The sequence below is a fragment of the Butyrivibrio sp. CB08 genome (assembly GCF_003625485.1).
GTDB lineage: Bacteria > Bacillota > Clostridia > Lachnospirales > Lachnospiraceae > Butyrivibrio.
Window position 1 is genome coordinate 53,920 of the sequence record NZ_RAIR01000003.1, and the last position, 230,686, is coordinate 284,605.

The 230,686-nt window shown below is 44.1% G+C and carries 199 protein-coding genes, 9 tRNA genes and 1 riboswitch (1 of these 209 cut by a window edge); of the genes, 169 read left to right on the top strand and 39 right to left on the bottom strand.

Annotation, left to right across the window (positions count from 1 at the left end; all coding sequences use genetic code 11):
- The 18 genes from D6855_RS06585 to D6855_RS06670 form a co-directional block, all read left to right on the top strand.
- Positions 1-236 carry the 3' portion of a flagellar protein FlgN gene (locus D6855_RS06585; protein WP_243111823.1) on the top strand. 292 nt of this gene lie to the left of the window's left edge, so 236 of the gene's 528 nt are visible here — the last part of the coding sequence; its start codon lies beyond the left edge, outside the window; it ends in the stop codon at positions 234-236.
- Positions 237-376: 140 nt separating this feature from the next.
- Entirely contained in the window at positions 377-2,035 is a 1,659-nt protein-coding gene (flgK, locus tag D6855_RS06590; RefSeq protein WP_120739304.1) for a flagellar hook-associated protein FlgK, read from the top strand.
- Positions 2,036-2,091: 56 nt separating this feature from the next.
- Positions 2,092-3,969 (top strand): flagellar hook-associated protein FlgK, encoded by a 1,878-nt coding sequence (locus tag D6855_RS06595; protein WP_120739819.1) that lies wholly within the window; start codon positions 2,092-2,094, stop codon positions 3,967-3,969.
- Positions 3,970-4,125: 156 nt separating this feature from the next.
- The gene (locus tag D6855_RS06600) at positions 4,126-6,219 is read left to right on the top strand and encodes a flagellin N-terminal helical domain-containing protein (protein WP_120739306.1); all 2,094 of its coding nucleotides are present in this window, start codon (positions 4,126-4,128) and stop codon (positions 6,217-6,219) included.
- Between the two features lie 149 nt (positions 6,220-6,368).
- A complete protein-coding gene (fliW, locus tag D6855_RS06605) occupies positions 6,369-6,836 on the top strand; it encodes a flagellar assembly protein FliW (protein ID WP_120739308.1) in 468 nt (155 codons plus the stop codon).
- A 2-nt stretch (positions 6,837-6,838) separates the two neighbouring features.
- Positions 6,839-7,054 carry a carbon storage regulator CsrA gene (gene csrA / locus D6855_RS06610; protein ID WP_120739310.1) on the top strand — a complete coding sequence of 72 codons (216 nt, stop codon included), beginning with the start codon at positions 6,839-6,841 and terminating at the stop codon, positions 7,052-7,054.
- Between the two features lie 62 nt (positions 7,055-7,116).
- Complete coding sequence (locus D6855_RS06615) at positions 7,117-8,304, top strand: CgeB family protein (RefSeq protein WP_120739312.1); 1,188 nt, start codon at positions 7,117-7,119, stop codon at positions 8,302-8,304.
- 165 nt (positions 8,305-8,469) lie between these two features.
- The gene (locus D6855_RS06620) at positions 8,470-8,949 is read left to right on the top strand and encodes a flagellar protein FlaG (protein WP_243111824.1); all 480 of its coding nucleotides are present in this window, start codon (positions 8,470-8,472) and stop codon (positions 8,947-8,949) included.
- A 62-nt stretch (positions 8,950-9,011) separates the two neighbouring features.
- Positions 9,012-10,556, top strand: coding sequence for a flagellar filament capping protein FliD (fliD, locus tag D6855_RS06625; protein ID WP_120739314.1), 1,545 nt, complete (start codon positions 9,012-9,014; stop codon positions 10,554-10,556).
- 61 nt (positions 10,557-10,617) lie between these two features.
- Complete coding sequence (fliS, locus tag D6855_RS06630) at positions 10,618-11,022, top strand: flagellar export chaperone FliS (RefSeq protein WP_120739316.1); 405 nt, start codon at positions 10,618-10,620, stop codon at positions 11,020-11,022.
- A complete protein-coding gene (locus tag D6855_RS06635) occupies positions 11,019-11,519 on the top strand; it encodes a hypothetical protein (protein ID WP_147368126.1) in 501 nt (166 codons plus the stop codon). The genes fliS and D6855_RS06635 overlap by 4 nt, the downstream gene beginning before the upstream one ends.
- Before the next feature lie 259 nt (positions 11,520-11,778).
- On the top strand, positions 11,779-12,588 hold the full coding sequence (locus tag D6855_RS06640; protein ID WP_120739320.1) for a flagellin N-terminal helical domain-containing protein: 810 nt from the start codon (positions 11,779-11,781) through the stop codon (positions 12,586-12,588).
- 242 nt (positions 12,589-12,830) lie between these two features.
- Positions 12,831-13,640 carry a flagellin N-terminal helical domain-containing protein gene (locus D6855_RS06645; protein WP_120739322.1) on the top strand — a complete coding sequence of 270 codons (810 nt, stop codon included), beginning with the start codon at positions 12,831-12,833 and terminating at the stop codon, positions 13,638-13,640.
- Between the two features lie 150 nt (positions 13,641-13,790).
- Positions 13,791-15,653 (top strand): LicD family protein, encoded by a 1,863-nt coding sequence (locus D6855_RS06650; protein WP_120739324.1) that lies wholly within the window; start codon positions 13,791-13,793, stop codon positions 15,651-15,653.
- On the top strand, positions 15,646-17,499 hold the full coding sequence (locus D6855_RS06655; RefSeq protein WP_120739326.1) for a LicD family protein: 1,854 nt from the start codon (positions 15,646-15,648) through the stop codon (positions 17,497-17,499). Before D6855_RS06650 ends, D6855_RS06655 begins: the two co-directional genes overlap by 8 nt.
- Entirely contained in the window at positions 17,496-19,346 is a 1,851-nt protein-coding gene (locus D6855_RS06660; protein WP_120739328.1) for a LicD family protein, read from the top strand. Before D6855_RS06655 ends, D6855_RS06660 begins: the two co-directional genes overlap by 4 nt.
- A complete protein-coding gene (locus D6855_RS06665; protein WP_120739330.1) occupies positions 19,337-20,470 on the top strand; it encodes a 2-aminoethylphosphonate aminotransferase in 1,134 nt (377 codons plus the stop codon). Before D6855_RS06660 ends, D6855_RS06665 begins: the two co-directional genes overlap by 10 nt.
- The gene (locus D6855_RS06670) at positions 20,470-21,171 is read left to right on the top strand and encodes an NTP transferase domain-containing protein (protein ID WP_199712410.1); all 702 of its coding nucleotides are present in this window, start codon (positions 20,470-20,472) and stop codon (positions 21,169-21,171) included. Before D6855_RS06665 ends, D6855_RS06670 begins: the two co-directional genes overlap by 1 nt.
- Positions 21,172-21,226: 55 nt before the next feature.
- Here the strand turns inward: D6855_RS06670 and aepX are convergent, their stop codons facing one another.
- Both aepX and D6855_RS06680 read right to left on the bottom strand, forming a co-directional pair.
- A complete protein-coding gene (aepX, locus tag D6855_RS06675; RefSeq protein ID WP_120739332.1) occupies positions 21,227-22,525 on the bottom strand; it encodes a phosphoenolpyruvate mutase in 1,299 nt (432 codons plus the stop codon).
- A gap of 36 nt (positions 22,526-22,561) precedes the next feature.
- On the bottom strand, positions 22,562-24,109 hold the full coding sequence (locus tag D6855_RS06680; RefSeq protein ID WP_120739334.1) for a 6-hydroxymethylpterin diphosphokinase MptE-like protein: 1,548 nt from the start codon (positions 24,107-24,109) through the stop codon (positions 22,562-22,564).
- A 175-nt stretch (positions 24,110-24,284) separates the two neighbouring features.
- On the opposite strand from D6855_RS06680, the gene D6855_RS06685 reads away from it, so the two are divergent.
- From D6855_RS06685 to D6855_RS06830, 30 genes are all read left to right on the top strand, one after another.
- On the top strand, positions 24,285-25,301 hold the full coding sequence (locus tag D6855_RS06685) for an SGNH/GDSL hydrolase family protein (protein ID WP_120739336.1): 1,017 nt from the start codon (positions 24,285-24,287) through the stop codon (positions 25,299-25,301).
- 91 nt (positions 25,302-25,392) lie between these two features.
- Positions 25,393-26,271, top strand: coding sequence for an N-acetylneuraminate synthase family protein (locus tag D6855_RS06690; RefSeq protein WP_120739338.1), 879 nt, complete (start codon positions 25,393-25,395; stop codon positions 26,269-26,271).
- A 46-nt stretch (positions 26,272-26,317) separates the two neighbouring features.
- The gene (locus D6855_RS06695; protein ID WP_120739340.1) at positions 26,318-27,484 is read left to right on the top strand and encodes an acylneuraminate cytidylyltransferase; all 1,167 of its coding nucleotides are present in this window, start codon (positions 26,318-26,320) and stop codon (positions 27,482-27,484) included.
- Between the two features lie 51 nt (positions 27,485-27,535).
- Complete coding sequence (locus D6855_RS06700) at positions 27,536-30,052, top strand: DUF6492 family protein (RefSeq protein WP_120739342.1); 2,517 nt, start codon at positions 27,536-27,538, stop codon at positions 30,050-30,052.
- 17 nt (positions 30,053-30,069) lie between these two features.
- Positions 30,070-31,191: a phosphonopyruvate decarboxylase gene (gene aepY / locus D6855_RS06705; protein WP_120739344.1), complete on the top strand. Its 1,122-nt coding sequence runs from the start codon at positions 30,070-30,072 to the stop codon at positions 31,189-31,191.
- Positions 31,192-31,372: 181 nt separating this feature from the next.
- The gene (locus D6855_RS06710; RefSeq protein ID WP_120739346.1) at positions 31,373-32,152 is read left to right on the top strand and encodes a flagellin; all 780 of its coding nucleotides are present in this window, start codon (positions 31,373-31,375) and stop codon (positions 32,150-32,152) included.
- A gap of 168 nt (positions 32,153-32,320) precedes the next feature.
- Complete coding sequence (locus D6855_RS06715; RefSeq protein ID WP_120739348.1) at positions 32,321-33,076, top strand: transcription termination/antitermination NusG family protein; 756 nt, start codon at positions 32,321-32,323, stop codon at positions 33,074-33,076.
- A gap of 546 nt (positions 33,077-33,622) precedes the next feature.
- Complete coding sequence (locus D6855_RS06720; RefSeq protein ID WP_120739350.1) at positions 33,623-34,177, top strand: hypothetical protein; 555 nt, start codon at positions 33,623-33,625, stop codon at positions 34,175-34,177.
- A 101-nt stretch (positions 34,178-34,278) separates the two neighbouring features.
- The gene (gene asnB / locus D6855_RS06725; protein ID WP_120739352.1) at positions 34,279-36,168 is read left to right on the top strand and encodes an asparagine synthase (glutamine-hydrolyzing); all 1,890 of its coding nucleotides are present in this window, start codon (positions 34,279-34,281) and stop codon (positions 36,166-36,168) included.
- Positions 36,169-36,193: 25 nt separating this feature from the next.
- A complete protein-coding gene (locus D6855_RS06730) occupies positions 36,194-37,387 on the top strand; it encodes a glycosyltransferase family 2 protein (RefSeq protein ID WP_120739354.1) in 1,194 nt (397 codons plus the stop codon).
- Positions 37,388-37,485: 98 nt separating this feature from the next.
- Positions 37,486-38,688 carry a rhamnan synthesis F family protein gene (locus tag D6855_RS06735; protein WP_120739356.1) on the top strand — a complete coding sequence of 401 codons (1,203 nt, stop codon included), beginning with the start codon at positions 37,486-37,488 and terminating at the stop codon, positions 38,686-38,688.
- A 50-nt stretch (positions 38,689-38,738) separates the two neighbouring features.
- Positions 38,739-39,938, top strand: a complete 1,200-nt coding sequence (locus tag D6855_RS06740) for a glycosyltransferase family 2 protein (protein WP_120739358.1) — start codon at positions 38,739-38,741, stop codon at positions 39,936-39,938.
- A complete protein-coding gene (locus D6855_RS06745; protein WP_120739359.1) occupies positions 39,922-42,258 on the top strand; it encodes a glycosyltransferase in 2,337 nt (778 codons plus the stop codon). The genes D6855_RS06740 and D6855_RS06745 overlap by 17 nt, the downstream gene beginning before the upstream one ends.
- The gene (locus tag D6855_RS06750; RefSeq protein ID WP_120739361.1) at positions 42,245-43,438 is read left to right on the top strand and encodes a polysaccharide deacetylase family protein; all 1,194 of its coding nucleotides are present in this window, start codon (positions 42,245-42,247) and stop codon (positions 43,436-43,438) included. Before D6855_RS06745 ends, D6855_RS06750 begins: the two co-directional genes overlap by 14 nt.
- Positions 43,439-43,442: 4 nt before the next feature.
- On the top strand, positions 43,443-44,930 hold the full coding sequence (locus D6855_RS06755; protein WP_120739363.1) for a beta-1,6-galactofuranosyltransferase: 1,488 nt from the start codon (positions 43,443-43,445) through the stop codon (positions 44,928-44,930).
- An 18-nt stretch (positions 44,931-44,948) separates the two neighbouring features.
- Complete coding sequence (locus D6855_RS06760; protein WP_158589487.1) at positions 44,949-46,043, top strand: FkbM family methyltransferase; 1,095 nt, start codon at positions 44,949-44,951, stop codon at positions 46,041-46,043.
- A 12-nt stretch (positions 46,044-46,055) separates the two neighbouring features.
- Positions 46,056-48,422 carry an adenylyltransferase/cytidyltransferase family protein gene (locus tag D6855_RS16915; RefSeq protein ID WP_243111825.1) on the top strand — a complete coding sequence of 789 codons (2,367 nt, stop codon included), beginning with the start codon at positions 46,056-46,058 and terminating at the stop codon, positions 48,420-48,422.
- A gap of 59 nt (positions 48,423-48,481) precedes the next feature.
- Positions 48,482-49,294 (top strand): LicD family protein, encoded by an 813-nt coding sequence (locus tag D6855_RS06770; RefSeq protein WP_120739367.1) that lies wholly within the window; start codon positions 48,482-48,484, stop codon positions 49,292-49,294.
- 20 nt (positions 49,295-49,314) lie between these two features.
- Positions 49,315-50,034: an IspD/TarI family cytidylyltransferase gene (locus D6855_RS06775; protein WP_120739369.1), complete on the top strand. Its 720-nt coding sequence runs from the start codon at positions 49,315-49,317 to the stop codon at positions 50,032-50,034.
- A complete protein-coding gene (locus tag D6855_RS06780; RefSeq protein WP_120739371.1) occupies positions 50,016-51,839 on the top strand; it encodes a thiamine pyrophosphate-binding protein in 1,824 nt (607 codons plus the stop codon). The genes D6855_RS06775 and D6855_RS06780 overlap by 19 nt, the downstream gene beginning before the upstream one ends.
- An 18-nt stretch (positions 51,840-51,857) precedes the next feature.
- Complete coding sequence (locus D6855_RS06785) at positions 51,858-52,835, top strand: TylF/MycF/NovP-related O-methyltransferase (RefSeq protein WP_158589488.1); 978 nt, start codon at positions 51,858-51,860, stop codon at positions 52,833-52,835.
- 45 nt (positions 52,836-52,880) lie between these two features.
- A complete protein-coding gene (locus D6855_RS06790; RefSeq protein WP_120739375.1) occupies positions 52,881-53,933 on the top strand; it encodes a glycosyltransferase domain-containing protein in 1,053 nt (350 codons plus the stop codon).
- 38 nt (positions 53,934-53,971) lie between these two features.
- Positions 53,972-55,372: a sugar phosphate isomerase/epimerase family protein gene (locus D6855_RS06795; RefSeq protein ID WP_147368127.1), complete on the top strand. Its 1,401-nt coding sequence runs from the start codon at positions 53,972-53,974 to the stop codon at positions 55,370-55,372.
- Positions 55,373-55,380: 8 nt separating this feature from the next.
- Positions 55,381-56,319, top strand: coding sequence for a sugar phosphate isomerase/epimerase family protein (locus tag D6855_RS06800; RefSeq protein ID WP_120739378.1), 939 nt, complete (start codon positions 55,381-55,383; stop codon positions 56,317-56,319).
- A complete protein-coding gene (locus D6855_RS06805; protein ID WP_120739380.1) occupies positions 56,300-58,171 on the top strand; it encodes a LicD family protein in 1,872 nt (623 codons plus the stop codon). Before D6855_RS06800 ends, D6855_RS06805 begins: the two co-directional genes overlap by 20 nt.
- A 21-nt stretch (positions 58,172-58,192) precedes the next feature.
- Complete coding sequence (locus tag D6855_RS06810) at positions 58,193-59,545, top strand: Gfo/Idh/MocA family oxidoreductase (RefSeq protein WP_120739382.1); 1,353 nt, start codon at positions 58,193-58,195, stop codon at positions 59,543-59,545.
- Positions 59,539-60,597, top strand: coding sequence for a Gfo/Idh/MocA family protein (locus D6855_RS06815; RefSeq protein WP_120739383.1), 1,059 nt, complete (start codon positions 59,539-59,541; stop codon positions 60,595-60,597). The genes D6855_RS06810 and D6855_RS06815 overlap by 7 nt, the downstream gene beginning before the upstream one ends.
- A 15-nt stretch (positions 60,598-60,612) precedes the next feature.
- Positions 60,613-61,398, top strand: a complete 786-nt coding sequence (locus D6855_RS06820) for a glycerophosphodiester phosphodiesterase family protein (protein WP_120739385.1) — start codon at positions 60,613-60,615, stop codon at positions 61,396-61,398.
- Between the two features lie 151 nt (positions 61,399-61,549).
- Entirely contained in the window at positions 61,550-62,452 is a 903-nt protein-coding gene (locus D6855_RS06825; RefSeq protein WP_120739387.1) for a hypothetical protein, read from the top strand.
- Positions 62,453-62,506: 54 nt separating this feature from the next.
- Positions 62,507-63,463, top strand: coding sequence for a NifB/NifX family molybdenum-iron cluster-binding protein (locus tag D6855_RS06830; RefSeq protein ID WP_120739389.1), 957 nt, complete (start codon positions 62,507-62,509; stop codon positions 63,461-63,463).
- Positions 63,464-63,566: 103 nt separating this feature from the next.
- On the opposite strand, the gene D6855_RS06835 is transcribed toward D6855_RS06830, so the two are convergent.
- Positions 63,567-64,220 (bottom strand): PilZ domain-containing protein, encoded by a 654-nt coding sequence (locus D6855_RS06835; RefSeq protein WP_120739391.1) that lies wholly within the window; start codon positions 64,218-64,220, stop codon positions 63,567-63,569.
- Between the two features lie 124 nt (positions 64,221-64,344).
- Positions 64,345-65,700 carry an MATE family efflux transporter gene (locus D6855_RS06840; protein WP_120739393.1) on the bottom strand — a complete coding sequence of 452 codons (1,356 nt, stop codon included), beginning with the start codon at positions 65,698-65,700 and terminating at the stop codon, positions 64,345-64,347.
- Positions 65,701-65,898: 198 nt separating this feature from the next.
- On the opposite strand from D6855_RS06840, the gene D6855_RS06845 reads away from it, so the two are divergent.
- Positions 65,899-65,970, top strand: a tRNA-Trp gene (locus D6855_RS06845).
- Between the two features lie 454 nt (positions 65,971-66,424).
- Here the strand turns inward: D6855_RS06845 and D6855_RS06850 are convergent.
- Positions 66,425-67,276, bottom strand: coding sequence for a 4'-phosphopantetheinyl transferase family protein (locus D6855_RS06850; RefSeq protein WP_120739395.1), 852 nt, complete (start codon positions 67,274-67,276; stop codon positions 66,425-66,427).
- A 184-nt stretch (positions 67,277-67,460) separates the two neighbouring features.
- Here D6855_RS06850 and D6855_RS06855 point away from each other — a divergent pair, with 184 nt between their 5' ends.
- The 42 genes from D6855_RS06855 (at position 67,461) to D6855_RS07055 (ending at position 118,362) form a co-directional block, all read left to right on the top strand.
- Complete coding sequence (locus D6855_RS06855; RefSeq protein WP_120739397.1) at positions 67,461-67,667, top strand: hypothetical protein; 207 nt, start codon at positions 67,461-67,463, stop codon at positions 67,665-67,667.
- A 61-nt stretch (positions 67,668-67,728) separates the two neighbouring features.
- Positions 67,729-73,401 carry an InlB B-repeat-containing protein gene (locus D6855_RS06860; RefSeq protein WP_120739399.1) on the top strand — a complete coding sequence of 1,891 codons (5,673 nt, stop codon included), beginning with the start codon at positions 67,729-67,731 and terminating at the stop codon, positions 73,399-73,401.
- Between the two features lie 241 nt (positions 73,402-73,642).
- A complete protein-coding gene (locus D6855_RS06865; protein WP_120739401.1) occupies positions 73,643-73,822 on the top strand; it encodes a hypothetical protein in 180 nt (59 codons plus the stop codon).
- Between the two features lie 194 nt (positions 73,823-74,016).
- Positions 74,017-76,041, top strand: a complete 2,025-nt coding sequence (locus D6855_RS06870) for a methyl-accepting chemotaxis protein (RefSeq protein ID WP_120739402.1) — start codon at positions 74,017-74,019, stop codon at positions 76,039-76,041.
- 166 nt (positions 76,042-76,207) lie between these two features.
- Positions 76,208-77,416: a DUF2130 domain-containing protein gene (locus tag D6855_RS06875; RefSeq protein WP_120739404.1), complete on the top strand. Its 1,209-nt coding sequence runs from the start codon at positions 76,208-76,210 to the stop codon at positions 77,414-77,416.
- Between the two features lie 2 nt (positions 77,417-77,418).
- Positions 77,419-78,825 (top strand): MATE family efflux transporter, encoded by a 1,407-nt coding sequence (locus tag D6855_RS06880; protein WP_199712411.1) that lies wholly within the window; start codon positions 77,419-77,421, stop codon positions 78,823-78,825.
- Between the two features lie 11 nt (positions 78,826-78,836).
- Entirely contained in the window at positions 78,837-79,511 is a 675-nt protein-coding gene (locus tag D6855_RS06885) for an amino acid ABC transporter permease (protein WP_120739406.1), read from the top strand.
- Positions 79,511-80,251 carry an amino acid ABC transporter ATP-binding protein gene (locus tag D6855_RS06890; protein WP_120739408.1) on the top strand — a complete coding sequence of 247 codons (741 nt, stop codon included), beginning with the start codon at positions 79,511-79,513 and terminating at the stop codon, positions 80,249-80,251. Before D6855_RS06885 ends, D6855_RS06890 begins: the two co-directional genes overlap by 1 nt.
- Before the next feature lie 74 nt (positions 80,252-80,325).
- Positions 80,326-81,174, top strand: a complete 849-nt coding sequence (locus tag D6855_RS06895) for a transporter substrate-binding domain-containing protein (RefSeq protein WP_120739410.1) — start codon at positions 80,326-80,328, stop codon at positions 81,172-81,174.
- Between the two features lie 104 nt (positions 81,175-81,278).
- The gene (locus D6855_RS06900; RefSeq protein WP_120739412.1) at positions 81,279-82,064 is read left to right on the top strand and encodes a basic amino acid ABC transporter substrate-binding protein; all 786 of its coding nucleotides are present in this window, start codon (positions 81,279-81,281) and stop codon (positions 82,062-82,064) included.
- A gap of 9 nt (positions 82,065-82,073) precedes the next feature.
- Positions 82,074-82,760 carry an amino acid ABC transporter permease gene (locus D6855_RS06905; RefSeq protein ID WP_120739414.1) on the top strand — a complete coding sequence of 229 codons (687 nt, stop codon included), beginning with the start codon at positions 82,074-82,076 and terminating at the stop codon, positions 82,758-82,760.
- The gene (locus D6855_RS06910; protein ID WP_120739416.1) at positions 82,747-83,484 is read left to right on the top strand and encodes an amino acid ABC transporter ATP-binding protein; all 738 of its coding nucleotides are present in this window, start codon (positions 82,747-82,749) and stop codon (positions 83,482-83,484) included. Before D6855_RS06905 ends, D6855_RS06910 begins: the two co-directional genes overlap by 14 nt.
- Before the next feature lie 200 nt (positions 83,485-83,684).
- Positions 83,685-85,007 carry an amidohydrolase gene (locus D6855_RS06915; protein ID WP_120739829.1) on the top strand — a complete coding sequence of 441 codons (1,323 nt, stop codon included), beginning with the start codon at positions 83,685-83,687 and terminating at the stop codon, positions 85,005-85,007.
- A gap of 21 nt (positions 85,008-85,028) precedes the next feature.
- Positions 85,029-85,562, top strand: coding sequence for an L-2-amino-thiazoline-4-carboxylic acid hydrolase (locus D6855_RS06920; RefSeq protein WP_120739418.1), 534 nt, complete (start codon positions 85,029-85,031; stop codon positions 85,560-85,562).
- A complete protein-coding gene (locus D6855_RS06925) occupies positions 85,552-86,325 on the top strand; it encodes an ABC transporter permease (protein ID WP_120739420.1) in 774 nt (257 codons plus the stop codon). Before D6855_RS06920 ends, D6855_RS06925 begins: the two co-directional genes overlap by 11 nt.
- A gap of 27 nt (positions 86,326-86,352) precedes the next feature.
- The gene (locus D6855_RS06930; RefSeq protein WP_120739422.1) at positions 86,353-87,447 is read left to right on the top strand and encodes an ABC transporter substrate-binding protein; all 1,095 of its coding nucleotides are present in this window, start codon (positions 86,353-86,355) and stop codon (positions 87,445-87,447) included.
- Positions 87,448-87,507: 60 nt separating this feature from the next.
- Positions 87,508-88,287, top strand: a complete 780-nt coding sequence (locus tag D6855_RS06935; protein WP_120739424.1) for an ABC transporter ATP-binding protein — start codon at positions 87,508-87,510, stop codon at positions 88,285-88,287.
- A 17-nt stretch (positions 88,288-88,304) separates the two neighbouring features.
- Entirely contained in the window at positions 88,305-89,207 is a 903-nt protein-coding gene (locus D6855_RS06940; protein ID WP_120739426.1) for a nitroreductase family protein, read from the top strand.
- Between the two features lie 88 nt (positions 89,208-89,295).
- Positions 89,296-90,486 carry a MalY/PatB family protein gene (locus D6855_RS06945; protein WP_120739428.1) on the top strand — a complete coding sequence of 397 codons (1,191 nt, stop codon included), beginning with the start codon at positions 89,296-89,298 and terminating at the stop codon, positions 90,484-90,486.
- Between the two features lie 72 nt (positions 90,487-90,558).
- A complete protein-coding gene (locus D6855_RS06950; RefSeq protein ID WP_120739430.1) occupies positions 90,559-91,722 on the top strand; it encodes a trans-sulfuration enzyme family protein in 1,164 nt (387 codons plus the stop codon).
- Positions 91,723-91,757: 35 nt separating this feature from the next.
- The gene (locus D6855_RS06955; protein WP_120739432.1) at positions 91,758-92,381 is read left to right on the top strand and encodes a GDSL-type esterase/lipase family protein; all 624 of its coding nucleotides are present in this window, start codon (positions 91,758-91,760) and stop codon (positions 92,379-92,381) included.
- A 52-nt stretch (positions 92,382-92,433) separates the two neighbouring features.
- Positions 92,434-93,336, top strand: a complete 903-nt coding sequence (locus D6855_RS06960; protein ID WP_120739434.1) for a LysR family transcriptional regulator — start codon at positions 92,434-92,436, stop codon at positions 93,334-93,336.
- A 124-nt stretch (positions 93,337-93,460) separates the two neighbouring features.
- Positions 93,461-94,327, top strand: coding sequence for a MetQ/NlpA family ABC transporter substrate-binding protein (locus D6855_RS06965; protein WP_120739435.1), 867 nt, complete (start codon positions 93,461-93,463; stop codon positions 94,325-94,327).
- 114 nt (positions 94,328-94,441) lie between these two features.
- The gene (locus D6855_RS06970; protein WP_120739437.1) at positions 94,442-95,413 is read left to right on the top strand and encodes a methionine ABC transporter ATP-binding protein; all 972 of its coding nucleotides are present in this window, start codon (positions 94,442-94,444) and stop codon (positions 95,411-95,413) included.
- Between the two features lie 50 nt (positions 95,414-95,463).
- Positions 95,464-96,126 (top strand): methionine ABC transporter permease, encoded by a 663-nt coding sequence (locus D6855_RS06975; protein ID WP_330546890.1) that lies wholly within the window; start codon positions 95,464-95,466, stop codon positions 96,124-96,126.
- Between the two features lie 7 nt (positions 96,127-96,133).
- Positions 96,134-96,976 (top strand): ATP-dependent sacrificial sulfur transferase LarE, encoded by an 843-nt coding sequence (larE, locus tag D6855_RS06980; protein WP_120739439.1) that lies wholly within the window; start codon positions 96,134-96,136, stop codon positions 96,974-96,976.
- A gap of 7 nt (positions 96,977-96,983) precedes the next feature.
- Positions 96,984-98,009 (top strand): FAD:protein FMN transferase, encoded by a 1,026-nt coding sequence (locus D6855_RS06985; protein ID WP_243111826.1) that lies wholly within the window; start codon positions 96,984-96,986, stop codon positions 98,007-98,009.
- 100 nt (positions 98,010-98,109) lie between these two features.
- Positions 98,110-99,291 carry an aldo/keto reductase gene (locus tag D6855_RS06990; protein ID WP_120739441.1) on the top strand — a complete coding sequence of 394 codons (1,182 nt, stop codon included), beginning with the start codon at positions 98,110-98,112 and terminating at the stop codon, positions 99,289-99,291.
- 70 nt (positions 99,292-99,361) lie between these two features.
- On the top strand, positions 99,362-100,408 hold the full coding sequence (locus D6855_RS06995) for a hypothetical protein (protein WP_120739443.1): 1,047 nt from the start codon (positions 99,362-99,364) through the stop codon (positions 100,406-100,408).
- Positions 100,409-100,427: 19 nt separating this feature from the next.
- Positions 100,428-101,453 (top strand): extracellular solute-binding protein, encoded by a 1,026-nt coding sequence (locus tag D6855_RS07000; protein ID WP_120739445.1) that lies wholly within the window; start codon positions 100,428-100,430, stop codon positions 101,451-101,453.
- The gene (locus tag D6855_RS07005; protein WP_120739447.1) at positions 101,446-103,116 is read left to right on the top strand and encodes a sensor histidine kinase; all 1,671 of its coding nucleotides are present in this window, start codon (positions 101,446-101,448) and stop codon (positions 103,114-103,116) included. The genes D6855_RS07000 and D6855_RS07005 overlap by 8 nt, the downstream gene beginning before the upstream one ends.
- Positions 103,117-103,120: 4 nt before the next feature.
- Entirely contained in the window at positions 103,121-103,882 is a 762-nt protein-coding gene (locus D6855_RS07010; protein ID WP_120739449.1) for a response regulator transcription factor, read from the top strand.
- A gap of 581 nt (positions 103,883-104,463) precedes the next feature.
- Positions 104,464-104,589 carry a hypothetical protein gene (locus tag D6855_RS17005; protein ID WP_256372305.1) on the top strand — a complete coding sequence of 42 codons (126 nt, stop codon included), beginning with the start codon at positions 104,464-104,466 and terminating at the stop codon, positions 104,587-104,589.
- Positions 104,590-104,749: 160 nt separating this feature from the next.
- Positions 104,750-105,916: an ABC transporter substrate-binding protein gene (locus D6855_RS07015; protein ID WP_120739451.1), complete on the top strand. Its 1,167-nt coding sequence runs from the start codon at positions 104,750-104,752 to the stop codon at positions 105,914-105,916.
- A gap of 88 nt (positions 105,917-106,004) precedes the next feature.
- Positions 106,005-107,720 (top strand): ABC transporter permease, encoded by a 1,716-nt coding sequence (locus D6855_RS07020; RefSeq protein WP_120739453.1) that lies wholly within the window; start codon positions 106,005-106,007, stop codon positions 107,718-107,720.
- A 44-nt stretch (positions 107,721-107,764) separates the two neighbouring features.
- Positions 107,765-108,826 carry an ABC transporter ATP-binding protein gene (locus D6855_RS07025; protein WP_120739455.1) on the top strand — a complete coding sequence of 354 codons (1,062 nt, stop codon included), beginning with the start codon at positions 107,765-107,767 and terminating at the stop codon, positions 108,824-108,826.
- A gap of 10 nt (positions 108,827-108,836) precedes the next feature.
- Positions 108,837-109,535: an MgtC/SapB family protein gene (locus D6855_RS07030; protein WP_120739457.1), complete on the top strand. Its 699-nt coding sequence runs from the start codon at positions 108,837-108,839 to the stop codon at positions 109,533-109,535.
- Between the two features lie 149 nt (positions 109,536-109,684).
- Positions 109,685-111,361 carry a spermidine synthase gene (locus D6855_RS07035; protein WP_120739459.1) on the top strand — a complete coding sequence of 559 codons (1,677 nt, stop codon included), beginning with the start codon at positions 109,685-109,687 and terminating at the stop codon, positions 111,359-111,361.
- A gap of 92 nt (positions 111,362-111,453) precedes the next feature.
- Positions 111,454-111,837, top strand: coding sequence for a DUF6553 family protein (locus tag D6855_RS07040; protein WP_120739461.1), 384 nt, complete (start codon positions 111,454-111,456; stop codon positions 111,835-111,837).
- A gap of 60 nt (positions 111,838-111,897) precedes the next feature.
- Positions 111,898-113,757: a diguanylate cyclase domain-containing protein gene (locus D6855_RS07045; RefSeq protein ID WP_120739463.1), complete on the top strand. Its 1,860-nt coding sequence runs from the start codon at positions 111,898-111,900 to the stop codon at positions 113,755-113,757.
- On the top strand, positions 113,750-116,467 hold the full coding sequence (locus tag D6855_RS07050) for a translation factor GTPase family protein (RefSeq protein ID WP_120739465.1): 2,718 nt from the start codon (positions 113,750-113,752) through the stop codon (positions 116,465-116,467). Before D6855_RS07045 ends, D6855_RS07050 begins: the two co-directional genes overlap by 8 nt.
- Before the next feature lie 119 nt (positions 116,468-116,586).
- Positions 116,587-118,362: a methyl-accepting chemotaxis protein gene (locus D6855_RS07055; RefSeq protein ID WP_120739467.1), complete on the top strand. Its 1,776-nt coding sequence runs from the start codon at positions 116,587-116,589 to the stop codon at positions 118,360-118,362.
- Positions 118,363-118,447: 85 nt separating this feature from the next.
- Here D6855_RS07055 and D6855_RS07060 read toward each other — a convergent pair whose 3' ends face one another.
- Positions 118,448-119,593 (bottom strand): glycoside hydrolase family 88/105 protein, encoded by a 1,146-nt coding sequence (locus tag D6855_RS07060; protein WP_120739469.1) that lies wholly within the window; start codon positions 119,591-119,593, stop codon positions 118,448-118,450.
- A 121-nt stretch (positions 119,594-119,714) separates the two neighbouring features.
- On the opposite strand from D6855_RS07060, the gene D6855_RS07065 reads away from it, so the two are divergent.
- The 26 genes from D6855_RS07065 (at position 119,715) to D6855_RS07190 (ending at position 147,041) form a co-directional block, all read left to right on the top strand.
- Positions 119,715-120,983 (top strand): M18 family aminopeptidase, encoded by a 1,269-nt coding sequence (locus tag D6855_RS07065; RefSeq protein ID WP_120739471.1) that lies wholly within the window; start codon positions 119,715-119,717, stop codon positions 120,981-120,983.
- Complete coding sequence (locus D6855_RS07070) at positions 120,983-122,173, top strand: SseB family protein (protein ID WP_120739473.1); 1,191 nt, start codon at positions 120,983-120,985, stop codon at positions 122,171-122,173. The genes D6855_RS07065 and D6855_RS07070 overlap by 1 nt, the downstream gene beginning before the upstream one ends.
- A 127-nt stretch (positions 122,174-122,300) precedes the next feature.
- A complete protein-coding gene (locus tag D6855_RS07075) occupies positions 122,301-123,200 on the top strand; it encodes a chemotaxis protein CheX (RefSeq protein WP_120739475.1) in 900 nt (299 codons plus the stop codon).
- Between the two features lies 1 nt (position 123,201).
- Positions 123,202-123,567 (top strand): response regulator, encoded by a 366-nt coding sequence (locus D6855_RS07080; protein WP_120739477.1) that lies wholly within the window; start codon positions 123,202-123,204, stop codon positions 123,565-123,567.
- 96 nt (positions 123,568-123,663) lie between these two features.
- Positions 123,664-124,386, top strand: a complete 723-nt coding sequence (gene ymfI / locus D6855_RS07085) for an elongation factor P 5-aminopentanone reductase (protein WP_120739479.1) — start codon at positions 123,664-123,666, stop codon at positions 124,384-124,386.
- A gap of 90 nt (positions 124,387-124,476) precedes the next feature.
- Complete coding sequence (trxB, locus tag D6855_RS07090; RefSeq protein WP_120739481.1) at positions 124,477-125,415, top strand: thioredoxin-disulfide reductase; 939 nt, start codon at positions 124,477-124,479, stop codon at positions 125,413-125,415.
- An 83-nt stretch (positions 125,416-125,498) separates the two neighbouring features.
- The gene (locus tag D6855_RS07095; RefSeq protein WP_243111827.1) at positions 125,499-126,821 is read left to right on the top strand and encodes a C40 family peptidase; all 1,323 of its coding nucleotides are present in this window, start codon (positions 125,499-125,501) and stop codon (positions 126,819-126,821) included.
- A gap of 390 nt (positions 126,822-127,211) precedes the next feature.
- Positions 127,212-127,742, top strand: a complete 531-nt coding sequence (hpf, locus tag D6855_RS07100) for a ribosome hibernation-promoting factor, HPF/YfiA family (RefSeq protein WP_120739483.1) — start codon at positions 127,212-127,214, stop codon at positions 127,740-127,742.
- Between the two features lie 205 nt (positions 127,743-127,947).
- Positions 127,948-129,138 carry an acetyl-CoA C-acetyltransferase gene (locus D6855_RS07105; protein ID WP_120739485.1) on the top strand — a complete coding sequence of 397 codons (1,191 nt, stop codon included), beginning with the start codon at positions 127,948-127,950 and terminating at the stop codon, positions 129,136-129,138.
- Positions 129,139-129,321: 183 nt separating this feature from the next.
- On the top strand, positions 129,322-130,116 hold the full coding sequence (locus D6855_RS07110; RefSeq protein ID WP_120739488.1) for an enoyl-CoA hydratase-related protein: 795 nt from the start codon (positions 129,322-129,324) through the stop codon (positions 130,114-130,116).
- A gap of 19 nt (positions 130,117-130,135) precedes the next feature.
- Positions 130,136-131,011: a 3-hydroxyacyl-CoA dehydrogenase family protein gene (locus D6855_RS07115; protein WP_120739490.1), complete on the top strand. Its 876-nt coding sequence runs from the start codon at positions 130,136-130,138 to the stop codon at positions 131,009-131,011.
- 35 nt (positions 131,012-131,046) lie between these two features.
- On the top strand, positions 131,047-132,207 hold the full coding sequence (locus D6855_RS07120) for an acyl-CoA dehydrogenase (protein WP_120739491.1): 1,161 nt from the start codon (positions 131,047-131,049) through the stop codon (positions 132,205-132,207).
- A gap of 15 nt (positions 132,208-132,222) precedes the next feature.
- Positions 132,223-133,014, top strand: a complete 792-nt coding sequence (locus tag D6855_RS07125; protein WP_120739493.1) for an electron transfer flavoprotein subunit beta/FixA family protein — start codon at positions 132,223-132,225, stop codon at positions 133,012-133,014.
- Positions 133,015-133,041: 27 nt separating this feature from the next.
- Complete coding sequence (locus tag D6855_RS07130) at positions 133,042-134,091, top strand: electron transfer flavoprotein subunit alpha/FixB family protein (protein WP_120739495.1); 1,050 nt, start codon at positions 133,042-133,044, stop codon at positions 134,089-134,091.
- 141 nt (positions 134,092-134,232) lie between these two features.
- On the top strand, positions 134,233-137,181 hold the full coding sequence (locus tag D6855_RS07135) for a family 78 glycoside hydrolase catalytic domain (RefSeq protein ID WP_120739497.1): 2,949 nt from the start codon (positions 134,233-134,235) through the stop codon (positions 137,179-137,181).
- Between the two features lie 34 nt (positions 137,182-137,215).
- Entirely contained in the window at positions 137,216-138,292 is a 1,077-nt protein-coding gene (gene mtnA, locus D6855_RS07140) for an S-methyl-5-thioribose-1-phosphate isomerase (protein WP_120739499.1), read from the top strand.
- 146 nt (positions 138,293-138,438) lie between these two features.
- On the top strand, positions 138,439-139,449 hold the full coding sequence (locus tag D6855_RS07145; RefSeq protein ID WP_120739500.1) for an energy-coupling factor ABC transporter permease: 1,011 nt from the start codon (positions 138,439-138,441) through the stop codon (positions 139,447-139,449).
- A gap of 75 nt (positions 139,450-139,524) precedes the next feature.
- A complete protein-coding gene (gene cbiQ, locus D6855_RS07150; protein WP_243111828.1) occupies positions 139,525-140,238 on the top strand; it encodes a cobalt ECF transporter T component CbiQ in 714 nt (237 codons plus the stop codon).
- A gap of 14 nt (positions 140,239-140,252) precedes the next feature.
- Complete coding sequence (locus D6855_RS07155; RefSeq protein ID WP_120739504.1) at positions 140,253-140,999, top strand: energy-coupling factor ABC transporter ATP-binding protein; 747 nt, start codon at positions 140,253-140,255, stop codon at positions 140,997-140,999.
- Between the two features lie 145 nt (positions 141,000-141,144).
- A complete protein-coding gene (locus D6855_RS07160) occupies positions 141,145-142,323 on the top strand; it encodes an acetyl-CoA C-acetyltransferase (RefSeq protein WP_120739506.1) in 1,179 nt (392 codons plus the stop codon).
- A 45-nt stretch (positions 142,324-142,368) separates the two neighbouring features.
- On the top strand, positions 142,369-143,490 hold the full coding sequence (locus tag D6855_RS07165; protein WP_120739508.1) for an HD domain-containing phosphohydrolase: 1,122 nt from the start codon (positions 142,369-142,371) through the stop codon (positions 143,488-143,490).
- Between the two features lie 70 nt (positions 143,491-143,560).
- Positions 143,561-143,634 (top strand) — tRNA-Arg (locus D6855_RS07170).
- A 95-nt stretch (positions 143,635-143,729) separates the two neighbouring features.
- A complete protein-coding gene (locus D6855_RS07175; RefSeq protein WP_120739510.1) occupies positions 143,730-144,887 on the top strand; it encodes a THUMP domain-containing class I SAM-dependent RNA methyltransferase in 1,158 nt (385 codons plus the stop codon).
- Entirely contained in the window at positions 144,884-145,933 is a 1,050-nt protein-coding gene (locus D6855_RS07180) for an N-acetylmuramoyl-L-alanine amidase (protein WP_120739512.1), read from the top strand. The genes D6855_RS07175 and D6855_RS07180 overlap by 4 nt, the downstream gene beginning before the upstream one ends.
- The gene (rdgB, locus tag D6855_RS07185; RefSeq protein ID WP_120739514.1) at positions 145,930-146,562 is read left to right on the top strand and encodes an RdgB/HAM1 family non-canonical purine NTP pyrophosphatase; all 633 of its coding nucleotides are present in this window, start codon (positions 145,930-145,932) and stop codon (positions 146,560-146,562) included. The genes D6855_RS07180 and rdgB overlap by 4 nt, the downstream gene beginning before the upstream one ends.
- On the top strand, positions 146,562-147,041 hold the full coding sequence (locus tag D6855_RS07190) for a metallophosphoesterase (RefSeq protein WP_120739516.1): 480 nt from the start codon (positions 146,562-146,564) through the stop codon (positions 147,039-147,041). The genes rdgB and D6855_RS07190 overlap by 1 nt, the downstream gene beginning before the upstream one ends.
- Positions 147,042-147,214: 173 nt before the next feature.
- Here D6855_RS07190 and D6855_RS07195 read toward each other — a convergent pair whose 3' ends face one another.
- Positions 147,215-148,342: a tyrosine-type recombinase/integrase gene (locus D6855_RS07195; RefSeq protein WP_120739518.1), complete on the bottom strand. Its 1,128-nt coding sequence runs from the start codon at positions 148,340-148,342 to the stop codon at positions 147,215-147,217.
- Between the two features lie 119 nt (positions 148,343-148,461).
- Here D6855_RS07195 and D6855_RS07200 point away from each other — a divergent pair, with 119 nt between their 5' ends.
- Positions 148,462-148,608, top strand: coding sequence for a ribbon-helix-helix domain-containing protein (locus tag D6855_RS07200; RefSeq protein ID WP_120739520.1), 147 nt, complete (start codon positions 148,462-148,464; stop codon positions 148,606-148,608).
- Here D6855_RS07200 and D6855_RS07205 read toward each other — a convergent pair whose 3' ends face one another.
- The 12 genes from D6855_RS07205 to D6855_RS07265 all read right to left on the bottom strand — a co-directional run bounded on the left by D6855_RS07205 (position 148,609) and on the right by D6855_RS07265 (position 153,237).
- Positions 148,609-149,016: a hypothetical protein gene (locus D6855_RS07205; protein ID WP_120739522.1), complete on the bottom strand. Its 408-nt coding sequence runs from the start codon at positions 149,014-149,016 to the stop codon at positions 148,609-148,611. It lies immediately after the preceding gene.
- The gene (locus D6855_RS07210) at positions 149,013-149,390 is read right to left on the bottom strand and encodes a helix-turn-helix domain-containing protein (protein WP_120739524.1); all 378 of its coding nucleotides are present in this window, start codon (positions 149,388-149,390) and stop codon (positions 149,013-149,015) included. Before D6855_RS07210 ends, D6855_RS07205 begins: the two co-directional genes overlap by 4 nt.
- Positions 149,391-149,536: 146 nt before the next feature.
- Positions 149,537-150,235, bottom strand: a complete 699-nt coding sequence (locus D6855_RS07215; protein WP_120739526.1) for a hypothetical protein — start codon at positions 150,233-150,235, stop codon at positions 149,537-149,539.
- 384 nt (positions 150,236-150,619) lie between these two features.
- The gene (locus D6855_RS07225) at positions 150,620-151,741 is read right to left on the bottom strand and encodes an AAA family ATPase (protein WP_147368128.1); all 1,122 of its coding nucleotides are present in this window, start codon (positions 151,739-151,741) and stop codon (positions 150,620-150,622) included.
- Between the two features lie 80 nt (positions 151,742-151,821).
- Positions 151,822-152,025: a DUF6462 family protein gene (locus D6855_RS07230; RefSeq protein ID WP_120739532.1), complete on the bottom strand. Its 204-nt coding sequence runs from the start codon at positions 152,023-152,025 to the stop codon at positions 151,822-151,824.
- Between the two features lie 429 nt (positions 152,026-152,454).
- Positions 152,455-152,534: transfer RNA gene (locus D6855_RS07235), tRNA-Leu, on the bottom strand.
- Between the two features lie 44 nt (positions 152,535-152,578).
- Positions 152,579-152,651, bottom strand: a tRNA-Lys gene (locus D6855_RS07240).
- A 60-nt stretch (positions 152,652-152,711) separates the two neighbouring features.
- A tRNA-Gln gene (locus D6855_RS07245) sits at positions 152,712-152,783 on the bottom strand.
- 44 nt (positions 152,784-152,827) lie between these two features.
- Positions 152,828-152,901: transfer RNA gene (locus tag D6855_RS07250), tRNA-His, on the bottom strand.
- Positions 152,902-152,988: 87 nt separating this feature from the next.
- Positions 152,989-153,062 (bottom strand) — tRNA-Arg (locus D6855_RS07255).
- Between the two features lie 5 nt (positions 153,063-153,067).
- Positions 153,068-153,138 (bottom strand) — tRNA-Gly (locus D6855_RS07260).
- 24 nt (positions 153,139-153,162) lie between these two features.
- Positions 153,163-153,237, bottom strand: a tRNA-Pro gene (locus D6855_RS07265).
- Between the two features lie 133 nt (positions 153,238-153,370).
- Here D6855_RS07265 and D6855_RS07270 point away from each other — a divergent pair.
- Positions 153,371-154,729: an MATE family efflux transporter gene (locus D6855_RS07270; RefSeq protein WP_120739534.1), complete on the top strand. Its 1,359-nt coding sequence runs from the start codon at positions 153,371-153,373 to the stop codon at positions 154,727-154,729.
- An 87-nt stretch (positions 154,730-154,816) separates the two neighbouring features.
- Here the strand turns inward: D6855_RS07270 and D6855_RS07275 are convergent, their stop codons facing one another.
- The gene (locus D6855_RS07275) at positions 154,817-157,546 is read right to left on the bottom strand and encodes a transglycosylase domain-containing protein (protein WP_120739536.1); all 2,730 of its coding nucleotides are present in this window, start codon (positions 157,544-157,546) and stop codon (positions 154,817-154,819) included.
- Between the two features lie 93 nt (positions 157,547-157,639).
- Between D6855_RS07275 and D6855_RS07280 the strand changes: the two genes are divergently transcribed.
- Positions 157,640-158,272, top strand: coding sequence for a YigZ family protein (locus D6855_RS07280; protein ID WP_120739538.1), 633 nt, complete (start codon positions 157,640-157,642; stop codon positions 158,270-158,272).
- 83 nt (positions 158,273-158,355) lie between these two features.
- On the opposite strand, the gene typA is transcribed toward D6855_RS07280, so the two are convergent.
- Positions 158,356-160,185 carry a translational GTPase TypA gene (gene typA, locus D6855_RS07285; protein WP_120739540.1) on the bottom strand — a complete coding sequence of 610 codons (1,830 nt, stop codon included), beginning with the start codon at positions 160,183-160,185 and terminating at the stop codon, positions 158,356-158,358.
- A 209-nt stretch (positions 160,186-160,394) separates the two neighbouring features.
- Positions 160,395-160,566, top strand: a riboswitch (Lysine riboswitch).
- 90 nt (positions 160,567-160,656) lie between these two features.
- Here typA and dapA point away from each other — a divergent pair.
- Genes dapA through hisA form a run of 3 tightly spaced genes read left to right on the top strand, consistent with a single transcriptional unit; the run spans position 160,657 to position 163,092 of the window.
- Complete coding sequence (gene dapA / locus D6855_RS07290; RefSeq protein ID WP_120739542.1) at positions 160,657-161,547, top strand: 4-hydroxy-tetrahydrodipicolinate synthase; 891 nt, start codon at positions 160,657-160,659, stop codon at positions 161,545-161,547.
- On the top strand, positions 161,547-162,302 hold the full coding sequence (dapB, locus tag D6855_RS07295; RefSeq protein ID WP_120739544.1) for a 4-hydroxy-tetrahydrodipicolinate reductase: 756 nt from the start codon (positions 161,547-161,549) through the stop codon (positions 162,300-162,302). Before dapA ends, dapB begins: the two co-directional genes overlap by 1 nt.
- A 16-nt stretch (positions 162,303-162,318) precedes the next feature.
- Complete coding sequence (gene hisA / locus D6855_RS07300) at positions 162,319-163,092, top strand: phosphoribosylformimino-5-aminoimidazole carboxamide ribotide isomerase (protein WP_120739546.1); 774 nt, start codon at positions 162,319-162,321, stop codon at positions 163,090-163,092.
- 135 nt (positions 163,093-163,227) lie between these two features.
- Here hisA and D6855_RS07305 read toward each other — a convergent pair whose 3' ends face one another.
- Positions 163,228-163,428, bottom strand: coding sequence for a cold-shock protein (locus D6855_RS07305; protein ID WP_013281837.1), 201 nt, complete (start codon positions 163,426-163,428; stop codon positions 163,228-163,230).
- A gap of 213 nt (positions 163,429-163,641) precedes the next feature.
- On the opposite strand from D6855_RS07305, the gene D6855_RS07310 reads away from it, so the two are divergent.
- Positions 163,642-163,929: a YerC/YecD family TrpR-related protein gene (locus D6855_RS07310; RefSeq protein ID WP_022765063.1), complete on the top strand. Its 288-nt coding sequence runs from the start codon at positions 163,642-163,644 to the stop codon at positions 163,927-163,929.
- Between the two features lie 62 nt (positions 163,930-163,991).
- Here the strand turns inward: D6855_RS07310 and D6855_RS07315 are convergent, their stop codons facing one another.
- The 3 genes from D6855_RS07315 to D6855_RS07325 form a co-directional block, all read right to left on the bottom strand.
- Positions 163,992-164,471, bottom strand: coding sequence for a bactofilin family protein (locus tag D6855_RS07315; RefSeq protein WP_120739548.1), 480 nt, complete (start codon positions 164,469-164,471; stop codon positions 163,992-163,994).
- 11 nt (positions 164,472-164,482) lie between these two features.
- Positions 164,483-165,265: a murein hydrolase activator EnvC family protein gene (locus D6855_RS07320; protein ID WP_120739550.1), complete on the bottom strand. Its 783-nt coding sequence runs from the start codon at positions 165,263-165,265 to the stop codon at positions 164,483-164,485.
- 651 nt (positions 165,266-165,916) lie between these two features.
- On the bottom strand, positions 165,917-168,355 hold the full coding sequence (locus D6855_RS07325; protein ID WP_120739552.1) for a GH36-type glycosyl hydrolase domain-containing protein: 2,439 nt from the start codon (positions 168,353-168,355) through the stop codon (positions 165,917-165,919).
- Between the two features lie 374 nt (positions 168,356-168,729).
- On the opposite strand from D6855_RS07325, the gene D6855_RS07330 reads away from it, so the two are divergent.
- From D6855_RS07330 to D6855_RS07345, 4 genes are all read left to right on the top strand, one after another.
- Positions 168,730-169,767 (top strand): LacI family DNA-binding transcriptional regulator, encoded by a 1,038-nt coding sequence (locus D6855_RS07330; protein WP_243111829.1) that lies wholly within the window; start codon positions 168,730-168,732, stop codon positions 169,765-169,767.
- 76 nt (positions 169,768-169,843) lie between these two features.
- Entirely contained in the window at positions 169,844-171,265 is a 1,422-nt protein-coding gene (locus D6855_RS07335; RefSeq protein WP_120739554.1) for a carbohydrate ABC transporter substrate-binding protein, read from the top strand.
- Between the two features lie 115 nt (positions 171,266-171,380).
- Positions 171,381-172,295 carry a carbohydrate ABC transporter permease gene (locus D6855_RS07340; RefSeq protein ID WP_120739556.1) on the top strand — a complete coding sequence of 305 codons (915 nt, stop codon included), beginning with the start codon at positions 171,381-171,383 and terminating at the stop codon, positions 172,293-172,295.
- Between the two features lie 16 nt (positions 172,296-172,311).
- The gene (locus D6855_RS07345) at positions 172,312-173,175 is read left to right on the top strand and encodes a carbohydrate ABC transporter permease (RefSeq protein WP_120739558.1); all 864 of its coding nucleotides are present in this window, start codon (positions 172,312-172,314) and stop codon (positions 173,173-173,175) included.
- A 115-nt stretch (positions 173,176-173,290) separates the two neighbouring features.
- Here D6855_RS07345 and D6855_RS07350 read toward each other — a convergent pair whose 3' ends face one another.
- The 4 genes from D6855_RS07350 to D6855_RS07365 are packed head-to-tail and all read right to left on the bottom strand — an operon-like array spanning position 173,291 to position 175,065.
- Positions 173,291-173,596, bottom strand: coding sequence for a hypothetical protein (locus D6855_RS07350; protein ID WP_120739560.1), 306 nt, complete (start codon positions 173,594-173,596; stop codon positions 173,291-173,293).
- Positions 173,571-174,125 carry a hypothetical protein gene (locus D6855_RS07355; RefSeq protein WP_120739562.1) on the bottom strand — a complete coding sequence of 185 codons (555 nt, stop codon included), beginning with the start codon at positions 174,123-174,125 and terminating at the stop codon, positions 173,571-173,573. The genes D6855_RS07350 and D6855_RS07355 overlap by 26 nt, the downstream gene beginning before the upstream one ends.
- Complete coding sequence (locus D6855_RS07360) at positions 174,122-174,547, bottom strand: hypothetical protein (RefSeq protein WP_120739564.1); 426 nt, start codon at positions 174,545-174,547, stop codon at positions 174,122-174,124. The genes D6855_RS07355 and D6855_RS07360 overlap by 4 nt, the downstream gene beginning before the upstream one ends.
- A complete protein-coding gene (locus D6855_RS07365) occupies positions 174,544-175,065 on the bottom strand; it encodes an RNA polymerase sigma factor (RefSeq protein WP_120739566.1) in 522 nt (173 codons plus the stop codon). Before D6855_RS07365 ends, D6855_RS07360 begins: the two co-directional genes overlap by 4 nt.
- A gap of 145 nt (positions 175,066-175,210) precedes the next feature.
- Between D6855_RS07365 and D6855_RS07370 the strand changes: the two genes are divergently transcribed.
- The 8 genes from D6855_RS07370 (at position 175,211) to D6855_RS07405 (ending at position 185,068) form a co-directional block, all read left to right on the top strand.
- On the top strand, positions 175,211-175,960 hold the full coding sequence (locus D6855_RS07370) for a hypothetical protein (RefSeq protein ID WP_120739568.1): 750 nt from the start codon (positions 175,211-175,213) through the stop codon (positions 175,958-175,960).
- Positions 175,961-175,963: 3 nt separating this feature from the next.
- On the top strand, positions 175,964-178,132 hold the full coding sequence (locus D6855_RS07375; protein WP_120739570.1) for a helix-turn-helix domain-containing protein: 2,169 nt from the start codon (positions 175,964-175,966) through the stop codon (positions 178,130-178,132).
- 83 nt (positions 178,133-178,215) lie between these two features.
- Positions 178,216-179,148, top strand: coding sequence for an ABC transporter permease (locus tag D6855_RS07380; protein WP_120739572.1), 933 nt, complete (start codon positions 178,216-178,218; stop codon positions 179,146-179,148).
- Between the two features lie 15 nt (positions 179,149-179,163).
- Complete coding sequence (locus tag D6855_RS07385; protein WP_120739574.1) at positions 179,164-180,072, top strand: carbohydrate ABC transporter permease; 909 nt, start codon at positions 179,164-179,166, stop codon at positions 180,070-180,072.
- A gap of 19 nt (positions 180,073-180,091) precedes the next feature.
- Positions 180,092-181,744: an extracellular solute-binding protein gene (locus D6855_RS07390; protein WP_120739575.1), complete on the top strand. Its 1,653-nt coding sequence runs from the start codon at positions 180,092-180,094 to the stop codon at positions 181,742-181,744.
- Positions 181,745-182,029: 285 nt separating this feature from the next.
- Positions 182,030-182,485: an ACT domain-containing protein gene (locus D6855_RS07395; protein WP_120739577.1), complete on the top strand. Its 456-nt coding sequence runs from the start codon at positions 182,030-182,032 to the stop codon at positions 182,483-182,485.
- A 13-nt stretch (positions 182,486-182,498) separates the two neighbouring features.
- Positions 182,499-183,707 carry a homoserine dehydrogenase gene (locus tag D6855_RS07400; RefSeq protein ID WP_120739579.1) on the top strand — a complete coding sequence of 403 codons (1,209 nt, stop codon included), beginning with the start codon at positions 182,499-182,501 and terminating at the stop codon, positions 183,705-183,707.
- A 41-nt stretch (positions 183,708-183,748) separates the two neighbouring features.
- Positions 183,749-185,068: an aspartate kinase gene (locus D6855_RS07405; protein ID WP_120739581.1), complete on the top strand. Its 1,320-nt coding sequence runs from the start codon at positions 183,749-183,751 to the stop codon at positions 185,066-185,068.
- Between the two features lie 52 nt (positions 185,069-185,120).
- Here the strand turns inward: D6855_RS07405 and D6855_RS07410 are convergent, their stop codons facing one another.
- Entirely contained in the window at positions 185,121-185,918 is a 798-nt protein-coding gene (locus D6855_RS07410; protein WP_120739583.1) for a hypothetical protein, read from the bottom strand.
- 156 nt (positions 185,919-186,074) lie between these two features.
- Between D6855_RS07410 and D6855_RS07415 the strand changes: the two genes are divergently transcribed.
- From D6855_RS07415 to D6855_RS07435, 5 genes are all read left to right on the top strand, one after another.
- Complete coding sequence (locus D6855_RS07415; protein WP_120739585.1) at positions 186,075-186,587, top strand: DUF6106 family protein; 513 nt, start codon at positions 186,075-186,077, stop codon at positions 186,585-186,587.
- A gap of 30 nt (positions 186,588-186,617) precedes the next feature.
- Complete coding sequence (guaB, locus tag D6855_RS07420) at positions 186,618-188,075, top strand: IMP dehydrogenase (RefSeq protein ID WP_120739587.1); 1,458 nt, start codon at positions 186,618-186,620, stop codon at positions 188,073-188,075.
- Positions 188,076-188,098: 23 nt separating this feature from the next.
- Complete coding sequence (locus D6855_RS07425) at positions 188,099-190,816, top strand: sensor domain-containing phosphodiesterase (protein ID WP_243111830.1); 2,718 nt, start codon at positions 188,099-188,101, stop codon at positions 190,814-190,816.
- A gap of 66 nt (positions 190,817-190,882) precedes the next feature.
- Positions 190,883-192,559, top strand: coding sequence for a glutamine--tRNA ligase/YqeY domain fusion protein (locus D6855_RS07430; RefSeq protein WP_120739589.1), 1,677 nt, complete (start codon positions 190,883-190,885; stop codon positions 192,557-192,559).
- Between the two features lie 20 nt (positions 192,560-192,579).
- Positions 192,580-193,425 carry a DUF2225 domain-containing protein gene (locus tag D6855_RS07435; protein ID WP_120739591.1) on the top strand — a complete coding sequence of 282 codons (846 nt, stop codon included), beginning with the start codon at positions 192,580-192,582 and terminating at the stop codon, positions 193,423-193,425.
- 44 nt (positions 193,426-193,469) lie between these two features.
- Here the strand turns inward: D6855_RS07435 and D6855_RS07440 are convergent, their stop codons facing one another.
- The gene (locus D6855_RS07440) at positions 193,470-193,802 is read right to left on the bottom strand and encodes a hypothetical protein (protein WP_120739592.1); all 333 of its coding nucleotides are present in this window, start codon (positions 193,800-193,802) and stop codon (positions 193,470-193,472) included.
- Positions 193,803-193,977: 175 nt separating this feature from the next.
- Here D6855_RS07440 and D6855_RS07445 point away from each other — a divergent pair, with 175 nt between their 5' ends.
- From D6855_RS07445 to D6855_RS07475, 7 genes are all read left to right on the top strand, one after another.
- The gene (locus tag D6855_RS07445) at positions 193,978-194,580 is read left to right on the top strand and encodes a TetR/AcrR family transcriptional regulator (RefSeq protein ID WP_120739594.1); all 603 of its coding nucleotides are present in this window, start codon (positions 193,978-193,980) and stop codon (positions 194,578-194,580) included.
- Between the two features lie 17 nt (positions 194,581-194,597).
- Entirely contained in the window at positions 194,598-195,542 is a 945-nt protein-coding gene (locus D6855_RS07450; protein ID WP_120739597.1) for a carbohydrate kinase family protein, read from the top strand.
- A 105-nt stretch (positions 195,543-195,647) separates the two neighbouring features.
- The gene (malQ, locus tag D6855_RS07455) at positions 195,648-197,168 is read left to right on the top strand and encodes a 4-alpha-glucanotransferase (protein WP_120739599.1); all 1,521 of its coding nucleotides are present in this window, start codon (positions 195,648-195,650) and stop codon (positions 197,166-197,168) included.
- A gap of 43 nt (positions 197,169-197,211) precedes the next feature.
- The gene (locus tag D6855_RS07460; RefSeq protein ID WP_120739601.1) at positions 197,212-198,243 is read left to right on the top strand and encodes a LacI family DNA-binding transcriptional regulator; all 1,032 of its coding nucleotides are present in this window, start codon (positions 197,212-197,214) and stop codon (positions 198,241-198,243) included.
- Positions 198,240-198,470 carry a hypothetical protein gene (locus D6855_RS07465; RefSeq protein ID WP_120739603.1) on the top strand — a complete coding sequence of 77 codons (231 nt, stop codon included), beginning with the start codon at positions 198,240-198,242 and terminating at the stop codon, positions 198,468-198,470. The genes D6855_RS07460 and D6855_RS07465 overlap by 4 nt, the downstream gene beginning before the upstream one ends.
- Positions 198,467-199,249, top strand: a complete 783-nt coding sequence (locus tag D6855_RS07470) for a mechanosensitive ion channel family protein (protein ID WP_120739605.1) — start codon at positions 198,467-198,469, stop codon at positions 199,247-199,249. The genes D6855_RS07465 and D6855_RS07470 overlap by 4 nt, the downstream gene beginning before the upstream one ends.
- A gap of 21 nt (positions 199,250-199,270) precedes the next feature.
- Positions 199,271-199,882: a thymidine kinase gene (locus D6855_RS07475; protein ID WP_120739607.1), complete on the top strand. Its 612-nt coding sequence runs from the start codon at positions 199,271-199,273 to the stop codon at positions 199,880-199,882.
- Positions 199,883-199,940: 58 nt separating this feature from the next.
- On the opposite strand, the gene D6855_RS07480 is transcribed toward D6855_RS07475, so the two are convergent.
- Genes D6855_RS07480 through D6855_RS07495 form a run of 4 tightly spaced genes read right to left on the bottom strand, consistent with a single transcriptional unit; the run spans position 199,941 to position 205,047 of the window.
- Entirely contained in the window at positions 199,941-201,608 is a 1,668-nt protein-coding gene (locus D6855_RS07480) for a PP2C family protein-serine/threonine phosphatase (RefSeq protein WP_120739609.1), read from the bottom strand.
- Complete coding sequence (locus D6855_RS07485) at positions 201,605-203,362, bottom strand: MATE family efflux transporter (RefSeq protein WP_120739611.1); 1,758 nt, start codon at positions 203,360-203,362, stop codon at positions 201,605-201,607. The genes D6855_RS07480 and D6855_RS07485 overlap by 4 nt, the downstream gene beginning before the upstream one ends.
- The gene (locus D6855_RS07490) at positions 203,359-204,231 is read right to left on the bottom strand and encodes a phosphatidylglycerol lysyltransferase domain-containing protein (RefSeq protein ID WP_120739613.1); all 873 of its coding nucleotides are present in this window, start codon (positions 204,229-204,231) and stop codon (positions 203,359-203,361) included. Before D6855_RS07490 ends, D6855_RS07485 begins: the two co-directional genes overlap by 4 nt.
- Positions 204,232-204,234: 3 nt before the next feature.
- Positions 204,235-205,047, bottom strand: a complete 813-nt coding sequence (locus D6855_RS07495; protein ID WP_120739615.1) for a formyltransferase family protein — start codon at positions 205,045-205,047, stop codon at positions 204,235-204,237.
- A 183-nt stretch (positions 205,048-205,230) separates the two neighbouring features.
- Here D6855_RS07495 and D6855_RS07500 point away from each other — a divergent pair, with 183 nt between their 5' ends.
- On the top strand, positions 205,231-206,283 hold the full coding sequence (locus D6855_RS07500; protein WP_147368130.1) for a hypothetical protein: 1,053 nt from the start codon (positions 205,231-205,233) through the stop codon (positions 206,281-206,283).
- 13 nt (positions 206,284-206,296) lie between these two features.
- Here the strand turns inward: D6855_RS07500 and D6855_RS07505 are convergent, their stop codons facing one another.
- Together D6855_RS07505 and glnA are read right to left on the bottom strand one after the other, a co-directional pair.
- Complete coding sequence (locus D6855_RS07505) at positions 206,297-206,845, bottom strand: ANTAR domain-containing response regulator (protein WP_120739619.1); 549 nt, start codon at positions 206,843-206,845, stop codon at positions 206,297-206,299.
- Between the two features lie 40 nt (positions 206,846-206,885).
- The gene (gene glnA / locus D6855_RS07510; protein ID WP_120739621.1) at positions 206,886-208,217 is read right to left on the bottom strand and encodes a type I glutamate--ammonia ligase; all 1,332 of its coding nucleotides are present in this window, start codon (positions 208,215-208,217) and stop codon (positions 206,886-206,888) included.
- Positions 208,218-208,407: 190 nt separating this feature from the next.
- On the opposite strand from glnA, the gene hisC reads away from it, so the two are divergent.
- The 3 genes from hisC to D6855_RS07525 are packed head-to-tail and all read left to right on the top strand — an operon-like array spanning position 208,408 to position 210,857.
- Complete coding sequence (hisC, locus tag D6855_RS07515) at positions 208,408-209,496, top strand: histidinol-phosphate transaminase (RefSeq protein ID WP_243111831.1); 1,089 nt, start codon at positions 208,408-208,410, stop codon at positions 209,494-209,496.
- Between the two features lie 21 nt (positions 209,497-209,517).
- A complete protein-coding gene (locus D6855_RS07520) occupies positions 209,518-209,991 on the top strand; it encodes a COG2426 family protein (RefSeq protein WP_120739623.1) in 474 nt (157 codons plus the stop codon).
- A gap of 29 nt (positions 209,992-210,020) precedes the next feature.
- Complete coding sequence (locus D6855_RS07525) at positions 210,021-210,857, top strand: class I SAM-dependent DNA methyltransferase (RefSeq protein ID WP_120739625.1); 837 nt, start codon at positions 210,021-210,023, stop codon at positions 210,855-210,857.
- 354 nt (positions 210,858-211,211) lie between these two features.
- Here D6855_RS07525 and D6855_RS07530 read toward each other — a convergent pair whose 3' ends face one another.
- Positions 211,212-212,438 (bottom strand): LL-diaminopimelate aminotransferase, encoded by a 1,227-nt coding sequence (locus D6855_RS07530; RefSeq protein ID WP_120739627.1) that lies wholly within the window; start codon positions 212,436-212,438, stop codon positions 211,212-211,214.
- 147 nt (positions 212,439-212,585) lie between these two features.
- On the opposite strand from D6855_RS07530, the gene dapF reads away from it, so the two are divergent.
- The 12 genes from dapF to glf all read left to right on the top strand — a co-directional run bounded on the left by dapF (position 212,586) and on the right by glf (position 224,834).
- Positions 212,586-213,479: a diaminopimelate epimerase gene (gene dapF / locus D6855_RS07535; RefSeq protein ID WP_120739843.1), complete on the top strand. Its 894-nt coding sequence runs from the start codon at positions 212,586-212,588 to the stop codon at positions 213,477-213,479.
- Between the two features lie 2 nt (positions 213,480-213,481).
- Complete coding sequence (locus D6855_RS07540) at positions 213,482-213,979, top strand: hypothetical protein (protein ID WP_120739629.1); 498 nt, start codon at positions 213,482-213,484, stop codon at positions 213,977-213,979.
- 3 nt (positions 213,980-213,982) lie between these two features.
- Positions 213,983-215,101, top strand: a complete 1,119-nt coding sequence (locus tag D6855_RS07545; RefSeq protein WP_120739631.1) for a DUF6765 family protein — start codon at positions 213,983-213,985, stop codon at positions 215,099-215,101.
- Entirely contained in the window at positions 215,079-215,615 is a 537-nt protein-coding gene (locus tag D6855_RS07550) for a DUF308 domain-containing protein (protein ID WP_120739633.1), read from the top strand. The genes D6855_RS07545 and D6855_RS07550 overlap by 23 nt, the downstream gene beginning before the upstream one ends.
- A gap of 116 nt (positions 215,616-215,731) precedes the next feature.
- Entirely contained in the window at positions 215,732-216,241 is a 510-nt protein-coding gene (locus D6855_RS07555) for an SEC-C metal-binding domain-containing protein (RefSeq protein WP_120739635.1), read from the top strand.
- Between the two features lie 60 nt (positions 216,242-216,301).
- A complete protein-coding gene (gene thrS / locus D6855_RS07560) occupies positions 216,302-218,185 on the top strand; it encodes a threonine--tRNA ligase (RefSeq protein WP_120739637.1) in 1,884 nt (627 codons plus the stop codon).
- Positions 218,186-218,236: 51 nt separating this feature from the next.
- Positions 218,237-219,895, top strand: coding sequence for a hypothetical protein (locus D6855_RS07565; protein ID WP_120739639.1), 1,659 nt, complete (start codon positions 218,237-218,239; stop codon positions 219,893-219,895).
- A gap of 16 nt (positions 219,896-219,911) precedes the next feature.
- Complete coding sequence (locus tag D6855_RS07570) at positions 219,912-220,535, top strand: hypothetical protein (RefSeq protein WP_120739641.1); 624 nt, start codon at positions 219,912-219,914, stop codon at positions 220,533-220,535.
- Positions 220,536-220,606: 71 nt separating this feature from the next.
- Positions 220,607-222,136: a glycosyltransferase gene (locus tag D6855_RS07575; RefSeq protein ID WP_120739643.1), complete on the top strand. Its 1,530-nt coding sequence runs from the start codon at positions 220,607-220,609 to the stop codon at positions 222,134-222,136.
- Entirely contained in the window at positions 222,133-222,870 is a 738-nt protein-coding gene (locus D6855_RS07580) for a hypothetical protein (RefSeq protein ID WP_120739645.1), read from the top strand. Before D6855_RS07575 ends, D6855_RS07580 begins: the two co-directional genes overlap by 4 nt.
- Positions 222,871-223,251: 381 nt before the next feature.
- Positions 223,252-223,587, top strand: coding sequence for a hypothetical protein (locus D6855_RS07585; RefSeq protein ID WP_022765107.1), 336 nt, complete (start codon positions 223,252-223,254; stop codon positions 223,585-223,587).
- 86 nt (positions 223,588-223,673) lie between these two features.
- Positions 223,674-224,834: a UDP-galactopyranose mutase gene (glf, locus tag D6855_RS07590; RefSeq protein WP_120739647.1), complete on the top strand. Its 1,161-nt coding sequence runs from the start codon at positions 223,674-223,676 to the stop codon at positions 224,832-224,834.
- A gap of 130 nt (positions 224,835-224,964) precedes the next feature.
- Here the strand turns inward: glf and fliD (D6855_RS07595) are convergent, their stop codons facing one another.
- Positions 224,965-226,266 (bottom strand): flagellar filament capping protein FliD, encoded by a 1,302-nt coding sequence (gene fliD / locus D6855_RS07595; RefSeq protein WP_158589489.1) that lies wholly within the window; start codon positions 226,264-226,266, stop codon positions 224,965-224,967.
- Between the two features lie 246 nt (positions 226,267-226,512).
- Between fliD (D6855_RS07595) and D6855_RS07600 the strand changes: the two genes are divergently transcribed.
- The 5 genes from D6855_RS07600 to nusG all read left to right on the top strand — a co-directional run bounded on the left by D6855_RS07600 (position 226,513) and on the right by nusG (position 230,611).
- Positions 226,513-228,381, top strand: a complete 1,869-nt coding sequence (locus D6855_RS07600) for a hypothetical protein (RefSeq protein WP_120739651.1) — start codon at positions 226,513-226,515, stop codon at positions 228,379-228,381.
- On the top strand, positions 228,381-229,433 hold the full coding sequence (locus D6855_RS07605; protein ID WP_120739653.1) for a bifunctional glycosyltransferase family 2/GtrA family protein: 1,053 nt from the start codon (positions 228,381-228,383) through the stop codon (positions 229,431-229,433). The genes D6855_RS07600 and D6855_RS07605 overlap by 1 nt, the downstream gene beginning before the upstream one ends.
- 143 nt (positions 229,434-229,576) lie before the next feature.
- Positions 229,577-229,726 carry a 50S ribosomal protein L33 gene (gene rpmG, locus D6855_RS07610; RefSeq protein WP_013281689.1) on the top strand — a complete coding sequence of 50 codons (150 nt, stop codon included), beginning with the start codon at positions 229,577-229,579 and terminating at the stop codon, positions 229,724-229,726.
- Positions 229,727-229,756: 30 nt separating this feature from the next.
- Positions 229,757-229,945, top strand: coding sequence for a preprotein translocase subunit SecE (gene secE / locus D6855_RS07615; protein ID WP_120739655.1), 189 nt, complete (start codon positions 229,757-229,759; stop codon positions 229,943-229,945).
- 15 nt (positions 229,946-229,960) lie between these two features.
- Complete coding sequence (gene nusG / locus D6855_RS07620; protein ID WP_120739657.1) at positions 229,961-230,611, top strand: transcription termination/antitermination protein NusG; 651 nt, start codon at positions 229,961-229,963, stop codon at positions 230,609-230,611.
- Positions 230,612-230,686: the final 75 nt, after the last annotated feature.

Genomic DNA, 230,686 nt, shown 5'->3' on the forward strand with positions numbered 1-230,686 from the left:
ATCAGAGAAACCTGGCAGTGCAGCGGGATAGGCTTGTTGACGTTGCAGACAATGTCAGGCGTGTAAATGGACAGAACCAGGAACTATTAAAGAGTTCAATTGAAATGGTTCAGTTCGAAATGAACATCATCCAAGCGTCTAAGAGAGCTCCCCAGACGGCGAATTACTCAAGAGCTGCAGACACTACAGGCGAATGTTTAGGTTACACATCGGGCGGGTTTGATGCAAAGCAGTAACGTACCACTACAAAAGTGGTACGGGAGCATGTAGATAATCCACCCGGGTGAATACCGCAGATTCGTGGTAGTGTCTTTTTTGTACCCAAAATTAAGTAACCAGAATTAAACCGTTGCCAGATAGCACGGAGGTAACAAACATGTCTTTAATGGCCAACTTATATGTAGGAACATCGGGTCTTATGACTTCCCAGAACGCGCTGAACACCACAGCGCACAACATGGCGAACCTGGACACCGAGGGCTACACAAGGCAGCAGGTTTCGCAGGGAACCAGAGCGTATCAGACTTTAGAGAAAAAGAATGAAGCAATCGCCTGGAAACAGATCGGAACCGGTGTTAACTATAATAATTGTAAGCAGGTAAGAAGCGAATTCCTTGACACTTCCTATAGACAGGAAAGTGGCAGGCTCGCTTTTTATGACGTTTCTATAAAAGGCCTTGAAGAGATAGAAGATCAGCTGCAGGAGATGAACGGATCAGAGTTCGCTGAGTCCCTGAATAACCTCTGGGTGTCAGTACAGGAGCTTGCTAAGGATCCATGCTCTGCGGTAACCCAAAGCTCTTTTGTCACAAGAGCAAACGAGTTCCTGACAAGAGCCAAGAGTGTATATGATGGCCTGGTTTCTTATCAGGAGAACCTTGATTCAACAGTTAAGGACATGTGCAACGAGATCAACAAGATCGGCGATCGCATCAAGGTCCTCAACAATGAGATAGTAAACATCGAGTCAGGCAGAGAAGAGAAAGCCAACGACCTTCGAGATGAGAGAAACCTCTTATTAGATAAGCTTGGTGAGTATGGAAAGATTGAATATCAGGAAGATGTTTTCGGTAATGTAGCAGTTCTTTTCGAAGGATCATCATTTGTAACTACCGACCACGTCAATCACCTGGCAATAGATACCAAGTGGGGAAGCCCCGTTGGATACGCTACTCCATATTGGGAGTACGCAGCAAAGACAGTGGACAACAGAGATGGCACCAAGTCAGTCGTTTCCATCGACGGAGCTCACATCTTTGATCTTACACAGAACATTTCAACTTCAACAAATACTGATATCGGTAAGCTTCGCGCAGTCCTCCTTGCAAGAGGCGATCACAACGCAACTTACCACGATATCTCAGAAGATACAGAGTATTACAACACACATGTCGCTCAGTCAGTCATCATGAACGTCGAGGCAGAGTTCGACCAGATGGTCAACAACATTATGACAGTCATCAACGACATCATGGAGAATGCAGAGAGTAATCCTTCATTCATCGACGGAAGCGTTGGAGAAGCCAAGGAGTTCACACTTTTCAGCTGTGCCAACGAGGAAGACAAGCTCATCTACGACATCAGCGAAGATAAGCCAGCAGGCACAGTTCTTACAGGATTTACAATTAAGAACACTCAGATAAATCCAAAGCTCATTCAGGAACCGACTCTTTTCACCTTCAGAACCGTAGATGGCAACGAAGACAACGACACTATTACCAAGTTAAAAGAGGCGTTCACAAAAGAAGCTTATTGCCTGAATCCAAACGTAACAACAAGAAACAGCTTCATCACATACTACAACAGCCTGGTTTCACAGGTTGCCAACTCAGGAGATGTTTACAACAGCATCAAAGAGGCGCAGGAACAGACAGTATCAGCAGTAAGCTCAGCAAGAGAGCAGATCGTTGGCGTATCCAGTGACGAAGAACTTGAATTCATGATCATGTTCCAGAATGCATACAACGCATCAAGCCGATATATAAACGTAGTAAGCGAAATGCTTGAGCACCTGGTAAGTACTCTCGGAAGCTGATGATCTGATTTAGGAAAAAGAGATTCAGACACCGCACCACTAAAAGGAGAATCCACATGCCTTCTCAATTTTTTGGACTTAACATTGCAGCTACAGGACTTAGAGCAGCAAATGCAGCTCTGAACACCACAGCAAACAACATATCGAACGCAAACACTGATGGTTACACAAGGCAGACAGTTAAGCAGGAAGCCAATGACGCCCTCAGAGTTTTTGCTACCTATGGCTGCGCAGGAGCAGGTGTTGACACCATCGCCATAGAGAGAGTCAGAGATGAGTTCTACGACACCAAGTACAGAAACAACGAGACACTTCTTGGTAACGTCAAGCAGAAGAACTACTACAACGGACTCATCGAGCAGTATCTGGACGACGACGGAAATACCGGATTCTCATCTCTTTTTAATAAAATGCAGGCAGCCATGCAGTCAGTAATGACAGCAGCTGGAACAACAGAAACCAAGTCATCATTCGTATCAAGCGTAAAGAGTATCACAGAGTACTTCAACAACGTATACAACTCACTTCAGAACGAGCAGGCAGACGTCAACGCAGAGATCAAGCTCTGTGCGGACAGAGTAAGCGCCATCGCTCAGGAAGTTGCTTCAATAAACAAGCAGATCAATATCATCGAGATGACAGGCGCAAGAGCCAACGAGCTCAGGGACAAAAGAGATGTCCTCATCGATGATCTTTCAAAGATAATCTCAGTAGAGGTTAAGGAAACACCAATTGTTGACGAAACACAACCCGATAGAGAAACAGGCGCCACAAGATATCAGGTCTGGGTTGGATCAGCTTACGAGCTGGTTGACACCTACGAATACAAGCAGATGGTCTGTGTATCAAGAGCTGATGACGGTTCAGTAAACCAGAACGACGTTAAGGGACTTTTCGATATCAAGTGGGGCGGCAGTAACTATAAGGACGGCGACGACGTAAGTGAACTTGCGGATTTCGCTCTGGATTCCCAGCTCATTGGTGGAGAGCTTCAAGGTCTTTTGGCCATGAGAGATGGTAACAACTACCAGTACTTCCACGGTGTGAGCCAGGTAACAGATGGAAAGGCCGGAACAGAAGGCGTTAAAGTACACGATGACGGCACAGTAACAATGAGTGTAAAGGTCGACGCGGACTACCTTAAGGACATGACCAAGGCAACTATTCCTGAGACAGGAAGCATCAAGGTTGGATCCAAGACTTATAAGTATGACAACTGGGAATATGACGGAGACAGCGTTTACACCTTTACAATAGATCCTGAGACACTTACAAGTACTCCTGACGAGAACAAGACAGTAAGCATCGGATATTCCAACAGCTATCAGGGTATTCCATATTACATGTCCCAGATGAATGAGTGGATCCGCCAGTTCTCAGATGCTTTCAACCGTATCATGGTAGCTGGATACTCTTCAGACTCCCTTGATGGTATCAGCGTTTTCACCGCAACAATGGATAACAATTCAGCAGCTGATTACACCTACGAGGAGCTCACAACTCTTTCAAAGAACAAGGGATACTACAAGGTAAGGGGCGGTAACTTCACCGTCAACTCAGTTCTTATAAATGACTCCGACAGACTGGCAACCAAGGCAGACATCACAGAGGGTGAGTCAGAGTTTGGAAACCTCACCAAGTTAAAAGAGATGCTCAATACCCAGAAGATATTCAGAGGAGCAACATCAGGAGAGTTCCTTACAAAGGTACTTGGAGATGTGGCCCTGAACAAGAGTAACTCCCAAACCCTTGAAGAGACCTATACTTCCCTTGAGAACACCATCGGCAACCAGAGACTTTCAGAATCTGGTGTTGATGAAGATGAAGAAGCATCAAACCTGGTTAAATTCCAGAATGCATACACACTTTCATCCAAGATGATACAGACTCTTACAGAGATCTACGACAGACTGATATTACAGACAGGCGTATAAAAACTTAAATAGAAAATTTGATGGCAGCATCTGCAAGAAATTGCAGGTGCTGTCTTAAGTTTACAAATAAACTGCCGATATAGATATTGAAAATCTTATATTCTGCAAGGATGCGTATGTTATGACAAAGGATTGTCTTTTTAGTGAGGGATAACTATGCGCATTACTAACAAGATCATGCAGAACAATTCACTCTATAATATTAATAATAATAAGGTCTCTGAAGATCAGCTCAACACCATGATGTCAACAGGCAAGAAGATCACAAGACCTTCAGACGATCCTGTTATCGCCATCAGAGCACTTCGTCTTCGAAGCAATGTAACACAGCTTTCTCAGTACTATGAGAAGAACGCCAAGGACGCAGAGAGCTGGCTGCAGGTTACAGCAGATGCGCTTTCAACAGTAACAGATGTCCTTACAGACTGCGTAAAGCAGGCAACAAAGGGCGCCAACAAGGATCTTACACTGGATGACCTTGAGACAATCATCACTCAGATGGATGCACTTTCTCAGGAGTATTACTCAACAGGTAATGTAGATTACGCAGGAAGATACGTGTTTACAGGTTACAGAACTGATACAGCTCTTACCTATGACAAGACAACAACTTCTTCTTATACAAATATCAACGACGAGTTCAATGCAGCCAATATCGCAGAGTCCATCAGAGTTGTAGGCAAGTACAAACTTGAGAACGCTCAGATTCTGGATGACAGCGTATCTGCAACACTTCAGAACGAGGTTGTAGAAAGATCTGTCGGAAGGCTTCGTCTTTCCTATGATGATCTTGACTACACAGGAAGCCCTAAAAAGTCAGCTGAGCTTAAGTACAGGGAGGTTCTTGACCAGCCAGCAACCAGTACAGTGACAGAGCCAACTAATGCGATCAACCTCACATTTAAGGATGAGCTGGGTGTTACCCATTACGCAGCAGTTCCTCTCAATAAGACAACAAAAGACAATTGCACTATTGATAGTCCTCTGGACAACATGACATATTCATCAACAAGAAATGTTGATGGTACTTATTCAATTGATTTCAGAAATACTGAGACAAATACTCAGTACAGAGTAACTGTAAACGAAGATGGAAAACTGTTATCAAAATCTGAATATGTAGAAGATGCAGAAACAGTTCTGGAGCAGACACATTTTTCAAGCATTACTTATACAGGAGCCAGCGGAGTGCCACAGACAGTGCGCGTGCCACTGCTTCCTGCTATAGATCAGAGCTACACCATCAATCTTACAGAAGATGGATTTACTGCCACAGTAAATAGCGACGGAACATACACAATTGTTAATAATAACAAGACCGAGTACGTTGATGGCTCACACAGCAACGAAGTTATTCAGCTGACAGCAAATGGAAGTGTATATTGCTCATATGTTGAGACAACCATTTCGATTGATTCCGATCACATACTTTATAAGACCAGTACTGAGGAAGATAAGGACAATGCTTACAATGATCTTTACAATCATCCTACAGGAGCATTGGCGTATATGAACGCAGCTACCGGCGAGATACTTCTCAATGATTATTTAAAAGAGAAGCTCTCAACCCTTCCAGACCTCATCAACGCGAACTCCATTGATATGGTTTACGACAAGAAGGAATGGAAAAAAGGCGACATCAGACCAGAAAATCTCTTCGCCTGTGAGCATACAGATGCAAATGGTAAGGAGATCCTTTACAACAAGGGAACAGCTGGACATGGCATAGCCTATGATGTTGGTTTTGCTCAGTCAGTTGTAGTTAACACCACAGCTGATGCAGTATTTACAACCAATGTACAGAGAGATGTCACTGACCTTAAGGATATGCTCTCAGAGCTCAAGACCATGAGTTCAACCCTTAAGACTCTCAATGAGAAGCTTGCAAGTGCAAAAGATGATGCTACAAAGGCCAAGGTTCAGAATCAGATAGAATCAGCCCAGAAGGCATACGACTTCCTTAGAGAAGGCATCCAGAAGGAGTTTGAACACAAGATCACTTCTATGCAGAAGTCTCTGGATACTGCAAATGTCGCAGTTACTGATAACGGAACAAGGGCAAAGAGACTTGACCTTATCAGCACAAGACTTATGAGCCAGACAACCACCTTCAAGTCCTTACAGTCAGACAATGAGGACATCGATCTTGCGGAGGCTGCAACCCAGCTGACAACAGCTCAGGTTACATATGAGGCCAGCCTCATGGCTACAGGTAAGATCAGTCAGACATCACTTATGAACTACATCTAATTATGTAGCGCAACTTCGATGGAAGGCGTAAATTGTCAAATAATTGTGGCACTTGTACGTTATAGCGTATATAATTATAAGTGTAGAGATTTCGGGAACTAAGCGGACTTGTCCGTATATCACCAGACAATAAAGTATGGAGGTACACCATGAAATTAACAACAAGGATTTTTGGAGAAGTAGAAATTGATGATAACAAGATAATTAACTTCCCTAACGGCATCATTGGTTTTCCTGATCTTAAGAGATTTACTCTGGTTCACGACGAAGAAGAGGAAGAAAAAAACAATACCATCAAGTGGCTTCAGTCAATCGAAGAGCCTGAGTTCGCAATGCCAGTAATTGATCCACTTATCGTTTGCCCTGACTACAGCCCAGAGGTAGACAAGAACATTCTTGAGGATATTGGAGATATTAAGGATGAGGACATTCTTGTTCTTGTAACAGTAACAGTTCCTCATGACCTTACCAAGATGACTGTAAACCTTATGGGACCATTTATCATCAACGCAGAAGAGAGAAAAGGCGTGCAGGCAATCGTAGAGAACAGTGATTACCCTGTTAAGTTCCCTATCTATGATATTCTTCAGAAGAATAAGGAAGCTAAGGAGGGCTGATTATGTTAGCGTTATCTAGAAAGAAGAATGAGGCAATCATTATAAACAACAACATAGAGATCACTGTCCTTGATATCAGAGGTGACCAGATCAAACTTGGCATCTCAGCACCCAAGGAAGTGCCTATCTATAGAAAAGAAGTTTACATCCAGATCCAGGATGAGAACAAGAACGCAACTGACGTCGCTGGAATCGACGCACTCAAGAAGTTGCTGTGATTGGAGAAAAATGTTGGCCGGCGCGCAAAAAGTGCGTCGGCTATTTTTGACGGGGAACAAGGATGCGGATTCTGTATTACGACTGGGATGAATTTAATGGTGAAGACTGCAGGGATGCAATGAGAAGGTTGGGGCATCAGGTGGAGACCATACGCCTCGATCAGCTTGGTGGAGATCTGACTCCGGAGATCGAGCAGCAGTTTAAGAAGAGGTTCGACAGTAGGGATGATTCGGGGAAAAGATATTTCGACCTGGTCTACAGTTATGACTACTTCCCAGGTATCTCTGAGGTGTGCCAGAAATATGATGTTCCCTATGTGTGCTGGGTGTTTGACTGTCCGCATTATCCACTGTTTTCACCGTCAATCCACAACAAGGTCAATCGCATATTTGTTTTTGACAGAGATTTATATAAAAAGCTAAAAGATAGAGGAGTTCAAACAGTACATCACTGCCCACTGGCAGTAAATGCCAAGAGATTGTCTGAGGTATGCAAAAGTTTGGATGGTCCAAATGGCGATGGAATTGCATATCTGCACGATGTTTGTTTTCTTGGAAGTCTCTACGACAATGAGTTTAATTTCTATGATCAGTGGACGGGAATTCCGACAGAAATCAAGGAGTATATTGAACAGGTAATTGGGAGCCAGGAGAGAGTCTTTGGATATGATCTCTTTTCAGATGACAGAGTCTTGTCAGAGGAAGATATCGAACGGATCAAGAATTTCATAAATATAGAAGATACAGGACGCTATCGCATAGATTACAGCGATGTGATAAGGGATATATTCCGGAAAAAAGTCACGGTCAATGAGCGCAGAAATATCTTGACCGAGATGGGAAAGCGCTTTGATACAGTGGTTTATACCAACCCGGATGCAGTTCCTATCCCTGGTGTAAATAACCTTGGAGTGGTATCTTACACAGACAAGATGTCGGAGGTATTTCGCAGAAGTAAGATCAATCTCAACATTTCGCTTAGGTGCATCACATCGGGAGTATCGCTGCGGGTCATGGATGTACTGGCGGCAGGTGGATTTCTTTTGACCACATACACATCTGAAATTGCCGAGTATTACGAGGATGGTGTTGATCTTGCTATCGCCAGAACTCCAGAGGAGATGATAGACAAGGCAGCATATTATCTTGAGCACGAAGATGAGAGGAAAGAGATAGCACAAAACGGGCAGAAAAAAGTATTTGAAAAGTTTGCATACACAAAAATATTGCCTGAGGTCTTGAAATTATAAAATTTTTATTAATTTTACGTTTTTTCTTATCATACTATAAAGAAAATATGACATTATCCGATATAGAGGGTAAGAAATCGTGTATAGACCTAGTCTGTACTTTATTGTTAACAGTTGTAGTTTTGCCGCAGATCAAGCCCTGATCTGACATGGAGGTAAAGGATTATGGGATTAGAAGTGATTAATGGTTTTAGCCCGCTGATGCAACAGACACAGCCACAGGTTAAAACACAGATTAAGGAACAGAGCCAGTCTCAGTCAGAGATTGTGAATAGTGAAGCCAGTGGAGCAATGAATACCATTGATCTTAAGGTTGAAGCGGCTGACAACTCTGCAAATTCTGGTGCGGATAGTCAGAGTGGAGCTCAGACATATTCCAAGGCTCAGGAGAGGCTTGAAGCTACAGAAGAGCAGATTCAGGAAGATAATGAGAAGGTTCGCAAGGCTATCTCTGAGATGACCAAGAATGTCAAGTCCAATGCTGAAGCTGTATTTGGCATACATGACAAGACAAACCGCGTCACCATCAAGATGGTTGATAAAGAGACCAAGAAGGTTATCAAGGAATTCCCACCTGAGGAGACATTGGATATGATCGCCAAGGTTTGGGAGATCGCAGGACTCATGGTAGACGAGAAGAGATAAAACCCGAAGATGGAAACGGATTTCCATGTAACATGCTCACGGATTGAGAAAGGAGAACGCGTATGCCTATTAGAATTACAGGAATGAATTCAGGTCTTGATACTGAGAGTATCATAACTGCTTTAACTCAGCAGAAAAAAGACAGAGTTGATAAATTGAAAGGTGACCAGACCAAGCTCACTTGGAAGCAGGATAAGTGGAAAGAACTCAATAAGAAGGTTTCTTCATTTTACAATGGAACACTTTCTAATATGAGATTTTCATCTGCCTACACTAAGAAGACGACATCAGCCAGCAAGGAAAGTGCTGTGTCGATCGTTACTGGTGATGCGGCAATGAATACTACACAGACACTGAACATTACTAAGCTTGCCAAGGCAGCATATTTGACAGGCCAGAAGGCATATGTTGGTGACCCTGAGGAAAATAAAACAGCTAAGCTTGACACCACCATCGAAGAGCTGGGCATAAGCGCCGGTGATACGATTGATTTCAGGGTTGGCGGTGAAGGCTCCGACCAGAAGATATCTGTGACAATAGCGGAAGGGGATACTGTTGAGAAGATCCTTAACAAGCTGAAAAGCGCGACTACAGCTGATGGTACAAAACTCGATTTCAATTTTGACGAGAAGAACGGCAGGTTCTATGTGGCTTCTCAGAAAGAAGGCGGCCAGGTTGCTTTCCACATTGATGCTGCTACAGATGCTATGAAGAAGCTTGGACTTTCCTATGACGGAGATTCCGAGGAGACAGCCAAGAATTATATTGCCGGATCAAGTGCAACAATAGAGCTTAATGGTGTTGAGTACACATCAGAGAATAATGTATTTGAGATAAATGGCCTTACTATTACTGCAAAAGAGGTTGCTTCCAACATTACAATTACAACCAAGCAGGACACCAGCGGAATATACGATAACATCAAGAATATGCTCAAAGAGTACAATGAGCTGATGAAAGAGATCACCACAGCTTATGGTGCAGACAAGGCCAAAAAGTACAGTATGCTCACTGACGACCAGAAAGACGAAATGTCTGATAAGGAAGTTGAGGAGTGGGAGAAGAAGATTAAGGATGGCCTACTTAGCGGCGACGAAACTCTTGGCAAGATCAGAACAGGGCTTCGCGGCATTGCCAACATGGGCTTTGACATCAAGTTAAAGGACGGCACTACTTCTACCTTCCATCTCAGTGATTTTGGAATTGGTACAGGAAGCTATTTTACTACCAAGGAAGAGGACAGGGAAGCACTTCATATCGATGGAGATAAGGATGATTCTTTGACCAGTGCGAATGCAGATAAGTTAAGCGCTCTGATATCTTCAGACCCTGATGCTGTGAGCGATTTCTTTACGCAGTTTGCCAAGGAGATGTATGGTAAGCTTTCAGACATGATGAAAGGTAGTGAGTTCAAAACTTCTTTCACTATCTACGAAGATAAGCTGATGGCATCTCAGTACAGTTCATATAACACCAAGATATCAGATGCTCAGAAAGCTCTTGAGGCAGCCCAGGACAAGCTGTACAAGAAATTCTCTGTAATGGAGACTGCTTTAGCGAAGACTAATTCTGCTAGCGGCTCACTTTCAAGTTTCTTTGGCGGTTGATTGTAACTTAATTAATCATCAGAGATTTGCTATAATAGAGAAAAGATTGTGAGGGAAATATATGCCAGTATTAACAGCTCAACAGAAAGCAGCATATGCTCAATACAAGAATAATAAAGTTAATGCAGCTAGTGGACCGGAACTGACGCTTATGCTTTATGATGGCACTATAAAGTTCCTGAATATTGCGAGTTTTGCAATTGAGAATAAAGACGTCCAGAAGGCTCATACCAATATCATGAAGACTGAGAAGATTATTGATTATCTAAGGAATACCCTGGATATGAAATACCCTGTTGCTCAGGACTTTGAGAACATGTACTCCTATATAGCGCGCAGACTTGTAGAGGCAAATATGTCCAAAGACAAGGAGATAGTTGATGAGATCAACGAGCATATGCACGCAATCAGGGATAACTGGGTTGAGGTAATGAAAGCTAATCATATCATGGTCAAGGAAGCATGATGGAATCAGGGGGCGAAATGGTTTCTGCCAGTATGGATCTTTTGGAAGAGAGCCTTGTTAAGAAAATTGAGGTCATGAAGAAAATACAGCTTGAAAATGTAAGGCAAAAAGAATTGCTGTCTGACCCGGAACATTTGCAGCTTGAGGATTTTGATAAGACTCTTGATACAAAGGGAGAGTATATTGATGAACTTCTTAGGCTGGATGAGGGGTTCCAGAGCCTCTTTGACAGAGTAAAAGCTGATGTGGGTGATCGTAAAGACCAGTTTGCTGATCAGATAAAAAGGATGCAGGATATGATCCAGGAGATAACCGGACTTAGTGCATCGATCGAGGCCGAGGAGCACCGCAACAAGAGACTGGCTGAGCAGTACTTTCAGATATCGAGAACTCAGATGAACCAGAGCAAGCAGTCATCAGCTGCAGCATTTAACTATTATCAGACTATGAGCAATTATAAGAATGTACCACCCCAGTTTATGGACAAGAAGAATTGAATAGCAGGAGCGTTTGCCATATATCGGCAGACGCTCCTTTTTTCTTTATAGTAAAATGGAAAAAACGTAAAAAAATTTCCAATTGTTCAAAAAAGTGAAAAAATATTTCGAATAAGGGTTAACTTAGGTTCTTTTGTGCCGATATTAGTATTGTAAAATAAAAACAAAAGCAGCCATGGAAGGGACTCCGCGCAAGCTGCACAAATAAAAAAGATGGAAAGGCAGCAGGGAAGCGAGCCCCTTCATGGAGGAATTAAATATGGTAGTACAACACAACGTCACAGCAATGAACGCAAACAGACAGCTTGGAATCACAACTACTAACCAGGCTAAGTCAAGTGAGAAGTTATCATCTGGCTACAAGATCAACAGAGCTGCAGATGATGCTGCAGGACTTGCAATTTCCGAGAAGATGAGACGTCAGGTAAGAGGTCTTACTCAGGCTTCCGCAAATTCTCAGGATGGTATCTCAATGGTTCAGATAGCTGAAGGTGCCCTCAATGAAGTACACGATATGCTTCAGAGAATGAATGAGCTGGCTAACAAGGCTGCAACCGAGACTCTTACATCTGCTGATCGTGGTTACATTCAGCAGGAAGTAACTGCTCTTATAAGTGAGATTGATCGTACTGCAAATGATACCAAGTTCAATGAGCTAGCTCTTCTTAGCACTGCAACATCCTACAAGATTCAGGTTGGAGCTGATAACGGCCAGTACATTACAATTAAGTTGCAGAAGATGAATTCAACAGGCCTTAGTGTTAATGGCGTTGATGTTAGCAGTCAGGTTGGCGCAAGCTCAGGTATCGCATCTATCAAGACAGGCATCAGTTCACTTTCCAGTATGAGAGCTGATCTCGGTGCTGTTCAGAACAGACTTGAGCATACAGTTAAGAACCTTGATAACGTTGTTGAGAATACACAGGCAGCTGAGTCACAGATCCGTGATACAGATATGGCTAGAGAGATGGTTAAGTACTCTAACAACAACATCCTTGCACAGGCAGGACAGTCAATGCTTGCTCAGGCTAACCAGACTAATCAGGGAGTACTTTCTCTTCTCCAGTAAGGCTAGATTACTAAGTTTAAGCTTGGCGGCCTGAAAACAGGCCGCCAATTTTTTGAAATTAACGTCCATATAAAAAATTTATAATTTGTTAATAAATTATAGGGTTAAGTTTTTAGAATTATGGACGATAATATAATTGTAAAAAATAACAGAGATGGTTTGTAGGCCAGCACTACAGATCATTTCACAACAAGCAAACGAGCAGCAAGGATGCTGCCGTACAAATTCAAGGAGGAATAATTATGGTAGTACAACACAACGTCACAGCAATGAACGCAAACAGACAGCTTGGTATCACAACAGGTATTCAGGCTAAGTCAAGTGAGAAGTTATCATCCGGTTACAAGATCAACAGAGCAGCAGATGATGCAGCAGGTCTTGCAATTTCCGAGAAGATGAGACGTCAGGTAAGAGGTCTTACACAGGCTTCTTCAAACGCTCAGGATGGTATCTCAATGGCTCAGACAGCTGAAGGTGCGCTGAACGAAGTTCACGATATGCTTCAGAGAATGAATGAGCTGGCTAACAAGGCTGCAACTGAGACTCTTACATCTGCTGATCGTGGTTATATCCAGCAGGAAGTTAGTGCTCTTGTAAACGAGATTGATCGTACAGCTAACGATACTAAGTTCAATGAGCTTGGTCTTCTTAGCACAGCTACATCCTACAAGATTCAGGTTGGAGCTGATAATGGTCAGTACATCACTGTTAAGTTGCAGAAGATGACTTCAACAGGTCTTACTGTTAACGGTGTTGATGTTAGCAGCCAGGCTGGCGCAAGTTCAGGTATCGCATCTATCAAGGCTGGTATCGATAAGCTTTCTAGCATGAGAGCTGATCTCGGTGCTGTTCAGAACAGACTTGAGCACACAGTTAAGAACCTTGACAACGTTGTTGAGAACACACAGGCAGCTGAATCACAGATCCGTGATACAGATATGGCCAAAGAGATGGTTAAGTATTCAAATAACAACATCCTTGCACAGGCTGGTCAGTCAATGCTGGCACAGGCAAACCAGACTAATCAGGGTGTTCTTTCACTCCTCGGCTAATAATCTTAAATTGCTGATCAAGTGGTCTTTTGCAAACATTGCAACTACCAAAAGAGCTCCGGGCAACCGGGGCTCTTTTTATTGATGTGGTATATCTTATAAACTATAATTAGTATAGATGTTTAACGATGTTTTATTAAGGGGTTCACTATGGCTGCTTTAAAGGAATTATCCTTTCCGGTCGAATATTATTGCGATGAAGTCAGAGAGGGCTTTTTTGTTTCAGAAACAATGAAACGCTATTGGGCTGCACAATTGGTTGTCCTATCGGAGATAGATAAGATATGTAAAAAGCACAGCATTAACTGGTATGCAGACAGTGGTACACTTCTTGGCGCGGTCAGGCATGGAGGATATATTCCCTGGGATGATGATCTTGATATCGGGATGTTTAGGGAAGAGTACACTAAGTTTATTGAATGTGTGCAGGAAGAGCTTCCGGAGGGATTTATCCTGATCACGCCTAAAAGAGATACTTGCCTGGTACCCTTCGCCAGGGTTGTAAATAATGATGAACTTGGACTGGACCCGGATTTCCTTAACAGGTTTCACGGATGTCCTTTCGCCGTAGGGGTGGATATTTTTCCTTTTGACAGGATATATAAGTCGCCAGGTAAAGAGGAAAACAGGGTTATGCGTGGAAGACGAGCATATTCCCTTATTACCGAAATACAGGAAAAAAACCTGACAGAAAAGGAGATTACAGAGCGGCTTCATCGCATACAAGATGAAAACAGTTGTGTTATTGATCCTAATAAACCCATCGCAGAATTAGTACGCCTTATTGACAGGATATCCCAGGAATGTAAAGACAAAGATGCAGATGAAATTGCAATAATGGATGAGTGGATCAAGAATTCACGCTGCAGATACAAAAAGTCATTCTATGACAAATGGATAGAGATACCATTTGAAAACACCATGCTGAGAGCTCCTGAGAAGTATCGAGAAGTCCTAACGGCATATTATGGAAATTATTCTGAACCTGTACGAGGATCTGCGGGACATATGTATCCGGTATACAGACGTCAGGAAACCGAGATTTTAAACAGATTTGGGAAGAATCCTACCTGTAGATATCATTTTGATAAGAATCATTTTGAACCCAAGGGAGACAGGAAGAGGTATAGGGCCGGGCAGGAAGAACTACTGGCATATTTGCACGGCTTTCATAAAAATATTGCAGATAGCATAAATAAGGGCAAGTTTGAAGACGCTGCAGCTTTTATGGAAACATGTCAGAATGCGGCGGTGACTATAGGTAATTCTCTGGAAGGCAAATATGGAGAAGGAACTGATGCTGTAAAAGCTCTTGAGCAGTATTGTGAGAAGATATATGAAGCATCTGTTAACTGGAGTAATGGCTTTGAGAAGGAACTGGACAATTCCTTAAAGCATGCAGAGTGTTGCATAGAGAAGCTTTATAATTCCTCTCAAAAGAGCATCGTTTTCCTATTGTGCAGGGCATCCTGGTGGGATTCTATAAAAGAGATATATGTCGACGCAGTTTCGGATGAAAACAATGATGTAAAGGTAATCTCGATTCCTTACAGTTATGTTGACAATTTAAAGAGTCTGACAGGATTTCATACGGATCTTAGGGAGTTTGAAAAAATATCCGAATTAGAGGGGAAAATAACTGATTTTAATGATTACAGGCTTGAATTAAAACATCCGGATATTATCGTAACCCAGTTTCCATATGATGGTTACAGTTCAGCACTGGCTATTCCGCAGCGGCTGTTTACTGAGAATTTGCTGTCTTGTACGGACAATCTAGTGTTTGTTCATTATCTTGAACCTGATTCGCCGGTTTCTACACAGGATGTTGCATATGAGGCTTTGCAGGAACTTTTGGAGCAGCCTGCTGTTTTTAATGCTGACAGGATTTTGGTAGGGAATAGGATAATTAAGGACTATTATGTAAAAAAGCTTGTAGATATGACTGGCAATTGTTTTGAAGATTATTGGGAAAATAAAATCTGTTTAAAGGAGACAGGATGGTATGACTGATTTACAGAATCTGGATTTTCCGCAAGATTTCTTTTGTGACGAGATCAGAGATGGCTTTTTTGTTTCAGAAACAATGAAGCGGTTTTGGGCAGCACAATTGGTGGTTCTTTCAGAAATAGACAAAGTATGCAAAAGGCATAACATCAACTGGTATGCCGACAGCGGAACTATGCTTGGTGCAGTCCGCCATAAAGGCTTTATCCCCTGGGATGATGATGTTGATATAGCCATGTTTAGGGATGATTATAAAAGATTTTTGGGCTATGCAAGGAATGAACTTCCAAAAGGATACCGTATCCTTTCTTCTGAAGATGAAGAATGTGAAAACCCTTTTGGCAGGGTGGTTAATGGAAAACAGGTTGTTTTTTCTCACGAACGTTTGGGAGCTTTTTTTGGCTGTCCATTTGTGGCCGGGATTGATGTTTTTCCAATAGACCGGATATATGAAAAAATGTCGGATGAAGAAGACAGAATGGACAGAGGGAATCTTGTTCTTTCAACAATAGTTGGTGTCAAAGAAGAAAAACTGACTGATGAAGAACTCAACCAAAAAATTGCTCAGATTGAAGAGGCTAACAATACTGTCATTGATAAGTCGGATATTCTGATGAGTCTGATAGTACTGTTTGAGCGTATAGCGCAGGAAGCCAATAATGAGAATGCAAATGAGATTGCAGTAATGACCGAATGGCTGGGAAGGGGCAGTTATGTATATGAAAAAAAAGACTATGAGGACTGGACAGAGCTTCCTTTTGAGACAACCAAGGTAAGAGTGCCCTCAAGATATCGTAAGGTTTTAAAAGGATGCTATGGCGACTACATGGTAGCTGTAAGAGGAGGTGCCATTCATGAATATCCAGTTTACAGGCAGCAGGAGGAAGTTTTCAGAGATACGCTTGATAATGATCCGGGAAGATTCTTTTTTAAAAAGGAAAATTACGATTTTGATGAGGAAAGAAAGAGCTTTTTGACTCAGCAAAAAGAAATGATGAAGTTCATTAGGTCTATCCATGGCAGCATTCAGGATATTATTATGACGCAGGGGATGAATGGAGCAGCTCCTTTTTTGGAGTCCTGTCAAAAAGCTGCTGTCAGCATTGGAACTATTATTGAAGGAAAGTACGGCGAGGATACTTCTGTAGTACACTCGCTTGAGCAGTATTGTGAAAAGGTTTATGAAGCATCTCTTGAGTGGACTGACTGTTCTAAACAGGGATTGGATGAATGCATTGATTTGGCCGAGCAACAGCTTGAGAGCCTGGTAGGCACATCTCCAAAAGAAATTCTGTTTCTTTTGGGAAGGGCATCCTGGTGGGATTCAATAAAAGATGTGTATGATAAGGCTTTAGCCAATAAAGAGTATGATGTAAAGGTGATATCTGTACCATATAGCTTTTTGGACAGTACCCAGAAGGTGTTGGGAGTTAAAACAGACTATGAAGAGTTTGACAAGATAACAGAACTTAAGGGTACATTGACAAATCTATATGAGTATAATATCGAGAAGAAGCGCCCTGATAAAATAGTGATCCAGTTCCCGTACGATGGGCATAGTTCTACACTGCTGATTCCGGAAGAACTATACTCTGAGAAGCTAAAGAGCCTTACAGATGAACTGATATTTGTTCCTTATCTTGAGCCTGATCCTCCAGAATCTGAGGAAGATGTGGCGTATGCTTCGCTTCAGGAACTTTTGGAACAGCCTGCTGTATTTAATTCTGACAAGATGCTGGTGGGTTCAAACAGGCTGAAGGAATTCTATGTTAAAAAACTGATGGAAATGACAGATGAAACGCTAAAGGATTATTGGGAAAAAAAGTTATCTATTAAGGAGAGCAGTATATGACAAACATTGATGAATTGTCATTTTCACCAGAGTATTTCTGCGACGAGATCAGAGAGGGATTCTTTGTTTCTGAGGCAATGAAGTTTTATTGGGCGGGACAACTGGCTGTGCTTTCGGAAATAGATAAACTGTGCAGAAAACATGATATTATTTGGTATGCTGATTGTGGAACCCTTTTGGGGGCAGTGCGTCATAAAGGTTACATTCCATGGGATGATGATATTGATATAGCGATGTTCAGGGATGACTACAATCGTTTTATGGAGTTGGCTAAGACGGAACTCTCAGATGAACTCCTGGTGCGTTCTTCTGACTTTGGGGATTTTGACATGCCCTTTGGAAGGGTACTGAATAAGGGAGCATATAATTTTGATTCTACATTTATCGCTAAGTATAAGGGGTGTCCGTTTTCTGTAGGAGTAGATATTTTTCCTATGGACAGTATCTACGATGATGCAGACAAAGAGGAAGACAGAGTAAAGAGAGGCAAGCGGATATATTCGTTACTTGAAGGCATAAGGCATAAGTCTCTGTCAGATGCTGAAATACAAAAGGGTATAGCCATTGTTGAAAGGGAGAACAATATAGTTATTACCAGGAAGAAGAATCCTCTTAAGGAACTTCTCCAGCTATTTGATCAAATAGCCAAAGAAAACAATTCTGAAAAATCCGATGAGATTGCTGTAATGATTGTATGGATGGGGGAAGGAGACGCCAAGTTCCCCAGATCCTGTTATGACAGTTGGTCGGAGATTCCCTTTGAGACAACAACAGTTAGAGCTCCTGAAGGGATGAATGCTGTTCTTGAAGCATACTTTGGGGACTATATGAAACCTGTAAGAGGGACAGCATCGCATGGTTATCCGGTATACAGGGAACTTGAGGATGTTTTCAGGGGTAGATACGGGAAGAACCCTACCTGTCGGTATTATTTTGACAAAACGAGGTTTACACCCAAAGCAGTCAGAAAAACCTTTAGTGATCAGCAGATGGACCTGCTGGCATATCTGAAGGGCTTTCATGAAAATATACAGGAAATGATACATGCACAGAAGACTGAGGAAGTGCTTAAATTCCTGGAAACATGTCAAAATGCAGCAGTAACGGTTGGCAACGCAATCGAGGGAAGGTTCGGAGAGGGCACAGAGGCAGTAGAAGCTCTGGAACATTACTGTGAAAAGATATATGAAGTATCAGTTAACTGGAGCGAAGGATCTAAGAATGAACTGGATGATTCGCTTAGCTGTGCACAACAAAAGATAAGGGAACTATTTAATTCTTCCGGGAAAGAAGTTCTTTTTCTTCTGGGCAAAGCAGCCTGGTGGGATTCAATAAAGACAGTTTTTACCCAAATTGCAGATGATAAGAGGAATAACATAAGCGTGATACCAATTCCTTACAGCTATCTTGACTACTCAAGGAAGCTGCTTGGATGGCAGAACGATAAGGAGCTATTTGAAAAGATTCCTGAACTAAATTGCAAATTAACTTCCTTTGATGAATATAAGCTTGAATCCAAGCGTCCTGATATTATTGTTATTCAGGTTCCATATGACGGATATAGCGGAAGCCTCGCAATTCCGGAGTGGATGTTCTCGGAAAAGCTTTTGAATTATACAGATGAGCTTATTTTTGTTCCTTACCTCGAACCTGACCCACCTGAATCCAAAGAAGATGTGGCATATGCCGCTATGCAGGAACTTGTGGAGCAACCGGTAATATTTAATGCTGACAAGATAATAGTTGGTTCACGGAAGCTCAGGGATTATTATGTGGAAAAACTCGTCGATATGACGAGTGATGAAATGAGGAATTATTGGGAAATGAGGTGTCCAGTATGCAACTGAAAAGAAATGTTTTATTGAATCCGGGTCCATCAACAACGACAGATACTGTGAAGATGGCTCAGGTTGTACCGGATATTTGTCCTCGTGAGAAGGAATTTCAGTCCATTATGGCTCCGATGCGTGAGGATCTTGTGAAGATTGTTCACGGTAGGGACGACTATACAGCTGTGCTCTTTTGCGGTTCGGGAACGATATGTATTGATATAACACTAAACTCACTCCTTGATAAGGGGAAAAAGGCTCTTGTGATCAATAATGGTTCTTACAGCCAGAGAGCTGTTGACGTACTAAATTATTATGGTCTTCCCGTCATTGACTTGCAGCAGCCAATTTACACAACCCCAAGTTTGAGCGAAATTGAGAATGTTTTAAAAGAAAACAATGAAATAGGCTATGTATATATGACGCATCATGAAACCGGAAGTGGGCTTCTGAACCCTATCCGTGAAGTAGGCGCACTGGCACATAAATACGGAGCTTTTTTTATCACAGATACGACTTCATCCTATGCAATGATACCGATTAATGTGTATGAGGATAATGTGGACTTCTGTATGGCATCTGCACAAAAGGGCATTATGGGGATGACAGGTCTCTCCTATGTGATAGGCAAGAGATCAATTATAGAAGCCAGTAAGGATTATCCTAAGCGCTCATACTATTGCAATCTGTATATGCAGTACGATTTTTTTGAGCGAACAGGAGAGATGCATTTTACTCCTCCGGTCCAGACTATCTATGCTGCAAAGCAGGCTCTTATCGAGTACTTTGATGAAGGCGAGCAGGCAAAGTGGTCGCGCCATCAGCGGGTTATGGCCGCAATACATAAGGGCGAAGAACGACTAGGATTGAAAGAGATACTTGACCGCTCTGTACAGTCTGGTCTTGTATCAGCTGTAAAATACCCGGACGATGAGAACTTCAGCTTTGATAAGGTTCATGATTACTGTTATGAGCGTGGATTTACAATATATCCGGGAAAGATTGAGAAACAGGGCACATTCAGATTATGTGCGCTAGGCGCAATAGATGAAGCGGATATAGAAGAATTCTGGAAGGTATTTGAAGCTGGCTTAAAGCATTACAATGTTCAGATACCTGTAAAGTACAATGAGGTGCAGTGATGAGCGAGACAGCAATACTTATGGCGGCAGGAATGGGAACTCGTATGAGCCCCCTTACTGATACCACGCCAAAACCACTGATAAAAGTTCACGGCAGACCCATGATTGAAACTGTGATTGATGGACTTTTGAACAGAGGAGTGAACACATTTATTGTTGTGGCGGGGTATCTTGGAGATCAGTTCGCGTACCTTGAAAATAAATATGATAATCTTAAGATCGTGGTAAACAAGGATTACCATACCATCAACAACATATCATCAATATATGCTGTGGCAGATAATCTGATATCCACTGAGGATGATGTTTTTATTTGCGAGGCAGATTTATATGTGAGCGATGATTCCTTGTTTGGCGCCAAGTTATCACATTCCTGTTACTTCGGCAAGATGGTTAAAGGACACTCTGATGACTGGGTGTTTGATACCGATAAAAACGGACGGATTACCAGAGTTGGCAAAGTCGGTGATGACCAATACAATATGTGCGGCATATCCTGGTTTCAAAAAAATGACGCACAGCTTTTGGGGCAGCTGATCAAGGATGCATACGGAAAACCCGGATTTGAGAATCAGTTTTGGGATGATGTTGTGAATGATAATCTGGATAAACTTGATTTGATAGTAAATCCTATAACACCCGAGTTTATAACAGAGATTGATACTGTGGAAGAATTAAAAGAAGTAGATAGTTCATACTAAACAATGAGAAAGTGAAATCCCTGCAGCTTATGCTGCAGGGATTTTTAGTAGTGAATTATAATTCATCGATCAGTGTGATGATTTTTTTAATGGACATCAATCTGTCGTCCACCTCTTTTGCTCTGTGATATCTCAAGATGTCCTGAGCAGTCTGCTGCATGGCAGGGAATGCGGATCTGGTCAGCTGATTAGCGTATATTACAATATTGACACCATGTTCCACCAGCTCTCCCTCTGTTATGGTATTAAAACTTGTTGGAACAACAACTATAGGTGTTGTTTTATCCTGTTCGCGGAATTTATCGCAGAATTCCAAGATCTCGCTGGGATCTGACTTTCTGCTGTGTATCATGATTCCGTCAGCGCCAGCCTGCACAAAGGCTGTAGCTCGCGCTAATGCATCTTCCATACCCTTCTCAAGGATCAGACTTTCTATACGGGCAATTATCATAAAGTCGTCTGTCAGCTGAGCTTTCTTACCTGCAGCAATTTTCTGGCTGAATTCTTCTATAGAAGCCTGTGTCTGCTCAACCTCGGTGCCAAAAAGGCTGTTTTTCTTAAGCCCCTTCTTGTCTTCAATGATGACTGCGCTAACACCTAAACGTTCTAGAGAACGTACGGTATATACAAAGTGCTCCGTCAGCCCACCTGTGTCTCCATCAAATATTATAGGCTTGGTTGTAACCTCAGTGATGTCCTCGATTGTGCGGAAACGGCTGGACATATCCACAAGCTCTATATCAGGCTTGCCCTTGGCGGTACTGTCACACAGTGAACTGATCCACATTGCATCAAACTGGTCAAGTCTGCCATTGTCAGCCTCTATTACGGTTTTTTCAACTATCAGACCTGTCAGGCCGCTGTGAGCCTCCATAGCTTTTACGATAGGAGTCATGGACAACAGCTGTTTCAGGCGTTTTCTTCGGTATTCAGGCATGGACAGTTTTTCTTTTAACTGAAGATCTATCTTGTGTACATGTTCACCAGTGGTGTAAGGAACTTCAATAAGCTGTCCGCCGTACGTATTTAACAGTTCGATTACATGAGTACGGATAGCTGATTCAGGACCGGATGACCAGTTGTCTCCGTGGATGATATAGTCAGGATGAAGGTATTCTATAACATCGTCATAGAGCATGTCGTCCTGCATGATTACTGTGTCGATACCATCCAGTTTCTTGTACATTTCCATGCGCTTATCTTCCGGAACGGTAGGGAAGCTGTTATATCTGATTGAGGCCTTGTCGCTAAGGCATCCAACTACTACGCGACCATATTTTAAGGCTTCCTTTATGATATTCAGATGTCCTTCATGAATAACATCTGTGCTGAAACATGTGTAAGCAGTTTTCATCAGTATTTCCTCCATAATATTTTTTTATCATCTATTCTATAGTGAAGATGTACCATGAATGAGCGCTCCGTGCTTGGAGAGGTTGATAAATTCAAGATCAGGATGAACTGATATCTGTTCTTCTATGGTTCTTCTGAACAGGTCAAACACCTGACTTGTTTCAACCATGGTTCCGTCAACTGATTCTACTGAGCAGTTGCCCTGCTTGTTTTCAACTCTTTCGTGTGCAACTCCGTGTGCGTAGCTTACTCCACCAGGATATGCCAGATCAAGTCCTGCCAGATAGAATTTTTTTGCGCCAAGACGTATTCCGACTTCTATCGCTAATGTTACGACAGTGCCATAAATTTGCCATACATCTAAATTGTCCGGATTAGATAATGGTAATCCCTTTCCGTTAGGGGTGGGAACCAGGCAAATATCTCCCTGATAAGCATCGATGTACTTCCAGCAGGTTGTTTCATCAGCGATAAGTGGAATTTTATCAGTGAATTCTTCGTAGCCATAAATGTGTTCGATAAGCTGGGGACGGGCGTCTGCCGCAACAACCACGTCTGGGACTGCTTTTTCAGAGTAAAGTCTCTTTATGACAGTATTTACTGCTATGACGGTCCTGGAACCCGAACTGTCCTTGATGAAAGACATACTGTCGTCAAGTGAGGGACCAGCTGCCACGATAATACATTCGTCACTGGATAACCTGCTCCGTATCTTATCAAATGAGATACGCTGCTTTGAGTAGTTTCTCATCATATTGATGACGCAGCGCCTGTGAATTGATTTGTTAAATACATCTATCTCAACCTGCTTTTGCAAGGCATCAATACCGACATTATGATACTGAATTGCCTTCCAGGGTGATATATAGGTTGAGACTTCGCCATTATCAATTTCTTGGTCATGACTGTTTATGAAATCAAGGTACTCTTTTAGTAAAAGTGTTAAATCCTGAATAAGGACAAACTCAATATCAGATTCCGGAATCCAGTCAAGAATGCCGAACTCTCGAGCATAATTAACGATTCGAGAATCGCTTTCATAGATGACGATCTTTATGGCTCCATCGGATTTTTTATGTAGCATGTAAGGAAGGTATCCCATATCACAACCGAATAAATGCACCTCCCTATTAGTAGGAGCGTAAAAGGACTCTGCTACTTCTGAGGCTTCATTCAAAGGATTATGAGTGTCGTGATAGGTCACTTGATTTTGCAGGTCCGTTATGGTCAGAAACCCAGAGTCAGAACTCTTTATACGAAATTCGTTCTCGGTCACGTCAATGTCTGTGAAATATGACATATATTTGTACATCAAGGGAATAAGACTGGAAGTAATAAGGGCTGACGCGTAGGAGGAATCCTCCCAGTTTTCAGATATTGTTCTGGCAGATGTTAAAAGAGCTTCTGCCAATTCACGGTCGTTGCCTGACAGCTCTTTTATAATGCTCTCCACGGAAGAAATGGCAGAGTTGTATAGCTTTTGTGCATCAAATTTGTTTCCTTCACGCAGAAAATGTACGGAATCTTCAAAATCTGATATCAGAAGTGATTGTTTGTATATATTCTCAAGGAATTCCTGGGCCATAATCTCTCCGGGGTAACTTGGTAAATAATAATACTATTATGTTTATTTTATTACGTTTTAAGGCATTTGTGAAGGAATGGCGGCTTATTGTGTGATACAATGAAATGGTAAGAAAAAACGTGGCTTTGAAGTTTATGATACTCGCTTTGAGTCTTTATGAGCCAAAGGAAAAATAATGAGCAATAATTATAATCTACTTCTTAAGATTAGGGATAATCTGGAGAATAATCCTTCGTTTATTACGGAGCTTCCGGTAAAGGATATTATAGATTGCGTTATCTATGAGTTGCATGAAATCAGGCAGTTTTACGAGTCTGAGCATTATGATGCGATTACAAAAGAAATGCTGGAATATGCTTCTGAAATGATGGAAATGCAGGATGCGGGAGACAGCGTAGGTGCCCTTAAGCTGTTTGACAGTATTTTAAGACAACACAGGATGATTCCTGATGTTGAGTTTGCTCTACCCTTTATTGAGAGGGCTAATTATGACAAAGCGCTTAACAGACATATTTTGGAAGGCACTGTTATAGCCATGGGAGATTCTCATTCATGCTTCTTTAGCGGAAATCAGGACCTGTCGCTTAAGCCAATTCTGAATGATATTAGCACATGTGATCAGCTTGATGGTCATCCATTCACAGTGTTGCATTTAGGACCGTGTCTTGCTTACAGCTGTGATAAGTATGGATCTACAAACAGAGTGAGAGAAAAAGTAGAGTGGCTTGAAGGAAACTTTTTCCTTGAGGGAGAAACCATTATTTTTTCTCTTGGGGAAATCGATGTAAGAACCCAGGTTTATAAACAGGTGCAGTCTGGCAGAGACTACAAAGAAGTAGTGGATGAGATTCTTGAGCATTACATGAAGCTTCTGTTATGGCTCAAAGAACGTGGCTATAGGGTCATCTGCTACGGACCGATAGGGTCCTTGAAAGATTCAGCCCCCCTTGATGATTACCGCCCGAGAGTGGGCAGCGAACAACAGCGTAATCAAGCAGGCAGATACTATAATGAGAGGCTCGAAGCGATCTGCAGAGAACAGGGGCTTGAATTCTTTACGCTGTTCTACGATATGGTAAATGATGATAATGAAACTGACGAAAGATTCCTTTCTGGAGATCAGTTTCATCTTGGGCAATATGGATATCAGCTGGCTATAGATAAATTAAGGTGTCTTGGGCTTGCGTTATAGCTCGATACCAAAATCGGCAATCATTACCGGCTTTTCTTTGACATTAAAAAGTTGAACCAATGGAGATTCTTATTCTTGAAAGGAGAAGGATATGAGTACACAGATCAAAATAGGTGACAGGCTTGTAGGAGAAGGCTGTGCACCTTACTTTATTGCGGAGATTGGTATCAATCATAATGGTGAGCTGAGCAATGCAAAAAGACTGATAGACGCATCTTTCGCAATTGGCTGGGACTGCGTCAAGTTTCAAAAGAGAACTCCTGACATAGCAGTTCCTGAAGCACAAAAAAGTGTCATGCGATCAACTCCCTGGGGGGAGATGACATACCTTGATTACAAAAAACGAATCGAATTTGGACAGGCAGAATATGACTATATAGATAAATACTGTAAGGAGAAACCTATTGCGTGGACTGCATCACCATGGGATATGCCTAGTCTGGAGTTTCTGCTTCAGTATGATATTCCTTTTATCAAATTGGCTTCTGCAACTAATGGCAGTGATGAACTTATCAGAGCTGCTTGCAAATCCGGTAAGACGGTAATAATGTCCACAGGAATGTGCACCCAGGAAGAATTGGACAAATCCGTGTCGTTACTAGAAGACTTAAGTGATGGCAATTATGCTCTTCTTCATACCAATTCAGTTTATCCTGCCCCGGTGGATAGTCTTAATCTCAATTACATTAAGACGCTAAAAGACAGATACCACTGCGTTGTTGGATATAGTGGACATGAGCAGAATCTTGAACCCACAGTGGCAGCAGTAACACTCGGAGCATCGATCGTTGAGAGACATGTAACTCTCTCTCACAACATGTGGGGCACGGATCAGAAAGCGAGTCTGGAAATAAACGCCATGTTCATGCTTTATAACAGATGTAGAGATATAGGAACAATGCTTGGAGACGGAGAGAAGAAGCTGGGAGACGATGAGCTTGTTGTGAGAAAGAAGCTCCGAGTTGAGTGAAACGTATCAGCAGATAACATGACATTCTTAAGAGGTGCTGTGGTAAATGAATGTAGCATTAATACCGGTTCGCGGTGGAAGTAAATCAATTCCTTTGAAGAATATTAAGAACATATGCGGGAAGCCGCTGGTTTACTGGACTGCCAGGGCTGCCTGTGAGTGCCAGTACATAAACGAAGTGTATATTGCAACAGATAGCATCGATATCAAGCGAGCCGTTGAATCATTTTGTGAAAGTGAAAAAGAACTGTTCCAAAAACTTAAGGTTGTTGACAGAGATCCGGAAAATGCAACAGACTCTGCTTCTACGGAGTCGGTCATGTTGGAATTTTCAAGCGGCCGCGATTTTGACAACATCGTACTGATCCAGGCAACATCTCCGTTACTGACATGTGAAGATCTGGATGGAGGATTCAAGCTGTATGATGAGGCGAGAACAGACAGCGTTTTGTCTGTTGTAAGGCAAAAGAGATTTCTCTGGCAGGAAGATCAGAATGGTTTTGCGAATCCGTCAAATTATGATGTTTTTAATCGCCCAAGACGACAGGATTTTGATGGATATTTGATGGAAAACGGGGCATTTTATATTACATCCAAGCAGCTTCTGGAAAAGACAAAAAACAGAATAGCTGGAAATATCAGAGCCTATGAGATGCCGGAAGATAGTGCGTTGGAGATAGATGAGCCGGATGATTTTCTTATCATAGAAAAGCTCCTGCAGAAAAGACTCTGTGGTCAGACAGATGCTCGTAATAAGAACATCAAAATGGTAGTCACAGATTGTGATGGCTGTCTTACTGACGGAGGAATGTATTATTCTGAGAATGGCGATGAGCTTAAGAAGTTTAATACAAAAGATGGTATGGCCCTGGCAAGGCTCAAGGAGCGAGGCGTGGTAACAGGAATAATTACCGGTGAGTTGAGAAAACTCAATGAGCGCCGCGCCGCTAAGCTTCATATGGATTTCCTGGAAGGAGGAGTTGCTGATAAAGCTTCTGTTCTCAAGGAAGTCTGCAGCAGATATGGTATCGCACTTGACGAGGTACTGTATATCGGGGATGATCTTAATGATGTCGCTGCATCGAAGTTGGCCGGAGTATCTGCATGCCCTAAAGATGCTGATAAATCGGTTAAGAAGGTTGTTGACTATATTTCCTGTTACTGTGGCGGACACGGGGCAGTACGAGATATTATTGATCATTTTTTTGAATAGCACATTGATCTTTGGAATCACATGTCTATTGAGAATCATGGGAGGAATGCCATGAACACCGAAAAACATTTTGATGTACTCATCGTTGTAACACCTGCAGACTGCGAGAGGCTTCTGCCTCTTTATCCCAGGCTGGTGGCTAATTTTGACTATGGCAATCTGTGCTTTATCGGATCTGCCGGAGTTGGCGATCTGGTAAAAAGCAGTGCTATTGCGGATAGGGCAGGCTGGGTGGACGAAAACGACATCGTGCCATTTGATGATGTCCATGCATGTATGACAAGAAGGCTTGAGCCCATCCTGCAGGGAAAGGCCCTGCCAAGAGGAGTTACCGGATGGTACTACCAGCAGTTCCTTAAGATGCAATATTCCGCCATCTGTAAGGACGAGTACTACATGGTCTGGGACGGAGATACTATCCCCTGCCGCAAGATAAACATGTTCAGTACCGAGTCCGGACAGCCCTATCTTGACCTAAAGCATGAGCACCACCCTGAGTATTTCGAGACCATGGGTAAGCTCCTGCCAGGATTTGGCAAGGTGATCGAGAGGTCTTTTATCTCTGAGCACATGCTGTTTAAGTGCGATATCATGCGCGGCCTTATCGCGGACATTGAAAAGAATGACTCAATCCCTGGAGTGAAGTTCTGGGAGAAGATCATTAATGCAATAGAGCCGGAAAAGATATATGACTCTGCTTTTAGTGAATTTGAAACCTATGGAACTTATGTTGCTCTAAAACATCCGTCTGTATACCGCCTCAGGGAGTGGCATTCTTTTAGACTTGGCGGATCCTTCTACGAGATCGATACTATCACTGATGGCGATTTTAGCTGGCTTGGTGTGGATTTTGACGCAATCTCTTTTGAAAAAGGACAGACTGTTCTGGAAGAGAACAAGGGATATTTTGACAACCCAGAGGTCCAGGCCAAGATTTCTGCCAGGAAACTTCTTCAGGCCGCCCAGATGGAGTACAAGGACGGTTACAAGGAGGTTTGGGAGGATGACGCTGCAGCAGCTGCCGCTAACGTCAGGGCAGGAAGCTATGGAACCGGAAGAGGCGCAGAAGACAAGACGCTTATTGTAGTTGCAACCCACAACGAACCTGATCTTGTAAAAAGAAATCTCGACAGCATCCAGGATACTCTGAAGCCCGAAAGCTACAAGGTGGTGGCCGTAGACAAAGATGCTGGATTTGTCGCTGCTTGTAATCAGGCGGTAAAAGCCAGTGTTGGTACTGAGTTTGAAGGGGCGGATGTATTTCTTTTAAGTAGTGATACCTGTCTGGTGTACGATTCACTGTATTTTTTGAGGCAGGCGCTTTATGCAGAAGATGACATAGGAGCTGTGGGATGCCTCTCAAACTGTGCGGCCAACAAGCAGCAGATGGATGTTGTATTTGATACTGTTGATGAATATATAAAGTTTGGCGAGAAGGTTAACGTACCCACAGCAAATCCATGCCTTGAAAGGGTGAGACTCTCGTCCTTCGCCATGCTGATAAGACGCAATGTCTGGGATGAGATTGGCGGGCTGGATGAGGACTTTGCGCCGGGATATTATGCAGATGATGCGCTGTCTCTGGAAATTCTGAAAAAGGGCTACAGGCTTGAAATTGTAAGAAACAGCTTTATTTATTGCGAAGGCAGTCAGGGCGGTGCAGATGCTGATTTTGATGATGCTTTAGAGGAGCAGCATCAGCTCTTTTTACAGAAATACGGATTCGATATTTCGCAGTACGCTTACGCCAGCGGAACAGTTATATCCCAGATACCATACGGACCAAATGACAGATTTGCAGTACTGCATTTTGGTTGCGGACTGGGATCAGAGCTTAAGGCGATAAGGAGTCTTTTCCCATACAGTGATCTCTATGGCGTTGAGACAAATGGAAAGCTATTCGATATCGTCAGGAAAACGGAAAAGGTATTCGCGGGAATTGATGAGCTATTGGAGTTCATCGACGTGCAGTTCTTTAATGTGCTGATCGTGGAAAACGATACCCTTGCTGAGATGGATCAGGAGGAGCGAAACATTCTCGGTGCGCTTATGATGCCCAATCCGGTGGTTATTGTTGGAAACGACAGACTGGAAAACTTCCCATACGAGAAAATCAAGCTGATCATATGGGGGATGGATAACACCTTTTGGCAGGGAGTCAGGAACGAGGGAGAGGTGATTCTGCCCATGTCCAACGCAGACCTTGTGAAAAACGCTGCGGATCACGGCGTAGTGAGTAGCGTGTTCGCACGTGATGATGAGGCAGCGGTTTTTGAGGAACTGGAAGGTGCCAGGGTGGCTGACATGTTTGTGTTTAACACCATCAGTCCTGATGCCAGTGTGGCTATGGTAGCAGATAAGATACGCATGATGGGACTTGAGCCTTCAGATGTTTTGTTTGTGGATGCAGATCCGGAGACACTTATAGCGGTAAAAGAACTAATGGAAGACGCTATGACAGCTGACACGGATATAATTCCGTATCTGGCTAATTTCTTTGCGAAGACTAAGGCAACTGACATAGAACACTCAAAACTTGCGTATTACAATGAACTGCAGGAAAAATGAGAAGGAGACCTGGTTAAATGAAAGTACAATCTTTTGTAGATATCCTTGGAGCGGATTTTTATACCGGAGTGCCGGATTCACAGTTGAAGGCTTTGTGCAATTATCTGATGGATGTTTATGGGATTGATCCCAAACATCATATCATAGCTGCCAATGAGGGAAATTGTGCAGCACTGGCAGCTGGATACCATCTGGCGACAGGTAAGATTCCGGTTGTCTATATGCAGAACTCCGGGGAGGGAAATATCATTAACCCGGTTGCAAGTCTTTTGAATAATAAGGTATATGCCATGCCAGTGATCTTCGTGATTGGATGGCGTGGAGAACCAGGGATACATGATGAGCCTCAGCATATTTATCAGGGAGAAGTGACCACGAGGCTTCTTGAAGACATGGGAATCGATTACTTTGTTGTTGGACCAGAAACGACAGAAGATGACATTAAGGCTTCTATGGAGCGATTCAGGACCAAGCTGGATCAGGGACTTGATGTGGCGTTCGTGATACGCAAAGGAGCGTTAACAGATGCTCCAAAGGTGAAATACAGCAATGAGAATACCATGCTCAGAGAGGAAATAATTCGGCACATAGTGAAGTTTTCCGGGGAGGATCCTATTGTCTCAACTACTGGAAAAGCAAGCCGTGAGCTCTTTGAAACCCGTGTGGCTAACGGTCAGTCTCATAAGTATGATTTCCTGACTGTAGGATCAATGGGACATTCTAGTTCAATAGCTCTTGGAATTGCCTTAAATAAGCCGGGACAGCGCATCTGGTGTGTGGATGGAGATGGTGCTGTGCTGATGCATATGGGGGCTATGGCTGTTATTGGTTCAAATAAGCCTTCAAATCTGGTGCATGTTGTTATCAATAATGGTGCGCATGAAACTGTTGGAGGAATGCCTACAGTTGCAGAGAACATTGACCTTGTGGGGATGGCTAAGGCCTGTGGTTATCCGAATGCAGTAAGTGTGAATACGTTTGATGATCTGGACCAGGAGCTTGCTTTGGCCGCTAGCAGGGATGAATTGTCATTTATTGAGGTGAAATGCTCTATCGGAGCCCGCGAGGACCTTGGACGTCCAACCACAACGGCTATTGAAAATAAGCGTAATTTTATGGAGTACCTTAAAACAATGTGATTGGGATATATGCCATATATGAAAATTTGAAAAAATAACTTTCAAACCTTGTTGCAATATTGTAACAAGGTTTCATTTTGTACAAAAAATGATAAGTTTTGGGGTTATTTTTTCGGTAATTCTGTGCTACGTTTAACGTGAGTAGCAATGTTTTGTTTTTTTATATTAAGGAGGCTACGAAATGAGTGGAATTTCAGCAGTTGGAAGCGGTTCATCAGTATATAGTGCATACGGTTCATATGGCACAGTTGCTAATGGAGGAGCTCTTACTACAGCAGCTCAGGATGCAGCAGGACTTGCAATAGATCAGAGGACTGAGGCACAGACAAGAGGTCTTGATCAGGGAACAGAGAATCTTAAGGATGCAAAGTCTGCTCTTAATATTGAGGATGGAGCTCTTGATCAGGTTACAGATTACCTCCAGAATATCAGAGAGCTTGCTCTTCGCGCATCAAATGAAACTCTTGGTGCAGAAGAGAAAGGGTACATTCAGGTTCAGATCGATCAGTATCTGCAGGGAATTGATGATATTGCCAATCAGACTACTTTTAACGAGAAGAAGCTTCTGGATGGTTCTGAAAATGGCTTGAGTATAGCAAATGGCAGCGGTAGCAATGTGGAAATTGCTACAGGCAACAGCACAGTTGATAGCCTTGGCCTTAGCGGTTTCAATGTTACAGGTGGAAGTGTCGACCTTAAAGCCGTTGACGATGCTCTTAAATCTGTTCAGAGCTTAAGGACAGATGTTGGTGCAGATACAAACAGAGTTGAATACGCTGCAGGTTATAATACTAAAGCATCATTGGAACTTAACGGTTTCAGAATGGATGGTGACGAGGATCGTGCCATGAAGGCTCTTCAGAATATCAAGTCTAAACAGGTCCTTGATCAGTACCAGATGATGCTTCAGAAGAAGCAGCAGGAAGACGAAGAAAAGAAAGGCCAGATGTTCTTCGCATAATAACTTTTGAATTAGATGCTTAAATACTGGGAGGTATTTAAAATAGGGGGCTAGAGCGTGAGCAGATCATAAATCTGCTTGCGCTCATTTATTATGCCTTTGTTTTTTGTGCGGCGATAGTGTTTGATAGTGTAAAATAAAGATAGAAAAGTACAGAGGAACAAGCTGATGTGGTATGTAGTACAGGTGAAAAGTGGACAGGAACAGGAAATGAGAGCACTTATTGATAAGCTTCGTGATGAAGAAGCTTATGGGGAGTGCTTTGTTCCGCTGTTTGAAGATGTTAAGAGAAGTGGCGGAAAGTGCAGGATAGGATTTAGAAAGTTGTTTCCAGGATATGTATTTGTGGAGTGTCAGAATCCAGGAAGACTTTTTGACACGCTTATGGGAGTTAAAGATTTTACCAAGCTTCTTGGAGCTGTTGAAGAGGATGGAAGTAAGCTCTTTATTCCGATAGGAAAAGAGGACGAAGAATTTCTGGGAACATTGTTTGCAGATGGGATCATGCATGTTAGCTATATACATATGACTAAGAATGGAAGGATTGATAAGATCGCAGGACCTCTTGCGCACTACCGCAATCACATAACTAAGTTAGAACTCCGCCATAGAATGGCGGTGGTTGGGGCTGAGATGTTTGGGAAGCGCAGGAAGGTGAAGTTTGGACTTTGGACTGATGATGACCCCATTCTTCCTGAACTTGAGAAGCTCAAAGGGGAAAATGACGTACTGGATGGAGTGGTGGAACTTGATATAGGAGTTCACGCTGGGGATAAGGTGGTTGACGAGAGTGGCGTGTATGGTGATCAGGTCTTCGTTGTCCAGAGTGTAGATTTAAAGCGCCGAGTAGTGGTGTCTACCTTCGAGATGTTCGGTACCAGTGCAAGGATAGAGCTTAGAGCTGATGAAGTGCGGAAGGTGTAAAGGGTATAGGCAAAAGGTAATAGTAAGTTAAGAATAACGCAGATTTAGCCGATATAAATGATAAGGATGATTTTGGCCAAGTACATTATGTTGTAAGAACAATGGTTGATCATACGCTACATATTGTGGTGATGACTGTATTTCATACAACAATTTACTTGTGATGGTGCATTAGTTGCTATAAAATTAATGTATATGCAGTATTCATGAAGCATCCAAGGCTCCAGGGCGGTTATACCGACGGTGATCAGGGTGTGGACATACTATTACTTAGTAGTCGCATATAGAGAAATAGCGCATATGCGATATGGCGAAGCGCGCGGAAAATCCCTTGACTCATGCATGGATATCTATTATATTACTCATTGTGCATAGCACATCGATAACCATATTAGGTATCCGGACATTCGTCCAAAGATTTCCAGATTTTGTTTGAATATCAAATCTAGGTAGCTTATAATTTTTTACACAAACTGATTTAGAGATTTTTCTTTTTTCTTTACCTTATATGTTTATCACAAAATATAAGGCAAAGGAGGTGACAGAATGGCACTGAGCAAGGAAGATTTGCAAGCAATAAAGGTTATTGTAGATGGTTCATTTCTAGGTCTTGAGAACCGCATGGACGGTCTTGAAAATCACATGGATAGCCTTGAGAATCACATGGATGGTCTAGAACGTCGTATGGACGGTCTTGAAAATCACATGGATGTCCTCGATAACCGCATGAGTGGTCTAGAGAATCAAGTGAATGGTCTAGAGAATCAAGTGAATGGCCTTACGGACCAAGTGAATGGTCTAGAGAATCAAGTGAATGGCCTTACGGATCAAGTGAATGGTCTTGAGAATCAGGTGAATGGCCTTGGACAGCGTATGGATTCTCTTGAAGTAGATGTAAAAGAAATTAAGGTTGTTCAGATTGAGAACCGCATTATTCCTGTGCTTGAAGAAGTACTTAAGTACCAAAAGGATGTATATGAAAGATATCATAATGGAGCGGAGCTTTTTGAAGAAAAGATATCTTTGATAGATCAAATGGACAAGACAGTTTCAAGACATTCCAAACAGATACAGGAATTCAAACCAAAAAAGAAAAAATGAATTGAGAGGCGTAGCGTAGGCTACGCCTTTTATAATACTAAAATGAAAGAGTCATCAAGATTTTGAAAAAATAGATGAATAATTAAGAGTGATAGGTCGATATGTGTGGAATATGTGGGCTTTATAGCAAGAAAGATATAGATAAAGATACCCTAATACGGATGAGTGACACTATGATTCATCGTGGACCAGATGATAGTGGAGCGACTGAAGTAGAATTAGTAAATGAGGGATGGTCTGTTGGTTTGGCGCATAGGCGATTAGCAATATTGGATTTGACAAAAGCTGGTCATCAACCTATGGCAACGCAAAACCAAGATCTTACTGTAGTGTTTAATGGAGAAATCTATAATTTTAAAGAGATAAAAAAAGAACTTAGTGATTATCAATTTGCTACTAACTGTGACACAGAAGTTATTCTGGCTGCATATCTAAAGTGGGGTATTTCATGCGTTGATAGATTTAATGGAATGTTTGCGTTTGCTCTTTTTGACAAAAGAACTGATACATTATTTCTAGCTCGTGACAGAATGGGGAAGAAACCCCTTTTTTATTGGGTTCAACAGGATTTGCTTGTCTTTTCATCTGAATTAAAAGGTATATATGCGTTTCCGGGGTTTAATGAAAAAATCAGAAAAGATGTGCTGGGAGATTATTTTATGCATAGATCCATTCATGCGCCTAGCACGATTTATGAAAATGTATACTGTTTAGAGCCAGGCACAATTCTTTCATATGACAAGGGAGTATGTGTTCAAAATACATTTTGGAGTGTGGCTGACACATATAGTAGATGTGCAAACAGATTCAAGGGAACTTTAGATGATGCTATAGGGGCAGTAGATGAAACACTACATAGAGCTATAAAGCGTCGACTAATTGCTGATGTTGAAGTTGGAGCATTTTTGAGTGGAGGCATTGATAGTTCACTAATATGCGCTATCGCAAATCAACATCTGAGCACACCAGTAAAAAGTTTTTGCATAGGCTTTGAAGACGAGAAGATAAATGAAGCGGTTTATGCAAAAGAGATAGCGAATTATTTGGGATGTGCTCACGAGGAGAGGTATATTACAGACGATGAAATGTTCTCGCTCGTGGGAGACATTCCGACATATTATGACCAGCCTGTAGCTGATCCAGCAGAAATACCATTGATGCTTCTATCTGCCATGACAAGGCAAAGTGTGAAAGTAGCACTTTCTGGAGATGGTGGCGATGAGTTGTTCGGGGGATATGCAGTATATAGAAAATTGATTTTGGCCCAGAAAAAGAAATGCTTAGGGCGAATGATATATGCTTTAAAGCAAGTTCCCGGAATAAAACATAACAAGAAGCTTAACAGTCTTCCAATAGAATATAGAATGGTATCCTGTAAACCAAATCCTAAAATTGAAACACAGATGGGTGTGGATGCATATACAAATATACTAGATAAAATACTTGCAGACTCAGGAGAGTATTATTATCAGTTTGATGATGTATATGGAGAAGAAAACCTTGCACAGCGACGAATGTTACTAGATATGGATACATCTCTTCCTGACTACATGTTAGTTAAGGCTGACAGGGCTACTATGAGAAGTTCATTGGAATGTCGATGCCCTTATCTCGATACAGAGCTAATAGAACTAGCATTTTCACTGCCCTTAGAATACAAAATAGATTCGAATTCTGGAAAACTTGTTCTCAAAGAATTAGCATATCGATATATTCCTAAACAGTTTCTTGATAGACCCAAAGCGGGGTTTGCTGTTCCATTAGATAGATGGCTGAGAGGACCACTAAAAGAACAGATAATGGATTGGACGTCTTATGATTATTTGCTAAGGCAAGGTATCTTTAATCCGGAAGAAACGATAAAGTTTGTTTCTGAGTATATGCAAAACGGAGATCAGGGCAGATGGTCTGGGAAAAATTTTTCGAAACTTATATGGCCATATTATGTTTTCCAGCAATGGTATGACAGATATGAGGGAATGGCATATTAACGATAGAGAGGAAGTATTTTGATATATGTCTGAAATAGTATTGTGCAGTTTTATTGTTCCCTTATATAAAGGAGAGCAATATGTTGATGGCATATCAGATATGGTCTGCAGAGCCGTAGAAAAATATCTTTGCCTTAAAAATGAAGGGATGTTTGAGATAGTATTTATTAATGACTGGCCAGAAGAGATAATAGAACTGAAGCCATCGATGCATCCTTTTATTAAGCAAAGTCTGTATACTAATAAGCATAACTATGGAATTCATGCATCCAGAATTAAAGGAGTAGAATTGGCTAATGGGCAGTATGTAGTTTTTTTGGATCAGGATGATATAATCAGCGAAGACTATATATATAATCAAATGTCGCAAATAGCCGACAATGACTTAATTCTTTGTAATGGAATCAATTATGGAGAGGCAATATATCATGACGCGGCCGAGATGAAAAGTGCACTTATGAAGGATTATTACATCAAGGGAAATAATCTGATCATATCCCCGGGGCAAGTGATGCTCAAAAAAGAAATCATACCAAAAGAATGGTGTAATAACCTGGTTCATTATAATTGTTCAGATGATTATTTCTTGTGGACGCTAATTCTGTACAAAGGCGTTGAGTGGGAAATAAATGACAATATAGATTTCCTACATGGATTCACTGACAATAATACATCAAGAAATGAAAACAACATGATACAGTCTATGTGTGAAGTAAATGAGTATTTATATAATCTTGGAATAATTAAGGACTATGATATTCAAAGCAAATTTAAAAAGAGAGCTGAAGAATGGGATATATGTGGGAAAAGATTAGAGAAAAATATGCTAGATATAAGGGCATTAAGTGCCTTACTCTTTCAAAAGAATAATCAAATGTTGATGGGAGATTATCTTGAATCAATAGGCATACATTCGGTAGCAATTTATGGATATGGATACCTTGGAAGAAAACTTTATGATGAGCTGAGACAGAGTAATATTTGTGTTAGTGCTGTGTTTGATAAGAATCGTTGCTGTAAAGACGATTCTTTTTTTCATGAGTTAGGAGATAGCATCTCTAATATTGATGCAATTATTATTACAGTTAGCAATCAGTATTATGAAATTGCGAATGAATTACGTAATTTGTTTTTGGGCAGGATTCTTTCGCTTCATAGTATTGTTTTTAATGAGGTCCCGTCGTTTTACATTTCTCAATTAAAAAGAAGGGACAAATAGAAAACGTAAATGTCCACTTGAAAACTATAAGAGATAAGATACTTATTATATCTGATGCATGTACATTTTAAAATGAATAGTTGTTTTGGGGAAATAATATGCTTGGCAAAACTGCACGTGATAATTATTTGGTTTTGAATTCAAAAAAAAGTACTAATATAAGCTTTAAAAAAGTATCTGTCGTTGCGTATCTTTATTATGAAGATGGCTTGGATTGGTATGTTAATGCTATAAAGGAAGTGCCAGAGGCTATTTATGTTCTTATACTTACTGCAAATGAGAATATAGCGAAGATAGTAAAAAGTATTTTTTCCTACAGGAGCAACTGCGAGGTAAGATTAAAGGCTAATAGAGGAAGAGATGTTGCAGCATTGCTTGTGGATGCTAAACAAGTCTTTTATGATTATGATTTTGTTTGCTTTTTACACGATAAAAAAGCAAGAGAGAAGGTGTATGAATACGATTTTTCATTATGGGCAAAATCTATGTGGGAAAATTTGATCTGTTCAAAAGGATATATTGGTGAGGTGATTAGGATACTCAATGATGATCAAATTGGACTTTTAGTACCGGTGATCGATATTGGAGATAAGGTTTCAGTGGGACATAGAAATGCGTGGGGGGACAATTACGACAATACTGTCACGCTATTAGATAGATTGAACTGCAAAAGCAGCATTACAAAAAACGTGCCACCTTTTTCATTGGGGACGATGTTCTGGTGCAATACAAAGGCATTGAGAAAACTTTTTGATTTTGGATGGAAGGAAGAAGACTTCTGTGAAGAACCTTTGCCTGAAGATGGAACGATAAGCCATGCTATTGAAAGGTGTTTTCCATATGTTGCCGAGGATGCAGGTTATAAATCGGTTGCAATAATGTCAGATTCTTTTGTGGAAAAATATATTGGAAAACTGAATCAATATCTCAGAAGTGGCTTAGATATCGTGGATAAGGCGTTCAGTGTGAGGGAACCATATGATTTGTTTCAATTTGGGAATACTATAGATACTTTGGAAAAGTACATTAGGAGACATGGTTCTATATTTATATATGGCGCTGGACAGAAGGGGAAGGCTCTTTTGAATGTGTTGTTTTGCTTTTTGGACTATTCTCCAAATGGATTTATTGATAAAAACAAAGTAGGCAATATGTGTCGTGGAAAACAAATATATTCTCTTGATGATGTGTTGGACATGAAAGATGTTGGAATAATTATATCGGTTAGTAGAAGGTATTCTGACGAAGTCAAAGCTACTCTTGAACAAGCTGGTATAACCGACTATTTATGTATACATTGATTGTGACAGGATAAAAGAATTATCGAAGCTAAAGGGACGAGTTTAATCAAATGAATGATAAAGTGTCAATAATAATTCCGGTTTATAATGTTTCGGCATATTTGCCAGAATGCATGGAGAGTGTATTCGCACAAACATATGAGAATCTTGAAATTATTTTGGTGGATGATGGATCGAGTGATGCTAGTTCTGAGTGTTGTGATAAATATGTTGAGATAGATAAGCGAATCAAAGTTGTTCATAAGAAAAATGGAGGGCTGGTGTCTGCCAGGAAGGCTGGGTTAGAATTAGTTACTGGAAAATATATATTTAATTTGGATGGAGATGATTGGATAGATACAGATACTATAGAAACATGTATTAAAAGACTAGAAAAAGACGAATCGGATATTATACAATTTGGTTATTATACCTTTGGTAATAATCAGGATGGTATTCATTCTAACTTAGACGCCATTTTTACTATAGAACCAGAGTCTTTAGATGGCGTTATTTCAGATTTATTGAAAACAAATGGTTGTTTGAATACGTTGATGGGAACAAAAATATATAAGACTAGGATATTTAGAGATGTATATAGCAAGATGCCAGATACTATCAAACGAGCAGATGATCTGCTCGTTTTTGTTATGGCATTGCCGGAAGTAAAAAGAGTTACTACTATAACAAATTGTTTTTTGCATTATAGGATGAGGAGAGATTCAAAATCGCACTTACACGATGGCATGTCTCAAGTAATAGACTTTGATAACACGATAAATCATGTCTATTCGTATATCAAGAACAAAGACTTCTACAGTAATGTTACAAGTGAAATTCTTGATAATTGGGCTGTATCATACAAAATAGGACAGCTTAATAATGAATTAAAATACTATGGCGAGCATATACCAGTCTATAAAATGTCTGATCTGAATAGATTTAAAGGAAAAAGGCTTATTCTTTATGGAGCGGGAGCTGTTGGAAGAGATTACTATAGACAGCTTTCTTTGTATAATAACATCTCTGTAGTTCGTTGGGTTGACAAGGATCCTTTGAAATATAGCTATGATTATTACAGTATTTCTGGACTAGAGGATGCTTTTAAATGCGATTATGATTATGTGATTATAGCCGTTCAAAGTGAAAGACTAGCAGTAGAGATCTGGGAGGATTTGACTGAGAGTTGGAATGTTTTAGATAAAAAAATAGTTTGGGATAAACCTCATAAAATATGGGAAAGGCTCGTTGAGAATGATAAACCAGAATAAAATTATTATTAGGGGTACAGGGGTACGAGCAAAGAATCTTATTAATGAATTAGAGAGTTATAAAAAGACTGTCCCAGATGTATATAATGAAATAATGCAGAAAATTTTTGGGTTTATCGATATAGACCCTCAAAAACAAGGAACATTTTTTTATAATATTCCAGTTTATGGACCGAGTATTCTATCAGATTTCAAAGATACTTTTCTGTATGTGGTTGCTATAGCAGATTGTAAGACAATACTTGACGAAATTCAAAATGATAATGGCTCTAATATAAGAGTTATCACTGATATGGAGTTTGTTCGAGAGATTCATCTAGATTTAACTAGTGGAATATATAGGACTTGTGATGATGAATTAAAAACAATTATTGACGATGCGGCAACTATAGTCAAAAACGACTATGATATAAGCAGGATAAGAAAATGTTTCTGCGATGAGGTGGATGCTTTTGCCATTAGGATGGTGAAAGCATTGTTTTTTTTGAATGACAGAGCGGTATTGACTTGCAACAAGCAAATAACCATCACTACTTCGCAGAGCGAAAAATACTGTACAGAACCGTTGGTGATTGGAATGTTTACTTCTACTTTTGGAGGCGGTGGCACAGAAAGAGTTGTTTCGCATCTGGCCAAATCTTTTGTTGAACAGGGGATGAAAGTATTCATTTTTGTTGATCAGAATAGTGATCAGGAGTATGCAATCCCAGAAAATGTAGAACTGGTACGATTCAAACATCCGCTTGGTGAGGATTTTTATAATGATATTGAAGAACGTTATCAGATCTTAAAAGAGAAAAAAATAAATATTGCATGTTTTCATTTCCCATATGAAGGGGCATTACTCTATTATGAAGCGCTACTTTGTAAGCTTATGGGGGTTAAGACTTTTGTTGAGGCTCATACCAGTTTTATAAATGCGCTTAGGCAACGAGGCGGATTATTTGAGAATAAAAAAATATATACACTAGTAGACAAGCTTGTTGTGCTTTCAAAGACAGATGAGTTGTTTTGGAGAGATAATGGGGTGGAAGCTCAATACATTCCGAACCCATTTCCTATCAAAGAGCTTGGTATAGAAATCAAGCAAGAGAAGAATGTTTTATTATGGGTTGGGAAACTTGATCAGAAATACAAACGTGTATTTGATCTCATTCCAATAGTAGCAAGGGTAAAAAGTATCATTCCAGATGTAAAGCTTTACATTGTAGGCGCTACTGTGGATGAAAAAGAAGGCAAGTATTTTAAGCAACAGATTGCAGAAAAAAAATTGGAAAACAATATCATTTTTTGTGGCTTTGTGAGTGACGTAGATAGTTACTATCAAATGGCTTCGGTGATGCTTATGACCTCACCTGGAGAAGGATTCCCTATGGCTCTTGCAGAGGCGAAAACAAATGGATTACCTGTAGTTATGTATGACCTTCCTTATTTAGAACTGGTAAAAGATGGTAAGGGAGTAGTGACAGTAAAGCAAGGAGATATTAAAAGCTTTGCAGATGAAGTAGTTAGTTTATTAACTGATGACGACAGAAGGGAAGAGCTTTCAAAGCAGGCGAGAAAAAGTGCCGAATATTTCATGAACTACAATATAGTTGGAGCTTGGAAGAATGTTTTTGAGGGTATTTCTGATGAAGAGATAGTTAGTGAGGCTCAGGATCAGGAAAGAGCTCTCATATGGAAACTTCTTGATGAAAGCATGAAAGTAACGAATGATAAGAGAAAATTAGATGAGCTTAGAGAAATTGACCTAGAGGACAGGAGAAGACTTCAGAAGAATTTTGGTTTTATCGACTGGCATTTAACACCAAAACTGGACAAACCATACATAGATGCCATTGTAGATGCAATTGTTGATCAGACAAAAGACAGATCCTACAGGAGCATTGTAGAAATAGGATGTGGTCTTGGAGATATAATAGGTGATTCGCTCCTTGAAGGGTATAGCAGAAAAGCGTACGACCTGAGTTCTGAAGTAATATGTGCAGCAAGAGAACGATTCATGAAACGAGGAGTAGAGTGGTATGTTGGATCGTTCAATGATGTTAAAGACAGAGATATAGAGTTTTTGATAGCGGTGAATTTTATACATAGCATAAAACCGGAATACTTATTGGAGTATTTTAATAATCTATACTCCAGAAACAAAATTAAATATCTTATTGTGGATAAAGTAACTGGCAATTATCCATACACTCATGATTTTGAATCATTATTACCAGAATACGTTCACGAAATAAAACGATTTGGACCGTACTACGCTGATGGTGGGGAACGATACATCTTACTATGGGAAAATATGACCTATGGATCTGACTAAACTTATTGATAAGTGCAAACAATACAACAAAGTCTATTTGTACGGCGCAGGAATCTATGGAAAAAAGACCAAGAGGTTTCTTGAACAGAACGGTGTGGAGGTAGAGGCGTTTCTTCAAACTAGTATACATGCCCCAAATTGTCAGTTTAGAGGTACTCCAATTTATGGCATTTATGAGACAATCATTACAGACGATGATTTGATTCTGGTTAGTGTTGCGGAAAACAAACAGGATGAGATCATAAGTATACTCAAGAGTAAATGTGTTACTAACGAGGAATGCATTACCAAGAGCATATATGATCAGATTTCTGAAGAAGTTGATTATAGTAATGTGGCGGATGTCACTAATGAGAAATATATCCAAGTACTCTTTTTTCACCGGGTTATAGAAAAAAAAGACGATCCCTGGGGACTGGAAGTAAGACCAGAGATGTTTGACCAGTATATTAGATATATTGCGGAAAATTACAATGTAAAAAGATTTGAAGAGGACTGGTCAGATGTGAAAGAGAAGACGTTAGTTATCACATTTGATGATGGGTACTGGGATAATGTGGAATACGCACTTCCGATATTAGAAAAATATAAAGTGCCCGCCACTGTATTTGTAAGCACTGGAAATCTTGATACGCCAAATGAGTTTTGGTGGGATAGACTTGCAAGATTAGTACCATCAGATAAATTGGTGGAGAAAAGAAATGAACTTAGAAAACTATCTCCTAGGGAAAGGGATAAAGCCCTTGAAGAGATGGAACAAGAAGGCAATGCTTTTCGAGAAAGGTTAGTCACTGATCGCACGCTGACTAATGATGAGCTAAAAAGATTAAGCGATTCTGAATTCATTACAATTGGAGGACATACAGTAAACCACAATGCATTGCTCTATCAGACAGAAGAACAGCAGCGATATGAGCTTATGCATTCTAAAAAAATCATTGAAGATATCATAGGAAAAAAGATTACAACATTTTCATATCCTTTTGGCCAGAGAGATACATACTCTGATACTACAATAAGATTACTTAATGAATGTGGGTTTACAAGAGCTGCGTCAACAGTTCAGGAATTGACAGGAAGAGACTTTAATCCCTACGAAATCCCGAGAATAGGACAACCAGAAGTGGATCTGAAAACATTTGCGAGAAAACTCGAAGAAAAGTGGTACATGGAAGGCTGATACGATGGTTAAGCTACTCTTAGATGATCCGTTAAAGAGCATAGAGTTGTTGAATGTAAAGAACGTTTATTGTTTTGGAGCAGGGAAACGCTTTCAGAATTTTGCTACACAGCTCAAAGATATTGAAATAAAAAGTATAATAGACAATTTCTTGTCTGAAAACAATGATTCTTTATTAGTGGGAGATAAGACTTTTTCTATTATTTCTTTTGATGAATATGTAAGTAGAGCATCTGCCGAAGATGCGCTCATAATAACGAGTGTATATTACAAAGAGATTGTCAAACAGTTAGACGAGCAGCAAAAACTGGATGGGGTATCTTGTTTTGTGATGGGAGAAGTGACAAGAGATAAACTTCAAGAGTACATAAATTCACGAAATGAACAAAGACCAGATTCTGAAGTTGTTTTCTCTGGAGATGGTAAGCATTATCAGATTTGGGAGTATATAGATTCATCCAAGGATGCTGGAAGTAAAGCACCTATGGATATGCGTTCAATACTTGGTGCTATGGGATATGAGACTATTGGAGTTCACATGGACTGTTGCCGTTATGTAGACGCTGGTGCTACAGAAAAAAACTGGATGGAAAAAAGGTCTGGTAAAGAATGGCAGAGTTTCATCGATAATATAACCCCGGGGGCCATACTTGCGTTGCAACACCCGTTTAGGGTCGAGAACCGATTTAGAGATGAAGCATTAGTAGAACTAAAGAAAAAAGGCGTAAAGATAATCTCTATAGTTCATGATGTGGAAATGATCAGAGGATTAAACTTCTCTGATTACTACGAAAAAGAAATGAATTTTATGATGGATATTGCTGATGCTGTCATTGTTCAAAATGATAGCATGAAAGCTTTTTTCCAGAATAGATGGCCTTCATTTAGGCCAATCATTTCGCTTCATGTGTTTGATTATTTATCCGATTCCAACAATGAAAGATTGAGTGAATTTGGCACTGCAGTCAAGTTTGCGGGGAGCTTGGAGTACAGAAAAAGCCCGTTTTTATACAAGCTTGGCGAGTTAAATGGAGTAAGCATTCAGTTATACGGACCCGATTTTGAAATTGAAAGGTACGAAATGGAGAAATGCCCGGATGGAATTGAATATTGCGGAGCATTTACTCCAGAAGAACTTCCGGGAAAGCTTAATTCAGGTTATGGGTTGATTTGGGATGGCGAACGGCTAGATACTTGTAGTGAAGGAACAGGAAAATATCTTTCGTATAACAGCCCGCATAAACTGTCCTTGTATCTTGCGTCAGGTTTACCTGTAATTGTGTGGGAAGGGGCAGCTACTGCTGAATTTGTTAAGAGAAATAACGTGGGACTTACGATAAACTCACTTTTTGAGTTGGAAGGGAAATTGAATTCTGTTTCACCAGAGCAATATGAATCATACGCTAGATCTGCGCAAGTTATTGGCCAAAAACTTAAAGAGGGATATTATACAAAGACTGCAATCATGGAAGCAGAGCATTTGCTCAAATAGATGTTAGGGGATGAAGTGATGAGTGATTTGTCGCTGGATAATAAACTGATACTAAAGGATTCAAAGGATCTTGAACGAGATGTATGGATATGGGGCACTGGCAATACCGCAGAAATGCTACAGGAAGGAATAAAGCGGTGGGATCGTTTTGAACAGATAAAAGGGTATGTTGATAGTGATCCTGAAAAGTGGGGAAGCACTTTTTATGGAAAGCCAATCAAATCTCCAACCGAGATCATGCATTGCAAAAATGCTTGCATACTCATATGTACGAACCAACTGAATTTTCTCGGTGAGATAAAAGAAATGCTAGACTCCAATGGGGCGGCGCATTGGTATGTTCTGGAACAGTTTGTGCTTTGTGATTTGAAAGATAAGGTCCTGGAGTCATTGGAATTGTTCGAAGATTCCAAATCTAAAGAATTATATAAGTATCTTATTGAATGTAAATTCAATGGAGAGTACCCATCATCTGAATCGGGTCTCCTTGATTTGGAGCATGGATATTTCTTTTTACCAGACTTGGTAAAATGTGATAAGAATGAAGTCTTTGTGGATGTCGGATGCTATACAGGAGATACTGTAAAAGAATACTTGGAAATAAGAAAAGATGAATTTAAACATATTCATTCGTTTGAACCTGATACAGTATCGTACGAAACGGCAAAAAAGAATATAGCAGATTATTGCATGCAATATAAAGTGAATCCAGAGAAAGTCTCTCTTTATCCTTATGGTGTGGGTGAGACAAATAGCTCTGGTGTTTTTGAGAGAACTGACGACAATAAAGGATCGGGTTCTAAGTTTACCACAGGGAAAAATACTGATGATAAAGACTCAACAAAAATAATTGCATTAGATGACTTTTTAAATGGGGAGGTTTCCTTCATTAAGGCCGATGTGGAGTCATATGAATGGCAGGTAATACGAGGAGCAGAGCATATTATCAAACAGCAAAAGCCAAAGCTTGCAATCTGCATTTACCATAATGTTTTTGATTTTATTCAGATACCGGGATTGATAAAAAAGCTATCAGCAGATTATAAACTATATGTAAGGCAGCAGGCTGCTTCGTGGAGCGAGACTATATTATATGCAGTGGCTCATAAGTAAGGAGACTAGGTTTTGGAAACTTCAAAAGAACTAATCCAGGCACTTAAAAATTCAATTATCGCGTGGTATCCATTTGAAATGAACAAGGATATCACGTACATTGGCGAAGAAGATCCTATTTATTACATGCTTCGTGAGAAAAATCCGGAGCATGTAAATAGAGTGTCTATACATGACAAGATAGAGGGCAAATCCGACTATGTTCTATGCATCAGGTATGCAGAGGAATTAGAGGATGTGCCTTCTTTTTTATTGAATTTAAAAGAGCAGATTAAGCCAGGGGGACGCCTGATTCTGGGCATGAACAACCGTTTTGGAATCAAAAATTTCTGTGGCGATAGAGACCCCTATACTGATCGAAACTTTGATGGAATCGAAGACTATTTTAGGGCTTATGCGAGCGTAGATGATAAGTTTACAGGCAGGACCTATGACAAATCACAGCTGGTGGACATGCTCACTGCAGCAGGATTTTCAGATAATAAATTTTACTCTGTTTTTTCTGATCTTGATAATGCTTCGTTTATCTTTGCGGATGGATACATTCCCAATGAGGAACTTCAGATTAGAATCTTTCCAACCTACAACTGTGCCAGCACAGTTTTCCTTGAAGAAGAAAGACTTTATTCATCTCTTCTGAAGAATGGAATGTTCCATAAGATGGCCAATGCGTTTCTCATTGAGTGTTCCCTTGATGGTTCACACACAGATGCTCTGCAGGTCACAAGTTCTTTTGACAGAGGACATGAAGATGCGCTGATTACAATAATCCATGACAATGATACTGTAACTAAGCAGGCACCATTCCATGCGGGAGAAGAAAAACTGAAACGCCTTGATGCCAACATGAAGTATCTGGCTGAAAGAGGAGTAAACGTTGTTCCTGGCAGTTATAAGGATGGAGTTTATACCATGCCTTTTATTATAGCAGAGACAGGAATGGTGTATCTTCAGAGACTTCTGCTAGAGGATAAGGATCTCTTTTTACAAAAAATGGATGAGTTTCGTGATGAGATTCTGAAGGTGTCAGAGATCTTTGAGGGAGCATATGTACCAATGGAGCCACCAAACGAGAGTGAAGAGCAACGAACCAAGCGCCTTAAGAAAAAGAAGGAAATCTGGGAACTTGAACCACAACTTCTTCTCAAAAAAGCAATGGTTGATATGATTCCGCTCAACACTTTCTATGTGGATGGGAAGTTTGTTTTTTTTGATCAGGAGTTCTGTTTGGAGAACTTCCCAGTTAAAGCTCTGATGTATAGAGTGCTGGGGACTGTTCACACTGGAAGCCCGAGCTTTCAGAGAGTTCTTTCTAGAGATGACCTGTTTGCTCGTTATGGAATCGACTCTAGGGATCTGAACAGGTATAACTACATCACTAGAGTGGCTAATGACTGGCTTTTCTACGTTCGTAAAGAGGACGAACTTTCAGACTATTACAAGAAGGTCCGTAAGGACTATCAAATTGTACATGCCAACCGCCAGCGAATGAACTTTTCGGCAGATGACTATCAGAGACTGTTTGTGGATATATTTGAGAATACTGATAATAGAAAGGTCATTTTGTTTGGCTCTGGAGCCTTTGCCAGAAGATTTATGGCTCTATATGGTCAGGATTATCAGATTTATGCTGTGGTGGATAATAATGAAAAGCGTTGGGGACAAAAGCTTTATCCTGAAGGATATGAGCCTGTAAGAGATGAGAGAAAAGAGACTTATGAAGGAGTAGAGATCTTCTCTCCTGGTTTATTCAATGACCTTCGACATGGCGAATACAAGGTTATCATATGCATAAAGAGCTTTATGTCAGTAGTGAAGCAACTTGAGAACATGGGAATAAGGGAGTACAGCATTTTTGATCCTTCCAAGGCTTATTCCAGAAAGCGTCATCCACTGACTCTTGAATCAGTAGAAAGCTACAATAACAGTACAGTCACTAAGGACGGGGGCAAGAAGTATCATGTAGGTTATATCGCGGGAGTGTTTGATCTATATCATATCGGTCATCTGAACATGTTCCGCAGAGCCAAGGAAATGTGCGACTATCTTATCGTGGGAGTGGTTTCTGATGAAGGTGTAAGGCACGTAAAGAGGACTGATCCCTTTGTTCCGTTTGAAGAGAGAATAGAGATGGTTCGTTCATGCCGATATGTGGATGAGGCTGTTGAGATTCCATACATGTTCAATGGTACGGAAGATGCATGGAAGATGCATCACTTTGATGTACAGTTTTCAGGAACTGATTATGTCAACGATCCAGGATTTGAGAACTTCAAGAAGTTCCTTGAAAAGCATGGGGCAACACTGGAATTCTTCCCATATACTGAGTCAACCAGTTCTACCAAACTTAAAGAACTGATAGACAAGAAGCTGATATGATAAAGAGCTAAACGTTATTTCGCCCTCAAGAGTAGAAAAAATCTAGATAGTAAGGATAAATGATGATAGAAGTAAACCAACAAGACTTAAAAAAACTCCAATCTCACGAGCTCGAGATGCTCGTGGAAGTGGACAGAATCTGTAAAAAAAACAGCATAAATTACACAATCATAGGAGGTACGCTCCTTGGAGCAGTAAGGCATGGTGGATTTATCCCCTGGGATGACGATGCAGATGTAGCAATGCTTAGACCGGAATATGACAGATTCTGCCAAGCATGCCAACGGGACCTAGATAAAGACAGGTTTTATTTCCAGAATATGGATATTACCCCTGGATACAGATGGGGATATGCAAAAATAAGAAGAAAAGGAACAGTATTTCTTAGAGAAAATCAGGAATTCATGCCTTATGAACAGGGTGTTTTCCTTGACATTTTCCCTCAGGACGCTGTTCCGGATAATAAAATTCTAAGAGAAATACATTCCTTTAGATGTTTTGTAGTACGAAAGATTCTGTGGTCAGAAATTGGTAAAGGAAGTGATAAGAGTGCTGGGATGAGGCTGTGGTATACTATTCTTAGCAAAATACCGATGAAAATAGTACGAAAACTCTATAAAGGTCTTATTATCGATGACAATACTTCTAATCTTGTAAGGACGCTTACATTTCCGGCACCAAAGAATAAGTATGGCTATAGAAGATGTTGGATCAGAGACACGGCAGATATTCAATTTGAAGGTAAAACATTCTCTGGAGTCAGAGATTACGATGGATGGCTCAAGTGGGAATTTGGTGATTACATGGCAATACCGCCAAAAGAGAAACAGAAGGTTCACCCCGTTACAGAGCTTAAGTTAGATATAGATTAAATGAAAGGATACTATAGCATATGGCAAATGTTGCGCTCATAATAGCTGGCGGCACCGGGGCTAGAATGCATCAGGACATACCTAAGCAGTTTCTTACGGTTAATGACAAGCCAATAATAGTTTATACCATGGAGGCGTTCGAAAGACATCCGGAAATAGATGGAATAGTCATAGCATGCTTGGATGGCTGGCAGAAGGCACTGGACGCATACATAAACCAATTCAATATAACAAAAGTCAAGAAAGTTGTAGTAGCAGGTAAAAATGGTCAGGACTCTATAAGAAATGGTGTCTTTGCCATAGCTGAATTATATAACGACGATGACTTAATATTGGTTCATGATGCAATAAGGCCCATGCTTTCTGAAGATATTATTACGAACAACATTAATGTATGCAGAGAAAAGGGAAATGCAATAACTGTAATACCTTGTATGGAAGCAATGCTCAGATCTGACGATGAGATAGAATCTGAAGAGAGTATCTTAAGAAATTCGTTGTTTCGAGCGCAGACGCCTCAAACTGTAAGCGTCGGAGACATGGTTAAGCTTCATAAAGACGCTCTTGAAAAAGGTATAACCAACTCAGTTGCGACCTGTACATTGCTCTTGGAACTTGGACATAAGACCTTCTTTGCCAAGGGATCGGAGCTCAATATAAAAATTACGACACTTGAAGACATTAAAATATTTAAAGCACTTCTTGCAACCAAAGATAGTGCATGGATGAAACAGGAATGAACGTATCGGAATATATCGTAAAATACATAGAATATAAAGAAATAGATAAGCTATTCGGAATAGTTGGAGGAGCATCACTTTGGCTCTGCAAAGCATTTGGTGATAGTAATAAAATTGAACCGGTATTTACCAACCACGAGCAGGCAGCAGTTATGGCAGCGGAAGGATGGGCGCGCATGACCGGTAAACCTGGAATTGTGCTTACAATCAATGGTCCTGGAATGACTAATACTGTTACAGGAATTGCACAGGCGTGGACAGACTCTGCACCAATTATATTACTTACGGGTAATTCTAATCTTCAAAGTGTGAAATTTGAAAGGGAAAATAACCTTAGACAATATGGAACACAGGATGTAAGAACAGATATTATTATGCAGGGAATCACCAAAAAGACAATACTTCTTGAAGCGGCTGAGGATGTCAAAGATTGCATGGATGAAGCATTCAGGCTTGCAACAGAAGGACGACCTGGACCAGTTGTAATAGAGGTTCCAATTAACATTCAGTCATCGGAAGTTCCTGAAGGGATAGGATTTGGAAATGACAATACTAACGATAATTCCAAATTCGATAAATATCAAAGAAATATACCAACAAGTGATTATGATAAAATTCTTAACAAGCTTAAAGATGCTAGACGTCCCCTTATACTGGCAGGACAAGGGGTTCGCTTATCTGGAGCAGTTAAGGAATTCAGAGAATTTATATATAAATATGATATTCCTGTTGTTAATTCAAGAATGGGAATAGATAGCATAACATCTAACGACAGGCACTTTGTAGGTAGATGTGGCAATCATGGTGATAGAGCATCACATTTCGCGCTGCAGACATGCGATGTGCTTTTAGTATTAGGATGCAGACTTGCACCTAATGCTACAGGATACGACGTAACTAAATTCTCACAGCAATCATATAAGATGATGATTGAGATTGATCCGACGGAGAAGGTAACAAATGGAATTCCTATTGATGACATTGTTATGTCTGACTTGGCGGATTTCATTTATTATGCATTAAAAAAGACTGATACAAATAGCAGTATGCATGAGAAATGGGTAAAGTGTTGTAATGATTGGAAATATAGATATCCAGTAGTTACTGAAAAATACTATAACAATGAATCTATTTCAACATATAGGGTGGTTGATATTGCAAGTAAGCTGGCTACAGAAGATGATCTGATCTTATCAGATACTGGTTCATGCTGTAGCATACTTGCGCAGGCATGGAATGTTAAGGCCAATCAGAGAGTGTTTATCTCAGGTGGATTATCTGCTATGGGATACTATGTGACAACTATGGGACTCGCACTTGCTAACAATGATAATAATAGAAATGTTATATGCTTTGTTGGTGATGGAAGTTTCCAGATGAATATTCAAGAGCTTGCTACTATAGCAAAATACCAACTTCCTATAAAGGTTATTATCATAAGCAACAAGGGATATCAGTTTGTTAGGATGTCGCAGGGGGCTTATGGTATTAATCCGCCTTTCGGAACAGATATAGAATATGGTGTTCCGATTCCAGATATAGGGAAAATAGTAGAAGCGTATGGCTTGCATTATTCTGATTGCCGTAAGGCTGAAGAATTGGAGAACTCTATAAGGAACGTTTTAAACTCAAAAGCGCCTGAAGTATTAGAAATATTTGTAGATAGGGATCAGGAGGTATGTCCCAGACTTAAGTCGGTAGCAAAAGAAGATGGGACATTTGTTTCTCCTGAATTTGCAAATTTATATCCGTTCTTAGGAGAAGAAGTTTTGACAAAAGAGTTACAAAAAGCTGATGAAATCTGAAATACAGGAGAAATAGTATTGAGAGTATTAGTATGGGGGACCGGTCAATTAAGTTGGCACATAATCAATGACTTTACAAACGGGGAAATCGTTGGCTTCATAGATACATATAAAAGACAGGAAACATTTGCTGATAAGCCTGTATATCTACCGGGAAAGCTTGAAGGAGTGCATTATGATGCAATAATCGTTGCAGTAGCTCAGACAGAAGGAATAATCAGAACAATAGAAGAATGTCATATTGATATTTCTAAAGTGATTTTTGCTTATGGAAACATCTCCATTAATGATTACAACAAAGATTATGAATTTGTAGAGAAGATTTGCGGTAAAGATCTGAGTAAAAGAATTAAAAACAGATATCACTTGGTAAGAAGTACGGATAGCAAATTAGACGAAGAGATACTTTTTTGCGAAGGCACCGAAATTAAGAATGATTATGTCAGAATAAAAACATTCGAGTTATTAGTTAAAGAAATAAAGAAGAACGAAGTCGTAGGTAATGTTGCAGAACTGGGAGTTTTTAGAGGGGATTTTGCAAAGTATATCAATAAAGCATTTCCTGAAAGAACGCTATATTTGTTCGATACTTTTGATGGCTTTGATGAAAATGAACTTAAGAATTCGGTAGAAGGAGATGTTCTTACTGCTGGAAGAGAGGTTTTCAAAAACACGTCTATTGAAGAAGTCGCAAAAAAGATGACTAATAATGATAAGTGTGATTATCGGATAGGACTATTTCCTGCGTCATTAAAGGGGCTTGAAGATGAATTTGCATTTGTATCTATAGATTGTGATTTTGAAGAATCGATATATAGTGGTTTAGAGTATTTTTATCCAAGACTGTCTGAGGGTGGTTATATCATGATTCATGATTATAACAACTTTTTAGGCTGTGCAAAGGAGTCCATAAGAAGGTTTGAAAAAGTAATTGGTCGGGGACTATGTAAAGTACCAATCTGTGATAATCAGGGTACTTTAATAATTTCCAAATAAACGACTTACCCCTAAGGGGTAACAAATGATGTCAAGGGTGTAACAATGACAAATAGGGCATTTGAAGAAGTTTTAAATTTAATCAAAAATAGAGGATTCAAAGTCTGCATATTTGGGTGTGGCGATATCGGCGTGGGATGCGGATATCAAAGACTTATAGATTTGGGCATAACTGTACATTATTATTGCGATAATAATACTAATTTATGGGGAAAAACTATAAAAGATGGTATCTTATGCTTTTCAGTTGATGAATTAGATATTAAAAACACAGTTTTCTTTGTCTTAACACATGATTATTATGAATTGCAGATTGTTAGGCAACTTCAGGATTTAGGAGCAGATAGTATTATATCTTGGACGGATTTATGTTCTTACAAATCACATGAACGATTGGCTTTGAATGAAAAAATAGCTATATATACATGTATTATTGGTGGATATGATGAACTGCGTGATCCAGTTGATATTTCGGATGATTGTGATTACTTTTGTATATCGGATGATGAGAATACTGTAAAAAACAGCGTGTATAAGTTTATCAATATAAGAGATTTGAATTTGGATCAGAATCTTTCTGATACAAAAAAGAATCGATATGTCAAAATCAATGCTCATAAGGTCTTTCCGGATTATCGTTATTCTGTATACTTTGATGGGAATGTTCAATTGTCAAATCGTGTTATAGAGTGCTTCTCATGGTTACCCAAAACACGTATTATTGCTAGAAGTCGGAATAATACAGCAAGTATTTATACTGAGGCGATAAAGCGATTAGAAACTAAGCGTGATGACGCTAGTGTTATTTCTAGACAAGTGCAAAAATATTGGAAAGAAGGAATGCCAGAGGACTTTGGTGGCGTTAACTGTGGAATTCTTGTTAGGGAGCACAATCATCCAATTTGCAAGATGTTGATGGAGACATGGTGGGAACAGGTTAATGACTATTCAAATAGAGACCAGATTTCATTTCCGTATGTGTTATGGAAGCACGGCTTTTCATTTGATGATGTTGGCATCATATCTGAGACCTTAAGTGAGGATTCAGATATATGGAACATAGGTGGCAATCACAAAAAGAGTTTTAGTACCATATAAAAATAAGATGATTTAAACATTATAAAAAGAGGGCAAGTTTGAGTGAATTACATGCATCAGATATGCATAGAAACTGTAAGATGAGCCTTCTTTTTGTTATAGATACTATTGGAGGATCATTCATGAGACTCGTATGTAAAACAAGAAATGGCTTATGGAAACTTAGGCCAAGGCAGATCATCAAGGATATTCTTGAAGTTGGCTTTGAATATGCGACGCTGGATATTGGTTCTATTCTTGAACCAAGAGAGTATGAGCTTCTTCATCGTAACAACTACAAGCGCACCTCTGACAAGATATATCTCACGGAACACCCAGAGGAACTCAGAAAAGAAGCCGACAGGAACATTACTTCTATTGCAAAAGAAGAAGGACTTAAGCTGTCCATAGCTGTTGGCCCCTGCGCTCCAGCGGATATCAAACTGGGGAAAGAGCCTGAACAGGCCGCAGCAGAAATTAACAAGATATACAGGAAACTTGGAATAGAGACTGCTCTGGCAGCAGCTGATGCGGGATGCGAGAGTGTTGTGGTATATCCCCTCTTTTCTGGTATCGAAAGTGGACACGAGTGGGAAATTAATAAACCATTTTATTTGGAAGTAGCTAAGGCAGTAAAGGATACAGGAAGTGACATACAGATCCTTCTCATCAACAGGATAAAGAATATCAACGGACATTTCGTAAGAGGTATCTGCGCAGAGCCGGAAGAAGCCTGCAGATGGATAGATGAATTGAATGCAGAGCTGGGGCAGGAACGCTTTGGCTTTTGCTTTGACGTTGGAACAGGAACCCTTTGCGGACAGGAACTATTCACGGCAATAGAGCCACTTGGCAGCAGGCTTAAGGCAGCCATAATCAGAGACTGCGATGGAGCAAACGATGTTTCGATGCTTCCTTATACAGCGTGCTTGAAAGGACAGCAGACCAGCTGGCTTGGGTGCATCAGAGGCCTTAGAAAGACTGGTTTCGATGGTGACCTGATAATGGATTTTGCTGAGACTTATGATGCATTTCCGATTACTCTTAAAAAGACAGTTTTGTCGCAGGCCTTCGAAATTGGAAAGTTTTTCCTGTGGCACATCAACATTGAAAATGTGATCAAGAAATATGATAAACGAGTTCTTTTTGGAGCTGGAAACATGTGCAGAGCATACCTTAAGAACTATGGCGAGGAGTATCCTCCTTTGTTCACCTGTGACAACAATTCATCCAGGTGGGGAGAGGACTTCTTTGGTATTACCATTGAAAATCCTGAGAAGTTAAAAGAGCTTTCTCCTGACACCGCCATTTTTATCTGCAACATGTACTACAACGAGATAACAGAACAGCTCCGTAAGATGAACCTTCCAAATCCTATAGAATGGTTCAGTGACGAATATATGCCGACTTTCCATATGGACAGATTGGAAATGGCTAAGGACCCAAATTCAGGAAAGTGAGGCGCACCATGAGACCAGAGATCGGAGTACAGAGCAAGAACATAGTATATGACGCTAACCCCGCAGAAGGCTTTGCCCTCATGAAAGAGACTGGCTTTACCTGCTGCGATTTTTCTCTTAATGAGTTTTTAAAGAACACGGACCTGTATGAGGAAAAGTTAAACCGTTTCTTTAACAAATCAGTAGAGGAGCTGCAGGATTTCTTTTCCCCACATAAGGAAGGTGCCAAGGCAGCAGGAGTGCGGATCCATCAGATGCACATGCCCTATCCCACATTTGTTCCGGGAGCGAAGGATGAAGTAAACGACTATCTGTGGAACAACGTGGGACCAAAGAGCCTCGAGGTGTGCAAGTTCCTGGACTGCCACTATATCGTGGTTCATGGCTTTAAGCTGACAACCTACTATGGCAGCGAAGAGGCTGAGTGGGCCAAGACAAAAGAGTTTCTGGAGTTCCTGGCACCTATGGCCCAGGAAATGGATATAACCCTCTGCGTTGAGAATCTCTACAACGGCCAGGGCCAGAGAATGGTGGAAGGACCATGCTGCAACGCTGAAAAGGCAGCAAGCAGGATCGACGAGATCAACGATAAATTCGGTGCGGAGGTCATCGGCTTTTGCTATGACTCGGGCCACGGAAACCTTGTGGGCATCGATCCCTACAAGTTCATAACGACCCTTGGTAAGAGGATCAAGGTGCTGCATCTCCATGAGAACGACGGCATTGCGGACCTTCATCAGGTTCCCTTCACCTTTACCAAGACCAGAGAAAACAAGAGCGTCCTTGATTGGGACGGCGTTTTGAAGGCTCTTAAAGAGACAGGCTTTGACGGCGTTTTGAATTTTGAGACGGCGCCGGTGCTTGACTGTTTCCCAAAGGAGCTTAAAAAAGATGCGCTTCGCATGATCGCCAGCATTGGAGGTTATTTTGCAGATAAGATTCAGTGATGACTTTTTCAAAGAAGAGGTACGAAGCGGCTTTATCGTCAGCGAGATGATGAAGCGAAGTTTCGCTGCCCAGATGTCCATATTTGACCAGCTTAGAAACTTTTTTGAGGAGAAGGGGCTGACCTACTATGCAGAGGTTGGAACCCTGCTTGGTGCTGTGCGCCACAAAGGCTACATTCCATGGGACGACGACATTGACCTTGCCATGCCAAGGGAAGATTACATGAAGTTCCTTGCCATGGGGGATGAGCTGCCGGAAGGCCTGTACCTGCGCAATTTCTACAACACTGATACATTCAGCAGTTACCACTCTGTTGTTGCCAACGGAACCGGCAAGCTTCAGTGGGACGACGAGCGGACGAGGAACTACTACGGCTGCCCATTTATCTGCTTTATAGATATTTTTCCTCTGGACTACATGCCTGCGGATCCTGAGAAATTCAAGATCCAGAAGCAGCTCTACTATTTTTCCTACAAGCTGGCATACGATATCAAGACTTTGGAGGACAGCTCTTTTTCCGGCAAGCTCCTGACATTGCAGGACGTCACAGACCTTTCTCTGGGAAAAGAGATCTCTACCCCCGGAAGTGCAGATCCCGACTGGATCAAGAACTTTTTACAGGAACTTTCAGAGCTTCGAAATGCCCACAGATCCATCCTGGGAAAAGATCCTGTTTCAGACGATAATGCATCCCTTAGAAATCAGCTGTATCTGGGAGCCGATGCTGCAGCCCAGATGTGCAAAAGAGAGGATGCCAACGCAGTTGATTATGCGCCGAATTTGGCGATCATCGCACCTCCTGATCCAGACAGACCAAGGTTCATGGAGTGGTACGCAGACACGGTGGAGCTGCCCTTTGAAAACACTACAATCAAGGCTCCGATTGGCTATTTACAGGAGCTTGAAAATCAGTACGGACCTGACTTTATGAGCCCAAGGCGCTTTGCATCAGCCCATGACTATCCATTCTTTAGGAGTGAAGTTAGCGTCCTCATGGGTGGAGATGTGGGAGACAACTACGTGGTAAGCCCTACAGAGACCATGTTTGCTGACATGTTCCAGACGCTGTTTGAAGCCATTTGGCATGTGGCTGTGTGCACTGGTACAGCTTACGCGTTAAATTATCCTTTTGACTATCCTGAAAAACACAGAGGAAAAGAGCCTGAAGAGCTCATCGACTATGACAGCGCCATGGGAGTTCTTGGAAGCCTTCAGGAGAGCATAGTTCAGCTTGGAACTGTTCTTGAGCAGACCTTTGGTGAGGGAATAGCCGCAGTATCCTATCTTGAAAAAGCCTGCGACTCAATCTATGAGTGCTACAACCTGATAGAGGGGAACGCTTCTGTTCACCAGATTTACAGGAGTAACACTGATATAAACGACAACCTGATCCTTGCAAAGAGAGAGCTTTATAAGTTATTCCACCAGAAAGCTCTAACGGGCAGCGCTGTCCCGGATGTTTGCGAGACAGATAAATACTCCATTCTTTTCTGCTTCACTGCTACCGACGTGATAAATGGCGGAAGGTTAGGACTTCAGGGAATCCGGGATTTCTTTTCCCTGATGGAAAAAGACAGGGAAAATGTGTCTGTTATGGTGCTTGCGCCAAAAGGCGTAGCAGAGTTTATGGAAAAATGTTCAATAGAGATATATGATGATTATAGGGAACTTATTGACGAAATAAAGAAGATGGACTGGGTTGAGCTAATTGAAGGACCATCGCAGGCAGACATTGAGCGAGCTGTCCTTAAGTGCGACCACTACTACGGCGATAGCTGCGGAGTTTCAACAGCAGTCTTGTATGCACAAAAGCCCATTATCTGGCGCTACGGGCAGATCATCCAGTACTGATTGTAACAGGAGGGACCATCTTTGAAAAAGATCATTACCTATGGATCCTTTGATCTCTTTCACGAGGGACATTATAGATTATTACAGAGGGCAAAAGAGCTTGGGGACTACCTGATCGTTGGTGTTACCACGGAACACTATGACCACCAGAGAGGTAAGCTCAATCTCGTGGATCCCATTATGACCAGGATCCAGAACGTCAAGGACACTGGCTTTGCGGACGAGATCATAGTTGAAGACCATGAGGGACAGAAGATCGAGGACATCCAGAAGTATGGCATCGATACCTTTGTTCTTGGCTCTGACTGGGTTGGCAAGTTTGACTACCTCAAGCAGTACTGCAACGTAGTGTACCTGGACAGGACCCCAAATATCTCTTCAACAATTATCAGGGGAGATATCTTAAAGCTAATAAGGCTTGGAATTGTGGGAACCGGCAGAATTGCCAGACGTTTTTGCCTGGAGACCAGATATGTTTCCGGTGTGGAAGTGGTTTCCGCCTACAATCCATGTAAGGACGAACTTAGCTCTTTTGCTACTGAGTTCTCAATAAATGCATTTTCAGATGACTACGACAAGTTCCTGGATAGCGTGGATGCTGTCTATGTGGCCTCTCCCAACGAGACCCACGCGGACTATGTAAGGCGTGCTCTGGAAGCTGGCAAGCATGTGCTCTGCGAAAAGCCCATGACCTTCACATATCAGGAGGCTATCGAACTCTACGCCTTGTCCAAGACCAAGGAAGTGGTTTTGATGGAGGGCATCAGAGCTGCATATCTTCCGGGATTCCAGCATCTGCTTAACGTGGTTAGTAACGGCACAATCGGTGAAGTCTGCGACATCGAGGCATGCTTTACTAGAATTGGTGACCCAAAGAGCCGCGAGATGAGCGATGCCAAGTACGGCGGGGCTTTCATGGAATACGGAAGTTATACTCTTTTACCTATATTTAAGATCCTTGGCACAGGATACGATGATATCACCATCGATTCAATCCTTGGAAAAGATGGAATCGACGTATTTACCAAGGTTCAGTTCAAATATCCAAACAGCCTGGCTACCTCCAAGACCGGAGCTGGTGTAAAGAGCGAAGGTCAGCTGGTAATCGCTGGAACCAAGGGCTATGTTCTGGCCCAGTCCCCATGGTGGCTGATCCGAAGCTTTGATGTAAGATATGAGGATCCTGCAATCGTGGATCATCACGAGGTGAGCTTTGCGGGAACTGACGGATTCAGATATGAGATCGCGGAATTTTTGACCAAGATAAACGGAACTGGCGGCAACGACTACAAGCTGACGGCGGATGAATCCATCGCTATGGCCAAAGTTGTAGAACTGTTCATGAACAAGAGGAGAAGCCAGCAGGGATGGTAAGATTAGGAATAATCGGAACCGGACGAATTGCAAAAAGAGCTGTGAAGGAGCTCTCATTTGTTCCCGAGATAGAGCTTGTGGCTGTGTTCAACCCAAACTTTGAGCATGGCGAGGCTTTTGCAAAAAAAACAGAGACAATTTATGGAACCGAGGCGGGCAGCATTGTTGCGAGCCCTGACCTTGGTTCTTTTGCTGCAGCTATAGATGCGGCCTACATCGCAACGCCCCACGGAACGCACCACTCCTACGCGGAGAAGATGCTCATGGCGGGTAAGCACGTGATCTGCGAAAAGCCTCTGTGCCTTAAGGAAGCAGGCGCCAGGGACCTGTTTGACCTTGCCACTTCCAAGGGCCTGGTTTTGATGGAAGCTGTTAAGACGGCCTACTGCCCTGGATTTAAGAAGATCCAGGAAGTTGTGGAGAGCGGCGCCATTGGCGAAGTTGTGGACGTTGAGGCGACATTTACAAGGCTTACGGAGCCCTCGGGCAGGGAGTTTGACCCTGCGGCCTGCGGAGGCTCTTTTACCGAGTTTGGATCATACACTTTGTTGCCCATACTGAGATTTCTTGGAACGGATTATGGCGATGTTTTTGTACAGAGCATAATGACTGGCTCCGGAGTTGACGGCTATTCCAAAGTGACGATTTCTTTTGGGACAAAAGAGAAGTCTTCCGAAATGTCAGGTGCTGGCGCGGGACCAAAGGTTTACGCCACCGCCACAGCAAGGACAGGACTTACGGCCAAGAGCGAAGGACAGCTTGTTATAACAGGAACCAAGGGCTATGTGCTGGTGCCATCCCCTTGGTGGCTTACAAAATATTTCGAAGTCCGTTATGAAGACCCTGACCAGATAGAGCGCTATGAGTGTGAGTATGAGGGCGACGGACTCAGGTATGAGTTCAGGGAACTGGTCGATAGAGTAACGAAGATACAGGCTGGCGGTGGTGCCAGTCATCTATCGGAGGGAAAGCTCTTTTCCCAGAAGGAAAGCAGTGAGGCGATAGCAAGAGCTTCCGTATTTGAGACAGTTCTTCATGAAATATATGGATGATAGGAGATGCGTGATATGAGGATTTGGGCTCACAGAGGATGCAGCCAGTTGTATCCGGAAAACACCATTACATCATTTTCACAGGCAATGGATGTTCCTGGAGTAGCAGGCATTGAGCTTGATATTCAACTTACCAGGGACGAAGAGCTGGTGGTTATCCATGATGAAAGAGTTGACAGGACTACGGATGGTTTTGGTTATGTGAGGGATTTTACACTGGCGGGAATCAGGAGTCTGCACGTTCCTGCAGGTGGCGGCGCAACAGAGTACATCCCCACCATGAGAGAAGTATTTGAACTTATGGAATCAAGGCTTTTAGAATATTGCAGGTCCAAACAGGAGGGAGGCCCTGAGAGTGGAATGAGGCTCAACATTGAGCTTAAGAACAGCGTCTACCCATATCCTGGCATGGAAGAAAAGATTGTGGAGATGGTCCATGAATTTGGTGTCGAGGACGCCATCGTGTATTCTTCATTCTATGCGGAGTCCCTTCTTAAGGTTCACGAGCTGGATCCCAAGGCAGAACTTGGCGTTCTGGACAGCAAGGTTTCAGACTGCTTGTTTAAGGCTATTGGCCTGGAGCAGATAATTGGCGATCCTTCCTTTAAGTTCGCACTTCATCCCTACGGAAATTCCATCGACATAGAGGACTACCGGTTTGAGGGAAGGGCTGTAAGAGGATGGTTCGGCGGTCACCTCTACCCCGAGAAGCCCACAGACGGCAAAATGGACGTCTTCAAGTACGAAGCCTTGGGCGTCACGGATCTGTTCCTGAATGAACCAGAGAAGTACTGCGGTTAGTGAAGGCGTGAGATGATCTAAAGCGATTTAAATTCATTTCATAATATAAATCGAAAACCTCCTGTCGTTGGACAGGAGGTTTTTTTTCCCCCTCTTCCCCTCCCGCCCAATTTAGAGTAAACTTTTAAACTGTGTTCAGGAGGAAAAGAAATTGCGATCTACATTTACTTTTACACAGGAAACAGCAGATTTAAGAGGGCAGCAGTGGAGCCTTGGCGATAAACCGGACGACGGGATTTACGTCAGAGGCGGCGCCGCATGCGAGGTTACCACAACTGCTGATGAGATACATGAAGTTATAAAGGGAGAGGAAGGATTCTTTAAGGATGTCACCAGCAAACTTACTGACATCAAAAAGAGTGCAAGGACTAAGGATTTCCTGTTCCTTCAAAGCGACAGCTATACATTCTGTATCAAGCTGGATTCAATAACAGAAGCTGAGCCAGGGGAACTTGAGAAGATCGAGGCAGCAGCCAAGGCGAACACTAAGGCCAGCTCCAAACCAGGCCATCTCATAGGCAAAAGAGCTACCGCCAACGGCCAGACAGCAGCCACCCACACCCCAAACACCATCTCCGACGAAGCAAAAGCCTACTTCAGACAAAACATTTCCGCAGCCCCCAAACGCCCTTTAGCGGAGCGCTTTCGCGTAAACCTGCTCTTTGCAGCAGGAGCCATTATCATCAGTATTTTCAGCCGCTTTGACAGCATGGTATTTGGCGGACCATCACCGATCGATCCCATGACTCTTGTGGCGCAGCTGATCCTTACTGGAATCGGCGGATTTTTCATGGGCTTTGGCTACACATTTTTCGCCACATGGTTTGGAAACCAGAAGGAGAGAACGAGAGTCCTGTCGATAGTTCTTTTCCCAATAACGATCCCTGCGTTTCTGCTTATGACAGTGATCGGAGTGATACCATATGTGCTGTTCATGCTGATAAAGGGCAGGACCACCCAGAGCTTCTACCGCATTATCAACGTGGCATTTTACGTGCTTGCGGCGCTGGTAGTCATAGGCGAAATAGCCTTTGCGTCAATGTTCCTGATATGATACACTCTTTAAGTTGACTTTAGTTTTAATTTATTAGTAGAAAGAGGTTTAGTTTTGAAAATTGCAGTAACTTACGAAGATGGACAGGTGTTCCAGCACTTTGGACACACTGAGCAGTTTAAGGTATACGAAGTTGAGGATGGCAAGGTTGTATCCTCACAGGTTGTTGGCACTGAGGGCGCTGGGCACGAGGCTCTTGCAACACTTCTTTCCGGAAAAGAGATCGATGCGCTTATTTGCGGTGGTCTCGGTGGCGGCGCTATGGCTGCCCTTGAAGCTAACGGAATTGAAGTCGTTTCAGGCGTTAAGGGTGACACAGATGCAGCAGTAGAGGCTTACCTTAAGGGCGAGCTTGAGAGCACAGGTGTTAATTGCGACCACCACGATCACGAGCATGAGCACGGCGAGGGACACAACTGTGGACATCACGACCACGGAGATGACCACGAAGAAGGCGGTTGCGGCGGATGCCACAGCGATGAAGATTCAGAAGGTGGCTGCGGTGGATGCGGCGATGGTTCCGAGGGTGGCTGCGGCGGATGCAGCGGATGCCACAGCATGGAGCCTATCATGGAAGGCAAGAACGCCGGCAAGAAGGTGCAGGTTCACTACAAGGGCACATTCAACGACGGTACACAGTTCGATGCTTCTTATGACAGAGGCGAGCCTATCACTTACATCTGCGGTACAGGCATGATGATCCCTGGCTTTGACCTTGCTGTAGTTAACATGGAGAAGGGCGAGATCGTAGACGTTCACCTTACACCAGACCAGGCTTACGGCGAGTACAATCCAGACTATGTTGTAGTTGTTGATGCTGATGAGTTCCCAGCTGAGGAAGTTGAGAAGCTTAAGATTGGCGACAAGGTCTTTTTACAGGATGGCTATGGACGTGCATTTCCTGTTACAGTAACTGCTCTTGAAGCTGACAAGATCACCTTCGATGGTAACCACGAGATGGCTGGCAAGGACCTTAACTTCAAGATCGAGCTTGTAGATATTCTCGACTAATATGAAAAACTCCGCAGAGCGCGGACATAAGATACTAAAAAAGCTCCCCTGGATCATATCCGGGAGAGCTTTTTTGATGCATAAAACGTATATTTATTCAAAATCATACAGCATTGTAAAACATTCTTGCTTCTTTTTCTTCCTGTTTCTGCTTCTTGATGCAAAGGATATAGTCAAGAAGGCAGGTGGTAACGTTCTTTAAGACGCATCCAACCGCGTCAAACTCATCAACCTTGAACTTCCTTACAACCTGACAGGTTAGCTTGACGTGGGAATAGCTGTCTTCCTTGAGCATATCAAGCATGATCTCGTCGCCTATGTTAAAAGCGTTGCTATTTTTGCCAACGATCATTGACACTCCGCGCATGGACAGGTCGTTAACTAAAACCTTCATCACAGGTTTCTTGGCAACGTAAGCAGTTGCAACCCTTTGAATCTTATATCGCTCAGCCTTGCGGGAATTGTTGACTTTAACGGTCTCGCAACCCTGGGCCACATGGAAAAGAGATCCTGAAAAGTCGATAGGACTAATGGAACTTAAGCAGAAAGTCCTCACCTTTCCATATGAATCAGTAAAAGTCATTCTGGCATCTGAGCAGTACTGGATCATCTTGCCATCACAAACAACAGGAGTGATAAGAACTCCGGCGCTATACTGTGTGAGAACAGTGGATTCAACGCAGTAATCCTTGCCATCGTGGTTCAGCTCTATATTTACTTTTGTTCCTGGTTCGATATTTTTGACGTTCATGCTCATAAATATACATATGCTTAATTTTAATTACAAGACAAAAAATGTGAAAAAGCGGAAACTGCGCAATTTAATTTCAGTTTCCGCCTTGCGATATTTAAAATTTTATTTCAGTCATATACTTACAACCTTAGTCGATGAGCCTTTTATCCTGCCATTTCCCTGTGTAGTAGCGCACAACAGGGATAACGCATCCGCAGCTCCAGGACAGAGGTGTTGATAGCCAGATGCCAAGAGCGCCCATAATGGGCGACAAGAGATATGCAAAAAAGATCTTTCCCGCCAGCTCAGTTAGTCCCGCAACCATGCAGGTATTTACGTCCCCGGCTCCTCGTATGACGTTCTGGTAGCTCTGCATCACTGCGCAGATAAGGTACGCAACGCCTATGATGGACAGATACTGGGCTCCTGTCTCCAGCGCCAGCAGTGAATCCTCAGGATTGATGAAGAGCCCCATTATGTTGAACCTGAAAACGTAGGCACAGACTGCGATGATCACAGCGCTTATCAGCATGACGATCCTTGACTGCTTAAGCGCAACCTTAACTCTGTCGAGCTTGCCGGCTCCGATATTTTGCCCGGTAAATACGCACAGGGAGTTACCAACGGACAGTATCACCTGGATTGCCAGGCTGTCCACCTTGCTGGCAGCGGTGTATCCCGCCATGACATCCGCTCCAAAGGTGTTGATGAGCCTCTGGACGCTTATCATTCCAAGGGCTATCATGCAGGACTGGAATGTGGATGGAATTGATGTCTTTATGACCTGCCACACATTGTGCCTATCCGGGAAAAGAGAAGTCTTATCGAATCCAAATTTTTCCCTGTCCCTTACAAGCACATACAGGCAGATAAATCCCGAAACAAATTGGGAGAAAACTGTAGCAGATGCTGCACCTTCAACGCCCATTCCAAAGTTTATGATCAGCAGAAGGTCAAGACCAATATTGATAAAGGAAGCAGCTACAAGAGCATAAAGAGGCGTCCTGGAATCTCCAACACTTCTTAATATAGAAGATGCCCAGTTATAGATCACCGTTCCCCCAGTAAAAACGAAGATGATCCTGATGTAGGAAACAGAGTAGGGGAGCACGTCCTCAGGAACTTTTAGCATTCTCATTACAGGCTCGCAAAAGAGATATCCCGCTATAGACATTATTACCGCCAAAGCAGCCATGATCCAGGTCATAGCCACGATAGTGCGCCACATCTTCACTCTGTCGTTGCCACCATAGCACTGGGCGATGATGAGACCGCCGCCATTACCCATTCCAATGGCAAGGCACAAAGCCAGGAAGATAACAATATTAGTGGCACCAACTCCTGCCAGGGCTTTGCTGCCAAGATACTGGGAAATGATAAGGGTATCCACAGCAGTGTACAGCTGCTGAAAGATGCTGGAGATCAGCATCGGTATCGCAAAACTAATTATGAGGGGAAGTGGTTTCCCGGTTGTCATATCTTTTGTATCGGTAAACAAGATCATTGCCCTCTGCAAAATATTATTATTCCATTTTGTATTATGCAGTTTAAAACCAGGCCATATCAACCTGAAAACGCCTGTTTTTCGGTGATTTTCAACCAGAAAAAAACTTCTTTACTTTATATTTATGCTATGCTATAATTTCCTTCGTCGGCGCGATAGAGCATGTTCGGGAGCCCTTCTGGCGCCGTTTAAATATAAAGGGGAATCATACAATGGCTAGTATCACGGTCTCCAAAACCGTTCATGCGGGTTCGAATCCTGCTTCCCCTGTTTCTTAAAAGGTCTGAAAACAGCTGGTTTTCAGACCTTTTTTTGTTTCAGGAGATCATCTTAAGGAAATCTTAAGAAAATCTACCACTTTTCTTAAAGTATTCGTTGGTGGAGTGTGCTATCCTTGCTTTTGTAACAAAATAAGCAAGGAGGTAAAATGTCTTTTTACAATGAAATGAATAAGCGACAGGAACAGCTTGAGGACATCTGGGGTATGGGATAAGGGTTAAGTGAAGGTGTTTGTGAGGATGCTAGTTTTGGCATAAAACCAGGGGTGTGGAGAATTGTCACCATAAAGTATGGAGAACCCAGGGTGTTTTCTGGGCTAGAATGGGAAAAATAGAAAATTGCCACCATGCGTGAATGGTGACAATTATCAAAAGAGCCTTTTCTGACCCGAGATATTTCATACCTATATGCAAAATTGTGGTGACAATTCTCCAGAATTAGCCAATTAGCCCAAGTTTAAAGAACAGAAATCCGGCGGGCAGAATTCTTCGTATTCTGAGCAGACAGCTATTCCGTAAAAAGAGCCATCAACACCGCTACAGGAATAGTCATGTATAAAGAGCTTCTCGCAGTCGTAGCCAGGATGGCTGACGCGGATCTTGCTGAAAAATTGTCCGCCGCTGCTGTTCTTGGCTTCGGAAACGCCATTCCCTCGGGCAGCGGCCCCGTCATCGAGCCTGAGCACGATCTTCTGGGGCTCCATTGCGAGGCCCTTTCCGTTGTGCTTCATCACGCTCTCTTTCATGGCCCACATGCGGGTGTAGATGTAGTCCATGTTACTGGCACCATCCCGGTCTTGGACTGAAGCCATGTCACTGGCGCCATCTCGGTCCTGGACTGAAGCTATGTCATAACGAGCCAATAGCTCTTTTGCAAATTCCCTATCTTCTATATTAAAGACGTAATTAGATAATCTCTCATCAAAGTGCCTGAGCTTCTGGATATCAACGCCGACTTCCCTATCGGAGACTGCGATGGCAACCATAGAGCCTGAGTGGGACAGATTGAAAAAGAAATCCTGGCTACCTTCAATGTAAGGCTTGCCCTGGGGACCAAAGGCTATCCTGTAAGGTGCCTCCGCGCCAGAAGCCGCACCAGCAACTACAATACCTGCTTCCGCCAGCGCCTTCTCAAGCAGTATCCCGGCGCCCAGGCTTAGTCTCTTGGCACTCTCGACTTTTAGTGCATCTATTTTATTCTTTCTCTCTGTGGACATCTTCTTATAAAAACCAGCAAACAAATCCTTGTCTGCAAGTTCTGATGTATCCAGAAGCATTATTCTGTTACCCGTCATCATAGTAAAACTCCCATGAGTACTATATTAACCATTATCTTACCAAAGTAAACTTGTATCAAAAAATAAAATATAAATAAACAAATTTTATATTTTTTTTATATAAATATGCATTATTCCGTATAGATATGATGGGTCTTATGATACCCCTTTCATTATAATGATGAAACATGAAAGGGATATGATCATGGGAAAAAGGGATGCTACAAAAAAAGGAACCTTCATTGTGAAGGTTGAATATTGTCAGCACGATACCTGGCAGGGACAGGTGGTCTGGGCTGAAGAGAACAGATCTGTTCGGTTCAGAAGTGCCCTTGAGCTACTAAAGCTCATGGACGAAGCCATGGCAAGTGGTCAGGCAATCACCTTTGAACGTGAACATTCGGTTTCTTAGAACTGACAACCACAAGATTTTTTATTTTTCAACTTTTTATTCTTTGAGGGAGGCGTAAACAATGTTGAGAAAATGCAAAAAACTCTTAGCTTTCTTATTAGCTTTAGCACTCGTATTCACTACATTTAATAGTGATTACACATCAGCTAAGGTTTATGCGGAAAACGACACCGAGGATACCAACGAGGATAATTCCGCAGATGACGAAGGTGAAGAGGACGGAGAAGACGAAGAGGAAGAATCAGAGGACGAGGAAGACGAAGAGTCTGATGAAGAGTCCGACGATGAAGACGAAGAAGACGAAGAAGACGCAGATGACGAAGACGAAGAGTCTGAGGAAGATGCTGAATCTGAAGAAGAATCTGCAGAAGAGGAAGAAGCAGAGGAAGCAGAAGAAGCAGAAGAGGAAGACGAAGAGTCTGAGGAAGGCCTTATCGTAGTTAAGTATGTAGCTAACGATGGCGGATCTGTTTCTAATGATAAAGAATCCTTTGATCCTGAGAGTGAAGAAGAAATCATTCTTGAAGGTGCTACAGCAACAGCTGACGAAGGATATGAGTTTGTTAACTGGACTATTGGCGACGAAGAGGTTTCTAGAGAAGCCACTTTTGTTCCTGTTGTAGAAGATATCACAGAGAGCGTTGAGTTCACAGCTAATTTTGAGGCTGTAGAAGAGGAAGAGCTTCCTCCAGTACAGGATTCCGTATCTGTAAATGGAGTAAGAATTTCACTTCATGCAAATCCAGGTGTACTTCCTGAAGATGCCAAGCTCGATGTTAAGACTCTCGAAGAGAGTGACGAAGTTAGCATTACTGAAGAAGATGTAAAAGAGGCTGTTGACGCCGTAACTGAAGAGGCAGTTACAGCAACATACTCATTTGATATCAACATCTATTCTGAGGAAGCTGGTGGATTTGTTCAGCCTGAGGATGGATCAGTTACTATTACTTTTGACGTAGAGAGTTCTGAGATCAATTCTGCAATTGCAGATGAAAATGCTGAAGTAGCTGTATACTACATCGCAGAAGATGGCGGAGATATTGAAGGCGTTGATAAGATATCAGATGTTTCTGCCGACAACATTGAAATTGAAACTGATCACTTCTCAGTTTATACAGTAGTTATTTCTAACAGCATTATTTCTGCTAATTTCCAGATTACAGTTGTAGATACTAACAGAAATCAGATTGGCAGCACACAATCAATATCAGTTACTAAGAATGCAGATACATCTATCTCCGCTGAGGAGATGGGAGACATGTTAGTTGCTCCCAGTGGATATGAATTCTGTGCTTTTGGTATAAGACAAACAAATAACAACGGCCAGGGCTATTATACAAAAGTCACTGAATTTAGACTTCATGATGGACATAGTAGTGATAGATGCCAGTACAAAACAGAAAATAGTAGATGGACTGACTGTGCGGGGAAAACAATCTATGCTCTGTTCTATCCAAACGACGCTGTAACTTCTTCATCAAGTGAATGGGGTGGCAAGCATCACCTTGATATTGGTTTTGAACAGACTGATTATCAAAAATACTATGAAGCCGGAGCAAGCGTATATGCAATAGTAAATGGCGAAAAACTTGATGCTGTAGCAACTGGTTTAGATGAGCAGATCGGATCATACGAATATCGTGTAGAGCGATCAACACCATTCCGTGATACAGATACAATTGAGTTCTATGTTGAATACAAGGCAAATCGTTGGAGTCCAACTGAGACATATCAGATGATATGCTCTAAGAGCCGCAGCAATGAAGCGTATAGAAGATGTGTTGAGAAGCATCTTACACGTCAGGATGTATTTGGTTTTGACTATCTCTTCACATTTACAGAGGACTTCGACCTTAATGGTACAGTAGTTTACCATAAGAATGATGGCACTGAAGAAAAGAAATCTTTCCCTGTTGCAGGAACAAATATTGAATCAGCAGAGCATTCAGTGCTTACATATGCCGGATCAACACTTACAAGTTATCCAGGGCATACCTTCACAGGATGGAAGGATGAGGAAGGCAATGATCTTGGTAAGGGCGGAGATGGAACAACCATAACAGTTACCAGAGATCAGGTTAGACATATCTATGCTCAGTGGGATGAGGATGAGGTCACTGTAAGCTTTGTTGGTAAGTACTATGATGACAATACTTATCAGACCACCAGGGACCTTGAAGAAAAGAACTATTCATTAGCTACAGCAGGAACAGCTACAGTACCATATAGCGACATCAATACTATAGCTAATAAGACAGCAAACAAAAATGGTTATGAGGTAGAAGGCTTCTACAAAGACGCTAATCTTAGCCAGAAGATCACTGGAAACCTTACAATCAGCATAGCTACAACTGTATACATCAAATATACAAAGACTCGTTATAGCGTTACTTACAAGCTTTCAAACGATTCTCTTGTAAAGCCTACTCTTGAGCAGGATACCAACAGATATCTTGAAGGTGACACTGTAACAGCTATGACAGCACCTGTTGTTGCAGGTTATAAATTTGAAGGATGGACAAGGACAGGTTCTCAGAGTGGCGTAGAGCAGGGCGGAACATTCACAATGCCTGCAGCTAACGTTGAACTTGTTGGTAAGTATGTAGCAAGTAGTGAAGTTCATTACGTTGTTGAGCACTATCAGCAGAAAGCTGATCTCAGTGGATATCCAACCACACCAACAGCTACAGAGGAATTTAATAACGGAACAACTGGTCAGCCTGCAGCTTATTCAGCTAAGACTTATGAAGGCTTCGAGTATAAGTCAAATAAGACTGAGTTCTATGGTACAAGTGGTAAGCTTACATCTGCAACAGTGCAGGCAGATGGAAGCCTTGTGATCAAGCTTTACTATGACAGACTTCAGTACGATGTAACATATGCTTATACAGATACAACAACAGTTCCTGGTGCTACCCCAGCTAATCCATCTACATTAAATGGCAAGTTCTACTTCGGACAGACTGTTGTTATTGCTGACAATGCTACAGCAAACGGTTACACATTTAGTGGATGGCAGGTTCCTTCAGGAATAACTGTTTCAGTAAATCCTAGAACACACAAGAAGGAATTTACAATGCCTGCAGCTCAGGTTGACATTACTGGAAACTTCGATGTCAACAAGCATAAAGTATCATACGAATACATCCTGGATGATCCATACATTGCTGTTCCAGATGGTGCAGCACCACTTGAAATGGATCTTCCTAAGAACGAAGAACATGATTTTGGTACAAGTGTTAGTACCGTAGCAGTTACTGTTCCTGCTGGATATGAATTTATCGGATGGAAGGTAAAAGGCAATTCTCTTACACTTAATGCTGGTGAAGAGATAGTTGGTGATTCCTTCACAATGCCTGATAATGATGTATTCCTTCAGGGTGGATTCAAGGCAAAAACTGATACAAAATATGCGGTAGAGTACTACCAGCAGAACATTAAAAATGACGAGTTCACATTATTTGAAACTGATAGCAACAGAAGTGGCACAACAGGCCAGAAGGCAACAGAATATGTTAAGTCATACGAAGGATTTACATTTGCATCCGATCTTACAGAATATGTAAGCGTTAATGAAAGTACCCACGCTGAGTCTTCAGTTGATGATGACACGATCCTTGGTGACGGAAGCCTTGTTATCAGACTTTACTACACAAGAAATAAGTACAATGTTTCTTACAGCTATACAAATACCGTACCTGGTGCAGATCCTGCTAATCCAGCAACCTATAACGGTACATACAAGTATGGTGCAACAGTAACTGTAGCAGCAGATGCAAAGGCTGCTGGCTACAAATTTAGCGGATGGAATGCATCAGTAGAAGATCAGACTATCGTATCTACTACTCTTGCACAGAGACTTCTGGCACTTATCACTGGACAGCCTGTAGCCGATACTGTTCGTACATTCGAGATGCCTGCAAGTAATGTATTCATCACAGGTGGATTTACAGCTAACGATGATACTGTTTACACAGTAGAGCATTACAAGAAGAGCCTTGATGGTCAGTATGTACTCGCAGATACTGATGCAGATACTAAGGGTACAACAGGAACTATCGCAACTTACTCATCAAGAATCGGTACAGCGGATTACGTTGGATTTAAGTATATTGAAAATGCAACCAAGTTCTATAGTGGCGATGATGAGCAGGATGATGCAACCATTCTTGGAGATGGAAGCCTTGTTATCAAGCTCTACTACGACAGAGAGTCTTATCAGGTAACATATAAGTACACAGGCAATGTTCCAGAGAGTGCAGATCCTACAGAAGCAGAACTTGAGGCAGAGCCTTATAAGAAGAGCTATCTGTTTGGTGAGACTGTAACAGTAGCAGATGATGCTACAGCTACAGGATACACATTCAGTGGATGGGATGTACCTGTTGATACAACTGAAACAAGTGCAGGTCTTATTGAGACTCTTGTTTCAGCGGTAACTGGACAGGAAACACAGACTACACGTACATTTGAGATGCCAGCACAGGATGTTGAGATCAAAGGTTCATTTACAATCAACAGACATATGGTTATCTATGAGTACACAGGCGAAGTTCCTGAGGGTGCAGATCCTTCAGTTGCAGAGCTTGCAGCAGAGCCTTACACAATGGAGTATGACTATAACTCTACAGTAACAGTAGCAGATGATGCCAATGCTCCAGAGGGTTACTTCTTCAAAGGATGGACATCTGAGGATGAGGACATTACAGAAGGCAGCTTCTTAATGCCTGATAATGACGTAACTATCAGAGGATCTTTTGAGAAGAAGAAGATCGTCACATTAAGACTTAATATCGATGGAAGTAATGTTAAGGAAGTTCTTTATGATGGAACACCTTACAGCACAGGCGTCGATGTTGTTGCAACCGTTACAGGTCAGGATGGAGATGACCAGGAAGAGCAGAATACTATTCGCCGTGTACTCGAGCAGTTTATAACAGCAGGAGTATTGGTAGTACACGCTGAAGAGGGTGATGATGAAGAAGATGGCATTCGTGCTGAATATGGCGGAGATTTATACATCATTAAGGGCGTTACAGTAACAGAAGGTTCAGGAATTGATGCTGATGTATATTATGCATACATCAATACTGATGAAATGGCTATCTTCAGAGATGGCGAAGATGTAACAGGTGAATTTGATCTCGTTATTGATAAGCCATTTGATGCAGAAGAGAATGTAGTTGGACGTCTTACAATCAAGCAGAGACAGGTTACACTTACATCTGAGTCAGCAAGCCAGACCTACAACGGATCAGCGCTTACACGTCCAATAGTTCAGATTGGCGGAGATGGATTTGTAGATGGTGAAGTAGAGAACCTCAGAGCTACAGGAACAATCACAGGCGTAGGCTCAGTTTCTAATCCAATCGAGTATGACGTGGTAGGCAAGTACAAAACTGAAGAAGGTTATGATGAAGATCTCTTCAAGCAGAACTACAAGGTAGAGGAGGTTGTCGGAACTCTTACAATCACAGCAGGTGGTGGCGGCGGAGACGATACACCAGGTACTCCAACAACTATCCCTGATGCACCAGTAGCAACAGGTCCAGCACCTGCAGTACTTGGTGAGCAGAGACCTCTTGATGGCCCTGCAGTACTTGGCGCTAGAAGAGCAGGAACAGATGACTCTACAAACAGAACAGCCAGAGCATTCATCATCCTGGTTTCAGCAGCAATAGGACTTTCACTGATAATTGCTGGAAAGAAGAAAAGAGAAAACGAGGAAGATTGATCTCCCGATTCCTCAGAGATAATTAGTTGAACAAGGCGGTTGGCCCCAGTGGTCAGCCGCCTTTTTTGCGCCTTCTTCCCACTACATTGTGCACAATCGAATTGTTGGCACAATTGTCTTAATTCTGTGAATTTTGTGTGAAAAAGCAAAAAATTACGTTTTTTGTAACATTTTCTGTCCAGAAGTGGTATAATCATTTCAGAACATGTTCTAAATAGTGATTACACAGGGGGCTGCAATCATGAAGAAGAATACGTTTATAGTGAAAGTGGACAACCGCCAACGGAATACCTGGCAGGGCGAGATCGTCTGGGCGGAGGAGAACAGACGCAAGCGCTTCAGGAGCAGTTTGGAGCTTCTTATGCTCATGAACGAAGCCATGAACCTTAGCGAAGATAGTGTCATGAGAAGAGCCAACTAACTGATTTGTACTACAATTGAATAGACAATAATACAAGCTGACCTAAAATAACCAAAAAAGGTCAGCTTTTTTTGCGCTTTACTGTAAAGATTTCATACAATTCAGCCGATAGTTTTATATGAGTGCGTGATTTTTATCATGGCTCAGCAAAAAAATAAGTGAACGGATTTCACTTTCTTATGGAGGTATCCAAAATGGCTAAAGAAGCTAACGAGAAAGGCAAGAAACAGAAAAGTACTATCAGCTTTAAAGACAGTATCAAGACCAAACTGATTGCGGTTATGATCCTTATAACAGCAATTCCTCTGATTGTATCACTGATCGTAAGTTACAGGAGTTCAACCAACAAGGCTCTTGACGATGCAGTGGCTAACCTCAACTGGCAGGCAAAGTATATTGCTTCAGAGTTTGAGGATACAATCGACAAGAACTATGTAGCGATGCAGACAATTGCTGCGGCTCCTTCAACAAGAGACTTTATGCTTCATCCAGATGATCCTGTGGCGATGACCAAGACTCTTGAGTTTTTAAGTGCTGTTGATAAGAACCTCAATGACGGTAATATCACAGTTCTTACAGGCCCTGACGGAATGCAGGTTCTTAGAGCTTCAGGAAAGCTCGTAGATGTTTCCAAGAGAGAATACTTCCAGAAGGCCATGGAAGGCAATCTTTGGTGCTCAGACGTTATCGTTTCTGCATCAACAGGTGCAAGACAGTGTACTTTTTCAGCTCCAGTCTATGGTGATGGCGGCGCTGTTATCGGTATAGTTCAGAGAAACTTTGACATGAACGTTCTTCATGAATTCCTTGCAAGCGAGTCAGATGACGCATTCATCACTGACAGAGCTGGTCTGGTAGCAGCACACTCTCAGTATGAGATCACAGCAGAGAACGAAGATGACAGAAGTCAGTCAACATTCATGACAAGCGGACTTGACAGCGGAACATATGAGGCGGATACAGGTAAGGGATACCGTGCGATCGTATGTTACACCAAGTCTCCTACAATCGGATGGACAATCTGCACAGCAAGCGACACCAAGACTGTTACAGCATCTGCAAGATCAGCAGCTACTGTAGTAGTTATCATCGGTATCGTAATGCTCATTATTGCAATCCTTATTTCCTTCATGATGGCAAGGAACTTTACTGATCCTATCAAGGTTGTCAATGACGCTATCACACAGCTTGCAGATGGACGCTTCAGCAAGGTAAGTAAGCACCAGAACAGAAAAGATGAGCTTGGCCAGATGATCGGCAACACCAATCTGGTTATTGATAAGTTAAAAGAGATCGTTACTAACATAAAAGAGTCTGCTAACAACGTAGGTATCAATTCTGAAGAACTTTCAGATATGGCTAACCAGATCTCTCAGACAGCCGAGGACGTATCAAATGCAGTTCAGGAGATCGCATCTGGTGCAACACAGCAGGCTGATGAGATCCAGCACGCTTCTGAGAACGTTGGCAGAATTGGCGATGCAGTAGGCGACGTACAGAATTCAACTGGTGATCTTTCAAATCTCGCAGAGAAGATGAAAGAGGCATCAGAAGTATCAAGTACTTCACTTGCATCCCTTCAGGATTCTTCAAATGAGATGACAGCCAAGATCGATGAGATCTCCAAGACCATCAGTGCTACACAGGATGCTGTTACAAATATCAATGGCAAGGTTGAAGGCATTGCTTCAATCGCCACACAGACAAACCTTCTTTCTCTCAACGCTTCCATCGAGGCAGCAAGAGCAGGAGAGGCAGGAAAAGGATTTGCAGTCGTTGCGGAAGAGATCGGCAAGCTTGCTGATGATTCCAAGCAGATGGCTGATGATATCAGAAAAGAGATGGATATTCTTCTTGAGCAGTCCAAGGCAGCCGTTGCTGCAGCTGATGACGTTCGTCAGGGCAACCAGGATCAGCAGCTTGCACTTGGTGAGACTCTCGAGGCAGTTAACGGAATGCTTGCTGATATCGGAAGCACAGTTGGCGGTGTACAGCTTATTTCTCAGGGCGCTGACACCTGCGAAACAAGTAAGAACGCGGTTGTTGACACAATGAGCGCACTTTCAGCTATTTCCGAGGAGAACGCTGCTTCTTCAGAGGAGACAGGCGCTTCCATGCAGGAGCTTTCTGCAACAGTTACAACCCTTGCTGGTTCTGCAAACAACTTAAAGGACATCTCAGACAAGCTCAACGAGGACATCGCATTCTTCAAGGATTGATCTTTAAAGTTTCTTTAGCATAAATATATATGGCACCAGAGGAACGCTTATAGGCGGTCTTCTGGTGTCATTTTTGTTGCAATTAGCCTAATTTGGCTAGGTGTAATCGAGCCTTTAGTGTGATAAAATCATAGGATACAAGACATCTATCAAAGGGGGCAGGTTTATGGCAGAACTTAAGTGTCCACATTGCGGACAGGCATTTACAGTTGATGATACGGAGCTTAGCAGTATTGTTTCCCAGATCCGTGACAAGGAATTTGAAAAAGACCTATCGCAGCGCACCTCAGAGCTTGAGAAGCACCTGCAGGAAAAGCACGCCCTGGAGATGTCTGCTGTAGAAAATAAGATCGTCTTAAAGACCAGACAGGAGTTTGAAGACGAGATCAACAAGCTCAGGGAAGAGAACTCCAGGCTTACCATGGAGATCCAGGCCTCAGATGACAAGAAGCGCCTTGCAGTTCTGGAAGCAGTTAAGCGGGTTGAGGATGAAAAGCACGACCTTGAGTCTCAGTTCAATGAAAAGAGTCGCGACCTGGAGACAGCTCTTTTGCAGGAAAAGGAAAAGAGCAAGATCCTCCTTGACCAGAAGGAAAAGGAAGTTGAGTTCTACAAGGACCTTAAGACCCGCATGTCCACCAAGATGGTGGGTGAGACCTTGGAGCAGCACTGCGAGATCCAGTTTAACCAGATCCGTGCCACAGCCTTCCGGAACGCTTACTTTGAGAAGGACAACGACGCCAGAAGCGGCAGCAAGGGCGATTACATTTTCAGGGAAGTTGATGAGAACGGCGTAGAGATCATCTCCATCATGTTCGAGATGAAGAACGAGATGGACGAGACTGCCACCAAACACAAGAACGAGGATTTCTTCAAGGAGCTTGATAAGGACAGGAGGGAAAAGAACTGTGAATACGCTGTTCTTGTATCCCTTTTAGAGAGTGACTCTGAGCTCTACAATGCCGGAATTGTTGACGTCTCCTACAAGTTCGACAAGATGTACGTGGTCCGTCCACAGTGCTTTATTCCTATAATAACGCTCCTTAGGAATGCGGCCCTTAACGCCCTTTCCTACAAGCAGGAGCTTGCTGAAGTTCGCAATCAGGATATCGATATCTCCAACTTTGAGGACAGCCTCCTTAAGTTCAAGAACGACTTTAGCAGCAATTATACCAAGGCCCACGCTCATTTTGACAAGGCCATCGAGGAGATCGACAAGACCATACAGCATCTTGAGAAGGTAAAAAAAGAGCTCCAGGGCTCCGACAATCAGCTCAGGATCGCCAACAATAAGGTGGAGGATGTTTCAGTTAAAAAGCTCACCAGAAACAACCCCACCATGAAAGCTAAATTCGACGCATTAAAGGACGAGTAATAATGGCAGCAAAGACACAGAACAGAAGAGAATTTATGACTCAGACCCCGGTACCCAAGCTGATACTGACGCTGTCTGTGCCAACAATAATAAGTATGCTGGTAACGGCGATCTACAACACCGCTGATACCTTCTTTGTAGCAAGAGTTTCAAGTGACCCTGCAGTAAACACCGCAGCAACAGCCTCTGTAGGCCTTGTGTTTACGGTTATGGCCATCATCCAGGCCTTTGGATTTTTCTGCGGTCACGGCTCAGGTAACTACCTTTCAAGGATGCTTGGAGCAGGCAATCACAAGGAAGCCAATGAGATGGCATCTACAGGCTTTGCCCTGGCTATCATTCTTGGAATCATCTTCGCGATCGTAGGAAATATCTTTGTTACACCAATAGCCCAGTTCCTTGGAGCAACGGATGCAACCATGCAGTTTACCAAGGACTACATGAGGATCATCTTGTTTGGGGCACCATTTATGATGGCCCAGTTTGTTATAAACAACCAGTTAAGGTTCCAGGGAGCAGCCACCTACGCCATGGTGGGACTAATGTTTGGCGCTGTCATGAACATGATCCTGGATCCCCTTCTTATCATGGTGTTCCACATGCAGGTAATAGGCGCAGGAATCGCCACTGTCATGGGACAGGTAACAAGCTTTATCGTGCTTCTTATCGGAACCAGCAAGGGCGAGAACATCAAGATGAGCATCAAAAATGTTCACATTAACAGGCATTACGTTTTGGAGATAATTAACGGCGGAGCGCCATCTCTTTTCCGTCAGGGCCTTGCAGCTATATCAACACTGCTCCTTAACAGAATGGCAGGAGCAATGGGTGCGATCACTATGGTTACAATTGCTGGATCGCAGCAGCTTATGGGAGCTGAGGCAGCCATCGCAGGAATGTCTGTAGCAGGACGCCTTATGATGATGATGGCATCTGCCCTTATCGGATTTGGTCAGGGCTATCAGCCTGTGTGCTCCTTTAACTACGGAGCAGGACTTACTAAGCGTGTCAAGGAAGGCTTTGTGTTCTGCGTTAAGTATTCAACCATTTTCCTTATTGGAATCGGCGCGGTTTGCTTTGTCTTTGCGCCAAATATCGTAGCTCTTTTCACCAGGACGGAAGCTGCCCACATGGTGGGTGTTGCGGCCCTTCGCTTCATGGCTGCATCCCTTCCTCTTTCAGGAGCCATCGTTATCAGCAACATGATGCTTCAGTCAATTGGTAAGGGCGTCAAGGCTTCCATCACAGCATCAGCAAGAAACGGCATCTGCTTTATCCCGCTGATCCTGATCCTGCCACAGATCTTTGGCATCAGGGGCGTTGAGATGACTCAGGCCTGCGCTGATGTTTTATCACTTTTTATCGCAGTTCCACTGGCTCTTTCGGAACTTCGCAAGTTTAATGACTAACTGGAGAATTTATGTTTGATCAAAAGACACTTGAGCTTCTCGTTAGCTCTTTTCCCAAAATACTGGAGTATGGACTTAAGGTAACACTGCCACTGGCGGCCATAGCCTTTATGCTCTCTACGGTTATCGCGGTTTTGGTTGCAATGGTACAGTACGCCAACACTCCTGTTCTTAGGCAGATATGCAGGGTGTACATCTGGATCATCAGAGGAACGCCCCTTCTGGTTCAGCTGATGGTGGCATTTTACGGACTGCCACTTCTTGGCATAAGGGCCAATCCCTTTGTGATGGCGGTGGTTGTTTTTTCAATAAATGAAGGTGCTTACTCCGCAGAGACCATGAGGGCAGCAATGGAGGCGGTTCCGGCAGGACAATTGGAAGCCGGCTACTGCGTTGGCATGAACTATATGCAGATCATGTGGCATATCATCCTGCCCCAGGCCTTCAGGACAGCGTTCCCATCTCTGTTCAACGCCCTGATCAGCATGGTCAAGGACACTTCCCTTGCATCAAGTATCACGGTGGTTGAGATGTTCACAAGGACCAAGCAGATCGCAGGCCAGTCCTACAACTACCTGCCGCTGTACATCGAGGTTGCGCTTGTTTACCTGATCTTCTGCACGGTTCTTACCTTTATTCAGAAGAAGGGCGAGAAGATTCTTGGAAGTTACGGGGTTAGAAAGTAATGGCACTTTTAGAGGTTAAAAACATACAGAAGGCCTTTGGCGAAAACGGCGTACTTAAGGGCATTGACCTTACCGTAGAAAAGGGCGATGTGGTGTCGGTTCTTGGGCCATCAGGTTCAGGTAAGACGACGCTCCTTCGCTGCATCAACTTCCTTGAGAAGGCTGACGGCGGATCCCTTTCCTTTGAGGGAAAAGAGTATGATCTGTCCCGGATCACTAAGGCTGAAATAGCAGATATCAGAAAAAAGACAGGTTTCGTGTTCCAGAACTACAACCTGTTTGCAAATAAGACGGTTCTTGGAAACGTGACACTGGGGCTTACCAGCGCAAGGAAGGTTGCTAAGGCTGAGGCGGAATCCAAGGCTAAAGAGGTTCTTGCCAAAGTCGGAATGGCAGAGTTTGCAGACTACTATCCATCCCAGTTATCAGGCGGTCAGCAGCAGAGAGTTGCCATAGCAAGGGCTCTTGCAACAGATCCATCGATCCTGTATTTTGATGAGCCAACGTCGGCTCTGGATCCTCAGCTTACGGCTGAAGTTCTCGAAGTCATGAGGGAGCTTGCCCGTGAAGGGATGACCATGATAGTTGTTACCCACGAGATCTCTTTTGCAAAAGAGGTATCGACCCATGTAATGTTCATGGCCGATGGTAATGTTGTGGAAGAGGGAACAGCGTTGGAATTCTTTGAAAACCCCAGGATGGACAGGACCAGGGAGTTCTTGCGTTTAACAAGTAATTGATGTATTATGCACAATATAATTGTATCGAGGTGGACCTGCTTTATGGGCAGGTCCATTTAGTAAGGAGGACTATTATGAAGAAGAAACTATCTTTAGTTATGGCGACAGCTCTTTTGGCTGTATCAGTTATGGGATGCGGCGCATCAAAGGATGCCGGAACAGCAGACACTAATGCAGCAGGCAGCGAGACAGCAGCTGCCACTGGTGAGGACCACCTTGCAAGGATCAAGGCAGCAGGCAAGATCACAATCGCTACAGAGGGTGTTTGGGCTCCATTTACATATCACGACGAGACTACAGATGAGCTTGTGGGCTTTGACGTAGAGGTTGCAGCAGCCATCGCTGAAAAGCTGGGTGTAGAGGCAGACTTTAAGGAGGTTGCTTTTGACGGCGGTCTTACAGGCGTAACAACTGGAACCTTCGACATGATGGCCAACGGCGTTGACGTTACTGAGGACAGAAAGGGAACCTACGATTTTACTGATCCTTATGCATATGACCACGCAGTTGTTGTTACCCTTGCAAGCAACAGCGATATCACATCATTCGACGATCTTAACGGCAGAACAACAGCTAACTCAGCTGGTTCAACATACGAGGCAATGGGCAAAGAGCACGGCGCTACAGTATCAAATGTTGATACTCTTGGCGAGACTATGACACTGGTACTTAACGGAACAGTTGATGCTACCATCAACGCCAACACTTCAGCTCAGGACTACTTCAACACAACAGGAACAACAGAGCTCAAGGTTGCAGCAACAGACCCGGAGGTTACAATGTACGCTATTCCTCTTGCAAAGGGCGCTGATAACGACAGCCTAAGAGAAGCCATCAACAAGGCAATTTCAGAACTTCGCTCAGAAGGTAAGCTCAAAGAGATCTCTGTTAAGTACTTCGGAGCAGATATAACTACAGATTGATATTTTTTTAAGTAAAGGACTTGATTTAATTTAATATTGTTGTTATATTATACATAAAATGTATAAATATACAGGATTTATGTATAAAACAGGAGGAGATTATTATGAAAAAGAAGATACTTTCAGCCTTTGTAGCAACAGTAATGACAATGACAGTCCTTTGCGGATGCGGAAGCGCAGCAGCACCAGCAGCAGATAACCAGGGTGCTGGCGAGGCTGCCAAGGAGACACTTATCGTTGGAACCAACGCAGCTTTCCCACCATTTGAGTTTGTAGGCGATGATGGCAAGCCAGATGGATTTGACATGGCACTTATCAAGGCAATCGGAGATGAGATCGGCTATGATGTTCAGATCCAGGACATGGAGTTTGATTCACTTGTATCATCAATCGGTAACAAGATCGACGTTGCTATCGCTGGTATGACAGTAACTGAAGAGCGTAAGAACATGGTTGATTTCTCTGATCCATATTACGAGGCTGTTCAGGCTGTAGTAGTTCCTAAGGGAGCAGCTATCGCTACTGCAGATGACCTCAAGAACCTCAAGATCGGTGTTCAGCTTGGAACAACAGGTGAGTTCATCGCTGATGAGATCGAGGGCGCTGAGGTTTCAGCATACAACAAGGCAGTAGATGCAGTTAACGATCTTAACAACGGACGTGTTGACTGCGTTATCATCGACAAGAACCCTGCAGAAGTATTTGGTGCACAGTTCTCAGATAAGGTTGACGTAGTAGCAGGCGAGAACTTCGATTTCGAGCCAGAGAACTACGCTATCGCACTTCCTAAGGGAGACACAGAGCTTGCTGGCAAGATCAACGCAGCTCTCAAGAAGTTCAAGGAAGACGGAACATACGACAGCCTTGTTAAGCAGTACATCGAGGAGTGATTTATTTAGATGACCATTTCAGAACGTTTTACCGCGGCGTTCATAACAGGTGAGCGCTGGAAACTTTATATCTCTGGTCTTGGGATTACCCTTGAGATAGCTCTTTTCGCAGGGCTTCTTGGAATCATCATTGGTACCATTGCAGCTCTTATGAAGCTCTCTACCACTGAGGATGGCAAGCCAACCATATTTAACTACATCGCTTCAGTTTACGTGGATGTTATCCGCGGAACTCCAAGCGTACTGCAGCTCCTTATCATGTGGTTTATCGTAATGGCTTCTTCCAACAACGGAATCCTGGTTGCATCTCTTTCCTTTGGTATCAACTCAGGAGCATACGTTTCCGAGATCGTAAGAGGCGGAATCCTTGCAGTTGATAAGGGACAGATGGAGGCAGGAAGGTCTCTTGGATTATCCAAGGCCAAGACCCTTCGCTACATCGTTCTTCCACAGGCTATGAAGAATGTCATTCCTCCTTTGGGGAACGAGTTCATTACTCTGGTAAAAGAGACTGCGATCGTGGGATATGTATCCCTTGCAGATCTTACACGTGTTGCTAATCAGATCGCATCAAGGACCTATGACGCATTCATGCCCCTTATCGGAGCAGCGGTGATCTACTTTATTGTGATCAAGATCCTTACGATACTCCTTGGAAAACTTGAAAGGAGGATGCGTAGAAGTGATATCCGTTAAGAACCTTACAAAAGATTACACTAAGGCCGATGGCAACCACATAAGAGTTATCGAGGGCCTTAACTACGAAATTGAAAAGGGCGAGAAGATCGTTATCGTAGGACCTTCAGGTTCAGGAAAGAGCACATTTTTAAGGTGCCTTAACCTCCTTGAGAGACCTACTTCAGGCCAGATATTCTTTGACGGTGAGGAGATCACTGCCAAGGGAACAGATATAAACAAGGTAAGACAGAGGATGGGAATGGTATTCCAGAACTTCAACCTCTTTAACAACCTTACTGTTATGCAGAACCTGACACTTGCTCCAGTCAAGCTTGGAGTTATGAGTAAGGAAGAGGCCCACGCTAAGGCTACTGAGCTTTTAAAGAGGGTTAACCTTCTTGATAAGGCAGACGTCTATCCAGCTTCTCTTTCAGGTGGTCAGAAGCAGAGGATTGCTATCGTTCGTTCACTTTGCATGAATCCTGAGATGATGCTCTTTGACGAGCCAACATCAGCTCTGGACCCTGAAATGGTCGGAGAGGTTTTGGACGTTATGAAGCAGCTTGCAGATGACGGTATGACCATGGTGGTTGTTACCCACGAGATGGGCTTTGCAAGAGAGGTTGCCACCAAGGTGCTGTTCATGGACGAAGGTATTCTCCTTGAGGAGAACACACCGGATGAGTTCTTTGATCATCCAAGGACAAAGAGACTTCAGGACTTTTTGTCCAAGGTGCTGTAAGAAGATTTAAATTCGTGATTTTTTTAGTAATTGAATAGCCAGATATATGTAAAACACCAGGGCTTTTTATGGCTCTGGTGTTTTTGCGTTGCGGGAAATGCCCATGGTTACTGGGCTTCTCAATGTGATAAGGAAAATTTATATTCACCTATAAGATTAGTATGTTTTACAATTGCAGTGCGCTAAAGCATAATTCACTCATGGACAGGACAGAAGAACTGATCGTCAAAACAATAGATGATCACAAAAACGAAATACTTGAATTTGCCAGAGACATTTATACTCACGCTGAGCTGGGTTACAAGGAGTTTAAGACCAGCGAAAAGTTCCAGAACAAAATGAAGGAGCTGGGACTTGAGATCCAAAAGGATCTGGCCATCACAGGAGCAAAGGCATTCATCAACAGGGACAGGAAAGACTCTTTTAGCCTGGCACTTCTTGGAGAACTGGATGCACTCAGGATCCCGACTCACAAATATGCCAATCCTGAAACAAACGGAGCTCACTGTTGTGGACATCACGCACAGCTCACAGGAATCGTCGGAGCGGCCATAGCCCTTAGCATTCCGGAGATAGCAGATAAGCTTGACGGACAGGTTGAACTCTTTGCAGTACCTGCTGAGGAATACGGAGAGGTTGAATTTAAGAACACTCTTATAGAGCAGGGCAAGATAAGATACGGCGGAGGCAAATGTGAACTCCTAAGGATCGGAGCATTCGATGATATAGATCTTTCCCTTGCGCATCACATAAGTGAGCAGGGGAACAGCTTAGGATCAGGAAGCAGCAACGGATTTGTTTCCAAGGTCATAAAGATCAAAGGAAAAGCAGCCCACGCTGCAGCAGCACCGGATCAGGGAATAAACGCTCTCTCAGCTGTAAGCCTTGGACTTCAGGCTCTTGGGCTTAACAGAGAAACCTTCAGGGATGAGGATGCTGTAAGAGTTCACCCGATACTTACAAAGGGCGGAGAGCTGGTAAACGTAGTTCCGGAGCAGGCAGTAATCGAAACACTGGTAAGGGGCAAGACAATAGAAGCCTTCACCGATGCAGCAGTTAAAACCGACAGGTCTTTTAAAGCAGGAGCCCTGGCAATCGGAGCAGACTACCGGATAGAGACAATGCCAGGTTACCTTCCGGAGATCCCGCAGGAATTTCCAAAAGAGCTGATTGAAGCCTTCGATGAACTGACCAAAGGGAACTTCGAACTTACACCTAAGACTACCCACTCCAACGGATCAACAGATGTGGGAGATGTGCAGCACCTGCTTCCGGTTTTAACCTTCCACACTGGAGGAATGAAGGGCGGACTTCACCAGGACAACTTCGACATAGTAGATGAAGACACAGCCTACATCCTGACAGCCAAGATGTTTGCCATAGGAGCCTACAGATTACTTAAAGACGGCGCAGCCCTTGGAAAGTCAATTAAGGAAGGCTACACACCAAAGTTTAAGAACAAGGAAGAATACATAAGCTTCATGGATTCCTTCAACAAGATAGAGGAAGGTTCCTATAAATAAAGACCTAAGAGGTAGACCAACATGAGTACAGAAAAGACAAAGATCACAGGCGTCGTAGACAGGGCCAGGGAAGTTGATCAGATTCGAAGAGCCGCAAGGCAGTTTGCAATGCAGTACTTCCACTTTAGTAAGACCCTTTACGAGAGCCTGGGACGAGACAGAGCAAAAGAGCTGGTCCAGAAAACAGTGTACGAGCTGGCAAAGGACAGAGCTGAAAAAATGAGGAGGAAAGCGCAGGATGAGGGAAAAGGCACTGACACAGTTGAAGACTTTATGGCAGTCATTGATCTTCCTTTTGACGGATGGATCCCAGAGTGGGGAGAAAACCATTGTCCTTACGCTGAGGTGTGGAGAAGCTACTTTGATGAGTACCCCTGGTTTAGAGAGTTCGCACCTTTTTACTGCGATGTGATCGACACCACAACAATCGAGACCTTCACCCACAAGCTCTCACACCACATCACACAAAACGTAATAAACAGCGGAACAGCTTGTCTACGTGAATACTACCCAAGCGAAAAAGTAGAAAAGGGGGAGTACACCTATGAAAGCTAAAAAGAAAAAGATAACCCTGATAAACATACTTCAGATAATCACCGTTGCAGCGATCCTCATATACATGCAGGTGGCAGTTAAGTCAGGAGCCATAAGTAAGATCTTCCTGGCAGCACCGACAGACATCGTTTCCGAGGGAGTGAAGATCATCAGTAACGGAACACTTCTTCCACACTTTCTTATAAGTGTAGAGGAGATCCTTGTGGGATACGGGATCGCAGCATTTGTTGGTATAAGTCTTGGAATAATCTGGACTTTGTTCCCGAAAACTGAGGAGTTTGGAAATGTCTTTTGCGCAGCCATAATGGCTATTCCAAAGGTAGCAATCCTGCCACTTCTAATTCTGTGGTTCGGAATTGGATTTACATCTAAGGTTGTTCTGATCTTCCTGTTTTCGGTATTCACGATCCTGTACAACACAGTGACTGGAGCCAAGCAGTGTAAGGACTCATACCTTAAGGTGGCAAGCGTATTTGAGGCATCAAGATTCCAGACAGTATTTACGGTAGTTATCCCATCGGCCCTTCCATCAATATTCAATGGCCTAAGGCTTGCAGCGGCCACTGCCTTTACCGGAGTTGTTTTCTCGGAGATGCAGTCAGCAAAGGCCGGAGTTGGATATCTCTTATCAGAGGCCCAGGGACTTCTTAATACATCAAGGGTGTTCTTTTTGATCATCCTGATAACAGTAATGTCAGTAATATTCGTTAAGCTTATTTCACTTATTGAATACTCAGTATGCCATAAGTGGAGAAGAATATAAAAACCAAAAGAAAAGAGGAGAACGGTTATGAAAAAGAAAATATTAGCAGCACTTATCAGCACAGTACTTACAGTATCAGCTCTCACAGGTTGCGGATCAGCAGCACAGAGTGCGGCAGCAGAGACAACAAACGAGACTACAGAGGAAGCTCCTGCGGCAGAGACAACTGAGACAGCAGAGGCTGCATCAGAAGATGCATCTCAGGACAAGATCACAATCAAAGCTTGCTTTGCAATCGGCATGACAGGTGCCGTAAACAGATTCGCTATTCAGAAGGGCCTTTACGAGAAGGAAGGTATCGAGTTCGATATCACAGATTATGAGTCAAACGACACTACACTTTCACTTATCACAAGAGGTGACATCGACGTAGCAGACGGCGATCCAAGCACATATATCCCAGCTATCCAGAACGGTGTTCCAGCTAAGCTTGTTGGTAACATGTGGAGATATCAGGGATGCTACTGGCTTGTAGTAGATGACAGCATCCAGAGCTTTGAAGATCTTAAGGGCAAGACAATTGGTACAGCTGGTGCCAGCGGCGGAATGAGACTTTCAGTTCTCAAGATGCTTGAAGCAAACGGCATTTCAGAAGATGATGTAACACTTGTGGCTAACGGAGTTTACACTGACGCATACGCAACACTTACATCTGGCGAAGTTGATGCAACTATCATCCACAACCCATACGCAGTTCTTGCACAGAATGAAGGCAAGGGTCATCCACTTGGAAGAGCATGGGACTACATTCCTGATTACTACACAGGTACAATCATCGCTTCAGACAAGATCATTAACGACGATCCAGAAAAGCTCCAGAGATTCATTACAGCATACTACAAGGTTCACGAGGAAGTTAAGAACGAGTACTTTGATGAGTTCATCGACTGGGCAGCAGATTACATGAACACAGAGCCAGCTCTTTTAAAGGAAGCTGTAGAAGCAGAGATCGACGTTTGGTCAGACTACCCTGTAATTCCTGAGGACAGACTTCAGAAGACAGTTGAGTACCTTCAGCAGTATGGATGGCTCGATGCAGCAATCTCTCCAGAAGGAACATACACAAACGAGTTTGCACAGAAGGCAGCAGACGAGCTGGGACTTAAGAACCCAGAGAACTAACTTTGACAGACTAAGGGCCGGGGAAGCCTGGCCCATACTATCAGAAACGAGGTGCACATTATGCCTGGAATACACATCAAAAACATCAGCAAAACTTACATTGACGGCGCAGGAAATCCTGTTGATGCCATAAAAGAGATAAACCTTGATATCAAAGACGGCGAGTTCGTCAGCATCGTTGGCCCATCAGGATGTGGTAAGAGTACCCTTCTTGAGATCGTGGCTGGCCTTCAGAAACAGACCGCCGGAGAGGTTTATATAGATGACAAAAAAGTCACCGGCCCCAGCAGGGATATAGGTGTTGTATTTCAGGATGCAGCTCTTTTCCCATGGAAGACCATAAAAAAGAATATCCTGTACGGAATGGAGATCAGCAAGGCTCCAAAGGAAGAGCAGGAAGAAAAGCTTAAGAGCTATCTTGAGCTCATGAACCTTACAGGGTTTGCAGATAAGTACCCTTCACAGCTCTCAGGCGGAATGAGACAGAGGGCAGGAATTGCAAGGACGCTTATCATGAACCCAAAGGTAACCCTGATGGATGAGCCCTTCAGCGCAGTAGATCACCTGACAAGATGCACACTGCAGGAGGAGCTTGTAAGGATTCATGAGAAGGAAAAGAAAACCGTGCTGTTCGTAACTCACGACATCAACGAAGCGGTATTCCTCTCAGACAGAGTTATCCTGCTTAGTCCAAGACCAAGCGTCATCCAGAACGAGTACGTGATAAAAACAAAACACCCAAGAAGCAGAAGTGATGATTATCTTGTACATGTTGCAGCAAAGATCGTGGCAGATATAAGCCGCGGCGCAGAAAATGTTGAAAGCGAGTACATGATCTGATCACTAAGGAGGAGAAAATGTCAGAACAACACACACACGAATTTCACGACACATGCCTTGACTATCAGCCTTTAGAGCAGATCATGGCGATTTATCAGAGAAACTCAGCACTTACAGAGGACGAGCTCTTTGAGATGGATGACACAGAGTTCAGGGCAAGAATGAGGGAGAGAAGCCATCATACTCTGGAGATCCAGCTCTACGCCAACGGCTACAGAGGTAAGACCTTAAGTGACAAGCAGGCTGATATCGCCAAGAAGTTTTTGAGGGTATGGGACAGAAAGGGGCTTTCCCACGACCTTCCAGAATACAAGTATGTTTCCTTCCTTGTTGAGAGTGCAGACAAGCTCTCAAAGGGAGAGGCGCTGGATCTGTCTGCATACAAGCCTCACGAAATAACACCACAGATAGAGGAAGACTTTTTTACCGTTCTCTATGAGAGAAGGTCAGTGAGAGAATTCAAGGACAAGGAAGTGCCGGATGAGCTTATCGACAAGATCTTAAAGGCAGGCCTTTGGGCAGCTCACGGCTGCAACGTACAGTCAATCAGATACGTGGTTGTCAGAGATAAGAATGAGCCGGGCCTCTTTAAGGGATCTGACGTTCCTGGCGGCCCAGTGCACATCGTTATCTGCCAGGATATGAGATGCTACAGGGCTAACGACTTTACGCCAAATAGAAACAGGCTCCTGGATGCAGGCGCTGCAGGACAGAACATTGTGCTAGCAGCCCATGCAGTCGGCCTTGAGGGCGTATGGCTCACATTCACAGGAGAAGAGTTCTGCGAAAGACTTAGGAAGAGATTTGCTCTTCCTGATTACATCAGACTTGTAACCTACGTCGATGTAGGATACGGAGATCAGACTCCACACCCACCTCTTCGTCAGAGCGTGGAAGAAGCAGTGCTCGGCAGATATTAAGAAAATGGCGCCAGATGGGGAGGGTATCCCCTAAGGCGCCTTTTGTCCTGTATAATAGGATTATCACGAAAAAGAAAGAGGTACTGTCATGGGGAAATATGATTTTGACGTAATACATGATAGAAGAAATACAGACTGTATCAAATGGGATTTTGGGATGCAGCGAAAGGGAAGGGATGACCTTTTGCCTCTCTGGGTTGCAGACATGGACTTTAAGCTCCCTGACGAGGTGATAAAGGACATAACGGACAGAGCATCGCAGGGCATCTTTGGATATACAGACCCAGGAGATAAGTACAGAAATACAGTCAGGGACTGGTATCTAAGACGCCACGGTTTTACCATCGATGGAAAAGACATCATCGTAACTCCCGGAGTTGTTTACGCCATAGCAATTGCGATCAGGGCATTTACAGAACCTGGAGATGCCATCATCATCCAGCAACCGGTTTACTACCCATTCCAAGAGACCATCAAACTTAATGGCAGGAAGGTGGTCAATAACCAGCTCGTTTACAGGGATGGACATTACGAAATTGACTTCGATGATTTCGAGAAAAAGATAATCGACAACGATGTAAAGATGTTTCTTCTCTGCAGTCCTCACAATCCTGTTGGAAGAGTGTGGACAAGGGATGAGCTCACAAAACTTGGCGAGATCTGTGCAAAGCATGATGTGTATGTGTTTGCAGATGAGATCCACTCTGACTTTGTTTACCCAGGCCACAGGCACAACTCATTTATCACGCTGGATGAGAGTCTTACAGGTAAGCTCATTCTTGGAACTTCAGCCAGCAAGACCTTTAACCTTGCGGGACTCCAGGTTGCAAATATCATCCTGAAAGATAAGGAGATGTTCAGCTCTTTTGCCAGAGAAAATGCAGCAGCGGGCTACAGCCAGCCCAATGCTCTTGGAATGGTGGCAACAATGTCTGTGTACCAGAAAGGGGAGGAGTGGCTTGACGAGCTCATCGAATATCTTCAGGGGAATCTTGACTACGTCAGGGAATTCCTTAAGGAAAAACTCCCCAAGGTTAAGCTCATTGAGCCTGAAGGTACCTACCTTATCTGGCTTGATTTCTCAGAGATCACAAGCGACCATAAGGAGCTTGAAAAGCTCATTGTGGATGGGGCGCACCTTTGGCTCGATCCCGGAATCATCTTCGGAAGAGAGACTTCTCTTTTCGAGAGGATCAACATCGCGTGTCCCCGCAGCATCCTAGAGCAGGCAATGGAGCAGCTTTACGAAGCTATTAGTAGTGCTGATAGCAATAGATAAGTATTCCTTAATTGTGTAGCCGTGAAATCACGGCTACTATTTTTATATAAGAAACAAAGAGGAGCAGAAGTTATGGGAAAAGAGATTTCATCAAATTACAGTCTGGATACAAAGTGCCAGCTTCTGGACAGGGACTTGGCGGATAAGTGGGGAGCAATAAGCTTTCCGATTTACCAGTCAGCAACCTTTGCCCATCACGGAGTTGGAGGAAGCACGGGTTACGACTACACCCGAATGCAGAATCCAACAAGGCAGCAGCTTGAGAGCGTTGTAGCAGATCTTGAAAACGGAATAGACGCACTGGCCTACTCAAGCGGAATGGCAGCAGTTGCAAATGTGATGGAACTCTTCAGACCAGGGGACCATATAATAATCGACGAGGACCTCTACGGCGGAAGTATAAGGCTCTTCGATGAGATCAATGCAAAGAACGGGATTGAGTTTACGGTGGTGGATTTAAGCCGGGAGGACATTACACAATACATCAAGGATAACACCAAAGCGGTTTACCTTGAGACACCAACAAACCCAATGATGAATGTCACTGACCTTGAAAAACTCGCAAAAGCAACTAGGACTGCAGGTCTCATCCTTATAGTGGACAACACATTCCTGTCTCCCTACTTCCAAAATCCACTGGACCTTGGGGCGGATATTGTAATCCATTCAGGCACCAAGTTCCTTGGTGGACACCACGACACCATCGGAGGCTTTGTGGTTGTTAAGGATGAGAAACTTGATGAGAGGCTCAGGTTCATCTACAAGACCGTTGGTGCAGGCCTTAGCCCCTTCGACAGCTGGCTGATCCTAAGGGGCATCAGGACACTTTCCGTAAGACTTGAAAGAGCTCAGGAGAATGCCAGGGCTCTTGCAGAGTATCTTAAGGGAAAAGAGCATGTCACAAGGGTCATCTATCCTGGCCTTCCAGAGCACCCTGGTCACGAGATCATGAAAAAGCAGGCAAGAGGGTTTGGCGCGATGCTCACCTTCGAGGTGGACAGCGCTGAGTTTGCAAAGAGGATCCTGGATAACGTAGAGCTTATCTACTTTGCAGAGAGCCTTGGAGGAACGGAGACACTTATCACTTACCCTATAACCCAGACCCACGCTGAGGTTCCAAGTGAGCTCCTTAAGAAGAACGGGATAACAGACAGAGTGCTGAGGCTATCAGTAGGAATTGAAGGAATTGAAGATCTTAAAAATGAGTTTGACAGAGTTTTTGCATTAGCAGATTAGTTAAGGCGGCGGAGGCCGCAAGCAGAGGTGAAGATATGGGAAGCATACTGGCATACGGCGATTCAAATACATGGGGACTTATCCCTGGAACCCACAAGAGATACCCTTGGGGCGTAAGATGGACAAGCCTTGTCCAGGAAGAACTTAAGAGTACAAGAGTTATCGAGGATGGACTTTGCGGAAGAACAACAGTCTTTGAAGACCAGCTTCGTCCTTTCAGAAAGGGTGCTGACGTTCTGCCCCTTGCCCTTGAAGGTAATTACCCACTTGATGGCGCCATCATCATGCTTGGAACCAATGACTGCAAGACTATTTTTAATGCATCTGAACATGTGATAGGACTTGGCCTTGAGAAGTGCCTTGACGAGCTGGAGAAGTATCTTTTGCCAGAGCAGATCCTTGTGGTAGCGCCAATAAGTCTCGGTGAGGATGTATGGCGCCCTGAGAAGGATCCTGAGTTTGACAGTGCGTCTGTTGAGACCAGCATCAGCTTAAGGGATGAGTACGAGAAGATCGCAAAGAGGCGCGGGAACAGATTCCTGGCGGCTTCCGACTATGCGGTTGCCAGCGACATCGACGATGAGCACATGGACGAGAATGGTCACAGGGCTCTGGCAGGTGCAGTGGTTCAAAAACTTTCTGAAATGAATATAGCGTAATTTCCTGGTGTTGTGTTATCATACTTTTAAGTTTTTTGGGGAGGACGATAACATGACCATACTTCAGCTAAAATACGTAATTGCTATTGATGAAGAATGCTCCATGAGGAAGGCAGCCGACAGGCTCTACGTGTCACAGCCGGGACTTTCAAGTGCTGTTCGAGATCTCGAGAAAGAGATCGGAATACAGATCTTTGAGAGAGTCCACAACGGTGTTGTGACCACTTCTGCTGGGGCATCTTTTATTGCTTACGCGAGAAATGCTGTTGAACAGTTTGAGAAGGTTGAGAACAAGTACATCAACGGCGGAAGTGAAAAGCCTACATTCTCAGTATCCATGCAGCATTACACCATAGCTGTTGATGCATTTATTGATACGGTAAAAGAGTTTGATCTTCCGGAGTATCAGTTCTCAATCCGCGAGACTCAGACCAGTGAAGTCATCGAAGATGTTAAGACCTTAAAGAGTGAGGTTGGCGTTATCGCCCTTAGCGAATTTAACAGGAATACATTCAAGAAGATCTTTGCCGATGCATCTTTGGAGTTCCATGAGCTCTTTTCCAGAGATACTTATGTGTACTTAAGTAAGAATCACCCCCTGGCTGACAGGGACGAGCTGTCTCTTGATGAGCTTCAGGAGTACCCTTGCATGGTCTTTGATCAGGGGGACAACACTTCTTTCTACTATAGAGAAGAGGCCCTTGCAACCTACGATTACAAGAAGGTTATCAGCACCAACGAAAGAGCAACATCTATTGAGCTGATGCTTGGCCTTAACGGATACGCGGTTGGCGCTGCCATGCTTGGAGAGGGCAAGACTTCATCAGATATCCATGTTATCAAGCTTAAAGAGGATGAGATGCTGACCTTTGGATATATCACCAGAAAGGGCCAGGAGCTTTCAGAAATGGGAAGGACCTTTGTGGAACTTCTTGAGAGACATAAAGAAAGCTGATCACCCTATAAGCAATATTTATCGGTGTCTATAAATCTCTTAGTATTGCTCATGTGCAATTGGGAGAGTATATTATAGAAAAAAGTTAATAACCGCTTTACGCGGACGGAGGAGGAAAAGTATTATGAAAAAGAACGTATTAGTTAGCCTTGTGCTTGCAGCTACCCTTGCAGTTTCAGCGCTTACAGGATGCGGTGCTGCAGCAGGCGGTGCAGATAGCAGCGCAGATAAGACAATCAAGGTTGGTGCAACACCTGTACCTCACGCAGAGATCCTTGATAACATCGTTAAGGAAGTTCTTGCAGAGGATGGATGGACTCTTGAGACAGTTGTTTTCTCAGATTATGTTCTTCCAAACACATCACTTGAAGAGGGCGAGCTTGACGCCAACTACTTCCAGACACTTGGTTACATGAACCAGCAGAACAGCGATGCAGGTCTTCACCTCACAGCTGTTGCAGGTATCCACATCGAGCCAATGGGAATCTACTCAGAGAAGTACACATCACTTGCTGATCTTCCAGACGGCGCATCAATCGGTATTCCTAACGATCCAGATAACGGCGAGAGAGGAATCGACCTTCTTGTTCAGAAGGGACTTCTTACATCAAAGGGCGGCTTCGGAACAGATGCCAACTACAACGAGGATTCACTTACAAACGACGCTGAGGCAAATCCTCACGGCTATGTGATCACTCCACTTGAGGCAGCAAGCCTTCCACTTTCACTTCCTGATCTGGATGCTGCTACAATCAACGGTAACTACGCACTTGAGGCTGGTCTTCCAGCTAAGCACCCAGCTCTTGATATCGAGTCATTTGACGCTGAGACAACAGTTAAGAGAACAAACTTCCTTGTAGTTAAGGATGGCAACCAGGAGTCAGAAAAGACAAAGGCCCTCATCAAGGCTCTTCAGTCTGACAAGGTTCAGAAGTACATCGATGACACATACAAGGGTGCAGTTATCACATCTTTCATTGATGCACAATAATGGTTTTTGTAATATAATACTGTTCGAGCCGCTTGTTAATTGCAGGCGGCTCATTTTATAAGATGACATGCGGGTGACATGCCCGTGAGATTAGTTAGAAATGGAAGTTTTAAAATGATACGAATTGCAAACGTGCAGAAGTCCTTTAAGGATACTGAGGTCCTTAAGGATATTTCAATCGAGATCGAAGACGGCGAGATCTTCGGAATAATCGGACAGTCAGGTGCAGGAAAGAGTACCCTTCTTCGCTGTATCAACGGCCTTGAGTCCTACGACGGAGGCAGCATTACCGTTGGGGAACAGCTGGTGGATATTAAGAGCAAGAAGGAATTGCGTAGTCTTCAAAAGAGAATGGGCATGATCTTCCAGAGCTTTAACCTTCTGGAGAGACTTGATGTTTATCAGAATGTGGCCCTTCCCATGAAGTTCTGGGGAATTCCTACAAACACCACTGATGCAAAAGAGAAGATCATGAACCTCATTCGTCTGGTAGGACTTGAGGATAAGGTTCACGCAAAGCCAAGGGAGCTTTCCGGTGGTCAGAAGCAGAGAGTTGCCATAGCAAGAGCCCTTGTTCTTGATCCTGAGATCCTTCTGTGCGATGAGGCTACATCTGCCCTTGACCCAGAGATCACAAAGGGTATCTTGGCTCTTTTGCAAAAGATCAATAAAGAGATGGGAATCACCATCGTTGTTGTTACACACCAGATGGAAGTTGTTAAGCAGATCTGTCAGAGGGTTGCGTTCCTTAACAAGGGCCATGTCCTTGCAGTTGGAAGACCGGAGCAGCTCTTTGTATGGCCCAAGGAAAGAGAGATCAGAGATTTCCTCAGGGAAGAGAGTGACAAGCTGCCAACAACTGGCGTAAACCTAAAGCTCTTTTTCTATGGCGAAGGCAATCAGCGTCCTATCGTAACCCAGATGTCACAGGAGCTCCACACAGATTTCAATATCTGCTGGGCTAAGCTTGAGGACTTCAGGGAGGATGTTTACGGAAGCCTGGTTCTTAACATGGAGGAAAAAGACCTTGAGAAGGCCTGTGCTTTCCTGGATTCCAAGGACGTTACCTGGGAAGTTATAAAATAAGAGATTTGTGCTGACAGGGCAGGAAGTCCTGCAGTTTAAGGAGATATAAAATGTCTGGAGTTTTATCAAACAGCGGAATGTATTCAATAATAATGAATGCCTTTTGGCAGACACTTTACATGGTGTTCTGGTCAACAGTTTTTTCAGTGATAATCGGATTTATACCGGCAGTGGTTCTGACACTTACAGCACCTGACGGGCTTAAGCCAAACAAGATCGTATATGAGATCTTAAGCTTTATAGTGAACGTGTTCAGAAGTTTTCCGTTCATTATCCTTCTGGTTATCCTGATCCCATTTACAAGAATGGTTGTAGGTAAGTCCATCGGAACAACAGCTTCTATCGTGCCACTTACTGTTTCAGCAATTCCTTATATCGCAAGGGTGTTTGAGACAAGTCTTCGTGAGACCAATCCTGGTGTCATCGAGGCAGCAAGAAGCTTTGGAGCGAGCAATTTCCAGATCCTTATGAGGGTCTACGTTAAGGAATCTATTCCAAGAATGCTCAACGGCGTTGTTCTTCTTGTGATCTCACTGGTTGGATATTCAGCAATGGCCGGAACTGTCGGTGGCGGCGGTGTCGGTGATATTGCCATCAGATACGGTTATCAGCAGTACAAGACGGATTACCTTATTGTTTGTTCGATCATTCTGATCGCATTTGTTCAGCTTATTCAGATGCTTGGAAACCACATGTACAAGAAGATGAGTTGAGGTAAGTATGGATTACACAGTAACAGCAGCGCAGCATGATAAATACAACAGATTATTGTCCATTTTGTCTTCCTATGGAAGTGCGGCGGTAGCCTTTTCCAGCGGCGTTGATTCAACGTTTCTTTTGTACGCAGCAAGAGCAGCCCTTTCTGACAACGTGGTTGCAATGACTGCATCTTCCGGAGTTTTCCCAAAGAGAGAACTTGAGGAGGCTCTTAGTTACTGCGAGAGGCTCGGGGTTAAACACGTGGTCCTTAACATCAACGAGATGGAGATCGAGGGCTTTGCCCAGAATCCCAAGGACAGATGCTATCTTTGCAAAAAAGATCTGTTCCAACATTTCCTTGATACAGCAAAAGCTGAGAATATGGCTGTTGTAGTTGAAGGCTCAAACCTTGACGACGAGGGTGATTACAGACCTGGTCTTAAGGCAATCGCAGAGCTTGGTATAAAGAGCCCACTTCGCGAAGCTGGTATGACCAAGAATGATATCAGAGCTCTTTCACAGCACTTCGGACTTCCCACATGGGATAAGTCTTCCTTTGCCTGCCTTGCAAGCCGCTTCCCATACGGCGAGAACATCAGCGACAAGAAGCTTGATATGGTCGATAAGGCTGAGCAGATCATGATGGAGCTTGGTTTTAAGCAGTTCAGGGTTCGTATCCACGGCAATGATATTTTCCTTGCAAGGATCGAACTGTTACCTGAGGATATTGCAAGGGTTCTTACTGAGGACCTTCGCAGTACAGTTCATGACGCCCTCAGGAAGATCGGATTTACATACGTGTCCCTTGATCTTTATGGATACAGAACGGGGAATATGAATGTTTTTCAGGATGAAGTTGAGTAAGCTATTTTTGAATAAGAAGAGAATTGTTTGCGCTGCCGCGGCTTTTTTGGCCCTGACAGCGCTTTCTGCATGTTCGCTTACAGGCCCTAAGATTATGACCAGTAGCCTTTTTGCCATGGATACCATCATGGAGCTTCAGGTTGCGGGAGATGAGGAGCTTCTTACTGGCGCTGAGACCATGATCCGTGACCTGGAAAAAGAGCTGTCGGTAACGGATGAGGGCAGTCAGATCTTTGCACTTAACAGAGACGGGGAGGCAGATGTTTCTTCGGAGGTTGCAGATATCATGAAAGGGGCGCTTGATGTTTGCGACAGGACTGATGGGGCGCTGGATATCTCTATCTATCCCGTGCTTAAGGCATGGGGATTTACAACGGGAAGTTATAAGGTGCCTCAGGAAGCGGAGATTGAGGCGCTACTTCAGAACGTGGATTACAGGCGCGTGGAGATTGCAGGATCTCGCGCCACAATAGCGCAGGACATGAAAGTTGACCTTGGCAGTGTTGTTAAGGGTTACACCAGCACTGCGGTGGCTGACTATTTCCGTGAGAACGGCGTTAAATCCGCCCTTATTAACCTTGGCGGAAACGTACAGTGTATTGGCAAAAAGCCAGACGGTCAGAAGTGGAAGGTGGCGATTAAGAGCCCCTTTGAGGATAGTCAGACCGGTATCTTTGCAGTTATCGATGCTGAAGATGTGGCTATCATCACCTCAGGCGGATACGAGAGATACTTTGAAGAAAACGGCGAGATCTACTGGCATATCCTCGATCCCAAGACCGGATATCCAGCCAGGAACGGCCTTATGTCTGTGACCATCATTGGCAAGGATGGTCTTATGTGCGACGGGCTGTCCACAGCTCTTTTCGTAATGGGTCTTGATGAGGCAGTGGAATTCTGGAAACAGGCAGGGGACTTTGACGCGGTATTTATCACAGAGAGCGGAGAGGTCTATGTAACTGAGGGCATCGAGAGCTCTTTTAACCTCTATAACGAGTACTACGATGCGCCAGTGCACGTGCTAAAAAAGTGATAATCTGGATAAAAATTTCCAGTTGAAAAATGGTCTGTAACATAATAGAATGAGATAACGGTTGCGATAAATTCAATTGCGCAAAATTTAGGAGATTTCTATGAAATACAGGAATAACAGAAACGGCGAGCCCATCTCCATCCTTGGCTACGGATGTATGAGATTTACCACAAGCGGCGGCCGCATCGATATCGACAAGGCGGAGAAGGAGCTGATGGAGGCCTACAGAGCCGGCGTCAACTACTTCGACACAGCTTATGTTTACACTGGAAGCGAGGCTGCTCTTGGTGAGATCCTTGAGAGAAACAGGATCCGCGACAAGGTTAATATCGCCACCAAGCTTCCACAGTACCTCATCGGCAGCAGGACTGCCATCGACAGATACTTTGACGAGGAGCTCAGGCGCCTTCGCACGGACTATGTGGACTACTATCTCATGCACCACATGACCGCCATGAACCAGTGGGATAAGCTTAAGAAAGTGGGCATCGAGGACTGGTTCGCTGAAAAGAAGGCTTCTGGACAGATCAAAAACATTGGATTTTCCTATCACGGAAACACTGAGGATTTCATCGGGATCCTTAATTCCTACGACTGGGATTTCTGCCAGATCCAGTACAACTACGTGGATGAGACTTCCCAGGCAGGTGTTGAGGGCCTTAAGGCTGCAGCAGCTAAGGGTATTCCAGTTATCATCATGGAGCCCCTTCGTGGTGGCAAGCTCGTAAACCTTCTTCCTGACAAGGCAAAAGAGCTTATCGCATCGAAAGAAACTGGCTATACACCTGCAGAGTACGGACTTCGCTGGCTTTGGAATCAGCCTGAAGTTACCTGCGTTTTATCCGGAATGAACTCCATCGAGATGGTACAGGAGAACTGCAGGATCGCATCTTCGGCTGAAGCAGGCTCTTTTACCCAGGACGATTTCGATACAATTGATAAGGTAAAAGAGATCATTAAAGAGACAGAGCTTGTTGGCTGCACAGGCTGCAGATACTGCATGCCATGTCCTAAGGGCGTCGATATCCCGGCGCTGTTTAGGAGCTACAACATGACAGCTCTTGAGAGCAAGTCCAATGCCCGCTTTGAGTACGCGCAGACTGTTGGCCTCAAGAAAGAGCCTGCTTTTGCAACTCAGTGCATCGGTTGTGGAAAGTGCGAGCAGCACTGCCCTCAGAACATTCCTATCAGGGAGAAGCTCAAAGAGGCAGACAAGGTTGTCCGCCCATGGAATTACAGGATTGGAATAAATATCGTCCGCAAGTTCATGCTCAGAGGATAATTGATGGAAAACCCTCGGTTTTCGGTGTATATTTAGATGGTACATCAGAAAACCGGGGGTCATTTTTGTTTTGAAGAATAAAGTTGGGGCGATAATTACAGCTATCGTCATGGTGATACTTGGCGTGGTGGCGATAGATCTTTTCCTGGGGCCAAGGCTTAGAGAGAGCTACAGGCTTGAGCGATTTAAGGAAGTTACAGAGGATACATTTCCAAATCTTGGCCAGAGATGCGCATATATAGAGAGCAGGAGCAGCGATGAAAATAAGATCGGGACTGTGAGTGTTGCAGCCATTGAGGTATTTGGAGCCCAGGATCTTTCTCTTTATTGCGAGAATGTCTGTGACTGGATGGAGAGGTGCCTATCTCAGGTTCCTTATGATGAAGCGCCATGGCTTTACAGAGAGATGGGAATCAAAATGTCAGAGGAAACCATTCCTTTTGACTTAACTCCCTATGTGGGTGAGACTTTTGATAGAAAAGGCCTCTACAAGGGGCTTTACGATACTATTGATGCAAGGTTTGTGGGAGAGGGCTGGTCTCAGAATGATGAAGACTACAAGGGACTTGCTTTTGTGGAGGAACCACAGGAGACTGATCCTTACTATGCCACAATTGAGCCAGACTGCACCTATACTACGAAGGATGGCGTGGAGTACAGGCTTATTCCCATAGACAGGGCAGCGGGCAGCAGCTTCTACATGATGGTCAAAACCTCTGACGGTGGTAAGACCTGCAGTCTCGTCAACGAAGATCCATTTATTGGATGCGGAGGACAAGCGCAGTGGATCACCTTTATTGATGATACGGAGCTTGGCTTTACCTGTCTTAGTTACAGCGGCGGAGATGAAGGCTATCTTTTCAGAACTGAGGATGGTGGAAAGACCTACACCCAGATCAACTATCCGTCAGCCAAGGTTACTTTCTCGGATGGTTCTATCTACAACCCTTATGTGATTCCTGAGAAAGTTTGGAGAGAAGACGGTAAGATCTATATGCTTGTAGGACAGAGCCCATATTCAGGGGATTACTACAACGAAGAGCTGGAAAAGCATCCTTCGGGACTGTACGTGTCCGAGGATGATGGTATAATCTTTGAGTATGTAGGAGAGCAGTGAATTATTTTGTGAGGGGAATATGCGTAGGTTCTACATAATAATCGCAATCGCCGTGGTGCTGGCGCTGGCGTCATTGGGGCTGTATCTTGGCCTTGCTGGAAGACCGGGCGTCACCCAGGAGGATAATAAAGTGGTGGTGGCATCGCCCCACCCAATAGAGTTCATGAAGCCACTGATCAACGAGTTTGAATCAGAGACTGGTATTGTCGTGGAAGTTAAAAAGTGCGGAACTTCAGAGGCCATAGATATGATGACATCTGGCGAAGATGTTGATCTTTTGTGGGGAGGATCCGTACTGTCTGTTGGCGCTTATAATGACTATTTCATGCCATACATTTCTCAAAACTATGACAGCTTTGCTTCGGAGTTTAAGAACCTTGGAAACGGCATAACATGCTTTACTGACGTTCCAAGTGTACTTATGGTGAACACCGATCTTATCGGAGATATTAAGATTGAGGGGTACGAGGATCTTCTTAACCCTGCACTTACGGGTAAGATCGCTTTTGCTGATCCTGGTAAATCTTCTTCATCCTTTGAACAGCTTGTAAACATGCTCTACGCCATGGGCGATGGTAATCCGGACAATGGCTGGGACTATGTGGAGGCCCTTGCCCATCAGCTTCAGGGGAATCTTCTTACCAGTTCATCAGCAGTATATGAAGGTGTTTCCGCGGGCAAGTACATAGTGGGGCTTACCTTTGAGGAAGCAGCTATAACCATGCTCAAAACAGGTAAACACGTTAAGATCATCTACATGAATGAAGGCGTGGTATCAACACCAGATGGCCTTTACATTAACAAGAACGCAGGTCACGTGGACAACGCCAAGGCCTTTGTTGATTTCATGACTGATGAACACGTTCAGAAATATATATCCAATAACCTTGGACGCCGCTCGGTTCGTGGCGACGTTACAGCATCAAGCCTTGTAAGTCCAAAGAGTGACATCAATATAATTGAAGTAGATAAAAAGCTCGTAATCGGAAGTAAGAAGGAATGGACTTCCCGCTTTTCAGAGCTGATGGGAGGTACCGATGAGTAAAGAAATCGAATCCTTCCAGGAAAATATAAGAAGAACCTTCATCGTCTTTTCCCTTACTCCTGTAATCGGAATCGTATTTGCAGTGATGATCCTGTTTATCATCACCTGGAACGCCTACATGAGCGAGTCCAACAGGAGGGATAACAGCGAGATCGCAGCAGAGACCAACGAAGTTCTGACCACCTACTACAGCATGTTTTCCGAGATCAAGAACGTGATCAACAAAAACGACGGAGATATAGAGGCTTCATCGAACCAGATCTTTTCAAAGCTTTATTCAAGCACTTCCGGGTATGATGAACTTGGAAACCTGATGATAATTGATGGGACGGGTGATGTTCTTTTCACCAGCGCAAGTCCCATGGATATTCCAAGATACCTCACGGACCCGGAGTTCATGGACTGGGGCGTATGGAATAAATTAAAGTCCAGGCCCGGTCTTGCCAGCACGGTTCTTTATGAGGGAACACTTTACGTGGCATCTGGTGAGTACACAGGAAGCGACCTTAACTACGCCATGATCTATGCGGTTCCATCCCAGGTCATTGCAAACATTGTAAACGCCAAGAACAGATACTGTATGATCACCGATGAAAATGGCTGGATCTACCTTAACAACACCCAGGGAATCAGGGACGACTTCGGTCAGATTCAGGAGGTGTTTGAGGGTCGCTCTGGCTATGTAAGGAGTGACGGACAGAAGTACATCTGCCACGAATCCGGACTTCAGAAGGGACTTCGTGTCTACACTTTTTACGACATCAACCGAAGCCTTTGGATGATCCTGATCCTCATCGCTATCATTCTTGTGATCTTCGTTGCGGTCATCATCATCACTTACCGCAGTACTGCTGCCACTTCCGAGGAGTACACCAAGGATGTAAAAAAGATCGAGGACGCCTTCGAGGCTGTTCAGCAGGGTAACCTTGATGTGAGCCTTTCAATAGATACAAACAAAGAGTTCCAGACTATTGGTAACGACTTTAACGAGATGCTTGGCGGTCTTAAAGATCAGATCGAGAGGAATAAAGAGCTTGCGCAGAACGCGGCTTTTTCCCAGGTTAAGCAGCTTGAAAGCCAGTTTAACCCGCATTTCCTTTTTAACACGCTGGATAACATCCGCTTCATGGCCAAGATAGACGCTGCAGCTGCGGACAAGATGATAGTGTCGCTGTCAGGACTGCTTCGCTATAGTATCAAGGAGATGAGGGAAGAGGTTACGGTAAAAGAGGACCTTGATAACCTGCAGTATTATCTCAACATCCTGCAGATCCGCTTCAACAAGCGCTTTTCTTATAATATAAACGTGGCAGAGGACATTTACGACTGTCTGATCCCGAAGCTTCTTTTGCAGCCCCTTCTTGAAAACGCTGTGAAATATGGCTTTGGTGAAAAGGAGAAACTGAACGTAAATATCAGTGGATATCAGATCACAGAGAATCTGATCTTTGTCTGCGAGGACGACGGCGTGGGCATCGACGAGGACGTTCTTGAAGAGATAAAGAGCCAGCTTGCGGACAGCGAGAACACCTCAAACCACTTTGGAATCTACAACATCCACCGCAGGATCCAGCTGATGTATCAGGGGGACTACGGTCTTGATATCAATAGTAAAAAAGGCGAGGGTACCACAGTAAGACTCACCCTGCCAAAGAGGACGTAAATAAATGTACAGAGTACTTATAGCTGAGGATGAGGACATCATCCGCAAGGGAATAGCATACACCATGGACTGGGTTTCCATGGGCTGCACCATTATAGGAGAGGCAGCCAATGGCCAGGAGGGAGTTCAGAAGATTGAGGAGCTCCAGCCAGACATCGTTCTTGCTGACATCATGATGCCAGTTATGGACGGCATCGAGATGATCAGAAGAGGCCAGGAGATAGCAGATTTTAAGGCAATCATCATGACCAGCTATGGTGAATTTGAATACGCCAAAAAAGCCATCGAGCTTGGAGTTTCTGCCTACCTCATGAAACCTGTCGACGAAGAGGAGCTTAAGGCCAACATCAAAAAAGTCATCGACGACATCGAGCGCAGCAATCAGCTTAAGCAGCTTGAAAGCAGGAAAAGAGATGGCGGCGAAGTTGATCCTATCTTTATAAAGAGCGACAAGGAAAACGACTACGTCAAGCAGGTCATTGACCGCACCAAAGAACACTACTCAGAGAAGATCAGCATTGAAGGCTTTGCAGAAGAGTTTGGCGTTTCCGCAAGCTACCTGTCCAGGAAATTCAAGGAGGCTACAGGCCAGAAGTATCTGGATTTCCTCAACAAATACCGCGTCCAGCAGGCGGTTGGACTTCTTGAAACTGGCAAGTACAAAGTGTATGAAGTATCTGATATGACTGGGTTTAGTGATTATAAGTACTTCAGTACTGTATTTAAGAAATATTCCGGAAGCTCACCTTCGGATTTTGTGAAGTGAGGATTACGAACCGGAAATTTTGTCTGGGAATGTAGATGTCACAATAGTAATCAAGGGGCGGCACAAATAGTGCCGTCCCTTTTTTCTATTGTGCGGGTCCGGCTCCTTTGTCAATGGACTTTCGCGGCATATCCTCGCAGGCCACGAGGGGTGCTGGCACTTTGCGGATTTCGATGTGGCCTGCTGCGGTATTCCACGGTTCCGTTGACAAAGGGGGTTCTGCCAACCTAGGAGCGTGGTTCCGCGCATGAAATGTCACTTTATACCTTCAGAGTGTGTTTTTGAGTTGTGAAGGTATACTTTTGGGAAGATTCTTACTTGGCAAAAAAATAAGTATACCTTCAGAGGAGATTTTTATACTGTGAAGGTATACTTTGGGATGAGGCGGGCATAATATCAGAAAAAAGTATACCTTCAGAACAGATTTTTTCACTCTGAAGGTATATTCTTTGAAAACTACTCACTTTGGACGCGGGCGGTGCGCTCGATTCAGTGTTGGTTTTGATAGACGCTTTCCTTGACGCCCCCCGCCGCTTGTCAACGGAAGCGTGGAATACCGCAGCGGACGTGTCCGCGAGGATATGCCGCGAAAGTCCGTTGACAAGAGATGGAACCAGGAGCCTTACTACAGGGGATGGCACTTTAAGTGCCAGCCCCTTGATTACCATCTGGCAGCAGAGATAGGAGCCAGTAAATCTTGCTGGTAATGCACTTGGGGCAGAGGTTATTTCTTTTCCCTGCATGGATACTGCGTTTAAACTTGTGTTCATTTTTTTGGATAATTAAACAGAAAATTAGGTATTTTAGGAAAACGGTTTTCTTTATCATAAAAGTATCCAATGACCCGAAATTGAAAGGAGAGGTAATATGAAAAAGAAAATCGCGTTAGTATTGGCGGGACTTATGACACTTGGTGTTGTAGGATGCGGAAATGCAGCTACTGAGACTCCAGCAGCTGAGGCTCCAGCAGCAGAAGCACCTGCAGCAGAAGCTCCAGCAGCAGAGGCACCTGCAGCAGAGGAAGCATCAGGAATGGATGCTCTTATTGAGGCAGCTAAGGCTGAGGGCGAGCTCATTGTTTACGGTTCATGCGAAGAGGAATATCTTGCAGCAGCTTGTGAGCACTTTGAAGAGCTTTACGGAATCAAGGTTCAGTATCAGAGACTTTCAACTGGTGAAGTTCAGAGTAAGATCGAAGAAGAGAACGGAAATCCTTCAGGCGACGTTTGGTTTGGTGGCACAACTGATCCTTACAACGTAGCAGCAGGCGAGGGACTCCTTGAGGCTTATGAAGCACAGAACGCTAGCCACCTTATCGATGCAACATATCGTGACAAGGATGGTTACTGGTATGGTATCTACAAGGGAATCCTTGGATTCATGGTTAACACAGACGAGCTTGATCGTATGGGCATCGAGCAGCCTGCAGACTGGAAGGACCTTCTTGATCCTAAGTACCAGGGACTTATCTGGCTTTCAAACTACAACACAGCTGGAACAGCTAAGCTTGTTATCAACACAATGATCCAGAAGTATGGTCATGACGAAGGTATCCAGTACCTTGTAGACCTTGATAAGAACATCGAAGTTTACACAAAGTCAGGTTCTGGCCCATCTAAGAACGTTGGTACAGGTGAGTGCGTAGTTGGTATCGGATTCCTTCACGATGGTATCACACAGATCGTTGACAACGGATATGGCAATGTAGGACTTATCATTCCTTCAACAGGAACATCCTTCGAGGTTGGTGCAACAGCTATCTTCAAGGGATGCGCACATCCAAACGCAGCTAAGCTTTGGATCGAGTATGCTCTTACACCTGATTGCGTTGAGCTTGCAGCACAGAACGGTTCTTACCAGTTCCTTGTTATCGACAACGCTAAGCAGCCTGAGATCGCAACACAGTTCGGTCTTGATCCTAACAACGTTATGAAGTATGACTTCGAAGATGCTAAGGCTAACACAGCTACATACATCGAGGAAGTTATGACAGCTCTTGGAAGCGCTGCTGACGATCGTTTCCAGACCGAGTAATCAAAACTCATTCTAGCGTTAAACAGATTTATATAGGGCGGAAATTCTTTTCCGCCCTTTTCTTTAAGATTTACTAGGAGGAATAACAATGGCAAAGAGTCAAAGTGCCAGCCTTGACAGGAAAAAGCTCATGGCGGATCCAATAATGATGACCACCATCGTGCTTTTGGTAGCATTTCTTACAATCTTCATCTTGTATCCGCTGGCAATATTGTTGGTGGACAGCTTCATTTCAGATAATGGGTTAACACTGGATATCTTTAAAAGAGTTATGGCCCTTTCAAACTTTAGGCGCGCCATAACAAACACATTAAAGGTTGGTTTCCTGGTAGGAATCGCTTCAGCTCTCATAGGTCTTTTGTTTGCCTATGTGGAGGTTTACGTTAAGCTTCGTACCAGATTTATGGAAGGCCTTTTCAAAGCAGTATCAATGCTTCCAGTAGTTTCACCACCTTTCGTTTTATCACTTTCAATGATCATGCTCTTTGGTAAAGCGGGCATCATCACAAGATTTCTTTTGAAAATTTATGACAACAGCGTATATGGCTTCTGGGGAATCGCAATTGTTCAGACACTGACATTCTTCCCAGTATGCTACATGATGCTGAAAGGTCTTTTGAAAAATATCGATCCATCCCTTGAGGAAGCAGCAAGGGACATGGGTGCATCAAGATTCAAGGTATTCATGACAGTTACACTGCCACTTATCCTTCCTGGTCTTGGAAATGCATTCCTTGTAACCTTCATCGAGTCTATCGCAGACTTTGCTAACCCAATGATCATCGGTGGATCATACGACACACTGGCAACAACAATCTACCTGCAGATCACAGGTGCCTACGACAAGGAAGGCGCTGCAGCCATGGCGGTAGTTCTTTTGGCAATAACCCTTGTGATGTTCATTGTTCAGAAGTATTACCTTGAGGCCAAGTCTACAGCAACACTTTCAGGAAAAGCATCAAGAGAGCGTATGCTCATCACAGACAAGAGCGTTACAATTCCTCTTACAATCCTGTGCTCAGCTCTTGCGATCTTCGTAATCCTGATGTACATCTGCGTACCATTCGGCGCGATGTTCAAGACATGGGGCTACGACTTCCACTTAACCTTCAAGTGGTTCGGACAGGTATTTACCAAGTACAAGGGACTTAAGGCCTTTAAGGACAGCTTCGTTCTGTCACTTATCTCGGCTCCGATCACAGCTCTTTTGTCTATGATCATTTCTTACCTTGTAGTAAAAAGAAATTTCAAGACCAAGGGCTTTATCGAAGCAGTTTCAATGCTGGCTATGGCAGTTCCTGGAACAGTTCTTGGTATCGGATATATCAGAGGTTTCTCAGGGGGACTTTTTGGAACAGGAATCCTGCAGGGGCTCTACGGAACAGGTGCGATCCTGGTTATCGTATTCATTGTAAGATCCCTTCCAACAGGTACCAGAAGCGGAATCTCAGCTCTTCGCCAGATCGACAAGAGCATTGAGGAATCTGCTTATGATATGGGCGCGGACAGCCTTAAGGTGTTCATGACAGTTACACTTCCTCTTATCAAGGACAGCTTCCTGTCAGGATTTGTAACATCGTTCGTGCGCAGTATCACTGCTATCAGTGCGATCATCCTTCTGGTTACACCTTCTTACCTGCTCATTACAGTACAGATCAATGAGTTTGCAGAGAAGGGATCCTTTGGTATCGCCTGTGCCTTTGCGACGATCCTTATCATCATCACATACAGTTCAGTTATCCTTATGAACATCGTGATGAAGTACTTTGGAACAAGCCGCAAGGTTAACCTTGAAGAGAACTAACTGTTTATATTTTGCGCATGAAACATGCGAGATAGGTGGATAAAATGGCAAAAGAGAAAAAGGGCGTACGCCTTGAACATATTTCAAAGATTTATAAAGACCCAAAGACCGGAAAGGACTTCTATGCGGTTAAAGATCAGAATCTGGAGATCGAGCCAGGCAGCTTTGTAACCCTCCTCGGACCTTCCGGATGTGGTAAGACAACAACACTTCGTATGATCGCAGGATTTGAATCTCCTGACGAGGGCGAGATCTATCTTGGTGGAGAGCCAATCAACGCACTTACACCAAACAAGCGTGACACAGCGATGGTATTCCAGAGCTATGCGCTTCTTCCTCACTACAACATTTTTGATAACGTAGCTTATGGTCTTAAGCTTCGCAAGATGGATTCTGAGACCATCAAGAAAAAAGTAACTGACATCCTTGCACTTGTTGGCCTTGAGGGAATGGAAAACCGTATGACAAACCAGCTCTCAGGTGGACAGCAGCAGAGAGTTGCCCTTGCAAGAGCCCTTGTAATTGAGCCAGGAGTTCTTTTGTTCGATGAGCCACTCTCAAACCTTGATGCAAAGCTCAGGGTTTCCATGAGAACTGAGATCAGACGTATCCAGCAGGAAGCTGGAATCACAGCTGTTTATGTAACACATGATCAGTCAGAGGCTATGGCTATTTCTGATAAGGTCATCATCATGAACAAGGGTATCGTTGAGCAGGTTGCAACACCTCAGGAAGCATATTATTATCCTAATAACAAGTTCGTTGCTGACTTCATCGGCGAGTGTAACTTCCTTAAGGCTAAGGTAACAGGCCAGGATATGGTTGAGATCGGTGGAACAGCAGTTAAGTGCGCAACTGGCAGCCTTTCAGCCGGTGCAGACTGTGACGTGGTACTTCGTCCAGAGGGCGCAACACTTTCAGATATGGGCGCTATCAAGGGTAAGGTTGATTACTCATGCTTCATGGGCGCTTACCAGGATTACCACATCAGGATCGGCGAGAGCGTAATCAAGATCCAGGATTACAATCCAAAGAATAAGAAGATCTACAAAGTAGGGGATGAAGTATACCTCAACTTCGAGGACAACACACTCTACGCACTCTGAGGAGAGATTTATGACTTTTTATGATTTTATTGATTTCTTACAGTCAACTAACGATATCGCAGTTGCCATAAGACTTATAATGGCCACAGTATTCGGCGGTCTTGTAGGTTGGGAGAGAATCGTCACTCACCACAACGCAGGCATCAAGACTTTTGCACTGGTGAGTCTTGGCTCTGCAGTTGCTACGGTGCTCAATATCTACCTGGCGCTCCTTCCGGATCTGGCTGCGGATGTTAGCCGTATTCCTGCCGGCGTAGTAAGCGGTATTGGTTTCCTAGGCGCAGGTACCATCCTGGTTACTGGCAAGAAGCAGATCAAGGGTCTTTCAACAGCAGCAACCCTATGGGTTACATCCTGCATGGGAATGGCCATTGGAGGCGGTTATCTGGTAGTGGGAGTTTGTGCATTCCTCCTTATTGCATTTGCCAACGTTATCCTGCTGCAGATTTCTGACAGAGTTGAGAACAACAGCAAGTACATGAGCATCTACATTGAGGTTCCCAAGAACCGCGGTGTGAACAAGCTCACCAACGCCATCAACGAGCAGGGATTTACTATCATGAGTATGGAAAAGAGCAAAGAGAAGACCCTGCAGAGTTCGGATGCGGGACTTATCATCGACATTGCACTTGATAGGAAGAGATCCCACCACGAGCTCATAAGCATGTTCAATAACCTTGAATATGTTAACTATGTAGAAGAAGTTTGAAGTGTTTTTATATGGGGCCGGAGGCGTTTTGCCTTCGGCCTTTTTATGTGCATATTTTTCACAATAATTCACTTAATTTCTGCGCTCAAATCCTTTATAATACTTGTCAGTGGCGATTTTATTCGCATGTTGAAGGGACGGATTTTACTTTGAATAAGAAAAAGATACTTAGAAGCAAACTCTTTTTATACCTGACAGAGTTCTTTGCAGGTATGTCAGTTATGGCAGTCGAGCTGGGAGCCAGCAGACTTCTTGCGCCATACTTTAGTTCATCTCAGATCGTATGGACCATTATCATCGGAACCATCATGATAGCCATGGCCCTTGGAAATATCTACGGAGGAAGGAAAGCCGACAAGGACCCTGATCCTGCAGGGCTCTATAGAAGGATTCTTATTGCAGCCATCTGGATCGCCCTTATTCCGGTTCTTGGTAAGTACATAATCATCGGAATCTCCGCGGTTTTAGTTTTTGCAGTAAACAGCAATTTCCTCGTTATAGCTGCCTTTGCTGCATGCATGGTGGTGTTTGTGTTCCCTCTTTTCCTGCTTGGAACAGTTACACCAAGCCTTGCCAAGTACACAACGGATTCCCTGGAGGACAACGGAAGGATCATCGGAACCCTTGGAGCCTACAACACAGTGGGCAGCATCATCGGAACCTTCGTGCCAACCTTTGTGACAATCCCTGCGGTTGGTACAGCAGTTACATTCCTTATCTTTTCAGGAATCCTTATAGTTCTTTCTATTCTCTATTTTGTGAGCCCTTATGAAGACGGGGCAGCGTCAGCTCAGTCAGGAGGCAGCGCTAATGGAAAAAAATCCCTGGCCAAGGGTGACCTTAGAAGAATAATTGCAGGAGCGCTTATCTTTTTCCTGTGCGTCATCTTTGGCCATAACACAAGCTTTGCATTCTGGGAAAACGACTTAACCTTCGAGGGTGAGTCAGTTTACAACTATCTTCAGGTCAAGGAGACAGATAACAGCGTTATCCTCTCAACCAACGTTCTGTTTGGAGTTCAGTCCATCCTTATCAAGGACGGCGCCCTTACTGGAATGTACTACGATTATGCCATGGCAGCGCCCTATATGGCAGGCATCAAGGAAAAAGAGAAGTCTGGCGAAGAACTAAATCTTCTTATCCTTGGAATGGGTTCCGGAACCTATGCAACCCAGCTGTCCAGATACTTTGACAACATAACTGTTGAGGGTGTTGAGATCGACGATAAGATCACAGATCTTGCCCACAGATATTTCGAGCTTCCTGCAGAGACAAAAGTTACCACCTACGATGGCCGTGCTTATCTTGCAGCAATTGACGGACAGTACGACGTTATCATGGTGGACGCCTATCAGGACATCACCATTCCATTCCAGATGTCCTCTGTAGAGTTCTTTTCCATGGTAAAAGAGCACCTTGCTCCCGGAGGAGTTATGGTGGTAAACATGAACATGTACAGCGATGATCAGGAGGGCATCAACACATACCTTTCCGATACCATCAGCTCTGTATTTAGCGATGTAGTAACAGTCAAGGTTCCAAACTCCACAAACAGGGAGCTGTTTGCCACAGACGATCCATCATTTATGGTCAGGCTCTCTGAAAATGTTGCCATGGAAGACAATGAGACCTTGAGAGCTATGATGCAGAGGGTACTTGATACTTATGTAAGATACGAGAGCACAGGCCACATCATGACTGATGATAAGGCTCCGGTAGAACTTCTTGGAATGAGACAGATCGACTCCATCATCCAGAACGAAGTATCCTACTACCGCCATATTTATGAGACACAGGGCATTCAGGGATTATTAGAACTTCTTTGATAATCATACTTTGTGAATTCTTTGTTAAAGTACTATCAATTTGTGATTCGATGTAATATAATCATGATAATTAATTATCAATAGGAGATACAATGCAGGGTCAGAGTAGAGAAGCTATGGATAATAAATACAGGGAGCAGATGAAAGCCTGGATGATGATCCAGGTAATTGGTCAGACCAGCATCAACTTCCTTAATGTCAAAAAGCTTGCAAAAGAGATGAGACAGCACCTTGCAACTCTCCTAAACTGTGATATAGCAGAATTTGCAGATTATTTCATCGATTCCTGCAAGGATTCAAAATCTTACAGGGCAGCTATTTTTGGAACGATGACCATGAGCGATGAAGGGGCCAGAACAAGGCTTTTAGAGGATATCGACCAGGTTACAAAAACCATTCCGGAAAAGTTTGGACTAGAGGATTCTTTTGAACCAATCAGAATTGCTTTTTTAAATTCGTTAAATAGAGTACAATAATTCGTAGAGGTATTCGGAGTAAATATTGTTGCAAATCAACGCCCGTTTTGAGGAGATGCAATGATAAAGGATAAAAGGCTTGTAGCTTTATGTACATATAGAATCTATGATCCGGGAGAGTTTGCGTTCATTACTGAGCTGAACAGACTCTTCAGGGAGAATAATTGTGCCCTGTTTATCTATGCCTTGAATTCTGAGATTGGCAACAGTGGCAATGAAGTGGCTGAGACCGCTGTATTCGATATTATTCCCTATGACAGAACAGATGCGATAGTTATCCTTGATGAAAAGATCAAGAGTCATCAGGTTGCCCAGAGCATCATTGACAAGGCGGCAAAAAAAGAGGTCCCTGTCATTGTGGTGGATGGAAAATACGAAAATGTTTCCACTGTCTGCTTTGACTATGCCAAGGGCTTTGAAAATGTTGTAAGACACATGATCGAGCACCATGGGGCAAGGCGCCCTCACATGATGGCCGGCAAGAGGAACAATGTCTTTTCTGACGAGAGAATCGAGATATTCAAAAAAGTTCTTCGTGAAAATGACATCCCATTTGACCACAGCATGTTAAGCTATGGAGATTTCTGGGCTGCTCCTACAAGAACAGCTACAGTTCAGCTCCTTGAAAGGGACGAGCTTCCAGACGCAGTTATCTGCGCCAACGATATCATGGCCCTCAACGTTTCAGACGTGTTCATGGCAGCAGGAGTAAAGGTGCCAGAGGATGTTATCGTTTCAGGCTTTGACGGGATCGAGGAGTCATTTATCTCCAAACCTGGAATAACTACAGCCAAGTGTGACGGTACAGCCCTTGGCCAGGAGGTTATGAAGGTTTTAAACAGATTGTTTGCAGGTGAGAGAAACATAGATACTCTCATAGTTCCTGATTTTATAGCCAATGAGTCCTGCGGATGCCCAAGGAACACAGAGGTTACCTTCGACAGCATCTCAGCTCTTAACAACAACTTCTATCATCACCAGGATGATATCCATATGCTCCAGGAGATCACCTACAAGATCATGAATGACAAGGATATTCAGGGACAGATCCGTTTCCTGAAAAAGAGCCTTGCCCAGAATACATGCGTCGTTATTGAGGATTCCTGCTTTGACCTTGAGAAGAACTACTTCTTTGAGGATGTACCACACGGCAGCAGGATGGTTATTTACGATTCCTACAAGGAGACCGAGACTCCATATCGCTATGATCCCTATGAGATAGTGCCTCACCTTGAGCTCTTCATAAAGAGAGGCTTCCCTGTTATCTTCAATGGCCTTGAGTATATGAATAAGTCTCCGGGATTTGTGTGCTTCTCATATCCGGGAATCAATCTTATCGATTACACCCAGACTTCCAGCATTACCAACAGCATGGGAATGGCCATAGGTGGATATGTCACCAACAAGTATCAGAAGTACCTTAGGGACAAGCTTCAGGAGATGTACCAGATGGATGCCCTGACAGGACTTCTTAACAGGCTTGCCTTCATGGACAAGATGGCTGACATCCGCGAGAATCCTCATAACGTTGGCAGGAAGATCAACATAATAACTGCAGACTTAAACTCACTTAAGTGGATCAATGATAATTTAGGACACCTTGAAGGGGATAAGGCCATATCTGCTGTTGCCCACGCCCTCAGAGAGTCATGCCCTAAGGACGCTCTGTGCGTAAGAATGGGCGGCGATGAGATGTTCGCTTTCTTCTTTGGCGTCTATGATCTTGATAAGATCATGGCTGAAATTGATGAGAGGCTTGAGAAATCCTCCCAGGACTACGGCTACACAGTGTCTGCCAGCATGGGAACCTACGTCGCATTCTTTGACAAGGACCTTGATATGACTGAAGCATTTGAGAAAGCCGACGAAAAGATGTACGCCAACAAGAGGCGATATAAGGAAATGAAAGATAATGCCTAAGCATGTAACAATAGGAATTCTGGCCCACGTAGATGCAGGAAAGACCACTCTCTCGGAGGGGCTCCTGTATCTGTCCGGCGCCATCAGAAATATAGGAAGGGTGGACAAAGGTGACACCTTCCTCGACACATATGAACTTGAAAGAGCCCGTGGAATAACCATTTTTTCCAAAGAGGCTTCTTTTGATTACGGAGATTTTTCTTTTACCCTTCTGGACACCCCAGGACATGCGGACTTCTCACCGGAGATGGAGAGAACCCTGCAGGTGCTGGATCTGGCGATCCTTCTCATAAGCGCCGCCGACGGTGTCACAGGTCAGGCAAAGCTTCTGTTTAAACTTCTTGAACACTACAACGTTCCCACAATTATTTTCGTGAATAAGATGGACCAGCTTGGCAGCGATGCTGCTGCGGGAAAAGAGATCCTCTCTGCCCTTAAGTCTGGCCTTAGCCCTCACGTTGTGAGCATCCAGGATGGAATAGATGACGATGAGACCCAGGAAGAGCTGGCGGTTTGCGACGACGAGCTCCTAAGTGGCTTTTTCGATGGGAAAAGAGTCTCATCCGAGGATGTTAAGAATCTCGTGAACCACAGGAAGTGTTTCCCGGTTCTCTTTGGCTCTGCCCTTAAGATGGATGGGGTAAAAGAGCTGTTGGATGCCACATGCGAGGTTGTAAGGCCGGTTACCGAAATCCCGGCAGGCAGCGCTTCCATGCAGGCCCCGGCTTCGGCTGACGCTCCCTTTGGAGCCCGCATCTTTAAAATCAGCAGGGATGGAAGCGGAAACAGACTTACCCACATCAAGATAACAAGCGGAAAGCTCCGCATACGAGACCAGATCGGTGAAGAGAAGATCGATCAGATAAGAATTATTTCAGGCGAAAAGTTCCAGGCCATCCAGGAGGCAGAAGCCGGTCAGGTTGTGGCTGTACTTGGCCTGTCCGGAAGGCGCGCAGGAGAGGGACTTGGATGCCTTGAAGGTGACACCGTTTCTGAAGTGCTTCAGCCGATCCTCTCATCAGTCCTTATCCTTCCAGATGGCGCAGACCCATCTATTGTCTACAAAAACCTTAAGGCCTTAGAGGACGAAGAACCCATGCTCCTTGTTTCTTTTTCCGAGGAGACAAAAGAGATACAGCTTCAGCTCATGGGAGAGGTGCAAAAGGAGATCTTAACTCACCTTATTAAGACCAGGTTTGACCTTGATGTTAAGTTTGGAAAAGGAAACATAGTCTACAAGGAAACAATAGCAGGCCCTGTGGAGGGCGTTGGTCACTTTGAGCCCCTTCGCCATTACGCAGAGGTTCACCTTCTTCTTGAGCCATTAGAGCCGGGAAGCGGCCTTAAGTTTGAGGCTAACTGCAGCACAGACGATCTGTCTCTTAACTGGCAGAGGCTCATCCTTACTCACCTTGCAGAGAAAAAGCATCGCGGAGTCCTTACAGGATCTGAGATAACTGATATGAAGATCACAGTCATCGCCGGAAAGAGCCATGTGAAGCACACTGAGGGAGGCGATTTCAGACAGGCTACATACAGAGCAGTAAGACAGGGCCTTATGATGGCAAACTCCGTGCTTCTTGAGCCGGTCCTTGATTACAGGCTTGAGGTTCCGTCAGAGTATGTGGGAAGAGCTCTTACAGACATGCAGAGGATGAACGCCACAGTGACAGGACCTGAAATCGAGGGCAACATGTCAGTGGTTAAAGGCGTTGTACCTGCGGCATGCTTTGGTGACTATGCAGGAGATGTGGCGTCATATACCAAGGGCGAAGGCAGGATATTTACTACCCTTAGCGGCTATCAGCCCTGCCACAACGCAGAGGAAGTCATTACAGAAAGAGGCTATGATCCTACCCTTGACAGAGCCAATTCTCCCGACTCTGTATTTTGCATGCACGGCGCAGGAACCGTTGTGCCATGGGACCAGGTTAGATCCCACATGCACGTGGAGAGCGGATGGAACCCTGACACCCACCAGATAGAGACTGACCTTTCAGACAACATAGACATGGAGGCCTTAAAAGAACTCCAGAATAAGCTAAGAAACAAAGATACCGCCCAGAAGTCTTTTGCCGAAAGAGAAAGAGATCACCGCGCGGCAGAGGGCGAGCTCATGGCCATCTTCGAGAGAACCTATGGCGCAGTAAAGCCAAGGTACGTTGAGACAGAGACTGTCTACGAGGGCATGACCAAAGAGGAGAAGGAAGCAAGGCGCGACCACGAGGTAGAGCAGCAAAAGCGCGAGAAATATGAGAATGTTAAGCCGGCAGATGAGTACAAGGAATACCTTCTGGTGGACGGCTATAATATTATTTATGCATCAAAAGAGCTGTCAGACCTGGCAAAAACGGATCTTAAGGCTGCAAGAGACAGCCTTATCGACATGCTGATAAACTTCCAGGGATTTCGCAGAGAGCGCGTACTTCTTGTGTTTGACGCATATAAGGTCCCTGGCGGAAAAGAGCATGTGGAAGACAACAGCGGACTTTTGATTATTTATACAAAAGAGGCTGAAACAGCGGATCAGTACATAGAAAAGGCTGCCCATGAGATCAGCAAAAAATACAAGGTTACAGTGGCTACTTCCGATGCCATTGAGCAGGTGATAGTTATGGGAGCTGGCGCAATAAGGCTCTCTGCCCGTGATTTCCTAGAAGAGATAGAGAGAACCAAGGAACTTATCCGTGAAAGGATAGATAAACACTAAGCGTGATAAAGTAATAACAAATTATCTAAAAAAAGTATAAATTTTCGCAATTTTATACACTTTTTGTTCTGAAACCCAATATAATATTAGTACGGGATTCGGAATAAGGAGGTATACAAATGAAGCAGAAAAGCGGATTTAAGGCGCCACTTGGCATTTTACTTATTGGTATTACTGCAGTACTGGTATTGGCTCAGTGTCTTAGTATTGGAATAAACAGCAGCAAGATGAAAAAACTCCAAAAACAAGACGAAGAGCTTTACTATGACATGCTGTATACCATCAGTACAGCTCTTTTAAATGCAGACAGAGACCTGTATCAGGCTCAGTCAGCTGCACTTCACCTAAATGCTTATGCTCAGTACCTGCCAGAGGAGATGATAAAGGGCCACATTCAGGATTACTATGACAACTGTGATCAGGCTTATGAGAGAGTTACATTGGCTGCACAGCTTGCCAAGACCAATGATGACCTTTATACAGAGCATACAACTGCTGATGGAAAGACTTTCGCAGATATCTATCCATCCTTTGATGCTCAGTTCAATAAGTGGAAATCACTTTATAACGTAGATACAAACGAAGGCGATATCGAAGCCTTTGACATGGAGTTCTCAACAACCAGAGATTATATCAGTGATATGACTGATATCGTTGAGGATTGGGCTAACCACGAGAGAGAAGAGAACAACGAAGCAATAAGCAAGAGCATATTGGTTAATGTATTGATCTTCTGCATTTTGGCAGCAGTTCTTTTCATAGCAACAATCATTATCATCCTTGCTATCATCAGAACTCTCAACAAGATGTCAGCAGATGTTAAGAGAATTTCAGAAGGTGACTTCGTAACCAAGATCAAGGCACAGAGTATCATCGTAGAATTCCAGAACATCCTGGAAGGCTTAGAGTCCATGAGACATGAGCTTAGAAATGCCCTTGTAAAGGTTATCGACCACGCTGATACAGTTAATACCAAGGCAGAACTTGCCAAGGATTCCATTTCAAGTTCTCAGAAGACAACTACAGACATCAGCTCTGCAGTTAACGACCTGGCAACGGGCGCAACAGCAATGGCTGAGGATGTACAGAGCACATCTTCTGTAACAGTTAACATGGGATCTTCAGTAGATAACGTTCTTGATTCAGCTAACTCTAACCTTGAGAGAGGCCGCAAGGTTTACAGCGAGTCCACTAAGGTTAAGGATCAGCTTGAACAGATCAAGGAACAGGATCAGAAGAACGACGAGATGGCTACTCAGGTTGCAGAGTCAGTTAATGAGACTGCAGCAGTTGTTGCTCAGATCACAACAGCAGCAGAGTCCATCATCTCCATCGCAAGCCAGACCAACCTCCTTGCTCTTAACGCATCTATCGAGGCTGCAAGAGCTGGTGAAGCAGGTAAGGGCTTCGCAGTAGTTGCTGATAACATCAAAGACCTTGCTGGTGATACCAATAACCTCGCGGGTGAGATCACCAACATGCTTTCAACAATTACTGATTACTCCGACAAGAACAAAGAGCTCACAGAGGCTATTAAGGAAGCTATCACCAATGAGACCGCAGCTCTTGAAGAGATGAGTGAGTCCTTCGGGCAGATGCTTGAACTCCTTAGAGAAACTGAGGAAGGTAACAAGCAGATCGTTGATCTTGTTGAGACAATGAACTCCGACAAGGAGAACATCCTTAATTCCGTTGAATCTCTTTCAAGTATTTCCGAGGAGAACGCCGCATCAACACAGGAGACAAGCGCATCTCTCATGCAGCTTGATACCAACATGGAATCTGTTGTTGAGCAGGCTAAGGATCTTCAGAGGATCGCTGAAGAGCTTACAGCAAATGTTAAGTACTTCAAGGTTGAGCTTCCTGCAGGCGAGACAGCTCCTGAAGAGGAATAATCATACTAACAACAAGGCCTGGGGCATGTTAAATGCCTCAGGCCATTTTTATGCTCTGGGAAAAGAGCTATATTCTGAATGTAATTTATTTGTTTCTACGAAGGATCTCGGTGTAGGCAAGGATAAGAGGAGCAACGCCCTTGGCCTCGTTCTCAACTACAGGTTCTGAGAAGTAGTACTCAAGGGATCCGTCTCTGTGCTGTGCTCCGCCAAGACCTGCCACAAGGCAGATACCGCCAAGCTGTGGTGAACCGTCTTCGTTTCTTGAAAGGTATTTATTGGTAATGCCATCAAATGCCTTCATGGCTACTTCTTCAAATCTCTTTGGAATATATCCAAGTCTAACGCCCTTTAAAAGCCCGTAGGCGATAAGTGCTGTTCCTGAGGTCTCAAGATAGTTTCTCTCATCGTCCTTTTTATCAACAATCTGGTAGAACATTCCGCTCTCGTCCTGGAAAGGAATAAGGGCGTTTGCCAGGTTCTCAAGCATTGTCTGAAGATATCTGTACTCGTAGTACATGGACTCATCCATGGCTTCTGCCGTATCAACTAAGGCTACAGTGAACCATCCAAGGGCTCTTAGCCAAAAGTTAGGGGAAAGACCAGTCTCTTTATCTGCCCAGTACATATCCCTGCTCTCGTCGTATCCGTGGAAGTAAAGGCCGGTTTTTGCATCCTTCATGAGAGCTTCGACGTTTTTGAACTGATTGAATGAATCAAGACAGCCCTGCATCTTGTTGTAGCGCTTCTCGTACTCCATGTAGAAGGGCTGTGCCATGTACATGCCATCGAGCCATACCTGGTATGGATAGATGTTCTTGTGCCAGAAGTTTCCAGCCTTGGTCCTTGGCATAGTCTCAAGCTGGCCTCTTGCTGTATCCATGGCCTTTCTGTATTTCTCTTTTCCAGTAAGATCGTAGAGCTTGAACAGGTTCTTGCTGGGATTGATGTTGTCCAGATTGTATTCCTGTGGGTCATATGTCTTGATGGAGCCGTCCTCCTGCACAAACCAGGACACGAAAGAGTCTGCAAAATCGAGATATTTCTTTTCCCCGGTCATCTCGTAGAGAGAAAGAACAGCAGTGATCATGCAGCCGTCGATGTAGTTCCAGGTGTTGGCCTTGCCCTGAAGGATCTTTTCTTTGTTCCAGAATGGGTGCTCGGCGTCTGATTTCTCTAAGAGATAATCAACGTATTCCGAAAGCATCTGGTAGGTTTCTTGTCTTGTCATGAGGAGTCTCCGTATCTTTTTTATAGAGGTTTTTACAAAAGATGGTGCAAAATGTAAGTGCTTACATTTTAACATATCATTGGAAAATATGGTATACTAATTTTTCAGCGAGGTGGCAAAAATGAAAGAAAATATAACTAAGAAAATGCTTGATTTTATCGACGCTTCACCAACAGCTTTTCACGTTGTTGATAACATCAAGACAGAACTTTTGAAAAAGAAATTTACAGAGCTTAAAGAGACTGAGGTTTGGAGCCTTAAACCAGGTAATTACTTTGTTACAAGAAACGACTCCGCCATTATCTCTTTTAAGGTACCTAAAAAGGACTTTAAGGGCTTTCACATGATCGCATCCCACAGCGATTCACCTTCCTTCAAGGTCAAGGAGAATCCTGAGATGGCTGCATGCGGAGCCTATGTGAAATTGAATGTTGAGAAATACGGCGGAATGTTGTGCGCTGAGTGGTTTGACAGACCTCTCTCCGTGGCAGGAAGACTTGTTGTGGACAAAAAGGGCAAGACGGAAAGCGTGCTGGTTAATGTAGACAGAGATCTTTTAATGCTCCCTGCGCTTGCTATCCACATGGACAGAGAAGCCAACGACGGACACAAGTACAACGCCCAGACAGACATGCTCCCACTTTTTGGAGATGAGAAGAGCGAGGGCAAGTTCTTTGATATCGTTGCAAAGGCAGCAGGAGTCAACAAAAAAGATATCTTGAGCCACGACCTGTTTTTATACAACAGGTTTAAGCCCACATTCTGGGGCGCTAACGAGGAGTATATCTCAAGTTCAAGGCTTGATGATCAGGAGTGCGTATTCTCAAGCCTGTTTGGTTTCCTTAATGCCAAGCCTGTAGATTATGTATCAATGCATCTTGTTTTTGACAACGAGGAAGTTGGAAGCACAACCAAGCAGGGCGCAGCTTCATCTTTCCTTAAGGATACCCTTGAGAGGATCAACGACGGTCTTGGCCGCAGCAGGCAGCAGTACCTTGCAGCGATCGCAGACAGCTTCATGATCTCTGCTGACAACGCCCACGCTGTTCACCCTAACTATCAGGACAAGGCAGACCCTGTAAACAGGCCTGTTATGAATAAGGGCATCGTTATCAAGTATAATGCCAACCAGAAGTACACAACAGACGGAGTTTCCGCTGCACAGTTCAAGCTCCTTTGCAAGGAGGCGGGAGTTCCTTTCCAGACCTTTACAAACAGGTCTGATATGCCTGGCGGATCAACCCTGGGTAACATCTCTACAACACAGGTTTCAGTAAACACTGTGGATATCGGTCTTGCACAGCTTGCAATGCACTCACCTTACGAGCACGCAGGCAGCAAGGACCCTGAGTACCTTGCCAAAGTGGCAGAAGTTTTTTGGAGGAAGTAATGGGATTATTTGATATATTTGGGGGCAAGAAAAACGAGGCACTTGCTGAGCAGGAAAGAGAGCAGGCCCTGGCAGCCCAGAAGGAGCAGGCGCTTGAAGAAGTAAAGGCTGCTCACGAAGGCCTTGAATGGCCGGTTATTGGAAGGCTTAACCCTGTAAACATCAAGGGCGCTGAGGATTCTGTAATGAAGGAGACTGTATCCGAGGACAGGAAGGACGCAGTCGGAGAGATGATCTACGAAGAGGAGATTTCTCCAGATTCCCTTAAGTTCTTATCTTCTCAGGAGCTGTTATTTCTTTTGACTGCTCTTGAAAAGTTCCACAAGCATTCACCACTTCCAGGGTTTGAGGCAAACCACAGGAAGGTTTACAACGTGGTTTTAGACCGCATCAGAGACGCAGAGTATCTGTATGTGCTCTACGATCTGGCTACAGGATATCCATTCATCGACCACGGTTTTGGATGTATCTATTTTGAGAAGGAACTTGCAGAGGAGGCAGCAGCTCTTTTCGCCAAGCAGTACAGAAAGCTGGCGGTAAAAGAGTGCCTTGTTGAGGATAAACAGAACCACAACAAGGTGGGATTCTTTGATTTCCTGTACTACATCGGAATTGAGAACCTTATTATCGACAACGGCGCTTACAGAGCAAGGTTTAAGAGAAATGAGATCGTTGCAGCTCCTGGCGACTGGGGCGGCGACAAGAAGATGATGCCAAGTAATCCGGCTCTCAACTTCGCAATGATGGACTGTTTAGCAGAGAGAAAGTGGCCTGTTAATTACGAAAAGAGAGACGAGGTCATTAAGGCCAAGGAGATGAGGATGTTCACCCTCATGAGAAATGGCCGGTTTATCCTGCCAATGAAGCACGAGGGACCAGCTGAGGTTATGGAGGATGGCAGGATCAAGATCGGCAAGGACTCCAAGATCGAGTTCCTTATCCTTAAGACTCCGGATGGCAAGCAGTTCCTGCCTGTTTACACTGATGGCTTTGAGTTTGCCAAAGTAAACAAGGGCAAGGAGTGGAATGCAGGAGTGTTCAGATTCCAGGACCTCATCAGATTTGTTGGTGACAGGGACGGAGTGACCTTCAACCCGGATGGACACAGGATCATCATGAACAAGCAGCAGCTGATGGTTATTGAGGCCGCAGCGCAGCAGGCTGACGCATTAAAGGCCAAGAAGAGCTGAAGTGTCCTGGCGTTCACCCTTTGACTGACAATTAAACTTGTTTGTGTACGTAATTTAGATTAAAATTGATATATAGCGTAATTATCTTTTACCCGGTGATCATGGAATGTGAAGGAGCAAGAGATATATGTTAGATCGACTGATGGGATCTTATCTCATTGAACAGGGAATGCTGACCAAGCAGCAGCTTCTTGAGGCATACAAGTATCAGGAAGCAAGTCGCGCCAAGCTTGGCGTAATTGCTGTGGTCGAAAAGCTCATGAATATTGCCCAGGCAGAACAGGTCAATACTCTCCAGGCCTCCATGGACAAGCGCTTTGGCGATATCGCCATTGAGAAGGGGTATCTTACTGAAGCCCAGGTCGCAAGGCTTCTTGAACTTCAGGGCAATGCTTATCTGATTTTCCTTCAGGCTATCGTGGATCTGGGATTTTTGAGCATGCAGCAGCTCGAGGAAGCTGAGAAACAGTATCAGAGCCTTCATGGCTTTACCGAGAGCGATATGGCGGCCCTTAAGACCGGAGATGTTGAACAGGCAGTTCCTATTTTCCTTGATACCGACGAGCAGCTGTTTAAGGATATACTCGCCATGGGCGTCAAGAACATGTATCGTCTCGTGGATAATCACGTATTCATTGGAAAAGCGTATACCGCTAGAGTTCTTAAAGACGAGGTTCTTGGCTATCAGAAGATCCACGGTGACCAGAACGCAGTTGTGGCAATTTCCGGCAGATATGACGATGTCAGGAAGATGGCCATTGCCTATACCAAGGAAGAATTTATTGAGACAAAAGAGGACGCTCTTGACGCGGTTTGTGAGCTTATAAACTGTATCAACGGCCTTTATGCTACTGAACAGAGCAAAGCGGACGTAAAGATTGAACTGGAACCACCTAATTTCTCCGTCAACTTTGCAGAGGCAACCAGCGAAGAAATGATCGTTTTACCTGTCTACATCCGTGGCGGTGAGATCAAGTATATTATTGCAGTATCCAAGGACTTTGTAGTAGGCGGACAGGGGGCATAAGATGAGCAGCAGCGTTTTAATTGTAGATGACTCAAGAACTTCACGCAGAATATTGAAGGATATAGTGGACAGAGCCGGCTATAAGGTAGCGGGCGAAGCCATAAACGGCAAAGAGGGCGTGGCATACTATGTAAAGTTCAAGCCCGACATTGTTACCATGGACATCACTATGCCTGAGATGGACGGCATTGAGGCTCTTCGCCAGATAAAAAGAGAAAATCCAGACGCCAAGGTTATCATGATCACGGCAGCTGGCCAGAAGGACAAGATGATGGAGGCTGTTAAGCTGGGAGCTGCAGAATTCATCTCAAAACCCTTCGTTGAGGAGACTGTTTTGGAGGCGCTCAAGCACTGCGCACAGTCATGAAGATAAATATCTGAATTTTCGCCGGGGGCTTTTGTCCCCGGCTTTTTTTCGCTATAATTTCTATTGTGTTTTCTATTTATATAGAAGGAGTCATTTATGAAAAGAAAAGTTCTCATAACCGGGGCTTCCAGAGGAATTGGAAGGGCAATCGCAATCTCTTTTGCCAAAGAAGGAGACGACCTGTTCCTGACCTGCAAGGACAATATCGGGATGCTGACGGAACTTAAAGAGGAACTTGAGGAAGAATGTGGTATTTCCTGTAAGGTTTTTGCCTGCGACATGTCTGACTATGCCCAGGTAAAAGAGCTTTCGGAGAAAGTGGGAGATATCGACATCCTTATAAATAATGCAGGAATCTCCTGGATGGGACTTCTGACGGACATGGAGGCCTCTGACTGGGAGAATGTAATAGGAAGTAACCTTAGCAGTGTGTTCTTCACCTGCAGGCTCTTTGTGCCTTCAATGGTGAAAAAACAGAGCGGCAGGATCATAAATATCTCCTCAGTATGGGGAAATGTGGGAGCATCCTGTGAGGTTGCTTATTCAGCTTCAAAGGGCGGAGTAAACTCTTTTACCAAAGCTCTTGCCAAGGAGCTGGCGCCAAGTAATATTCAGGTCAACGCCATTGCCTGCGGAGTTATCGATACGGACATGAACAGACAGCACCTTACAGAGGGAGATCTTCAGGAGCTTGAAGATGAGATTCCATCTGGCAGAATGGGAGATCCAGAGGAGGTTGCAGATCTGGTCCTTCGGGTGAGTGAAGCGCCTTCCTATCTTACAGGACAGGTAATAACCTTAGATGGCGGCTGGATTTAAACGAATTTTGAAAAAAGTTCTTTACAAAAAATAGAAATGTGGTACTATTCAATTGTACACAATCTAATTTACAAATGAGGAGGTAACATTATGTACGATCTTATTATCATAGGTTCAGGCCCTGCAGGTCTTTCAGCAGCTGTTTACGCTAAGCGCGCAGGTCTCAACATGCTTGTTATAGAGAAAAATCCAGTGAGCGGTGGTCAGATCATCGACACATACGAGGTTGATAACTACCTTGGAATCCCAGGAGTTAACGGCTTTGACCTTGCAATGAAGTTCAGGGAGCACGCTGATAAGCTTGGCGCTGAGTTCGCTGATGCAACAGTTACTTCTATTGTATGTAAGGAAGAGGGAAGTGACACCAAGGCTCCTGTATTTACAGTTGTTACAGATGCTGGAGAGTATGACACTCACACTGTTCTTCTTGCAACAGGTGCTCATCACTCCAAGCTTGGCATTCCAGGTGAAGAGGAGTACATCGGAAAGGGCGTTTCTTACTGCGCAACCTGCGATGGCGCTTTCTACAAGGGCAAGGTTACAGCAGTTAACGGCGGCGGAGACGTGGCTGTTGAGGATGCAATCTTCCTTGCAAGATTCTGTGAGAAGGTTTACCTCATTCACAGAAGAGATGAACTCAGAGCAACAAAGGTGCTTCAGGATGAGCTCTTTGCCCTTCCAAACGTGGAAGTTATCTGGGACAGCGTTGTAAAAGAGATCAAGGGTGAGGACAAGGTTACTACCCTTAAAATAGAAAATGTTAAGAAAAGTGAAGAGAGTGATCTTAATGTTGATGGCATCTTTGTGGCCATCGGAATCCACCCTTCAACAGACCTTTTCGCAAGCTTTGTAAAGTGCGACGAAGGTGGGTATGTAATTGCAGGTGAAGATGGCGCAACCTCAGTACCTGGCGTATTTGTAGCAGGTGACTCCAGGAAAAAACGCTTAAGACAGATAGTTACAGCCGTGGCAGATGGCGCAAATGCGGTAACTTCGGTACAGGATTTCATGGTCGGAAAGTCCAAATAAGTAAATTTAAGTTGACAAAGGGATGATTTTGGCGTATATTTTTTAAAAGATGTAACAAATTCGTAACATTTTGGAGGTTCGTTTTGAAAAAGCCATTTATGCAGCTTGCTGCTTTATCTATGGTAGCTGCAATGACATTCACAAACCTGGACATAGTCGCTTATGCGTCAACTAATAAAGTAACCAGCGTAATGCCACAGGCAGGTTTCACCTATGCACTTGGCAACAATCAGGTATCTCTTTCAGGGCTTCAGGAGTCTGTAGAGACTGAGAAGATTGAGTCAGAAGAGGCTTCATCAAGTATCAGCAAGACTACAGCAGAGGCTGCTGGTTCAGAAGAGACCGTTACTAATGTAACACCACTTGCTTCAACAGTTACAGACAGTATTCTTGCAAATATCCAGAGCGCTACAGGCTCTGTCATCAAGAACTCAGATATAGCCAAGGAAGTTGAACAGGACTCAGAGGAAGAACTCTTTAAGACTCTGGTAATCGCCAAGGTTCATGACTACGTTAACGTAAGAGATCTTCCAAGTGAAGAGGACGGCGAGATCATTGGTAAGCTCTATGACAAGTCTGTTGGTACTTACATTGAGGAAGACAACGGCTGGTACAAGATCAAGTCAGGATCCGTAGAGGGTTACGTTAAGGCGGAGTACTGTGTAACAGGTGATGACGCTGTTGACCTTGCCAAGGAAGTTGGTACAAGGATCGCTACAGTTACTACAACAACTCTTAAAGTTAGAGGAGGCCCAAGCCTTGATGATGAGGTTCTTGGTCTCGTTCCTATAGAGGATCAGCTGGTAGTTGAGGAAGAGCTTGACGGATGGGTTAAGGTTAGTATCGAGGAAGGTGATGGTTATGTATCACTTGACTACGTAACACTTTCAACAGAGTTCGTTAAGGCTGAGTCCAAGGCAGAAGAGGAAGCACGTCTTGCAAAAGAGAGAGCTGCAAGAGAAGCTGCTAACAAGGCTGCTAAGGCTAATACTTCTACCCAGAAGTCCAGCTCAGGATCTACAAGCTACAACGCAGCAAGCTCCTACACAACAGCTACAAGCTCAATTGGTAGCGCTGTTGCTCAGTTTGCTCAGCAGTTCGTTGGTAACCCATATGTATATGGTGGAACATCACTTACTAACGGTGCTGACTGCTCAGGTTTCGTAATGAGCGTATACTCAAACTTCGGTGTAAGTCTTCCACACTCATCTGGTGCAGACAGAAGTGTTGGTGCAGCAGTTGATGGACTTGCCAATGCACAGCCTGGTGATATTGTATGTTACTCTGGTCACGTTGCTATCTACATTGGTGGTGGACAGATCGTACATGCTTCTACAGCTAAGACTGGTATCAAGATTTCAGATGCTAATTACAGAACAGTTCTTGCTGTTAGAAGAATCTTCTAAAGCTAATAGAAAGCTATATCAAGCCAGCTTGATATAGCTTTCTTTATTTCTTCCTGCGCGCCTCACTGCAAGCGCATTTTCTCCTATTTGCACATGAAATGATTTGTCAACAGAAAACGTTTAAATTTTCAAAAAAAGTTATCCACAATTCCAACATAAAAAATGGCTATTTTTCGACTTATACACGAAGTTATCCACATTGTCCACAAAAAATGGAGAGGAAACTGAGTTTTGCACAATAGAAAGCAAGAGATATTTTTTGTGCACTTTTAACAAAAAGTGGTGTTGGTGAAAAAGAAAGTAACTCAATTTCTCTAATAGCACCTAGAAAATGGTATAATTATCTCAAACATAAACGTCTTTCTAAGACGCAGTAAAGGGGATGATTGCATGAAATTTACTATCGTAGGCAAGAACATTGATGTAACACCCGGATTGAAGGCAGCTGTAGAGGAGAAGATCGGTAAACTGGAGAAGTACTTTACCCCTGATACAAATGCCGACGTAACACTCAGTGTGGAAAAGGAGAGACACAAGATAGAGGTTACAATACCTGTTAAGGGCAAGATCATTCGTGCTGAGCAGGTTAGCAATGACATGTATGTTTCTGTAGACCTTGTAGAAGAGGTTATCGAGAGACAGCTCAAGAAGTATAAGAGTAAACTCGTAGACAAGCAGCAGGCTGAGGCCAGCAACTTCAAGAAGGAATATATCGAGACCGACTATATGGACGATGAGGATATCCGCATCGAGCGTATGAAGAAGTTCGATCCCAAGCCAATGTATGCTGAGGATGCCTGTGTTCAGATGGAACTTCTTGGTCACAACTTCTTCGTCTTTGTAAATGCAGAGACAGACCAGGTCAATGTGGTTTACAAGAGAAAGGGAAACACATACGGACTTATCGAACCAGAAGTTTGATAAAGTGCACAGTTATCTGCGTTAATTAAATATCAATTCATAGATTTTTAATAAAATAGCTCCCGAGAGGGGGCTATTTTTGTTGCATTTGCCTAAGCGCTGTGCTACAATAAAACTGTTCTGACAAAAATTTATCAATCAGAATGAGGAGAGGTTTTTACAAGTAGAAATGGGCGTTTGCCCAACAAAATGGAGGTAATACAATATGGCACAGAAAGTAGTTATTGCTGGCGCAGTTAGAACTGCAATTGGCAAAATGGGTGGAGCACTTTCAAATACTCCAGCTGCAGAGCTTGGCTCAATCGTTATCAAAGAGGCACTTAATCGTGCAGGCGTTAAGCCAGAACAGGTTGATGAAGTTCTTATGGGATGCGTTATCCAGGCTGGTCTTGGACAGAACGTAGCAAGACAGGCATCAATCAAGGCAGGTGTTCCAAATGAGGTCCCTGCAGTTACAATCAACGTAGTTTGCGGCTCTGGTCTTAACTGTGTCAATATGGCAGCTGACCTCATCAAGGCAGGCGAGGCTGACATCGTTGTAGCAGGTGGTATGGAGAACATGTCAATGGCTCCTTACGCACTTCCAAATGCGCGTTTCGGATATCGTATGAACAACGGAATAGTTGTAGATACAATGGTAAACGACGCTCTTACAGATGCATTCAATCATTATCACATGATGATCACAGCAGAGAATATCTGCGATAGATGGAACCTTACAAGAGAAGAGCTCGACGAGTTCTCAGCTAATTCTCAGCAGAAGTGCGAGAAAGCTATGGCTGAAGGCAAGTTCAACGACGAGATCGTTCCTGTTCCTGTAAAGGTTAAGAAGGAAATGGTAGAGTTCAAGGTTGATGAGGGTCCTCGTGCTGGCACAACTGTTGAGACTCTTTCAAAGCTTAAATGCTGCTCTGGTAAAGAGGGCGGACTTGTTACAGCTGGTAACGCATCAGGTATCAACGATGGTGCTGCTGCAGTAGTTGTAATGAGCGAAGAGAAGGCTAAGGAGCTTGGCATCAAGCCTATGGCTACATGGGTTGGCGGAGCACTTGCTGGTGTAGAGCCTGAGGTAATGGGAATTGGTCCTGTTGCAGCTACTAAGAAGGTTCTTAAGAAGACAGGTCTTGACCTTAAGGATATCGACCTTGTAGAGGCTAACGAGGCATTCGCAGCTCAGTCAGTTGCAGTTGCTAAGGATCTTGGCTTCGATATGAGCAAGGTTAACGTAAATGGTGGTGCTATTGCACTTGGACACCCTGTTGGAGCATCAGGATGCCGTATTCTTGTTACACTTCTTCATGAGATGGCAAGAAGAGACGACGCTAAGAAGGGTCTTGCAACTCTTTGCATCGGCGGCGGAATGGGCTGCGCTACAATTGTAGAGAAGTATGAGTGATAAATGGATTTAAACTGAAGCAGTCTGTTGTGCTAGCACAAAACAGACTGCTTTAGCTTGAAGACATAACGGACATGAGGAAGTAGGCCGACAGGCCGGATTCCGAATGCCCGCAGCATGACGGGAGCGAAGCGGAGTCATGCGTTTATTACGGATGAAAATAAATCATTTAGGAGGCATACAATGGGTTTTGTAAATACTGAAGTAAAAGAGAAGATCGCAGTGATCACTATCAACAGACCAGAGGCCCTGAACGCACTTAACTCTCAGGTTCTTGATGACCTTGATGCAGCTTTTGCAGGTCTTGATCTTGAGGTAGTAAGAGCAGTAGTTCTTACAGGTGCTGGCGAGAAGTCTTTCGTTGCTGGCGCTGATATCGGAGAGATGAGCACACTTTCTAAGGCTGAGGGTGAGGCTTTTGGTAAGAAGGGTAACGACATCTTCCGTAAGATCGAGCAGTTCCCTGTTCCAGTAATCGCTGCAATCAACGGATTTGCACTTGGCGGTGGATGTGAGATCTCAATGAGCTGTGATATCCGCATCTGCTCAGACAACGCTATGTTTGGTCAGCCAGAGGTTGGTCTTGGAATCACTCCTGGATTTGGCGGAACACAGAGACTGGCTCGTCTTATCGGCGACGGAATGGCTAAGCAGCTTATCTACACAGCTAAGAATATCAAGGCTGACGAGGCTCTTAGAATTGGTCTTGTTAATGCAGTATATCCACAGGAAGAGCTCCTTGCAGCTGCTGAGAAGATGGCTAATCAGATCGCAGCTAATGCACCTATCGCAGTTCGTGCTTGCAAGAAAGCAATCAATGATGGCCGTCAGGTTAACATCGATGAGGCTCTTGTGATCGAAGAAAAGCTCTTTGGTTCATGCTTCGAGTCAGAGGATCAGAGAGAGGGTATGGCTAACTTCCTCAGGAAGAAAGACGACCCAGCAAAAGTAAAAGTTGTAGATTTTAAGAATAAATAATACTTAGGAGGAATTGAAAATGAAGGTAGCTGTTATTGGCGCAGGTACAATGGGATCAGGTATTGCTCAGACATTTGCTCAGGCTGAGTCCGTAGAGAAGGTTTATCTTTGCGATATCAAGACTGAGTTTGCTGAGGGCGGCTTTGCTAAGATCAAGAAGGGTCTTGATAAGCAGGTTGCTAAGGGAAAGAAAACTCAGGAGGAAGCTGACAAGATCACTGGCAAGATCCAGACAGGTCTTAACGACATCTGTGCAGATGCAGATCTCGTAGTTGAGGCTGCTCTTGAGGTTATGGACATCAAGAAGAATCTTTTCAAGGAGCTTCAGGACAACATCGTTAAGAATCCTGATTGCATCTTTGCATCAAACACATCATCTCTTTCAATCACAGAGATCGGTTCAGGCCTTGCAAAGCCTATCATCGGTATGCACTTCTTCAACCCAGCTCCTGTTATGAAGCTCATCGAGGTTATCCAGGGTGCAAACACTCCTGATGACATGGTTGAGAAGATCAAGAAGATCTCAGTAGATCTTGGCAAGACACCTGTTCAGGTTAACGAGGCAGCTGGATTCGTTGTTAACAGAATCCTCGTTCCACTTATCAACGAAGGTATCTTCGTATATTCAGAGGGTATTTCAGATATCGAGGGTATCGATACAGCTATGAAGCTTGGATGTAACCATCCTATGGGACCTCTTGAGCTTGGTGACTACGTTGGTCTTGATATCGTTCTTGCTATCATGGACGTTCTCTACACAGAGACCGGAGACTCCAAGTATCGCGCTTGCCCTCTTCTTCGTAAGATGGTTAGAGGTAAGAAGCTCGGCGTTAAGACAGGAATCGGCTTCTACAATTACGCAGACGGAAACAAGGTTCCAACTGATAAGCAGTAATTATCAATTTAAAGAATAATACGGAGGAAATAATAATGGATTTTCAGCTTGATCAGCAACATGAAATGGCGAGAGCTCTTTTCAGAGAATTTGCAGAAAAAGAAGTTAAGCCAAATGCTATAGAGGTTGATGAGACAGAGGTTTTCCCTATGGAGACCGTTAAGAAGATGCAGAAGTACGGTTTCATGGGTATTCCAATTCCTAAGGAGTACGGCGGACAGGGTTGCGACCCTCTTACATACGTTATGTGTGTAGAGGAGCTCGCTAAGGTATGTGGCACTACATCAGTTATCGTATCTGCACACACATCACTTTGCTGCGATCCTATCCTTACATATGGAACAGAGGAGCAGAAGCAGAAATATCTCGTTCCTCTTGCAAAGGGCGAGAAGCTCGGTGCTTTCGGTCTTACTGAGCCTATGGCTGGTACAGACGCTCAGGGCGTTCAGACCAAGGCTGTTCTTACAGAGGACGGAAAAGAGTGGATCCTCAACGGATCAAAGTGCTTTATCACAAACGGTGAAGTAGCTGATGTTTATATCATCATCGCTTACACAGATATCGTAGAAGACAAGAAGGGCAGAAAGCAGAAGAAGTTCTCAGCATTCATCGTTGAGAAGGGAACACCTGGCTTCACCTTCGGAACAAAAGAGAACAAGATGGGTATCCGTGGTTCTTCTACATATGAACTTATTTTCCAGGATTGCCACATTCCTGCAGAGAACCTTCTTGGTGCTCGCGGAAAGGGCTTCCCTATCGCTATGCACACACTGGATGGCGGACGTATCGGTATCGCTGCACAGGCTCTCGGTATTGCAGAAGGCGCACTTGACAGAACTGTTGAGTACGTAAAAGAGAGAAAGCAGTTCGGACGTGCTATCGGCCAGTTCCAGAACACACAGTTCCAGCTTGCTAACATGGCAACAAAGTGCGAAGCTGCTAAGCTTCTTGTTTACGCAGCTGCTGATGCCAAGAAGAAGTCAGACCGCTACTCAGTAGAGGCTGCTAAGGCTAAGCTTTTCGCAGCAGAGGTTGCAATGGATGTTACAACTAAGGCTGTTCAGCTTCACGGTGGTTATGGTTACATCAGAGAGTACGAAGTAGAGAGAATGATGCGTGATGCTAAGATCACAGAGATCTACGAGGGTACATCTGAAGTTCAGAGAATGGTTATTTCTGGCGATTTACTTAAATAATAAAGGAGAATGAACATGAAAGTTGTAGTTTGCATTAAGCAGGTCCCTGATACAAAGGGCGGCGTTAAGTTCAAACCCGATGGAACATTGGATAGAGGTGCAATGCTTGCTATCATGAATCCTGATGACAAGGCAGGTCTTGAGGCAGCACTTAGATTAAAAGATCAGTACGGCGCAGAAGTTTCCGTTCTTACAATGGGACTTCCAAAGGCTGATGCAGTACTTAGAGAAGCAATCGCTATGGGCGCAGACAATGCTTATCTTGTAACAGACAGAGTACTCGGCGGCGCAGATACATGGGCAACTTCTTCTACAATTGCAGGAGCTCTCAGAAACCTTCAGTATGATCTCATCATCACAGGCCGTCAGGCTATCGATGGAGATACAGCTCAGGTTGGTCCTCAGATTTCTGAGCACCTTGGAATTCCTGTAATCTCTTATGCAGAAGAGATCAATGTTGATGAGAAGGCTGGAACTGTAGAAGTTAAGAGACAGTTCGAAGACAGATATCACATCGTTAAGGCTAAGATGCCTTGCCTTATCACAGCACTTTCAGAGCTCAACGAACCCAGATATATGACTCCTGGCGGAATCTTCGATGCATTCGAAAAGGAAGTTACAGTTTGGGGAAGACCAGATCTTAAAGACGTTGATGATTCTAATCTCGGTCTTAAGGGCTCACCTACACAGATCGCAAAGGCTTCAGACAAGGTTAAGAAGGGACAGGGCGAGAAGGTTGCTCCTGATTCACCTGATGAGGCAGTTGACTACATCGTAGGCAAGCTCAAAGAGAAGCACGTAATCTAAATTTTCGAATAGTAAAGGAGAAGAGTCATGTCTTTAGAAGAATATAAAGGTGTATTTATATTTGCTCAGCAGGTAGATAATGAACTTTCAAGTATCGCCCTTGAGCTTCTGGGCAAAGCAAAGAGTCTTGCAGAAGACCTCGATGAGAAAAAAGTAACTGCAGTATTACTTGGTAGCGGTGTTGGCAGCCTTGTTGACAAGCTCGCTGAGTATGGTGCAGACAGAGTAATCGTAGTTGATGATCCTGAACTTAAGGATTACAGAACAGAGCCTTACACACACGCTCTTGCATCTGTTATCAATGAGTACAAGCCTGAGATCCTTCTCGTTGGCGCAACAGCTATCGGAAGAGACCTTGGTCCTAGAGTATCATCAAGAGTACACACTGGACTTACAGCTGACTGTACACAGCTTGATATCGGTGACTTCCCTCTTGAGCCTAAGGAAGGCGTAGAGCAGAAGCACAAACAGCTCCTTATGACACGTCCTGCATTTGGTGGTAACACAATCGCTACTATCGCTTGCCCAGACTTCCGTCCTCAGATGGCTACAGTTCGTCCAGGCGTTATGCAGAAGATCGATCCTATTAAGGGTGCTAAGGCAGAGGTTGTTGAGTACAATCCTGGATTTACCAAGAACGACTGCTACACAGAGATCGTTAAGATTGTAAAAGAGACTTCAGCTGTTGCTGATATCCAGGCTGCTAAGATCCTTGTATCTGGCGGACGTGGAGTTGGCTCACCTGAGAACTTCAAGCTTCTTGATGAGCTTGCAGAGGTTCTTAACGGAACAGTTTCCTGCTCACGTGCAGTTGTAGATTCTGGCTGGAAGCCAAAGGATCTCCAGGTTGGACAGACAGGTAAGACAGTTCGTCCTGCTCTTTACTTCGCAATCGGTATTTCTGGAGCTATCCAGCACGTTGCAGGTATGGAAGAGTCAGACATCATCATCGCTATCAACAAGGATGAGAATGCTCCTATCTTTGATGTAGCTGATTATGGTATCGTTGGCGATCTCAACAAGGTTGTTCCTGCTCTTACAAAGAGACTTAAGGAAGAGCTTGCAGCTAAGGGCTGATAATCCTTAGAAAATCCATAATGAATTTAAGGCCGGTGTCAGGTTTCTGACGCCGGCTTTTTCATGTCCTTCAATTCCCTAAAAAACGTGGTTTCGTGCTATAATGCTTATGTTGCTTAGAAAAAACGAGGTAAGGATTTAGTGGATCATAATAAATTCAGATCAATTATATATAGTGCGTTTTCGCTAGCTCTTGGCGCTACGCTTCTTTCAGGGTGCGGCGATTCTGCAGGGAAGGAACCTGATCAGGCTGTCTTTGACGAGGCTGTGGCAGGAGCTCATTTTCTTAGCGCACCAGGTAATGAGGACGAAAGCACTGCGGATAATATCACTGATTTTGTGGCCACCTGCAGGATAATTTCCGAGGGAGAAACTGGCTATATTGTCCTTGGAGATAAGACTGGAGAGTATGGTAATCTCCTTTTGGTTGGAGCAGGTGCTTTTGCAGATTCAGACGCAGTTACAGTTAAGACCTGCCTGGGAGGCGTCCTTAGCGAGACCTATTCTGTAGAGATGGAGCCCCAGGAAGATGCTGAAGGGAAAAGAGCTTTCGACATCTCTGTAAGTGTCTCAGGTGGCAAAGCGAATATAACTGTAGATGGAAAAGAGTATGATCCTGTTGATACACCATTCACATCCCTTGGCTGCGTTGGAACCTATGTGGATCGTGGTCTTGCAATAGCTTACATGGATGACCTTGAAGTTACAGCAGGTGGCGAGACCATTTTTGCTGACGATTTTGACGGTAACTTTGTAAATACTCTTCATGAATATAACTATTCAAACGAACAGGACAGTGTTTTTTCTCCCTACTTTATCAAGAGGGAGGACTTTGATGGCAATAACGCCCTTATTATAACCACAGGATTTCTTTTATCAGAGACAGAAAAAGACTGCGCTCCGATATTTAAAAAGGAGTTTGAGGCAAAGGCTGGAAAGATAGAGAGCGCCTACCTTTGTATGACATCTCTTGGAAGCTTTGAAGCTACCATCAATTCACAGAAGGTGACGGATCACTTTTTTGATCCTGGTAAAATGCTCTATGATCATGAGCTTTACTATGTTACCTACGATGTTACGGACCTTATCAAGGAACAGAACGAGCTTAAGATAGCTCTTTTCCATGGTTTCTATGACAGAGGTGTGGGATTTATTGATGTGGGTGGTATCTGGGGAAAAGAGCTGGCGGTAAAAGGCGCACTTATCATAAATTACAAGGGTGGTAAGAGCGAGGTGATTCCTACAGATGACAGTTTTCTTGTATGTGATGATACCAGGTACAGAGAAAATGACATGTACCGCGGCGAGATGATCGATGACCGCTTCGATACTGATGAGGCAGAGTGGACCAATGCTCAGGTGGATCACGTAGATAGCTGGATGCAGGACATTCCCTGTGTGGCCAAGGAAAATGAGCCTATAACAGCTTATAAGACAATCTCTCCGATCGGAGTAACAGAGCCTGTTCCGGGACATTTTGTATATGACTTTGGAGAAAACCTGGCTGGAACGATTCGCCTTGATATGTCAAAGTTTGAGGGCTTTGGAGCCGGTGAAGGACAGGTCATTACCTTCAGATATGGTGAGTTTCTTAATACAGACAGTCTCATTAACAGCGACGGACCAGCTGGAACAGTATGGACAAGAAATCTTCAGACGGCCATCAGCACCGACTACTACGTGTTTGGAGATGGCAAAGACAGACCGGATGAGGTGACTTTCTCCCATACCTATCACGGATTCAGATACCTGGAAGTTACAGGTTCAGATACAGCTATCCCGCAGGATGCCATAAGTGTCCTTGCACTTTCATCGGACCTTGAGGAAACAGGTGAGTTTACCTGCTCCAATGAGACTATAAACCAGTACTATGAGAACTCAGTAAGGAGCCTTCGTTCCAACCTGATGGACTGCCCTACAGACTGCGCCCAGAGGGATGAGAGACTTGGATGGGCGGGAGATGCCCAGCTGGTTTCAGGCTTTGCAATGTATCAGTTCGATACCAGCAGGCTCTATCAGAAATATGTAAAAGAGCTTCAGGCAAAACAAAGGGATGATGGTAAGAGCTACGACATAGCTCCTTCAAATACAGTATTTGGCGGACACAGCTGCTGGGGAGATGCCATAGTCACTATTCCCTGGAATCTGTACCTGCAGTATGGGGATAAAGAGATCCTGGCACAGAATGTAGAACCTGCCTCAAAGTGGGTGGATTATCTTGCTGAGAATTCTGAGGACTATCTCTTTTCGTCTGATGGATATGGAGATCACCTGTCCATGCAGAGCCTTCCTGAGGAAGTGACAGATACAGCGTGGTGCGCCCATTCCGCAAGGCTTGTATCTAAGATGTACACAGCCCTTGGGGATGACGAGAAGGCTACAAAATACGCAGAAATAACTGACCACTTCACTCAGAAGTGGCAGGAAACATATATAAGGGATGATGCTTCTGTGGAGGCTGGAATCCTGTATCCTGACTATGAGACAGAGACGGCTTACTCCCTGGGCCTTTCTTTTGAACTGTTCCCCGAGGATATGAGGCAGGCAGCAGCTGACAGATTAAGGATCCTTAGTGAATACGGTGGATATCTCTTTTACCCTGGATACTCCGGAATGTCATTCTATCTGCCTTCCCTTTGTGAGTACGGTCATGGAGGCACTGCGGTACAGGTGATGACAAACACGGCGCCTGGAGGCCTTGCCCACCCGCTTTCCATGGGGCTTACCACCAACCCTGAGTCTGTTGACGCCTTCAGATACAACGATGATGGAGATTATTACATTGGTGGTTCCCTGAACCATGCGGCATATTCAAGTGTGAGCCAGGCTTGTTACGAGTACATCCTTGGAATTCAGACAGATGAGACAGCGCCTGGATTTGAGCACTTCTATGTAAGACCTTTGATGACAGAGGGAATAGCAAGTGCATCCGGCTCTTATGAGAGCGTTCGCGGTAAGATAAGCGTAAGCTGGAACAGCGATGAGCGCTCCATAACAGTGGAGGTTCCAAAGGGTACTACCTGCACGGTAGTCCTTCCTGGGGGCGAAACCAATGAAGTAACCGAAGGACAGCACAGTTTCAACTGGTGATATACAAATAGCATTTGATAGGAGATTGATACATATGAAGACTATATTGGATTACGAGACAGTAGCCCTGGTGGATGAGGATGACGCCATTGAGATCATCGACCAGACCCTGCTTCCTGGCAGAATAGAGATCATAAGGCTTCACACAGCAAAAGAGATATGGGATGCGATCTACCTTCTTCAGGTCCGCGGAGCCCCAGCCATCGGCGTAACAGCGGGCTTTGGCCTCTACCTTCTTATGAAGCACTCACAGGCGGGAACTTTTGAGGAATTTATGAAGGAACTTAGGGAAAAGAGTGACTACCTGAATTCATCAAGACCTACAGCAGTTAATCTCTCCTGGGCGTTAAAGCGTATGGAGGCCCATGTGGTGGAGACAGCCGGCAGCTCTTTTGACCGCGCAGCTGTTATAGATGAGATGAGGGCAGAATCTGAGAGGATCAAAGCTGAAGATATCGATGTCTGCAGAAGGATTGGAGAGAACGGCCTTACCCTTATCAAGGACGGGGACGGACTTCTGACTCACTGTAACGCTGGACAGCTTGCTACCTGCAAGTATGGAACAGCCACAGCTCCAATGTATCTTGCCCACGAGAAGGGCTGGAACATCAAGGTTTACTGCGATGAGACAAGACCACTTCTCCAGGGAGCGAGACTTACTGCTTTTGAGCTGCACTCAGCAGGTATAGATACAACGCTTCTTTGCGACAACATGTCAGCTTCACTTATGAAGACAGGAGCAATCAATGCCATATTTGTTGGCTGTGATAGGGTTGCAGCTAACGGCGATGCGGCCAATAAGATCGGAACCAGCATGGTAGCTACAGTTGCAAAGCGCTACAACGTGCCATTTTATGTATGCGCGCCAACTTCTACCATCGATATAAACACAGCGACAGGTAACGACATCAACATCGAGCAGAGAAAGAGCGAGGAAGTTACCGAGATGTGGTACAGCGAGAGGATGGCGCCAGAGGGAGTTAAGGTTTATAACCCTGCCTTCGATGTCACAGATAATGAGCTGATCACAGGTATTGTTACGGAGTACGGAGTACTCAGGGCACCATACGACAAGGCGATAAAAGAGCTTTTTGAGAAAAAGAACGCATAAAAGTTGTGCTTTTGCATAAATAGAACCCCCTGGGGGGCTTGTGGGCCATAGGCACTTTCCATATACTCATTATTGAATATGCTACATGATAGAAAAATACTGAATTGTAGCAAAACTAAACGTAATGTTTTGGGAGGATAGTTTTTATGCATATGGCAGACGCCCTTGTGGCACCAGCAGTAGCTGGAACAATGTACATACTATCAACTGCAGCAGCAGGTGTATCCGTTGCTGAAGTCAGAAAGGAAAATAATCCTGAGAAGATCCCTGTAATGGGTGTTATGGGAGCATTTGTATTTGCAACTCAGATGTTGAACTTCACCATTCCTGGAACAGGTTCTTCAGGACATCTTTGCGGAGGCATGATGCTTTCAGCACTTCTTGGCCCATGGGCTGGATTCCTTACAATGATAGGAGTACTGCTGGTTCAGGGATTATTATTTGCAGACGGAGGACTTCTGGCCCTTGGCTGTAACGTCTGGAACATGGCATTTTACGGGTGTTTTGTGGGAGCGCTTCTGATCTGGAAGCCTATCATGAAGAAAGGAGCTTCCAAGGCGAAGATCATCCTCGCATCGATACTGGGATGTGTATTGACCTTGCAGCTTGGCGCATTCTCGGTTACACTTGAAACACTTATTTCAGGTATTACAGAGCTTCCATTCTCTGTATTTGTGGCAACAATGCAGCCTATCCACCTTGCTATCGGTTTTGTAGAGGGTCTTATCACAGCAGCAGTTCTCTGCTTTGTACATGAGGCAAGACCATCACTTCTCTGGGGCGTAGGAGAGGCAACAGATAAAAACGAAGGTAAGCTTACTTTCAAGAACACAATAATTGTACTTGCAGTAGTAGCAGCAATCTGCGGCGGAATCGTATCTCTTTTCGCTTCAGCATTCCCAGACGGCCTTGAGTGGTCAATGGAGCAGGTTGCAGGAACAGCAGAGCTTGAGGCAGCAGGCGGAGCATACGACGCAGCAGCTGGCATTCAGGAGGCAACATCACTTCTTCCTGACTATGCATTTAAGGGCAGTGAGTCAGCAGTTGGAACGAGCTTTTCTGGAATCGTAGGAGCACTGGTAGTTGTGCTCATTACAGTCGGTGCCTGCTACGCATTTAAGTTCTTCAAGAAAAATAGCGAGAGTAAAGCGGCGTAGTATTTAGTGAACCAGATAGACAGTAATTTACAGGAACTTCATAGATTACAGACTCTGCAGCAGCGCTCCCATTGGATGAACAGGCTTCATCCAGTGGGGAAGCTGCTTGTTTGCGTTTTTTACATACTTGTTGTGACATCTTTTGATAAGTATGCTTTGGACAAGCTGATCCTGATGGCTGTTTTCCCGATCTTTGGGTTTGTTGTGGGAGAGCTGTCCATAAAAGAGGGGCTTTACAGGATGAGGCTGATTCTGCCCCTGGTGCTGTTTGTGGGAATATTCAATCCATTTTTCGATCGGAACGTTCTCTTTTCCATAGGAGAAGGAACTGCCCATGAGATAGCAGTGACGGGTGGCGTGATATCCATGCTGACACTGATGCTGAAGGGCTTCTATGCGGTGCTCTCAGCGTACATCCTCATTGCCACCACATCCATCGAGGAGATCTGCTATGGACTAAGAGCGATACATGTTCCCAAAATAATCGTCATAGTGATCATGCTGATCTACAGGTACTTTGGACTTATGGGCAATGAGGCTAACAGGATAATGACGGCCTACATGCTAAGGGCGCCAAAGCAAAAGGGCATCCACTACAGGGCTTGGGGAAGCCTTGTGGGACAGTGGCTTCTTCGCAGCATGGACAGGGCAAGCGCTGTATACGAGAGCATGACGCTTCGAGGATTTAACGGGGATTTCAGGGTGAAAAGAAAAGGCGTAAACCCGATAGATGTTCTCTATCCGGCTGCCTGGATCCTCATGTTCGTTTTCATTAGGTACATTTATTGAGAAAGGGACTATAGATGCACACTGGAATAAATGGTGAAGTATTGAAAATAGAAGACCTGCACTTTTCCTATGAGAAGGGCGAAGAGGTGCTCTGCGGGGTGAATCTGACTGCCAAGGACGGTGAGAGCATTGGAATAATCGGAGCTAACGGGATTGGAAAGTCCACTCTCATGAAGCTTCTTGTGGGACTGAGGCTCGATTACACCGGAACTCTGGAGGTTGCAGGACATCCTGTAAACAAGGAAAATCTGAACCACATAAGAGAGCACATCGGATATGTGTTCCAGGATTCAGACAGCCAGCTGTTTTTATCAACGGTTGAGGAGGATGTGGCATTTGGACCACAGAACTACGGCCTTTCTGACGAAGAGGTGGAGAGGAGAGTTTCTGAGGCTCTTGAAAAGGTCCACATGACGGAGCTTAGAAAGCGCCACAACTACAACCTCTCCGGCGGTGAGAAGAAGCTTGCATCCATAGCAACAATCCTTTCCATGGAGCCAGACATTATCATCATGGATGAGCCTTCAATTGCTCTGGACCCCAGAAACCGCAGGAACCTCATAGGGATCCTCAACGAGATAAAGGCCCTTAAGATAGTTACTTCCCATGATCTTGATTTCATCCTGGATACCTGTGAGAGGGTGGTGCTTCTTGACGAGGGCAGGATACTAGCCGATGGCGATGCTAAAGAGATTCTCAGGGATAAAGAGCTTTTGGAGAGCCACGGACTTGAACTTCCCCTTTCTCTATCAAGGGGATAAAGTATTAAATGTTGATAAACAATTAACACTAATGCGTTGAGAACGATGTATTAAAATGATAAAATAAAGAGGTATCGTGAAAGTGTGTCCTTTCTGAGATATCTCGATTATAATAGAAAGAAAAAGTTAAAAGCTGGAGGATAAAATGGCTAGAAAAGTAGTACTTGCAGGTGCATGCAGAACAGCGATCGGAACAATGGGAGGAGCTCTTAGTACAACTCCTGCTCCTGTTCTTGGAGGTATCGTAATAAAGGAAGCATTAAACAGAGCTGGGATAAAGCCTGAACAGGTTGATGAAGTATATATGGGATGCGTTATCCAGGCAGGACTTGGACAGAATGCCGCAAGACAGGCATCTATCAATGCAGGTATCCCTGTTGAGGTTCCTGCTACAACTATAAATGTTCTTTGCGGTTCAGGACTGCACAGTGTAAACCTTGCAGCCAAGCTGGTTGCAGTGGGCGATGCAGACATTATCGTTGCAGGTGGTATGGAGAATATGTCAATGGCTCCTTACCTTGTAAAGCAGGGCCGTTATGGATACCGTATGGGTACTGGCGCACTTGAGGATGCCCTGATTCATGATGGTCTTACAGATGCTTTTGGCGGATATCACATGGGTATCACAGCTGAGAACATTGCAGAGCAGTGGCATCTCACAAGACAGCAGCTGGACGAGTTTGCTGCATGGTCTCAGAACAAGGCTGAAAAGGCCATTGCAGAGGGTAAGTTTAAGGACGAGATCGTTCCTGTAGAGGTTAAGAAAAAGAAAGAGACTATTATTTTTGATACAGATGAAGGCCCAAGAAGTGGTGTTACCGTAGAGGGCATCTCACATCTTAAGCCAGCATTCAAGAAGGATGGCGTTGTAACAGCAGCAAATTCTTCTGGAATCAATGATGCGGCTTCTGCCATCATCGTAATGAGCGAAGAAAAGGCAAAGGAGCTCGGTGTTAAGCCTATGGCGACCTGGATCGCAGGTGCGCTTGCAGGTGTTGAGCCAAGCATCATGGGAATCGGCCCAGTAGCAGCAACTCAGAAGGTTATGAAAAAAGCTGGCTACTCAATTGGTGACTTTGATCTTATTGAGGCTAATGAAGCCTTTGCAGCCCAGTCAATTGCTGTTCAGCATGACCTGGGATTTAGTAATGAAGTCCTTAACGTAAACGGCGGAGCTATCGCTCTTGGACATCCTGTTGGATGCTCAGGAAACAGAATTCTTGTATCTCTTCTTTATGAGATGCAGAGAAGAGACGCAAAGAAGGGACTTGCTACTCTTTGCGTAGGCGGTGGAATGGGCTGTGCCGCTATAGTTGAACGCTGATAAATATCTTTTTCCTAAAGACTGGTAATGCAAAGTGGAGGTCATATGGCTGATCGCTCAATACTAATTGTTGATGACAACGAGATCAACAGAGGAATCTTAGGAGAAATCTTCAAAGATAAGTACAATATCCTGGAGGCTGAAAACGGCGTCGAGGCTATCAAGATGATGGAGCAGAACGAGGGCAAGCTTGCTGCTGTTCTGCTGGACATTGTCATGCCCGAGATGGACGGATATGCAGTTCTTGAGGAGATGGAAAAGAGGGATAACCTAAACGACCGTATCCCTGTCCTTATGATCACTGCGGATACCTCAACTGAGGCTGAGCGTAACAGTTATCAGAAGGGTGCTTCCGACGTTATCCATAAGCCCTTTGACCCTGTCATTGTAGACAGGCGTGTTGCCAGAAACGTGGAGCTCTTTGATCACAAGAATCACCTTGAGGACAAGGTTGATGATCAGACAAGAGTTCTTAAAAAGCAGTTCATGTATCTGAAGAAACAGGAAGAGAAGCTTCGCGACAGCAATGAGAAGGTCATCGACACCATTGCTACTATCGTCGAGTTCAGAAACATGGAGTCCGGATACCACCTTAAGAGGATCAAGGGATTTGTAAGGATCCTTGCTCTTACTGCAATGAACAACTATCCGGAGCTTGGACTTAATGCCCAGAACATTGAGGTCATTACCCAGGCTTCAGCCATGCATGATATAGGTAAGATTTCCGTTCCTGACTCAATCCTTCTTAAGCCGGGACGTCTTACAAACGAGGAATTTGAAGTTATGAAATCTCACACCACAAGAGGGTGCGAGGTTATTGAGATGTTAAAAGATATTCAGGACAAGGAGTACTACGACATGTGCCTGGATATCTGTAGACATCATCATGAAAGATATGACGGAAGAGGCTATCCTGACGGACTTAAGGGCGAAGAGAACTCCATCGGTGCTCAGCTCACAGCACTGGCGGACGTTTATGATGCCCTGGTAAGTGACCGTGTTTATAAGTCTGCTTATCCTCTGGACAGAGCCTATGAGATGATCAAAGACGGCGAGTGCGGTGTCTTTTCAGAGAAACTCATGGCCTGCTTTGAATTTGCAAGACCAGATATGGAAAAACTTGTGGCTGAGACCAAGGCTGCTGAGAAGGCAGAGAAGGAAGAATAAAAATAATTCTTATTCTTGACAAAGCAACAAGCGTTTACTATAATGTTCTTTGTTGCCGCATTAGGCACATGTGCGTGTAGCTCAGCTGGATAGAGCGTCTGGCTACGGACCAGAAGGTCGTGGGTTCGAATCCTGTCACGCACACTGATTAAGCAGTGATTACATTTTTGTAGTCGCTGCTTTTTTGATGTCACTGATAGTATTGCCATGGTTATATTTAGTTTTGTATAATGAGCTGTATGATGAAGTTTGAACTGATCGCACCATGCCATTTTGGCCTGGAGGCGGTACTAAAAAAAGAAATTATTGACCTCGGATACGACATTACCGAGGTGGCAGACGGCCGTGTTACCTTTGCTGGTGATCCGGACGCTGTTTGTCGTGCAAATATTGGCCTTCGTAGCGCCGAGAGGATACTTATCAAGGTTGGAAGCTTCCACGCTGAGAGCTTTGAGGATCTTTTCCAGGGCACCAAGTCACTTCCATGGGAGGAGTTCATCCCCATTAACGGAAGGTTCTGGGTCAAGAAGGCAAGTAGCGTTAAGAGCAAGCTCTTTTCCCCATCTGATATCCAGTCCATCATGAAAAAAGCCATGGTGGAGAGGATGAAGCAGTGCTACCACACTGACTGGTTCAAGGAAGATGGCGAGGATTATCCTGTAAGGGTGTTCCTCATGAAGGACGAGGTAACGGTAGCTCTTGATACCACTGGAGATTCCCTCCACAAGAGAGGCTACAGGAAGCTGGAGTCCAAGGCTCCCATTGCGGAGAACCTGGCTGCGGCTCTTATAACTCTGACTCCATGGCATGCAGACAGGATCCTGGTGGACCCATTCTGCGGAAGTGGAACTATTCCCATTGAGGCAGCTATGATGGCGGCGCACATCGCTCCTGGCATGAACAGGAACTTTACCGCTGAGAGCTGGACCCATCTTATTACAAAAGAGAACTGGGCAGACGTTAGGGATGAAGCCAGGGATGAGATCTTAACAGACGTAGACGTGGATATTCAGGGGTACGATCTTGATCCCGAGATGATAGAGATAGCAAGGATCAACGCAAGGAAGGCTGGCGTTGAGAACATGATACATTTCCAGGCAAGAGATATCGCAGATCTTTCTCACAGGAAGAAGTACGGCTTTATCATAACCAACCCTCCTTATGGAGAGAGGATCGGGGATAAAGATCTTTTGCCAAATCTCTACAGGACCATAGGCGAGAGGTACAAGGCGCTGGATTCCTGGTCAATGTACCTTATCACAGGCTATGAGGATGCTGAGAAATACATAGGCAGAAAGGCCGACAAGAACAGAAAGATATACAACGGAATGCTTAAGACCTACTTCTATCAGTTTATGGGTCCTAAGCCGCCAAGGAGACGGGACAGCGAACAATGACCAATGAACAGATGAAAAGAGTCGCTATCAAGGCCTCGGTTTTCGCGGCGATTTCCATATCCCTTATGCTCTACAGGTCAGCTACCAAGCACATCATGATCACTGATGCGGCAGGAGCGCCGGTAGACAGAGAAGGAAGCGAAAAGTCCTACACGCTTTTGATAGACGACAACGTTCCACAGGGCAAGGAGGATGCACTTATCATCCCGCTGCCAAGGAGCGTAAGTTCTGACAATCTCATATTGGAAGACAGATATACGGATCATGAGCTTCGTATCTACATAGACAGCAGGGAAGAGGGATTCTATCTGGATAATCCGGTGGTGACAGGGCTTGACCTATTAGAGAGCGCCGTGTGCATCAATGAGAATGACACAGGCAGTGTATGCCTTGATTTTAAGCTTGATGATCTGTACGTTAACGAGAGTGCACTTACGGAGAACAGCACCATTGAGGTGAGATTCTATGAGCCGAAGGATAAATTTGATCACGTGGTAGTGGTCGATCCTGAGGGCGGCGGAGAGAGCCATGGAAATAGTTCCCCGGATCTTATGGAAAAGAGTATCACTCTGGATACAGCTCTTTTGCTAAAGAGCGTCGCAGACAAAGACTCAGAGCACAACATTAAGCTGTACTTTACAAGACTTACAGACAGCGATGTGGCCCTGGAGCAGAGAAAGGCTCTCATCGAGGATTCCCATGCTGATCTGGTGGTAGAGCTGTCTGTAGATGGCGGTGATGATTCCTGGAATGGAATGTCTTCTTATTATAATGACAAGTTCTTTTTACGAAGGCTCTCCAATGCTGAGTTTGCAGATGCGCTCCTTAAGGGGTGTGCAGATAAGGGAGTGGGAGAGATTCTTGGAGTATTTCCTGAAAAAAGGGAAGGGCTTTTAGAGGTTTGTCCTGTTCCTGCAGCCAGGATCAGTCTTGGCAAGATTTCCGGAGATAATGATAAAGAAAAGCTGGCTAGTCCGGCATATCAGTCCAAGGTGGCAGAGGGTATCTACGATGGCATTTTGGATGCGTTAGAGGTGATGGAATGAGAATAGTATTTGCTACTGGCAATAAGGATAAAATGAGGGAGATCCGCGAGATTTTAGGCGGTCTTGACGCTGAGATCCTTTCCATGAAGGAAGCGGGAGTTTTTGAGGATGTGGTGGAAGATGGAACCACTTTTGCAGAGAATGCAGCCATCAAGGCATCTGCAATCTACAAGCTCCTTGAGGAAAAGGACCCTGATATGGCAGGGCAGACCGTTGTTCTTGCTGATGACTCGGGTCTTGAGGTCGACTATCTTGGGGGCGAGCCAGGAATCTACTCAGCAAGATACCTTGGAAAAGACACTCCATATTCTGAGAAAAACAGGATCATTATAGAGAGACTTGCTGGGGCTGAAGGCGAAGAGAGAAGTGCAAGATTCGTGTGCGCCATTGCAGCATGTCTTCCAGGAGGTAAGATGCTTTCAACCATTGGTAAGATGGAGGGAAGGATTGGATTTGAGATCGCTGGAGAGAATGGTTTCGGATATGACCCTATCTTCTTTTTACCGGAGTATGGCAAGACCAGCGCAGAGATATCTCCTGAAGAAAAGAATGCCATAAGCCACAGGGGCAAGGCTCTTCGTGAGATGGCAGGGCTCCTTGAGGAAGCTTTTAAAGGTGGAAATATTTAATGCACAAGTACTTGGTTGTGAGTGATACTCACGGACACGATAAAAACTTTTATGATGTTCTGGATCTGGAGGAGCCATTGGATGGAATAATCCACTGTGGGGATTTTGAGGGCTCTGAAGGGAAGTTTGCCCTGGCAGCAGACTGTCCGGTGTACTTTGTTTCAGGCAACAATGATTTCTTTTCAGACCTGAGCAGAGAGCTTGAATTTGAGATCGACGGATTTAGGGCTTTTCTGACCCATGGACACCATTATCTGGTCTCCATGGACCTGGAGAACATTAAAGCAGAAGGCATCGCCAGAGGGGCTAAAATGGTGTTTTTTGGCCATACCCACAGACCCGTGGCCAAAAACCTTGATGGGATTTATCTTTTTAACCCTGGAAGCCTGTCATATCCAAGGCAGGAGGGCAGAAGACCAAGTTACATTATCCTAAGTATTGATGGGGATGATGTCTCCTACGAGATCAAATATCTGTAAGAGCCCGAGATGAGGGTGAATAAAGGAAATATAAAAGGCTGCTTGTGATCACTCACAAACAGCCTATTTTGCGCCCTCTAGCGCTATCCTGCGGATAACAGGACTAAAACCTGCAATCCGCATGAACAGGAGGATTGCTACTTGACTAATACCATTTTCAATACCACTTCTCTTTAAATCGCAATATTGATTGCATCCATTTCCTGCTTTTTTGTATTCTCTAAACAATGTCCGTAAAGGCTCATTGTGATATTGAAATTGCTGTGTCCTAGTATCTCCTGCAAAGTCTTAGGGTTCATGCCACTTTCAATGGCTCTAGTGGCGAACGTAGCACGAAACGCGTGCATAGTGAATGGCTCAATGCCTGCATCTTTGCAGATTCTCTTTATTTCTCTATCTATAGGGGTTGCCATCAATAAGCCACCTTCCACAGCCTTGAAAAGCTGATTGTCCATTGATACCACATTACCATTTATCAGCCTATCAAGCTCCTTCTGTTCTGTGATGATGGTCTTTATCTGCTCGTTCATAGGGATTATGCGCTTGCCTGCCTCTGTCTTGGCATCATCACCGATGATGTATGCACCCGATTCTGTCCTAGTAATAGTGCGCTCGATGTGGATAGTACCATTGTGAATGTCTGAATTTTTCAGAGCACCAATCTCACCGATTCTCATTCCTGTATTGATTGCCATACGGAAAACATTGTAATAATAACTGTTCTTGCATCTTTCACAGCTAAAGAACGCTTTAGTTTCCTCGATGCTCAAAGCTCTGTGGTGGGTATCTCTAGCACGTTCCTCTGTTCTTTTGAGATTCTGTAACTGTAGGCAGGGGTTGTATTCAATCAATCTTGCCTTGTAAGCATCAGAGAAAATGTGCTTTAGCAAAGCCATGTAATCATTGACTGTCTGTGATTTTCTTCCAGTCTTTAGCTCTGCCTGCAAAGCAATTAGAATCTCTATGTCCACATCTTTAATCTTGAGTTCACCAAAGCAAACGCCTGCAAGCCCCTGCATTTTAATCTTGCTCATCACTCCGAAAAACTTGTCTTGTGTGCGGATAGTAGCCTCTGAAACTTTGTCTTTTCTGTAGCTCATCCATCTTTCGTAGTACTCTGAAACTGTGGGATTATCCTGCTTTTCAAGTCCGCGCTCGACTTCCTCGCGCTTTGCCTGCTCCTTTTCGGTCAGTTCCTTTTCACTGTGTCCGTACACGATAAACTGCTTGCTTACGCCTTTTACCTTAATTCTGAATTTCTTTTGTAATAAGCCATCTGCTCTCTTTGTTCTTCTTGCCATCGTTTTATCTCCTTGTTATCATTTATTTGTGTTGTTTCGTCTAGTTCCATGTGGTGCTATCACCATGATAGCACTTCTGATTAGCGCGCACAAGTTTACTCATGTAAGAGGGATTCATAATGATAGGTAAAGACAAAGAGCGTGTGAATTTCACAATATCCAAAGAGGACAAGGAAAAGCTCTCACAGATTGCAGAACGTGAAAGCCGCACCCTGTCCAATACAATCAATGTTGCAATCAAGGAGTATATCAAGAAACACTCTTAATCAGCTATTCATCCGCACCCCTCTAGGAGTGGTGGATTTATGGCAGATTCTCTGTTGTCTTTGGTAGTCTGCCTCTCGCTGTGCTCTTGCTTTAGGAGAGTTGTATTCTGCAATACGCGCATCAAAGTAGGATTCTACTTCTTTGACTGTTGCCCTGTGCTCTGCATCTGTCGGAGGCTTTGGTCTGCGATTTAACTGAAAGTGCAGGCATCCTAAAACATATCCGTTCACAGTTTCTAGTGCATCTCGCTCTGTACCAAGGTATCTACAGTAAGCATCTTTTTCCTCATCCGTAAGCTCATCATAATAAGCACCCGAATCAATGAATTTCAGAATAGCTCCCACATCCTCACTGGATGTTATCTCTGTTTTCATGGCTTGTAGTCTACGCCTCAAAGCTCTGCTCATGTGGTATCACCTCTTTCCTTTATGAGGTTTTCCAGTTCCTCCACACGTTCTAGAATATCAGCCTGTTCTAGCATCTTGAGAGTACTGCGGATTATACAATCAGCCGCGTTAAGCCTTATCTGTTGCGCTGTGTCTGCATCCTTCATTATCTCCGCGATAACATCACAGGCATCCACAAGGTTGCTCTGCATCTTTGCTGTGGCGGCTTTGAGCAGGTCAGACTTTGCGCTACGATATAGCTCTTTGAAATTCTCCTTTTTCATGCGTGAGTATAGGGTCTTTATCTGTACTCCTAAACAATCAGCCGCCGCTTTAATCGTTCCGCACTCTATCAGAGCCGCGACAATTTCCTCATCCTTTAGCCTCTTAGCCATATCATCACCACCTTGTCAGAATCAGCCACACCAAGTTAGTTATCACTAGAGCTGATGCAAGAAACACATTAGCTATCCACAACCTCTTAATAGTTCGCTCAAGCCTTGCACCCCATGCCTCACAGGATGCAAAGCTAACCATGTTTTTATGCGTTGTCATAATGCCACACTTCCTCTGTGTTCACAGCATCTCTGAAACTGTCTAAATCAGTAACGCCGCCCATAAAAGTAAGAGCATCATTCTCGCTGATAAAATCTCTGTCCACAGCAAAGCTATAGAGAGCCTGTGGGTCATAGTCTGCGCCGTGAATGTTCCTGCGTAAGAGCATTTCCTGTCTGCTATCACATCTATCTAGAGCACATAAGCGTTTTGCACTTTCCTCTAAACTGTTGATATGGTTTAAGATACTGTCTGTACTCTCTGCACCAAAGCGCACGCCCATCACATCGTTTTTCTTTGCAATCTCATCAAGGATAGACAAGCCTACTGGACAATTCCTTAATGTGCGTGATGCCTGCTCTAGTTCATCCTTGCCGATGTTGTCGCGCATCTTGAGAGCCTGTAAGAGTGCAAGCTCCTCCGATGTTGGTGCTGTCATTGTCCTGCTCTTGGCTGTCTTTCGCATCTCATCAATGATAGTCAGAAATGCTGTGAGGCGTTCGTTCTGAAATGCCGCTATAGCATCCTTACGCCTGTGTTCAATCGAATCCCTGTCCTTGTCGTAGCCTGCACTACCTCTGTACTTGTCAATCTTGGCAAGCTCTGCATCGTACTTGTCGTTAATCTCGTTTAATCCTTTTCTATACTTCATTGTTAAATCGTAAAACTGTTTTGTTCTGTTCATAGTTCCCCTCCTAGTTTTTGTAATAGTTTTTTATGACTAGAGAATCGACTTTGACCTCAAAGACCGACTTTGTTGATTCTAGAGGCTCAAACCCACATTCTCTCATGACTTCTTGAAATTCAGTATCGCTTGAGTAAATACCTGTCATGCGTTGAAACATGTGCTTTAACACGTAAGAATCAGCTTGTTTCCTAGTCATATCTGATAAGTATTTTCTTATCCATCCCACGCAAGCAAGCCGCTCGCGTTCATCCATGAATTTCTCCATTTTCCTTTAGCTCCTGTACCTCTGAAAACTCTGATATCTCTGATAGAATCAGAATAATCAGAGATATCAGAGATAAAATATAGATACTATAAGTCTTAGTATTTATCCGTTTTCTATCAGAGTTTTTCAAACTTGTGTATAGTTCCGTTTCCATTCTTTATCTGCTTGTATCTTATGCCCGATATAGATAACAGACGGATGATGCTCACAGAAAAGGTGTTTCTGTTTATCTTTCCGATAATCTGTGGGAGCTTGTTTGAGGTGTTGTAATCTAATAGCTCTTTACCAGTTCCGCTCCACTTGCCACCCTCCGCATTATCTATCAGATGCTTAACTGTGATGACGAGCGGATTGTTTGCGGCTTCATACTCATCATTCGTTCCGCAGTATCGCCATCGTGGGAAATCATCTTCAATAGCAAACTTTTGTAATGCAAGCCGCCTGCCTTGCACAGAAAAGGTGTGAGCACCTGTTTCTTGATTCTTGTAAAGCAACATCTCTCCATGAACTGTGGCGGAGATAACGTAAGAGCCTGCACCCGAACCGATTGTTTCTATAGTTCCTTTTCTCTTGGTATGTGAAACGTGATGAGCAACCACTAGAGCAATCTTGTATTGAGCCGCCAAGCGATTAAGTGTAAGCACATCCCTACGTTCTGTATCTGTGAAGTCCTCACCTTTTCGCCGCTTACTTCTTATCACACCAAACACATCAATCAAAATTATCTGAATGTCGGGATGCTTGCTCAAGTTCTCCTCTATAAGCTCTGTCAGTTCTCCGCCCTCAAGTGTGGGAGGAGAGTAGTCGAAATCCTCCAAGGTAGCAAAGTACAGATTTTCGGGCGGCTCATCGTAATTCAGAAACAGCTTTAATCTGCTCTCGAAGTCCAGTCGCTCATCTTCCAAAGCTAGATATAGAACGCTAGTCTTTACACATCGTTTTCCCATGAATAATCCACCTTTACAAAGAGCTAGTGCCATCTGCATGAGCAATCTTGATTTACCCTCTTTAGGTGGACTATTCAACATGTAATGTCCGTTTGATAGTATCTGTGGAATAAAGAAAAATGGCTCGTTCACATCCTCAAGGTCAATATCTTTTACAGAATTGCAGACTATTGGAGGTGCTTGCGCTCCATCATCTAACGCTCTTGTGATTACATACCTCAACTGATTTTCATTGAGAGGATGCTTTTGCATTGAGTTCTCAAGTTTGACCTGTGCTAATACTGAATCCATATCATGGTGATATTTCCACAGTAACTTGCGCGTTAGCTGATAAATAAATTTCTCGTTTTCATCCAAGCATCTCACCACCCTTATCCTGCGATAGAATCAAGATAAGCCTTTATCTTGCCTGTGTTGTAAAGCACCCTTTTTCCAATCTTCATGCGTGCTCCTGCTGATTTTGCAATTTCCTCTGCTGTCTGTCTTCCACAGGATAGAGCTTGCATGAGTTGTGGCATATCAAGCGATAAGGTGTCACACAGCAAAGTTCCGTCTTGTCTTCTTGTTGGATTCATTTTATCCACCTCCATTTTTGTAGTTTTAGACAAATAAAAAAGCCACAGTGCACAAACAATCTGTGCTCCTGTGGCATCCTTAATCCGTGTTATGTTCTTTGTTACTTATCACTTACATCTTAATGTAGTAATGCACAGATATACAAGAGGCGGCAATAAAGTTCTCTATTCTGCACAAACAAAAGTCCAAGACGTCAAAATGATTTTTAAATTTTCTTAAATTTCTATGTGCATTTTGCACACCCCAGTATTTATCTGCATTAACTACACCTTTTTGTACTACCAAAACTAATACCACTTAGCTCAAAAACAGGGTGAAAAGACGAAATTAGACGAAATGAGATAGTGCTGTGTGAACGTTCAATAATCCGCATGGTTGACAATAAAAAAGGCTCTCCGTGTATCAACACGAAAAGCCTTAAAATGTACTGCGGATAACAGGACTTGAACCTGCACGGTCGCCCACTGGAACCTAAATCCAGCGCGTCTGCCAATTCCGCCATATCCGCCTATAAGAAAATCCCTGATTCCTTGCGGAATAGGGATCTTGCAATGAGACACGGGGGATTCGAACCCCCGACAACTTGATTAAAAGTCAAGTGCTCTACCACCTGAGCTAGTATCCCATATAGATGGATGATGTTTCACCCAATAAAAATGCGGCTCAAAAAAATCTCAGCCGTTAGCAGGGCTAGCCGGATTCGAACCGTCGTATGCAGCAGTCAAAGTGCTGTGCCTTACCGCTTGGCGATAGCCCTGTATGCCTAACAATAGGATCCACAGTAAAAAACTCTGCTCGTAGGGTGGCTAGAGGGACTCGAACCCTCGGTCTCCAGAACCACAATCTGGCGCGTTAACCAACTACGCTATAGCCACCATATTAGTGTTTTATACAAAAAATAGCATTCATGCAATTACTTGCAGAAATGCTATTGCAAGTGCTTAGCAACTGTATAAAACTAATGTGCCCGAAGGGATTCGAACCCCCGACCCACGGCTTAGAAGGCCGTTGCTCTATCCAGCTGAGCTACGGACACATGAGAGCGGGTGATGGGAATCGAACCCACGTATCCAGCTTGGAAGGCTGGTGTTCTACCATTGAACTACACCCGCGTACGGTAATAATCCTTAAAAAAGTCGGGGTGACAGGATTCGAACCTGCGACCCCCTGCTCCCAAAGCAGGTGCTCTAGCCAAGCTGAGCCACACCCCGTTGATCTTAGTTACAAAGGCTAAAACCGTAACGCAAGAGATATTATATAATGGTCGGTCATGGATTGTCAACACGTTTTTTATCTTTTTTTTAATGTGCCGCAAACGCCCGTAAATAGAGTATAATCATCATTATGAAGAAAGTAAATATCACAGAAGGCCCCATTTGGAAAAACATGCTGGCTTATTTTTCAGCATTACTTTTGGGAGCCTTTTTCCAACAATTCTACAATACAATAGATGCGGTCATAGTGGGCAGAGCTGTCAGCAGTGATGCTCTTGGCGCTGTGGGCGGATCAGCTGCCACAGTGGTATCTCTTTTCCTGGGATTCTTCCTGGGATTGTCCTCTGGAGCTACCGTTGTCATATCCCAATTCTATGGTGCAGTTAATAAAGAGGCTGTTGAGAAGGCTGTTCACACGGCTCTGGCACTGGCTCTTGTGGGAGGTGCCATTATTACGGCGATAGGATACGCTATTTCGCCCTGGGTCATCGGAGTTATGAAGACACCTGTTGAGCAGTCTGAAGCGGCTACATTGTACCTTAGAATCTATTTTTTGGGTATGATCCCGAATCTGGTCTACAATATGGGAGCCGGAATACTAAGAGCCGTAGGAGACTCCAAGAGGCCTCTGATAGTCCTTATCGTCAGCTGTTTTGTGAACATATTCTTTGACGTGCTGTTTGTCATAACCCTTGGAATGGGCAAGAGAGGTGATAAATACGGTGTTATTGCCGTTGCAGTAGCAACTATCCTCTGTCAGCTGATAAGCGCTGTTATCGTAATAATCATGCTGATGAGATCAAGGGATATGCACAGACTCTATCTTAAGCGGATCAGGTTTGATATGCCGATGCTTGGAAGGATCATAAGGATCGGGCTTCCGGCAGGTTTTCAGACCACTATGTACACCTTATCCAACATGCTGATACAGGCTGCCATCAATGGCTTTGGTAAGGATGCAGCGGCTGCGTGGGCTGCCTATGGCAAGATAGATGTGCTTTTCTGGATGACGCAGAACAGCCTGGGAACAGCTATCACCACCTTTGCAGGGCAGAACTTTGGCGCAGGCAGAAACGACAGAGTGCGTAAGTGCGTTAAGCAGGGATTTATCATCTCTGTTGCGATCACCATTCCGCTTACGATACTTTTGATTATCTACGGAGAATTCCTTCTTAAGATATTCGTAACCAACGAGGCGGTAATCGCTATAGGATACCAGATGATAAAGTTCCTTGCTCCTTTCTATATCACATACATTGGAGTTGAGGTCTTTACCGGAACCCTAAGAGGTCTTGGAGATGCCCTTCGTCCTATGTTTATCACTTTAAGTGGTATCTGTGTTTTGAGGGTTTGCTGGATACTGTTTGCATTCCCATTTAATCCGACCATCGAGATGGTTGAGACCAGCTATCCTATTACCTGGATCACCACATCGACACTGTTTGCGATCTACTATTCATACTATGTAAGAAAAAATAATATCCGGTGATTTTCGGAGTAAAAAGAAAGCCGAGGGTTTGAATCCCTCGGCTTTTTTGTATGTGTTTTATTTGACGCGATTGCGCTATGTGTCTGCTTAGTTACCAGCAGCTACGTTCTCAGGAACGGTATCCAAAACTGTCTCCTGAGCTGGAGCTGGAGCCTCTCCTCCTGCCTCTGCGGCTGCGGCTGCTGCGGCGGCAGCTGCCTGGTTTAGAAGTTCCTGCTCTCCGGCGATTATGCCCTCAATTCCCTCCTGGGACATGTATTCCGGAGTATGTCTGCACTGGTTGAGAACTGTGACAGTGTTGCCGTTCTCGTCAGTTGTGGTAGTATACGCTGAATTAGAAGGATTGTAATCAACAAATCCTGACTGAAGTGCTGGTGGCACCTCAGGTGTAAGCTCAAATACACCAGCTGCCTTAAATGGGCAGGTCTCGCAGGCTGGGCATCCATCAAGTGCACAGATGGTTCCTGCGTAGTGAACATCACAGCTCTCTGTTGGAACAGTTCCCTCTTCAAAGTACTCTGAATATACGGCTCCGTCGCAAAGTCCTGCGATTGGCTGTTTTCCGGATCTTGAGCAAACAGCTGCGGAGGTTATGCCACTTGGAATGGTGAAGGATGAATATGGAAGCCCTTCGTGAACTCTTTCCATAACCTTGCGCCACATGGTCTTTGACAGGTTCTTTTCAGCAGAAGCTGTCATCTTGGCGTTGTTGTCGTAGCCAGTCCATGTTGTTGCTGTGTAATAGTTGGTATATCCTGCAAACCAAACGTCGTTGTAGTCTGATGTTGTACCTGTCTTACCTGCGATGGCAGTTGAACCGAAGTTAACTGATCCACCAGTACCGCTGGTTACAACGTCCTGCATGGCGCTTGTAAGAAGGAAAGCAGTAGTCTCTTTTATAATACGTTTTGACTGAACCTCTGTATTATCAAGGACTACATTGCCGTCGTGATCTACAACCTTGGTGTAGAGCTTGGGCTTGGTGTAAACACCGCCATTGGCGATGGCTGCATAAGCTGCATTGAGCTCTATGTTCTTAACACCGTATGTCAGACCACCAAGAGCAGTGGACTGCTGAATATCTGAGTAAACCTGACCGTTGATGGTTACATTCTCTGCAAGGGTTGTGAATCCAAAGTTCTTGAGGTAATCAAATCCAAGCTGAGGAGTGATAAGTGTAAGAGCCTCAACGGCGATAACGTTCATGGAATCTCTGATGGCGCTTCTTACGTTGTTAAGACCTCTGTATTCAGATCCCCACCAGTTTCTAACAAGGGTTCCGTTTGTATAAGCAAATGGAGCATCGTTAAATACTGTAGCAAGTGTAAGTCCCGCGCTGTCGATACCAGGTGCATAGGTTGAAAGAACCTTGTATGTAGAACCTGGCTGACGGTAGGTATCTGTAGCACGGTTAAGGGTTCTGCTGGCTGTCTTCTGGCCGCGGCCACCCACCATTGCTACGATGTAACCTGTGCTCTGTTCCTCAACAGTGATGGATACCTGAGGCTGAGGAGTAAGGGTGATGTTCTCGCCAAGGACCTCGTCGTCGGAACCAACAACCACAGACTTATATTCCTCGATAGCAGCTTCTGCTGACTCGTGGGAGTCATAGAGCATGTTGAAGGAGCTCTTTTGCTGCTTGAAATAAGACTGGAACATCTCGCTTGAATGGTTGGTAACTGTTCCGTCAGGAGCCTTAACTGAGAGCTCATAGCTTAACAGATACTTGGTGCCCTCAGGATAGTTGCTCTCATCCATGAATACTTCGTCGCAGATCCTCTGAATCTGAGGGTTCTGAGTTGAATATACCTTAAGACCGCCACTGTAAAGAAGAGTGTAGGCCTGAGTCTCGTTGTAGCCTGCGGCGATAAGATCCTCTAATACGTCGTTGGTCAAAGCGTCAACGAAGTAGGAGTTGATGGTGGTGTCTCCGCCTGTCTCCTGGTTGACGTTCTGGATCCTTGAATAAACGTCATCTGTCATGGCCTTATCGTATTCGATCTGAGTGATATAACCCTGCTCAAGCATGTTGCGAAGGACCTTGTCGCGACGCTCCACGTTCTTGTCCGGGTGAGTGATCGGGTTGAATTTACTTGGGTTCTGTGTGATACCTGCGATAACTGCGCACTCTGAAAGAGTGAGGTCGCTTACCGGTTTGTTGAAATAACGAAGTGATGCGGCCTGAACGCCAAGAGTATTCTGTCCAAGGTTGATGGTGTTCATGTAGTTAAGGAGGATATCTTCCTTACTCATGGTCTTCTCAAGCTGCACAGCCAGGTACTGCTCCTGGATCTTACGCTTAACACTCTCTACGAAGGACTCATCTGTCCATCCGGAGAATACGTTGTTCTTAAGAAGCTGCTGAGTAATGGTACTGGCACCCTGAGAGAAGTTCCTGCTTGTAATACCTACAAAAGCAGCTCTGACAATACCCTGAACGTCGATTCCGTTGTGCTCGTAGAATCTTGCATCCTCGATGGCAACAAACGCGTGGGTAAGGTTCTCGGGGATCATATCCCAGGTTACAGGAATTCTGTTTGAATCCGTCGAAACCAGCTTGGCAATCTGATTGCCGTCTGTGTCATAGACGAAAGTAGAGAAACCTGTTGGTGTAACATCAATATTGGAAATGTCGGGAGCTCCGTCTTTGATTCCGTTGAATACGCCAATTCCAGCGCTGGTGCCAATAACCACCATGCCAATGATAAGCGCAAGCAGAATATAGAATCCAAAAAGACTAAACTTCTTGCCCCATTTATCGGTACCGGAGTTCAGATTTCTTGCCTGCTGAACGATACCTCTTTTACCGTAGTTCATACTAATTCCTCGCTAAAAAGATTTAAAACTATACTATTATATCATAATTGACTTTTATGGTCTAATTGTGGGCTGTTATGCTATACTACTGCTATGGCTAAGAGAGAATCGATACGAGTAATAACTACAAATGGAACTGGTGAGATCGTGGAAAAGAAATCCCGGTTCATCGGTAATGTATTCGCAGTAAATTCGGCCCAGGAAGCCGAAGAGAAGATAGCAGAGATCTCCAAAAAGTACTGGGATGCAAGGCACAACTGCTATGCCTACGTGATCGGCGAAAACAGCGAGATCACCAAGTGCAGCGACAACGGAGAACCCTCCGGAACAGCTGGTAAGCCAATCCTCGAAGTCATAAATGGAGCAGGCCTTACCAATGTCCTTATCATCGTCACCAGATATTTTGGAGGAGTCCTTCTTGGAACCGGTGGCCTTGTCAGGGCCTACACCCAGGCAGCCCAGGCCGGCATTGCAGCATCTACCGTGGGAGAGCTTGTGTACTCCCAGAAGCTGACGCTGACGGTTGGGTACGATAAGGTTAACACCATCCAGTATTTCCTGGGGCAGAAGGGTATAAATATCAGTGACTCAAGGTATGCTGCGGATGTTCAATTCGACATTTGCGTCCGCGAATCTGACCTGGAACAGATAAAAAACGAACTTATCAGTAAATGTGAAGGCCAGATAACTATCTCTGAAGGAAATAAAGACTATTTCCTTCTATAAAATTAGGACCGGGCTGAACAATTATTAAGAAAAAGACCTGAGAAGCATCGTGATGATGTATCTCAGGTCTAATTTTTTACATATTATTTCTTGAATGATGCTCTCTTACGAAGTGTAGGATCGAGGATTCTCTTTCTGATACGAAGGCTTGTAGGTGTTACCTCTAAAAGCTCGTCGTTGTCGATGAACTCGATGCACTGCTCAAGAGACATGATCCTTGGTGGTACAAGACGAAGTGCTTCGTCTGAGGATGATGTTCTTGTGTTGGTAAGGTGCTTGGTCTTGCAGACATTAACCTCAACGTCCTCACTCTTTCCGCTGGTTCCGATAACCATTCCTGAATATACCTTGTCACCAGTCTTGATAAAGAGCTGTCCTCTGTCCTGAGCATTGAAGAGACCGTAAGCTGTTGCCTCGCCGCCCTCGAATGCGATGACAGAACCTGTCTTTCTATAATTCATATCTCCCTTGTATGGAGCGTATCCGTCGAAGATTGTATTGATGATACCGTTACCCTTGGTATCTGTCATGAACTCACCTCTGTAACCGATAAGTCCTCTTGAAGGAATGTTGAACTCGATTCTTGTGTATCCGCCGTTACCAGCGCCCATGTTTACGAGCTCACCCTTTCTCTCACCAAGCTTCTGGATAACACTTCCTGAGAACTCATCAGGAACATCGATGTAGCACTTCTCCATTGGCTCAAGCTTGTGGCCCTGCTCGTCTGTGTGGTAGATAACCTCAGCCTTGCTGACTGCGAACTCAAAGCCCTCACGACGCATGGTCTCAATAAGAACTGAGAGGTGAAGCTCACCACGTCCTGAAACCTTGAAGGTCTCTGTTGTATCTGTATCCTCAACACGGAGAGATACGTCTGTGTTGAGCTCTCTGTAAAGTCTGTCACGAAGGTGTCTTGATGTTACGTACTTACCTTCCTGTCCAGCAAGAGGTGAATCGTTAACGATGAAGTTCATTGAAATAGTAGGCTCAGAGATCTTCTGGAAAGGAATAGCAATCTGGTTATCTACTGAGCAGAGGGTATCGCCGATCTTGAGATCCTCGATACCTGAAATAGCAACGATAGAACCGATCTTGGCTTCCTGAACCTCAACTCTTCCAAGTCCGTCATACTCATAGAGCTTACCGATCTTGGTCTTGATACGTCTGTCTGGCTCGTGGTGGTTAACTACTACAACCTCCTGGTTAACCTTAACGATACCGTTATCTACCTTACCTACACCGATACGTCCAACGTACTCGTTGTAGTCGATGGTGCTGATAAGTACCTGTGTGCTGCTGTCAGGATCTCCAACAGGAGCAGGGATGTAGTTGATGATCGTATCAAGGAGTGGCTTCATATCTGTGCCTGTCTCATCCAGTGAAAGGGATGAAGTACCAGCCTTAGCAGAAGCAAATACGAATGGGCAGTCAAGCTGATTGTCATCAGCGCCAAGGTCCATGAGAAGCTCAAGTACCTCATCGATAACATCATTTGGTCTTGCCTCTGGACGGTCGATCTTGTTGATACAGACAATTACTGGAAGACCAAGATCCATAGCCTTACCAAGAACGAACTTGGTCTGTGGCATTGGTCCCTCGAAAGCGTCTACAACAAGGATAACGCCGTTCACCATCTTAAGAACTCGCTCAACCTCTCCGCCGAAATCAGCATGGCCTGGAGTATCGATGATGTTGATCTTGATGTCCTTATATGTGATAGCTGTATTCTTAGACATGATGGTGATTCCACGCTCTTTTTCGATATCGCCGGAATCCATAACACGCTCTACAACCTCCTGGCCTGCGCGGAATACGCCGCTCTGGCGAAGAAGACCGTCAACCAGAGTAGTCTTACCATGGTCTACGTGGGCGATAATAGCTACGTTTCTAACATCATTTCTAGTTTGTTTCATAAATCTTTTACCTCTTATTATATGTAGAAAAAACTTCAACTAATTTCAAACTAACTGAGTATAACACGCGATTTTTACTTGTTCAACCAAAAATTTGATAAAAAAATAGCTCTTTTCCGGAAGGTTTATAGTGACTAATTCATAGGAAAAAATGCTAGTGGCTTGACAAGGGTTAATCTGGTGCGGTAGTATTTAAAACAACCAAAAACGAATTAGATAGAGGTTGCATATTTAAAGAGTAACTTTGTGGATGCACAGCAGCAGTAGAAACAAAGCGAAAGGTGAATGTGCCGAAAGGCCTGGCCTGGCTGAAGGCGGGTGCTTGGGCATGCAGTAAATAGCTGCATGACTGTCATCGCAAGATGGGGAGCTATCAAAGATTCTTTACAAGGGTTCTATTTATTTGGAAGAATTTTTCTAGCTCATCTCTATAGGATTTGAGCTATTTTTTATGTCAAAAAGGAGGAAAACATGGCAATTTTCAAAGGCGCAGGTGTTGCGATCGCAACTCCATTTAAGGCAAACGGTGAGGTCAACTACGATGAGTTTGCAAGACTCATTGAGTTCCAGATTGAGAACGGAACAGATGCCATCATCGTCTGTGGTACAACAGGCGAGGCAGCTACAATGTCCGAAAGAGAGCATATGGATGTAGTCAAGTTCTGTATAGATAAGGTAGCAAAGAGAATTCCTGTAATCGCAGGAACTGGCTCTAACTGCACAGAGACAGCAATCCAGCTTTCAAAAGAGGCTGAGGAATACGGAGCAGACGCTGTCCTTTCTGTAACACCTTACTACAACAAGGCTACACAGGGTGGCCTTTACGCACACTTCTCAGCCATCGCCAAGGCTATCAATATTCCTATTATCCTTTACAACGTTCCAAGCAGAACTGGCTGCAACATCCTTCCTGAAACAGCAGTCAAGCTTGCCAGGGACCATAAGAACATCGTTGGAATCAAGGATGCTACAGGTAATATCTCACAGACTATCAAGATGATGTCTCTTGCAGAGGGATGCATCGACCTCTACTCAGGTGATGATGACCAGATCGTGCCAATCATGTCAGTTGGCGGACTTGGCGTAATCTCAGTTCTTTCAAACATCGCGCCCAGACAGACTCACGAGATCTGTCAGAAGTGCCTTGATGGCGACTATGCTACAGCAAGAGAGCTTCAGTTCAAAGCATATCCACTGGTTAAGGCTCTTTTCTCAGAGGTTAACCCAATCCCTGTTAAGGCAGCTCTTAATATGGTTGGATTTGAGGCTGGCCCACTTCGCCTTCCTCTTACAGAGATGGAGGATGCCAACAAGGCTCATCTTCGCGAAGAGATGATCCGCTACGGACTGGAGGTAAAGTAATGGTTAAAATGATCATGCACGGCTGCAATGGCAGAATGGGTCATGTGATCGCTGACCTTTGCAAGGCCGATGAAGCAATAGAGATCGTAGCAGGCGTAGACGCTTTCGGAGAGAGCACATACTCTTTTCCAGTATTTAAAACCCTTGCTGAGTGCAATGTGGACGCCGATGTGATCGTAGACTTTTCAAGCGCGGCAGCAGTAGACGGACTTCTTGAGCACTGCGCAGCCGGGAATATCCCTGTGGTTCTTTGCTCTACAGGTCTTTCAGATGAGCAGCTTAATAAGGTAAAAGAGACTTCTACTAAGGTAGCAGTTCTCAAATCCGCAAACATGTCTGTTGGTGTCAATGCTCTTTTAAAGGTGCTTAAAGAGGTATCTCCTTTGTTCGCAGCTGCTGGCTTCGACATTGAGATTGTTGAGAAACACCATAACCAGAAGCTTGATTCACCTTCAGGAACAGCTCTTGCTCTTGCAGACAGCATCAACGAGTCCCTTGGCAACGAGTACGACTACGTATACGACAGGAGCACAAGACGCGAGAAGCGCCCTGTTAAGGAGATTGGTATCTCGGCAGTAAGAGGTGGTACAATCGTAGGAGATCACGATGTGATCTTTGCTGGACAGGACGAGGTTGTTACCCTGTCACACAGAGCTTATTCAAGAGCAATTTTTGGAAAAGGAGCTATTGAAGCAGCTAAATTCCTGGCTGGTAAGGGCCCTGGAATGTACGATATGTCAGATGTTCTTGCCTGATTAAGAAGGATCAGATATGCGATTTAGACCATGTATCGATATCCACAACGGAAAAGTTAAGCAGATAGTGGGCTCATCTCTTAGGGACGCTGGAGACAGAGCCAGTGAGAACTATGTCTCAGAGAGAGGAGCAGACTTCTATGCCAGAATGTACAAGGAAAAAGACCTTTCTGGCGGACACATCATTCTCCTGAACCCACAGGACAGCCCATACTACGAGATGACCAGGCAGCAGGCTAAAAAAGCTCTTTCTGCCGCTCCGGGATTTCTTCAGGTGGGAGGCGGTATTACTGACCAGAATGCAGCTGAGTTTATTGAAGCTGGTGCATCTCACGTGATCGTCACATCCTTTGTGTTTAAGAATGGAAGGATCAGCTATACCAATCTCAAGAAGCTTGTTAAGGCTGTGGGAAAAGAGAAGATCGTTCTTGATCTGTCCTGCAAGAAGAAGGATGATGACTACTACATAGTTACTGACAGATGGCAGAAGTTTACACAGGTTAAGCTCTCTGCGGAGACTATGGATGAGCTGTCACAGTACTGCGACGAGTTCCTTGTTCATGCAGCTGATGTTGAAGGGCTTCAGAACGGGATAGAAGATAGCGTGGCCAAGATCCTTGGCGCCTGGGGCAAAAGACCTGTCACCTACGCCGGGGGTGTTAAGAATATAGAAGATATCAAGAAGCTTAAGAAATACGGAAAAGGAAAGGTAGATGTCACTGTAGGTTCAGCGCTGGACCTGTTCGGCGGACACCTCTCCATGGAAGAAGTAATTAAAGCTTGTAAATAAGACGTCAAAAGAGCCATCTGACATATGTCAGATGGCTCTAGTGATTAATCATTGTTACAATCTTGCGAATTCAAAATAAATCTATTTTAGAATAAGGCACTTTGTAGTCTGATTAAATGCTTCAATCGCCGATAATCAAAGCTTGTTTACGTTTACGGCCTGAGGTCCCTTTTCGCCCTGGATTACATCGTACTCAACAGAAGCGCCCTCTTCGAGAGACTTGAAACCTTCCATGTTGAGTCCTGAATAATGTACGAATACATCATTGCCAGCCTCGTCAGAGATGAAGCCGTAACCCTTCTGGTTGTTGAACCACTTAACAGTACCTTTGTTCATCGTAATACCTCCACAAAAATAAAAAAATAATCGTTCTGTTGTCTATGACAACACATTTACGATATCACATAAAAGTGCAAAAGTAAAGAAATAATAAAAGTATTTAATCACTTTACTTTAAAAATTTAGCGTGATAAAATGTTTAAGTACCATAGGAATGTTGACGATATTTAGTCACATTAAATTTAGCTAGTACGGAGGGTTTTTCATACAATGAACAAGAAGATCAGAACAGATGCTGTTGACCATCTCTTTGATGCGATACTGTGCCTTCAGAATAAAGAAGAGTGCTACAGCTTTTTTGAAGATCTGTGCACTGTAAATGAGTTACTTTCTCTTTCTCAGAGATTTGAAGTTGCTTCAATGCTTAGAGACAAGAAGACATATCTCGAGATTGCAGAGAAGACTGGTGCATCTACAGCTACTATCAGCCGAGTAAACCGTTCACTCAACTATGGTGATGACGGTTATGAGCTGGTATTTACAAGGATGCAGGACTGATCAAAAAACAATAAAAAAGGCTGCTACTGATGATTCAGTAGCAGCTTTCTTTTTGCTTAAAATTACTTTTTATCGTCTTTCTTTTCTTCTTCTTTTTTGTCCTCAGCAGGCTTCTCTTCAGAAGCTGCTTCCTTATCGGCTGCTGCACGCTCTTTTGCAACTTCAGCGGAATTTTTCTCAACGCCTGTCATGTCGCACTGACCTGAGAATACAGCGTTCTCGTCGATGATGATGCCCTTGCATGTGACATCGCCGATTACCTTACCTGTATCGCTGATCTCAATCTTGCCCTGTGGGGCTGTGATGTTACCATTAACTTCGCCTGCGATATAGACGTTCATTGCTGATACTGTTCCGTTGATCTTGCCTTCCTGGCCTACAATAAGAGCTCCGCTTATTGTAACGTTTCCTTTTATTGTACCGTCGATTCTTGTGGAATCCTTGGTTGTAAGGGGGCCGTCAAGCACTGCGCCGGGACCGATGATGGTTCCTACCTGCTCAAGAGCTGGATCTAAAGTTGCGTCTTTTTTGTTTCCAAACATGATGAGTCCTCCTAACCGTTGATCTCAATAAGTTCTTCAGGATCGATGTATTGTTCGTCTTTTTGGATCTGATAGCCAAGCGTGGTATTTCCGTCGCCAATGACAAAAATAATGTCTCCCTTATCTATAGCTGATCCCTCTGAAACCAGCGGATCTCCCTGATTTCTGTAAATTGACACGTAACCATTTCCATGGTCTATGGTTATCATATTGCCAAATTTGGCATCTGTTGTCACTGTAAGGATAGTTCCTGAACCAGAAGCTATTACGCTGTTGCCTGCAGCTGATTCAAGAAGAACTATAGGATTGCCTGTGGCTGAATCCTTGTTGTCCTCTGTAAGCTTGGTGACCTTGGTCTCGTTAGGGTCATCAACTGCTGGGGTTAAGGATGCTGTTCCTGTGAGAGGGAAACCTGTAGGTACTGCCAGGGTCTCGGCCTCTTCAGCTGAAATCTGTTCGTCCTCCAGCCTCTGATTGAGGGCTGCGCTCAGCTGCTGGACTTTTGTCTCAAGCTCATCATTGGAAGCCTCTAAGGTGCTGCTCTCCAGTGTGAGTTCATCAATCTGAGCCTTCTGCTGTGTTTCGATGGAACGAAGATTGGAAATGGTGATGGCTGAATAAATGATGTAGCAGATGATCACAAGTGCAAGACCAAATGCTGTGTATGCAAGAACCTGCGTTTTGAAGTGATTCAGGTGCAGGCGCTTGGTGGAGCCATCAGAATCTCCGGATATAACCATAAAAGTATAATGCCTTTTGTGTCTGTGTTTTCTGGGCTTTTTATCTGCGCTCATATTAACCTCCGACTAACGCACTATTTTACCATATCTCATCAGTTAATGGCAAGTTTACTAAAAAACGCGGCATTATGATGCTTTTTGTAGTGCAATTTACTTCCGCCTCTCTATCCATGCCCCTCTCCCGATCCAACCCGCCGCCCCAAGCCTATAGAAATTTACTTTTGAGTCTTGCGAGAGAGCTGCCCGGTTCATGAGCTGCGACATCTTGCTCTGATGTTCTTTTTCAGGTCAAATGTCTGAGTCTCCTTCCGGGGCGCCACCGTATCTTCCCGTTTTCTCACTACCTGCAAACGAAACTTTTCCATGATGCTCAGGTCGATTTTCCTTGATTACGCTTGCTCATGATATTCGCAAGCGCTAGAAAATCGACCTGTGAGCATCAGGAAAATGACGTTTGCAGCTAATGATTCGAAACCAGGAAGATACGGTGGCGCCTCGGAAGGAGGCGAGTTTTTTGACCGCAGAACATCAGAGCAAAGGGTCGCAGCCATGAACTTCAGCGACGGAGCGACGAAAAAGAGATTTTTATAGGCTTGGGGCGGCGGGTTGGATTGGGAGAGGGCGGGGGGCTTAACAGGAAAGTAAAACCGCCAAGGCACATTGGGTATGCCCTGGCGGTTTTAGGGTGTGTGATATTTTTAAGGATTAACCTATTACTGCCTCTACAGTGTACTCTTTTACGCCTTCCTCGTAAGGGATTACGTTGCCTTCTACGGTCTTGCCGTTAACGATAAGGCTCTTAACACCCTTCTCAGCGCCGTTCTGCTTAACAGTGATGTTGTAGGTTGCACCTCTGTACTTTCTTGTGATTGAGAAATCACCGAAGTCCTTAGGTACGCAAGGGTTAACCATAAGTCCCTTGTGGGTTGGGTAAACACCAAGGATGAACTGAGAGATGTTTACGAAGGTCCATGCAGCTGTACCTGTGAGCCAGCTGTTCTTGCCCTGTCCGAAGAACTTAGCGTCCTTGCCGGCTACCATCTGTGAGTAAACATAAGGCTCTGTGCAGTGGATCTCACTGATCTCCTCAATGTAAGCTGGGCATGTCTTCTTGTAGATCTCGAAGGCTCTGTCGCCGTGTCCGAGAACTGTCTCAGCGATTGAAACCCAAGGATTGTTGTGGCAGAAGATACCAGCGTTCTCCTTGTATCCTGGTGGATATGAGCTAACTTCACCGAGCTCTAAGTGGTACTTGGTGTAAGCTGGCTGAAGGATCATTACGCCGTACTTGGTATCGAGCTTTTCTTTTACGCTGCTTAATGCCTTTTCAGCAAGACCTTCCTCTACGCCGATTCCTGCAAGTACGCAGAAGCCCTGAGGCTCGATGTAGATCTGACCTTCCTCACACTCTTTGGAACCAACCTTGTTGCCGTGAGCATCATAAGCTCTGACAAACCAGTCGCCGTCCCAACCAGCTGTTGTAGCTGCGTCGTAAACTTTTTTAACCTCTTCTCTTGCTCTCTTAGCCTCAGCATCATCACCAAGGAGTTCAGCAAGCTGTGCGTACTCTTCACCGTACTTAACGAACATACCTGCGATGAATACTGACTCAGCAACAGGTCCCTCTGAAGGTCCGAAGGTCTGGAATGACTCACCTGGATGCTCTGAGAAGCAGTTGAGGTTGAGACAGTCGTTCCAGTCAGCACGTCCGATAAGAGGAAGTCCGTGAGGACCCTTGTGTGTAACTGTGAAATCGAATGAGCACTTGAGGTGTCCCATAAGTGTCTTGGCAACACTCATGTCATTATCGAAAGGAACCATTTCATTTAAGATTGAAAGGTCGCCAGTCTCTCTGATGTATGCGCTTGTACCAGCGATGAGCCAAAGTGGATCATCGTTGAAGCCAGAACCGATGTCGGAGTTACCCTTCTTGGTAAGTGGCTGATACTGGTGATAAGCTGAACCATCCTGGAACTGAGTAGAAGCGATGTCGATGATACGCTGTCTTGCTCTGTCTGGGATAAGGTGAACGAATCCGAGAAGATCCTGACAGGAATCTCTAAATCCCATTCCACGGCCAATTCCTGACTCGTAGTAGGAAGCAGATCTTGACATGTTGAATGTAACCATGCACTGATACTGGTTCCAGATATTAACCATGCGGTCAACCTTCTCGTTAGAAGAAGATACATGGTAGTTGGAAAGAAGCTCTTTCCAGTAATCCTTAAGTTCTGTAAGAGCAGCGTCTACTGACTCAACGCGGTCATACTTGGCAAGCATGGCCTTAGCTCTTTCCTTATTAATAACAGATGGTGACTCCCACTTGCTGTCCTCTGGGTTCTCAATGTAACCAAGAGTGAAGATGAAGGTCTTGGACTCGCCTGGCTCAAGAGTTACGTTGATCTGATGAGCAGCGATTGGTGACCATCCACTTGCAAGCTCGCCTGTGCACTTGCCGTTCTTAACAACGTCAGGGCTGTCAGGACCATTGTATGCACCAAGGAATGCATCACGGCTTGTGTCAAAGCCATCAACCTTGGTGTTAACGCCGTAAATAGCGTAGTGATTACGGCGCTCTCTGTACTCTGTCTTGTGATAGATAACTGCACCGCCATCTGTAACCTCAACTTCACCAGTTGAAAGATTACGCTGGAAGTTCTTCATATCGTCATCTGCGTTCCAGAGACACCACTCTACATATGAAAAGAGAGTGATCTGTGCCTGACTCTTCTTATTATTAGTAAGAGTTACCTTGGAAACTTCGCAGTTGTCATCCATAGGAACAAATGTAAGAACCTGTGCCTGAACGTCGTTCTTGGAAGAATTCCATGTGCTGTATCCAAGACCGTGACGGCACTCGTAGCTGTCGAGCTCAGTCTTAACTGGCTGCCATCCTGGGTTCCATACTGTATCGCCGTCCTTAATATAGAAGTACTTACCATTATTATCATAAGGAACGTTGTTGTAGCGATAACGTGTCAGACGAAGGAGCTTGGCATCCTTATAGAATGTATATCCTCCGCAGGTGTTTGAGATCAGTGAAAAGAACTCCTTGTTGCCCAGATAGTTGATCCAGGGAAGAGGGGTCTTAGGTGTCGTAATAACATACTCTAGTGCGTTGTCGTCGAAATGACCGTATTGCATATGTAACCTCCCATCTACTTAAACGTTTAAGACAATATCTAGCTGTATTATATATGTTAAGTTTAATAATTTCAACAGTATTTTTTATCCAATTAATTTAGCTAAAAGCTAGTAAACATGCGGGAGAAAACTGGTTTTCAACACATCGTTTCCAAAGAATCCCATGAATACTGAACGTTTTCGAAAACGTTTACCTAAAATATGAACAGATTGTAACTAAAATCGTAATTATGTATGAAATCACGAGTAAATATTTGTAAAAGACTACCAAAAATATCAAATATGCACAAAAACTCAAAAACTAAACTTGCCTTTAGAGTAATTTCGTTGTATATTTGAATTACGAAAACGATTAAGTGAGAAAAAGAGAAGCGATGGCTAAACGAATTGTATCTTTAAAAGACATATCGAAGGCCTGCGGAGTTTCGATCGCTACTGTTTCTAAAGCTCTTAACGATCACAGTGATATCAGCAAGGAGACTAAGGAGAAGATCAGAGAAGTTGCAGAGCAGTTAGGATATCATCCCAACGCAGCAGCCCAGGCACTCAAGACAAACAGATCCAATAATATCGGAGTACTTTTTGTCGACGAGGCCAACAGTGGTCTTACCCACGATTACTTCTCACACGTTTTGGACAGCTTCAAGAAAAAGGCTGAGCAGGAAGGTTTCGACATTACCTTCATCAATGGAGACAGAACAAGATCTAACAACATGAGTTATCTGTCCCATGCAATTTACAGAGGATTTGATGGCGTGGTGATCGCCTGTGTTGATTTCTCAGATCCCGAAGTTGATGAGCTCATTAAGAGCAACATCCCGGTTGTAACAATTGACCATTCCTTCTTTAATAGAATATCAATTGTATCTGACAACATTAAGGGCATGAGAGAACTTGTTACTTATATATATGAACAGGGACACAGAAAGATAGCGTACATCCACGGCCATGAGGATACAGCAGTTACACAGAGCAGATTGGCAAGCTTTTATAAGACCCTTCAGGATCTTGGAGTCAGCATTCCGGATGAGTACTTACTGGAAGCTCCTTATAGAAATATAGAAGAGGCCAAAAAGGCAACAGACAAGCTCCTTGATCTCAAGAATCCACCAACTTGCATTCTTTATTCAGACGACTTTGCAGCCTTTGGCGGACTCAATGCAATCAGAGAAAGAGGTCTTCGCATCCCGGAGGATATTTCAATAGCCGGATACGATGGCATAGAGATAGCAAGACGAATCAGTCCACTTATGACAACAATTGTTCAGGACACAGACAGGATTGGAAGACTTGCAGCAAGTAAACTTATTGATCTTATCAACAACCCTAAGGGAACCATCATTGAACAGATAGTAATTCCCGGAACTCTTGAAAAGGGCGAGTCAGTAGGCAGGATCAAGAGAACTAAATAAGGTTTAAGACAGCTTAGCTGTTTTAAATAAAAAACACTTCAAAATTCTTTTAGAGAAAAGGGAGGTAAAAGTAGTTATGAAGAAGAAAGTACTTGGTTTATTACTTTCAACAACAATGGTAGCTGGAATGCTTACAGCATGCGGCAACGCTGCTACAGAAGCACCTGCAGCAGAGGCACCTGCAGCAGAGGCTCCAGCAGCAGAGGCTCCAGCAGCTGAGCCTGCAGCAGAGCCTGCAGCAGAAGCTCCAGCAGCTGACGAGGGAACAGTTCTTAACATCTCAGCTTGGAACGAGGAGTTCAAGTCACGTCTTACAGATCACTATCCTGGATACGAAGTTATCGATGGAACAACTGGTAAGATCGGTGATGTTACAGTTAACTGGCTCATCACTCCTAACGAGGAGAACGCTTATCAGAACAGACTTGATGAGCTCCTTCTTGCTCAGGACAGTGCAGCAGCAGATGACAAGGTTGACCTTTTCCTTGTAGAGGCTGACTACGCAGTTAAGTACACAGATACAGATTACACAATGCCTATTAAGGATCTTGGAATCACAGATGATGAGCTCAAGGATCAGTACTCATACACACAGGCAGTTGTAACAGATTCTAACGGCGTTCTTAAGGGATCATCATGGCAGGGCTGCCCTGGTGTTATGATCTACAACAGAGAGATCGCTAAGGAAGTATTCGGAACAGACGAGCCTGCAGACATCCAGGCTAAGTTCGCTGATTGGGATAAGTTCTTCGAGGCAGCTGGTGAGCTTGACAAGGCTGGCTACGATGTAATTTCTTCAACAGCTGATACATTCCGTGTATATCAGAACAACGCTAAGCTTCCATGGGTTAACGGAACACAGATTCAGGTTGATGACAACCTTAAGAAGTGGGTTGAGGATTCTAAGAAGCTTGCAGACGCTGGCTACTGCAACACATGGGGCCAGTGGGGTGAGGACTGGAACAAGGGATTCTATCCTGAAGGAAAGGTATTCGCTTACTTTGGACCAGCTTGGCTTATCGACTTCTGTATGGCAGCTGACGTAGAAGGTTCTGTTGCTAACGCAGGTGGCTGGGCAGCTACAGAGGGACCTCAGGGCTTCTACTGGGGCGGAACATGGATCTGTGCAGCAGCTGGAACAGATAACCCAACACTCGTTGCTGATATCATGAGAAAGATGACAATGGATCCTACAGTTATGAAGGACATCGTTCTTAAGGACAATGACTTTGTAAACAACAGACCTGTTATGGAAGAGCTTGCAAACGATCCTAACTACTCAAATGCAGTTCTTGGCGGACAGAACGCTCTTAAGATGTTCTGTGCAGGCGCTGACAACATCGATATGGCTAACCTTACAGCTTATGATCAGGGTCTTCTTGGAGACTTCCAGACAGCTATGGGTGACTACATCAACGGCAACTATGCTACATATGATGAGGCTCTTGAGCAGTTCTACACACTTGCTCTTCAGAGATATCCTGAGCTTACAAAATAATTTTGCATAGGACGTTAGTCTAAATGATCATTGCCTGCCGGTATCTTTGCCGGCAGGCAATTTTAAAAAAACGCTTGTAGTTCAGAAAAGAGTAAGATTTGTGGAGGTAGTGAGTATGGACAAGAAAAAGTCCAATCAGAATGTAGTAAAGTTCAATAGATGGGGTTACATCTTCCTCATTCCTTTCTTTGTTACATACGTCATTTTCAGTTTTATTCCGTTGATTTCAACAATCTATAACAGTTTCTTTGAAAACTATCGTTCCGGACTTAAGCAGATTGGACCTAACTTTGTAGGTATCCAGAACTACGTTACACTGCTTGGAACACCGGAAATTTGGAAATATTTAGGCAACACTCTGATCATGTGGGTTGGTGGTTTCATCCCTCAGATCACAATAGCTCTTTTATTGGCATATTGGTTCTCAGATCCTTCACTTAGACTTAAGGGACAGAGATTCTTCAAGACCGTTATCTATATGCCTAACCTGATCATGGCATCAGCGTTCTCAATGCTGTTCTTTGCCCTGTTCTCAGATAGTGGCCCAGTTAACCAGATTCTTTTAAGCCTTCATGCTATCAGCGAGCCATTTAAGTTCTTTCAGTTCGTTAGTGCATCAAGAATCCTTGTAATGCTCATGAACTTCCTTATGTGGTTTGGTAATACCACAATCCTCCTTATGGCAGGTATGCTTGGTATTGACTCATCACTTTATGAGGCTGCACAGGTTGATGGAGCTACAGCTTCACAGGTATTCTTCAAAATTACAATGCCAATTCTTCGTCCAATCTTCGTATATGTGCTGATCACATCACTTATCGGTGGTCTGCAGATGTTCGATGTTCCTCAGATCCTGACAAATGGTCGAGGCAATCCTACTGATTCCCTCACCACAGTAATCATGTTGCTGAACAGATACCTGACCAGTAAGGACGTTGGTCGTGGTGGTGCTTTGTCAGTATTCATGTTTGTTGTAACAGGTATTCTTAGTTTGATTGTCTTCAGGATGAACACTTCTAAGAAAGATTGAGAGAGGAGATATAAGGATGAATAACGATATACAAATGAAGCCTCATGGCGTTCCAATCGGAGTCAGGAGAACGATTGCATATATAGTTCTTATATTCTTTTCGTTCCTTTGCCTGATCTGGTTTTACATTTTGCTTATTAACTCAACAAGATCACACTCAGAGATGACACTTGGATTTACAATTCTTCCAAGTACTCATCTTTTGGATAACTGGTCCAGTCTGGTAAATGGTACTATCCCTATTGCTAAGGGATTCATAAACAGTATTATTGTATCAGCCTGCACAGCTTGCCTTACATCATACTTCTCTGCTATGACAGCTTATGCTATCAACACATACAGATTTAAGGCCAGAGCAGCAGTAGCAACCTTTATCCTGGCTATCATGATGATTCCTGGACAGGTTACTGCACTTGGTTTCCTTCGTTTGATCGTAAGACTTGGTATGGATGACTCAATTGTTCCACTGATCATTCCTGCAATTGCTTCTCCTGTTACATACTTCTACCTGAAGCAGTACATGGAGAGCAACCTTCCTCTTTCACTTGTAGAGGCAGCAAGAATTGATGGATCCGGAGAGTTCCGTACATTCAATACCATTATCCTTCCACTTATTAAGCCTGCTATCAGCGTACAGATGATCTTCGCGTTTGTAGGAAGCTGGAATAACTACTTCACACCAGCCCTGATCCTTCACACAGACACCAAGAAGACTCTTCCTGTTATGATTGCGCAGCTGCGTGGTGCTGACTGGCTGAGATTCGACATGGGACAGATTTACATCATGATTGCAGCTTCAATCTTCCCAGTAATTGTGATTTACCTGCTTCTCTCCAGATATATCGTTGGTGGTGTATCTGCTGGAGCGGTAAAAGGATGATATTCATGTTTTGAAAATCCTCCTATTTTTTACTCTTTCCTTTTATAAGCGTTGCGAAAGGCCATGGCGTTATGCCATGGCCTTTCGTAATGTCTGTCAATATATCCTTTGATTGTCAGTGAATAAGCCCTGCTTCCATGTATTCCATAAGCATATCGGCTCCTGCCATTCCCGTGGCAAGGATTGCCGTCAGGATCATCATAGCTACAGCTGCTTTGTCATATACCAGCTGATCGGTCTTGAAGTTGGAGATAAGAAGCTCCAGCCCAAGGCCGATTATCATAAACGGCCAGCACTTGAAGATCAGCGAATAGTCAAGGTTTCCAATGAACAGGTGGAGTATGAATAGTGCTCCGAATATTATCATGGAAAGACCTGCTGTGATCGAACCAACTCTATGCGTTCTTAACTGTTTCTCCATCTGCGATTTCCTCCTTAAGTTCAGTCTTCTTGCCCTTAATGAGCACTGCGCCGCCAACTATGAGAAGTATTCCGATAACTAAGGTTGGCAGATCGCTTACAATTGGATAGACCATATCCCAGTAAGCATCAGGGATGAATCTGACTGCAAGATCAAGAAGGTAATCCCAAACCATGCCTATGCCAATGATGATGATAGCGACTGCAAGCCATTTGCGAAGTGTCTTGTCTTTGATGTTGATGGTGCCAGGCTTAAGATACTCTTCCCAGATGTATCTGTCTTCGTAGCTGCTAAGGGTCTCTACGTCCATGGATGCGATGTTCCTTGCGTGGAAGAATCCCCAGAACCAGACAACGGCCGTGACAGCTATTACGGCGTCAAAACGTACAGATACCATGATGGCACATACAAGGAAGAATATTCCCATAAGGCTCAGGCCGTTCTTCATAAGGCCCATATACATCTCTGCGGCTCCTGGCAGAAATGAAAATATAAAGGTAAAGAATTTGCTCTTTTTCATAGGTTTCATTTTGTTATTCCTCCATTTTCGGTGATATATTTTTCAAGCATTTCTAAAAGTTCTTCTTTGTTCTGTTCTTCTAAAAGTTCGTCTTTAGTTGGCTGCTGTTTTTGTGGAATGATGTGGATCTCTTCCCTGGCAGCCTTTTCATTTAGCACCTCTTCCCTGGTTGGGATGTGCTGTTTGGTGTCGAAGCTGCGGGGCAGTATAGCCATCAGTAAAACTGCTGCTGCCACCGATAGTACAACCTTGTAGGTGAATCTGTAGAATTCAGTTTTGCTTTCTTTATGAGATGGGGCAGGATTTCTATCGATCCTGCTGATTACTTCTGCATGCAGTCCCTTGGGCGCCTGCACCAATCCTTCACTTTCAGTTTCAGCGATAAGTGCATTCAGTTCCTCATCGGACAAGTAATTCTTATCTGTGGTCATGATAGAAAATCCTCCTTTCTCACTTTTGTTTTGAGCATTTCTCTCGCTCGGTAGATCCTGGTCTGAACGGACTTAAGAGGTACCCCTGTTTTTAGCGATATCTCTTTTGCCGTAAGGCCATCTATAAAATGCATCTGGGCCGTCTGGCTGTAGTCACCTGGAAGTGCACCGCACTTATTGGTAAAATCTTCAAGCACATCCTTGGCAACAAACATTTCCAGCGGGCCATCTCGTGAAGTGACGTTTTCTGGTAGTTCTTCCTCCGGCGTAGGCGCTACCTTTCTTTCAGAGGACTTCAGGTAGTCGATGCACTTGTTGCTTGCTACCCTGCAGACCCAGGCTTTTTCGGACCCTTCTGTCAAACTCTCCAGATGCTCAAAGGCCGAGATGAAGGTCTCCTGAGTGATGTCCTGTGCAGCGAAGTAGTCGCCCGTCATCTTGAGACAAATGGAAAAAACCAGATTCTCATAGGAGGTCATAAGCTGTATTAATTTGTCTTTTGAATCTGTTGTTCCCACTGTTCCCTCAACGCGTTTAGGTTAGTATTTTTCGTCCTTCATATAATATAACGATTCATTGAATAAAAAGTCTTCAATTTTTTGAAAAAATGTGTCAATATTTATATAAGTGTTAGTGACAATCCTAGAAAGGGAGTAGCTTTCCATGAAAAAAAATAAATTGATAATAACAAGAATTCTGGCAGCAGCTGTTGCAGCTGCGATGCTGTTTTGTTTCCCTGCAAAGGGCAGCATAGCTTATGCTGAGAATGATAATAAGGTAAAGACAGAAAACTCATCTGAAAAAGAAAATGTTGAAGAAAAGACAGATGTAGAAGAGGAACAGGCTGACGAAGAGGAAGAAGAGGAGCTTTCTGACTACGACAGAGCATTGAAGGAGGCAGCAGATGCCCGCCACGCTCTTCAGAATGATCCAAATCACATTCACCACTACAGATGGATCGCTAAGAGAAATGCCAGCGAATCTGCTGATGGCACCATCAATTATATGTGCGAGGAATGCGACAAGGTTTGGTTTTTCAGACCATATCCTGCTTATTACTGTTTCCAGGGCGACATTGCTAGGCAGATAGAGGTTGCTCCGGAGAACTTCACTATTAAGGTTAAGACATCCCTTTACATCAACTTCAACAAGCAGGTTATGGAGGCTCTTGCCAAGAGACCGGATGTATCCCTTCAGGTAAGCTTCCTTAGAAAAGAGTACACTGGCGACCGCTTAAGCTTTACTATCCCGGCAGGTGAGGACACCATGTCCCTTCTTGATGAGAACGGATACACAGGATTCATCTTCCTTGGCAACAAGTACGGAATGACTCTCGAAGTTAAACACGAGATTGATGAGGAAGAGGCTGCTGAGACAGTGGAAGAGACCAATAAGGAAGCAGCGCAGGAATAATGGATGTTTCAGAGTAAAGTTTTCAGGCGCATGTTTTGCAGCTATTTACTTATAATAGTTGTCAGCATGGGCATATATTCAGGATTTTTAATTTATCAGAGTAAGCGTATCGCGCAAAATCAAAGTACCTGGGAGCACGACCTTATCCTCCGTGAGGTTTCTGACGTCATGGAGGAGACTCTTTCCGATGCAAAAGAGACGGTGAGGGACCTTAGGTACTCTAACACCATGAAGAATCTCTACATGGCGTCACGTCTTGATGATCCCTTGGACACCTACGAGGACTACGAGGTCCAGAAGGAGATCAAGAATCTCTATGCCCTGAGGGCAGATGTAATCTACAGCACAACGATATTCTTATATGGAAGCAACAGAGCCTGGTCAGCGGGAGGTCCTATCTACATGGACGTTCCCTTTGAGCAGCAGTCTTTTTCTGTGCCACTTCTCGTTAATGGTAATATCGCTGATTCCATTGGCCTTACAGACAACCAGCGCTACTACTTCGCCAAGGAAGGGCTTCTTTACTGGGACAGCTACACCTACAGAAACGGAACTGAGGTTGGCCTTTGCTGCGTCCTTATTGACCTTCAGAACACCTTGGGCAGGCTCCAGAGCGCCTTAGGGGATGACCAGGCCATCAGGATCCTCTACCAGGGAAAAGAGCTACTGACGGTTGGAGATATCTCCGGCAGAAAGCCTGCAGTTGAGATGACGGGAAGTTCAGATTTTTCTTACGAACTTTATGATAAGAGTCATTCTCTTTTAAAGAATAATCCTGTTCTTATTGGAATGCTGGTAATCCTGCTAATTGTTGCCATAATCTTTGCCTGGGTTGGCTACTGGGAGAGCAGACGCTACTACAAGCCAATTGACTACATGGGCAAGATGGTCAGCGGCGGAGAACCTACGGAAGCCGTTTCTGAGGATCAGAATGAGCTTGGCAATATTATAGAAGGAATAGAAAAGCTCATTGGTGAAAAGAACAGCTACAGGGAAAAGATGCTGACAGTAAGTCCCTACGCAGGAGCTGGAATGTTCCAGGCTATTGTATCTGGACAGGCTGGTAACGATAAACTCAACGTCTTATCAGATGAAGAATTCCTTGATCTTAAACATCCATATTATATAGTTTCTATTCTTAATTTCGCCTATGAGTGGACTGGTAAGGTTAAGAGCATAAGCCATGAGAACATGTCTGAGATCTTCAAACAGGTTTCAGCAACCTGGGCTGGAGAGGACCTCCACATTGCATGGTATTTTAGCGGCAAGAACAGCGCTTATCTCATCCTTAGTTTTGATGAGAAACGGGACATGGACGACATGTTCTTTGGCATTCACAAGCTCATTCAGTCCTCAGTTGAAAAAGAGCATATCGTTGTGACCATGGGTGTTGACGTTGTAAGGGAAGATATTTCAGAGCTTAAGGCAGCCTGTGAAGGGGCGGCGTCAGCTCTCGACGGGATACTTCATGACGGGCGCGGAGAAGTCTTTTTTGCTGAAGAATTTCCAAAGGGAAATGTGGACTACTACCTGCCTTCGGGATTTAAAGAAAAGCTTCGTACCTGTCTTGAGAACAGGGACAAGGACGGAATACATCTTCTTTTGTTTGATGTCTACAAAACCAACCTTGATCTTGATGCATCATCGGAAGTTTACAAGTCCCTTGTTGAGGATGTGTACCTCACAATGATGAAAACTGTAAGAAAAGTTTCGGGACTTACCACGGTTCATTTGAATATCCAGAGAGTAAGCGAACTTATGAGCCTTCAGGAGATATTTGACTACTATGATGCAGCCCTTATTTCAGTAATTGATCTCTTGGAAAAAAATGAACGTCAGAAAAATAAAGAAAACCAGTTGGACGACGAGATAGTAAAATTCGTGGAAGAGAACTACTGCGATCCTGGAATCTCGCTCCAGCAGTTGTCTGACAAGTACAATGTCAGCAACAAGTACCTTCTTCTCCTGTTTAAGCAGAAGTACAATATGACTTACCTGCAGTTTATCCAGGGGAAAAGAATTGAACGTGCCATAGAGCTCATAGATCAGAACGAATTACCCATATCAGAAATCGGAACAAAAGTCGGCTACGAAAATCAGCTGACCTTCAGGAGGAATTTTAAGGCGGTCACAGGACGTAATCCCAGTGAATATGCGGCTGTCAAAAAATGAACCTCCGGAAAAAATTGTTTCTATACAACTAAAACTTCCTCTGTGTACAATCTGCTTATCAGAAACACGGAGGAGGTTTTTTCATGTCACAGGGGAATAAAAAGAAGTCCTGGAAACAGCTTCTATATAGAGACAGGTTTCTTTTGATGATGATAATTCCTGTAGTCATTTATTACCTGGTATTCTGCTATCTTCCAATGACCGGAATCGTGATGGCATTCAATCAGTACCAGGTAGGATCTGGCTTTGCCGGAGTATACACAAGCAAGTGGGTGGGCTTTAAGTGGTTCAAACAGTTCTTTGGATCGATCTATCTGGGAAGACTTGTAAGGAACACATTCCTGTTACAGTTCTACTCCCTTATATTCGGATTTCCTATTCCGATTCTATTTGCCATAGCAGTTACACAGGTCAGGAGTAAAAGAGCCAGGAAGGCCATCCAGGTAAGTACCTACCTTCCATACTTTATCTCCACTGTAGTTGTCTGTGGTATGATCAACAACTTCCTTTCACCATCTGGAGGTATTATCAATCAGCTTCTTAATAAGATAGGTATTGAGAGCATCAACTTCATGAACCTGCCACAGTGGTTCAGACCTATATATGTAATTTCAGGATCCTGGCAGAGCTTTGGATTTAACTCCATTATCTTCGTTGCAGCTATCATGGGTATTTCCCCGGACCTCTACGAAGCCATGGACGTTGACGGTGCCAACAGAAGGCAGGTAATCTGGCATCTGGTGCTGCCATCCATAAGACCTACCATTATCCTTCTTCTTATCATGTCCCTTGGAACCATGATGAGCGTTGGCTTTGAGAAGGTTTACCTTCTGTACAATACAGCAGTTTATGAGACCGCCGATGTTATCCAGACCTACGTTTACAGGCAGGGTATTCAGAGCAGCAACTACAGCTACGCTACGGCAGTAGGTCTTTTTAACTCGGTCATCAACTTCGTCATCGTATTTGTTGCCAACAAGATCAGCAGAAAGGTCACAGATACAGCTATCTGGTAAAGGGGAAAAGAGATAATGAACTCGGTTAAATTTAAGAAAAGAAGAGAGTTTCACGGCTCTTTTGGGGATAAAGCATTTGACGCACTTATATGGCTGTTTCTTGCAGTTGCAGTAATAGTCTGCGTGTATCCCTTCATATATGTACTTAGTGTTTCCATAAGTTCAGGACAGGCAGTTAACCAGGGAAGAGTAGTACTGCTTCCTGTGGACCTTAACTTCGAGGCCCTTAAGACTGTTCTTGAATACAAGCAGCTTTGGATTTCCTACGGAAATACCTTTTTCTACACAGTTGTAGGAACCATATTCAACGTAATATTTACATGCCTTGCGGCTTACCCTCTTTCAAGAAAGAGCTTTTGCCTAAGGAAACAGATGAATTTCCTTCTGGCGTTTACCATGTATTTCTCCGGCGGACTTATTCCGGTGTACATCGTTATAACCAAGCTTGGCCTGTATGATTCAAGGCTTGTAATGATCGTTCCTGTTCTGATCTCTGCATATAATGTAATGATCTGCAGATCAGCTTTTGAGTCCATCTCGGAGTCACTTTTTGAGGAGGCTGCCATTGAGGGAGCCAATGATTTTTATATCTTAACAAGGATAGCAGTTCCGCTTATAAAGCCAACACTTGCAGTGCTTACGCTTTATTATGCGGTTGCAAGATACAATGATTTCTTTTCTGCGATGCTTTATATCAGCGATTCTTCCAAGGAACCTCTGCAGGTGTTCCTGAGAAGGATTTTGCTACAGGCATCCATGGAGATCACTCAGACGACCAATATAAACATGGGCGCCCTGGCTCAGTCGACAATCCAGGTTCGCTATGTATGTATTGTGGTATCGGTAGTACCTATCATGTTAGTGGTACCTCTGGTACAGAAGTATCTTGTACAGGGAACTATGCTAGGGGCAGTAAAAGGTTAATAACTTTAAGGAGGTTATCATGAAAAAGAGAGTTATATCTTTAGTTATGGCATCAATGATGATGGCATCAGCAATCGTGGGGTGTGGAAGTAATGCAGGTTCTGAGCCCGCAGCACCAGCAGATAATGCAAACAAGACAGAGGCAGTAGATGCTGCCATTGAAAGTGCAGAGACAAAGGTTGAGGAGAGCGGCTTTAGCTACACAGGAGAAGGCCCTATCTCTGAGGACGGCGGTACAATAAAGATCCTTGCACAGACATCCAACTATTCAAACGTTGATATCACAAAGGCACCTATCGTGCTTAAGGTTTTTGAAGAAGCTGGCGTAGATCCTGACTGGCAGCTCCTTGATTACAACAGCTATGAAGATGCAATAACACCTATGCTTTCAGCAGGCAATATCGATGCTGATATCATCAAGATTCCAGACAACGATCCTAACCAGATCTGGATCAAGTCAGGAATGTTCGTTGCTCTTGATGAGTACTTTGACTATATGCCTAACTTCACAAAGTGGCTTTCAGAGAACCCTGTTCAGAAGGCTGAGCTCACAGCAGAAGATGGACATATCTACTATGTTGCAGGCGTTAACGTAGCTCACGACTATCAGCCAGTTCTTATGTACAACCAGGTATGGCTTGATAAGGCTGGAATGCAGGCTCCTGAGAATCTCGATGACTTCGTTGAACTTCTTCGTTACTTCAAAGAGAACGACATGAACGACAACGGCGACAAGAACGATGAGATCCCTATGTCTATCATGAGCGATTTTCTTCCATATATGTTTGGACCAGCTTTCGGTCTTGACCTTGTAAGCGGCTTCCAGGCAGATGAGAACGGTAAAGTAACATACGCAGCAGCTGATTCTGAGAACTACAGAAAGTATCTTGAGTTCTTAAACGGCCTCTACAAGGAAGGACTCCTTGAGGTTGAGTTCACATCCCTTGACAGAGATAAGGTAATCGAGAGAATCTCTAACGATCTTACAGGTGTTGCTTTTGACTATAGCTGGGCTATGTCAATGATGTATTCAAATGTACTTCCATACTACGATGGAACAGAAAAGACAGCCTTCGTTGGTGTTGCACCTCTTTCAGGTGAGCACAAGGGCTTCTATGTAGGAAGAAACTTCCTTTCAGGAATGTTTGGGGTAAGCTCAAAGTCAAGCCAGATCGAGCTTGCATGCAAGTTCCTTGACTATTCAATGAGCGAGCACTGCCAGGATTACTATCAGTGGGGCATCGAGGGCGAGAGCTACATCGTTAACGCTGATGGCAAGAGAGAGTACACAGAGCAGGGCAAGGACAACGACTGGTTACAGCAGTTTGGTATCAACCCAGCCTTCGTATTCCCAGCTCAGCAGTCTGTAGAAGCTACAGATATCCTTGTAGCTGACTGGCACGCTAAGATCAACGCAGACCAGCGTCAGTACGTTGTAGATCCATGGCCAATGATCTATGCTACATCCGATGAGAGTGACACTATCAACATGTACCTTGAAGATATCCAGACAAACGTAGATGAGAATACAACAGCATTCATCACAGGAACAAAGGATATCGCAACTGAATTTGATGGCTACATTGCTGGACTTGAGGCCCTGAATCTCCCAGAGCTTGTTAACATTCGTCAGCAGCAGTACGATCGTTACCTCAAGGCACTTAGCAATTAACCCATAACTTGGTTTTGAAAGAAAAGGCCTGGCATCTCTGCCCCAGAGGTGTCGGGCCTTTCTTTTTGATGGGCGCAGAAATGCCACGTGCAGAGTTCTATTTGTAGATATTAACTAAAGAAAAATGCATAAAACATGAATATTTATAAAAAATAATGCTTGTCTTCAAGACTTCACTGTGATAAACTCTTTCCAGTGCACACAAATGTCCGTCACAGAAAAACACAGTAGTGACATCCGCGGACAATTGTACGCACGAGAAAAACAGAAAGGTGCAGCTTAAAAGTGCAGCAGGATACAGGATACTACGTAATAAGAAAACAAGCGGTTCCGGATGTACTTCTCAAGGTGGTGGAAGCGAAGAAGCTCCTTGAGTCCGGTAAGGTCAAGACTGTCAATGAGGCAGCAGCAAACCTTGGAATAAGCCGCAGCTCTTTTTACAAATATAAAGAAGACATATATGAATTTCACGACAGCCTTCAGGGCACTACACTTACCCTGACCTTCCAGATGAACGACGAAGTGGGGCTGCTCTCATACGTTCTCAATCTCATAGCAGATTTCGGAGCTAACATTCTTACGATACATCAGTCCATTCCACTTAACGGAGTGGCATCTATTTCAATCACAATCCAGGTTTTGGAAACCACCAAGGACATCATGGAGATGATATCCATCATGGAAAAGACAGAAGGTGTGCACAAGGTCCACATCACAGGACGAAGTGCCACATTGACATAAAGGAGGCTTTAAGATGGCAAAAGTAGCAGTACTTGGATATGGCACAGTAGGAAGCGGTGTTGTTGAGGTTCTTGACACCAACGCTTTAGAGGTTGCTGAAAGTGCAGGAGAGAAGATCGAGGTCAAGTACATTTTAGACCTTAGAGATTTCCCTGGGGACAAGCATGAGACACAGGTTGTCCACGACATTAACATAATACTTGATGACCCTGAGATCGAAGTTATCTGCGAGACCATGGGCGGAATTGAGCCTGCTTTTTCTTTTGAGAAGAGCGCCCTTGAGAGAGGCAAAAGCGTATGCACTTCAAACAAAGAGCTCGTGGCAGTTCACGGACCAGAGCTTGTTGAGCTTGCAAAAAAGAACGGAGCAAGTTACCTCTTTGAAGCCAGTGTAGGCGGCGGAATTCCTCTTCTTAGGACCATCAACGACTCACTTAAGCACGAGAAGATCGATTCCATCACAGGAATCTTAAATGGAACAACCAACTACATCCTCACCAAGATGGACAAGGAAGGAATTGGTTTTGCTACAGTTCTTAAGGCAGCTCAGGACAAGGGCTACGCTGAGAAGAACCCTGAGGCAGACGTTGAGGGATACGATGCATGCAGAAAGATCGCCATCCTTTCAAGCCTTATGAGCGGACAGCATGTCAACTATGAGGACATCTACACTGAGGGTATCAGCAAGATCAGCATCGAGGACTTTGACTATGCAAGAAACCTTGGAATGGCCATCAAGCTCCTTGGTATGTGCAAAAAGAACGAGAACGGATTCTTTACCATCGTTGCACCATTCCTTATTCCATATGAGAATCCTCTTGCAAATGTAAACGGCGTATTCAATGCCATCAACATACATGGAAACATGCTTGGCGATGTGATGCTCTACGGTAAGGGAGCAGGCAAGAATGCCACAGCAAGCGCAGTTGTTGCTGATGTCATCGATATCATCAAGCACAAGGGTAAGCACGTTGAGGTCAACATGAAGGCGGAGAAGGCAGTTCTTTCTCCTAAGGACAACGCAGTCCGCATGTTCTTCGTAAGAGTTCCTGCTGAGCTAAAAGAGCAGGCAATGGGCATCTTTGGAACCAACATCGAAGAGGTTTCAGGAAGCAATGTACACGGCGAGTTTGCATTCGTTACACCAAACATCTCTGAGAAGGATTTTGAAGAGAAACTCTGGAAGCTTGATAGCGTAAAGGGTTATATCAGAATATATTAAGAAAAAGTAGAGAAAAAAGTAGAGAAGGAAGAAAAAGAGAAATGAAGAAGGTAGTTAAGTTTGGTGGAAGTTCACTGGCAAGTTCTGAGCAGTTCAAGAAGGTAGCAGACATCATCAAGTCTGACCCTGACCGCGTATACGTGGTTCCATCTGCTCCTGGAAAAAGAAATTCCAAGGACACCAAGGTTACAGACATGCTGTATAAGACCTACGCCCTGGCAGAGGCAGGCAAGGACTTTAAAAAAGAGCTTGCTGATATCAAGGCCAGATACGACGAGATCATCAAGGGTCTTAAGCTTAAGCTTGATCTTACCAGCGAGTTCAAAACAATTGAGAAGAACTTCAAGGAGAAGGCTGGAAGCGACTATGCAGCAAGCCGCGGTGAGTACCTCAACGGAATCATCATGGCAGCATATCTTGGATATGAATTCATCGACTCAGCTACTGTAGTTGCTTTTGATAAGAACGGCGACTTCGACAGCGAGAAGACCAACAAGCTTATGGGTAAAAAGCTTGAGAAGACACCTAAGGCTGTTATTCCTGGATTCTACGGTGCATACGCAGATGGCAAGATCAAGACCTTCTCAAGAGGCGGATCAGATATCACAGGTTCCATCGTTTCAAGAGCTATTAAGGCCGATGTATATGAGAACTGGACAGACGTTTCAGGATTCCTTGTTGCAGATCCAAGGATCATCGACAAGCCACCATACATCGAGACCATCACATACACAGAGCTTCGAGAGCTGGCTTACATGGGAGCATCAGTACTTCACGAAGATGCTATCTTCCCAGTAAGAAAAGAGGGTATTCCGATCAACATCAGGAACACCAACAAGCCTGAGGACCCAGGCACATGGATCGTTGAATCCACAGCTAAAAAGTCCAAGTTCGTTATCACAGGAATTGCTGGTAAGAAGGGATTCTGCTGTGTGAACGTTCTTAAGGATCAGATGAACTCGGAGGTTGGATTTGTAAGAAAAGTCCTTCAGGCCTTTGAGGATCAGAACATCTCAATCGAGCATGTTCCTTCTGGAATTGATACCATGACAGTATTTGTTCAGCAGGATGAGTTCATTGAGAAAGAGCAGTCAGTAGTATCAGAGATCCACAGACTTGCTCACCCTGATATGCTGGAGATCGAGTCAGATCTTGCACTTATCGCAGTCGTAGGACGTGGCATGAAGTCCACAAGAGGAACAGCTGGAAGAATCTTCTCAGCCCTTGCCCACGCCAGCGTCAATGTCCGCATGATCGACCAGGGATCTTCCGAGCTTAACATCATCATCGGTGTTGAGACCAGGGATTTTGAAAAGGCAATTGCTGCTATTTACGATATCTTCGTAACTACGCAGGTTTAACCGACGACTAAAAGAAAAGCCCGTGTGCTGTGATGCACATGGGCTTTTTAAATTACTTCATAAGATATTCTATAAACTTTTTGGAAGTATCAATTCTCTCTGAGTTTATAACGATGGCTGCAACTGCTGTCTCTTCGGGGTAAGCACCGCACTCTTCAAGAGCTTTTGAACCGTCCAGCTTGAAGCCAACAGGGATTGGATCATCCATCTCAGAAGGATCCATTATGTCGTAGTGGAAAGTTTCATTGTACTTGTCAGCCATCACTGCATATTTGTTATTTGGATCAAACTTGCCATTGGTGATGTAGGTGGTGTACTCCTCAGATGCCAGGTAATCTGCATAGGCCTGATCTACATAGAAGAGTTTGTCTGACATGGCATCCAGTTCCTCGGTACTGTAAACCTCGCGAAGATCCATGAAGGTCTCCTGGGAAGCGTAGTGGTAAGCTGAGCCAATATCTGTCACGAACACATCAAGCTCTTTTGCCGCAATAAGGGCCATGATCTTCTCGCTTGTTGCTACGGTTGTGGTGTCTATGGAAGATCCGATGTAGTTGGAGGAGGTATCTACAAGAACGTTCTCCTTGGTGGTATCGATGCCGGCGTACTCTGCAAAGCCATCCTGAAGCATTGTCTGTGTTTCCATGCCCTGATTATTAACAAATAATGAGTAAAGGGCGTAGGGCTTTCTGTTTGCGATGTCCCTTACAAGGGTTACTATAAGGAAGAGTGCAAAGATCGCAACAATGGTGTGGATCTTGTAGTATTCCCAGAAGTACTCCCAGTGGGCCTTAAAACCCTGTCCCCTTAGCTTTTGTCTCTGCTCTCTGATCTCATCACGAACTGCCATTTTTTATAAACTCCTGACTAATATTAACAGAAATGTAATACAATTTTACAACTAAAACAGATATAATAATAATATGTGAAAAAAGTCCTTGCAAGTCCTTGGAAAGTAATATAACATAGTCGGTAATTTAATCGACTTAGGAGGAGACAATCAGTAATGGTAAGTGATAACAGTTATGTTGAGTGCCTGGTTGAGAGCAAAGCTTCGCCACTAGTGAAGTTTGGCAGTTACATCGCCCTGGTACTGGCAGTAATCTTCTTTCTTTCCTCAATTCTTACTCCACTTGGAATTGTAGGTCTTATCCTGTGCGTCATTGCAGGAGTTGCGTATTATTTCCTTTCATTAAATGCAAACATCGAGTTTGAGTATCAGTACTGTGACAGGGAGATCACAGTGGACAAGATCCTCAACAAGAGTAAGCGCAAGAACGTAGCCAAGTATGAGGTAGAGCGCATTGAAGCCTTTGCTCCATCACGTTCATATCATCTTGATGAGTTCAAGAACAAACAGTATAAGACTCTTGATTTTTCAGCAAGAGAGCAGAACAGACAGCCTGATCCAACATATACATTTATATATGATGGAAAAGAGAAGGTTATCCTTGAACCAGATGCTGAGTTCGTAAATGCAGTAAAAAGTGTTGCACCAAGAAAAGTTTTCACAGATTAATTTTTCACATATTAGATAAGGGGATAAGAGATGGGACAGATTATTGGCGAAGGAATTACTTTTGATGATGTACTTTTAGTACCTGCATATTCACAGGTTATACCTAATCAGGTAGATGTTGGAACTTATCTTACCAAGAAGATCAAGCTCAACATTCCACTTATGAGTGCAGGAATGGACACAGTTACTGAGCATAGAATGGCAATAGCCATGGCAAGACAGGGCGGAATTGGTATCATCCACAAGAACATGTCAATCGAGGCCCAGGCAGAGGAAGTTGACAAGGTTAAGAGATCAGAGAACGGCGTTATCACAGATCCTTTCTCACTTTCACCTGACCACACCCTCGCTGATGCTGATTCACTTATGGCAAAATTCAGGATCTCTGGTGTGCCTATCACAGAGGGCAAGAAGCTTGTAGGTATCATCACAAACAGAGACCTTAAGTTTGAAAAAGATTTCTCCAAGAAGATAAAAGAGGTAATGACTTCCGAGAACCTTATCACAGCTAAGGAAGGCATCACTTTAGAGGAAGCAAAGAGCATCCTTGCTAAGTCCAAGAAGGAAAAGCTTCCTATCGTAGACGACGATTACAATCTCGTAGGTCTTATCACTATCAAAGATATCGAGAAGACTATAAAGTACCCACTTGCAGCCAAGGATGACCAGGGAAGACTCCTTTGCGGCGCTGGTGTTGGTATTTCTGCAAACTGCCTCGAGAGAGTTAAGGCACTTGTAGATGCCAAGGTTGACGTTATCGTTCTTGATTCAGCTCACGGACATTCTGAGAACGTTCTTAAGTGCCTCAGAATGATCAAGGCAGAGTTCCCGGATCTTCAGGTTATCGCAGGAAACTGTGCAACAGCTGCAGCTACCAAGGATCTTATCGAGGCTGGCGCTGATGCAGTCAAGGTTGGTATCGGACCTGGTTCTATCTGTACTACACGTGTAGTTGCAGGTATTGGTGTTCCTCAGATCACAGCAGTTATGGACTGCTACGAGATGGCTAAACAGTACGGGGTGCCTATCATCGCTGATGGTGGTATCAAGTACTCTGGAGATATTACAAAGGCTATCGCTGCTGGAGCAAACCTCGTAATGATGGGCTCCATGTTTGCAGGATGTGACGAAGCTCCTGGTGAGTTCGAGCTTTATCAGGGCAGAAAATATAAGGTATACAGAGGAATGGGATCTATCTCTGCTATGGAGAATGGATCTAAGGACAGATACTTCCAGGAAGACGCCAAGAAGCTCGTTCCTGAAGGTGTTGAGGGTCGTGTAGCCTACAAGGGAACTGTAGAGGATACAGTATTCCAGCTTATGGGCGGTTTAAGATCCGGTATGGGATATTGCGGATGCAATACAATTGAAGCTCTTAAGGAGAATGGCAGATTCATTAAGATGACTTCAGCAGCTCTTCGTGAGTCTCATCCACATGATATTCAGATTACTAAGGAAGCTCCTAACTACAGCGTTGATGGCCAATAATCTTTCTAATTAAGGAGTATAACTTGCAAGACATAGCTACTTTGGTGGAAAACTTAGAGACCACTAATGGGGCCCAGGCAGCAAATGAAGCCGGAGCCCTTGGTAGTTTTGCGCAAAAACACAGGGAAGAGATGCAGGCCTGGCAGGACAAATTCTGCGAGATGGCCAGCGTCTATGCCATGTGTCTCGATGAAAATGGAGTTCCTCTTACTGAGTTTTCAGGAAACGCCCATGAGATCGGGATCATCAGAAAATACATATCCCCAATAAGGATTCACAATATCTATAAGCGAGTGTCTGAGAGCGATCTTGAGGATCAGGCTGTGGAGATCACAGAGGTTCCCAACTTAAAGCTCGCAGCACTGGCTGTGGGGGACAAGGGTAAGCTCTCCGCGGTATGGATCGTGGCGGCGCTGTTTACAGATGCCAAGTATGAGAAGTCTTTTTTCCATTGTCCACCTATCGAAAATTTCCAGTATCAGATCACCGAAGAAAAATTTTACAAAACTCTGGACCTTATGCGTGCTACCCTTGGAGTTCTCATTACTGTTGAGGCCTCAAGGTCACAGGCTATTGCCATAAGTGAGGGCAGCAAGTTAAAAGAGCTTGAGATGACCAGCTCTTTCCACAGAGCCGAGACCATGACTGAGATCGTATCACTTCTTGACAGTGACGATGTCATCGAGGAGATCATGGTTGATGTGCTCTCCAAGCTGTGCACTTACCTTCAGATCAGCAACGCTTTCACCTGCAGGATCCACCACGGCAACCTAATGGACATCGTTGTTCAGTGGACACATCCGGGTGTTGGCAAGCTCTTTCCTGAGACAACAGATCAGGAAGTATGCTGGTTTTTGGGAACGCAGAAGGCCATTGTAATTTCTTCTGATACACAGATGAATGCAGGAGAAAGGGAACAACTCGAGAACCTTGGCATCAGGGCTCTTGTTTCTATGCCTGTTGTCATAAACGGAAATCCCATGTTCTATGCGTGTCTTACCGAGAACAGGGAGAACAGAATATGGTCCATTGATGATATCAAGTTCGTCAATGACGCCATCAGGATCATGCAGAGTATCATTACCAAGAGACTGCAGACCAACTCTCTGGCAAGCTCTTTTGCCTCACTGGAAGCGGTCCTTGATAATGTGGGAAGTTCAATATACGTAAGGGACATCACTACAGGAGTCCTTTTGTTTGCCAACAGAAGCTTTAAAAAGAACTTCAGCAAGGAGCTTACTGAGAACAAGCTGGCAAACCTCTTTGAGACCAATATTCCAAGCAGGAGCCACAGCGGCAACTACGAGGTTCACCACAGAGACAGAGAGAAGTGGTATGACGTCTACTACACAAGGATCAAGTGGGTTGACGGAAGACCGGTATCTCTTTGTGCTATCTACGATATCACCGAGAAAAAGCTGTATCAGAAGCGCATTGAGCAGCAGGCCTACACTGATTTCCTCACAGGTCTGTTTAACAGAATGTGCTGTGAAAAAGACCTGGCAAGATACGTGGATGAAGCGAGACAGACAGGTAAGCGCGGCGCCCTGATGTACCTGGATCTTGACGACTTTAAACACATCAATGACTCACTGGGACATCAGTACGGAGATGCGCTTCTTCAGGATATTTCCAAGACCATCAGCAGGATCGAAGGCATCAGCTCTTCCTGCTACCGTATGGGCGGCGATGAGTTTGTCATCATAGTGCCACCTGACAGCTATTCCCAGATCGACAAGATCATGGAGGAGATCAAGAACGCTTTTGCAACCCCATGGTATCTGAAGGACAGCGATTACTACTGCACTATGAGTATGGGAGTAGTTCTTTTCCCTGATCATGGAGATAATGTATCTGAGCTTATCAGAAAGTCAGACGTTGCCATGTATGAGGCCAAGAAGTCTGGTAAGAACAGGATTGCAGAGTATTCAGACAACATCGATTCCTCATCGATCCACAGACTTGACCTTGAAAAGAACATGTACTCAGCCATCACTAAAAAGTGCGATGAGTTCGAGGTTTACTTCCAGCCTGTCATCAGCGAGGGTACGGTCAATGGCAAAAGACATATCGGCGCAGAGGCGCTGGTTCGCTGGAACAGCAACTCCCTTGGATTCCTTCATCCGGACGAGTTCATTCCTCTTGCTGAGTACCTGGGACTTATCACTCCTATTGGTAACCACGTCCTTATGAAGGCCTGCGAGTGCTGTAGACAGTGGAATGACACGGGACTTGGAGATTTCTCAATAAGTGTCAACGTCTCCGTTGTCCAGATCATGCAGAATGACATCGTGGATATCATCAGAAAATGCATAGAAGAGAATGGCATAAAGCCTTCAAATATAGTACTTGAGCTTACTGAGAGACTTGCGATCAATGACCTTGCAAGGACCAAGCAGACACTGCTTGATATCAAGGCACTTGGTGTAAGACTTGCTCTTGATGACTTTGGTACAGGATATTCAGCTCTTTCAAGTATCAGGGCTCTTCCTTTTGACATCATCAAGATCGACAAGGATTTTGCCAAGGATATAGTAGATGACAAGTATTCCCAGGCTGTGGTCAGATCCATGGTTGATATGGGCAGAGCCATCGGAGCGGAGATATGCGTTGAGGGTATTGAGACCCAGGAGCAGATCGAAATTGTTAAGGGCCTTGGCGCCCAGTATCTGCAGGGCTATTATTTTGACAAACCGCTGAGAAGAGCGGCCTTCGAGGAAAAGTATGTGTATAACGGTTAAGTTTATGTTATACTTAAATGTACTTTAAATATATTTAAATTTATAGAAAGTTGGTTTTATTTAGAAATGGCAGAAGAAATTACAAATCCTAACGGAAGACATTTTATTGAGCGTGAGATCGATAAAGATCTGGCAGAGGGAGTTTACGACCATGTCCAGACCAGATTCCCACCTGAACCTAATGGCTTCCTTCATATAGGTCACGCCAAGAGCATACTTCTTAACTATGGAATGGCCAAGGAGTATAACGGCAAGTTCAACATGAGATTTGACGATACCAATCCTACCAAGGAAAAGTCAGAATTCATGGACGCTATCATCGAGGATGTTAAGTGGCTTGGCGCGGATTACGAGGACAGACTTTTTTATGCATCAGATTACTTCGATGAGATGTATGAGGATGCTGTTAAGCTTATTAAAAAGGGCAAGGCTTATGTTTCAACTCTTACTGCAGAGCAGATGAAGGAGTACAGAGGAACACTTACAGAGCCTGGCAAGAACGATCCTGACAGAGACAGAAGCGTAGAAGAGAACCTGCGCCTGTTTGAAGAGATGAAGAGTGGCAAGGTAGAGGATGGAGCAATGACTCTGCGTGCCAAGATCGATATGGCTTCACCTAACATCAACATGAGAGATCCTATCATCTATCGTGTTGCACATATGACACATGCAAGAACAGGCGATAAGTGGTGCATCTATCCAATGTACGACTTCGCTCATCCTATCGAGGACGCCATTGAGGGCATCACACATTCCCTCTGCACACTTGAGTTTGAAGACCACAGACCTCTTTACGACTGGGTCAAGAACGAGTGCGAGTACCAGAATCCTCCTCGTCAGATCGAGTTCGCCAAGATGTATCTCAACAACGTGGTAACAGGTAAGAGATATATCAAGAAGCTGGTTGAGGACGGAATCGTAGACGGATGGGATGATCCAAGACTTGTAACTATCGCGTCTCTTCGCAGAAGAGGCTTTACACCTGAGTCCATCAAGATGTTTGTAGACATGTGCGGTATCAGTAAGGCACAGGCTACAGCAGAGTACGCAATGCTTGAGTACTGCATCAGAGAGGACTTAAAGCTCAAGGTGCCAAGAATGATGGCAATCCTTGATCCTGTCAAGCTTATCATCGACAACTATCCAGAGGGCGAGACAGAGTACCTTGATATCGAAAACAACAAGGAAGTTCCTGAGATGGGTTCACGTAAGATCCCATTCGGAAAAGAGCTTTATATCGAACGCGAAGACTTCATGGAGGAGCCTCCTAAGAAGTACTTCCGTCTCTTCCCAGGCAATGAAGTAAGACTTATGAACGCTTACTTTGTAACCTGCAACAGCTTTGTTAAGGATGAGAACGGTGTTGTTACAGAGATCCACTGCACATACGATCCTGAGACCAAGGGCGGAGACAGCCCAGATGGCCGCAAGGTCAAGGGTACTATCCACTGGGTAGCAGCACAGGATGCTCTTACAGCAGAGGTAAGACTTTACGAGAACGTAATTGATGAGGAGAAGGGTGTTTACAACGAGGACGGTTCACTTAACCTCAACCCTAATTCCATCACTGTTATAAAGAACGCCAAGCTTGAGCCACAGCTCAAGGATGCCAAAGTTTACGACAGATTCCAGTTCGTAAGAAACGGATTCTTCTGCGTAGACAGCAAGGACTCCAAGGAAGGCGCTCCAGTATTTAACAGAATTGTTTCACTTAAGAGTTCATTCGTTTTACCTAAAAACTAATTTTTAAGAGAGGTACAGTCATGGCGGGTATTTTTTCTGGATTCGATAAGCTGGGACTTGGAAATCTCGGTAAAGAAGAGCTTTTTGAAGATCCCAAGAAAAAAGTAGTTGAAGTAAAAAAGGATAGTCAGCCTAAGAAACTGCAGCTGGTGAACGAAGAGGATTACCTCTTTGACAAAAAGTACAAATGCCCAGTGTGCGAGTCTGACTTCGAGGCAAAGACTGTAAGAACTGGTAAGGTAAGGATGAAGAACGTAGATATCGATCTGCGTCCTGATTACGACGAGCTTGACCAGAACAAATATGATGTTATTGCCTGCCCAGCCTGCGGATATGCTGCTCTTGGAAGATACTTCCCAACTCTTAACAAGTATCAGATCGATGACATCAGAGTTAAGATCTGTATGAACTACAAGCATGAGCCCAACAGAGAGCCTGTATATTCCTATGAGTATGCAAGACGTCTCTATCAGCTGGCTCTTGCCAATGCAGTTGTTAAAAAGGCCAAGAACAGTGAGAAGGCCTACATCTGTATGAAGACTGCATGGGTCATCAGAGGTGAGACCCAGAGACTTGATCCTGATGAAGAGGGATATGAGGCTAAGAAGAAAGAGAACGATGCTCAGGAAAAAGAGCTTTTAGAGAACGCATTAAATGGATTCATCATGGCAAGACAGTCTGAAGAATTCCCAATCGCCGGAATGGATTCAACAACTCTTGATTACCTCATTGCAGCTCTTGCTGTTGAGACAGGTCAGAGAGAGATTGCAAGCAAGATGATCAGTGACATCCTTGTTTCCAGAACAGCTAATAGCCGTATAAAGGACAAAGCACGTTTCTTAAAGGAAATGCTTGCAGAAGGATAAAAAATAAGGCCCTTACATTACGTAAGGGCCTTTAATTATGCTTATTACTTGTCTTCGTCGTCGAAGAACTCTTCCTCTTCGGAATCTGCGGTGTCCTCGTCAAGAGGCTCGTCTTTACTGTCTTCACTTTCCTCGTCCTCAGCTGGAGCTGATTCTGAATCTGAGGAACCAGTGATATCTACGTATTTACGTGAACCAAATTTGGTATCAACATCGTCATCATCGTCGAAGTCATCGAAATCATCGAAGTCATCGTCGTCGAAGCTATCAGCTATCTCCTCTTCTCTCTTGCTGAGATAATAATATGCACCTGCTGCAGCAGCGCCAACAGCGGCACAGAATAAAACAAATTTTCCAAATGCATTATTCTTGGACATAGTAACCTCCTAAATTAAACGACTACATTGATTTTAATACAATTAGCGCGCAATTTAAAGACCTGAGTATTAAAATTTGATAAAAGAACGTAAAATCGTTTGAAGTGCCATAATTTAAATGCTAAACTTAATTTAGACCGACGTGGTCAATAATCCCCATGAATTGAGGACTTACATGAACGAGAGATTTTTTGAGCTGAAAAAAGAAAAGCAGGACAGAATGATAAATGCCGCACTAAAGGTCTTTTCCCAGTACGGCTATCGCCATGCAAGTACCGATGAGATCATCAGGGGAGCGGAGATCAGTAAGGGCCTTCTGTTCCACTATTTTGAGAGCAAGATAGGTCTTTATAATTTTTTGTACGATTATGCCACCAAGTTCGTTACCCTTGAACTCACTACCCACGTGGAACCCAGTGAGGACGGCTTTTTTGAGTTATATAAGCAGATCTTAAATTCCAAGATAGACTCCATGTATCGTTATCCCTACATTTTCCAGTTCCTTGACAAGGCAGATGAGGAGACAGACGAGGAGGCCCTTAGGGAGATAGAAGAGAGGCGCGATAAGTATCACAGGCTTATGGATGCTCTTAAGGAGAGAGCAGACATCACAGTCTTTTCTGCAGGAACTGACTATGAGAAGGTGTGGAATCTTTTGGATTTCACTACTCAGGGTCTTATGCTAAAGGCTGTAAGAAGTGACAATTTCAGGGCAGATTTCCTTTTGGAAGAGGCTACTGAATATGTGGATATGGTAAGCAATATGACTTTAAAATAAAGCAAAAGGAGGACCTTATGAGTAAGTTCCTAGTAGCAGGTGTAACACAGATTGAAACTATCGTAAGAGTTGATAAGATTCCTGTAAGCTATGCTCCTCTTACCAGTGCCAATGACTCCATCTTTACAGCCATGGGCGGAGATGCTTACAACGAGTCCCTTGCGCTTAAGTGGCTTGGAGACGATGTGTGCTTCATGTCCATTGTGGGCAGGAATCAGGATCTTGGAATGATCAATCCCCCGGACCGCAAGATCACTCTTTCAACTGAATACATAATACCTCAGATGAATGAAACTCCTACTGAGGTTGTCCTTTATGACAAAGACAGAAAGCAGCAGATCTTTGAGGATATCAAGGACCTTCGTGACAATGTTTATGACATGTCCATGGTTCCTCCTATTGTTCAGGACAGCGATATGCTGGTTCTTGCAAATGCGAATTTCTGCCGTCCTTTTGCAAAGGCAGCAGCTGAGTATGGCAAGCCAATAGCAGTAAATATCAGAAACTATAAGCCTGAAAAAGAAAAATATAACACCGACTTCCTTGAGCCAGCCAAGGTTCTTTATTTCTCAGATGATACTCTGGCAGAAGATCCATACGACTTCATCAAGAGAATGTCAGATACCTACGGAACTGAGATCATCATTCTTGGACAGGGAAGTGAAGGTCTTATCCTCTTTGATAAGACTCAGGACCTTCGTGTTCACTACAAGACAGTTAAGACCAATGAGGTTGTTAATACAATCGGTGCTGGTAATGCGCTCTTTGCCTGCTTCCTCCACTACTATATGGAGACAGGAGACAGCGTAAATGCCATCAAGAATGCCCTGCTGTTTGCTTCCTACAAGATCGGATACATGGGAACATCAAACGGATTCATGACAACTGAACAGCTGGAGCAGTGGAGAAACCTTATCTGGGGAATCAAAAAGAGTGCTTTTGAAGAACATTCCCAGGGATAATTTTTCTTGAAAAATACTACGAAAATGTGGTAAAGTAGAACTACGGAAACGTTACCGGTAACGGCTAAAATTTCCGTAGTTTTTTCTTGAAAAGGAGCGATGAATATGGCAAATACAGAGAAAAAATCTACCAGGAAATGTGGAGTTTTACTTCCTATCTTTTCACTTTCATCTGAGTATGGAATAGGTACTTTTTCAAAGGAGGCCTATGACTTTGTGGACTTTTTGGAAAAATCCGGACAGAGCTACTGGCAGCTGCTCCCATTGGGACCAACCAGCTACGGTGATTCCCCATATCAGTCATTTTCAACCTTTGCAGGCAATCCATATTTCATCGATATCAAGACTCTTATAGATGAGGGGCTTCTTACCAGGAAGGACGCTGATAAATATGACTTTGGCGGAAGCGAGGAGTACATCGACTACGAGAAGATGTACCGCTCAAGATTCCTTCTTCTTAAGACTGCTTACGACAACTTCAATAAAAAGGCTAAGTCCTTTGCAGATATGGCCAGGAAGTTCGAGACTTTTAAAAAGAGCCGCGACAACTTCTGGCTTGCAGACTATTCTCTTTTCATGGCTCTTAAGAATGAGAGCGGTGGAAGAAGCTGGAATACCTGGGAAGAGGGTGTAAGGCTTCGTAAACCTGCAGCCATCAAGGCAGCAAAAGAGAAATTCAAAGAGGAAATTGATTTTTACAGTTTCCTTCAGTTTTTGTTTGCACAGCAGTGGAGTAAGCTCAAGGCCTATGCTAACAAGAAGGGCATAGATATCATCGGTGATATTCCTATCTACGTAGCCTTTGACAGCGCAGATACATGGGCTAATCCTGAGCTGTTCCAGCTTGATAAGAACAACGATCCTATAGATGTTGCCGGATGCCCACCAGATGCCTTCAGTGCAACAGGTCAGCTCTGGGGCAATCCTCTCTACAAGTGGGATTACCATGAGAAGACTGGCTATAAGTGGTGGATGCAGCGTATCAAGCACTGCTACAAGATCTACGACGTTGTCAGGATCGACCACTTCAGAGGCTTTGATGAGTACTATGCAATTCCTTATGGCAATCCAACAGCTGAGAAGGGCAAGTGGAAGAAGGGCCCTGGCTACAAGCTCTTTGATACCATGAAGAAGGAACTTGGGGAAAAGAGAGTCATCGCTGAGGACCTTGGATTCCTTACAGAGTCTGTTATTAAGCTTGTTAAAAAGACTGGTTATCCAGGAATGAAGATACTGCAGTTCGCCTTTGATTCAAGGGAGGAGAGTGACTACCTTCCACATAATTACACCAAGAACTGCATCGTTTATACAGGAACTCACGACAACGACACCACCAGAAACTGGTTTGATACCCTTCCTAAGGCAGATAAGAAGTACTGCAAGGAATACCTTGGTATCAAGAAGGCTTCTGATGCAGTATGGGCAGTGATCAGATCAGCATTTGCAAGCGTGTCAGATACTGTTATAATTCCTATGCAGGATTACCTTGAGCTTCCAGGATATGCAAGGATCAACACTCCTTCAACCCTTGGCGGCAACTGGGTATGGCGTATGAAGAAGGACGCTCTCACAGATGAACTTGCGGTTAAGATGAAGGACTTTGCAAGGATCTACAGGCGTCTGTAAGCTCTTTTGACAGAACAAATATTATGTATATTGGCAGGAAGAAATGGCAGAGATTACTATAGTTGAAATAGCCAAGAGATGCGGTGTTGGCGTCAGCACAGTTTCAAGGGCTATTAATAACCACTCGGATATCAATCCCGAGACCAAAAAGAGAATAATGGCTGTTATCAAGGAGACTGGCTATATTCCCAATAACAGCGCAAGGAACTTAAAGAGAACAGATGCCAAGTGCATTGCTGTGCTGGTTAAGGGTATTACAAACCCCTTCTTTGCTCCCATGATCGAGGTAGTTGAGCAGGAAGTGGACAAGAGGGGCTATGCCCTGGTGCTTCGTCACGTAGAGGCCTACGAGAACGAGGTGGATGTTGCTCTTGAGCTTGAGAAGGAAAAGAGACTTCGCGGTATCATCTTTATGGGTGGTAGTGCCAAGCATCCTGCGGACAAGATGAAGCAGATCGGAGTGCCTGTTGTATTTGCAACTATCGGCTCTGACATCTCTGATGACCTTAATAAAAACGCTTATTCCACAGTGTCTGTGGACGATGAAAATGAGAGCTTTAAGATGGTTGAGCATCTCATTAAGATGGGCCACAGGAAGATAGCTATCATGACTGAGGGAAGTGATACTCCATCAGTCGTTCAGCTTCGTTTAAAGGGATATATCAAGGCTCTTAAGGCCAATGATATCAAGGTGGACGAGAAGCTTATCAGATACGTTGATAAGAGGATCTACACCATGGCAAACGGCTATGATACAGCCAAGGCACTTATTGATTCCGGTGAGAAGTTCACAGCTCTTTACTGTATTTCTGACGTACTGGCTATCGGTGCACTTCGCGCCTTTGCAGATGCAGGCATTAGGGTTCCAGAGGATGTGAGCGTTGCTGGATATGACGGACAGGAGCTTTCACAGTTCTGTATTCCAAGACTTACAACAATCAGACAGCCTCTTGTTGATATTTCGAAAGAAACCATAAGGCTTATCTTCGATATTATTGACAAAGAGAGTGGTCATAGGCATATAATATTTCCTGGTGAACTAATTGAAGGAGAATCTACCAGGAAGATAAAATGAGCGAAAAGATTTTTGAATACGAAGGCTATACAGGGACAGTTAATTACGACAAGAAAGCTGACTACTACACAGGTGAAGTGACTATCGACGGTAGGATCTACACCTATGAAGGAGATTCTCTTGAGGAACTTAGGGAGGACTTTGAGGACATCATCGATTCCGTCATCGCTTTTGATGAGATGGGAGATGAGGACGACGAGGACTTTGAAGGGGAAGAGGATCTATGAAAGACGCACTGGACATTTTTCTTAAGTATGTGCTGCCCTTTATAGCGGCATATCTTATCAATATAGTGATGAACAAGTTCCTGAGTAAGGAGTTACTCAGGGGCAAGATTCATCTTATTTTTTTGAAAGGAATTATCCTGGCAGTTATCTGGGCTGCCGCAGCTCTCACTGCTCTTAGCGGAATTCCTGCCTTTGAAAAAACATGGGAGACAGCGATCGCATCATCTGGAATCGCTGCTGTGGTTCTGGGTCTTGCTGCCCAGTCAACCCTTGCAAATGTGTTTGCAGGAATAGCTCTTTCTGCCAGCCATTCAAGGCCCTTTGATATTGGGGACAGGATCAAGATCGACAGCTATGACCCTGGTTTTGTTGAGAACATAACCCTTCGTCACACTGTGATCAAGACCTACCAGAACGAGATCATCTATATTCCCAACTCTGTAGTTGGGTCTTCAACGATAGTCAATTATACTCAGGAAGATTCTTTTTCCTATCCAATTAGAGTATCAGTAGCCTATGGAACAGATATGGACAAGGCGATGAATGTTATGAGCAGTGCCATCTATACTCATCCCAAGCACTACGGCGCAAGACCTGTTGTTCTTTGCAAGAGCTGCGATGACAGCGGAGTTACACTTCAGGCTCTGGTTGAGACCAAGGACTTTAAGGACAATCCAAGAGCATGCTCTGAGTGCCTTGTGGAGATCATGAAGAGATTTAAGGAAGAAGGCATTGAGATTCCATACAACAAGCTGGTACTATTAAAAGGCGAAGAGTAAAAATATATTTGGGGGATTATTATGGGTAAGCTTTATTTCAGGTATGGAGCGATGGGGAGCTCCAAGACAGCCAATGCACTTATGGTTAGGTACAACTACCTTGAGAAGGGCCAGAACTGCATTCTTTTAAAGCCAAAGACCGAGGACAGAGATGGCAAGATGGTGGTAAGATCCAGAATGGGTCTTGAGGCTGAGTGCATCTTTGTTGAGGACTTTCTGGATGAGGTAGTTAACGAGTGGTTCACCAAAAAGAGCACAGCATGGAAAAAGCTGGACTGCGTGCTGGTGGACGAGGCACAGTTCCTTACTGAGGAGCAGGTAGATCTTTTGGCAGAAGTAGTTGATAAGTACGACCTTCCTGTTATCTGCTACGGCCTTAGGACTGATTTTACAAGCCACTTATTCACAGGCTCCAAGCGTCTTATGGAGATCGCCAACTACATTGAAGAGGTTCCGACTGTCTGCTGGTGCGGACGAAGAGCTCACTTCAACGCAAGGGTATCTAATGGCAAGATCGTAAGAGACGGCGAGCAGATCATGATGGGCGGCAACGAGTCTTACGTATCTGTATGTCGCAGGCACTTCCTTTCCGGAGAAGTTGATGGAAAGAGAGAAAGAGACATTCAGGAATAAAGAGCAAAATAAAAGGCGGACCGGATTTTGATTCCGGACCGCCTTATTTTTATGTGTATCAGTTGTACTTAAAGCACAGCATTGTGATGTCGTCGAACTGAGGAGCTTCTCCAACGAAGAAGTCGATGGACTCTTTGACGTTCTTGCAGATTTCTTCCGGGTGGGCATCCGGCTTTTCGTTGAGGGCTGCCAGGAGTCTGTCGTTGCCAAAGAGGATGTTGTGGGCATCTGTGGCCTCTGTAACACCGTCGGTGTAGCAGAAAAGTGTATCGCCGTGATGGAGCTCAAATTCGTGCTCTTTAAACTTGATGCCTTCCATGGTAGCAACAGCAACGGAGTGCTTGTAGATAGAAAGCTCGAACTCACCGTTTGCTCTTCTGATGGCCGGGTGCTCGTGACCTGCGTTTGCAGCAAGGCCCTTACCGGTCTTAACATCAAGGATTGCAAACCATACTGTTACAAAGAGCTCAGCGTCGTTACCTTCGCACAGCTGATCGTTGGCGTATGCAAGAACTTCTGCCGGGGTTCCGCCCATCATAGCGCGGTTCTTGATGAGAGTCTTTGCAATGACCATGAACAGGGCAGCAGGAACACCCTTTCCTGAAACGTCAGCTACAACAAGACCAAGGTGGTCTTCGTCAATGATAAAGAAATCGTAGAAGTCGCCTCCAACTTCCTTAGCCGGGTCCATGGATGCGTAGAGTTCGTACTCTTTTTTATCTGTAAATGTAGGGAAGATCCTTGGGAGCATATCCATCTGGATCTGAGTTGCTACGTTAAGCTCTGCGCCGATTCTCTCTTTTTCCGCAGTGACTTCTGTCAAATTGGCGATGTAGTCCTTGATGTCTCCCTCCATTTTCTTCATGGCGTCGGAGAGATTCTCAATCTCGTCACCGGTGGTGATCTGAAGTTCTGAGAAGGCGTTTCCATTGTCTTCCTGGATGTAGCTTGTTGCTGCGTCTGAAAGCTTGTTGATAGGATTAACAACGGCTTTTGTGATGGCCAGGATGTAGATTATTGTAAGGATAAGAGCTATTGCCAGGGTAATGATAACCAGCATAATGGTGAATCCCTGGCTCTCTGCCTTGATGACGTTCATGGAGATGTCAGCGCATCCAAAAGCTGCTACCTGACCGTTGCTGTCATATATTGGATATCCTGCAGAAACCAGCCATCCATACTCCGGGGTGTTTGTGATATAAGCAGGAAAGCCTATGGTAGGGTCATCAATGACTCCATAGTTGACTTCATAGAGGGGATCAAAGTCGCCAGGATCATTAGCTACAGCAGATCCGTCTGCAACATAGAGAGTTATCTTGTCCTTTGGATAAGCATAGAGGATATAGACTGATTCTACGTCGTTGGCTCCGGCCAGCTTTTGCATCTTAAGGACTTCTTCCTGATATTCAGGTGTCTCTTTTAAATGCTGGAAGTTTGCAATGTACTTTTCATGGGCTGGAGTTCCCATGCCATCACTTCCGACCTTTTCATCCTGAGCCTCGTAGATCTCAACAATCTGATCCCTAAGGTCCCTTACGTGGTCTCCGTCGAGGGTAACAGCTACAGTATGTGCCATATCTGTAACCTTGTTCTCATACTCAGAGTCGATTATTGCAGTGGTGACCCTTGAAGTGACAGTTACCAATATTGCACCAAGGAGGACCACCATAAGGATGATTCCTATAACACTTTTTAGTCCCAGGGACATCTTTCTTGTTTTTCTCATATTTTCACCACCATTGTATTAAATCCTTGATATCTTCTATAGTAAAAAGATTTTGCTTTTTTCTTTATTACTTCCATTCCAAGGGCGTTGAAGTCGCTGTCTGAATCTGCGTCCATATCGCCGACATTTTTACCGCTCATATCAAAAGGATTGAAGGTTACTGCATTATCTCTTATGTGCATTGAGAAACCTTTTTCTCCGTGGTTTACAAGGGTCAGCTGGATACGTCCGTTATTACCGTTCATCTTGGCAAATCCGTTGTTGATGATTGCCGAACAGACTTCTTCGATGGTCATCTGAACGTAGTACATCTGCTTGGGATTGGCTTCCCATTTCTCAAGGAATGCCTCAACCTCAGGAAGCACGGCTGCTATGTCATCGGATTTACCCTGAAGGGTAGTGGTATAGACCTTGTCGGAATCTATGCGCTTTGTCTTTTGCATAAAGAACTTCACATAGAAGCTTGCGATGATAAAGCTTACGACCTCTGTAATAGCGTAGGTGTACCAGAATGCATACTTGCCAAAGTGGATCATCAGAAGCATTACAGGTACCAGAACGAAAAATCCTCGAAGGGTAGCTATCACAAAGGCTGGAAGAGGAATCTCTCTTGCGGTGAAAGCGTTTGACATAAGGATGTTAAAGCCTGCAAACAGTATGCAGAGACCAAAGGCCCGCAGGGCGTGGACTCCATATGATACAGCGTAGGAATCCTTTATTCCAAACAGCCCCAGTATCTGCTCTGCGAAGACTATGATAAAGCTCATAAGCACCACAGAGGTGATTATTCCGACATTTCTTGTAAGTACCTGGGCGTCATCGCTTTCCTTGTAATTGCACTCAGCCTCGTAGGTACTAAGGATTGGCTGTGATGCCTGGCTTATCGCACCGAATACGTAGCCCATGAGATAGGACAGAGACTGAACAATCTCAAATATAGCTACGCCGACCTCTCCAGCCAGCTTAAACAGTGCATTGTTTCCAATCCAGATGAATACAAAGGTATATATGTAAGTGATACAGGATGAAAATCCTGTCTTGTAGCATTTGAAAACGTCGCCAAATCTGGGATGAGCAGGGAAGAGTTTAAGATGTGACTGCCTTCCGTAGATGAAGTACAGCTCAACTCCACTGGTGATCATAAGACCGATGAGTGTCGCCATGGCGGCGCCCATAACTCCCAGTCCGCAGAACAGAACAAGAATGATGTTCAGAGAGAAGTCGCAGGTGTTACCAACCTGGGAGGATATTGAAGATTCCTTGTAGAGGTCATCATTTCTCATGTAGTAGCCAACAGTGTAGCCAAAGAAGAAAAATGGTGCTGCTGCGAAAAGGAACCTTAGGTAAATGATGGTAGCTGTGAACAGCTTGGCGTTATTTGGGTCTGCGCCAAGGATCCTTGCGAAGAATTCCACGAAGATGTTTCCAAGTATCGCAATGGCTACGCCCATTATCAGGATGGTGACAATAACACCCTGGAAGTCGCTTATGGCTTCCTGTTCCTTACCTTTTGCCATTTTCTTGGAGTATCTTACAGCTCCTCCAAGTCCAAAGGAGTGGGCGATCACGTTGTAGATCATGAACACCGGGATGGCAAAGGCAATGGCTGCAAGTCCAATGGCTCCCATCCTGTTTCCTACAACAAGGGCATCTGCCATGTCCGCCACTGACAGCACCAGGGCTGACGAGATGGCTGGAATGTACTGCCTCATAAACATTTGCTTTGTAAATGATGATATCCTGCGTCTTATCATAGCTGCCTTCCTGTGTACATATCTATCATTGAGCACGGATGCATGTACTGCTTGGCTGTTCTAAGTCCCTGGATCCCCAGGTCCTCTTCCCAGTTGAAGAATGTAACTTCCTCTGGCTGCATCCGCGAGAACTCCTGTCTCATGTAGTACTGAAGTCCGTGGAGATAGTTGTCGGTTTTCTGCATGCAGCAGTCCACGGTGTTATCTGATAACCTGTATCCCAAAACCGCAGCGCTTGGAGCGCCGTCCATATACAGAACAATTCCCGAGATATCAAGCTCATCGAACTCATCAAGGATCAGCTCTGTGGCTGCCTTGTCCATAACATCTATGTAGTTCTCTTTACTTTTGCTCCAGGCATCGAAGATGGTCCTCACATCACCAAGAAGCGCCTTTGAAAAGAGCTTTGTCTCCATGTCATGTTCTCTGCAAAGCTGTCTGACATAATCTCTTTTTCTGGAAAAACCACCACCTGGAAGGTTCTCTATGGTATTTCGGTCGTAGATGTACTCGCTGTCATCAGGAGCAGGGTCTGTGACAAACTTCCCCGGGAAATACTGCTGCAGGAAAAAGGTATCTTCCTTGGTGACATACCTTAGGATAAGGTTTCCTTCTTTAAGTACGTCCTCTATAAAGCGCCTTTTTTCCTCATCCTCCCCAACAGGGAAGAACCAGGTGTTTTCGCCTTCATCATCGATATGGGCTGCGTACATGTTGCCAACTAAGTAGACGGACAGAGACATGTCTTTTGCCCAGATATACAGAGTCTTGTATGCATGAGCGCTGTCGCCCTTACCATAGGAGTCGTAGATACGGCTGATCTCGCTCTCCAGGGACGGTTCAATTGTCTGAGTTGTTATGTTGGGCATAATCTATATACATCTAGCCTTAGGGCTTGATATATAGCCTCCTTCTATGGAAAAGAAATTCTGGATGCCGGCAGCATCTTCCGGCTCTCCCTTGTGGGCAGTGGCTCCTATTAGCTCGTATTCCTGCCCGGTTTTGGTATCTATGTAGTAGCATTCATAGCTGTAAAAAGCGCGAAGGATAAGGTCTGCCTTTTCAAAGGAATCTGTGTCCCTTACGGTGTAGTCCTCTTTTTCTGGCATCTCCCAGTACTCTGCGATGGAGTTGTCCTGAGGTGTGGCGTTGTCCCAGAGGTTGTCAAAGTCTGAAACCAGCTGGCGGACCATGGCTGGGATAAGGGTGTTCTGGCGTTCTGTAAGGGTTATAAGGTTGTCCGTGTCGGGGTAGACAGGAATCTTTTCCCGAAGGATAATGTCCCCTTCATCCAGGCCCTTAGTCATGCGGTGCATGGTGATCCCGCTCTCTGTAAGTCCCTTTATTATGGTAAGTGGCATTGGCCATGCGCCTCTTCCAAGGGGAAGATAGGCCGGGTGGGTGTTTACGATGCGAAGCTCCTCTATAACAGGGATCACGTGGTAATACCCTCCAACAAGCACAAAATCACAGCCCATAGCAACAAGGTCGTACAGATCGTCCTGTGTTATGCGCTCCATCTGAATCGGGATATTGTGCTCTTTGGCAAAAGAGACTGTCTTTGTGTTGAACTCAGTAATATTATCGGTTTTACATGTAAAAACCTTTATTATCTCGCATCCTGTGTCATAAAGACTTGTGAGCACGGGATACAGGATATCAATACCTACGCAGGCTGCCTTCATATTATTCAATCCATTCTCGCGGCGGCGTAATTTACTTACTCATATTCCGTCTATTCTATTCTCTCATACATTTGGTAATTATGTGGATAAAATTTATATTAAAAAATGTCGATATATTTTATACAGCTATGGAAAGCATGGAACTTCAAGGATGAGTAATCTCTTTCATCAAAAGGAGGAACCATGAAAATTGCACAAAGTACCGTAAACCTGGCTTCGGGTCACCACTACCAGGAGGAACTAAACGTGACCATGAGAAGCCAAACCGTGACAAGGAGTGCTTTCCTTGAAAGCCTTCAGACTCAGGAAAAGAAGATGGATCAGCTGGAGCTTACTGATGTAAGCACAGACGGTGAGCCCATCGGAAGTGACAGCTACATGTCCCTTAAACCATCAAAGTCTGAGTATCTGACGCCTCAGTCCAGCACGCTGGAGGATCAGATAATGGAACTAAGGAACATGCTGCTTGAGAGGATCTTAAGCCTTCTTCAGATCTTTGGCGGAGATTCCCAGAGCAGAGGCTATTCAAAGACCTTGTCAAACACCGCAAACATGCTGACTGACAACATGTTTGTAAAAAAGACCACTATTGAAGTCACACATGTGGAGAGCGAGGAGACCACCTTTAATGGCACTGGAACAGCTCTTACAGAGGATGGCAGAGTTATCGACTTTGGAGTCAGCTTCTCCATGTCAAGGCGCCTTTGCCAGTACGCCGGAATCGATGTGACAAGTGCTGTAAGCCTTATCGATCCGCTGGTGATAAACGTAGGTAGTGGGGTAACAAGTATCAGTGACCAGAGTTTCTTTTTCGATCTGGATGCTGATGGGACGGAAGAAAAGATCTCAAATCTGGGAGAGGGCTCGGGATTCCTTGCACTGGATCTAAACAGTGATGGGAAGATAAACGATGGCTCGGAGCTTTTTGGAACAAAGTCGGGGGACGGCTTTAAGGACTTGTCGATCTATGATGAGGATCAAAACGGATGGATCGATGAGAATGACAAGGTCTATGATCAGCTTAAGATCTGGATCAGAAATGAAGATGGGACTGACACCCTTCTTGGACTTAAGGAAGCGGACGTTGGAGCGATCCACCTTGGCAGGGCAGAAACAGAGTTTTCCAATTTTGGAAGTGATTTTGCCATGAACGCCATGATAAGATCGTCAGGCGTATTCCTAAGAGAGAGCGGAGGCGTTGGGACCGTGCAGCAGGTAGATCTGGCTGCGCTATAAGACTTGTAATGGATCAGATGTTGTTCAGTGAGATGATCATCTCGGCTGTTTCAACCATGTTGGTTCCTGAGTCCATGGCGCACCTTTGAAGATATTTATGGGCCTCAGGCTCTGACATGTGATGTCTCTCCATTAAAAGAGCTTTTGCTTTATCAATAGTCTTTTTATCAGCGTCGCTTCTGTTGAGGCGGCGCTGTTTTGCTTTCTTGCGAAGGTTCTGGACACCCTCAAGCATCAGGTTAAGAGTTGAGTACAACTCGTCGGTCTTAAGAGGAGCCTGAAGGAACATGAAGTTATCAGCATCGGTTTCTGTTGGAACGTGGGATGCTGAAGCAATAAGGAGCATTTTAAAGTAAGGTGGAAGGTCTGTAAGGAGCTCTGAATAGAGCATGTCGTTTAAGCGGTAGCCACAGATAATGACACCGCTTCCAAGGTCCTCCATGGCGGAAAGAGCCTGCATGCCTGATGAAACAGTTGACACGCTGTCGAATCCGCCACGGGAGAGTATGCTTTTGAAATTTTGCAGATCTTTTGGTTTTGCAAAAGCAATGATAATGTTCACGTAAAAATGCTCCAGGATAGTAAGAATTGTTCTTAATTCTTTAGAAGAGGTTTAAGTATCTCTTTATCTCCCACTGGGTTACGCAGGAACGGAAGTCCTGCCACTCAGCTCTTTTTGCATCCAGGAACTTGTTGTAGATGGATTCGCCAATGGTTTCTTTGATAAATGGATCTTTTTCGTAAGCAGAAATTGCTTCTCCAAGAGTTCTTGGAAGAGTCTCGAAGGTGCTGCTTCTAAGCTCATCTTCGGAGGCATGTCCAAGGTTTTCAATGAGCTCTGTGGGAGGAGTAAGTTTCTTTTCCACACCCTCGATACCTGCAGCCAGGATAAGTGCGATGGCAAGGTATGGATTGCAGGTTGCGTCAGGGTTTCTGATCTCGATCTTTGTGCCCTGTCCGCGAAGTGAAGGAACGCGGATAAGTGCGCTTCTGTTTGCAGAAGCTGAGGACCAGGTGATGTTTACTGGAGCGTCGTAACCTGGAACAAGTCTCTTGTAGGAGTTTACGATTGGGTTGGTGATAAGGGTCATGCCCTTAACGTGGCTGAGTACGCCTGCGATAAAGTACTGTGCTGTGTCTGAAAGACCGCCGTTTTCTGAAGCGAAGAGGTTCTGTCCCTTTTCGTCTTCTGCGATTATATTGATGTGCATGCCAGAGCCGCTGATGCCCTCGGTTGGCTTTGGAAGGAAGGTTGCATAAAGGCCGTGCTTTTTGGCGATGGTCTTGACTGCCATTCTGAAGGTCATGATCATGTCTGCGATGCGCTCTGCGTTCTCGGGTCTGAAGTCGATCTCGTGCTGTGCTGGAGCGATCTCATGGTGAGAAGAAGAGATATCAAAGCCCATCTCCTCCAGATTTAAGATGATGTCACGGCGAACGTTCTCGCCCTGATCTGCGGGAGCCACGTCAAAGTAACCACCGTTCTCCTTGGTCCTGGTGGTTGGCTGTCCGTCGTCGTCATAGTCGAATAAGAAGAACTCTGCCTCAGGGTTGATCTTGAAGTTAAGGCCAAGGCTCTTTGCCTTTTCAACTACTCTTTTAAGGACGTTTCTTGGATCTCCTGCAAATGGCTTTTTATCTGCAGTGTAGACGTCGCAGAACATTCTTGCTACCTTGCCTGACTGTGGGCGCCATGGATAGATCTCGAAGCTGTCGAGATCCGGGTAAAGATACATGTCGCTCTCGCCGCTCCTTACAAAGCCCTCTACTGATACGCCGTCGAACATGCACTCATTGTTCAGGGCGCTCTCAAGCTGGCTTGCAGCGATGGCGATATTTTTGGGAACGCCGAAGATGTCGCAGAACTGGAGCCTTATAAAGGCTATGTCCTCCTCTTCAACGATTCTGAAAATGTCTTCCTTAGTGTATTTCATGGTAACCTTCCTCCTCGCACAGAAAATACATTTGGATTTAATATGAATTATAAAAAGGCACCAGAAACGGCGGACAGAATATGTCCGAGTTCTGGCGCCCTTGCCTTCTAGCATATTTTAAAGGAAAAAAGATTTACAGGCAACAAATATTTAGTATAATTGAAATGATTTTTCGAAGCGGAAACCGTGCATGACAGCCGATTATGACAGGCTGCAAAAGGGAGAGAGCATGAGCTGGGAAGAAAACGTAAGAAAGGTTGTTCCATACGTACCTGGAGAACAGCCCAAGATCAAGAACATTATAAAGCTTAACACCAACGAGAATCCTTATTCTCCATCACCTTTTGTTTACAAGGCTTATGAAGAGGTGGACCTTGACGATTACAGGAAATATCCTGATCCAACCTGCTCTGTGCTGGTGGATTCCATCGCAGATTTTTACGGTGTTAAGAAGGAAAACGTGTTTGTCGGAGTCGGCTCTGACGACGTTCTTGCCATGGCTTTTCTCACATTCTTTAATTCAGATAAGCCAATTCTTTTCCCTGATATAACATATTCGTTCTATGACGTGTGGGCTGACCTCTACAGGATCCCATACAAGCAGATCCCTCTTAAGGACGATTTCACAATTGATCCTGAGGATTATAAGGGCGAAAACGGCGGAGTTGTTATAGCAAACCCCAATGCTCCAACCGGAGTTAAGCTTCCTCTTGAAGCTATAGAGGAGATCATCAAGAGTAACAGGGACGTTGTGGTTATTGTAGATGAAGCCTATGTTGACTTTGGCGCAGAGAGTGCACTTCCACTTATCGACAAATACGACAATCTTCTGGTTGTAAGGACATATTCCAAGTCAAGATCTCTTGCGGGACTTCGTATTGGATACGCCTTTGGATGTGAGAAGCTGATCAAGTACCTTCTGGACGCCAAGTTCTCTTTTAACTCCTACACAATGAACATGCCTTCTCTTACTCTCGGGGCAGCAGCCATGAGGGATAGAGAGTATTTTGAAAAGACCACAGCCAAGGTCGTTGAGACCAGAGAGAGATTTAAAGTCGAGCTTCGCGCCCTTGGATTTGAGTTTGCAGATTCAGCCACAAACTTCGTATTTGCAAGACATCCAGAGAGGTCTGGAAAAGAGATATTTGAATATTTGAGATCCAATGGTATAATAGTGCGTCGCTTCGATAAGCCAAGGATCAGTGAATACCTTAGAATCTCCATCGGAACAGACGAGGAGATGGACAAGCTTATCAGCGCGCTGAAGGAAATAGTTTGATTATAGTTAGGAGATATTTAAATGCTTAAGCAGTATATCATCGTATTTTTAATTTCAATGGTTCCACTTATTGAGCTTCGAGGCGCAGTTCCTTACGCTATTGCTAATGGACTTCCTGTGCTTCCAAGTTACATCATCGCAATTATCGGAAACATGATCCCTGTACCTATCATCTTTTTCTTCGCAAGAAAGGTTCTTGAGTGGGGAAAAGATAAGCCGGTTATCGGAGGTTTCTTCACCTTCTGTCTTGAGAAGGGACACAAGGGCGGAGAGAAGCTTAAAGAGAAGGCCGGTAAGGGACTTTACTGGGCACTGTTCCTCTTTGTAGGTATTCCGCTTCCTGGAACAGGTGCATGGACAGGAACTCTAGCTGCATCTATTCTTGATATGGATTTCAAAAAGAGTGTAACAGCTACAGTTTGCGGAGTTATTCTTGCTGGAATTATAATGGGATCAGGAACTAAGATCATAATGCTGATAAGCAGCCTGTTCTGATCAGGCAGCTCCTTTGAAAGGTAAGGAATATGGAAGCTTATACAGATTTTGCAAAAGTATATGATACCTTCATGGATGAAACCCCATACGATGTATGGGGTAATTTTGTTTCTTCACTTATTGAGAAGTACGGAGTTTCTAAGCCGGTAAAGGGCGGGGCGAAGGCGTCTGATGAGTATAATACCCAGGAGGACAGCGAGGATGCTCTTTCTGAAGAGAGAAACCTTGTAGTAGAGCTTGGGTGCGGAACAGGCTCTTTTACCCAGGTTATGCATGGCCTTGGCTATGACATTATGGGAATCGACATGTCCCCTGAGATGCTGAACCTTGCAAGACAAAAGAGCGCTGAGGCGGGGCTTGACATCATGTACCTTGAACAGGACATGAGAGAGCTGGACCTTTACTGCACGGCTGGAACCATAGTCAGTGTTTGCGACAGCGTAAACTACGTTCTTGAGGACGATGAGCTTATAGAGACCTTTAAGCTGGTGAACAATTTCCTGTTCCCCGGCGGAGTTTTTATATTTGATTTCAACACACTGCACAAATACAGGGATATAATAGGAGATACAACGATAGCTGAAAACCGCGAGGACTGCAGCTTTATCTGGGACAATTACTACGACGATGAGACTCACATCAACGAGTACGACCTGACTATCTTTGCACTTTGCAATCAGGAAAAAGAGCTTTTTGCAAGATCCGTGGAGACTCACTACCAGAGGGGCTATACCCTTGATGAGATGAAGGGCTTTGTCGAGGCAGCAGGACTTAAATTCATAACGGCTATTGACGCTGACACCCATGAAGAACCGGGTGAAGACAGCGAGAGAATATATATTGTGGCTAGGGAACAGGGAAAATAAAAACTTCATATCCCCTTGACTGATTTTGTCAGAATGTTTTTTGGTGGTCAGGCGGGCTATGAAGTCAAAATATACCTTCACAGATCAAAAAGTGTTCTGAAGGTATACTTTTTAGTGATTCTAATCTTGATTTCTTCGTGAGTATACCTTCAGAGGGGGAAAAACCTTGCTGAAGGTATACTTTTTTCATGTCTGTGGGTGGACCTTCTCAAAAAGTATACCTTCAGAGCATAGAAATGTTCTCTGAAGGTATACTGCAAAAAAATTCTCGTTGGAATTTCTCTAAATGTATACCTTCACACGGCAAAAACTACCGCTGAAGGTATCCCTTAATTGTTTCCTGTTATCTTGAAATTACAAAGCCTTGATCCTCTCGAGAGCTTCTACGCTGTTCTCATAGCTGCCGAAGGCTGTCAGGCGGAAGTAGTGCTCGCCGCTTGGGCCAAAGCCTGAACCTGGGGTTCCTACTACGTTGGCATTCTCAAGAAGGTGATCGAAGAACTCCCAGCTGGTCATATCGCCAGGGGTGCGGAGCCAAACGTAAGGTGAATTTACACCGCCAAAGGCTTCGTAGCCAGCGCCCTTAAGACCATTAAGGATGAATGTCGCATTCTTCATGTACTTGGCAACCATCTCTTTGATCTGCGTTTTACCAGCATCTGAGTAGCAGGCTTCTCCGGCTCTCTGAACGATGTATGGAGCGCCGTTGTACTTGGTTCCATGTCTTCTTGCCCAGAGGCTGTGAAGTTCAACTTCCTTGCCATCAACAGTAACCTTGAGGTCGTGAGGAATGATGGTTGCTCCAAGACGAAGACCTGTAAAGCCGGCGTTCTTGGAGAAGGAGCGAAGCTCTATTGCGCATGTTCTTGCGCCTTCGCACTCAAAGATCGAATGAGGAATGTTGTCCTCAGAAATATATGCCTCGTAAGCTGCATCGAAGATGATCACTGCACCAACCTTGTTAGCGTAGTCAACCCATACCTGAAGCTGATCCTTGGTAACTGCAGCGCCTGTTGGGTTGTTAGGGAAACACAGATAGATAAGATCTGGTGTCTCCTTTGGAAGTTCAGGAGCAAAGCCATTCTCGGCTGTACATGGCATGTAGATCACGTTGCTCCAGATACCTGTTGCCTGGTCGTAGTCGCCGCATCTTCCTGCCATTACGTTGGAATCTACATATACAGGATAAACGGGATCGCATACAGCGATCTTGGAGTTCTTGTCGAAGATCTCCTGGATGTTGGCTGAGTCACTCTTGGCGCCATCTGAGATGAAGATCTCATCGTCTGCAATGTTGCAGCCTCTTGCTCTGAAGTCGTTTTCAGCAACTGCCTTCCTGAGGAACTCATATCCAAGGTCTGGTGCATATCCTCTGAAGGTTGAAGGATCTGCCTGCTCATCAACAGCCTTGTGAAGTGCATCGATAACAGCCGGGCACAGAGGCTGAGTAACGTCTCCGATTCCAAGTCTGATTATCTTTTTATCAGGATTTGCCGCCTGATATGCGTTCACTTTCTTGGCGATGGTGCTAAAGAGATAGCTTCCGGGAAGTTTCAGATAGTCGTCATTTGGTCTGTACATATAGGATTCTCCTTGCTTGTAGCGTATGCTAACGAAATATTTGAGGTTATTTTATACCAACTTTGTATAATTGTATACATCTTTTTGCAATTAAAATGTGATATTATATAATTGCGAAAAACTAAAGGGAGAGGTGCCAATATGAAAATAAACTTCACCAAGATGCACGGCTGTGGCAATGATTACGTTTATATAGATGGCGGAAAAGAGATAATCCCTCAGGAAAAGAAATCTGAGCTTTCAAGGCTTGTCTCCGACAGACACTTTGGAATCGGATCCGATGGACTTATCTTCATAAATCCTGTAGATGACGAGAGCATCGACTTTGAGATGGAGATGTACAACGCTGACGGATCAAGGTCTGAGATGTGCGGAAATGGCATCAGATGTGTTGCCAAGTACGTCTATGACCATCGCCTTACTAACAAGAAACAGCTTACAATCGTAAGCGCTGGTAAAAAGAAATTCATCAATCTCTCAGTTGGTGATGACGATACAGTAGATACTGTTAAAGTTGACATGGGTGCTCCTATCCTCAAGGCTGCGGAGGTTCCTGTTTCTGTTTCAGGAAGCTCAGCTAAGATCCCACAGGGAATTCCTGAGGATGCTGTTGTCGACTATCCAATAACAGCTGCTGGAAGAGAGTGGCATATGACCTGCGTATCCATGGGTAATCCCCACGCAGTAGTTTTCCTTGCGGATGACATGGACCTTGAAACCTTTGATATAGAGCACATCGGACCACAGTTTGAAAACCATGAGTGTTTCCCAAACAGGACAAACACCGAGTTTGTTAAGGTTGACGACAGGGGCAACGTTCACATGAGAGTATGGGAGCGTGGAACAGGTGAGACCCTGGCCTGTGGAACCGGATGCTGTGCAACTACAGTGGCATGTGTACTTAACGGTCACACTGATGCAACAGTCAACGTTCATGTTCTTGGCGGCATTGTAACCTGCACATGGGTCGGTGATCCTGAATCCTCAGTGATCATGGAAGGCCCTGCAACCACTGTGTTTGAAGGAACAATAGAGATTTGATTATGGACGATCAGAAGAGGCAGCTCATAAAAAAATATGAGAGCAACATAATCCTTAGTGGCAGAAGTATGCTCTTTTTCGGCCTCTGGGACGCTTTCAAATTTCTTGCTACTTATCTCTATGGAGAGGGCGGCGAATTAAACGAAGATCTTAATGTTCTGATCCAGGCGGAGCTTCTTCCTGACTATGCAGAATGGATCATTGTTGGTATCGTCTGTCTTCTTCTTTTTAGTTTCAATTTCTACATCGGCGCCAAAGCTATTGCCTATGGCAAGGGCAGAGGCAAGCGCCGGGTGTGGTTTCTTATTGTGGCCGGTATTTTGGGACTGGCTACACTTGTTGGAATCCCCTACTATTTTTCTGATATAAAGATCACCGATCTGGATTCGGTTATAGCCACGGCTCTTATGGATGTGGCCTTTGTTTATATGGTCTTTGACATGATCTACAGTGCAGGAAGACTTGCAGCAATAAACAAAAAGAGACAAATGGAGGCCTGAGGCGTGCAGGAAGATTTTCACTATTATGCCACATATTGTGCAGCCATCTTAGCGGGCTACTCCCATGAAGAGAGCATGGAAATATGCTACAGTGCTCAGTTTGTGGATATGTGCTCCAAGACATACCTGGCCTCTATCAAGGCGCCTCTTAGCGCTGCAACTACTCAGCTTCAGCTGGAGATGATGGATGCAAGGACGGATATCATCGGCCTTCAGGAGATCACCAGAATCTGGGCTTCCTTTCATTTCCTTCCAAAGGATCTCTATGCCAAAAAGAAATGGCGCCCTAAGGTCTACATGAACAAGTACAGGCTGATCTGCGGCCCCAACTCAGACCTTATGGTGAAAATGGTGGAACTTGCCAAGGGTAAGCCACTTCAGAACGTGGGCATCGCAATGCACGTTCTTGCTGACACCTGGGCTCATGCCTACTATGCCGGAACGCCGTCTCTTGTAATTAATGGCACAACAGCTGAGTTTTATGAGATAGTGCAGGATGGAGACGGGGAAAAAGAGATCCCGATCCACTTCAGACACAGCGCATCAACACCGGATGACCTTGATAAACACATCTTTACCAACAGCCTTTATCAGGGAAATGAAAAATCCATCATGAACCTGGGACACGGAAGAGCAGGACATCTGCCCGATTACTCTTTTGCCAAATACAGATTCTACCCTGCATGGGGCGACTACGGTGACATTGTTAAGGACAACCCTTCCGATTACTACAAGGCCTTTTGCCAGATGGTATACGCCATGAAGTATATAAGGGAAAAAGAGCTGTTCTTTGAAAAAGACACCTACCACGTTCCGGAAGTTGCACCCTACAGGAAACGTATCGATCAGATCCTTAGAAAGAGGCAGATAATTGCCTGCGATGACTGGAAGGCCTTTGGAGAGGAACTGTCGGGGCAGACAATAGAAGACTTTGATATAGACAGGTTTAAGAGTGAGTACATAGAGGTAGCTGAGGAACACAAAAAAGATACGTTCCTTGGTAAGTTTATAGATGGCGCGATTGCCCATAAAGCCATGGTTTCCAATGAGATCAGTTCATCAGGAAGCTTCCTGGCGGGCTTTGTTCAGGTGAAAATACATGACAAAATTTCAAAGAGCTAAAAACTTCATAAAAGGACTTCTCATGCTGGCGGCGGGAGGACTTGTGCTCTTTATCCCGGGAGACAGCTACCTGCTGCTTCTGACTTTTTTGGCCCTGGTACTGCTTTTCTCAGGTATCAATACCCTTATCTATTACTTCACCATGGCAAGGTTTATGACAGGGGGCAAGATCATGCTGTATAAGGGTATCATTGTCCTTAATTTCAGTATTCTCACAGCGTCTCTTGTGGATGTTCCAAGGATATACGTCCTTATGTACCTCATTGCGATCCACGCATTTTCCGGTCTTGTGGAGATACTAAGGGCCCTTGAAGCCAAGAGATACGGAGGCGGAAGAAGCTGGCACTTAAAGCTTGGCCACGGACTTTTGAACCTTGGTATGTGCATCCTTTGCTGCATCTTCATAAAACATGTGAAGACCGTCAGCATCATCTACGCAATGGGTATCATTTATTCCGCCATACTTACCATAGCTGCGGCCTTTAGGAAGTCTGACCTTGTGTACATTCAGTAGCCAATGTTTACATATTAAATGGAATATATTAAAATAAACCATGTATGCAATTTTTGAGCCTGCATACATGGCTTTTTTATAGTCTAATTTTATTTGAGAAATAGGAGTAATTTGTTATGGCATTATTAAAAAAATGGCGCGATATGGCTTACTCTGAGACAGCTAACAAGGGCGATCTTCAGAGACTTTGGACAGAATATTTTGAGAAAGAACGCGATATCTACTCAGAGCTTTTAAAGAACCCTGACGAAGTTGTTAAGGGCACAGTTAAGGGTCTTGCTGAGAAGTACGGCGTTGATCTTATGACTATGGTTGGTTTCCTTGATGGAATCAACGACAGCTTAAAGGAGCAGAATCCTATCGAGGAAATGGAAGAGGATACTGAGGTTAGCCTTGGTTTCGACAAGGAGCTCCTTTACAAGAACATGGTAGGCGCTGGTGCAGACTGGCTCTACAACCTTCCTGAGTGGGAGGAGATCTTTGATGAGGATAAGAGAAAAGAGCTCTACAAAGAGGAGAAGACTTCTCACACCATCAGAAAAGAAGACAAGGTATATCCTAATGATCCATGTCCTTGCGGAAGTGGCAAGAAGTACAAGAAGTGCCACGGCAAGGCTAATGCCTGATCATTTGATATAAATATTTTTATTTGCATTTCCCGGTTGGAATTGCAAGAAAGGACAGTTATGGAAAGAGAAGAATTTTTGGGATTGTACCGTCACTCAATGGCGCACATTCTCGCAAAGGCAGTAATTGAGATTTATGGCAAGGAAGTTCAGTACGCTATCGGACCTCAGATCGATGACGGATGCTACTACGATTTTGTACTCCCTAAGCCAGTAACCCAGGACGACTTCAAGATGATCGAAGACAAGATGAGAGAGATCATCAAGAGAAGAGAAGACTGGACAAGAAAAGAAGTAACCAAGGCTGAGGCACTTGAGCTCTTTAAGGATCAGAAGTTCAAGACTGAGCTTATCAATGATCTTCCTGAAGGGGAGACCATCACTATATACAATACAGGCGATGATTTCGTAGATCTGTGCAGAGGACCTCACGTTGAGAATTCTCAGGAACTTATGAATGTTTCCTATCAGATCAAGTCTGTTTCAGGCGCTTACTGGAGAGGCGATGAAAAGAGAGATCAGCTCTCCAGAATTTATCTCTATGCATTCCCAAGTAAGGATGAGCTCAAACAGCACATCAAGCTTATCCAGGAGGCAATGGAGAGAGATCACAAGAAGATCGGACCACAGCTTGATCTGTTTATGTTCGATGAGACAGCTCCTGGTATGCCATACTGGCTCCCAAGAGGATGGAAGATGTACCAGGCACTCCTTAAGTACTCAAGAGAGATCCAGGAGAAGCACGGCTACACTGAGATCGCAGCTCCTCTTATCAACAACAAGAAGCTCTGGCTCATCAGTGGTCACTGGGCACACTATGTAAACAACATGTTCATGGTTCCTGGTCTCGAGGGACAGCTTAAGGCTGACGCTGAGATCCCTGGAGTTGTTGAGAACTACAACGACGCTTCAGAAGAGCCAAGAAACGTTAAGATCGTAGCTGGTTCTATGATCTACAATCGTGAGCTTGAGGACACAATGGCTGCTAAGCCTATGAACTGTCCTAACGCCATGATGACATACAAGAGAACCAACCACTCCTACAAGGAGCTCCCTATCAGATACAGTGAGTATGACGTTCTTCACCGTAAGGAGAAGTCAGGTCAGATGAACGGTCTGTTCAGAGTTCAGGAGTTCAGACAGGACGATGATCATACATTCGTAATGGAATCACAGATCAAGGAAGAGATTGCAGACGTAATCGCAATCGCGGACGAGATCTATTCAACATTTGGTGTTACATACAGAGCAGAGTTCTCAACAAGACCTGAGGACTTCATGGGTGACATCGAGGTTTGGAACAGAGCCGAGGCTGCTCTCAAGGAGATTCTTGATGAGAAGTACGGCGAGGGTGGATACGAGATCAACGAAGGCGACGGTGCATTCTATGGACCTAAGATCGACCTTCAGATCAAGGATGCTCTTGGAAGAGAGTGGCAGTGCGGAACTGTACAGCTTGACTTCCAGCTTCCTCACAACTTTGGTCTTACATACCAGGCACAGGATGGATCAATGCAGATGCCTGTTGTTATCCACAGAGCTATCTATGGTTCACTTGAGAGATTCATCGGTATCATCATCGAGAACTTCAAGGGTGTATTCCCATTCTGGCTCAGCCCATATCAGGTAGGTATCGTTCCTATCAGAGTTGAGCACAATGAGTACGCCAAGAAGGTTGAAGCTGCTCTTATGAATGCCGGTATCCGTGTTGAGGCTGACTACTCAGACAACAACATGAAAGAGAAGATCAAGAAGTTCAAGAACTATAAGGATCCATACATTCTTGTAATCGGTGACAAGGAAGCTGCTGAGAACACAGTATCTATCAACGTTCGTGGTTCTAACAAGCAGATCCAGAATGTACCGCTTGATGAGCTGGTTAAGATGTGCGAAAAGATGAACAGAGAGCACACTCTTGAACTCATCGATACATACGAGGCATAAGATTATCATCAAAGGCACAGCCTATGCTGTGCCTTTTTTAAAGGAATCACTATGAAACTATTGTCTGAGGTTAAGGCAAAGACCTGGATCGGAATTGCATTTTTTGTAGCAGCACTGTACTGCATCGCCAGGTCTGTGATCTTATCATTTTCAATCGACATATGGTACGACGAGCTGTTCACCATGGAGTTTGTAACAAGACCAATTGGTGAGATGCTAAGTATTGCTGCAAGGGATGTTCATCCTCCGCTTTACTATATTATCGTGCGCATTTTTGAGGCGGCTCTTGGAGCAGCAGGACTTATCGGCGATGCTCCGGGGCAGATGGCACCAGAAGTTCTGGCTAAGCTCGTGTCTGTTTTTCCATTCTTTATTCTGATGATCTACGCTGTCACAGTGATCCGGAAGAAGTTTGGAATGCTGGCGGCTGGGATATTCTCTTTTGCCATAGTATCCATGCCTCAGCTTCCTGAGTACACCACCGAGATCAGGATGTACAGCTATGCTATTTTATTTGTCATCGGACTTATGATCCATGGGTACCTCCTGTATGAGAGCTTTCTTGCTGGCAACGAGAGGGGATGGGATATTGGAAATGGCTTTGCTGTGTGGTTCTACGCTTCAGCTGCAGCCTACACCCATTACTACGGAGCTCTTGCTGCTGGCATTATCTATGGAATGCTGTTTGTGATAATGCTGGTAAGTTACGTTAAGACTATGAAGTCAGACGAGAGAAAAAGCCTTAGTTTCAAGGCTTTTGGTATGCTGATCATATGCATGAACTTAACAGCCATAGCTTATATTCCATGGATTTCAGTGTTCCTGTCACAGGCATCCGCTGTTAAGGCTAATTACTGGATCCAGCCTGTAGGAATCAGGAGCCTTGGAAGTGCGGTCAAGCATCTCTTCAAGGGATACTTTGTAAATGAGACGCTGGCTGTAATTATAGCAGTGGTTCTTTTCATACTGGTTGCAGCGCTGTTTATCAAGAACTTTGTGGGACTGATAAAGAGCAGGGAATCAGAGGATCTGTTTGTTATTATGTCATTCCTGGTACTGCCTCTTCTTGTGGCAGGCGGACTTATCGCATCAGTGCTACTTAGGCCAGTGTTTGTAAACAGATATATGCTTCCGGCGTACGGGTGCTTTTGGCTTGCGATAGCTATTATGGCATCAAGAGAGATCGAGGAACTTATCGAGGCTGTGAAAAATAAAAAGACAGCTCTTTTACCAGGGTGCTATCAGGTAGCTGGTGCGGTACTTGCAGCTCTCATCCTGCTCACTGGAATTGTGGATTTTAAGAGTTTTATCGGAAACGAGGAGTACAGGCAGGTCAACATGGAAAAGACCTTGGAGCTCTTTGACGGCATAAGCTCTGATACCATCATCATCAGTAACTTCAACCACGTGCAGGGACTTCTTGGATATTACCTCAACAGAAACAGTGAGGATTACAGGATCTATCTCTATCAGCAGGAGGCTGAGCCTCTTATAGACGAGATGGTTCCGGGCCTTGAGACAATCGATGACCCCGTGGATATCGCCAATTACCTTGAAGGTGGTAAGAAAGTTCTTTTTCTCGGAAGTTTTAACAGCAGAGAGGTCCTTTTGCAGGAATGGGACGATGAGTTTGGTATAAAGAATGACAACCAGGGAAGCTACCTTATGGAGAGATACTGGTTTGATGTGTTTAAGCTAAAGAACTACTGATCTTTTGGGAGATGTTATGAAGAAGTTTTTTGATATTAAGAAAATAGGCTTTGGAGCAGGGATCCTGATGGCGCTTTTCTTTTGCGTGCTTGCAGCTTTTATGAGCCTTGATGTTATTGATGCTCTTGCAAGGGACAACCTGGACAAGGCTACTTACTGCAGCTTTGTCATTCCTCCGGAATTTGTTCCCGGGGCTGAGAAGGGTCTTTTTATCAATAAGAATCACCCCATGGAGTCTTCGTCCATCAAGTACGACTTCTATGACAACGGTCTTGATGTGGCCCTTACAAACAGGCAGAAGGCTCAGCTTGAAGAGGCGGGCACAACTCTTGGCGTCACTGATGAGACCATGTCTCTGACAAAAGAGATCTACCAGAATACCATGTCAGCTGCCTACAACAAAGAGTATGGGCAGAATGTGAATTTTGCTGTTAGCTCTTTTGACAAGATCACTGTTGACGGATATCCGGGATACAAGATCATTGCCACATTTAAGGCGGCAGATGAGGAGACCGTGCACCAGAGAGTCTACATGATCCTTAGCAGATACAGGACCTTTACCATCTCCATGCAGAGGGCTGAGGACGATGACTGCGAGAGTTTCTTTGATGAGTGCGCATCTTCCATACATGTGCATTAAGTGCAGATAGTGTGATATGATATTGTATATAACTATACAAATTTACGACTACTACATGTGATGGATACAGAATGTTTGAGAAGCTGACAGAACTGATTTCAAGTGGCGAGTATAAAGAGGCTTTGTTTGAGTTTCAGGAGGAGTTTTTTCACATCGATGAGAGAACTCCCTCGGAAGCTGCAAGGCTGTGCGTTCTGACAGCAACTTTGTGGGAGCAGCTTGAGGACAGCGTGGCTGAGTTCGACACTATAGCCCAGGGTCTTGTCTATGACCCGAAAAACTATGAGCTCTTTTACATGCTGGGATTTCTCTATATGAATCTCAATGCTGATCAGGCTTATCTGTGCTTTAAGATGGCTCTTATGTACTGCGATGATGATGGCGACAGGCAGGTGATACAGGATTCCATAGAGTCGCTAAAGGCTACCCGGGCTATGAGGGTTCGTGGCACCAGCGTCATGATCCTGTCTTACAACGATCTGGACATCATGAAAGAGTGCATAAAGTCTGTGGAAGAGAGCCTTCCAAAGGATAGCTTTGAGATAGTGGTTGTGGACAACGCTTCGACTCAGGAGGGAGTAGTTGAGTACCTGAGGGCGAAAAAAGAAGAGGCGGACTATCCCTTTAAGCTCATTATTAATAGCGATAATCTGGGATTTTCAGCGGGCTGCAATATTGGGGCAGCAGCCTGTGATCCGGATAACGATATTTTCTTTTTAAACAACGATGCAGTGCTTATGCCAGGTTCTCTTTTTTACCTGAAGATGGCGCTTTATGAAAACAGAAATGTTGGTGCGGTGAGCGCCCTTTCAAACAGCGCATCTATTCAGGAGATCCCTGCAGAGAGCTTTGGCCAGAAGGATGGAGATGGCGGACTTAAGTGGCATAAGGCTCTTGGATTTGAGAAAGCCTTAGAGGTATTCAGGAATTACGCTACTACAAAGGTTGTTCCAGCAAGGAATCCATATATCAGAACTTTCAGACTTACAGGGTTTGCACTTCTGGTCTCAAGGGCTGCACTTTTGGCGGTTTCAGAAGAAGGAAAGGTCTTCGACGAGTTCTTTTCCCCGGCGTATTTCGAGGACGATGACCTGTCCATGAGGATCGCAAGGGCTGGGTTTGAACAGTATGTCTGCAAGAACAGCCTGATCTACCACAACGGTGGCGGCGGTTTCATGGGCGACAACAGCCTTATGGACAAGGGCAGGGAGAAGTTCAAGGAGAAATGGGGCTTCGATGTTTGGGCTTACTCACTTCCATGGCTTGAAGCGGCCGACAAGGCTATTGAGATAGCCAAAGAAAAGAAGGGGCACATAAGAATTGCTGATTTCACCTGCGGCTTTGGAGTCACAGGATCATATATCAAGGATCAGGTTCCAACTGCTTTTGTTGCAGGAATCTGCAGGACCAGCTTTGAGGCCGGCATTGCAAGGAATCTGGTGGATGATGTAGCGCACGGGGAGATGAATACCATAAGGCTCCCATGGGAGGGGCACTCCTTTGATGTGGTGCTGGCAGATACCAGCGTAGTCAGCAGAGGGCGTATAGCAGAATGTCTTAATGAGGGTGGTATTTCTATTACTCAGGAGGATTTTGAATGATCTGTCCAAAATGCGGAAAAAGCCTTCCGGAAAATTTGAACATGAAGATAACCTTTTGCCCTATTTGCGGCGACAGGCTCTTTGAAGCTGGGAAAAAATATCTCATAGAGATTCAGTGTGCTGGCCAGAGAACTGGTGAAGGCACAATGAAGATGTTTGTGGATGACAGACAGCTCTACGAACTGACTCCCGGCGAGAATATATGTATTTTGCTGGACGCAGGTTTTCATACCATGAAGTTCAGACATAAGATAAGAGATAAGGTTATTGATGTTCTGATTAATTCCAGTTATGTGGTTAAGGCTTATTTCAATTCATTATCAGGTCTTATTGAGACCAATATCATGAAAGTAGACGATTCTGAGGAGGGAGCCAACTTAGATGCCTTAGGCAGTAAACAGCTTGCTGTTCCTGTAATGGAAACGGAAGATGGCACAAGAGCTTTTGATGTGATACTTGGTGAGGATGATCCTGATTACGAGATCAAGGTAACAACTGGTCTTCGTGAGGGGACCTTAAGGCTTTATTCCGAGAGATGTGAGTTTAGTATCGAGGGCGTCTTTAAAAAAGAGATCATAAACTATAAGGAAGTTGTAGAAGTTAAGAAGAAAATGGGCTCTATTGACATAGTTTGTGATGGAAATGTTCATAAAGTTTATAGTATTCCGAAAGATACCTACAATGAGGTGTTGGCATATTTGACCAATAGAATCAGAGAGGTTAAGGGCCGATAGGCGGGGCAGTAACAGAGCATACTAAATAACATTTATTAACAAATGATAAACTGAGAACAAACAGTGCTTTTGTACTGTTTGTTTTTTCGTTTATATTAGAAAAATTCCTCCAGCCCAGTATCCATGGGCACTGGAGAAATAAACGGTAAAAAGTCTTTTATTATAACAACGAATTGCGAAAAAAGTGTGAACACTTTAGCAAATTCTTGTTATTCAGTAGATTTTCGTTAAAATGCCAAAAAATCGTAGTCAAACTCTCTAATTTTTTATTCGAAAATTCCCCTAAAAAGTGAATGACGAAAAATCGTCTATGTGTTATTCTTATTTGTGCAAAAAGAAAGAGATTTCGCAAGAAAAATATTAGTAATAGGAGGTGGCATCATGACAAAGGCAGAAATTTTAAAAAGAGAAATTCTTTCACAGTATAAAAGTGTTAGACAGTTTGCAATAGATATGTCTATTCCATACAGTACACTTGTAACAGCATTAGATAGGGGAATTGAAGGTATGGCTTACGGAACAGTTATCAAGATGTGCGATCGTCTCAACCTTAACCCAGTAGATTTTTCAACACTTGAGCAGGGTACAGACCTTGGTAAGAAGATCGTTGAGAACAGAGTTATGCAGCAGTACGTTAAGCTCAACAAGGCTGGAAGAAAGAAGATCCTTGATATGATGGGTGATTTCTCACAGCTTGACAAGTACCAGGCAGACTGATAAATAGTCTTGTAAGGTAAAAGGATGATAAAGCTCCGCTGATTTGATATAATAATCAGCGGAGTTTTTTTCTTGGAGGAAAAGGGATGAAATACGATTATCTTATAGTGGGCGCTGGTCTGTTTGGTGCAGTGTTTGCCCGTGAGATGAATAAAAAGGGAAAGAGCGTCCTTGTGATCGACAAGAGAGATCACATCGCTGGTAATATATATACAGAAGAAGAGATGGGTATCAACGTCCACAAGTACGGAGCCCACATCTTCCATACCACTGATAAAGAGGTCTGGAACTACGTCAATGAATTTGCAGAGTTCAACAACTATATCAACAGCCCTGTAGCTGTTTATAAGGATGAGCTCTACAATCTTCCTTTTAATATGAATACCTTCAGCAAGATGTGGGGTATCAAAACACCTGATGAGGCAAAAGAGATAATCAAAGCCCAGGCTGATAAAGAGATCGAGAGGATGAAGGCTGAAAAGGGAACCGATGAGTTCACAGCCGACAACCTTGAGGAGCAGGCTCTTAGCCTTGCTGGTAGAGACATCTATGAGAAGCTTGTAAAGGGATATACAGAGAAGCAGTGGGGAAGAGACTGCAAGGAACTTCCTGCTTTTATCATCAAGCGTCTCCCTATGAGATTTATCTATGACAACAACTATTTCAACGACAGATATCAGGGAATTCCAATAGGAGGTTACACTCAGCTTGTTGAGAAGCTCCTTAAGGGGATTGAGGTCAGGACAGGTACTGACTACTATGATTTCATTAAGCTTGAAGGTTCAGTTCCTGCAAGACCATATACTTCACAAGAGGGTGATACCTTCGACAAGATACTGTTCACAGGAATGATAGATGAGTTCTTTGGCTACAAGCTTGGAACACTGGAGTACAGATCTCTTAAGTTTGAGACCGAGAGCCTTCCGGATGTTGATAACTACCAGGGCAATGCGGTTGTGAACTACACCGAGAGAGATATCCCTTACACCAGGATCATCGAGCACAAGCACTTCGAGTATGGAACTGGCAAGGGAACCATTATAACAAGAGAGTATCCAGCCACCTGGAAGCATGGTGATGAGCCATATTATCCAATGAATGATGACAAGAACAATGCTCTTTATGAGAAGTATAAAGAGCTTGCTGCAGAATATCCTGATATCCTTTTTGGTGGAAGACTTGGACAGTACAAGTACTACAACATGGATCAGATCGTAAGAGCGGCTCTGGATATGAGCAGAGCATGATCGATTTTATAAGAGGACATGGAAAAGGCCCCGCGCATATGATGCGTGGGGCCTTTTGCTGCCTATCCCTGGCAGCTCTATTATTTCAAGTCACCTCTTCTGCAGCAGAGGGACTGAAGGCGAAGATGTATCAGCAATAATTGTTGAACATCATGCCTGAATATTCGCTGGTGATGTATGGAGATGTGTAATCGCGGCTGTCAGGATTCTTGTAGTTAACAACTGGCCGGTCTACATACTTCATAGGATCAACCGAAATGTCTTTTGTCTTGGCAATGAGACTGTCGGCGAAGTTATTGACAGGGGCAAGGGACTCTACTGAGCTGGTGCCTGATACTGCCTGCTTAAGAAGTTCCTCATCTATTGAAAGAGTACCGCTGCCTTCAATGGAAATGCCGATATCCTGTGCGTTTGCCAGATGCTGCTGGGCAATTCCTATGATCTCGCTGCGAAGCTTGTTGCTCTTGAACTTGTCATCAGTTTTACCTGATGCGTCCTGAACAAAGCTGTTGTAGTTATCGATAAGAGCCGTAACATGCGAAATCAGGGCATCGTTGTCTTTCTTGACGCCCACATGTATAGGTTCTGAACCCTTGGTTGTCTCTTTGAGGTTGATATCGAACTTGCCACCAACTGTAAAGTGGTTGGATATGGCTGCCTTCTCCTCGCCGTTAAGTGTAAAGTGGGCATTGGATGCCGGCTCGAATACCTTGTCTATTCCAAGGTACGCAACTGATCCGGTTGCAAGGCCGCTGCTGGATTCGAATATCTCAAACTGGCTTATCTCACCCTGCTTAAGTCCTGTGTGAGTGGATGCGATCTCAAGTGCTGTTCGCTCGCCGTCCTCAACTATCCTTGCGGACAATCCTACATTTGCTTTATTAATAAGCTTTTCAAGCTTCTGCTGAACGTCTATGTTCTTATCGTTGTTGTAGATACTGAACTGGAACTCGAATTCCTGACCATCTATCCTTACATCAAAGGCGTAGTTGTCAGCTGGAAGTCCCGTGGCTTCCTTAGGAAGGAACCTGCCCTTGTTGACCTGACTGCTGGCCAGCTGAGAAACTTCAATATCAAATCCGATGTTTCCAATATCCTGCTCAGGAGTCTTGCCAATGTAGGAAGCGTTAACCTTATCCTCATCACTGGTAAAGGCTGATGAGTGATTGAGAGAGGACTTGTCCTCATGATCGCTTAAGCGCCTGATACTACCCTGGAGCTGACGTGCTTTTTCTTTTATATCTATAGCATCGTTTCTGGAACTGTCGTCATCTGTTAAAAGATAAAGAGGGGATTTCTTGTTTATTTTTGCAATTGACTTATACACATCCCTAAGCTCATCCTTACGATGGGCGTCGGCCTGTGTAACATCTTTGGATACATAATCCTGTATGAAATGGTTATAAGCACCATTTAGAGATATGCCTGCCATAATGCCCCTCCTTTCTTCCATGATGTACGTACGAGTCCTTACTCTCTACCAATCCATTGGTATCAATCGCACGAGGGCATAACTAGCCACATTTAGTTACTTACATTTTACTAATTAAAGGTCAAATGTCAACTACTTATTGTCATAATTAAGAAGATTTTATAGATAATTAAGAATTGATTGTTATTGACCATGCGTTTATATTATTATGTTATGGAATAGTTTAAAAGGATTGGAAGATCATTGATGTTTTTTGTTGTGGTTTTGGCTGTTTTACTGTTATCTGCTATGACAACAGTAAGATATAAAAAGAATATACTGGATGCTGTGACGGTCTGGACGGCGGCGCTCATCATGCTTTTATATGTTCTGGCCTTTTTCAGGGCCATGAAGCTTGTCTTTGTTTTAGCTATCATCGGTATTTTATATGCACCAATACGAGCATATCTGGATAACAGATCAGATGTGAAACAGTTTAAACAGGAAATCTCAGGTTATTTTAAGGCGCTCTGTTCGCCGTATCTTATACTGTTTGTTCTGACAGTAATTGGAGTGTGCGTTGCTACAGCTGACATGGCATTTACATGGTGGGATGATATCAACTTCTGGTCATCAGATGCCAAGCAGTTTTACTTTATGAATGGATTTCCTGGAAGATACGGAAATGTCTCTCCGGAATTTGGTGATTATCCACCCGTTACTTCTATATTTAAATGGCTGTTCCTTCAGATCAGTGGAAAAGAGTATTCGGAGAGCCTTCAGTTTGCTGGATATTTCTGCCTCAATGGAGTATTTCTTTTACCCCTCCTTGCAAGGATAAAGGATTATATTGAAAACGCCGGGTTTAAGAAGACAGTTTCATATGGCCTTTATCTTGTAAGTTTTCTGGCTGTAATGCTTTTTCCCGGAGTGTTCAACGGGATCATCTACTATGGGACTCCTGCAGATGTGACAATGGCTATTGTATATGGAGCGCTTCTTCTGGCTATTTACGATCAGCAGGGTCACGGAAATCTGTTTTACTTTGGAAGGATAGGCTTATATGCCAGCATTCTTCTTCTGACCAAGTCAATTGGTTTTGAGTGGGCTCTTTTTGCCTTTGCTTTCTATATATTAATAGGTAAAAGAAATAAAGCCGTGTTTGGAAGTGCGCTGGGAGCGGCGCTGTCCTTTGGAAGCTGGATGGGATTCTGCCTTGTAAACAGGAGAGTTGCCAAGCTTACAGGGGCTGGAGTCAAGATGGCGACATCCGGAAACTATGTTGCTCCGGATGATACTGCCGACAAGTTAAAGTTCTTTTTCCAGGGCTTTGCCTTTGAACCCATGCACTCGGATCATAACCTTAATATTGACTTGTCCACGGCGGCAGCTTTGGTTCTGATCTTTGTTATGATCGTTGTTCTCTATAATATGAAGCTTCTTGGAAAACAGGAGACAAAGAGGATAGCTCTTTTCACCCTGTGCACTGGGCTGTTGGCCTATGGAATAGTGTTCCTGGCTCACATCTCCATCTTCCAAGGAGAGGTTCAGTACATGAACTCCTTTGCTATGGGAATATCCATTGCCAGATATTGCGCACCATTTACCCTGGGAATGACATACCTGCTACTGGGGATGATGTTTAACAGGCTAAGAGCAAGGAATCTTGGCTTGCCTTCAAGAATTTTGGTTTATGCGGTTTTGCTGATCATCTTTTTGACAGCGGATTACACGGGAGTCTATAAATATCTGACGGGCTATCATAATAGTCTTGCTGAAGACAGAGCCTATGTGGAAGACATGGTTGGAGATGAAGGCAGGAAGATAGCAGGAGCTGTTGCTGACAGCGGGTATTATGGCAAGCGTGTTCTGGTGTTCAGGGATGGACACGATTACTACTGGGTTCACAACACCTACATTAACAAGGAGGCTTCTCCTGTACCGCTGGTATATGACAGCTATCTTGCTGAGGAAGACACTGCTGATTCGATCATGAGCAAGATCAGGGCAAGTCACGCAGAATATGTTTATGTTGAGGATGAAACTGGGGAGTCTGAGGATCTCTTTTCCCAGATAATAAAAAATGGAGAATATGAGCCAGGAAGAGTGTACAACCTGGCACAAGATGTTTATTGATGGAAAAGATCGTACCTGTAATTATTCCGGCTTACGAACCGGATGAGAAGTTAATTAAATTATTGGATGAGCTGGCGTCTGAGAAATTTTCACCGGTAATTGTTGTAAACGATGGATCTGACAAGGAGAAATACGGACATATTTACGACAAGGCCAGGGAAATGGGAGTGGTTGTTCTTGAGCATGCGGTGAACATGGGCAAGGGCAGGGCTCTTAAGAGTGCTTTCAATTATTGCCTGACACAGTACGAGGGACTGGTTGGAGTTGTCACTGCAGATTCCGATGGTCAGCACGCTGTAGAAGATATTAGAAAATGCATGGATGCTCTTATCGAAGATCCCAGTGCGCTGGTCCTTGGAGTCAGAGACTTTAACCAGGAGGGAATTCCTGCCAGGTCAGTATTTGGAAACAAGACCACCAGTAAGGTCATGAAGTTTCTTGTTGGGATGTCGATAAGTGATACCCAGACAGGACTAAGGGGAATATCTGCGGAATTTATGAAGTTTCTTTTGACTGAGAAGGGTGAGAGGTTTGAGTTTGAGACCAACATGCTTCTGGACACCAAAGAACTTGGCATTAAGATAAAAGAGATTCCTATAAGAACTATTTATTTAGAAGAAAACCGATCAAGTCACTTTAACCCTATCAAGGATTCTATAAGGATCTATGCGGTATTCTTTAAGTTTTTGGTGTCATCCCTGTCTTCTGCTGTGGTGGACATCGTTTTGTTTAGTGTTTTTTGCGCGATGTTTAAGAACGTACCAGTTGCCATTGGTTACATCATGCTCTCCACGATCATGGCCAGAGTTATTTCTGCTATCTATAACTTCCTTATTAACTATAAGGTGGTATTTAAGGGGAAAGGGAGCGGGCTCAGAGCTGCGGTCAGATACCTGGCGCTTGCAGTGTGCATCATGCTCCTTAGTGGATTTCTGGTAAGCTTCTTCCACGGAATGATCCCGAGGCTTCCTGAAGCTGTTGTAAAAATTCCAGTGGACTGTGTGCTGTTTCTTTTGAGCTTTTTTGTTCAGAGAGAAGTGGTATACAAATGAGTCGTTTAAAAACTGCATATTATTAACGAAAAAATGTGTTGACGCGGATAAAAGTCTATGTTATATTTGACAAGCGACAAGAGATTTATGTCTTTTTTTTATGCGCAAAAATGGACAATTTATAAACGCGCGGAGGTGAAATAATGCGTACAAGAATCACATTAGCATGCACAGATTGCAAGAATCGTAACTACGACACAACTAAGGATAAGAAGACACATCCAGATCGTGTTGAGATGAAGAAGTACTGCCCATTCTGCAAGAAGCATACATTACATAAGGAAACAAAGTAATTCGTCCTTATTATTCGAGGTAAATAATACATGGAAAAGATCAAGAGTTTCTTCACAGGTGTAAAAGCAGAGTTTGGAAAGATCATATGGCCTACAAAGGATGACGTTACCAAGCAGACAACAGCAGTTGTTGTGGTATCTGTTATTTGTTGCGCTCTGATCGCTGTATTAGACTATGCATTTGGATATGGAATGAATTTCATTACATCCATTTTCTAATTTAAAGGAGATAATATGTCAGAAGAAATGGAAAAGAATCTTGAGCAGGACGCTCAAAGTTCCGCCGAGACAGTATCTGATGAGGTATTATCAGATGCAGAGAATCTAGGCACTGATGCAGCAGCTGAAGATACTACCACTGAGAATGAGAATGCTCACTGGTATGTTGTTCATACATATTCCGGATACGAGAACAAGGTTAAGGCTAACCTTGAGAAGACCATTGAGAACAGACACCTTCAGGACAAGATCCTTGAGGTAAGAGTTCCACTTCAGGATGTTGTAGAAGTTAAAAATGGCGCAAGGAAGAATGTTCAGAGAAAGATGTTCCCTGGATACGTTCTTGTAAATATGGATATGAATGACGAGACCTGGTATGTTGTCCGCAATACTAGAGGCGTTACTGGTTTCGTAGGACCTGGATCCAAGCCAGTTCCACTTACAGATGCAGAGATCAAGCCACTTGGCATCAAGACAGATACAGTATCTGTTAACTTTGGTGTTGGTGATGAGATTGCAGTTATCGCTGGTGTTTGGAAGGATACTGCAGGCGTTGTACAGAGAATGGATTTCGGAAAACAGACTGCTACTATCAATGTAGACCTGTTTGGAAGAGAGACTCCTGTAGAGATCAGCTTCGCAGAGGTTCGCAAGATAGATTCTTAATTAATTTATGGTATTTGAGTGCTTCGGCATTTAAATATATAGTAACATCCACTGAGTGGGAGTGCTGCAATGCAG

Coding starts and splice junctions, on each gene's coding strand:
- flgK (WP_120739304.1), top strand. CDS start 377: ATGTCTTTAATGGCCAACTTATATGTAGGAACATCGGGTCTTATGACT.
- D6855_RS06595 (WP_120739819.1), top strand. CDS start 2,092: ATGCCTTCTCAATTTTTTGGACTTAACATTGCAGCTACAGGACTTAGA.
- D6855_RS06600 (WP_120739306.1), top strand. CDS start 4,126: ATGCGCATTACTAACAAGATCATGCAGAACAATTCACTCTATAATATT.
- fliW (WP_120739308.1), top strand. CDS start 6,369: ATGAAATTAACAACAAGGATTTTTGGAGAAGTAGAAATTGATGATAAC.
- csrA (WP_120739310.1), top strand. CDS start 6,839: ATGTTAGCGTTATCTAGAAAGAAGAATGAGGCAATCATTATAAACAAC.
- D6855_RS06615 (WP_120739312.1), top strand. CDS start 7,117: ATGCGGATTCTGTATTACGACTGGGATGAATTTAATGGTGAAGACTGC.
- D6855_RS06620 (WP_243111824.1), top strand. CDS start 8,470: ATGGGATTAGAAGTGATTAATGGTTTTAGCCCGCTGATGCAACAGACA.
- fliD (WP_120739314.1), top strand. CDS start 9,012: ATGCCTATTAGAATTACAGGAATGAATTCAGGTCTTGATACTGAGAGT.
- fliS (WP_120739316.1), top strand. CDS start 10,618: ATGCCAGTATTAACAGCTCAACAGAAAGCAGCATATGCTCAATACAAG.
- D6855_RS06635 (WP_147368126.1), top strand. CDS start 11,019: ATGATGGAATCAGGGGGCGAAATGGTTTCTGCCAGTATGGATCTTTTG.
- D6855_RS06640 (WP_120739320.1), top strand. CDS start 11,779: ATGGTAGTACAACACAACGTCACAGCAATGAACGCAAACAGACAGCTT.
- D6855_RS06645 (WP_120739322.1), top strand. CDS start 12,831: ATGGTAGTACAACACAACGTCACAGCAATGAACGCAAACAGACAGCTT.
- D6855_RS06650 (WP_120739324.1), top strand. CDS start 13,791: ATGGCTGCTTTAAAGGAATTATCCTTTCCGGTCGAATATTATTGCGAT.
- D6855_RS06655 (WP_120739326.1), top strand. CDS start 15,646: ATGACTGATTTACAGAATCTGGATTTTCCGCAAGATTTCTTTTGTGAC.
- D6855_RS06660 (WP_120739328.1), top strand. CDS start 17,496: ATGACAAACATTGATGAATTGTCATTTTCACCAGAGTATTTCTGCGAC.
- D6855_RS06665 (WP_120739330.1), top strand. CDS start 19,337: ATGCAACTGAAAAGAAATGTTTTATTGAATCCGGGTCCATCAACAACG.
- D6855_RS06670 (WP_199712410.1), top strand. CDS start 20,470: ATGAGCGAGACAGCAATACTTATGGCGGCAGGAATGGGAACTCGTATG.
- aepX (WP_120739332.1), bottom strand. CDS start 22,525: ATGAAAACTGCTTACACATGTTTCAGCACAGATGTTATTCATGAAGGA.
- D6855_RS06680 (WP_120739334.1), bottom strand. CDS start 24,109: ATGGCCCAGGAATTCCTTGAGAATATATACAAACAATCACTTCTGATA.
- D6855_RS06685 (WP_120739336.1), top strand. CDS start 24,285: ATGAGCAATAATTATAATCTACTTCTTAAGATTAGGGATAATCTGGAG.
- D6855_RS06690 (WP_120739338.1), top strand. CDS start 25,393: ATGAGTACACAGATCAAAATAGGTGACAGGCTTGTAGGAGAAGGCTGT.
- D6855_RS06695 (WP_120739340.1), top strand. CDS start 26,318: ATGAATGTAGCATTAATACCGGTTCGCGGTGGAAGTAAATCAATTCCT.
- D6855_RS06700 (WP_120739342.1), top strand. CDS start 27,536: ATGAACACCGAAAAACATTTTGATGTACTCATCGTTGTAACACCTGCA.
- aepY (WP_120739344.1), top strand. CDS start 30,070: ATGAAAGTACAATCTTTTGTAGATATCCTTGGAGCGGATTTTTATACC.
- D6855_RS06710 (WP_120739346.1), top strand. CDS start 31,373: ATGAGTGGAATTTCAGCAGTTGGAAGCGGTTCATCAGTATATAGTGCA.
- D6855_RS06715 (WP_120739348.1), top strand. CDS start 32,321: ATGTGGTATGTAGTACAGGTGAAAAGTGGACAGGAACAGGAAATGAGA.
- D6855_RS06720 (WP_120739350.1), top strand. CDS start 33,623: ATGGCACTGAGCAAGGAAGATTTGCAAGCAATAAAGGTTATTGTAGAT.
- asnB (WP_120739352.1), top strand. CDS start 34,279: ATGTGTGGAATATGTGGGCTTTATAGCAAGAAAGATATAGATAAAGAT.
- D6855_RS06730 (WP_120739354.1), top strand. CDS start 36,194: ATGTCTGAAATAGTATTGTGCAGTTTTATTGTTCCCTTATATAAAGGA.
- D6855_RS06735 (WP_120739356.1), top strand. CDS start 37,486: ATGCTTGGCAAAACTGCACGTGATAATTATTTGGTTTTGAATTCAAAA.
- D6855_RS06740 (WP_120739358.1), top strand. CDS start 38,739: ATGAATGATAAAGTGTCAATAATAATTCCGGTTTATAATGTTTCGGCA.
- D6855_RS06745 (WP_120739359.1), top strand. CDS start 39,922: ATGATAAACCAGAATAAAATTATTATTAGGGGTACAGGGGTACGAGCA.
- D6855_RS06750 (WP_120739361.1), top strand. CDS start 42,245: ATGGATCTGACTAAACTTATTGATAAGTGCAAACAATACAACAAAGTC.
- D6855_RS06755 (WP_120739363.1), top strand. CDS start 43,443: ATGGTTAAGCTACTCTTAGATGATCCGTTAAAGAGCATAGAGTTGTTG.
- D6855_RS06760 (WP_158589487.1), top strand. CDS start 44,949: ATGAGTGATTTGTCGCTGGATAATAAACTGATACTAAAGGATTCAAAG.
- D6855_RS06770 (WP_120739367.1), top strand. CDS start 48,482: ATGATGATAGAAGTAAACCAACAAGACTTAAAAAAACTCCAATCTCAC.
- D6855_RS06775 (WP_120739369.1), top strand. CDS start 49,315: ATGGCAAATGTTGCGCTCATAATAGCTGGCGGCACCGGGGCTAGAATG.
- D6855_RS06780 (WP_120739371.1), top strand. CDS start 50,016: ATGGATGAAACAGGAATGAACGTATCGGAATATATCGTAAAATACATA.
- D6855_RS06790 (WP_120739375.1), top strand. CDS start 52,881: ATGACAAATAGGGCATTTGAAGAAGTTTTAAATTTAATCAAAAATAGA.
- D6855_RS06800 (WP_120739378.1), top strand. CDS start 55,381: ATGAGACCAGAGATCGGAGTACAGAGCAAGAACATAGTATATGACGCT.
- D6855_RS06815 (WP_120739383.1), top strand. CDS start 59,539: ATGGTAAGATTAGGAATAATCGGAACCGGACGAATTGCAAAAAGAGCT.
- D6855_RS06820 (WP_120739385.1), top strand. CDS start 60,613: ATGAGGATTTGGGCTCACAGAGGATGCAGCCAGTTGTATCCGGAAAAC.
- D6855_RS06835 (WP_120739391.1), bottom strand. CDS start 64,220: ATGAGCATGAACGTCAAAAATATCGAACCAGGAACAAAAGTAAATATA.
- D6855_RS06840 (WP_120739393.1), bottom strand. CDS start 65,700: ATGATCTTGTTTACCGATACAAAAGATATGACAACCGGGAAACCACTT.
- D6855_RS06850 (WP_120739395.1), bottom strand. CDS start 67,276: ATGATGACGGGTAACAGAATAATGCTTCTGGATACATCAGAACTTGCA.
- D6855_RS06855 (WP_120739397.1), top strand. CDS start 67,461: ATGGGAAAAAGGGATGCTACAAAAAAAGGAACCTTCATTGTGAAGGTT.
- D6855_RS06860 (WP_120739399.1), top strand. CDS start 67,729: ATGTTGAGAAAATGCAAAAAACTCTTAGCTTTCTTATTAGCTTTAGCA.
- D6855_RS06865 (WP_120739401.1), top strand. CDS start 73,643: ATGAAGAAGAATACGTTTATAGTGAAAGTGGACAACCGCCAACGGAAT.
- D6855_RS06870 (WP_120739402.1), top strand. CDS start 74,017: ATGGCTAAAGAAGCTAACGAGAAAGGCAAGAAACAGAAAAGTACTATC.
- D6855_RS06875 (WP_120739404.1), top strand. CDS start 76,208: ATGGCAGAACTTAAGTGTCCACATTGCGGACAGGCATTTACAGTTGAT.
- D6855_RS06880 (WP_199712411.1), top strand. CDS start 77,419: ATGGCAGCAAAGACACAGAACAGAAGAGAATTTATGACTCAGACCCCG.
- D6855_RS06885 (WP_120739406.1), top strand. CDS start 78,837: ATGTTTGATCAAAAGACACTTGAGCTTCTCGTTAGCTCTTTTCCCAAA.
- D6855_RS06890 (WP_120739408.1), top strand. CDS start 79,511: ATGGCACTTTTAGAGGTTAAAAACATACAGAAGGCCTTTGGCGAAAAC.
- D6855_RS06895 (WP_120739410.1), top strand. CDS start 80,326: ATGAAGAAGAAACTATCTTTAGTTATGGCGACAGCTCTTTTGGCTGTA.
- D6855_RS06900 (WP_120739412.1), top strand. CDS start 81,279: ATGAAAAAGAAGATACTTTCAGCCTTTGTAGCAACAGTAATGACAATG.
- D6855_RS06905 (WP_120739414.1), top strand. CDS start 82,074: ATGACCATTTCAGAACGTTTTACCGCGGCGTTCATAACAGGTGAGCGC.
- D6855_RS06915 (WP_120739829.1), top strand. CDS start 83,685: ATGGACAGGACAGAAGAACTGATCGTCAAAACAATAGATGATCACAAA.
- D6855_RS06920 (WP_120739418.1), top strand. CDS start 85,029: ATGAGTACAGAAAAGACAAAGATCACAGGCGTCGTAGACAGGGCCAGG.
- D6855_RS06925 (WP_120739420.1), top strand. CDS start 85,552: ATGAAAGCTAAAAAGAAAAAGATAACCCTGATAAACATACTTCAGATA.
- D6855_RS06930 (WP_120739422.1), top strand. CDS start 86,353: ATGAAAAAGAAAATATTAGCAGCACTTATCAGCACAGTACTTACAGTA.
- D6855_RS06935 (WP_120739424.1), top strand. CDS start 87,508: ATGCCTGGAATACACATCAAAAACATCAGCAAAACTTACATTGACGGC.
- D6855_RS06940 (WP_120739426.1), top strand. CDS start 88,305: ATGTCAGAACAACACACACACGAATTTCACGACACATGCCTTGACTAT.
- D6855_RS06945 (WP_120739428.1), top strand. CDS start 89,296: ATGGGGAAATATGATTTTGACGTAATACATGATAGAAGAAATACAGAC.
- D6855_RS06950 (WP_120739430.1), top strand. CDS start 90,559: ATGGGAAAAGAGATTTCATCAAATTACAGTCTGGATACAAAGTGCCAG.
- D6855_RS06955 (WP_120739432.1), top strand. CDS start 91,758: ATGGGAAGCATACTGGCATACGGCGATTCAAATACATGGGGACTTATC.
- D6855_RS06960 (WP_120739434.1), top strand. CDS start 92,434: ATGACCATACTTCAGCTAAAATACGTAATTGCTATTGATGAAGAATGC.
- D6855_RS06965 (WP_120739435.1), top strand. CDS start 93,461: ATGAAAAAGAACGTATTAGTTAGCCTTGTGCTTGCAGCTACCCTTGCA.
- D6855_RS06970 (WP_120739437.1), top strand. CDS start 94,442: ATGATACGAATTGCAAACGTGCAGAAGTCCTTTAAGGATACTGAGGTC.
- D6855_RS06975 (WP_330546890.1), top strand. CDS start 95,464: ATGTCTGGAGTTTTATCAAACAGCGGAATGTATTCAATAATAATGAAT.
- larE (WP_120739439.1), top strand. CDS start 96,134: ATGGATTACACAGTAACAGCAGCGCAGCATGATAAATACAACAGATTA.
- D6855_RS06990 (WP_120739441.1), top strand. CDS start 98,110: ATGAAATACAGGAATAACAGAAACGGCGAGCCCATCTCCATCCTTGGC.
- D6855_RS07000 (WP_120739445.1), top strand. CDS start 100,428: ATGCGTAGGTTCTACATAATAATCGCAATCGCCGTGGTGCTGGCGCTG.
- D6855_RS07005 (WP_120739447.1), top strand. CDS start 101,446: ATGAGTAAAGAAATCGAATCCTTCCAGGAAAATATAAGAAGAACCTTC.
- D6855_RS07010 (WP_120739449.1), top strand. CDS start 103,121: ATGTACAGAGTACTTATAGCTGAGGATGAGGACATCATCCGCAAGGGA.
- D6855_RS17005 (WP_256372305.1), top strand. CDS start 104,464: ATGCCGCGAAAGTCCGTTGACAAGAGATGGAACCAGGAGCCTTACTAC.
- D6855_RS07015 (WP_120739451.1), top strand. CDS start 104,750: ATGAAAAAGAAAATCGCGTTAGTATTGGCGGGACTTATGACACTTGGT.
- D6855_RS07020 (WP_120739453.1), top strand. CDS start 106,005: ATGGCAAAGAGTCAAAGTGCCAGCCTTGACAGGAAAAAGCTCATGGCG.
- D6855_RS07025 (WP_120739455.1), top strand. CDS start 107,765: ATGGCAAAAGAGAAAAAGGGCGTACGCCTTGAACATATTTCAAAGATT.
- D6855_RS07030 (WP_120739457.1), top strand. CDS start 108,837: ATGACTTTTTATGATTTTATTGATTTCTTACAGTCAACTAACGATATC.
- D6855_RS07040 (WP_120739461.1), top strand. CDS start 111,454: ATGCAGGGTCAGAGTAGAGAAGCTATGGATAATAAATACAGGGAGCAG.
- D6855_RS07045 (WP_120739463.1), top strand. CDS start 111,898: ATGATAAAGGATAAAAGGCTTGTAGCTTTATGTACATATAGAATCTAT.
- D6855_RS07050 (WP_120739465.1), top strand. CDS start 113,750: ATGCCTAAGCATGTAACAATAGGAATTCTGGCCCACGTAGATGCAGGA.
- D6855_RS07055 (WP_120739467.1), top strand. CDS start 116,587: ATGAAGCAGAAAAGCGGATTTAAGGCGCCACTTGGCATTTTACTTATT.
- D6855_RS07060 (WP_120739469.1), bottom strand. CDS start 119,593: ATGACAAGACAAGAAACCTACCAGATGCTTTCGGAATACGTTGATTAT.
- D6855_RS07065 (WP_120739471.1), top strand. CDS start 119,715: ATGAAAGAAAATATAACTAAGAAAATGCTTGATTTTATCGACGCTTCA.
- D6855_RS07070 (WP_120739473.1), top strand. CDS start 120,983: ATGGGATTATTTGATATATTTGGGGGCAAGAAAAACGAGGCACTTGCT.
- D6855_RS07075 (WP_120739475.1), top strand. CDS start 122,301: ATGTTAGATCGACTGATGGGATCTTATCTCATTGAACAGGGAATGCTG.
- D6855_RS07080 (WP_120739477.1), top strand. CDS start 123,202: ATGAGCAGCAGCGTTTTAATTGTAGATGACTCAAGAACTTCACGCAGA.
- ymfI (WP_120739479.1), top strand. CDS start 123,664: ATGAAAAGAAAAGTTCTCATAACCGGGGCTTCCAGAGGAATTGGAAGG.
- trxB (WP_120739481.1), top strand. CDS start 124,477: ATGTACGATCTTATTATCATAGGTTCAGGCCCTGCAGGTCTTTCAGCA.
- hpf (WP_120739483.1), top strand. CDS start 127,212: ATGAAATTTACTATCGTAGGCAAGAACATTGATGTAACACCCGGATTG.
- D6855_RS07105 (WP_120739485.1), top strand. CDS start 127,948: ATGGCACAGAAAGTAGTTATTGCTGGCGCAGTTAGAACTGCAATTGGC.
- D6855_RS07110 (WP_120739488.1), top strand. CDS start 129,322: ATGGGTTTTGTAAATACTGAAGTAAAAGAGAAGATCGCAGTGATCACT.
- D6855_RS07115 (WP_120739490.1), top strand. CDS start 130,136: ATGAAGGTAGCTGTTATTGGCGCAGGTACAATGGGATCAGGTATTGCT.
- D6855_RS07120 (WP_120739491.1), top strand. CDS start 131,047: ATGGATTTTCAGCTTGATCAGCAACATGAAATGGCGAGAGCTCTTTTC.
- D6855_RS07125 (WP_120739493.1), top strand. CDS start 132,223: ATGAAAGTTGTAGTTTGCATTAAGCAGGTCCCTGATACAAAGGGCGGC.
- D6855_RS07130 (WP_120739495.1), top strand. CDS start 133,042: ATGTCTTTAGAAGAATATAAAGGTGTATTTATATTTGCTCAGCAGGTA.
- mtnA (WP_120739499.1), top strand. CDS start 137,216: ATGAAGACTATATTGGATTACGAGACAGTAGCCCTGGTGGATGAGGAT.
- D6855_RS07145 (WP_120739500.1), top strand. CDS start 138,439: ATGCATATGGCAGACGCCCTTGTGGCACCAGCAGTAGCTGGAACAATG.
- cbiQ (WP_243111828.1), top strand. CDS start 139,525: ATGAACAGGCTTCATCCAGTGGGGAAGCTGCTTGTTTGCGTTTTTTAC.
- D6855_RS07155 (WP_120739504.1), top strand. CDS start 140,253: ATGCACACTGGAATAAATGGTGAAGTATTGAAAATAGAAGACCTGCAC.
- D6855_RS07160 (WP_120739506.1), top strand. CDS start 141,145: ATGGCTAGAAAAGTAGTACTTGCAGGTGCATGCAGAACAGCGATCGGA.
- D6855_RS07165 (WP_120739508.1), top strand. CDS start 142,369: ATGGCTGATCGCTCAATACTAATTGTTGATGACAACGAGATCAACAGA.
- D6855_RS07175 (WP_120739510.1), top strand. CDS start 143,730: ATGATGAAGTTTGAACTGATCGCACCATGCCATTTTGGCCTGGAGGCG.
- D6855_RS07180 (WP_120739512.1), top strand. CDS start 144,884: ATGACCAATGAACAGATGAAAAGAGTCGCTATCAAGGCCTCGGTTTTC.
- rdgB (WP_120739514.1), top strand. CDS start 145,930: ATGAGAATAGTATTTGCTACTGGCAATAAGGATAAAATGAGGGAGATC.
- D6855_RS07190 (WP_120739516.1), top strand. CDS start 146,562: ATGCACAAGTACTTGGTTGTGAGTGATACTCACGGACACGATAAAAAC.
- D6855_RS07195 (WP_120739518.1), bottom strand. CDS start 148,342: ATGGCAAGAAGAACAAAGAGAGCAGATGGCTTATTACAAAAGAAATTC.
- D6855_RS07200 (WP_120739520.1), top strand. CDS start 148,462: ATGATAGGTAAAGACAAAGAGCGTGTGAATTTCACAATATCCAAAGAG.
- D6855_RS07205 (WP_120739522.1), bottom strand. CDS start 149,016: ATGAGCAGAGCTTTGAGGCGTAGACTACAAGCCATGAAAACAGAGATA.
- D6855_RS07210 (WP_120739524.1), bottom strand. CDS start 149,390: ATGGCTAAGAGGCTAAAGGATGAGGAAATTGTCGCGGCTCTGATAGAG.
- D6855_RS07215 (WP_120739526.1), bottom strand. CDS start 150,235: ATGAACAGAACAAAACAGTTTTACGATTTAACAATGAAGTATAGAAAA.
- D6855_RS07225 (WP_147368128.1), bottom strand. CDS start 151,741: ATGGATTCAGTATTAGCACAGGTCAAACTTGAGAACTCAATGCAAAAG.
- D6855_RS07230 (WP_120739532.1), bottom strand. CDS start 152,025: ATGAATCCAACAAGAAGACAAGACGGAACTTTGCTGTGTGACACCTTA.
- D6855_RS07270 (WP_120739534.1), top strand. CDS start 153,371: ATGAAGAAAGTAAATATCACAGAAGGCCCCATTTGGAAAAACATGCTG.
- D6855_RS07275 (WP_120739536.1), bottom strand. CDS start 157,546: ATGAACTACGGTAAAAGAGGTATCGTTCAGCAGGCAAGAAATCTGAAC.
- D6855_RS07280 (WP_120739538.1), top strand. CDS start 157,640: ATGGCTAAGAGAGAATCGATACGAGTAATAACTACAAATGGAACTGGT.
- typA (WP_120739540.1), bottom strand. CDS start 160,185: ATGAAACAAACTAGAAATGATGTTAGAAACGTAGCTATTATCGCCCAC.
- dapA (WP_120739542.1), top strand. CDS start 160,657: ATGGCAATTTTCAAAGGCGCAGGTGTTGCGATCGCAACTCCATTTAAG.
- dapB (WP_120739544.1), top strand. CDS start 161,547: ATGGTTAAAATGATCATGCACGGCTGCAATGGCAGAATGGGTCATGTG.
- hisA (WP_120739546.1), top strand. CDS start 162,319: ATGCGATTTAGACCATGTATCGATATCCACAACGGAAAAGTTAAGCAG.
- D6855_RS07305 (WP_013281837.1), bottom strand. CDS start 163,428: ATGAACAAAGGTACTGTTAAGTGGTTCAACAACCAGAAGGGTTACGGC.
- D6855_RS07310 (WP_022765063.1), top strand. CDS start 163,642: ATGAACAAGAAGATCAGAACAGATGCTGTTGACCATCTCTTTGATGCG.
- D6855_RS07315 (WP_120739548.1), bottom strand. CDS start 164,471: ATGTTTGGAAACAAAAAAGACGCAACTTTAGATCCAGCTCTTGAGCAG.
- D6855_RS07320 (WP_120739550.1), bottom strand. CDS start 165,265: ATGAGCGCAGATAAAAAGCCCAGAAAACACAGACACAAAAGGCATTAT.
- D6855_RS07325 (WP_120739552.1), bottom strand. CDS start 168,355: ATGCAATACGGTCATTTCGACGACAACGCACTAGAGTATGTTATTACG.
- D6855_RS07330 (WP_243111829.1), top strand. CDS start 168,730: ATGGCTAAACGAATTGTATCTTTAAAAGACATATCGAAGGCCTGCGGA.
- D6855_RS07335 (WP_120739554.1), top strand. CDS start 169,844: ATGAAGAAGAAAGTACTTGGTTTATTACTTTCAACAACAATGGTAGCT.
- D6855_RS07340 (WP_120739556.1), top strand. CDS start 171,381: ATGGACAAGAAAAAGTCCAATCAGAATGTAGTAAAGTTCAATAGATGG.
- D6855_RS07345 (WP_120739558.1), top strand. CDS start 172,312: ATGAATAACGATATACAAATGAAGCCTCATGGCGTTCCAATCGGAGTC.
- D6855_RS07350 (WP_120739560.1), bottom strand. CDS start 173,596: ATGGAGAAACAGTTAAGAACGCATAGAGTTGGTTCGATCACAGCAGGT.
- D6855_RS07355 (WP_120739562.1), bottom strand. CDS start 174,125: ATGAAACCTATGAAAAAGAGCAAATTCTTTACCTTTATATTTTCATTT.
- D6855_RS07360 (WP_120739564.1), bottom strand. CDS start 174,547: ATGACCACAGATAAGAATTACTTGTCCGATGAGGAACTGAATGCACTT.
- D6855_RS07370 (WP_120739568.1), top strand. CDS start 175,211: ATGAAAAAAAATAAATTGATAATAACAAGAATTCTGGCAGCAGCTGTT.
- D6855_RS07375 (WP_120739570.1), top strand. CDS start 175,964: ATGTTTCAGAGTAAAGTTTTCAGGCGCATGTTTTGCAGCTATTTACTT.
- D6855_RS07380 (WP_120739572.1), top strand. CDS start 178,216: ATGTCACAGGGGAATAAAAAGAAGTCCTGGAAACAGCTTCTATATAGA.
- D6855_RS07385 (WP_120739574.1), top strand. CDS start 179,164: ATGAACTCGGTTAAATTTAAGAAAAGAAGAGAGTTTCACGGCTCTTTT.
- D6855_RS07390 (WP_120739575.1), top strand. CDS start 180,092: ATGAAAAAGAGAGTTATATCTTTAGTTATGGCATCAATGATGATGGCA.
- D6855_RS07400 (WP_120739579.1), top strand. CDS start 182,499: ATGGCAAAAGTAGCAGTACTTGGATATGGCACAGTAGGAAGCGGTGTT.
- D6855_RS07405 (WP_120739581.1), top strand. CDS start 183,749: ATGAAGAAGGTAGTTAAGTTTGGTGGAAGTTCACTGGCAAGTTCTGAG.
- D6855_RS07410 (WP_120739583.1), bottom strand. CDS start 185,918: ATGGCAGTTCGTGATGAGATCAGAGAGCAGAGACAAAAGCTAAGGGGA.
- D6855_RS07415 (WP_120739585.1), top strand. CDS start 186,075: ATGGTAAGTGATAACAGTTATGTTGAGTGCCTGGTTGAGAGCAAAGCT.
- guaB (WP_120739587.1), top strand. CDS start 186,618: ATGGGACAGATTATTGGCGAAGGAATTACTTTTGATGATGTACTTTTA.
- D6855_RS07430 (WP_120739589.1), top strand. CDS start 190,883: ATGGCAGAAGAAATTACAAATCCTAACGGAAGACATTTTATTGAGCGT.
- D6855_RS07435 (WP_120739591.1), top strand. CDS start 192,580: ATGGCGGGTATTTTTTCTGGATTCGATAAGCTGGGACTTGGAAATCTC.
- D6855_RS07440 (WP_120739592.1), bottom strand. CDS start 193,802: ATGTCCAAGAATAATGCATTTGGAAAATTTGTTTTATTCTGTGCCGCT.
- D6855_RS07445 (WP_120739594.1), top strand. CDS start 193,978: ATGAACGAGAGATTTTTTGAGCTGAAAAAAGAAAAGCAGGACAGAATG.
- D6855_RS07450 (WP_120739597.1), top strand. CDS start 194,598: ATGAGTAAGTTCCTAGTAGCAGGTGTAACACAGATTGAAACTATCGTA.
- malQ (WP_120739599.1), top strand. CDS start 195,648: ATGGCAAATACAGAGAAAAAATCTACCAGGAAATGTGGAGTTTTACTT.
- D6855_RS07460 (WP_120739601.1), top strand. CDS start 197,212: ATGGCAGAGATTACTATAGTTGAAATAGCCAAGAGATGCGGTGTTGGC.
- D6855_RS07465 (WP_120739603.1), top strand. CDS start 198,240: ATGAGCGAAAAGATTTTTGAATACGAAGGCTATACAGGGACAGTTAAT.
- D6855_RS07470 (WP_120739605.1), top strand. CDS start 198,467: ATGAAAGACGCACTGGACATTTTTCTTAAGTATGTGCTGCCCTTTATA.
- D6855_RS07475 (WP_120739607.1), top strand. CDS start 199,271: ATGGGTAAGCTTTATTTCAGGTATGGAGCGATGGGGAGCTCCAAGACA.
- D6855_RS07480 (WP_120739609.1), bottom strand. CDS start 201,608: ATGAGAAAAACAAGAAAGATGTCCCTGGGACTAAAAAGTGTTATAGGA.
- D6855_RS07485 (WP_120739611.1), bottom strand. CDS start 203,362: ATGATAAGACGCAGGATATCATCATTTACAAAGCAAATGTTTATGAGG.
- D6855_RS07490 (WP_120739613.1), bottom strand. CDS start 204,231: ATGCCCAACATAACAACTCAGACAATTGAACCGTCCCTGGAGAGCGAG.
- D6855_RS07495 (WP_120739615.1), bottom strand. CDS start 205,047: ATGAAGGCAGCCTGCGTAGGTATTGATATCCTGTATCCCGTGCTCACA.
- D6855_RS07500 (WP_147368130.1), top strand. CDS start 205,231: ATGAAAATTGCACAAAGTACCGTAAACCTGGCTTCGGGTCACCACTAC.
- glnA (WP_120739621.1), bottom strand. CDS start 208,217: ATGAAATACACTAAGGAAGACATTTTCAGAATCGTTGAAGAGGAGGAC.
- hisC (WP_243111831.1), top strand. CDS start 208,408: ATGACAGCCGATTATGACAGGCTGCAAAAGGGAGAGAGCATGAGCTGG.
- D6855_RS07520 (WP_120739623.1), top strand. CDS start 209,518: ATGCTTAAGCAGTATATCATCGTATTTTTAATTTCAATGGTTCCACTT.
- D6855_RS07525 (WP_120739625.1), top strand. CDS start 210,021: ATGGAAGCTTATACAGATTTTGCAAAAGTATATGATACCTTCATGGAT.
- D6855_RS07530 (WP_120739627.1), bottom strand. CDS start 212,438: ATGTACAGACCAAATGACGACTATCTGAAACTTCCCGGAAGCTATCTC.
- D6855_RS07540 (WP_120739629.1), top strand. CDS start 213,482: ATGGACGATCAGAAGAGGCAGCTCATAAAAAAATATGAGAGCAACATA.
- D6855_RS07550 (WP_120739633.1), top strand. CDS start 215,079: ATGACAAAATTTCAAAGAGCTAAAAACTTCATAAAAGGACTTCTCATG.
- D6855_RS07555 (WP_120739635.1), top strand. CDS start 215,732: ATGGCATTATTAAAAAAATGGCGCGATATGGCTTACTCTGAGACAGCT.
- thrS (WP_120739637.1), top strand. CDS start 216,302: ATGGAAAGAGAAGAATTTTTGGGATTGTACCGTCACTCAATGGCGCAC.
- D6855_RS07565 (WP_120739639.1), top strand. CDS start 218,237: ATGAAACTATTGTCTGAGGTTAAGGCAAAGACCTGGATCGGAATTGCA.
- D6855_RS07570 (WP_120739641.1), top strand. CDS start 219,912: ATGAAGAAGTTTTTTGATATTAAGAAAATAGGCTTTGGAGCAGGGATC.
- D6855_RS07575 (WP_120739643.1), top strand. CDS start 220,607: ATGTTTGAGAAGCTGACAGAACTGATTTCAAGTGGCGAGTATAAAGAG.
- D6855_RS07580 (WP_120739645.1), top strand. CDS start 222,133: ATGATCTGTCCAAAATGCGGAAAAAGCCTTCCGGAAAATTTGAACATG.
- D6855_RS07585 (WP_022765107.1), top strand. CDS start 223,252: ATGACAAAGGCAGAAATTTTAAAAAGAGAAATTCTTTCACAGTATAAA.
- glf (WP_120739647.1), top strand. CDS start 223,674: ATGAAATACGATTATCTTATAGTGGGCGCTGGTCTGTTTGGTGCAGTG.
- fliD (WP_158589489.1), bottom strand. CDS start 226,266: ATGGCAGGCATATCTCTAAATGGTGCTTATAACCATTTCATACAGGAT.
- D6855_RS07600 (WP_120739651.1), top strand. CDS start 226,513: ATGTTTTTTGTTGTGGTTTTGGCTGTTTTACTGTTATCTGCTATGACA.
- D6855_RS07605 (WP_120739653.1), top strand. CDS start 228,381: ATGGAAAAGATCGTACCTGTAATTATTCCGGCTTACGAACCGGATGAG.
- rpmG (WP_013281689.1), top strand. CDS start 229,577: ATGCGTACAAGAATCACATTAGCATGCACAGATTGCAAGAATCGTAAC.
- secE (WP_120739655.1), top strand. CDS start 229,757: ATGGAAAAGATCAAGAGTTTCTTCACAGGTGTAAAAGCAGAGTTTGGA.
- nusG (WP_120739657.1), top strand. CDS start 229,961: ATGTCAGAAGAAATGGAAAAGAATCTTGAGCAGGACGCTCAAAGTTCC.